The organism is Nocardioides speluncae, from assembly GCF_003121585.1.
Taxonomy (GTDB): domain Bacteria; phylum Actinomycetota; class Actinomycetes; order Propionibacteriales; family Nocardioidaceae; genus Nocardioides; species Nocardioides speluncae.
In genome coordinates this window covers 1-225769 of record NZ_QEOO01000037.1, presented here as the reverse complement: position 1 = coordinate 225769, position 225769 = coordinate 1, and the positions used below count along the sequence as shown (strand labels likewise).

General features: G+C 69.8%; 220 protein-coding genes, 1 tRNA gene and 3 pseudogenes (1 of these 224 cut by a window edge). 85 read left to right on the top strand and 139 right to left on the bottom strand.

Translation table 11 applies throughout. The features are described from left to right. Positions 1-233 carry the start of an HNH endonuclease signature motif containing protein gene (locus DDV73_RS20880; RefSeq protein WP_109509185.1) on the bottom strand. It extends 991 nt beyond the left edge of the window, so the window shows 233 of its 1224 coding nt (coding positions 1-233); its start codon is at positions 231-233; its stop codon lies beyond the left edge, outside the window. 272 nt (positions 234-505) lie between these two features. On the opposite strand from DDV73_RS20880, the gene DDV73_RS29620 reads away from it, so the two are divergent. After that, positions 506-796, top strand: coding sequence for an aldo-keto reductase family protein (locus tag DDV73_RS29620; protein ID WP_206050998.1), 291 nt, complete (start codon positions 506-508; stop codon positions 794-796). Positions 797-812: 16 nt separating this feature from the next. On the opposite strand, the gene DDV73_RS20870 is transcribed toward DDV73_RS29620, so the two are convergent. From DDV73_RS20870 to DDV73_RS20855, 4 genes are read right to left on the bottom strand one after another with little or no spacing between them, the layout of a single operon-like run. Continuing rightward, positions 813-1424, bottom strand: coding sequence for a PaaI family thioesterase (locus DDV73_RS20870; protein WP_109509184.1), 612 nt, complete (start codon positions 1422-1424; stop codon positions 813-815). Continuing rightward, positions 1421-2251 carry a MaoC/PaaZ C-terminal domain-containing protein gene (locus DDV73_RS28490; protein ID WP_170126042.1) on the bottom strand — a complete coding sequence of 277 codons (831 nt, stop codon included), beginning with the start codon at positions 2249-2251 and terminating at the stop codon, positions 1421-1423. The genes DDV73_RS20870 and DDV73_RS28490 overlap by 4 nt, the downstream gene beginning before the upstream one ends. After that, positions 2244-4304, bottom strand: a complete 2061-nt coding sequence (locus DDV73_RS20860) for an acyl-CoA dehydrogenase family protein (RefSeq protein ID WP_109509183.1) — start codon at positions 4302-4304, stop codon at positions 2244-2246. The genes DDV73_RS28490 and DDV73_RS20860 overlap by 8 nt, the downstream gene beginning before the upstream one ends. A 1-nt stretch (position 4305) precedes the next feature. After that, positions 4306-5424, bottom strand: a complete 1119-nt coding sequence (locus DDV73_RS20855) for a steroid 3-ketoacyl-CoA thiolase (RefSeq protein ID WP_109509182.1) — start codon at positions 5422-5424, stop codon at positions 4306-4308. 100 nt (positions 5425-5524) lie between these two features. Between DDV73_RS20855 and DDV73_RS20850 the strand changes: the two genes are divergently transcribed. Both DDV73_RS20850 and DDV73_RS20845 read left to right on the top strand, forming a co-directional pair. Continuing rightward, on the top strand, positions 5525-6448 hold the full coding sequence (locus DDV73_RS20850) for a 3-oxoacyl-ACP reductase (protein WP_109509181.1): 924 nt from the start codon (positions 5525-5527) through the stop codon (positions 6446-6448). Between the two features lie 60 nt (positions 6449-6508). After that, the gene (locus tag DDV73_RS20845; protein WP_109509180.1) at positions 6509-6847 is read left to right on the top strand and encodes a hypothetical protein; all 339 of its coding nucleotides are present in this window, start codon (positions 6509-6511) and stop codon (positions 6845-6847) included. A gap of 84 nt (positions 6848-6931) precedes the next feature. Here DDV73_RS20845 and DDV73_RS20840 read toward each other — a convergent pair whose 3' ends face one another. Genes DDV73_RS20840 through cysD form a run of 6 tightly spaced genes read right to left on the bottom strand, consistent with a single transcriptional unit; the run spans position 6932 to position 13137 of the window. After that, the gene (locus DDV73_RS20840) at positions 6932-7993 is read right to left on the bottom strand and encodes a DUF1214 domain-containing protein (RefSeq protein ID WP_109509179.1); all 1062 of its coding nucleotides are present in this window, start codon (positions 7991-7993) and stop codon (positions 6932-6934) included. Further along, on the bottom strand, positions 7990-9144 hold the full coding sequence (locus tag DDV73_RS20835; protein WP_109509178.1) for a sulfotransferase family protein: 1155 nt from the start codon (positions 9142-9144) through the stop codon (positions 7990-7992). Before DDV73_RS20835 ends, DDV73_RS20840 begins: the two co-directional genes overlap by 4 nt. Positions 9145-9157: 13 nt before the next feature. Continuing rightward, positions 9158-9952 carry an SDR family oxidoreductase gene (locus DDV73_RS20830; protein WP_109509177.1) on the bottom strand — a complete coding sequence of 265 codons (795 nt, stop codon included), beginning with the start codon at positions 9950-9952 and terminating at the stop codon, positions 9158-9160. Next, entirely contained in the window at positions 9949-10308 is a 360-nt protein-coding gene (locus DDV73_RS20825; RefSeq protein ID WP_109509176.1) for a nuclear transport factor 2 family protein, read from the bottom strand. Before DDV73_RS20825 ends, DDV73_RS20830 begins: the two co-directional genes overlap by 4 nt. A 13-nt stretch (positions 10309-10321) precedes the next feature. Further along, the gene (gene cysN, locus DDV73_RS20820) at positions 10322-12223 is read right to left on the bottom strand and encodes a sulfate adenylyltransferase subunit CysN (protein ID WP_109509175.1); all 1902 of its coding nucleotides are present in this window, start codon (positions 12221-12223) and stop codon (positions 10322-10324) included. Continuing rightward, complete coding sequence (cysD, locus tag DDV73_RS20815; protein ID WP_109509174.1) at positions 12223-13137, bottom strand: sulfate adenylyltransferase subunit CysD; 915 nt, start codon at positions 13135-13137, stop codon at positions 12223-12225. Before cysD ends, cysN begins: the two co-directional genes overlap by 1 nt. Before the next feature lie 47 nt (positions 13138-13184). Here cysD and DDV73_RS20810 point away from each other — a divergent pair, with 47 nt between their 5' ends. Further along, on the top strand, positions 13185-13799 hold the full coding sequence (locus DDV73_RS20810; protein WP_109509173.1) for a TetR/AcrR family transcriptional regulator: 615 nt from the start codon (positions 13185-13187) through the stop codon (positions 13797-13799). Here the strand turns inward: DDV73_RS20810 and DDV73_RS20805 are convergent. The 4 genes from DDV73_RS20805 to hsaA form a co-directional block, all read right to left on the bottom strand. Further along, positions 13796-14560: an SDR family oxidoreductase gene (locus tag DDV73_RS20805; RefSeq protein ID WP_109509172.1), complete on the bottom strand. Its 765-nt coding sequence runs from the start codon at positions 14558-14560 to the stop codon at positions 13796-13798. The genes DDV73_RS20810 and DDV73_RS20805 overlap by 4 nt on opposite strands. Next, positions 14553-15272, bottom strand: a complete 720-nt coding sequence (locus DDV73_RS20800) for an SDR family NAD(P)-dependent oxidoreductase (RefSeq protein ID WP_109509171.1) — start codon at positions 15270-15272, stop codon at positions 14553-14555. Before DDV73_RS20800 ends, DDV73_RS20805 begins: the two co-directional genes overlap by 8 nt. Before the next feature lie 12 nt (positions 15273-15284). Continuing rightward, complete coding sequence (locus tag DDV73_RS20795; RefSeq protein ID WP_109509170.1) at positions 15285-15893, bottom strand: TetR/AcrR family transcriptional regulator; 609 nt, start codon at positions 15891-15893, stop codon at positions 15285-15287. Between the two features lie 90 nt (positions 15894-15983). Further along, positions 15984-17150 carry a 3-hydroxy-9,10-secoandrosta-1,3,5(10)-triene-9,17-dione monooxygenase oxygenase subunit gene (gene hsaA / locus DDV73_RS20790; protein WP_109509169.1) on the bottom strand — a complete coding sequence of 389 codons (1167 nt, stop codon included), beginning with the start codon at positions 17148-17150 and terminating at the stop codon, positions 15984-15986. A gap of 132 nt (positions 17151-17282) precedes the next feature. Between hsaA and DDV73_RS20785 the strand changes: the two genes are divergently transcribed. From DDV73_RS20785 to DDV73_RS20765, 5 genes are all read left to right on the top strand, one after another. Then, positions 17283-18425 (top strand): 3-ketosteroid-9-alpha-monooxygenase, oxygenase component, encoded by a 1143-nt coding sequence (locus DDV73_RS20785; protein WP_109509168.1) that lies wholly within the window; start codon positions 17283-17285, stop codon positions 18423-18425. Further along, positions 18422-18739 carry a ferredoxin gene (locus tag DDV73_RS20780; RefSeq protein WP_109509167.1) on the top strand — a complete coding sequence of 106 codons (318 nt, stop codon included), beginning with the start codon at positions 18422-18424 and terminating at the stop codon, positions 18737-18739. Before DDV73_RS20785 ends, DDV73_RS20780 begins: the two co-directional genes overlap by 4 nt. Beyond that, a complete protein-coding gene (locus DDV73_RS20775; protein WP_109509166.1) occupies positions 18739-19524 on the top strand; it encodes an SDR family NAD(P)-dependent oxidoreductase in 786 nt (261 codons plus the stop codon). The genes DDV73_RS20780 and DDV73_RS20775 overlap by 1 nt, the downstream gene beginning before the upstream one ends. 258 nt (positions 19525-19782) lie before the next feature. Further along, on the top strand, positions 19783-20199 hold the full coding sequence (locus DDV73_RS20770; protein WP_109509165.1) for a prevent-host-death protein: 417 nt from the start codon (positions 19783-19785) through the stop codon (positions 20197-20199). Positions 20200-20204: 5 nt separating this feature from the next. Beyond that, a complete protein-coding gene (locus DDV73_RS20765) occupies positions 20205-20636 on the top strand; it encodes a cytotoxic translational repressor of toxin-antitoxin stability system (RefSeq protein WP_109509164.1) in 432 nt (143 codons plus the stop codon). 242 nt (positions 20637-20878) lie between these two features. On the opposite strand, the gene DDV73_RS20760 is transcribed toward DDV73_RS20765, so the two are convergent. The 5 genes from DDV73_RS20760 to DDV73_RS28865 all read right to left on the bottom strand — a co-directional run bounded on the left by DDV73_RS20760 (position 20879) and on the right by DDV73_RS28865 (position 23575). Beyond that, positions 20879-21481: a hypothetical protein gene (locus DDV73_RS20760; RefSeq protein ID WP_109509163.1), complete on the bottom strand. Its 603-nt coding sequence runs from the start codon at positions 21479-21481 to the stop codon at positions 20879-20881. A 367-nt stretch (positions 21482-21848) separates the two neighbouring features. Beyond that, positions 21849-22187, bottom strand: a complete 339-nt coding sequence (locus DDV73_RS20755) for a hypothetical protein (protein ID WP_109509162.1) — start codon at positions 22185-22187, stop codon at positions 21849-21851. A 4-nt stretch (positions 22188-22191) separates the two neighbouring features. Next, positions 22192-22707 (bottom strand): DUF6398 domain-containing protein, encoded by a 516-nt coding sequence (locus DDV73_RS20750; protein WP_154402836.1) that lies wholly within the window; start codon positions 22705-22707, stop codon positions 22192-22194. Positions 22708-22817: 110 nt separating this feature from the next. Continuing rightward, positions 22818-23234 (bottom strand): nuclear transport factor 2 family protein, encoded by a 417-nt coding sequence (locus tag DDV73_RS20745; protein ID WP_206050997.1) that lies wholly within the window; start codon positions 23232-23234, stop codon positions 22818-22820. Next, positions 23231-23575, bottom strand: a complete 345-nt coding sequence (locus tag DDV73_RS28865) for an FAD-binding protein (RefSeq protein ID WP_206050996.1) — start codon at positions 23573-23575, stop codon at positions 23231-23233. The genes DDV73_RS20745 and DDV73_RS28865 overlap by 4 nt, the downstream gene beginning before the upstream one ends. Positions 23576-23968: 393 nt before the next feature. On the opposite strand from DDV73_RS28865, the gene DDV73_RS20730 reads away from it, so the two are divergent. After that, positions 23969-25303, top strand: a complete 1335-nt coding sequence (locus DDV73_RS20730; protein WP_206050995.1) for an LVIVD repeat-containing protein — start codon at positions 23969-23971, stop codon at positions 25301-25303. Positions 25304-25378: 75 nt separating this feature from the next. Here DDV73_RS20730 and DDV73_RS28860 read toward each other — a convergent pair whose 3' ends face one another. From DDV73_RS28860 to DDV73_RS20680, 11 genes are all read right to left on the bottom strand, one after another. Continuing rightward, the gene (locus tag DDV73_RS28860; protein ID WP_206050994.1) at positions 25379-25549 is read right to left on the bottom strand and encodes a hypothetical protein; all 171 of its coding nucleotides are present in this window, start codon (positions 25547-25549) and stop codon (positions 25379-25381) included. 11 nt (positions 25550-25560) lie between these two features. Then, a complete protein-coding gene (locus DDV73_RS28855) occupies positions 25561-25710 on the bottom strand; it encodes a nuclear transport factor 2 family protein (protein WP_206050993.1) in 150 nt (49 codons plus the stop codon). Further along, a complete protein-coding gene (locus DDV73_RS20720) occupies positions 25707-27110 on the bottom strand; it encodes an FAD-dependent oxidoreductase (RefSeq protein WP_206050992.1) in 1404 nt (467 codons plus the stop codon). The genes DDV73_RS28855 and DDV73_RS20720 overlap by 4 nt, the downstream gene beginning before the upstream one ends. Further along, the gene (locus tag DDV73_RS20715; RefSeq protein WP_109509158.1) at positions 27107-28024 is read right to left on the bottom strand and encodes a VOC family protein; all 918 of its coding nucleotides are present in this window, start codon (positions 28022-28024) and stop codon (positions 27107-27109) included. The genes DDV73_RS20720 and DDV73_RS20715 overlap by 4 nt, the downstream gene beginning before the upstream one ends. A 13-nt stretch (positions 28025-28037) precedes the next feature. Beyond that, positions 28038-29237: an acyl-CoA dehydrogenase family protein gene (locus tag DDV73_RS20710; protein ID WP_109509157.1), complete on the bottom strand. Its 1200-nt coding sequence runs from the start codon at positions 29235-29237 to the stop codon at positions 28038-28040. Continuing rightward, entirely contained in the window at positions 29234-30247 is a 1014-nt protein-coding gene (dmpG, locus tag DDV73_RS20705) for a 4-hydroxy-2-oxovalerate aldolase (protein ID WP_109509156.1), read from the bottom strand. Before dmpG (DDV73_RS20705) ends, DDV73_RS20710 begins: the two co-directional genes overlap by 4 nt. Then, entirely contained in the window at positions 30244-31137 is an 894-nt protein-coding gene (locus DDV73_RS20700; RefSeq protein ID WP_206050991.1) for an acetaldehyde dehydrogenase (acetylating), read from the bottom strand. The genes dmpG (DDV73_RS20705) and DDV73_RS20700 overlap by 4 nt, the downstream gene beginning before the upstream one ends. 8 nt (positions 31138-31145) lie before the next feature. Beyond that, a complete protein-coding gene (locus DDV73_RS20695) occupies positions 31146-31931 on the bottom strand; it encodes a 2-keto-4-pentenoate hydratase (protein WP_109509154.1) in 786 nt (261 codons plus the stop codon). 63 nt (positions 31932-31994) lie between these two features. Continuing rightward, a complete protein-coding gene (locus DDV73_RS20690) occupies positions 31995-33011 on the bottom strand; it encodes a ferredoxin--NADP reductase (protein WP_109509153.1) in 1017 nt (338 codons plus the stop codon). Position 33012: 1 nt separating this feature from the next. After that, a complete protein-coding gene (locus DDV73_RS20685; protein ID WP_109509152.1) occupies positions 33013-34662 on the bottom strand; it encodes an FAD-binding protein in 1650 nt (549 codons plus the stop codon). Beyond that, entirely contained in the window at positions 34659-35498 is an 840-nt protein-coding gene (locus DDV73_RS20680) for an alpha/beta fold hydrolase (RefSeq protein WP_109509151.1), read from the bottom strand. The genes DDV73_RS20685 and DDV73_RS20680 overlap by 4 nt, the downstream gene beginning before the upstream one ends. 120 nt (positions 35499-35618) lie before the next feature. Between DDV73_RS20680 and DDV73_RS20675 the strand changes: the two genes are divergently transcribed. Then, positions 35619-36164, top strand: a complete 546-nt coding sequence (locus DDV73_RS20675; protein ID WP_206050990.1) for a flavin reductase family protein — start codon at positions 35619-35621, stop codon at positions 36162-36164. A 13-nt stretch (positions 36165-36177) separates the two neighbouring features. On the opposite strand, the gene DDV73_RS20670 is transcribed toward DDV73_RS20675, so the two are convergent. Beyond that, positions 36178-37056 (bottom strand): IclR family transcriptional regulator, encoded by an 879-nt coding sequence (locus tag DDV73_RS20670; RefSeq protein WP_109509375.1) that lies wholly within the window; start codon positions 37054-37056, stop codon positions 36178-36180. A gap of 159 nt (positions 37057-37215) precedes the next feature. Between DDV73_RS20670 and DDV73_RS20665 the strand changes: the two genes are divergently transcribed. Both DDV73_RS20665 and DDV73_RS20660 read left to right on the top strand, forming a co-directional pair. Beyond that, complete coding sequence (locus DDV73_RS20665; protein ID WP_109509150.1) at positions 37216-38076, top strand: TIGR03619 family F420-dependent LLM class oxidoreductase; 861 nt, start codon at positions 37216-37218, stop codon at positions 38074-38076. Continuing rightward, positions 38073-38549, top strand: a complete 477-nt coding sequence (locus DDV73_RS20660; protein ID WP_109509149.1) for a nuclear transport factor 2 family protein — start codon at positions 38073-38075, stop codon at positions 38547-38549. The genes DDV73_RS20665 and DDV73_RS20660 overlap by 4 nt, the downstream gene beginning before the upstream one ends. Before the next feature lie 57 nt (positions 38550-38606). Here the strand turns inward: DDV73_RS20660 and npdG are convergent, their stop codons facing one another. The 5 genes from npdG to DDV73_RS20635 form a co-directional block, all read right to left on the bottom strand. Then, entirely contained in the window at positions 38607-39269 is a 663-nt protein-coding gene (gene npdG / locus DDV73_RS20655) for an NADPH-dependent F420 reductase (protein WP_109509148.1), read from the bottom strand. 192 nt (positions 39270-39461) lie between these two features. Further along, on the bottom strand, positions 39462-40658 hold the full coding sequence (locus DDV73_RS20650; RefSeq protein ID WP_109509147.1) for an NAD(P)/FAD-dependent oxidoreductase: 1197 nt from the start codon (positions 40656-40658) through the stop codon (positions 39462-39464). Between the two features lie 11 nt (positions 40659-40669). Continuing rightward, the gene (locus tag DDV73_RS20645) at positions 40670-41851 is read right to left on the bottom strand and encodes a saccharopine dehydrogenase family protein (RefSeq protein WP_109509146.1); all 1182 of its coding nucleotides are present in this window, start codon (positions 41849-41851) and stop codon (positions 40670-40672) included. Next, a complete protein-coding gene (locus DDV73_RS20640) occupies positions 41848-42465 on the bottom strand; it encodes a TetR/AcrR family transcriptional regulator (protein ID WP_109509145.1) in 618 nt (205 codons plus the stop codon). Before DDV73_RS20640 ends, DDV73_RS20645 begins: the two co-directional genes overlap by 4 nt. Positions 42466-42489: 24 nt before the next feature. Further along, positions 42490-44076 (bottom strand): ABC transporter substrate-binding protein, encoded by a 1587-nt coding sequence (locus DDV73_RS20635; protein ID WP_161962485.1) that lies wholly within the window; start codon positions 44074-44076, stop codon positions 42490-42492. A gap of 520 nt (positions 44077-44596) precedes the next feature. Between DDV73_RS20635 and DDV73_RS20630 the strand changes: the two genes are divergently transcribed. After that, positions 44597-46207 (top strand): M4 family metallopeptidase, encoded by a 1611-nt coding sequence (locus DDV73_RS20630; RefSeq protein WP_109509143.1) that lies wholly within the window; start codon positions 44597-44599, stop codon positions 46205-46207. Positions 46208-46274: 67 nt separating this feature from the next. Here the strand turns inward: DDV73_RS20630 and DDV73_RS28065 are convergent, their stop codons facing one another. Beyond that, positions 46275-46544: a hypothetical protein gene (locus DDV73_RS28065; RefSeq protein ID WP_154402834.1), complete on the bottom strand. Its 270-nt coding sequence runs from the start codon at positions 46542-46544 to the stop codon at positions 46275-46277. A 127-nt stretch (positions 46545-46671) separates the two neighbouring features. On the opposite strand from DDV73_RS28065, the gene DDV73_RS29540 reads away from it, so the two are divergent. The 5 genes from DDV73_RS29540 to DDV73_RS20605 all read left to right on the top strand — a co-directional run bounded on the left by DDV73_RS29540 (position 46672) and on the right by DDV73_RS20605 (position 56259). Further along, positions 46672-46866 (top strand): S8 family serine peptidase, encoded by a 195-nt coding sequence (locus tag DDV73_RS29540; RefSeq protein ID WP_276310140.1) that lies wholly within the window; start codon positions 46672-46674, stop codon positions 46864-46866. An 86-nt stretch (positions 46867-46952) separates the two neighbouring features. After that, on the top strand, positions 46953-49331 hold the full coding sequence (locus DDV73_RS20620; RefSeq protein WP_154402833.1) for a helix-turn-helix transcriptional regulator: 2379 nt from the start codon (positions 46953-46955) through the stop codon (positions 49329-49331). Between the two features lie 98 nt (positions 49332-49429). Continuing rightward, positions 49430-50566 (top strand): discoidin domain-containing protein, encoded by a 1137-nt coding sequence (locus tag DDV73_RS20615; protein ID WP_109509141.1) that lies wholly within the window; start codon positions 49430-49432, stop codon positions 50564-50566. Between the two features lie 174 nt (positions 50567-50740). After that, complete coding sequence (locus tag DDV73_RS20610; RefSeq protein ID WP_109509140.1) at positions 50741-53341, top strand: S8 family serine peptidase; 2601 nt, start codon at positions 50741-50743, stop codon at positions 53339-53341. After that, positions 53341-56259, top strand: coding sequence for an FG-GAP-like repeat-containing protein (locus DDV73_RS20605; protein WP_109509139.1), 2919 nt, complete (start codon positions 53341-53343; stop codon positions 56257-56259). The genes DDV73_RS20610 and DDV73_RS20605 overlap by 1 nt, the downstream gene beginning before the upstream one ends. 57 nt (positions 56260-56316) lie before the next feature. Here the strand turns inward: DDV73_RS20605 and DDV73_RS20600 are convergent, their stop codons facing one another. Then, on the bottom strand, positions 56317-57627 hold the full coding sequence (locus tag DDV73_RS20600; RefSeq protein ID WP_109509138.1) for an oxygenase MpaB family protein: 1311 nt from the start codon (positions 57625-57627) through the stop codon (positions 56317-56319). Between the two features lie 104 nt (positions 57628-57731). Here DDV73_RS20600 and DDV73_RS20595 point away from each other — a divergent pair, with 104 nt between their 5' ends. From DDV73_RS20595 to DDV73_RS20570, 5 genes and pseudogenes are all read left to right on the top strand, one after another. Continuing rightward, entirely contained in the window at positions 57732-58343 is a 612-nt protein-coding gene (locus DDV73_RS20595; protein WP_109509137.1) for a TetR/AcrR family transcriptional regulator, read from the top strand. Between the two features lie 151 nt (positions 58344-58494). Beyond that, positions 58495-58761 (top strand): sulfurtransferase TusA family protein, encoded by a 267-nt coding sequence (locus DDV73_RS20590; protein ID WP_109509136.1) that lies wholly within the window; start codon positions 58495-58497, stop codon positions 58759-58761. After that, positions 58758-62159: a S8 family peptidase gene (locus tag DDV73_RS20585; RefSeq protein ID WP_109509135.1), complete on the top strand. Its 3402-nt coding sequence runs from the start codon at positions 58758-58760 to the stop codon at positions 62157-62159. Before DDV73_RS20590 ends, DDV73_RS20585 begins: the two co-directional genes overlap by 4 nt. 369 nt (positions 62160-62528) lie before the next feature. Continuing rightward, positions 62529-63540 (top strand): annotated as a pseudogene (locus DDV73_RS29775) (oxygenase MpaB family protein). Between the two features lie 40 nt (positions 63541-63580). Further along, entirely contained in the window at positions 63581-64174 is a 594-nt protein-coding gene (locus DDV73_RS20570; RefSeq protein ID WP_161962482.1) for a TetR/AcrR family transcriptional regulator, read from the top strand. 130 nt (positions 64175-64304) lie between these two features. On the opposite strand, the gene DDV73_RS20565 is transcribed toward DDV73_RS20570, so the two are convergent. The 4 genes from DDV73_RS20565 to DDV73_RS20550 form a co-directional block, all read right to left on the bottom strand. Then, positions 64305-67670 carry an ATP-binding protein gene (locus DDV73_RS20565; protein WP_109509132.1) on the bottom strand — a complete coding sequence of 1122 codons (3366 nt, stop codon included), beginning with the start codon at positions 67668-67670 and terminating at the stop codon, positions 64305-64307. Between the two features lie 87 nt (positions 67671-67757). Continuing rightward, complete coding sequence (locus DDV73_RS20560; protein ID WP_109509131.1) at positions 67758-71564, bottom strand: S8 family peptidase; 3807 nt, start codon at positions 71562-71564, stop codon at positions 67758-67760. Continuing rightward, a complete protein-coding gene (locus DDV73_RS20555) occupies positions 71561-72736 on the bottom strand; it encodes a TrmB family transcriptional regulator (RefSeq protein WP_109509130.1) in 1176 nt (391 codons plus the stop codon). The genes DDV73_RS20560 and DDV73_RS20555 overlap by 4 nt, the downstream gene beginning before the upstream one ends. Positions 72737-73817: 1081 nt before the next feature. Further along, positions 73818-74324, bottom strand: a complete 507-nt coding sequence (locus DDV73_RS20550) for a MarR family winged helix-turn-helix transcriptional regulator (RefSeq protein WP_109509374.1) — start codon at positions 74322-74324, stop codon at positions 73818-73820. Positions 74325-74429: 105 nt separating this feature from the next. Between DDV73_RS20550 and DDV73_RS20545 the strand changes: the two genes are divergently transcribed. Then, on the top strand, positions 74430-75005 hold the full coding sequence (locus DDV73_RS20545; protein ID WP_109509129.1) for an NADPH-dependent F420 reductase: 576 nt from the start codon (positions 74430-74432) through the stop codon (positions 75003-75005). A 49-nt stretch (positions 75006-75054) separates the two neighbouring features. After that, the gene (locus tag DDV73_RS20540) at positions 75055-75561 is read left to right on the top strand and encodes a VOC family protein (RefSeq protein WP_109509128.1); all 507 of its coding nucleotides are present in this window, start codon (positions 75055-75057) and stop codon (positions 75559-75561) included. Between the two features lie 22 nt (positions 75562-75583). On the opposite strand, the gene DDV73_RS20535 is transcribed toward DDV73_RS20540, so the two are convergent. The 16 genes from DDV73_RS20535 to DDV73_RS20460 all read right to left on the bottom strand — a co-directional run bounded on the left by DDV73_RS20535 (position 75584) and on the right by DDV73_RS20460 (position 91056). Beyond that, positions 75584-76162: a class I SAM-dependent methyltransferase gene (locus DDV73_RS20535; RefSeq protein WP_161962480.1), complete on the bottom strand. Its 579-nt coding sequence runs from the start codon at positions 76160-76162 to the stop codon at positions 75584-75586. A 170-nt stretch (positions 76163-76332) separates the two neighbouring features. Beyond that, on the bottom strand, positions 76333-77784 hold the full coding sequence (locus DDV73_RS20530) for an aldehyde dehydrogenase (protein ID WP_109509126.1): 1452 nt from the start codon (positions 77782-77784) through the stop codon (positions 76333-76335). Next, a complete protein-coding gene (locus DDV73_RS20525) occupies positions 77781-77990 on the bottom strand; it encodes a 2-hydroxymuconate tautomerase (RefSeq protein ID WP_109509125.1) in 210 nt (69 codons plus the stop codon). The genes DDV73_RS20530 and DDV73_RS20525 overlap by 4 nt, the downstream gene beginning before the upstream one ends. Positions 77991-77994: 4 nt before the next feature. Then, positions 77995-78819 carry a 2-keto-4-pentenoate hydratase gene (locus DDV73_RS20520; RefSeq protein ID WP_109509124.1) on the bottom strand — a complete coding sequence of 275 codons (825 nt, stop codon included), beginning with the start codon at positions 78817-78819 and terminating at the stop codon, positions 77995-77997. Then, positions 78819-79949 (bottom strand): 4-hydroxy-2-oxovalerate aldolase, encoded by a 1131-nt coding sequence (gene dmpG, locus DDV73_RS20515; RefSeq protein ID WP_206050989.1) that lies wholly within the window; start codon positions 79947-79949, stop codon positions 78819-78821. The genes DDV73_RS20520 and dmpG (DDV73_RS20515) overlap by 1 nt, the downstream gene beginning before the upstream one ends. A 14-nt stretch (positions 79950-79963) precedes the next feature. Beyond that, positions 79964-80968: an acetaldehyde dehydrogenase (acetylating) gene (locus tag DDV73_RS20510; protein WP_109509122.1), complete on the bottom strand. Its 1005-nt coding sequence runs from the start codon at positions 80966-80968 to the stop codon at positions 79964-79966. Further along, complete coding sequence (locus tag DDV73_RS20505; RefSeq protein WP_109509121.1) at positions 80965-81768, bottom strand: 2-keto-4-pentenoate hydratase; 804 nt, start codon at positions 81766-81768, stop codon at positions 80965-80967. Before DDV73_RS20505 ends, DDV73_RS20510 begins: the two co-directional genes overlap by 4 nt. Then, a complete protein-coding gene (locus tag DDV73_RS20500; RefSeq protein ID WP_109509120.1) occupies positions 81768-82736 on the bottom strand; it encodes a PDR/VanB family oxidoreductase in 969 nt (322 codons plus the stop codon). The genes DDV73_RS20505 and DDV73_RS20500 overlap by 1 nt, the downstream gene beginning before the upstream one ends. Further along, positions 82729-83406, bottom strand: coding sequence for an HAD-IA family hydrolase (locus DDV73_RS20495; RefSeq protein ID WP_109509119.1), 678 nt, complete (start codon positions 83404-83406; stop codon positions 82729-82731). The genes DDV73_RS20500 and DDV73_RS20495 overlap by 8 nt, the downstream gene beginning before the upstream one ends. Then, positions 83406-83654 (bottom strand): hypothetical protein, encoded by a 249-nt coding sequence (locus DDV73_RS20490; protein WP_109509118.1) that lies wholly within the window; start codon positions 83652-83654, stop codon positions 83406-83408. Before DDV73_RS20490 ends, DDV73_RS20495 begins: the two co-directional genes overlap by 1 nt. Positions 83655-83694: 40 nt before the next feature. Beyond that, positions 83695-84951, bottom strand: a complete 1257-nt coding sequence (locus DDV73_RS20485) for an aromatic ring-hydroxylating oxygenase subunit alpha (RefSeq protein WP_109509117.1) — start codon at positions 84949-84951, stop codon at positions 83695-83697. 46 nt (positions 84952-84997) lie between these two features. After that, positions 84998-86806 carry a PEP-utilizing enzyme gene (locus DDV73_RS20480; protein ID WP_109509116.1) on the bottom strand — a complete coding sequence of 603 codons (1809 nt, stop codon included), beginning with the start codon at positions 86804-86806 and terminating at the stop codon, positions 84998-85000. A gap of 62 nt (positions 86807-86868) precedes the next feature. Further along, positions 86869-87963 (bottom strand): PEP/pyruvate-binding domain-containing protein, encoded by a 1095-nt coding sequence (locus DDV73_RS20475; RefSeq protein WP_109509115.1) that lies wholly within the window; start codon positions 87961-87963, stop codon positions 86869-86871. Between the two features lie 4 nt (positions 87964-87967). Then, positions 87968-89035 (bottom strand): histidine phosphatase family protein, encoded by a 1068-nt coding sequence (locus DDV73_RS20470; protein ID WP_109509114.1) that lies wholly within the window; start codon positions 89033-89035, stop codon positions 87968-87970. A gap of 9 nt (positions 89036-89044) precedes the next feature. Further along, on the bottom strand, positions 89045-89956 hold the full coding sequence (locus tag DDV73_RS20465; RefSeq protein WP_109509113.1) for a catechol 2,3-dioxygenase: 912 nt from the start codon (positions 89954-89956) through the stop codon (positions 89045-89047). After that, positions 89956-91056, bottom strand: a complete 1101-nt coding sequence (locus DDV73_RS20460; RefSeq protein WP_109509112.1) for a catechol 2,3-dioxygenase — start codon at positions 91054-91056, stop codon at positions 89956-89958. Before DDV73_RS20460 ends, DDV73_RS20465 begins: the two co-directional genes overlap by 1 nt. Positions 91057-91156: 100 nt before the next feature. On the opposite strand from DDV73_RS20460, the gene DDV73_RS20455 reads away from it, so the two are divergent. From DDV73_RS20455 to DDV73_RS20445, 3 genes are read left to right on the top strand one after another with little or no spacing between them, the layout of a single operon-like run. Next, positions 91157-91828: a hypothetical protein gene (locus DDV73_RS20455; RefSeq protein WP_109509111.1), complete on the top strand. Its 672-nt coding sequence runs from the start codon at positions 91157-91159 to the stop codon at positions 91826-91828. Then, positions 91825-92604, top strand: a complete 780-nt coding sequence (locus DDV73_RS20450; RefSeq protein ID WP_109509110.1) for an IclR family transcriptional regulator — start codon at positions 91825-91827, stop codon at positions 92602-92604. The genes DDV73_RS20455 and DDV73_RS20450 overlap by 4 nt, the downstream gene beginning before the upstream one ends. After that, a complete protein-coding gene (locus DDV73_RS20445) occupies positions 92601-93833 on the top strand; it encodes an alpha/beta fold hydrolase (RefSeq protein WP_161962479.1) in 1233 nt (410 codons plus the stop codon). Before DDV73_RS20450 ends, DDV73_RS20445 begins: the two co-directional genes overlap by 4 nt. Here the strand turns inward: DDV73_RS20445 and DDV73_RS20440 are convergent. From DDV73_RS20440 to DDV73_RS20430, 4 genes are all read right to left on the bottom strand, one after another. Then, positions 93827-94633: an NAD(P)-binding domain-containing protein gene (locus tag DDV73_RS20440; RefSeq protein WP_109509108.1), complete on the bottom strand. Its 807-nt coding sequence runs from the start codon at positions 94631-94633 to the stop codon at positions 93827-93829. The two genes, DDV73_RS20445 and DDV73_RS20440, sit on opposite strands and share 7 nt — an antisense overlap. A gap of 72 nt (positions 94634-94705) precedes the next feature. After that, entirely contained in the window at positions 94706-95410 is a 705-nt protein-coding gene (locus DDV73_RS20435; protein WP_240617411.1) for a threonine ammonia-lyase, read from the bottom strand. Continuing rightward, on the bottom strand, positions 95371-95640 hold the full coding sequence (locus DDV73_RS28850; protein WP_206050988.1) for a hypothetical protein: 270 nt from the start codon (positions 95638-95640) through the stop codon (positions 95371-95373). The genes DDV73_RS20435 and DDV73_RS28850 overlap by 40 nt, the downstream gene beginning before the upstream one ends. A 129-nt stretch (positions 95641-95769) precedes the next feature. Then, on the bottom strand, positions 95770-96258 hold the full coding sequence (locus DDV73_RS20430) for a DUF1579 family protein (RefSeq protein ID WP_161962478.1): 489 nt from the start codon (positions 96256-96258) through the stop codon (positions 95770-95772). A gap of 38 nt (positions 96259-96296) precedes the next feature. On the opposite strand from DDV73_RS20430, the gene DDV73_RS20425 reads away from it, so the two are divergent. Next, positions 96297-96839 (top strand): Lrp/AsnC family transcriptional regulator, encoded by a 543-nt coding sequence (locus DDV73_RS20425; RefSeq protein ID WP_109509106.1) that lies wholly within the window; start codon positions 96297-96299, stop codon positions 96837-96839. A gap of 30 nt (positions 96840-96869) precedes the next feature. On the opposite strand, the gene DDV73_RS20420 is transcribed toward DDV73_RS20425, so the two are convergent. From DDV73_RS20420 to DDV73_RS20405, 4 genes are all read right to left on the bottom strand, one after another. Further along, positions 96870-97112, bottom strand: coding sequence for a hypothetical protein (locus DDV73_RS20420; RefSeq protein ID WP_161962477.1), 243 nt, complete (start codon positions 97110-97112; stop codon positions 96870-96872). Beyond that, positions 97109-97387: a DUF2332 family protein gene (locus tag DDV73_RS20415; RefSeq protein WP_161962476.1), complete on the bottom strand. Its 279-nt coding sequence runs from the start codon at positions 97385-97387 to the stop codon at positions 97109-97111. Before DDV73_RS20415 ends, DDV73_RS20420 begins: the two co-directional genes overlap by 4 nt. A 380-nt stretch (positions 97388-97767) precedes the next feature. Continuing rightward, positions 97768-98625 (bottom strand): hypothetical protein, encoded by an 858-nt coding sequence (locus DDV73_RS20410; protein WP_109509103.1) that lies wholly within the window; start codon positions 98623-98625, stop codon positions 97768-97770. Between the two features lie 421 nt (positions 98626-99046). Then, entirely contained in the window at positions 99047-99889 is an 843-nt protein-coding gene (locus tag DDV73_RS20405) for an SDR family oxidoreductase (RefSeq protein ID WP_109509102.1), read from the bottom strand. Positions 99890-100001: 112 nt separating this feature from the next. On the opposite strand from DDV73_RS20405, the gene DDV73_RS20400 reads away from it, so the two are divergent. The 4 genes from DDV73_RS20400 to DDV73_RS20385 all read left to right on the top strand — a co-directional run bounded on the left by DDV73_RS20400 (position 100002) and on the right by DDV73_RS20385 (position 104158). Then, positions 100002-101015, top strand: coding sequence for a helix-turn-helix transcriptional regulator (locus tag DDV73_RS20400; protein WP_161962475.1), 1014 nt, complete (start codon positions 100002-100004; stop codon positions 101013-101015). A gap of 116 nt (positions 101016-101131) precedes the next feature. Beyond that, a complete protein-coding gene (locus DDV73_RS20395; RefSeq protein WP_109509100.1) occupies positions 101132-102136 on the top strand; it encodes an AraC family transcriptional regulator in 1005 nt (334 codons plus the stop codon). A 55-nt stretch (positions 102137-102191) separates the two neighbouring features. After that, positions 102192-103325: an MBL fold metallo-hydrolase gene (locus DDV73_RS20390; protein WP_109509099.1), complete on the top strand. Its 1134-nt coding sequence runs from the start codon at positions 102192-102194 to the stop codon at positions 103323-103325. Next, positions 103322-104158 (top strand): SDR family oxidoreductase, encoded by an 837-nt coding sequence (locus DDV73_RS20385; protein WP_109509098.1) that lies wholly within the window; start codon positions 103322-103324, stop codon positions 104156-104158. The genes DDV73_RS20390 and DDV73_RS20385 overlap by 4 nt, the downstream gene beginning before the upstream one ends. A gap of 507 nt (positions 104159-104665) precedes the next feature. Here DDV73_RS20385 and DDV73_RS20380 read toward each other — a convergent pair. The 10 genes and pseudogenes from DDV73_RS20380 to DDV73_RS20335 form a co-directional block, all read right to left on the bottom strand. Further along, a pseudogene (locus DDV73_RS20380) lies at positions 104666-104845 on the bottom strand (DUF255 domain-containing protein); the annotation flags it as partial. Between the two features lie 576 nt (positions 104846-105421). After that, complete coding sequence (locus DDV73_RS20375) at positions 105422-106024, bottom strand: antibiotic biosynthesis monooxygenase (protein WP_109509097.1); 603 nt, start codon at positions 106022-106024, stop codon at positions 105422-105424. A 353-nt stretch (positions 106025-106377) separates the two neighbouring features. Then, positions 106378-110211 carry a S8 family serine peptidase gene (locus DDV73_RS20370; RefSeq protein ID WP_161962474.1) on the bottom strand — a complete coding sequence of 1278 codons (3834 nt, stop codon included), beginning with the start codon at positions 110209-110211 and terminating at the stop codon, positions 106378-106380. A 244-nt stretch (positions 110212-110455) separates the two neighbouring features. Continuing rightward, positions 110456-113374, bottom strand: coding sequence for a helix-turn-helix transcriptional regulator (locus DDV73_RS20365; protein ID WP_109509095.1), 2919 nt, complete (start codon positions 113372-113374; stop codon positions 110456-110458). Then, positions 113371-114810, bottom strand: a complete 1440-nt coding sequence (locus tag DDV73_RS20360; RefSeq protein WP_109509094.1) for a serine hydrolase domain-containing protein — start codon at positions 114808-114810, stop codon at positions 113371-113373. Before DDV73_RS20360 ends, DDV73_RS20365 begins: the two co-directional genes overlap by 4 nt. 101 nt (positions 114811-114911) lie before the next feature. Next, entirely contained in the window at positions 114912-115052 is a 141-nt protein-coding gene (locus DDV73_RS28055) for a hypothetical protein (protein ID WP_154402831.1), read from the bottom strand. A 323-nt stretch (positions 115053-115375) separates the two neighbouring features. After that, on the bottom strand, positions 115376-116146 hold the full coding sequence (locus DDV73_RS20350; protein ID WP_109509092.1) for a helix-turn-helix transcriptional regulator: 771 nt from the start codon (positions 116144-116146) through the stop codon (positions 115376-115378). A 57-nt stretch (positions 116147-116203) separates the two neighbouring features. Beyond that, on the bottom strand, positions 116204-117409 hold the full coding sequence (locus tag DDV73_RS20345) for an FAD-dependent monooxygenase (protein ID WP_161962473.1): 1206 nt from the start codon (positions 117407-117409) through the stop codon (positions 116204-116206). Between the two features lie 85 nt (positions 117410-117494). Then, positions 117495-118328, bottom strand: coding sequence for an SCO6745 family protein (locus DDV73_RS20340; protein WP_109509371.1), 834 nt, complete (start codon positions 118326-118328; stop codon positions 117495-117497). Positions 118329-118389: 61 nt separating this feature from the next. Beyond that, positions 118390-119619 (bottom strand): MFS transporter, encoded by a 1230-nt coding sequence (locus tag DDV73_RS20335; RefSeq protein ID WP_240617393.1) that lies wholly within the window; start codon positions 119617-119619, stop codon positions 118390-118392. 82 nt (positions 119620-119701) lie between these two features. Here DDV73_RS20335 and DDV73_RS20330 point away from each other — a divergent pair, with 82 nt between their 5' ends. Continuing rightward, positions 119702-120622, top strand: a complete 921-nt coding sequence (locus DDV73_RS20330) for a LysR family transcriptional regulator (RefSeq protein WP_170126044.1) — start codon at positions 119702-119704, stop codon at positions 120620-120622. Here the strand turns inward: DDV73_RS20330 and ddaH are convergent. Beyond that, positions 120591-121355: a dimethylargininase gene (gene ddaH, locus DDV73_RS20325; RefSeq protein ID WP_109509090.1), complete on the bottom strand. Its 765-nt coding sequence runs from the start codon at positions 121353-121355 to the stop codon at positions 120591-120593. The genes DDV73_RS20330 and ddaH overlap by 32 nt on opposite strands. A gap of 38 nt (positions 121356-121393) precedes the next feature. Here ddaH and DDV73_RS20320 point away from each other — a divergent pair, with 38 nt between their 5' ends. Continuing rightward, positions 121394-121819 (top strand): hypothetical protein, encoded by a 426-nt coding sequence (locus DDV73_RS20320; protein ID WP_240617392.1) that lies wholly within the window; start codon positions 121394-121396, stop codon positions 121817-121819. A 21-nt stretch (positions 121820-121840) separates the two neighbouring features. Here the strand turns inward: DDV73_RS20320 and DDV73_RS20315 are convergent, their stop codons facing one another. Further along, complete coding sequence (locus tag DDV73_RS20315; RefSeq protein WP_109509088.1) at positions 121841-122311, bottom strand: cupin domain-containing protein; 471 nt, start codon at positions 122309-122311, stop codon at positions 121841-121843. 62 nt (positions 122312-122373) lie between these two features. Here DDV73_RS20315 and DDV73_RS20310 point away from each other — a divergent pair, with 62 nt between their 5' ends. Continuing rightward, positions 122374-122973, top strand: coding sequence for a TetR/AcrR family transcriptional regulator (locus DDV73_RS20310; RefSeq protein WP_109509369.1), 600 nt, complete (start codon positions 122374-122376; stop codon positions 122971-122973). A gap of 19 nt (positions 122974-122992) precedes the next feature. On the opposite strand, the gene DDV73_RS20305 is transcribed toward DDV73_RS20310, so the two are convergent. Further along, positions 122993-123328, bottom strand: a complete 336-nt coding sequence (locus tag DDV73_RS20305; RefSeq protein ID WP_109509087.1) for a hypothetical protein — start codon at positions 123326-123328, stop codon at positions 122993-122995. Positions 123329-123476: 148 nt separating this feature from the next. Between DDV73_RS20305 and DDV73_RS20300 the strand changes: the two genes are divergently transcribed. Beyond that, a complete protein-coding gene (locus DDV73_RS20300) occupies positions 123477-125672 on the top strand; it encodes a carbon starvation CstA family protein (protein WP_109509086.1) in 2196 nt (731 codons plus the stop codon). Continuing rightward, positions 125672-125851: a CstA-like transporter-associated (seleno)protein gene (locus DDV73_RS20295; protein WP_109509085.1), complete on the top strand. Its 180-nt coding sequence runs from the start codon at positions 125672-125674 to the stop codon at positions 125849-125851. The genes DDV73_RS20300 and DDV73_RS20295 overlap by 1 nt, the downstream gene beginning before the upstream one ends. Positions 125852-125906: 55 nt before the next feature. Here DDV73_RS20295 and DDV73_RS20290 read toward each other — a convergent pair whose 3' ends face one another. From DDV73_RS20290 to DDV73_RS20280, 3 genes are read right to left on the bottom strand one after another with little or no spacing between them, the layout of a single operon-like run. Beyond that, the gene (locus DDV73_RS20290) at positions 125907-126146 is read right to left on the bottom strand and encodes a hypothetical protein (protein WP_109509084.1); all 240 of its coding nucleotides are present in this window, start codon (positions 126144-126146) and stop codon (positions 125907-125909) included. Then, positions 126143-126712 carry an RNA polymerase sigma factor gene (locus DDV73_RS20285; protein ID WP_109509083.1) on the bottom strand — a complete coding sequence of 190 codons (570 nt, stop codon included), beginning with the start codon at positions 126710-126712 and terminating at the stop codon, positions 126143-126145. Before DDV73_RS20285 ends, DDV73_RS20290 begins: the two co-directional genes overlap by 4 nt. Then, positions 126709-128223, bottom strand: a complete 1515-nt coding sequence (locus tag DDV73_RS20280; RefSeq protein WP_206050986.1) for a sodium:solute symporter family protein — start codon at positions 128221-128223, stop codon at positions 126709-126711. Before DDV73_RS20280 ends, DDV73_RS20285 begins: the two co-directional genes overlap by 4 nt. Positions 128224-128328: 105 nt before the next feature. On the opposite strand from DDV73_RS20280, the gene DDV73_RS20275 reads away from it, so the two are divergent. Next, positions 128329-128517, top strand: a complete 189-nt coding sequence (locus DDV73_RS20275; RefSeq protein ID WP_206050985.1) for a DUF3311 domain-containing protein — start codon at positions 128329-128331, stop codon at positions 128515-128517. 12 nt (positions 128518-128529) lie between these two features. Then, positions 128530-129114, top strand: coding sequence for an RNA polymerase sigma factor (locus DDV73_RS20270; RefSeq protein ID WP_109509080.1), 585 nt, complete (start codon positions 128530-128532; stop codon positions 129112-129114). Between the two features lie 40 nt (positions 129115-129154). Here the strand turns inward: DDV73_RS20270 and DDV73_RS28050 are convergent, their stop codons facing one another. Beyond that, positions 129155-129373 carry a hypothetical protein gene (locus DDV73_RS28050; RefSeq protein ID WP_154402830.1) on the bottom strand — a complete coding sequence of 73 codons (219 nt, stop codon included), beginning with the start codon at positions 129371-129373 and terminating at the stop codon, positions 129155-129157. A 259-nt stretch (positions 129374-129632) separates the two neighbouring features. Here DDV73_RS28050 and DDV73_RS20265 point away from each other — a divergent pair, with 259 nt between their 5' ends. From DDV73_RS20265 to DDV73_RS20255, 3 genes are read left to right on the top strand one after another with little or no spacing between them, the layout of a single operon-like run. Beyond that, a complete protein-coding gene (locus DDV73_RS20265) occupies positions 129633-130436 on the top strand; it encodes a glyoxalase superfamily protein (protein ID WP_109509079.1) in 804 nt (267 codons plus the stop codon). Positions 130437-130445: 9 nt separating this feature from the next. Continuing rightward, positions 130446-131762 (top strand): hypothetical protein, encoded by a 1317-nt coding sequence (locus DDV73_RS20260; protein WP_109509078.1) that lies wholly within the window; start codon positions 130446-130448, stop codon positions 131760-131762. Continuing rightward, positions 131759-134512: a phage tail tape measure protein gene (locus DDV73_RS20255; protein ID WP_109509077.1), complete on the top strand. Its 2754-nt coding sequence runs from the start codon at positions 131759-131761 to the stop codon at positions 134510-134512. Before DDV73_RS20260 ends, DDV73_RS20255 begins: the two co-directional genes overlap by 4 nt. Here DDV73_RS20255 and DDV73_RS20250 read toward each other — a convergent pair. Further along, complete coding sequence (locus DDV73_RS20250) at positions 134493-135482, bottom strand: endonuclease/exonuclease/phosphatase family protein (protein WP_154402829.1); 990 nt, start codon at positions 135480-135482, stop codon at positions 134493-134495. The two genes, DDV73_RS20255 and DDV73_RS20250, sit on opposite strands and share 20 nt — an antisense overlap. Positions 135483-135687: 205 nt before the next feature. On the opposite strand from DDV73_RS20250, the gene DDV73_RS20245 reads away from it, so the two are divergent. After that, a complete protein-coding gene (locus tag DDV73_RS20245) occupies positions 135688-136077 on the top strand; it encodes a thioredoxin family protein (protein WP_109509075.1) in 390 nt (129 codons plus the stop codon). Between the two features lie 16 nt (positions 136078-136093). Beyond that, the gene (locus tag DDV73_RS20240; RefSeq protein ID WP_109509074.1) at positions 136094-136699 is read left to right on the top strand and encodes a class I SAM-dependent methyltransferase; all 606 of its coding nucleotides are present in this window, start codon (positions 136094-136096) and stop codon (positions 136697-136699) included. Here DDV73_RS20240 and DDV73_RS20235 read toward each other — a convergent pair. Genes DDV73_RS20235 through mca form a run of 3 tightly spaced genes read right to left on the bottom strand, consistent with a single transcriptional unit; the run spans position 136686 to position 138588 of the window. Beyond that, entirely contained in the window at positions 136686-137423 is a 738-nt protein-coding gene (locus DDV73_RS20235) for a lipoate--protein ligase family protein (RefSeq protein ID WP_109509073.1), read from the bottom strand. The two genes, DDV73_RS20240 and DDV73_RS20235, sit on opposite strands and share 14 nt — an antisense overlap. A gap of 2 nt (positions 137424-137425) precedes the next feature. Continuing rightward, on the bottom strand, positions 137426-137692 hold the full coding sequence (locus DDV73_RS20230) for a hypothetical protein (protein ID WP_109509072.1): 267 nt from the start codon (positions 137690-137692) through the stop codon (positions 137426-137428). Then, positions 137689-138588, bottom strand: a complete 900-nt coding sequence (gene mca, locus DDV73_RS20225; RefSeq protein WP_109509071.1) for a mycothiol conjugate amidase Mca — start codon at positions 138586-138588, stop codon at positions 137689-137691. Before mca ends, DDV73_RS20230 begins: the two co-directional genes overlap by 4 nt. Before the next feature lie 58 nt (positions 138589-138646). Between mca and DDV73_RS20220 the strand changes: the two genes are divergently transcribed. Then, positions 138647-139066 carry a DUF4307 domain-containing protein gene (locus DDV73_RS20220; protein WP_161962472.1) on the top strand — a complete coding sequence of 140 codons (420 nt, stop codon included), beginning with the start codon at positions 138647-138649 and terminating at the stop codon, positions 139064-139066. A 207-nt stretch (positions 139067-139273) separates the two neighbouring features. Beyond that, a complete protein-coding gene (gene greA / locus DDV73_RS20215; RefSeq protein ID WP_109509069.1) occupies positions 139274-139771 on the top strand; it encodes a transcription elongation factor GreA in 498 nt (165 codons plus the stop codon). Between the two features lie 174 nt (positions 139772-139945). On the opposite strand, the gene ilvA is transcribed toward greA, so the two are convergent. The 7 genes from ilvA to DDV73_RS20180 all read right to left on the bottom strand — a co-directional run bounded on the left by ilvA (position 139946) and on the right by DDV73_RS20180 (position 146224). Beyond that, the gene (gene ilvA, locus DDV73_RS20210) at positions 139946-141160 is read right to left on the bottom strand and encodes a threonine ammonia-lyase (RefSeq protein ID WP_109509068.1); all 1215 of its coding nucleotides are present in this window, start codon (positions 141158-141160) and stop codon (positions 139946-139948) included. After that, complete coding sequence (locus DDV73_RS20205; protein ID WP_240617391.1) at positions 141153-142571, bottom strand: AI-2E family transporter; 1419 nt, start codon at positions 142569-142571, stop codon at positions 141153-141155. Before DDV73_RS20205 ends, ilvA begins: the two co-directional genes overlap by 8 nt. 27 nt (positions 142572-142598) lie before the next feature. Beyond that, entirely contained in the window at positions 142599-143978 is a 1380-nt protein-coding gene (locus DDV73_RS20200; RefSeq protein ID WP_109509067.1) for a glutamate mutase L, read from the bottom strand. Beyond that, positions 143978-144355 (bottom strand): YidH family protein, encoded by a 378-nt coding sequence (locus DDV73_RS20195; RefSeq protein WP_206050984.1) that lies wholly within the window; start codon positions 144353-144355, stop codon positions 143978-143980. The genes DDV73_RS20200 and DDV73_RS20195 overlap by 1 nt, the downstream gene beginning before the upstream one ends. A gap of 103 nt (positions 144356-144458) precedes the next feature. Then, positions 144459-145619, bottom strand: a complete 1161-nt coding sequence (locus DDV73_RS20190; protein WP_109509066.1) for a cystathionine gamma-synthase — start codon at positions 145617-145619, stop codon at positions 144459-144461. Positions 145620-145643: 24 nt separating this feature from the next. Then, complete coding sequence (locus DDV73_RS20185; protein ID WP_109509065.1) at positions 145644-146021, bottom strand: type II toxin-antitoxin system death-on-curing family toxin; 378 nt, start codon at positions 146019-146021, stop codon at positions 145644-145646. Beyond that, positions 146018-146224 carry a ribbon-helix-helix domain-containing protein gene (locus DDV73_RS20180; RefSeq protein WP_109509064.1) on the bottom strand — a complete coding sequence of 69 codons (207 nt, stop codon included), beginning with the start codon at positions 146222-146224 and terminating at the stop codon, positions 146018-146020. Before DDV73_RS20180 ends, DDV73_RS20185 begins: the two co-directional genes overlap by 4 nt. A gap of 112 nt (positions 146225-146336) precedes the next feature. On the opposite strand from DDV73_RS20180, the gene DDV73_RS20175 reads away from it, so the two are divergent. The 6 genes from DDV73_RS20175 to DDV73_RS20145 all read left to right on the top strand — a co-directional run bounded on the left by DDV73_RS20175 (position 146337) and on the right by DDV73_RS20145 (position 153537). After that, positions 146337-146519, top strand: a complete 183-nt coding sequence (locus tag DDV73_RS20175; RefSeq protein ID WP_109509063.1) for a hypothetical protein — start codon at positions 146337-146339, stop codon at positions 146517-146519. 119 nt (positions 146520-146638) lie between these two features. After that, the gene (locus tag DDV73_RS20170; RefSeq protein ID WP_206050983.1) at positions 146639-147823 is read left to right on the top strand and encodes a M23 family metallopeptidase; all 1185 of its coding nucleotides are present in this window, start codon (positions 146639-146641) and stop codon (positions 147821-147823) included. Continuing rightward, positions 147817-148956 (top strand): M23 family metallopeptidase, encoded by a 1140-nt coding sequence (locus DDV73_RS20165; protein WP_206050982.1) that lies wholly within the window; start codon positions 147817-147819, stop codon positions 148954-148956. Before DDV73_RS20170 ends, DDV73_RS20165 begins: the two co-directional genes overlap by 7 nt. A 206-nt stretch (positions 148957-149162) precedes the next feature. Continuing rightward, complete coding sequence (msrA, locus tag DDV73_RS20155; protein WP_240617390.1) at positions 149163-149768, top strand: peptide-methionine (S)-S-oxide reductase MsrA; 606 nt, start codon at positions 149163-149165, stop codon at positions 149766-149768. Positions 149769-149926: 158 nt separating this feature from the next. After that, a complete protein-coding gene (locus DDV73_RS20150; RefSeq protein ID WP_154402828.1) occupies positions 149927-150664 on the top strand; it encodes a hypothetical protein in 738 nt (245 codons plus the stop codon). Beyond that, entirely contained in the window at positions 150661-153537 is a 2877-nt protein-coding gene (locus DDV73_RS20145) for a hypothetical protein (protein ID WP_109509060.1), read from the top strand. The genes DDV73_RS20150 and DDV73_RS20145 overlap by 4 nt, the downstream gene beginning before the upstream one ends. A gap of 281 nt (positions 153538-153818) precedes the next feature. Here the strand turns inward: DDV73_RS20145 and DDV73_RS20140 are convergent, their stop codons facing one another. Beyond that, positions 153819-154256 carry a hypothetical protein gene (locus tag DDV73_RS20140; RefSeq protein WP_161962471.1) on the bottom strand — a complete coding sequence of 146 codons (438 nt, stop codon included), beginning with the start codon at positions 154254-154256 and terminating at the stop codon, positions 153819-153821. Beyond that, on the bottom strand, positions 154211-155056 hold the full coding sequence (locus tag DDV73_RS28285; RefSeq protein ID WP_161962470.1) for a hypothetical protein: 846 nt from the start codon (positions 155054-155056) through the stop codon (positions 154211-154213). Before DDV73_RS28285 ends, DDV73_RS20140 begins: the two co-directional genes overlap by 46 nt. 55 nt (positions 155057-155111) lie before the next feature. Between DDV73_RS28285 and DDV73_RS28280 the strand changes: the two genes are divergently transcribed. Beyond that, positions 155112-155480 carry a thiol-disulfide oxidoreductase DCC family protein gene (locus DDV73_RS28280; RefSeq protein WP_161962469.1) on the top strand — a complete coding sequence of 123 codons (369 nt, stop codon included), beginning with the start codon at positions 155112-155114 and terminating at the stop codon, positions 155478-155480. Positions 155481-155501: 21 nt separating this feature from the next. Next, on the top strand, positions 155502-156386 hold the full coding sequence (locus DDV73_RS20130) for a catalase (RefSeq protein WP_109509057.1): 885 nt from the start codon (positions 155502-155504) through the stop codon (positions 156384-156386). Positions 156387-156389: 3 nt separating this feature from the next. On the opposite strand, the gene DDV73_RS20125 is transcribed toward DDV73_RS20130, so the two are convergent. Further along, on the bottom strand, positions 156390-157151 hold the full coding sequence (locus DDV73_RS20125) for an SAM-dependent methyltransferase (RefSeq protein WP_161962468.1): 762 nt from the start codon (positions 157149-157151) through the stop codon (positions 156390-156392). A gap of 136 nt (positions 157152-157287) precedes the next feature. Between DDV73_RS20125 and DDV73_RS20120 the strand changes: the two genes are divergently transcribed. Continuing rightward, entirely contained in the window at positions 157288-157854 is a 567-nt protein-coding gene (locus tag DDV73_RS20120; RefSeq protein WP_109509055.1) for a dihydrofolate reductase family protein, read from the top strand. 78 nt (positions 157855-157932) lie between these two features. After that, on the top strand, positions 157933-158295 hold the full coding sequence (locus DDV73_RS20115) for a YciI family protein (protein ID WP_109509054.1): 363 nt from the start codon (positions 157933-157935) through the stop codon (positions 158293-158295). A gap of 10 nt (positions 158296-158305) precedes the next feature. Here DDV73_RS20115 and DDV73_RS20110 read toward each other — a convergent pair whose 3' ends face one another. Beyond that, a complete protein-coding gene (locus tag DDV73_RS20110; protein ID WP_109509053.1) occupies positions 158306-160339 on the bottom strand; it encodes a vWA domain-containing protein in 2034 nt (677 codons plus the stop codon). Next, positions 160339-161724: a sigma 54-interacting transcriptional regulator gene (locus tag DDV73_RS20105; protein ID WP_109509052.1), complete on the bottom strand. Its 1386-nt coding sequence runs from the start codon at positions 161722-161724 to the stop codon at positions 160339-160341. Before DDV73_RS20105 ends, DDV73_RS20110 begins: the two co-directional genes overlap by 1 nt. A gap of 45 nt (positions 161725-161769) precedes the next feature. Between DDV73_RS20105 and DDV73_RS20100 the strand changes: the two genes are divergently transcribed. The 3 genes from DDV73_RS20100 to DDV73_RS28045 all read left to right on the top strand — a co-directional run bounded on the left by DDV73_RS20100 (position 161770) and on the right by DDV73_RS28045 (position 162972). Then, positions 161770-162282: a pyridoxamine 5'-phosphate oxidase family protein gene (locus DDV73_RS20100; RefSeq protein WP_109509051.1), complete on the top strand. Its 513-nt coding sequence runs from the start codon at positions 161770-161772 to the stop codon at positions 162280-162282. A gap of 3 nt (positions 162283-162285) precedes the next feature. Then, a complete protein-coding gene (locus DDV73_RS20095) occupies positions 162286-162495 on the top strand; it encodes a KTSC domain-containing protein (RefSeq protein WP_109509050.1) in 210 nt (69 codons plus the stop codon). Between the two features lie 81 nt (positions 162496-162576). After that, complete coding sequence (locus DDV73_RS28045) at positions 162577-162972, top strand: hypothetical protein (RefSeq protein ID WP_154402827.1); 396 nt, start codon at positions 162577-162579, stop codon at positions 162970-162972. A 155-nt stretch (positions 162973-163127) separates the two neighbouring features. Here DDV73_RS28045 and DDV73_RS20090 read toward each other — a convergent pair whose 3' ends face one another. The 6 genes from DDV73_RS20090 to DDV73_RS20065 form a co-directional block, all read right to left on the bottom strand. After that, positions 163128-164261, bottom strand: a complete 1134-nt coding sequence (locus DDV73_RS20090) for an HNH endonuclease signature motif containing protein (protein WP_109509049.1) — start codon at positions 164259-164261, stop codon at positions 163128-163130. A gap of 352 nt (positions 164262-164613) precedes the next feature. Continuing rightward, positions 164614-165495, bottom strand: coding sequence for an alpha/beta hydrolase fold domain-containing protein (locus DDV73_RS20085; RefSeq protein WP_154402826.1), 882 nt, complete (start codon positions 165493-165495; stop codon positions 164614-164616). A 4-nt stretch (positions 165496-165499) separates the two neighbouring features. Next, positions 165500-166000, bottom strand: coding sequence for a GNAT family N-acetyltransferase (locus DDV73_RS20080; RefSeq protein ID WP_109509047.1), 501 nt, complete (start codon positions 165998-166000; stop codon positions 165500-165502). Next, a complete protein-coding gene (locus DDV73_RS20075) occupies positions 165997-166527 on the bottom strand; it encodes a DinB family protein (RefSeq protein WP_109509046.1) in 531 nt (176 codons plus the stop codon). The genes DDV73_RS20080 and DDV73_RS20075 overlap by 4 nt, the downstream gene beginning before the upstream one ends. 54 nt (positions 166528-166581) lie before the next feature. Beyond that, positions 166582-167331, bottom strand: coding sequence for a VOC family protein (locus DDV73_RS20070; protein WP_240617389.1), 750 nt, complete (start codon positions 167329-167331; stop codon positions 166582-166584). Positions 167332-167356: 25 nt separating this feature from the next. Then, positions 167357-168136 carry an esterase/lipase family protein gene (locus DDV73_RS20065; RefSeq protein WP_109509045.1) on the bottom strand — a complete coding sequence of 260 codons (780 nt, stop codon included), beginning with the start codon at positions 168134-168136 and terminating at the stop codon, positions 167357-167359. A 197-nt stretch (positions 168137-168333) separates the two neighbouring features. Between DDV73_RS20065 and DDV73_RS20060 the strand changes: the two genes are divergently transcribed. Further along, complete coding sequence (locus DDV73_RS20060) at positions 168334-169899, top strand: vWA domain-containing protein (protein WP_109509044.1); 1566 nt, start codon at positions 168334-168336, stop codon at positions 169897-169899. Here the strand turns inward: DDV73_RS20060 and DDV73_RS29320 are convergent. The 3 genes from DDV73_RS29320 to DDV73_RS20045 all read right to left on the bottom strand — a co-directional run bounded on the left by DDV73_RS29320 (position 169887) and on the right by DDV73_RS20045 (position 171509). Continuing rightward, positions 169887-170117 (bottom strand): DUF1949 domain-containing protein, encoded by a 231-nt coding sequence (locus tag DDV73_RS29320; RefSeq protein WP_276310142.1) that lies wholly within the window; start codon positions 170115-170117, stop codon positions 169887-169889. The genes DDV73_RS20060 and DDV73_RS29320 overlap by 13 nt on opposite strands. Before the next feature lie 120 nt (positions 170118-170237). Further along, positions 170238-171020: a TSUP family transporter gene (locus DDV73_RS20050; RefSeq protein WP_109509042.1), complete on the bottom strand. Its 783-nt coding sequence runs from the start codon at positions 171018-171020 to the stop codon at positions 170238-170240. Between the two features lie 12 nt (positions 171021-171032). Further along, positions 171033-171509: a YybH family protein gene (locus DDV73_RS20045; RefSeq protein WP_109509041.1), complete on the bottom strand. Its 477-nt coding sequence runs from the start codon at positions 171507-171509 to the stop codon at positions 171033-171035. A 134-nt stretch (positions 171510-171643) separates the two neighbouring features. Between DDV73_RS20045 and DDV73_RS20040 the strand changes: the two genes are divergently transcribed. The 5 genes from DDV73_RS20040 (at position 171644) to DDV73_RS20020 (ending at position 176321) form a co-directional block, all read left to right on the top strand. Continuing rightward, the gene (locus DDV73_RS20040; RefSeq protein WP_109509040.1) at positions 171644-172612 is read left to right on the top strand and encodes an ArsR family transcriptional regulator; all 969 of its coding nucleotides are present in this window, start codon (positions 171644-171646) and stop codon (positions 172610-172612) included. Further along, positions 172602-173159 (top strand): hypothetical protein, encoded by a 558-nt coding sequence (locus DDV73_RS20035; protein WP_206050981.1) that lies wholly within the window; start codon positions 172602-172604, stop codon positions 173157-173159. Before DDV73_RS20040 ends, DDV73_RS20035 begins: the two co-directional genes overlap by 11 nt. A 50-nt stretch (positions 173160-173209) precedes the next feature. Further along, positions 173210-174604, top strand: coding sequence for a cystathionine beta-synthase (locus tag DDV73_RS20030; protein ID WP_476703547.1), 1395 nt, complete (start codon positions 173210-173212; stop codon positions 174602-174604). After that, positions 174601-175191, top strand: coding sequence for a DUF1989 domain-containing protein (locus DDV73_RS20025; RefSeq protein ID WP_109509037.1), 591 nt, complete (start codon positions 174601-174603; stop codon positions 175189-175191). Before DDV73_RS20030 ends, DDV73_RS20025 begins: the two co-directional genes overlap by 4 nt. Before the next feature lie 83 nt (positions 175192-175274). Continuing rightward, positions 175275-176321, top strand: coding sequence for an SGNH/GDSL hydrolase family protein (locus tag DDV73_RS20020; RefSeq protein WP_109509036.1), 1047 nt, complete (start codon positions 175275-175277; stop codon positions 176319-176321). A 298-nt stretch (positions 176322-176619) separates the two neighbouring features. Here the strand turns inward: DDV73_RS20020 and DDV73_RS20015 are convergent, their stop codons facing one another. Beyond that, complete coding sequence (locus tag DDV73_RS20015) at positions 176620-176931, bottom strand: hypothetical protein (protein ID WP_154402825.1); 312 nt, start codon at positions 176929-176931, stop codon at positions 176620-176622. Between the two features lie 307 nt (positions 176932-177238). Next, a complete protein-coding gene (locus tag DDV73_RS20010; RefSeq protein WP_109509034.1) occupies positions 177239-178102 on the bottom strand; it encodes an SGNH/GDSL hydrolase family protein in 864 nt (287 codons plus the stop codon). A gap of 200 nt (positions 178103-178302) precedes the next feature. Here DDV73_RS20010 and DDV73_RS20005 point away from each other — a divergent pair, with 200 nt between their 5' ends. From DDV73_RS20005 to DDV73_RS19990, 4 genes are read left to right on the top strand one after another with little or no spacing between them, the layout of a single operon-like run. Further along, positions 178303-179130 carry an ABC transporter ATP-binding protein gene (locus DDV73_RS20005; protein ID WP_240617388.1) on the top strand — a complete coding sequence of 276 codons (828 nt, stop codon included), beginning with the start codon at positions 178303-178305 and terminating at the stop codon, positions 179128-179130. Next, positions 179130-180512 carry an FtsX-like permease family protein gene (locus DDV73_RS20000; protein ID WP_109509032.1) on the top strand — a complete coding sequence of 461 codons (1383 nt, stop codon included), beginning with the start codon at positions 179130-179132 and terminating at the stop codon, positions 180510-180512. The genes DDV73_RS20005 and DDV73_RS20000 overlap by 1 nt, the downstream gene beginning before the upstream one ends. Positions 180513-180544: 32 nt before the next feature. Continuing rightward, a complete protein-coding gene (locus DDV73_RS19995) occupies positions 180545-181828 on the top strand; it encodes a sensor histidine kinase (protein WP_154402824.1) in 1284 nt (427 codons plus the stop codon). Then, complete coding sequence (locus tag DDV73_RS19990; protein ID WP_109509030.1) at positions 181768-182415, top strand: LuxR C-terminal-related transcriptional regulator; 648 nt, start codon at positions 181768-181770, stop codon at positions 182413-182415. The genes DDV73_RS19995 and DDV73_RS19990 overlap by 61 nt, the downstream gene beginning before the upstream one ends. Positions 182416-182463: 48 nt before the next feature. Here DDV73_RS19990 and DDV73_RS19985 read toward each other — a convergent pair whose 3' ends face one another. Next, complete coding sequence (locus DDV73_RS19985; protein WP_109509029.1) at positions 182464-183360, bottom strand: Bax inhibitor-1/YccA family protein; 897 nt, start codon at positions 183358-183360, stop codon at positions 182464-182466. A 143-nt stretch (positions 183361-183503) separates the two neighbouring features. Here DDV73_RS19985 and DDV73_RS19980 point away from each other — a divergent pair, with 143 nt between their 5' ends. Both DDV73_RS19980 and DDV73_RS19975 read left to right on the top strand, forming a co-directional pair. Continuing rightward, positions 183504-185450 carry a GMC family oxidoreductase N-terminal domain-containing protein gene (locus tag DDV73_RS19980; RefSeq protein WP_109509028.1) on the top strand — a complete coding sequence of 649 codons (1947 nt, stop codon included), beginning with the start codon at positions 183504-183506 and terminating at the stop codon, positions 185448-185450. Between the two features lie 281 nt (positions 185451-185731). After that, a complete protein-coding gene (locus DDV73_RS19975; RefSeq protein WP_240617409.1) occupies positions 185732-186883 on the top strand; it encodes an HNH endonuclease signature motif containing protein in 1152 nt (383 codons plus the stop codon). 38 nt (positions 186884-186921) lie between these two features. Here the strand turns inward: DDV73_RS19975 and DDV73_RS19970 are convergent. From DDV73_RS19970 to DDV73_RS19950, 5 genes are all read right to left on the bottom strand, one after another. Continuing rightward, positions 186922-186995 (bottom strand) — tRNA-Leu (locus tag DDV73_RS19970). 33 nt (positions 186996-187028) lie between these two features. Beyond that, entirely contained in the window at positions 187029-187586 is a 558-nt protein-coding gene (gene def, locus DDV73_RS19965; RefSeq protein WP_109509026.1) for a peptide deformylase, read from the bottom strand. Continuing rightward, complete coding sequence (locus tag DDV73_RS19960) at positions 187583-188104, bottom strand: glycine cleavage system transcriptional repressor (RefSeq protein ID WP_109509025.1); 522 nt, start codon at positions 188102-188104, stop codon at positions 187583-187585. Before DDV73_RS19960 ends, def begins: the two co-directional genes overlap by 4 nt. 12 nt (positions 188105-188116) lie before the next feature. Next, a complete protein-coding gene (locus tag DDV73_RS19955) occupies positions 188117-188947 on the bottom strand; it encodes a uracil-DNA glycosylase (RefSeq protein WP_206050980.1) in 831 nt (276 codons plus the stop codon). 19 nt (positions 188948-188966) lie between these two features. Beyond that, positions 188967-189296, bottom strand: coding sequence for a YtxH domain-containing protein (locus tag DDV73_RS19950; RefSeq protein ID WP_109509023.1), 330 nt, complete (start codon positions 189294-189296; stop codon positions 188967-188969). A 177-nt stretch (positions 189297-189473) separates the two neighbouring features. On the opposite strand from DDV73_RS19950, the gene DDV73_RS19945 reads away from it, so the two are divergent. Beyond that, positions 189474-190589 (top strand): DUF2330 domain-containing protein, encoded by a 1116-nt coding sequence (locus DDV73_RS19945; protein ID WP_161962467.1) that lies wholly within the window; start codon positions 189474-189476, stop codon positions 190587-190589. Here the strand turns inward: DDV73_RS19945 and DDV73_RS19940 are convergent. The 9 genes from DDV73_RS19940 to mfd all read right to left on the bottom strand — a co-directional run bounded on the left by DDV73_RS19940 (position 190582) and on the right by mfd (position 199940). Continuing rightward, the gene (locus DDV73_RS19940; protein WP_109509365.1) at positions 190582-191481 is read right to left on the bottom strand and encodes a Ppx/GppA phosphatase family protein; all 900 of its coding nucleotides are present in this window, start codon (positions 191479-191481) and stop codon (positions 190582-190584) included. The two genes, DDV73_RS19945 and DDV73_RS19940, sit on opposite strands and share 8 nt — an antisense overlap. After that, positions 191478-191921, bottom strand: coding sequence for a hypothetical protein (locus tag DDV73_RS19935; RefSeq protein WP_109509021.1), 444 nt, complete (start codon positions 191919-191921; stop codon positions 191478-191480). Before DDV73_RS19935 ends, DDV73_RS19940 begins: the two co-directional genes overlap by 4 nt. A 41-nt stretch (positions 191922-191962) precedes the next feature. Further along, positions 191963-192448: a DUF501 domain-containing protein gene (locus DDV73_RS19930; protein WP_109509020.1), complete on the bottom strand. Its 486-nt coding sequence runs from the start codon at positions 192446-192448 to the stop codon at positions 191963-191965. After that, on the bottom strand, positions 192445-193038 hold the full coding sequence (locus DDV73_RS19925; RefSeq protein ID WP_109509019.1) for an FtsB family cell division protein: 594 nt from the start codon (positions 193036-193038) through the stop codon (positions 192445-192447). Before DDV73_RS19925 ends, DDV73_RS19930 begins: the two co-directional genes overlap by 4 nt. Before the next feature lie 11 nt (positions 193039-193049). After that, positions 193050-194327, bottom strand: coding sequence for a phosphopyruvate hydratase (gene eno, locus DDV73_RS19920; RefSeq protein WP_109509018.1), 1278 nt, complete (start codon positions 194325-194327; stop codon positions 193050-193052). A 94-nt stretch (positions 194328-194421) separates the two neighbouring features. Beyond that, positions 194422-194904 carry a hypothetical protein gene (locus DDV73_RS19915; protein ID WP_109509017.1) on the bottom strand — a complete coding sequence of 161 codons (483 nt, stop codon included), beginning with the start codon at positions 194902-194904 and terminating at the stop codon, positions 194422-194424. A 74-nt stretch (positions 194905-194978) separates the two neighbouring features. Next, on the bottom strand, positions 194979-195635 hold the full coding sequence (locus DDV73_RS19910) for a nucleoside triphosphate pyrophosphohydrolase (RefSeq protein ID WP_240617387.1): 657 nt from the start codon (positions 195633-195635) through the stop codon (positions 194979-194981). A 25-nt stretch (positions 195636-195660) separates the two neighbouring features. Further along, complete coding sequence (locus tag DDV73_RS29315) at positions 195661-196353, bottom strand: hypothetical protein (RefSeq protein ID WP_240617386.1); 693 nt, start codon at positions 196351-196353, stop codon at positions 195661-195663. Next, positions 196350-199940, bottom strand: a complete 3591-nt coding sequence (mfd, locus tag DDV73_RS19905; protein WP_109509015.1) for a transcription-repair coupling factor — start codon at positions 199938-199940, stop codon at positions 196350-196352. Before mfd ends, DDV73_RS29315 begins: the two co-directional genes overlap by 4 nt. Before the next feature lie 79 nt (positions 199941-200019). Here mfd and DDV73_RS19900 point away from each other — a divergent pair, with 79 nt between their 5' ends. After that, positions 200020-201171: a hypothetical protein gene (locus DDV73_RS19900; protein ID WP_109509014.1), complete on the top strand. Its 1152-nt coding sequence runs from the start codon at positions 200020-200022 to the stop codon at positions 201169-201171. A gap of 92 nt (positions 201172-201263) precedes the next feature. On the opposite strand, the gene DDV73_RS19895 is transcribed toward DDV73_RS19900, so the two are convergent. Both DDV73_RS19895 and DDV73_RS19890 read right to left on the bottom strand, forming a co-directional pair. Beyond that, the gene (locus tag DDV73_RS19895; RefSeq protein ID WP_161962466.1) at positions 201264-202493 is read right to left on the bottom strand and encodes a serpin family protein; all 1230 of its coding nucleotides are present in this window, start codon (positions 202491-202493) and stop codon (positions 201264-201266) included. Between the two features lie 152 nt (positions 202494-202645). After that, positions 202646-203230, bottom strand: coding sequence for a TetR/AcrR family transcriptional regulator (locus DDV73_RS19890; RefSeq protein WP_109509012.1), 585 nt, complete (start codon positions 203228-203230; stop codon positions 202646-202648). Positions 203231-203277: 47 nt separating this feature from the next. Here DDV73_RS19890 and DDV73_RS19885 point away from each other — a divergent pair, with 47 nt between their 5' ends. Both DDV73_RS19885 and DDV73_RS19880 read left to right on the top strand, forming a co-directional pair. Then, positions 203278-204585, top strand: coding sequence for a glycoside hydrolase family 1 protein (locus DDV73_RS19885; protein WP_109509011.1), 1308 nt, complete (start codon positions 203278-203280; stop codon positions 204583-204585). A 33-nt stretch (positions 204586-204618) separates the two neighbouring features. Beyond that, entirely contained in the window at positions 204619-205383 is a 765-nt protein-coding gene (locus DDV73_RS19880) for an alpha/beta fold hydrolase (protein WP_109509010.1), read from the top strand. Here the strand turns inward: DDV73_RS19880 and DDV73_RS19875 are convergent. Next, positions 205365-207164 (bottom strand): Ig-like domain repeat protein, encoded by a 1800-nt coding sequence (locus tag DDV73_RS19875; protein ID WP_109509009.1) that lies wholly within the window; start codon positions 207162-207164, stop codon positions 205365-205367. The two genes, DDV73_RS19880 and DDV73_RS19875, sit on opposite strands and share 19 nt — an antisense overlap. Before the next feature lie 112 nt (positions 207165-207276). Beyond that, complete coding sequence (locus DDV73_RS19870) at positions 207277-208623, bottom strand: NAD(P)-binding domain-containing protein (protein ID WP_109509008.1); 1347 nt, start codon at positions 208621-208623, stop codon at positions 207277-207279. Between the two features lie 67 nt (positions 208624-208690). On the opposite strand from DDV73_RS19870, the gene DDV73_RS19865 reads away from it, so the two are divergent. From DDV73_RS19865 to DDV73_RS19845, 5 genes are all read left to right on the top strand, one after another. Beyond that, positions 208691-209518 (top strand): helix-turn-helix domain-containing GNAT family N-acetyltransferase, encoded by an 828-nt coding sequence (locus DDV73_RS19865; RefSeq protein ID WP_109509007.1) that lies wholly within the window; start codon positions 208691-208693, stop codon positions 209516-209518. Between the two features lie 68 nt (positions 209519-209586). Next, positions 209587-210264 carry an arsenate reductase/protein-tyrosine-phosphatase family protein gene (locus DDV73_RS19860; protein ID WP_109509006.1) on the top strand — a complete coding sequence of 226 codons (678 nt, stop codon included), beginning with the start codon at positions 209587-209589 and terminating at the stop codon, positions 210262-210264. Continuing rightward, on the top strand, positions 210264-210665 hold the full coding sequence (locus DDV73_RS19855) for an arsenate reductase ArsC (RefSeq protein ID WP_109509005.1): 402 nt from the start codon (positions 210264-210266) through the stop codon (positions 210663-210665). Before DDV73_RS19860 ends, DDV73_RS19855 begins: the two co-directional genes overlap by 1 nt. A gap of 22 nt (positions 210666-210687) precedes the next feature. Continuing rightward, complete coding sequence (locus DDV73_RS19850; protein WP_109509004.1) at positions 210688-211527, top strand: helix-turn-helix domain-containing protein; 840 nt, start codon at positions 210688-210690, stop codon at positions 211525-211527. 66 nt (positions 211528-211593) lie between these two features. After that, complete coding sequence (locus tag DDV73_RS19845; RefSeq protein ID WP_109509003.1) at positions 211594-212175, top strand: dihydrofolate reductase family protein; 582 nt, start codon at positions 211594-211596, stop codon at positions 212173-212175. 16 nt (positions 212176-212191) lie between these two features. On the opposite strand, the gene DDV73_RS19840 is transcribed toward DDV73_RS19845, so the two are convergent. The 8 genes from DDV73_RS19840 to pstC form a co-directional block, all read right to left on the bottom strand. Beyond that, positions 212192-212941: a lytic transglycosylase domain-containing protein gene (locus tag DDV73_RS19840; RefSeq protein WP_240617384.1), complete on the bottom strand. Its 750-nt coding sequence runs from the start codon at positions 212939-212941 to the stop codon at positions 212192-212194. A gap of 26 nt (positions 212942-212967) precedes the next feature. Continuing rightward, complete coding sequence (locus tag DDV73_RS19830) at positions 212968-213741, bottom strand: phosphate ABC transporter ATP-binding protein (RefSeq protein ID WP_206051020.1); 774 nt, start codon at positions 213739-213741, stop codon at positions 212968-212970. 199 nt (positions 213742-213940) lie between these two features. Next, positions 213941-215767: an Ig-like domain repeat protein gene (locus DDV73_RS19825; protein ID WP_109509002.1), complete on the bottom strand. Its 1827-nt coding sequence runs from the start codon at positions 215765-215767 to the stop codon at positions 213941-213943. Positions 215768-215876: 109 nt separating this feature from the next. Further along, on the bottom strand, positions 215877-216836 hold the full coding sequence (locus tag DDV73_RS19820) for a sortase (RefSeq protein ID WP_154402823.1): 960 nt from the start codon (positions 216834-216836) through the stop codon (positions 215877-215879). 5 nt (positions 216837-216841) lie between these two features. Then, complete coding sequence (locus tag DDV73_RS19815) at positions 216842-219487, bottom strand: hypothetical protein (RefSeq protein ID WP_109509000.1); 2646 nt, start codon at positions 219485-219487, stop codon at positions 216842-216844. Then, positions 219487-221139: a phosphate ABC transporter substrate-binding protein PstS gene (locus DDV73_RS19810; protein WP_109508999.1), complete on the bottom strand. Its 1653-nt coding sequence runs from the start codon at positions 221137-221139 to the stop codon at positions 219487-219489. Before DDV73_RS19810 ends, DDV73_RS19815 begins: the two co-directional genes overlap by 1 nt. Next, the gene (locus DDV73_RS19805) at positions 221136-222305 is read right to left on the bottom strand and encodes a PstA family ABC transporter permease (protein WP_109508998.1); all 1170 of its coding nucleotides are present in this window, start codon (positions 222303-222305) and stop codon (positions 221136-221138) included. Before DDV73_RS19805 ends, DDV73_RS19810 begins: the two co-directional genes overlap by 4 nt. Before the next feature lie 2 nt (positions 222306-222307). After that, positions 222308-223324, bottom strand: a complete 1017-nt coding sequence (gene pstC / locus DDV73_RS19800) for a phosphate ABC transporter permease subunit PstC (RefSeq protein WP_240617383.1) — start codon at positions 223322-223324, stop codon at positions 222308-222310. Positions 223325-223523: 199 nt separating this feature from the next. Here pstC and DDV73_RS19795 point away from each other — a divergent pair, with 199 nt between their 5' ends. Continuing rightward, positions 223524-224381 (top strand): alpha/beta fold hydrolase, encoded by an 858-nt coding sequence (locus tag DDV73_RS19795; protein ID WP_109508997.1) that lies wholly within the window; start codon positions 223524-223526, stop codon positions 224379-224381. On the opposite strand, the gene DDV73_RS19790 is transcribed toward DDV73_RS19795, so the two are convergent. Next, positions 224378-224779 (bottom strand): VOC family protein, encoded by a 402-nt coding sequence (locus tag DDV73_RS19790; protein ID WP_109508996.1) that lies wholly within the window; start codon positions 224777-224779, stop codon positions 224378-224380. The two genes, DDV73_RS19795 and DDV73_RS19790, sit on opposite strands and share 4 nt — an antisense overlap. A 68-nt stretch (positions 224780-224847) precedes the next feature. Between DDV73_RS19790 and DDV73_RS19785 the strand changes: the two genes are divergently transcribed. Then, positions 224848-225054: a hypothetical protein gene (locus DDV73_RS19785; protein WP_109508995.1), complete on the top strand. Its 207-nt coding sequence runs from the start codon at positions 224848-224850 to the stop codon at positions 225052-225054. Between the two features lie 356 nt (positions 225055-225410). Continuing rightward, a pseudogene (locus DDV73_RS19780) lies at positions 225411-225769 on the top strand (HNH endonuclease signature motif containing protein); the annotation flags it as partial.

The following is a 225769-nucleotide window of genomic DNA, read 5'->3' as shown; positions in this document are numbered from 1 at the left end:
GCGAGCCACGCAGCCACGTCACGCGCGCCGATCTCCTCCGCGACGTCGTCTGCGGTCGCCATGATCTGCAGCCGCAACGCGGTCAGCTTGGTCTCTGCCCGAGCGAGCCTGACCAGCGCCTCGGCCTTCTCCGGCGTCCTCATGAACGCGGGCTCGACCCCGGTGATCTCCTGCAAGGCAGCATCGATAGTGGCGGCACAGGCAAGCACCGGATGTGGTGAATTGACGAGCATTCTCCCGGCACCTCCCCCGTGGCGCATCGATGAGCTGGAATACCCTCCATCGTACATACGTTCGAGAGCTAGTCAAAGGAAATCCGTCGCCTGTGGATAACCGCAACCAACTGAAAGTTGACCACAAACAACCGTGAGCCGGCAGCGGGCCGCAACCAAGTCACCGGACCACAGCAGACGGTAACCACGTAATTCGCTAACCGAAGCCCCAGCCCGAAACAACGGCGACGTATTCAGCCGCAGTAGGTCGGCCACTCCAGCGCGAACCGGAGATGATTCGCGAAGGCCACTGCATCGTGGGCGGCGCCCTGGTCAGCGTGCAGTACGAGTTCAGCCCCGGCTTCCGCAGCAGTGAGCCGGAGCTGGACCTGTGCGAGGAGCTCGGCCTGGCGTTTCTGCCGTGGGCTCCGTCGGCGGGATGCGGCGCGCCGCTGAGCATCATCCCGATCCCGGGCGCCAGCCGGCCGGAGTCGGCGGCGGCCTTGTCAGTCGACGGGCCACCGGCCCACCTTCGTCCTCCGCCTTGCGCTGAACGCACCCTGACCACTCAGACCCTCGAATAGCTTCCGGGCGTGACCACTACCTCGGCCGGGGCAGGTGCTTGTTGATGAACAGTCCGTCGGCGGACACGCAGACCTCGCCGCCGGCGGAGATCGTGCCGACCGTGCGGATCTTCCGGCCGTCGACCGACTCCTGACGGGCGGTCACGGTCAGCTCCTCGAAGAGCGGCGTGGGCCGGTGGTAGCGCAGGGTGAGCGTGCCGGTCATGCCGGACTCCCCCGCCCAGTGGTTCGCGACGCCGAGCGTGTGGTCGAGGACCAGCGCCGAGATGCCGCCATGCACGCATCCGGGCGGTCCCTGGTAGGCCATGCCCAGTGTCACTCGGCCCTCGATCGAGCCGTCGTCCTGCCCGGCCAGGTGCAGCGGCGGGGCGATGGCGTTCTCCGGCCCGGTCACTGGATCGTGGCGGGACACGCCCTCACCGGCCCACATGTCGACCATCCGCTCGTGCACGCTCGGGGCGTGGGCCTCGAGGTGGTCGGCGACGGCGTTGAGCCGGTCGGCGACCTCGCTCATCTCGGCAGCGCTGTTGTCACCGGCGTGCAGCAGCGTCTCGATGACCCGGCGCGCCGCGGCGACGGCGGCGTCGACGCCCTTGTTGTTCGGGGTGGCGGTGAGCTCGAGGGTCATGGGGTGACCTCCGCGTAGGCGTGGCTGAGCACCGGCGCGCCGTCGCGCTCGGGACAGGTGGCGGCCAGGGTGAGCAGGTTCCCGTCACGCCAGACCGACGTACGGATCGTCTCTCCCGGGAACAGCGTCCCCGCGAAACGGACGGACAGCGTGGTCAGGCGGGCGGCGTCCCCGTCCAGGAGACCGTCGACCAAGGCCTTCGCCACGATGCCGTACGACGCCAGTCCGTGCAGGATGGGCCGGTCGAAGCCGACCTTCTTCGCGAACGCGGGATCAGCGTGCAGCGGGTTGAGGTCGCCGTTGAGCCGGTAGAGCAGCGCCTGCCCGGCGTACGTCGGTGAGTCGAGCACGTGGTCGGGGGTGCGGCCCGGGAGCACCGCGACCTCCTCAGGCCCAGGCTGGCCGCCGAAGCCGCCGGCACCACGTGCCCAGATCTGCATCCTGGAGGTCCAGAGAGAGGTCCGGCTCTCGAGCACGATCACGGCTGCCTTGCCCTTGTCCCAGACCTCGGCGATGCGGGTCTCGACGATCGTGCTGCCGGTGGTCGGCAGCGGCCCGTGCACCGTGAGCGACTGGCCCGCGTGCAGGATCGTGGCGAGGTCGATGCCGAGCGCCGCCAGGTCCAGCGCCGGCTCGGCGTCGTCGCCGGCCGACAGGCCCTGGCCGGCGACCATGGCGAACGTCGGCAGCACCTGCAGGCCACGCTCGTAGACGTAGCTGAGGTCGTCGGCCCCGAGCGACAGCTGGTAGAGGAGTACGTCGCGAGTCGTCCAGCTGATCTCGCGCCGCGTCGGCTCGAGGGCCAGCAGCTTGTCCGGATCAATCACGGGGCAGCCCCAGGATCCGCTCGCCGATGATGTTGAGCTGTACGTCGGTCGTGCCACCGGCGATGGACAGGCATCGGCTGTTGAGGAACCACCAGGTGGCGGTCTTCTCCTCCGGCTCGGTGACGAGGGCGTCCGGGCCCTGCCACTCCATGCAGGTCTCCCAGACCTGCTGGATGTTCTCCACGCCGACCAGCTTGGCGATGCTGGACTCGGCGCCGGGCTGCTGACCGGCCAGAGACCGGATGGTCTGACGCAGGCCGAGCAGGCCACCGGACTGGGCGTCGCAGAGGATCTGCCCCAACCGGGCGAGCTGCTCACCGTCGGTCGGGTCGACGAGCTGCAACAGCTTCTCCCCCGAGCCGATCGCGGAGTCGTGCGAGAGGGCGACGCGCTCGTTGGCGAGCGTCGTCCGGGCCAGCTTCCAGCCGTCGCCCGGTTGGCCGACCAGCATCGCGTCGGGGATGAACACCTCATCGAGGAAGACCTCGTTGAAGTGGGCGTCGCCGTTCAGCGAGCGCAGGGGGCGGATGTCGATCCCGGGTGTGCCCATGTCGAGCACGAAGTAGGAGATGCCCTGGTGCTTGGGCACGTCGGCGTCGGTCCGGGCGAGGAGCACGCCGAAGTGGGCCTCGCGGGCACCGGAGGTCCACACCTTCTGGCCGTTGACCCGCCAGCCGCCGTCGACCTTCTCGGCCCGGGTGCTGAGGGCGGCCAGGTCGGACCCGGCGCCGGGTTCGCTGAACAGCTGGCACCACACGAGCTCGCCGCTGAGGCTCGCAGGCAGCAGCTCCTCCTGCTGCTCATCGCTGCCGTGCTCGATCAACGTGGGCACGACCCAGTTGCCGATCACCATGTCGACGGGATGGAGGCCCGCGGCGCGCAGCTCCTCGGCGATGACGAGCTGGGTCACCGCGTCGGCGTCCTTGCCCCACGGTGACGGCAGGTGCGGCGAGGTGTAGCCGCGCGCGGCGAGCCAGGCCTGCGGCTCGTCAGCGGCTGCCGCCGTGACCAGTTCGGCGCGGATGTTCGCGCGGATCTCGTCCGCCTCCGTCGGCAGGTCGACCGCCAGCGTACGGCGTGCGCCGTCGAGGCTGAGCCGGGCAACCCGCTGCTGCCAGTGGCTGGTCGAGCCGAGCAGGAGGCGCAGGGTGTGAGCGCGCCGGAGGTAGAGGCTGGCGTCGTGCTCCCAGGTGAAGCCGATGCCGCCGAGGGTGTTGATGCAGTCCTTGGCGGTGCTGAAGCCGGCGTCGACCGAGACCGCCGCAGCGACCGCGGCGGCAAGCGTGGCCTCCGGTCCATGCGCGCGGGCTGCGTCCCAGGCGCAGGCGCGGGCCTGCTCGGTGCGGGCCAGCATCCGGGCACAGCGGTGCTTGACGCCCTGGAACTGCCCGATCGGGCGGCCGAACTGCTGACGCACCTTGGCGTAGTCGGCCGCGGTCCGGGTGCTCCACTCCGCCAGGCCGGACGCCTCGGCGGCGAACAGGACGGCGGCGAGGTCGTAGGGCAGCTGGGCGTCGATGCTCAGCGGTGTCGAACGTCCGGTGATCTCAATCGACGCGAGGCGGCGGGTCAGGTCGTAGCTGTCGAGCGGGGTGACGGTGACGGCGTCGCGGTCGGCCAGCACCCAGCCGCCGTTGACGGGCAACACGAACAGGTCGGCCGCCTGACCGCCGAGCACCGGGCTTCCTGCGCCGAAGCCGACGGCCGCAGTCGTCGTACCGTCAGCCAGGCAGGGCAGGAACTCGTGGCGGCCGGCCGCGTCGAGGATCGCGCTCGCCAGCACCGTCGGCAGGAACGGACCCGGGGCAATCGCGCGGCCGAGCTCCTCGACCACGACGGCGAGCTCGAGCAGGCCGGCACCGGAGCCGCCGTGCTCCTCGGGCAGGTGCAGGCCGAGCAGGCCCTGGTCGGCAAGCGCCGACCAGAACGGCGGCAGCTCCTCCGACTTGGCGTCGACCGCATCGCGGACGACGGTCGCGGTCACGTGGCGCGTGGTGAACGCCCGGACCGCGTCGCGCAGGTCGAGGTGTTCCTGGTCGAGGCCGAGGGTCATCTCAGATCCGTTCGATGATCGTCGCGGTCGCGTGCGCACCACCCGCGCACATGGTGACCAACGCGGTGGAGGAGTCGGTTCGCTCCAGCTCGTTCACAGCCTGGGTGATCAGCCGCGCGCCGGTCGAGCCGACCGCATGGCCGAGCGCGATGGCGCCACCATTGACGTTGACCTTGTCCATGTCCGCGTCATGCACCTGCGCCCAGCTGAGGACCACCGAGGCGAACGCCTCGTTGATCTCGACCAGGTCGATGTCTCCGAGCTTCATGCCCGACTGCTCGAGCACGTGTGCGGTCGCGTCGACCGGTCCGTCGAGGTGGAAATAGGGGTCCGAGCCGACCAGGCCACTGGCCACGATCCGGGCGCGGGGGGTGAGCCCCTCGGCCGCGGCCCGCTCCCGGCCCATGAGGAGTACGGCGGCCGCACCGTCGCTGATCTGCGAGGAGTTGCCGGCAGTGTGGATGCCGTCGGGGACGACCGGCTTGAGCCCGGCGAGGGCCTCGGCCGTGGTGTCGCGCAGACCCTGGTCCCGGGTCACGTCACCCACGGGGATGATCTGGGAGTCGAAGCGCCCCTCGGCCCAGGCGCGCGCGGCGTTCTGCTGCGAGCGCAGGCCCAGGTCGTCGGCCATCTCGCGGGTGATCCCCCGCTTCAGGGCGATCCGCTCGGCAGCGGTGAACTGGTCGGGCAGGTCGATCGACCACGAGTCCGGGATCGGCATGCCGCCGGCAGCCAGCGCGAAGCCGAGCGGCACCCGGCTCATCGCCTCGACGCCGCAGGCGATGCCGGCATCGATCGCACCACTGGCGATCAGCCCGGCAACCACGTGCACCGCCTGCTGCGAGGACCCGCAGGCGCAGTCGATCGAGGTACAGGCCGTGGTCCAGGGCAGACCCGCGTGCAGCCAGGCGTTGCGGGCGACATTGTTGGACTGCTCGCCCGCCTGCGTCACGCAGCCGCCGACGACCTGGCGGACGACCGCGGGATCGACGCCCGAACGGTCGAGCAGACCCTTCTGGGCGACGCCGAGGAGCTCGGCCGGGTGCAGGTGGGACAGCACGCCGTTGCGGCGACCGACAGGGGTGCGCGCGGCGTCGACGATGACAGCTTCAGGGTTCACGTCCGCAGGCTGACATTCAGGACGGGCGTCCGGCGGAACAAGTCCCACTCAGCGGGGTGACCCCCGCACGCAAGGCGCCCTCGCTTCTACCTTCACCACCATGAGCACAACGAACCTTGCCGGAAAGACCGCCATCGTCACCGGGGCCGGCTCCGGCCTCGGCCGCGCCGAAGCCCTCGCCCTCGCGGAGGCCGGCGCCAACGTGGTCGTCAACGACATCGGTGCGGCCGCCGACACCGTTGTCGCCGAGATCCGGGCCCTCGGCCCCGGCGCCGTGGCCGTCAAGGGAGACGTGGGCGACTGGTCCCTGTCGGACCAGATGGTCGCGGCCGCCGTCGACACCTTCGGCTCCCTCGACGTCGTGGTGAACAACGCGGGCGTCCTGCGCGACACGATGATCTTCAACCTCACCGAGAAGGACTGGGACGACGTCATCCGCGTCCACCTCAAGGGACACGCCTCCCTGTCCCGAGCCGCCGCCGCGCACTGGCGCGCGGCGAGCAAGGCCGCCGGAGGCCCGATCTACGGCCGGCTGATCAACACCTCCTCCGAGGCGTTCCTGTTCGGCTCGGCTGGCCAGCCCAACTACTCGGCGGCCAAGGCCGGCATCACCGCGCTGACGCTGTCCGCCAGCCAGGGCCTGAGCAGGTACGGCGTCACCGCCAACGTCATCTGCCCACGCGCGCGCACCAGCATGACCGCCCACGTGTTCGCCGAGGACTCCCGCCAGGACCAGCTCGACATCCTTGCCCCCGAGCGGATCGGCACCTTCGTGTCCTACCTCGCCTCGCCCGCCTCGGCGGACGTCAACGGCCAGGTCTTCGTTGTGTACGGCGACATGGTCGGGCTGATGGACTCCCCCAAGGTGGAGCAGAAGTTCTCCGCCGCGAACGGCACCTTCTCCGTCGAGGAGCTCGACGCCCAGCTGTCGCCGTACTTCACCGGACGGTCGCAGTGGCAGAGCTACGCGGCGTACAGCGTCGCGGAGCTCGACACCACCGGCATCCAGAACATCGCCAATTAACCGGACACAGTCGGTACCCACGCCAGTGCCCAACGGGCTCCCACGGACTACCGTCGTTCCATGCGCAAGCCGAAGTCCCCTCAGGAGAAGAAGGCTCTGAGCCTTGAGAAGGATCGGCGCAACGCCTACGGCGCGAACGACAAGGCGTCACGCAAGGGGATCCCGCGCGCGAAGGCGTTCGTGAACCGAGCCAATCGCCGAGCAGACACCGTCGCGCTGACAGAAGCAACCGGTATCCCTGACGAAGCGATTGACACCGCGGCCGAGGACGCGGTGGAAGGCCGACGTCGGAAGGTCTGGCGCAAGTGGCCTGACGAGCCGCTGGGCAAGAAGTTGGCCAGGCGCGAGGGCACGGCGGAGCCTCCTACATTCGATCCATCCGCACGAGACTGGCACTGATTCGCGGCTCGAGCCGGGCCGCGGTCCGCGGCATAGAGTGCGCATGCTCAGTAAGGGTGCGTGGCCGTTCGGCCACGCACCCTTTCAGAGCTTGACGACCTTCGCGGTCGGGATCGGGTGCGAGTCCGCCTTGATCCAGCGCATCGCCCACGTCCCCTCCGCATGCGAATCCGTGTTGATCCAGTTGCCGTAGCCCGGATCCTTGGTCGCCACCACGATCGTGAGGGTGCCGTCGTCGTTCAGTTTGGCGGTGTGGTTGTTGATGTAGATGTTCGTCCGCTTGAAGTCGAGCGACTCCACCCAGAAGTTCTGCAGCACGAAGTTGAAGTACTCGCAGTCCGGGACTTCGGTCTCGATCACCCACGCCTCGTCCTCGGCGAGCTTCCAGTAGCCGTGCAGGTAGAAGATCGTCGGATCGCCGCCGGCGTCCTGGAAGAAGTCCTGCCCCCACTCGACGATCTCGTTGGCATGCGGCATGAACTTGCGGGACCACTCGAGGAAGGTCGTCGACATGCCCCGCACGATCTCGACCGCCTTCGTGAGGCGCTCGCCCAGCTCCTCCGGGCTCAGCGGCTCGAACTCCCCGTCCGGGTCCAGGCACTCGATGGTCAGGTCGCCGACGACCTCGTTGCGCCGGTCCCGGTGGGTCTGCCGGACCGAGATGAGGTTGCTCTCCGGTGCCAGCGGCAGCCAGGCACCTTCCGCGGGCCTCTCCACGCTCGCGATGAACTCGTAGCGGCCGTTCTCGTCGACCTCGACGTCGTGGATGTGCAGGTCGCCGGTCTGCAGCATCGTGCCGTCGATGTGGTAGCGGTTGATGCGTGAACCGAAGGTGATCAGCGGCACCGTGCCCCGAGTCCCGCTGATCCGGTAGGTGTACTTGCCGGAGATGTTGGCGCGGATGTAGACGTTGTCCGGGTTGTCGGCACCGATCTTCGTCGACATGTTGGGGTTCGGCGCCGACGTGAAGCTCGGCCACCGTGGGTCGGTGTACTCAACGGCGTTGATCGTGGCGTACCTGAGCAGCCGACTCAGGTAGCGGACGCCCTCGGCCTGGGTCAGCGGATCCTGAGGGACGATGTCGTCCTCAAGAATCTTCCCGACGTCGAGCAGGTCTGCGCAGAACTTCTCCCAGACGGCGTTCATGCGTGAATCCCTTCGCTGAAGCGTCGGTCTACTTCCTCGGCGGTGATGCCGAAATCCTCGAGCGCGTACTTGTGGTCCGGCTTGCGATGCGAGTCCAGGCTCTGGCGGTGCGACTCGTCGACCGCTCGACGCGCCTCGGCGGTGAACGGCAGCTCGAACGCCGTGTAGATGCTCTCCACCGCAGCCAGTGGATCCGCGACGAAGTCTCGGTAGTCGACGTCGACGAACTGCCGTGGGTCGTAGCGGCGGCGTGCCTCACGGAACTCCGCCGCGCCCCGGGACCACAGGTCGAGCTGGGTACGACCGATGGCCTCCCGGTCGAAGGCCTCCGACATGTCGTGCTTTCCCTGCTCGCACAGGCTGAAGGTCGACGCCATCGACGTCCGTGGGTCGCGATGTGTCCATACGATCAGCGCGTCCGGGTAGACGTTCATCAGTGCGTCGATCGCGAAGACGTGGCTGGGGCTCTTGAGCACCCAGCGCTTGTCAGCGTCGTTCGAACCGATCAGCTGAAGGTTCTTCTTGTGCCGGGCGTACGCGCCGCCCCAGTCCGCGCCGGCCAGCCACGTCGAGTACGACGGCACGTACGAGATGCACTCGAAGGACAACGACATCAAGGACTGCTGAAGCAGCTGCCAGCACTCCTCGACCTCTCCGGCATCCATGAAGTGAACCTTCATCAGGTCGGGCTCGTTGACCTGACGGGCCGCGAAGAACGCCTGCGAACGCTGGAAGTCAGGATTCGCCGGCCAGTCGTCGCGCGCCGGACGTGGCTGCGGCGCCTCAGCGAGCCACGTCTCGATCCCCTGGTGGCTCGGGTCCGCGGACAGCAGGCGATGCAGTGCGGTGCTGCCGGTGCGGGTGAGCCCGCAGACGAAGATCGGGCGTTCGATGGAGACGGACTCGTGCTCGGGGTGGCGTGCGAAGGCCGCCTCGCTGATCGCCCTGGCACCCAGCGCCTTCCGCATCAGGGTGCGAGCGATCTTTCGACCTTGCGGAGTGAGTCTCGCCTCGCGGTCGAACGAGGAGATCAACACCTCGAGGCCTTCGCGGAAGTCGTCGTCGCCGAAGTCGGTGAGTCCGGTCGCCTCGGTTGCGAGAGTGACAATCTCGTCGACGGTGCCGACGGACTCCAGGTCCTGCGTAGTCATGTCCAGCTCCTGTTCAGTGGTGGGTGTGCCCACAGTTGACGTCCACGCACTGACCCGTGATCGCTCGCGCGAACTCGGAGGCGAGGAAGACAGCGGTGTTCGCGATGTCGTCTGGCTCGGGCAGCCGGCGCAGGTCGATGCCCGCCGCGATCTCGTCGTAGACCACACTCGGGTCGACGCCGCGCTCGGCCGCCTGGCGGTCGAACCAGGACTTGACCGAGTCCGCCCAGATGTAGCCGGGTGCGACCGAGTTCACGCGCACCCCTTGCGGCCCGAGCTCCACAGACAGGCTCCGGGCGAGCGCCAGCAGGCCGGCCTTCATGACCCGGTAGGCGCCGAAGCCCGGCAGCTGGTTGCGGAGCACCATCGAGTTGATCATCACGACCGAGCCCTGCGACTCGACGAGCGCGGGCACCAGCTCGCGGGTGAGGTTCAGCGCGGCCATCAAGTTGATCTCGAGCCCCTGCCGTACGTCGTCCGGCTCGGCATCGAGGAGCCGGATCCGGGCGGGCTGGACGAACGCGTTGTGGATCACCGAGTCCAGCCGGCCGAAGGCGTCGTATGCCTTCGCCGCCAGATTCCCGACCGACGCATCATCGGTGAGATCTGCGGTCACCACGACCGCCTCGCCACCGAGGTCGCAGACCTCGCCGGCCACCGCATCGAGCCTGGACTGCGTCCGGGCCGCGAGCACCACGCGGGCTCCCGCGAGGGCGCTGCGTACGGCGAGTGACCGGCCCAGCCCCGGGCCTACCCCCGACACCAGCACGACCTTTCCCTCGAGCAACGGGATCCGCGTCTGCGTCATGCCAGCGCCCGTGGGTCGAGGACCACGCTGAGCGAGACGATCTTGCACTCGTCGTCGAACTCGAACAGGTCGGTGGTCGCGAAGTCGGGCATGCCCTCGCGGCGCACCCGAAGCTGCACCCCTGCAAAGCGTCCGGTGACCGTGATCGGCGAGAGCAGGCTCACGGAGTAGTCGACGGTGGCGTTCTGGGTGGCGAACTTCCTGATCTCGTCGACACCCCGGTAGACATTGACTCCGACGGGTTCGTGCAGCACGGCATCGTCGGCGAACATTGCGACCAGGCGGTCGACATCGTGGTTCGTGTGGTGGTCGACGTACGACGCAAGGGCGCTGCAGATTTCTTCTCGTGTGGGCATGGCTGGTCCTTTGCTAGGCGATGACGCCGCGTGAGCGGAGGAAGTCGACGACCTGTCCGGCCGCCTGTTCAGGTGAGACGGACGTGGTGTCGATCCGCACCTCGGGCGAGCGGGGCGGCTCGTACGCCGAGTCGATTCCGGTGAAGTTGGCGAGCTCGCCGCGCCGCGCCTTCTTGTAGAGCCCCTTCGGGTCCCGTCCCTCGGCGATGTCGAGGGGGGTGTCGACGTACACCTCACAGAACTGCTCGGGTCCGACCAGCTCCCGGGCCGCCTGACGCTCGGCGCGGAAGGGTGAGATGAAGGACGCGATGACAATCAGTCCCGCATCGGCCATCAGCCGGGCGACCTCGGTGACCCGCCGAATGTTCTCCACGCGGTCGGCATCGGTGAAACCGAGGTCCCGGTTCAGGCCGTGACGGACGTTGTCGCCGTCCAGGAGGTAGGTGTGCGCGCCGAACGCATGGAGCCGCCGCTCGAGTTCGTTCGCGATGGTCGACTTCCCGGAGCCGGAAAGCCCGGTCAGCCACAACACCTGCGGGCGGTGGCCCATCAGCTGCTCGCGAGCGCGTTCGTCGACGTCGACCACCTGCCAGTGGATGTTGTCCGACCGTCGCAGCGAGTGGGCGAGCATGCCGGCACCCACCGTGCCGTTGGTCAGTCGGTCGATCAGGATGAAGCCCCCGGTGTCGCGGTTGGCGGTGTACGCGTCGTACGGCACCGGGCGGTCGAAGCTGAGGTTGCAGACGCCGATCTCGTTGAGCGCCAGCGTGTTCGTCGCCGTCTTCTCCAGGGTGTTGACGTTGATCTTGTGCTTGGGCTTCGTGATCCGCGCCTGCACCGTCATGGCCCCGATCTGACACAGATAGGACCGCTCGGGCAGCATCTCGTCCTCGCCCATCCACACCACGTGTGCCTCGAACTGGTCGGCGACACCGGGCAGGGCGTCGGCTGTGGCGAGCACGTCACCGCGGCTGATGTCGATCTCGTCGGCCAGGGTGATCGTGACCGACTGACCCGCGACCGCCTCCGTCAGGTCACCGTCCATCGTGACGATCCGGGCAACCGCTGACTCCTTGCCGCTCGGTAGTACCCGCACCCGGTCACCGGGCCGCACCACGCCGCTCACGATCTGCCCGGAGAAGCCACGGAAGTCCAGGTCGGGACGGTTCACCCACTGCACTGGCATCCGGAACGGACTGGCGAGGAGGTCGTCGTCGATCTCAACGGTCTCGAGGTGCCCCATCAGCGTCGGGCCGTCGTACCACGGGGTGCTGAGGCTGTGCTCGGTGAGGTTGTCCCCGTGGTACGCCGACATCGGGATGGCCACGACGTCGTCGAGCCCGATCTCCTTCGCGAAGCCCGCGTAGTCGCTGACGATCTGCTCGAAGACCTCTTCGGAGTAACCGACCAGGTCGAGCTTGTTGACCGCGAGCACCACGTGGCGAATGCCGAGCAACGACACCAGGTAGGAGTGCCGGCGGGTCTGAGTGAGCACTCCCTTGCGAGCGTCGACCAGGATCACCGCAAGGTCCGCGGTGGAGGCGCCGGTGACCATGTTCCGGGTGTACTGCTCGTGGCCGGGGGTGTCGGCGACGACGAACTTGCGCTGCTCGGTGGAGAAGTAGCGGTAGGCGACGTCGATCGTGATGCCCTGCTCACGCTCGGCGGCCAGGCCATCGACCAGCAGCGCGAAGTCGAGGCCCTCGCCCTGGGTGCCCACCTTCCGGGAGTCCGCCTCGAGGGCCGTGAGCTGGTCCTCGAAGACCAGTTTCGATTCGTAGAGCAGCCGGCCGATGAGCGTGGACTTGCCGTCGTCGACGCTGCCGCAGGTGATGAAGCGGAGCATGGTCTTGTTCGCCTGCCGCTCAAGGTACTGCTCGATGTCATGGGCGATCAGATCGGTTGAGTGGGTCATCAGAAGTAGCCCTCCTTCTTCTTCTTCTCCATCGACGCGCTGCTGTCGTGGTCGATCACGCGCCCCTGTCGTTCGGAGGTGGTGGTCAGCAGCATTTCCTGGATGATGTCCGTCAAGGACTCGGCGACGCTTTCGACGGCGCCGGTCAGCGGGTAGCAGCCGAGCGTCCGGAATCGCACGCTCTTCAGCTCAGGTTCCTCACCCGGCAGCAGCGGCATGCGTTCGTCGTCGACCATGATCAGCGTCCCGTCACGCTCGACGACCGGTCGCTTCGCGGCGAAGTAGAGCGGCACGATCGGGATCTGCTCCTGCCGGATGTACTCCCAGACGTCGAGCTCGGTCCAGTTGGAGAGCGGGAAGACCCGCAGGCTCTCACCGGGCGACTTGCGCACGTTGTACATCCGCCACAGCTCCGGGCGCTGCTGCTTGGGGTCCCACCGGTGCTCGGCCGAGCGGATCGAGAAGATGCGCTCCTTGGCCCGCGACTTCTCCTCGTCCCGGCGCGCACCACCGAACGCGGCGTCGAACTTGTGGAGGTGGAGAGCCTGCTTGAGACCCTCGGTCTTCCACATGTCGGTGTGGGTGGCCGACCCGTGGGTGAACGGGTTGATCGACTTCTCCACGCACTCGGGATTCTTGTGGACCAACAGGTCGAGATCCCCAGCAGCGGCGGTCTCGTCGCGCAGCTCGTACATCTCGCGGAACTTCCATGTGGTGTCGACGTGCAGCAACGGGAACGGCAGCCGGGACGGGAAGAACGCCTTGCGCGCCAGGTGCAGCATCACCGCACTGTCCTTGCCGACCGAGTAGAGCATCACGGGGTTCTCGCTCTCGGCGACCGCCTCCCGCATGATGTGGATGCTCTCGGCCTCGAGTCGCTCCAGATGAGTCAGGACGGGCTGCGTGGCGCTCATCGAATGAACATTGTTCATTCCAGGCTCGCTCTGGGTACGGTGTCCCGGTGAACGGGACGAACGGCAAGTCCGTGTACGGCGATGCGGAGGCGCGGCGCCGGATGACGCTGGACGCCGCTGCCGCGCTGCTGGACGAGGGCGGGTACGCCGCACTCACGATCCGGTCGGTGGCCCAGCGTGCTGGCACGAGCACCGGGCTGATCTACCAGTACTTCTCGGATAAGCAGGAGATCTTCATCGCCCTGCTGAATGAGAGCCAGATCGAGTCCGCCGCCTTCGTCGAGGCGCTCCCCCGGGACCAGGGCGTCGCCGCGCTGATCTCACAGGTCATTCCCCATGCCGCCAAGCAGTGGGGCCGGGTCGGTCGGCTGACCGCGACCTGGCGCACCGAGGTAGGGGACGCCCGCCTCGACCGCGAGTCGGTCCATGAGGTGCGCACTACGGCGCGCGTCTACAACGAGGCACTCCACACGGCGATCATCGAAGCGGCTGCCCTTGAGGGCCGCCGCCTTCGCGATGATGCCGCCGTGCTCCCGTTCGTGCTGTCCGGGATCCTGGGCATGTCCGACACGCTCGTCAACCACTGGGCCCCGGAGGTCACCACCGCGGAGCTCGTCGACTTCACGGCCGCCGCGATCACCCAGGGCATCACTGCCCACTAGCGCAAGGTTGCTTCGGCGCCGCCGTCGACGTAGACGACCTGGCCCGTGATGTGGCTGTTCTCCGGCGACACCAGGAAGGCCAGCACCTGCGCGACGTCGACGGCCGCCAGGTAGCCGTTGAGCGGCATCGGCACCGCGGCGTCCATCACCCCCTTCATGACCGGGTCCGCGAGGAGCTGCTCGGTCATCGGGGTGAGGACGACACCGGGGGCGACCACGTTGAGCGGAATCCTGGCGGAGGCCCAGCCCTCCTCGACCGACGTACGCCGCGCCCAGCGGGCCAGCGCCAGCTTCGACGAGGGGTAGATCTGTTGCGCCCGGCCGTCGGCGACCGCGGCCGCGGCCGCAGCCTGCGCCGCAGACTCGTCGTCGGCGAGGCACGCGGCCACCACGTCGTCGTCGGCCTGCTGGGTCCCGGAGATCGAGCCGACCACGGCGACCCGGGGAGCCGACGACTTCGCAAGAGCAGGTCGGAGGGCGGACACGAACTGGGTGGTGCCGAAGTAGTTGACCTTCACCATCAGCTCGCCAGGAACCGACGTCCCGGCACAGGTGACGACGCCGTCGAGCACACCGTCGACGGCTGAGGTCACGGCCTCGGCGGCGGCCAGCCTGCCCTCCGCGCTGGCCAGGTCGGCGACCACGTCGGCGTCGCGGAGGTCCACGCCGATGACACGAATCCCCCGCTCCTCCAGGAGATTCGTCAATGCTGCGCCGATCCCCGAAGCGGAGCCGGTGACGGCAATGGTGCGTTCAGACATGTGATCCTCCGTCGGCGCGGATCTCCGCGCCGGTGACATAGGCGGCGTCGGACGACGCGGCGAAGGCGATGACGCCGGCGATCTGCTCGGGGTCCGCGGCACCCATCAACGAGCGGATCCGCGCGTAGTAGCTCATGTCGAGGTCGCCCGGGATGCCACTGATCAGCGGCGTCGCGACGGTGCCGGGCGAGACCGGGACGACCCGGATACCGCGATGCACGACCTCGGCGGCGAGGGCCAGGGAGAAGGCGAGAAGGGCGCCCTTCGAGGCGGAGTATGCCGTCATGTAGGGGTTGCCGTGCGCCGCCGACGACGAGGTGACGTTGACGATCACGCCGGTGCCGTCCGGCAGGTGTCGCAGGGCCTCGCGACAGAAGAGCGCGGGGCCGACCGTGTTGACCTCGAACAGGCGGGTCAGGTCCGCCACGGACAGGCTGTCGATCGGGGTGGTGCGGTGGATGCCGGCGACGTTGACCAGGACGTCGAGCCCGCCGAGCACCTCGACGGCCGCTGCGACCGCATCGACGACGTCCTTCTCCGAGCCGACGTCAGCCACCCGCGTGTGCACGCCTCCCAGCGAGGCGAGGCCATCGGCGTCGAGGTCGACCGCGAAGACCGCGGCGCCCTCCGATACCAGTCGAAGCACGGTGGCCCGGCCGATGCCGGAGGCGCCACCGGTCACGAGCACACGGGTTCCGTCGAAACGGTTCATGGGAGTTGCCTCTCAGGCATTGGAGCGCTCGACCAGCAGCAATCTGCAGGCCAGCCGGATGTCGGCCTCGGCGTCGGCCAGGTCGACTCCCCGGTTGAGGCTCTGGGTCAGGATGCCGTACCAGCCCTGCTCGACCAGTCGCACCAGGCGGAGGTCGTGGTCGGTCGGCTCGTCGAGGCCGAGCGTGCGCACGATCAGGTCGCGGAAGGCGGTGTCGATGCGCCCGGCCGGGGAGGCGGGAGTGGCGGGCGAGGCGTTGTTGGACTGCATCATGGCGTTGGCCAGCAGCGGGCGGCGCAACAGCTGTCGGCTCGCTTCGACCAGCAGGTCGGCGACCGCCTCCACCGGGTCCTGGCCCGGCTCGGCGGCGAACGAGACCTCCTCCAGCCGCGCGACCTGGTCGGCCATCACGGCAGTGAAGAGGTGCGTCTTGGACGGGAAGTAGCGGTAGAGCGTCGCGATGGCGACGCCCGCCTCCTTGGCGATGTCGAGCATCTGGACGCGCTCGAGGCCGTACTCGGCGCCCTGCTTGGCGGCCGCGCGCAGGATCCGCTGGTGGCGCGCCTTCTGCCCCGGGGAGCTCGGCTCCGCGGACGGTCGCGCTTCGGCGATCCTGGGCATGCACTCCCCCTCTGAGGTCTGGTTCTCCTGAAGATACTGGCGAAGATCCCCTCGATCGGGGACCCGGGTTACCGATGAGTGGGACGCGCCCTAGACGAGGTTGTCCTCGACCGGGATCCCGAAAGCGCCGCGGCCGTACATCGCCAGCGCCCGCTCGACGTCGTTGGCCACGTGCACGCTGCCGGCGTGCGCATCGCGCCAGGCCCGCTCGATCGGGTTGCCGCGCTTGAGCGAGTTGCCGCCGGCGGTCTTGAAGAGGATGTCGATGGCCTGCAGCGCCCGCTCGGTAGCGCGCACCTGGTCCCGACGGGTGCGCAGGCGAAGCTCCATCGGGATCTCCTCGCCGGCCATAGCGCAGGCGTAGAGCGCATCGATATTGCGGTCCAGCTGGAGGATCGCGGCGTCCGTCTCGGACGAGGCACGGGCTACTGCGACCTGGGCGAAGGGGTCCTCGGCGAAGCGGCCGCCCCCGAGGCTGAGCCGGAGCCGGTCACCCATCGTCGCGACGTACGACGCCAGGCAGCCGTCGACCATTCCGACGATTGGGGCCGTGATCGCGGTGGTGAACACCGCCCCGAACGGCACCTTGTAGAGCGGGCCGGTGTTCACCTTCTGGCCCGGCCCACGCAGCCGCGAGTGCTCGTAGTTGCGCAGGGTCCGGTGCACCGGCACGAAGGCCGTCTCGATGACGAGGTCGTTGCTCCCTGTGCCGCGGAGGCCGATGACGTCCCAGACGTCGTCGACCTCGAAGTCGGCGCGCGGCACGAGCACGGTCAGGAAGTCGACCGCCTTGCCCTTCTCGCCCATCACCAGGGCGCCGATCAGAGCCCAGGACGCGTGGTCGCAGCCGCTCGAGAAGCTCCAGCGACCGGACAGCTCGAAGCCACCCTCAACCTCGGTGAGCCTGCCGACCGGGGCGTACGACGAGCACACCAGCGTGTCGGGATCCTCGCCCCACACGTCCCGCTGTGCCTCGTCCGGGAAGAGCCCGAGCTGCCAGGGGTGGACGCCGATGACCGACGTCACCCAGCCGGTCGATCCGCAGACACCGGAGATCTCCCGGACGACCTCGTAGAACGCCACCGGGTCGGTCTCGGCGCCGCCGTACCGCTTCGGCTGCAGCATCCGGAACACCCCGGCCGCCGTCAGCTCCTCGATCGTCTCCGTCGGCACGACGCGGTTGTCGTCGGTGCTGCTGGCGCGTTTGGCAATGCCGGGGAGCAGCGGCTGGATCGCCGCCAGGACGTCGTTGCTCATAGGCTCAGGATGCGGCGCTCGGCAGGTCCGGCGAGTACCGCTTCCGGTGAGTGGGACTTCGTCCGCTCGGCCGCCCGAGCGCCGCGCAGACTCGCGTGAGGCCATCTCGCTGTCCAGGAATCGGAGTAGAACATGACCGAAGTCGACGAGGTCCGCCGCATCGAGACCGACGCCGCCCCGACGCGCTTCGCGCGCGGCTGGCACTGCCTGGGACTGGCCAAGGACTTCCGGGACGGCAAGCCGCACCAGGTCAAGGCGTTCGGCCAGGAGCTGGTCGTCTTCGCGGGCGAGGATGGCAAGCTCAACGTGCTCGACGCCTTCTGCCGGCACATGGGTGGCAACCTCTCGCAGGGCACCATCAAGGGCAATGAGATCGCCTGTCCCTTCCACGACTGGCGCTGGGGTGGCGACGGCAGGTGCAAGGCCATCCCCTACGCGCGCCGCGTCCCGCTCCGGGCACGCACGGCGTCGTGGCCGACGCTCGAGCAGGACCAGCTGCTCTTCGTCTGGAACGACCCGCAGGGCAACCCGCCTCCGGCCGACGTGACCATCCCCGTCATCGAGGGCGCGACGCGCGACGACTGGACCGACTGGGTCTGGTACACCACCGTCATCGAGGGCGCCCAGTGCCGCGAGATCGTCGACAACGTCGTGGACATGGCGCACTTCTTCTACGTGCACTACTCGTTCCCGACGTACTTCAAGAACGTCTTCGAGGGCCACACCGCCCACCAGTTCCAGAACGGCGTCGGCCGCGAGGACACCCGTCCGCAGGCAACCGTGAGCGGTGCCCCCAAAATGCTTGGGAACACCTCGGTCGCGGCCTACCACGGCCCGTCGTTCATGATCGACGACCTGACCTACCACTACGACGACGGCGACGTCGACAGCGTGCTGATCAACTGCCACTACCCGGTCTCCGAGAACTCCTTCGTGCTGCAGTACGGGATCATCGTGCAGAAGGCCGCACACCTCGCCGACCCCGAGGCGATGGCCCGCAAGATGGGCGACTACATCAAGATCGGGTTCGAGCAGGACGTCACGATCTGGAAGAGCAAGGCCCGGATCGACAATCCGCTTCTGTGCGAGGAGGACGGCCCGGTCTACCAGCTGCGGCGGTGGTACGAGCAGTTCTACGTCGACGTCGAGGACGTCACCGACGAGATGACCGAGCGCTTCGAGTTCGAAATCGACACCACCCGGCCCAACGAGGCCTGGCGTGCCGAGGTCAAGGCCAACATCGCCGCCCGCGAAGCGGCGACAGCCTCGTCATGAGCGCTCGCCCCGCCCCGCGGCCCGACGTACGACTGGACGACGGCGGGATGGAGCCGGTCACGTGCGGCAGCTGCGCCGCCAGGGTGGAAGTCCGCAAGAGCAGCTGGGACCAGACCAGCATCCAGTGGCACGCCGACGCCCTCGGCGCGTGTCTGGAACGACGCGCGAGCCAGCAGGGCACCGGCCCTAACGGTGCCGCCTTCGTCGGTTGCTCGGCCTTGCACCTCGCGATCCGAGAGGCCGCCGTCCGCGGCGAGCTTCCCGTGCAGTCGGGCGAGCCGCTGCCGGTCAATCCCGAAGGAAACGCTCCCTGATGCTCGACAAATACGGCCCCTGGGCAGTCATCGCCGGCGGTTCCGAAGGAGTGGGCGCCTCGTTCGCCCACCAGCTCGCCGACGCCGGCCTCAACCTGGTGCTGATCGCGCGCAAGCCGGGCGCGCTCGAGGCCACCGCCGAGGAAGTACGCCGCCGCGGCGTCGAGGTGCGCACGCTCGCCCTGGACCTGCTCGACCCGTCCTCGGTCGACGCGATCGTGACGGCCACCGCTGATGTCGAGGTCGGGCTGCTGATCTTCAACGCCGGCGCCAACAGCTACGGCCACGACTTCGTCGACGGCGAGCTGTCCGGCCACGCCGGCGTCATCGGCCTCAACATCACCTCGCAGCTCGCGCTCACCCACCATTTCGGCTGCCTGATGAAGGAGCGCGGACGCGGCGGCATCCTGCTGGTCGGCTCGCTGGCCGGCTATCTCGGCTCGGCCCGCCAGAGCGTGTACGGCGCGGTCAAGGCGTTCAGCCGGGTCTTCGCCGAGGGCCTGTGGCTGGAGCTGCGCGACCACGGCGTCGACGTGCTCGAGCTGGTGCTCGGGGTGACCCGCACGCCCGCCATGGCTCGGGCCGGCCTCAACTTCGACCTCCCCGGCCTGAACGTCGGCGAGCCCGACGACATCGCCCGCGAAGGCCTGGCCCACCTGGCCGACGGTCCGGTCTGGATCGCCGGCGGCAACGCCGCGGCCGCGGAGAAGCGCAACGGAATGGACCGGACCCGCCTGGTCCTCAGCGCACACGAGGCAATGACCCGGCTGCTGCCAGCCCGCTGACCACGGAGCCGCCACCACCGTCCTTGGCGGCGGCATGACGCACATCTCTGGGGCGCACCTTCAGGAGCTAGCACGAGTGGCCTCGCCAGCCTCGCGGCCGAGCGCTTTGTCCGTCACTCGGTTCGCAGCTGACGAGTACTGTCGGGTCCCCGACCGGCGCCGAGTTCCGTCCGTCCGCGTGTTCCCTCGTCCAGCGTTGAACGGGAATGCTAAGTGTGTGTACGCTGCGTACACACGCTTGTTACAGGAGAACAACCAATGGCTACCCCAAGTGTCAACTACGGCAGCGCCCGCGAGGCGCGCGAGCATTTCAAGGACCTGCTCGACGCCGCCGACGAGGGGCGCCCTGCTACGGTCACCCGTGACGAGCGGCGGGTAGCCGCAGTCGACGCCGACCGGCTCGTGTACTTCCTGACGCGTCTTCATCGCGCCGGCGTCCAAGCCGTAGCAGACGGTGATGGCTGGAGCATCTTCGTTCCCGGTGTGCCGGTTGCGGCGGACGGCGCCACCATTGAGGACGCCGTTGAGGAGATGGTCGACGCCCTGCGCGACTATGCCGAAGCTTGGACCGAGCGGCTGCGGCTCGCCCCAAATCACGAGGACAACTGGGGACTAGTCCAGATTGTCACGCTGGCCTCCGACGACCAACTCCGCAACTGGCTGTTGGCCGCCTGACGGCCGTGCCCGAGAAGCGGCCTCCGGCCACCCGGCAAGACCACGAGACGTTCTGCACCACTGAAGGTTGGACTGAACGCAAGCGTGCCACGGGTAAACACGGAACCCACCACGTCAACTATGAGTTGCCCCTGCCGGACGGCCGGATCCTCTACACGCGGATCAGCCACCCCGTCGACCGGACCGACTACGGGCCAAGCATCTGGTCGCACATTCTGCGAGACCAACTTGAAGTCAGCGCTGACGAGTTCTGGGACTGCGTCAGCAACCAGGTCTTACCTGATCGCGGGCTGGCGCAGCCGGTCGCCGAGGCCATCCCGATGGGAGTGATCCGCACGTTGACCCAAGAGGCGCACATCCCGGAGGTCGAGGTGCGCGCCATGACGAAGGCGGAAGCGATCGCCCGATTGACGCACTTCTACACAACCGGGGAGTGACTCCGACTGCTCGCGTCGGACTCGCGGCGGATTGACACAGCCGCGGTCGCCGTTGACCAGTTCGGCCACCGCCTCACCGGCGGCGATGGAATCCTCGACATGTGGACCTCTCAAGAGCGGCGCAGCACGCCCAGGCACCTTCGCTTGTCACCCCCTGCAGCCCGTACGACGCGTTGGGCCCGCGCTACCCCCAGGCAGCGGCCGAGCCCGTCTGGGACGGGTTCGGCCGTACAACGCGGCTGTCAGGCCATCTCGGGGACGTGTAGGTGCGCGTAGGCCAGGTCGAACTCGTGCACGTCGATGATCTCGCCACTCGCCTCACGGGCCGCCCGGCTGCGCATATCGTTCGCCGCCGCGCGGCTATCTTCCATCGCCGCCCGGGTCTCCCAGGCCGTGGTGGCGCAACCCAGGCCGGTCGACCGGTTCACCAGCAGGCTGGCACTGCAGAATCCAGGTGTCTGCTCCAGCTCGGGAAGGATCCCGACCCGGAACGTCTCCGTCATGGTCTCGAGGTCACCCTGCAGCCAGCTGACTCGACAGCACTCGCCGTGGTGGGTGCGGTGCATGACGACGATCTCCCACTCGTCGACCTGCATGGAGGCGCCGAGAATGTCCCGCCCGCGATCGCGGATCGGGCGAAGCTGCTCATCGCTGGCGCCCATCGCCGCCTCGCTCTCCCACGAGCTTGTAGCGATGCACTGCCCGCTCTCGCGGTCGACCAGCAACGAGAGGCCTCGACAGCCCTCGATTTTGCCGAGCGTGGGCCCGGCTTCGTTATTGATAAAGGTAATGCCCGCGTCGATGTTGTCGGGCCTCCCGTGGAACGTAGTGGAACGTGCGTACATGGCCCGCTCCTCTCTGGGACGGGGCAGTGCCCGTCCGGCACTGCCGGTTGTTCCTGCCTACTCCGAAATACGCGAGGACGCCATAGCCCGCTCCCGTTTTCCGGGCTCCGTTCGGTCAACTTGCCCGCGCGCTAGGCCGCTCGCCGAACCCTGCGTGCGGCCCTCACCGCACCGGGCTCCCCATTGTTCTGACGTGGGATGGTCCAGGCAGCGCAGGCCCAGTGGTCGGGCGGCCGGCGCTGAGCCACTTCAAGCACGCCCTCGACTTTCGCAGGCACGGTCTGACTCGCAACTAGCTGCCGGCCCTACGGCGGCGCATCGCGGCGCTGTGACGCGGCCGCGTCGGCCGGGATAGGCGCCCTGCCGCTCACAACCAGGACGGCTTCCATCCTCCTGGTACGGCGGCCGGGTTCGGCACCAAGCCAAGGCAGCGGCGGTAGGCCGCGTGGATCCATCCAGCTGGTGCATCGGGAGCAAACACTAGGTCCGAAAGGTGCAGGTCCTGCACGACATCCCCGCGGCGGCAGCGTGCGGTGAGCTCCTCGCCTTGCTCAGCGATGTCGATACCGACGACTTCGATGGTGGTGCCGATCACGGTGGCTGTGGTGGGGAGCGGGACCTCCTCGGCGAACGTCTCGTAGAACGCCGTCACCTGCTCGGCGAGGTTGTAGCAATCCACGGTGATCACTGCGACGAGGCGATCCACCTGACTATCGCCTGTCACCGTCAACCCCTGGGAGGTAGGGGATCAGCCCGAGTTGGAGCGCCTGGACCTGCAGGTGCACGGGCCCCCTGCGGATGTCGACCGGCATCCCGTCGACCTCCAGTAGCCAGGTCAAGGGACTGGCCTCAACAAGGCCGCGGCGCATGAACTGGCCGTCGAAGTGGCTCAACTTCAGGGTGTCGCGGATCAACCGGCCCTTGTACGCCATCGTGGTCTTCTTCACGCCCAGCCACTCGCTGAGCTGATCGGCGGTCGCGTGCGGCGACTGGGAAGGGTCGAACACGAAGTTGAGCTGCCCGACGGCATAGACGACCCCGGCGGCCCAGATCCTCAGGTCGCCGCGAGTCAGCGGCGAGGGTCGCTTCCGGCCGAGCTTGCCGACCACTGCGCGACACAGGTCTGCGTACTCCACATCCAGGTGCTCCCGGCAGACCGTGTCGGTCACCGCCACCACCTGATCGGCGTACGTCCGCACCGCGTGGGGCACATTCACATGGTCCATCGTCGACCCTTCCCGCCCGGCACCTGGCGACCTGCTCCCGCTAGTCCATCACGCTTCACCGGGCAGACAACATCCTGGTCGTGCCCGACCTGTGGACCTAGTCCGGGCAGTCAATCCGCTTCGGCGGGCCGGAGCACGGCGAAGTCTCCGAGTTGGATCCGCATGTCGAAGGTCCGGCGCGACAGGCGCCACCCGGCCGCCGTGCGCACCCACGCGTCGTCGTACTCCCCCAAGCACTCGAAGAACGAGCCGGCCATCGGGCCGGCGCCGACGTGGTGGACGCGGGCGTAGCTGAGGGACCGGGCGCGGTCGTCGTCGATCGAGATCCGGTGGTTGCCGAGCAGGTGCTGGGTCGGGCCGCAGCCACCGAGGTGCGCGGCCATCACGGCCACGATCGCGTCGGGGCCGGTCCGGTGATAGGCCACGGCGTCGGGGGTGAGCAGGTCCCGGATCGCCGACCAGTCGCGCTGGTCGGTGGCGGCCGCGAACCCGGCCAGCGCCTCGACGATCTCGTCGCGGGGGTTCACGATGCGGCAGACCGTCCTGCCCGGCGGCCGAAGAAGGTGCCGTCACCCAGCGACGTACCGCTGATGTAGCCCTCGCCGTGCATGCCCGAGGAAGCCCGTCCGGCGGCGAAGAGCCCCGGGATCGGATCGCCGGCCAGCGAGAGCACCGCGCCGTCCTGGCCCACCTGGCCGACGGTCCGGTCTGGATCGCCGGCGGCAACGTCGAGACCGCAGAGAAGCGCAACGGAATGGACCGGACCCGCCTGGTCCTCAGCGCACACGAGGCAATGACCCGGCTGCTGCCTGCCCGCTGACGAAAGCGAGGTCAGCACGCAGAACTCGTGGCCGTCGGGATCGGCCATCAGGGTGGGGCGACCAGCTCATCGCGCGATCACTCCCCGGGACAGCTGCAAGCGCCCGGCGCCGTCGAAGGCGCGAGTGTCGATCAACAGCGCCTGGATCCCCTCGCCGGACCTTGCTCCGCACGCAGTTTGCCCCTTGTTGACGTGGTTCGGCAGGTCTAGATTGCGATCTGGCGGGCGCTACCGCGTCTGCCGATCATCCGAAGCGGCGGTGCTCGGGGCTGTTCTGTGGAGGCTTGCACCGGGCGGGTGCGCGCCTGATCTGCGCACCCGGCTCTGCGGGTCTTTGCGGGCTGCGTCACCTCTTTGATCTCACTGCCAGCGTGCGCTGGCCATTCGGAAGGGGTTCCCGTGCGTCGATTGTTCCGCTTGTTCCTTCTCGTCGGTGCGGCCTTGGTGCTCGTAATCGGCACCGTGACCGCCAGCGCCCATGACGGCGACCACGGTGGCCCCGGTTCGTCGGGGCCCACCGCCAAGAGCCAGAACATGAAGCTGCTCTCGAACACTGCCAAGTCGAGCGGCGCCACCCAGTCAGACCTGGCGTTCTTCGGCGATCACGCGGTGGCCGGCAACTACACCGGCTTCCGCATCCTCGACGTCTCCGAGCCGGGCGACCCGGAGGTCGTCACCGACTTCTTCTGCAACGGGGCGCAGGGCGACGTGTCCGTGATGGGTGACCTGTTGTTCCAGTCCGTCGACAGTCCACAGAGCAGCGGCGCCTGCAACAGCACCAACGTGACCGCCTCGACGCCCGGCATGTTCGAGGGGATCCGGATCTTCGACATCAGCGACATCACCGCTCCCGTGCGGGTCGCGTCGATCCAGACCGACTGCGGCTCACACACGCACACCCTCCTGCCCGAGCCGGAGAACAACAGGGCGATCATCTACGTCTCGTCCTACCCGCTCGGCGGGGCCGCCATCGGGCCGGACTGCCGGCCGACGCAGTCCGGGGACGGCCACAACCAGGTGTCCATCGTCAACGTTCCCCTCGACGACCCGGCCTCGGCCAGTGTGACGCCCTACTTCCTGGACCCGGCGACGACCTCATCGACCTATCTGGGCGCCTTCACCTTCAAGGCGTGCCACGACATCAGCGTGTTCAAGGAGCTGAAGCTTGCTGCGGCTGCCTGCCTGAGTGAGTCACAGCTGTGGGACATCAGCGACCCGCTGGCGCCCCAGTTGAAGTGGTCCTTCGACAACCCGGTGGTCAACCCCGCCAACATCGACCTGTGGCACTCGGCCACCTTCAGCTGGGACGGTGAGATCGTTGCCTTCGGTGACGAGTCCGGCGGCGGCGGGGCCGCGCGCTGCGGCAACCCCGACGACCAGCAGGGCCGGATCTGGTTCCTCGACACGGCGACTGGTGAGTTCCTCACGAACTACAAGATCCCACGGTCGGTCACCGACGCGCCGTGCACCATGCACAACTTCAACTTCATCCCGCTGCGCGACCGCAACGTGCTGGTCTCGGCGGCATACGCCGGTGGTACGACGGTGGTGGACGTCGACAAGCTGATCGGCGGGGCGAGCGAGTCGGCCTCGGAGGTGGGGTACTACCAGCCGCACGGCGGCAACGCGTGGTCGTCGTACTGGTACAACGGCTTCATCTACGCCAACGACATCCTCCGGGGCGTCGACGTGTACCTGCTCAGCGACAAGGCGCGGGCCGGCGCTCGCAAGTTGCCGCATCTCAACCCGCAGACGCAGGAGTCGGTCATCGACTGACCTCCGAGGCCCGCGACGTAGGCCGGTACCGCGCCGGTGCCGGCCTACGGACGTGGAGAGCCACATCGCGAGCAGTCAGTCCGCTTCGGCGGGCCGGAGCAAGGCAAAGTCTCCGAGCTGGATCCGCATGTCGAAGGTCCGGCGCGACAGGCGCCACCCGGCCGCCGTGCGCACCCACGCGTCGTCGTACTCGCCCAGACACTCGAAGAACGAGCCCTCCATCGGCCCGGCGCCGACATGGTGCACCCGCGCGTAGGTCAGGGAGCGGGCGCGATCGCGTCGAGTCCGGTCCGGCCGTAGGCCACCGCGTCAGGGGTAAGCAGATCGCGGATCGTCGACCAGTCGCGCTGGTCGGTAGCGGCGGCGAACCGGGCCAGCGCCTCGACGATCTCGTCGCGGGGGTTCACGATGCGGCAGACCGTCCGGCCCGGCGGCCGAAGAAGGTGCCGTCGCCCAGCGACGTACCGCTGATGTAGCCCTCGCCGTGCATGCCCGAGGAAGCCCGTCCGGCGGCGAAGAGCCCCGGGATCGGTTCACCGGCCAGCGAGAGGACGGCACCGTCCACGGTCGTGTGCAGCCCACCGAGGGTGAAGCCCGCGAAGCCCGTACCGGACACCGTGCTCTCGGTGGGGTGGAAGCCGCGCCGCGGATCGACGGCAGCCAGGCCGCCGGTCAGCGGTCGCAGCCAGCGGGAGTCCTTGTGGAACAAGGGATCCTGGCCGTTCGCCGCTCCTGCGTTGTACGCCGCCACGGTGGCCTCGAGGGCACCGCGCGGCAGCCCCAGATCGGTGGCCAGCTCCTCAACCGTCTCGGCGGCGAAGGACGGCCGGACGCCCCACGGGTCTGCGACCGCGTCGAAGCCGGCCTGATCGATGATCACCCAGCATGGGCCGGGCTGGTGCAGCGCGGCATGGCTGTAGAGGCCCGGGTAGACGTCCTCGTTGATGAACCGCTGCCCGAGGCCGTTGACGAGCATGCCGCGGCAGACCATCTCCGGAAGAGCCGTGTAGGCCGCCTCCACCATCGACATCCGGCGAGTCGCCGCGCCGATCGAGGCGGCCATAGTGATGCCGCTGCCGTCGTCGAGGCCGTCGCTGACCTTGGCATGGCCGAGCAGGGACGGCGCGTGGTCGGCGAGCATCTGCTCGTTGTCGACGAAGCCGCCGGTGGTGAGCACGACCGAGCGCGCCCGGAAGGAGAGGTCGGCCCCGTAGCGGCGCGCTTTCAGGCCCACGACCTGGCCGTCCTCCACGATCAGGGAGGTGGCGCGGGTGTCGACCTCCACGGCGACCCCGAGCGAGACTGCGTGCGCGATCAGCGCGTTCATCACTACCTGGCCGGCGAGGTACGGCGCCCGGCCGCGGTGTCCGCGGGGAGCAGGCTTGGCGATCTCGTTGTAGGGCCAGGCGTTCTCGCCCAGCCACATCAGGCCGTCGGTGGTCGGCGGCATCCAGGTCGGGCCGTCGAAGAAGGTCGGCTGGAAGTCGATGCCGCACGAGACCAGCCAGTCGAAGTGGTCGACGGACCCGTCGCAGTAGAGCCGCAGCTTCTCGGGATCCGGGTGCGGGCCGAGGGCAGCCGACAGGAACGCGTACATGTCGTCAGCGGTGTCGGTGAATCCGCGCGCCTGCTGCACCGACGTACCACCGCCGAGGTAGATCTCGCCCCCGGACAGCGCGGCCGAGCCACCCGGGGCGCCGGCGCGCTCGAGTACCAGGACCGTCGCACCGGCGGAGGTGGCAGAGATCGCAGCGGCAGCTCCGGCGGCTCCGAAACCGACGACCAGGACGTCGACGTCGGTACTCACGAGAAGGCTGCCAGCGGCTCCGAACCCGACCAGTCGTGGCCCCAGTAGGAGTCGACGGTGATCTCCTCTGCGGTGTAGTAGGTCTCGTCGACAAGCTTGCCCTCGACGCCGTACTCCAGGTCCCAGCCGCCCGGTGCGCGGACGTAGAACGAGACCATGTGGTCGTTGGTGTGCCGGCCGAGCGTCGAGGAGACCGAGAAGCCCTGCCGGTTGACGTTGTCCAGCGCCCGGCCGACGGCGTCGAGCGAGTCGACCTCGACCATCAGGTGCACGAGGCCCGGCGGGTCGCCGTGCGGGGCGGGAACGACGGCGAGGCTGTGGTGGCGCTGGTTCACCCCCATGAAGCGAACCCGCCGCGGGGTCTCCCCCTCGACCGGAGGCTTCGGGCCGAGGCGGATGGCGCCGCGCGGCAGGAAGCCGAGCACCTCGGTGTAGAAGGCAACGGTGTCGTCCATGGCCGTGGTCGGCAGGACGACGTGGCCCATCCCCTGGTCGCCGGTCATGAACCTCTGGGCCAGGCCGGTGAGCACCGGGCTGTGGTCGAGCCGGGGCCCGAAGAAGACCTCGACGGGCGTGCCCGCGGGGTCGTCGAAGGCGATCGCCGCCTCGACGCCGCGCTCGTCGCACTCAGCCTGGCCGAGCTCCTTGACCGCGAAGCCGGCGGCCTCCACGGCCCGGCCGATCTCGGCCAGCCCGAACTGGTCACGCACCTCCCAGCCCACCGCAAGCACCTGGTCGGAGGGACCGGGCAGCACGACCAGCCGGGACTCGCGCTCGTCCATCCGGAGGTAGAGCCCGCCCTCGACGGGACCGGTCGTCTCTTGGAAGCCGAGGGCGTCCACGGTCAGCTCGCGCCAGCGCGCGACGTCCTGGGACTGCACCTTGAGGTAGCCGAGGCCACGAATCTGCGTCATTTCTTGTTCCCCTTCAGATCATCGAGAGCATCGGGCCGGGCGGCGGAGTCACGTCGAGGTCCGTGAGGGCCGCGACGTGGAAGACCGCACCCGGAACGTGGATGGCGTGGGCCATGCCCATGTGGCCATCACGCCAGAACCGCTGGATCGGGTTGTCCATGCGCAGGCCGTTGCCGCCGGAGCGCGCCACGACCTCGTCCATCGCGCGGACCGCGCGCCACCCGGCAGCGACCTGGGTACGCCGGGAGGCAGCGCGCTCGTTGAACGAGATCTCGCCGCCGGCCGCGACCTTGTCGTAGATGCGGGTGACGTTCTCCAGCAATGAGACGCGCGAGGCCTTGATCTCCTCGGCCGCGGCGCTGATCGCGAACAGGACATAGGGGTCGTCCTTCACCTTCGTGCCGGTGATCTGCACGCGGGTGCGCTGGTAGGCCAGGTGCGCGGCGAGCGCTCCCTCGGCGATGCCGATGACGGCGGAGGTGATGCCGAGCGGGAAGATCGTGGTGAACGGAACGGCGTACGTCGGGTTCTCGACGCCCGAGTCGGCCAGCGCCGAGCCGTCCATCATCGTGCTGAACGGGACGGCGCGGTAGGACGGGATGAAGGCGTCCTTGACGATGATGTCCTTCGAGCCGGTGCCGCGCAGGCCGACGACGTCCCACGAGTCCTCGACGATCGTGTAGTCCGATCGCGGCAGGATCACGTGGTAGTTCTGCGGCGGCATCAGCGTCTTGCCGTCCTCGTCACCGAGGAACGCGCCGAGGAAGATCCAGTCGCAGTGGTCGGTGCCCGACGAGAACTGCCAGCGCCCGTTGAAGATGTAGCCGCCGTCGACGGGCTTCAGCACCCCCATCGGCGCGTACGGCGAGGCGATCCAGGTGTCGTTGTCGGCGCCCCAGATCTCTTCCTGCACGCGCTGGTCGCACATCGCCATCTCCCACGGGTGGACGCCAACGATGCCGGCCACCCAGCCGGTGGAGCCGTCGATGGAGGCGATGCGCATCACGGTCTCGGCGAAGTCGCGAGGGTGCGCCTCGGCACCGCCGTATGTCGCCGGCTGGAGCATCTTGATGACGCCCGACTCGCGCAGGATCTTCGCGGCGGAGTCGTCGAGCTTGCCGAGCTTCTCGTTGGACTCGCCGAGGGCCGCGAGCTCCTCGGCTCGCGCCTCGACGGCGGCAAGGACGGGGTTGGGCGTGGCCAGAGCATTCATGAGCGAGCCTCTTCCTGTGCGGAGAGTGCGACGGCGATCTCGATGAGCTGGTCCTCCTGGCCGCCGATGAGCTTGCGCTTCCCCGCCTCGACGAGGATCTGCGCGCCGGAGACGTCGTACCGTCCGGCCAGCTGGTCGGCGTGCTTGAGGAAGCTGGAGTAGACGCCGGCGTAGCCCATGGTCAGCGAGAGCCGGTCGAGCAGGCACTCGCCGTCCATCACGGGGCGTACAACGTCCTCCGCGGCGTCGATGATGGCCAGGGTGTCGATGCCGGTCTCGATGCCGAGCTTCTCTGCGACCGCGACGAACGCCTCGACCGGGGTGTTGCCGGCACCGGCTCCGAAGCGCCGCGTCGAGCCGTCGATCTGCTGCGCTCCGGCCCGGACCGCGATGACCGAGTTGGCTACTCCGAGGCCGAGGTTCTCGTGCCCGTGGAAGCCCACCTGGGCATCGGTGCCGAGCTCCGCCACCAGAGCTGCCACCCGATCGCCGGTCTGCTCGAGGATGAGCGCGCCCGCCGAGTCGACGACGTACACGCACTGGCAGCCGGCATCCGCCATGATCCGGGCCTGCCGGGCCAGCACCTCGGGCGGCTGGGAGTGGGACATCATCAGGAAGCCGACGGTCTCGAGACCGAGCTCACGGGCCAGCCCGAAGTGCTGCTCGGACACGTCCGCCTCGGTGCAGTGGGTCGCGACGCGGCAGATGGCCGCACCGTTGCCGGCGGCCTCGCGGATATCGTCCTTGATGCCGAGGCCGGGGAGCATCAGGAACGCGATCTTCGAGTTCACCGCGGTGTCCACGGCCGCCTTGATCAGCGTCTGCTCGGGCGTGCGGCTGAAGCCGTAGTTGAACGACGAGCCGCCGAGGCCGTCGCCGTGGGTCACCTCGATGACGGGCACGCCGGCCCCGTCGAGCGCGCCCACGATGTCGCGGACGTGCTCCTCGGTGAACTGGTGCCGCTTGGCGTGCGAGCCGTCGCGGAGGGAGGAGTCGGTCACCCGGATCATGCCGACACCGCCTTGCTGGCAAAGCCTTCGCCGACTCGGGTCGCCGCGGCGGTCATGATGTCGAGGTTGCCGGAGTACGGCGGCAGGAAGTCGCCCGCGCCCTCGACCTCGAGGAAGACCGCCACCCGGGCCATCCCTCCGCTGGTCGCCGTGGGCACGTCGAACTGCGGCTCGGCACGGAGCCGGTAACCGGGCACGTACGTCGCGACGGATGCGACCATCTCGTGGATCGAGGCCGCGATCGCGTCCTGGTCGACGTCCTCGCCGATCGCGCAGAACACCGTGTCCCGCATCAGCATCGGCGGCTCGGCCGGGTTCAGGATGATGATCGCCTTGCCCCGCTCGGCGCCACCGATGGTCTCGATGCCGCGCGAGGTCGTGATCGTGAACTCATCGATGTTCTGGCGGGTGCCGGGGCCGGCCGAGGGGGACGCGACACTGGCCACGATCTCGGCGTACGCCACCGGCGTGATGCGCGAGACGGCGTGCACGATCGGGATCGTCGCCTGGCCGCCGCAGGTGATCAGGTTGACGTTGTCGGCGTCGAGGTGGGCGCCGAGGTTGACCGCCGGGACGACCGCCGGCCCGACCGCGGCCGGAGTCAGGTCGATCGCCTGGATGCCGAGCTCGGCGTACCTCGGGGCGTTCGCGCGGTGCACGTAGGCCGAGGTGGCCTCGAAGACCAGGTCGGGCAGCTCGTCCAAGGAGAGCAGCCAGTCGACGCCCTCGGCGCTCGGCTCGACGCCGAGGTTGGCGGCGCGCTTGAGCCCTTCGGACGCCGGGTCGACCCCGATCATCCAGCGCGGCTCGACCAGCTCCGAGCGGAGCAGCTTGTAGAGCAGGTCGGTGCCGATGTTGCCGGAGCCGACGATGGCGGCGGTTGCCTTCACTGTCTTCCTCACTCGAAGGTCGCGGTCACGGAGCCGAGACCGGCGAAGTCGGCCCGGAACTGAACTCCTGGGCTTACGTCGACCGCACGGGTGCACGAGCCGGGCAGGATCACGTGGCCGGCTTCGAGCTTCACCCCGAAGGTCGCGACCTTGCGCGCCAGCCAGGCCACCGCGGCGGTCGGGTTGCCGAGCACGGCGGCGGTGTTGCCCCGGGCGGTCTCGGTGCCGTTCTCGAACAGCACCGCCTCGATGTCGGCGAGATCCAGGTCGCTTGGGTTCCCCCGGCCGGCGCCCAGAAGCACGCCGGCCGAGGAAGCGTTGTCGGCGATCGTGTCGACGAGACCGATCTGCCAGTCGGTGATCCGGCTGTCGATCAGCTCGAGCGCCGGGGCGACGTACGCCGTCGCGGCGATGACGTCGGTCTCGGTGCAGCCCTCGCCCGGCAGGGTCTCCCCCAGCACATAGGCGATCTCGACCTCGATCCGCGGGAAGCAGTAGTCCGCGCACCGGATCGGCGTCGACTCCGACAGCACCATCGAGTCGAGCAGGTGGCCGTAGTCGGGTTCGTCGACGCCCATCATCTGCTGCATGACCGGGGAGGAGAGGCCGACCTTGTGGCCGTAGACGCGGGCGCCCGCATCGAGGCGGCGGCGGATGTTGATCAGCTGGATCTCGTAGGCGTCGACCACGTCGGCGGCGGGGAAGGACTCGCGCAGCGGGCGCAGCGGGGACCGGCCGACCTCGGCGGCCCACAGGACGTCCGCGGCGGTGTTCCGGGTCTGGGTGTCGAGCATGGTCCGACGGTCGCAGTCGCAGCCGCTTCGGTGCGGGCTGCCTCCCGTTGAGCGGGACGCCGGTCAGGCGTCGTAGGTGACTTTGAGGCGGTCGCTGCGGGGTCGCGCCTGGCAGGCGAGGATGAGGCCGTCCGCCAGGTCGGCGGCGTCGAGCACCTCGTTGCGGTCCAGATCGACCTCACCGTCCAGCAGCACGCACGCGCAGGCACTGCAGGCGCCTTCCCGGCAGGAGAACGGCGCCTCGAGGCCGGCCGCGAGGAGTACGTCGAGCAGGCGGTTGCCCTGCGGCCAGGCAACGCTGCGGGTGTCGCCATCGAGGGTCACCTGGACCGTGCTCTCCGGCGTGCCGGTCTCGAGCACGACGGGGGTGGCGTCGAAGGGGTCGTCGTGCAGCGAGGTGAACCGCTCTATGTGCACGTGGTCGGCGGGCACTCCCCCGGCACGGAGGGTCTCCGCGACGAGGTCCATGAACGGGCCGGGCCCGCAGACGAACGACTGTCGGCCGGGACGCTCCGCGAGGACGGCGGAGACGCGCGCGGCCGTCGGTAGGCCCTCGGTCGATTCCAGCCAGTGCAGCACCTCGAGCCGGTGCGGGAACGCCGCGACCAGCGCGGCCAGCTCGGTGCGGAAGATCACCGACTCCGGGTCACGGTTGGCGTAGACCAGGGTGACGGCCGCGCTACCGGCGTACAGGCTGGACTTGAGGATGGACAGCACCGGCGTGATGCCGGAGCCGCCCGCAAAGAGCAGCAGGTCGTCGTCGAGGTTCTTCGGAGTGAAGGTCCCCGACGGCTTCAGCACCTCCAGCACGGTCCCGGCCACGACGTGGTCGCAGATCCAGTTGGATCCGTAGCCGCCTGCCGTGCGCTTGACGGTGATCTTGGGCTTCTCGTCGAGGGCAGGCGAGCTGCACAGCGAGTAGCACCGTGCGGCTCCCCCGGTCCGATCGCTCGGGATCCGGAGGGTGAGGAACTGACCGGGCCGGTAGGACAGCGCAGGGCTGTCCACCGGCTCGAGTACGAGGGAGTGCGCGTCCGCCGTCTCGCGGATCACCTCGACCACCCGGACCTGGAGCGACATGTCAGTGCACTCCAGCTGCGTGCCGCGCCGCGACGTACCCGAAGACCATCGAGGGGCCGATCGTGGCACCGGGGCCGGCGTACTCGTTGCCCATCACCGAGGACGACGCGTTGCCCGTGACGTAGAGCCCGTCGATGACCGACCCGTCCTCCCGCAGCACCCTGGCGTGCTCGTCACAGACCAGGCCACCCTTGGTGCCGAGGTCGCCGACGTCCAGCTTCACCGCGTAGTACGGCCCCTGGTCGATGGTGTCGAGGTTCGGGTTCTTCCGGGTCGGGTCGCCGTAGTAGCGGTCATACGCACTGTCGCCCCGGCCGAAGTCGAGGTCGACGCCGGTGCGGGCGTAGTCGTTGAACGTCGCCACGGTTGTTGCGAGGGCCTCGGTGGGCAAGCCGACCTTCGTGGCCAGCTCGTCGAGCGAGTCGGCGCGGACCACCAGGCCCGCGTCGTAGAACGACTTCGGGAACGGCTGCCCGGGCAGGATCTGGGCGAACGGGTAGCGACGACGGGCCTTGGTGTCCATGACGAACCAGGCGGGAACGTGCTTGCCGTCCAGCTGGTCGTGCACGAAGTTCGTGTACGGCGACGACTCGTTGGTGAACCTCTTGCCGTCCACGGACACGATGACCGAGCCCGGGATGCACCGCTCGGAGACCAGCGGGATGCTGGCGCCGCTGGGGTGGGTCACCGACGGCATCCACCACGCGTCGTCCATCAGGTCGACCGCCGCACCGAGGCCGAGCCCGGCGACGATGCCGTCGCCGACGTTCTCCCGCGCCCCGAGGCTCAGGTCCTCGCGGCCGCCCTCGGGCAGCCAGGTGTTGCGCATCTCCTGGTTGTGGTCGAAGCCGCCACTGGCCAGGAGCACGCCCTTGCCCGCCCGGATGCGCCGGGTCTCGCCGTCACGGGTCACCTCGACGCCGACCACGCGACCGCCCTCGACGACCAGCGAGGTCATCGGGGTCTGCAGCCAGAGCGGGATGCCGGCGTCCTTGAGCGCCATCCGCAGGCGCGCCACCAGGGCGCGGCCACCCGTGGACATGTGCCGGCGCCGGAAGAAGTTGGAGAACACCCGCCAGGCGGCGACGAGGCTGGTCCGGCGTCCGCCCCAGGTGCGCTTGACCATGGCCAGGTTGCGGTAGTCCTTCGCCGTGATCCAGAGGCCGAGCGGCCCCTTCATGCTGTTCGGCCGCTGGAACTCCTCGTCCTCGCGGAGCTTACGGGTGTCGAACGGCACGGCCTCGATGGAGCGGCCGAGCGGACGGCCGCCCTCGAGCTCGGGGTGGTAGTCGGAGTAACCCTTGGTCCAGAAGAACTTGAGCCACTTGCTCTTCTCGAGAAGCGCCATCGCGTCGGGACCGTGGTCGACGTACGCGTCGAGGCGGGCGGGCTCGGCACGCTCACCGATCAGCTCGTCGAGGTAGGTCCGGATCGACTCGCGACTGTCGTCGTGACCCGCCCGGCGGAGCGCGGGGTTGTTGGGGATCCAGATGCCACCGCCGGAGATGCCGGTTGTGCCGCCGTACAGCTTCGCCTTCTCGAGTACGACGCAGCTCAGGCCGACGTCGTGGGCCGTGAGCGCCGCCGTCATCCCGCCGCCACCGCTGCCGACGACGACAAGGTCGAACTCGTCGTCCCAGCCGCCGCTCATCGGTCGCCCCGCGTCAGGAAGGAAAGCACAGTGGCCTCCCAGGCTTCCTTCTGCTCGATCATCACCCAGTGTCCGCAGTTGGGGAACACGTGAACCTCCACCTCAGGAATCGTTCGCATCGGCAACAGCGCCATGTCAACCGGGCTGACCCGGTCGTCCCGGCCCCACGTGATGAGGGTCCGGGCCTTGATCTTGTGCAACATCGCCCAGTACGGCGGAGCGTCGCTCGCCGCGGCGGCCGCGGCGCGTGCCTCCATCGCTGCGCGCCCGTACATGCGGCGGGAGAAGTCGAGCGTCTCCGGCTCCGTGGCCTGAGCGAAGCGGTCCTCGACGAGCTGGTCGGTGACGAGCCCCTGGTCGAAGACCATGGACCGCAGCCACTGGACGAGCCGTTCGCGCGTCGGGTCCTCGGTGAACTCCATGAGCAGGTTGATGCCCTCGCCCGGGAACGGGCTGAAGATGTTCTTGCCCACGCCGCCGATAGTCACCAGGCTGCGCACCCGCTCCGGGTGGTTGAGGGCCAGCTGGGTGGCGACGATGCCGCCCATCGAGTTGCCGATGACGTCGACCTGGTCGAGGTCGAGCCCGTCGAGGAAGCGGATCACCGAGGCCGGCGCGGCCAGCATCGGGTGCTGGTCGGTCGGGTCGCTGACCCCGAACCCGGGGAACTCCAGGACCAGGCAGCGGAAGTGCCGGGACAGCGCCGGCAGGTTGCCCTCGTAGTTGCGCCAGCCGGTCACCCCCGGCCCGGATCCGTGCAGCAGCAGGAGTGGCGGGCCGTCACCCGCGTCGTAGTACCTCAGCACACCTTGGTCGGTGGCCAGCTCCTTCAGCATTCTCGCCCTCTTCCTGGTCGGTCCTCGGACCGTAGACAGCCGGGGCCGGAGGTGGATCCGGGTCTCCCGTTGACCGGGACCTGTCGTCGTACGCCGGGGACGCGGTCCTACCGTCGACGCATGAGCATCCAAGAGCTGGCACCCAGCCCCGACGAGCTGCGTCGCGCGATGAGCGCGTTCGCCTCGGGCGTGACCGTGGTGACCGGTCTCGATGAGGGCGAGCCGGTGGGCTTCGCCTGCCAGTCCTTCACCTCTGTGTCGCTGGACCCGCCGCTGATCCTCTTCTGCGCGGACCACCGGGGACGGGCCTGGCCCCGGATCCGCACCTCAGGCCGGTTCAGCGTCAACGTGCTGGCCGAGCAGCAGGAGGACCTGTGCGCACGGTTCGGCTCCAGCCGCGGGCTCAAGTACGACGGCCTCGACTGGGACGTCTCCCGCTGGGGCACGCCCGCGCTGTCCGGCGTACTCCTCCGGGTCCACGCCGAGGTGTACGACGTACACGTGGCGGGCGACCACGACGTGGTGCTGGGCCGGGTGCTCGAGGTGGAGCCGCTCGAGGACGAGCGGCCGATGATCTTCTACCGCGGCGGGTTCGGAGTCGACGCGGAGTCCGTTCCCGTCCTGGACGAGCCCGGCCTGTGGGGCTGGGGCGACCACTGGGGCTGAGCCCCGGCAGCGCTCAGAACCAGCTGCCGCTCTGGCCTGCGATGGCGAGGCGCTCGAGGGTCGCGGCGGAGAAGTTCTGCTGTCCGGCCAAGGCCTTGCGGCGGGCGCTGCGCGACTCACTCACCTGCGGGAAGAGCTCGAGCGAGACGCGATGGGCGGCGTCCGCGACCAGGGGGGCCACCTTCTCCAGCGGAGCACGGGAGTCACCTACGAGCGAGATGGCCGCGATCGGGCTCTCAGGTCCGCGGATGGCAGCGGCCACGCAGGAGATCTGCGAGAAGCACTCGCCGCGCTCGAAGGCCACGCCACGACGGGCACGGATCCGGTTCAGCTCCTGGTGGAGCAGCCCGACCTCGCCGATGGTGAGGTGCGTCTGGCGGTGCAGCTCCGTGGAGAACCGCTCCTCGACGTCCTCGGGCTGCAGCCAGGCGAGCATCGCCTTGCCCAGCGCGGTGCTGTGTGCCGGGGCACGGCCTCCGACCCGCGAGGGGACGGCGGCGGCGAAGCGGCCGCCGACCTTGTCGAGGTAGACAACCTCGGCCTCGTCCAGGACTGCCAGGTGGACCACGAGGCCGGTCTGCACGCTGAGCTGGTGCAGCAGCGGTGCGGCCGCCTCGCGCACCTCGGCGTGGTCGTCGCCGCCACCCCCCAGGCTGAGCGAGCGGCGGCCGAGGCAGTAGCCGAACGAGGTGTGGTCAAGCCAGCGCAGCTTGACCAGCTGATCGAGGATCCGGTGTGCGGTGGAGCGCGGCAGGTGCGTGCGCCGGGCCACGTCCTCCAGCGTCAGTCGCGTGGTGCGGGCCGAGAACTCGTCGAGGATGAGTGTCATCCGCTCCACCATGCTCGGCGGGAGCTCGGGACGGACCTCTGGTGCCACTGTTGCCACGGACATGACGGCCTCCACGACCCAAAACTGAAATGAATTCTTGTTTTGACTGTAGCAATGGCCACAGTCCAAGGGAAGACAAAACTAGAAAGAATTTCAGAAATGGTCTCCCGGCCACCGGGACCGGCCGAGTCCCGCCGACGGCTAGCCGGTAGACACGCGTCCATGCGCATCGGAATCGCCAGTCCCGTCGTCACCGCCGTGCCCGGCGCCCACTCCCCGTGGGAGACCACGGCCGGGATCGAGGAGCTCGCCCGGATCGCCGCGGCGGCCGACCGGCTCGGCTTCCACCACCTGACCTGCAGCGAGCACGTCGCCGTCCCCGAGGAGATCGCAGAGCAGCGCGGGGCGACGTACTGGGACCCGCTGGCGACCCTCGGCTATCTGGCCGCCCGGACGACGCAGATCAAGCTGGCCACTCAGGTGCTCGTGCTCGGATACCACCACCCCCTCGAGATCGCCAAGCGCTACGGAACGCTCGACCAGGTGAGCAACGGCCGCCTGGTCCTGGGGCTCGGCGTGGGCAGTCTCGAGGAGGAGTTCGACCTGCTCGGCGCGGAGTTCGCCGGTCGTGGCGCCCGCGCCGACGAGGCGATCAGCGCCCTACGCTCCTCGCTCTCTCGGCGGGTCCCGGAGTTCCACGGCGAGAGCTACGACTACGCCGGCTTCGTCGTCGAGCCCCACGCGCGGCAGGAACGCGTGCCGCTGTGGATCGGCGGCCGCACGCTGCGCTCGCTGCGCCGCGCCGCGACGTACGGCGACGGCTGGGTTCCCTTCGGCCTCAACACGGACCAGCTGCGCGGCCTGCTCGACACGGTCGAGCTGCCCGAGGGATTCAACGTCGTGCTCAGCGCCGGCCGCCAGCTCGACCCGATCGGGGACCCGGATCGGGCCGAGCGCGTGCTGACCGGACTCCGTGAGGCCGGTGCCACCATTGCGGGCGCCGCCCTCGCGGCTGACTCGGTGGACCACTACTGCGAGCAGCTCGCGGCCCTGGCCGTGGTCGGCGACAAGGTCGGCGCGTGAGCGACAGCATCAACGACTGGGCAGCGCTCGAGGCCCGGATCCAGCGACTTGAGGACGAGGCGGACATTGCCCGGCTGATCGCGTCCTACGGCCCTCTCGTCGACGCCGGCTCCGCCGAGGCGGTCGCCGCGCTCTGGGAGGCCGGCGGTGTCTACGACGTCGACGAGCTCGTGATGCACGGACACGGCGAGATCGTGGCGATGGTCGAGTCGGCCAACCACCAGGGCTGGATCGCTGGTGGCTGCGCGCACTTCGTCGGCCCGCCTGTCGTCACGGTCATTGGCGACGACGCGGTGGCGGTCTGCCATTCGCTCATGATCGTCCACCAGGCCGGGCGATTCGTCGTTCGCCGCGCGACCGCCAACCACTGGCGGCTTCGGCGTGGCGAGACGGGATGGAAGGTCACGGTGCGGACCAACAGGGTCCTCGACGGCCGGGCCGAGTCGCCAGCACTGCTCGCCTCGGGCTGCTGACCTCCTCAGCGCGCTCCATCGTGGTGCGGCGCGCCGCCTCGAGGGACCGGGCGATGGTCATCGGCCGGGATCGAGACCGGCGATGGAGATCCCGGACCGGGCCTTGTAGCGCCGGTTGATGGAGATGAGGACGGCGGTGAGCGGCTCGAGCTGCCGGGCGAGCCGGAGCTTCCCGGCGTCGATACCCCGCCCGCCAGAGACGGTGGTGGCCAGCTCCTGGACGACGGCCTTCGCGTCCGCGTCGTCACCGCAGACGAGCACGTCCTCGTGGATCTCCGCGTCGCTGATGAGCGAGACCGCCGAGAGGTGGTGGAACGCGCCGACGACCCGCGCACCGGGGACCAGAGCCTGGGCCTGCTCCGCGGCGGAGGTGGGGCCGAGGTTGAGTCCATAGGGGCCGGCCTTGTCGAAGCCCAGGGGATTGACGCAGCTGATCACGACCTTGCCGCTCAACGAATCCGCCAGCTCGGCGACCAGGGCATCGTGCCCGTCGTACGGAACGGCCAGCAGCACCAGGTCCGCAGCCTCGGCAGCCTTGGCGTTGGACGCCCCGATAACCGAGCCAGCACCCGCGATTCGGGCCTGGACCTCCGCGGCGGCCTTCGCCGCCCGTTCCTCCGAGCGCGAGCCGAGGACGACCGCGTGGCCGCCCTTCGCGAACCGGTAGCCGAGGCCCCTGCCCTGCGGACCCGTGCCGCCGATGATCGCGATCGTGCTCACGTGTGACTCCTGTTCGGGATGCGCCGGTTCACGGCCAGCATTCGGCCCCGCGCCTCTCTGCCGCACGGCGAGTCCCGTTCAGCGGTAAGTCGGTCGGCGATATTGGCCCAAGGTGGAGGAGGCCGTGTCGGCCCTCCAGAGGCTGTTTCCGGCCCACCGTGTCCAGGTGCCGGGGGTATGGCCCGGTTGAGCTCAGGCGGCCCAGCGCACCGCCACCTCGTGGTGGTCCAGCGAGTCCCGCCACTCCCCGGTCAGGGTGAGACGTGCGGACAGGCGGCCGATTTCGTCGGCCATCATGACGCCGCGCTCGCCTTCGACCACGAGCCCCACGCGCTCGTCCACCATGTCAATGTAGGGAACGCTGGTGGTGTTGATGCTGGGCAGGCACGGCCTCGTGTGCCCCCCACGCACCTGAACGGCGGGAAGACTGCGTGCGACGAACTCCTGGAAGTAGTCGAGCTCGCTCGACTCGCCGCCGGTGCTGACCCAGCCGCTGATCTCCCCTGCGCTGTGCAGCGGGTTGCTGAGCAGTTGCCCGCTGGCACATTTGAGATACCAGCGTCGGTCCGGGTACTGGGTTGGGGGCGTGATCAGGCCGCCACCGTGGTGGCTGTCCAGGTACATCCATGCCGGCATCTGCACCACGTCGGGACCGTCGACCTCGAGGAGCACGATGGTGGCGCCGTAGACCGTCGTGTCGACCCGAGCGGGGAGCAGCCCGCTCGCGTTGGTGCCGGCCCCAGTGGCGACCACGACCTTGTCGAAGCTCGCTGTGAAGCCGTCGGCCAGGGTGAGCCGAACCTGGGAAGCTGTGGACTCCAAGCCGACGACGAGCTCGCGCACCCGGGTCGCTCCGGCGGCCTCCGCGAGCACAAGCTCCGCACGCACCAGCAGGCGGGGGTTGACGATCAGCGCATCGTGTTGCAACGCACCGATCTGGTTCGCTGCGAACCGCATGTCCGGGAACCGCGCGTGCAGCTGCGCGGAGTCGAGCACCTCAGGCGTCTCACCGAACGTGCGGGAGTGCTCCAGCACCGCATCGAGCATCCGGTAGGCATGACTCGAGGACGGTTCCTGGGTCCCTTCGCCGGTCGCACCGTCGGGAAACATCATCAACTGCGGGTGCGAGCGTGAGAACGTCACGCCGGAGCGCATCGCGAGGTCTGCGTACCTGGCCATCGCGCGGTGTCCGAGGATGCTGGCGACCAACAGCGGGTCGGTCACCGCCATCCGTCCCTGGTCGTAGTGCCCCGACCAGGTGCCCTGGTGGCCGGCGAATGTCGCAGGCTCGTCGGGTCCGAACACAGTGACGTGGGCTCCGCTCTCGGCGAGGTGACGTGCAGTGGCAGACCCGAGCGGTCCGGCCCCGATCACGGCGATCTTCATCATCTCTGTCACCTTCAGACCAGTCGCTCGACGGTGCTGACGCGACGGGTCAGGTGCACGCCCATCTGCGCGTAGGCGGGAACGGCGAAGATCTCGGGGTCGAAGCACGCCTCTGGGGCCACCACGCCGCGTGCTGTGACTGCGCCTCGGAGTACCTCGAGGACGCCCATCGCGGCCGGTAGACCGGTGAGTCCCGGTCCACTCACCTCGCGCCGTGCGAGCAGATCCAGCTCACCCTCGATTGTCACGGTGGTAGGTACGCCGTTGCGCGTGCCGGTCGCCACCACGTGCCAGACGCTCACCATCGCCTCGCCGCTGAGATCCACCGACATTCCCGCACGTGCAATATCGCTGGACATGTGGGCAGCCAGGAACTGCCGCGGCGGAACGCCGCCGTCCGTCAGCGGCTGGTCCTCCCCCAGCCCCCAGCGGGCGAAGGAGCGGTACAGCTCGTTGCCCTCCTGCTGGAACCACGAGAAGCGTGAGGTGGCTCGGTTGACCTTCAGGTAGCGCGGCAGGGTGACCGCTTCCGGATGTCCCCAGTAGGAGAACTCGTGGCGCCCGCCGCGACCAAGCAGCTCGAACGGCTGCGGATCGCTCCACGCCGGCACCTCGACGTACTCGCCGTCCAGCCATTGGGTGACCCCGCCGGTGAGCGAGTGCAGCATGTGGGCATTGATGGTGGTGCCAAGGTCGACGAACAGGGGCAACCCGATCACCACCTCGACCGACTCTGCTTCGTCGAGGGAATCCACGGCCCAGCGGGCCAACAGGTTGCTGAGGCCCGGCGAGGACCCCATGCCGGTGAGGACGACGATTCCCTTGCTTCGGGCCTCGGTGTCGAGGTCGGCATCGGTCACCAGCGCGTGTGCAACGTCGTACTCGTCGCAGATGTCAACGTAGTGGGCGCCGGCGGCGACTGCTTCGCGCACCGCGATGAGACCGAAACGGAAGTAGGGGCCGATGCCGTTGAACACCAGGTCGGCGCCCTGGACCACGGCACGCACCGAAGCCGGGTCCGCGGCGTCGACCTGGCGGGCGCTCTCCTCGGGAAGGCCGAGGGAGCGCACCACTCTCCGGGCCCGATCGACGTCGATGTCAGCGACGGTGATCTCCGTGGCCAAGGGGGAGTCGTGCACGCGGGCAGCCACGTCGGCTGCCACCGCACCTGCGCTGAGGATCACGACGCTCTTCATGAGTATGTCTCCTGGAGTTCTGCCAGCAGTTCGCGGATCGCGCCGTTGAGCGCAGTGCGCACGAAGTCAGGCTGGAATGTCTGAGGGTTGATGGCCGCTGTGGTTCCGAAGCCGTCGCACAGAACCCACACGGAGTCGGTGAGTTCGCGGACTGCGGAGTCGGGAGCATTGGGTGAGGCCTGAGCTCGAAGCAGCGCGAACAAGTGCGGCTTCTTCTCCTCCGAATAGGTACAGAGGACCTCGGCCAACCTCGCGCTGGTGAGGCTGGCGGCCTGGAAGACGACCAGCACGCGCCAGAAGCGACGGGAATGCTCATTGTTAGGAAGCGCCTCCACGACGCGCTCCACCCAGTCTCCGACCGTCCGGGGTGCTGGTCCGGTGCTTGCCGCACGGACAAGCTCCTGCACGGCGGCCCCGAGCGCCGCCTCAAGCAGGTCGTCCTTCGATGAGTAGTAGTGGGAGATGAAGCCCGTGGTGCAGGAGAGCCGCTCAGCAACGCGGCGCAGGGTCGCGCCCTCCAGTCCACGTTCAGCGACCAGGATCGCGGTCGCGACCGCGATCTGCTCCCGTGGGGGGAGGTCACTCACCGATGTCTTGTCGCTGTGTTCCTGCATGTCTGCTGCTCCTTCTCGCGCTGCTCAACCGGAAGGCGCGCGCCATGCCTCGCCGAACAGCATCATGTATTCCGCGTTGGGCTTCACCCCGTGGACGTCCTGATTCCAGGCGATGAACGTCGCACCGGTGGCAAGGTTCACCGCGGGTACGTCTTCGTGCCACAGCCGCTCCAGATCCTGGATCGCCGCGGCCCGATTGGGCTGCCCGGAGGCTCCCTGCACGCGTGTCAGAGCAGCATCCATCTCGGGCGACGCGTAGCCGGTCAGGTTCAGCATGGAGTCGCTGGCCAACGTGTCGTGCAACTGGTGGAACGGATCTGCCTCACTCACGCTCGCGGAACCGATCGCAATGTCGAAGTCGCGCTCGACGTACAGCCGCTGGATCCGATCGGCGATGTTGGTGAGCAGGTCCAGCTCAACCTTGAAGCCGACGTCCTCGAGCATGGCTTTGGTCACGAGTGCCTCGCTGCGCCCGGTCGGTGACGCTCCGCCGACGAAGGTGAGCTCACCGTCGAAGCCGTCCGCCTTGGCCGCCTCGACCAGTTCGCTAGCCCGGTCCGCGTCCACGGACGGTGCTGCCACGTCACTGTGCCACCGCGACTGGGGACCGAACAGGTCCTTCGTGGGCATCCCCGCTCCCTTGAAAGCTCGCTCGACGTAGAGCTCGGGATCCATCGCGTAGGCGATGGCCTGGCGTACCCGGACGTCGAGGCCCGGTCGTCCCTCACGGTTGTTGATCCAGAGCGTGGTGCCCAAGCTCAGGGGGGTCATAAAGCCGGCGATATCCTCCTTGCGAGCGTCGAGCACGACGTCCGGCTCCCGGAGGAGGGTCAGGTCGGCTCCACCGGCAACGAGGTTCTCAAGGTTGGGACGGCCTCCGGCGAGCCACACGAACCGCAGCGTGGCCAGGTGCGGCTTACCGCGCCAGTAGTCGCTGCGCGCACGAAGAACCAGCTCCTCGGACGGAGCGTAGTCCTGGAGCTCGAACGGTCCGGCCCCGATGGGGCGGAAGTCCGTGCCCTGGCTGGCAGCCGGGGCCACGATCATCCCCGCGCCCATGGCCAGTATCCGCGGGAAGGTGCTCCACGGGCGTGCCAAGGTGAAGACCACGGTGTGGTCGTCACTGGGTTCCATCGACGTGACGTTCTTCTGCAGTAGTGCCGAGTCCGATCCACCGTTGTCGATATAGCGCTCGATGCTGGCAGTGACCGCGCGAGCGTCCAGATCGGTCCCGTCGGAGAACTTCACCCCCGGGCGGAGGTCCAGCACCCACTGGGTGGAGTCCTTGTTGGGAGTGATGGCCTTGGCGAGCCAGGGCTCGTACTTCCCGGCGGCGTCGTCGTAGCGAACCAGCACGTCGTACACGGCGGCCAGGGCCGTACCGCCCGAGGCCCCGGTGGCGATGGTCTGCGTGGGGTCCAGGCTGCGGGCTTCGGAGTAGTCGGCGAAGGTCAGCGTGCCGCCCTCGACAGGATCTCGTTCGTCCTCGGTGTCGCCGACGAGGCCAGCGCCGTACACGGAGTCCTGGGTCTGGGAACGGTCGCGTTCGCCTTCGTTGTCCTGGGTCTCGGCGCATGCGCCGAGACCCGCGAGCAGGGCGAGTGTGGTCATTAGCGTCGTCAGTCGTGCCGTTCGTCTCATGAGTCGTCCGCCTTGCGGTGTTGTTGAGTGCCTGTTTGGTCTGTCCGAACGAGAAGGCCCAACGTAGGAACTCACATGACAACTGTTGTGATGATGTCTCGGTGACCGGGACGGCAACGAGGTCCGGCAACCATCGTGTGCGAGCTCACTCTCGTTCGCCGAGAGTCGGGTCCCGACGAACCGGAGCGCTCGGTAGTGGTAGTCAGTTAGCAACACCGGGCCAAGGCGCTGGAGGCGGAGGAGCCCGGTCTGGATCACATCGGCCCGGACGCGGCGGCGAGCTCGAGGGATGGACAACGTAGTCCCCAGCGGGTCATCGCCTCACCCATGGGCTTTGGTCCTGCTCGCCTGGTCTGCGGCCTCACCCGCGAATCCGCTGGTGGACCGGCCTGCGAGCGCCGTCCGCCAGTTGGCGGATGTCTCGGCAGCATGCGTGCAGTTTGATGGCCGGGCCGCGGAAGTGCCGTGGAATCTTGAAAGGAGAACCCTGATGCGCTCAGCAGCAGGATTCGCCGCCGTCGCGATCGCAACCCTGGTCGTGTCCGGCGTACCCACCAACGCGTCGAGCGCACCAGCGCCGAAGCGGCCGAGCTACGAGGCCGCGGCGATGAAGGCTCTCAAGGCGCACCCCGGCGCGGCCCGGGCCGCCGACGGGCAGACGTTCCAGGTCCGCGAGACGATCCTCGACAAGGACGGCAGCAGCCACGTCCGCCTCGACCGCACCATTGACGGCCTGCGCGTCGTCGGTGGTGACCTGGTCGTGCACCAGGACCGACGTCTGGGCTTCGAGGGCGTCAGCCAGACCCTGTCCAGGCCGGTCGACCTGCCCACGACCGCGAGGGTGAACGGTCGCAGCGCCGAGGCCAAGGCCTTGGCCAAGAACAAGCTCAACCATGGGATCAGACGCGACGAGGACGCCGAGGTCGAGACCGAGCTCGTCATCGACGCCACCCGCGGGAAGGCGCCGCGGCTGGCCTGGGAGGTGATCAGCGCTGGAACACAGCGAGACGGCACGCCGAGCCGGCTGGCGACGTACGTCGATGCCCGCACCGGGCAGCTGATCCGGGCCGAGCAGCAGATCCACACCGCCGAGGGCGACGGCCAGTCGCTCTACTCCGGGACCGTGCAGCTGGACCCCAACCTCGACGAGGGCAAGTACTGGCTGGAGAGCCTCAGCCGTGGCAAGAGCTGGACCTCGGACATGAACGGCGCCTCTGACTCGATCTTCTGCACCCTGTTCGGCTGGGGCTGCCGCCTCGGCTCCCAGATCACCAGCACGGACGCCCATTTCGGTGACGGCACCAACGGCAACCGCGAGTCTGCCGGCGTGGACGCGCAGTATGGCGCGAACATGACCTGGGACTACTACAAGTCCGCGCACGGCCGCAATGGGATCTGGAACGACGGCCGCGGCGCGCTCAGCCGGGTCCACTACGGTCAGAACTACGTCAATGCGTTCTGGGACGGCAAGAAGATGACGTACGGCGACGGTGACACCACCAAGGGGTTCGGACCACTGGTGTCGCTCGACGTCGCCGGCCACGAGATGTCGCATGGTGTCACCCAGAACACCGCGAACCTCACCTACTCCGGTGAGTCCGGCGGCCTCAACGAGGCCACCTCGGACATCTTCGGCTCAATGGTGGAGTTCTACGCCGCCAACCCCAACGACCCGGGCGACTACTTCGTGGGCGAGGAGTTCGACGTCGCCCAGCACGACGGCTTCCGGCGTATGGACCAGCCGTCGGCGGACGGCAAGTCCGTGGACTGCTGGCGCGCCGGCGTCGGGGACGTGGACGTGCACTACTCCTCGGGCATCGGCAACCACTTCTTCTACCTGCTCGCCGAAGGCTCAGGCATCAAGACCATCGGCGGCCGCCAGCACGGCTCTACGACCTGCAACGGCTCGACGGTCGCCGGCATCGGCCGCGCCAAGGCCGGCGCGATCTGGTACCGCGCGTTGACCGTGTACATGACCTCGTCGACCAACTACGCGGGTGCGCGGACGGCCACGCTGAACGCCGCCCGTGACCTATACGGCGCCGGGTCGACCGAGCACAACGCAGTCGCCAGCGCCTGGAGCGCGGTCAACGTCCTCTGACGACGCCGCGAGGCCGACCTGTGATGTCCTGGGTCCTCCCTCCCGGGACATCACAGGGATTCCGCGCTCACCGTGACCGGCGGCAGGGCGCGGTCGCCCTACCGCCGAGTTCCTTGGCCCGACCAGCCCGCCGAGTGCTGCGCGCGCCATCGCCGAGTACGTCACCGGCGCGCTCGGCATCCGCGCTACCCACGTGTAGGACGCCGCCGTCGTCGGGTTCGCCACCGACCTCACTGCGGCGCAGCTCAGGATCCTTCGTCGGCACCGAGCAGTGGTCGCGATAAGCGAGGACGCCATCGTCGACCAGGCACTCGCCGACGCCCAGCCGGATGCGCACGCATCAACGCAGTGAAGGCCTCCACATGATCGTGGCGTCTTCCACCAGCACCGATGGCCGCGGCTTCGGCTCCAGCAGCGGTCCGTGCGTCGACATCTCCGCGCCCGGTCAGCAGATCTAGTCGACCGTGCCCGGCGGTGACGTCGGCGTCCGGTCCGGTACGTCGATGGCGACGCCGCACGTCGCCGGAGCCTCCGCGCTCTACCTCCAGAGCCACCCGGATGCGACCCCGGCGACCGTCAAGTGGTACCTGGGGAACACAGCGACACAGCGACCCGAATGCGATCACCAGCCCCCGGGCACCGCCAACCGCCTGCTCTAACTGAACGGGCCGTAGCGGGTCGACGAGCCCTTCGTCAGCGGCGATCGCGAGACACTCGAGCGAGCCACCGGGCAGCATCGGCGAGAATGCCGACGATGGTTAACGCCGAGACCCCAGTGGGCCGTGCCGGAGCGGTGGCGCGGCTGGTCGCCGCCGAGCCCGGACTGGTGCTGCTCGGCGGGCTGCCCGGCCTGGGGGTCACGACCGTGCTCGACGACCTGGCTGCCGACCTGGCTGCCGAGCGGGCGTCGATCCTGCGGGGCCGGGCCACGCCGCTGGACCGGGGCCGGCCGCTGGCCACCTTGGCGCCCTGGCTCAACCCGGGCGCACCGGCAGGCGGGCACGGGATCGCCACGACCGCGGCCGCGGTCGCCGAGGCGTGGTCGGGCGCTCGCGCAGTACTCGTCGATGACGTCCACCTCGCCGACGACGACACCCTGCTTGTGTTCCGGGCGGTCGCCGAGCGGCGGTTGTACGACGGACTCCTGGTTCTGGCCTACCACCGAGGCCCGGGTGACGAGCGAGTCCAGCGGACCTTCGCCGCGGCCGACGAGGTGGAGCTGGCGCCGCTGACCGGCGCCGATCCGCGCGCAGGCGGCAACCCGTGGCTACTCGCTCGGCTCGACGACCCGGACCTCGGCGACCAGGTCGCCGCGATGCTGCCCGCTGACGAGGCGGACGTGCTGTGGTGGGCGGCGGCACTAGACGGCGTGGGTACGACGCAGCGGCTGGCAGCCGCGTCCGGGCGGACACCGGAGGCGGTCGCTGCGGCAGTCACCGCTCTGCGGCGGCGCGGCCTGGTCGACCACGGTCGCTCCGGGCTGGCGTTGCGGCACCCGGGCCTGACCGACGCCCTGGCCCATCGCCTCGAACCGGACCAGCGGCCCAGGCTGGTCGAGCTGCTCGAGCGCAGTGGGCTGCCACCCCGGCTGCTGGCGGCGCGGGCGCCGTACACCGCGGTCCGGCTGCTGGACCCGGCTCGGAACCGGGCCGAGTACGCGGCCGCGCTGGTCCACTCCGGACGCGCGGCCGAGGCACTGGTGCACGCCCGGCTGCCCAGCGAGCCGCTGCCGCCGCCACTTGCGCTGGTCGCCGCACAGGCGCATCTCGCGCTCGGGGCGTCTCACGATGCTCGGGCGGCCGCCGGCGCCGCCCTGGCCGCGGACCCGCCGGAGCCGTGGGCGGCCCGGCTCACCGGGGTGACCGCCATCGCCGCGGCCCTGGACGGCGACTTCGAAGCGGGCCAGGAGGCGCTGGCCGCACTCGCGGACACCGACGACCCGCAGGCGGTGACCTATCGCTGCCAGGTGCTGGCAAGCGTGAGCTACCTGGTACGCGACTGGGACGCGGCGCTGGCCCAGCTTGCCGCAGCCGCCGCGCTGGTAGACGAGGCCGCCGACCCGGCCGCAGAGCTGGCCGGGATCGTCCTGAAAGCGAGCTGTCTGGACCCGGCCGAGGCGCTGACGGTACTGGAGTCAGCCCGCCCCCTCGCCGAGCAGGTCGGCGCCGCCGGCCTGGCCTGGTGGCAGTTGGTGCTGGCGCTGATGCTCTACAACGTCGGCCACTGGGACGACGTACTCACCGAGGTGGAGCGGGCCGCGCCGCACGCGGAGGGGATGGGACTGGGCCAGCCGCTGCACGCCCTCGCCGCGTTGGTCGCCGTCCACCGTGGAGACCGCACCCGCAGTCGCGCGAGCGTGGAACGCGCCCGCGAGCTGGCCGGCAGCACCCGAGGGATCGGACTGTTCTACGGCGGGTTCTCGGTGGTCGCCGAAGCCATGAGCGCCGAGCTCGAGGGTCGGTACGACGACGCACTGGTCCTGGTCCGCGGCATTGTCGACGGGGTGGTCGGCGTACACCAGGGCAGCACGGTGGCCGGGGTCGGCCCACGGCTGGTGCGGATCGCGCTGGCGGCCGGCGACCGCGCCGTCGCCGAGGAGATCACCGCTGCGATCGAGGCGGCGGAGGGCGTCGATGGCGCCGGAGCCGAGATGAGCCGGGCGCTGCTCTCCGGCGACCCGGACCAGCTGCTGGCCGTGCAGCGCCGCCTGCTGGACCTGGGCGCGGAGCTGGAGGCCGCCTGGGTCGGTGAGGAGGCGGCCAAGGGCCTTGCCCGCGCGGGCCGGCTGCCGGACGCGCGGGCAACCTTCGAACCGACCGTCGAGGCCTACCGCGGGCTCACCGCGCGCGGCGAGCTCGACCGGGCGCGGGCCAGCCTCCGCGACGAGGGCCTGCGCCTCGGCGTGCGCGGTGCACGGACCCGCCCCGGCCACGGCTGGGACAGCCTGACCGAGACCGAGGCACGCGTCGCCGAGCAGGTCGCCGCAGGCCGCACCAACCCCGAGATCGCCGCCCAGCTGCGGATCTCGCCGCGCACCGTGCAGAGCCACGTGTCGAGCATCCTCGGCAAACTGCGCCTGTCGTCGCGGGTCGAGATCGCCGCCGAGCACGCCCGCCGGGGCTGAGCGCTACGCCGGATGGCGGATGTCTCGGCGGCAACGATGAGGTTTCCTGTGCGGACCTGCGCATCCCCGTCGCAGCCCGCACCACCGAGGGAGCCCCCGTGACCCGCATCTTCTCGGGCCTGGCGATCGTGATGATCTGCCTGGCCACCTGCCTGCAAGCCGCACCAGCCCAGGCACAGGCAGCCGACCGGAACCCGGTCATCTTCGTCCACGGTTACGGCGGTGCGGCGTCCGACGTCTCCGCGATCAAGCCGAACCTGATCGCCGAGGGGTACGCCGACGGCGACATCTACTCCCTCGACTTCGCCAACGACATCCGCAACGAGGATGTCGCGGCCAAGCTGTCCACGCTGGTCGACCAGGTCCGCGCCTCGAGCGGGGCCGCCAAGGTCGACCTGATCGGCTTCTCGATGGGCGGCCTCAGCTCGCGCTACTACCTCAAGAACCTCGGCGGCGACGCCAAGGTCGGCCACTTCGCCAGCATCGCCGGCCCCAACCACGGCACATCGCAGGCCAGCTTCTGCTTCATCATCACCTCCGACCCCGCCTGCCCGCAGATGGCCCCCGGCTCCTCGTTCCTCAACGCGCTCAACTCCGGTGACGAGACGCCCGGCAGCACGGCGTACGCCACCTGGGTCTCGACCTGCGACAACGTGATCAACCCGCCGACCTCGACGCCGCTTGCTGGCGCCGAGAACCACACCACGGCCGGCTGCTTTACCCACATCGAGACCCTTCAGTCGCCCGAGGTCGCCAAGGGCGTCGCCGAGTTCTTCGGCGGCGCCGGCACAACGCCGCCCCCGACCAGCAGCAACCTCGCCCTCAACAAGGCGGCCACCGGCTCCACCGCGTGCGCATCGAGCGAGCGCCCGGCCAAGGCGGTCAACGGCAGCGTGTCCGGTGGCAACAGCGACAAGTTCTGCTCGTCGGGCAACGCCGGCTGGCTGCAGGTCGACCTCGGCGCGACCAAGGAGATCGAGAAGCTCGTCGTGAAGCACGCCCAGTCCGGCGGCGAGCCGGCCCACTACAACACCCGTGCCTTCACGATCGCCGTCTCCGATGACGGCCGCGCCTGGCGCACCGTCACCACGGTCACCGCCAACGCCGAGGGCACCAGCAGCCACCCGGTGACCGTGAGCGGACGCTACGTCCGGCTGAACGTCACCGCCTCGGTCCAGTCCGGCGCTCCATGGCCCGCTACACGGATCTACGAGCTCGAGGTCATCGGCCGCTGAGCAGTCAGCAGTGGTCCGGGCCGGACGGGGGTCGGCGCGGACCACTGCGGCGACGGCGCGGGTAATCGCCCAGTAACTCCCCGTGCGTAGCTTCGGCGCGGCCGGTCCCGATCGATGCTCCCCCCGACGTCGACCCCCGTCGGGACCGGTCACTGACCGAAGGAGAGCACCCCGATGAACCCCCGTAGCCCGCGTAGGGACCGCCGGCGCGCCATCCCGGCCCTGGTGCTGGCGATCCTGGCGCTCGTCGGCGGCGCTGGCGGCATCGCTTCCGGCGCTGTGGCACAGCCGACCGTGGCGACCGAAGCGCCGCGCCGGGCGGCCGTCGACCCGGCGATCCTCGAGGCCGTCGACGCTGCCAAGCCGGCGACCTTCTACGTCGTGCTCCGGGACAAGGCGGACCTCTCCACGACGCGCCGGGGGCACGGCCACGCGGCCCGGGCCCGAGCGACGTACGACGCGCTCCGCGGCCACGCCACCCGCTCGCAGCGTCCGGTCACGGCACTGCTGGACCGCGAGCGGGTCGGCTACCGGTCCTTCTGGCTCACCAACGCTGTCCGGGTGACCACCGCCGACCGGCACCTGGTCGAGACGCTGGCTGCCCGACCCGACGTCGCGGAGCTGGTCCGGGAACGGCGCTACCCGCTCGACCGCGTCGTCGCCGCGTCCGGTTCCGCCCCGAACGCCGGGGCTGGGCCGGTCTCCGGCCTCACCGCGAGCCCGGCCGCAGTCGTCCCCGAGTGGGGGATCACAGACGTCAGGGCCGACGAGGTGTGGGCCCAGTACGGCGATACCGGCGAGGGGATCGTGATCGCCAACATCGACTCCGGTGTGGACTACGACCACCCGTCGCTGGTGGAGAGCTACCGCGGCAACCTCGGCGACGGCGCCTTCGCGCACGACTACAACTTCTTCGACCCGATCGGTCAATGCACCAACGGAGTCCCCTGCGACAACAACGGCCACGGCACCCACACCATGGGCACGATGGCCGGTGCCGACGGCGTCGGCGTCGCGCCGGGCGCCACCTGGATCGCGGCCAAGGGCTGCGAGGCCAGGTCATGTTCCGACGCCTCGCTCCTGGCGGCCGGACAGTGGACCCTGGCGCCGACAGACCGGAACGGACAGAATCCGCGACCCGACCTCGCACCACACATCGTCAACAACTCGTGGGGCGGTGGCGACACCACGTTCTATCAGGACATCGTCGAGGCATGCAACGCCGCCGGGATCTTCGAGGCGTTCGCCGCCGGCAACGACGGCGATGGCGTCACCTGCTCGACGGCGCACGCACCCGGGAGCCAGGCGCCGGCGTACGGCGTGGGTGCGTACGGCGCCGACGGCAAGATCGCCGGTTTCTCCGGGTTCGGGCCGTCGCTCGTCGACGGCTCGATGAAGCCGAACATCGCCGCGCCGGGCGTTGCCGTCCGCTCGGCCTGGCCCGGCACCGGCTACCGGTCCCTCAACGGCACCTCGATGGCGACTCCCCACGTCGCCGGCGCCGTCGCCCTGCTCTGGGCCGAGGCTCCGTCGCTGATCGGTGACATCGCTGGCACGCGGGCCCTGCTCGACCGGACCGCACGCAACGTCGCCGATACTCACTGCGGAGGAACCGCGGACCGCAACAACGTCTGGGGTGAGGGCAAGCTGGACGCCCTCGCGGCCGTCGACGCGGCGCCGCACACAGCCGCCGTGATCTCCGGAACCGTCACGGACCGGGCCACTGGCGCGCCGATTCCCAACGCCTCGGTGACCGCGAGCAGCGCAACCATGCTGCGCTCGGTGAGGACCGGCGCCGAGGGTGCCTATCGACTGACTCTTCCCGCGGGGACCTACACCCTCGACCTCAGCGCGTACGGCTTCGCGGACCTCGCCATGCCGGACTACGAGGTCACCTCGGGCGGCGACGCCGTCAGAGACTTTGGGCTCGACGCCGTGTCCCGCCATGTCGTGACCGGCACCGTCCTCGACGTGAGCGGTGCGCCCCTGGCCGGCGTGGCCGTGCGGATCGCCGACACACCGGTGCCGGCCGTCGCCACCGATGCCACAGGCAGGTTCCGGTTCCCGGCCGTAGCCGAGGGCGACTTCACGCTCGGCGCCGAGCCGGCCGCCCCGGCGCTGTGCAACGGCGACCATTCGGGCCCGCTCGCGGTCGACGGCGACGAGGACCTGACCGTGGCCCTGCCGAACCGGACGGACGTCTGGGGCAACAGCTGTGCGCCCGTCGGCTTCCGGTGGGTCAAGGGCGACACCAGGCTGCCGCTGACCGGCGACGAGGACGCCCACACCCTGGCGCTGCCGTTCCCGGTCGAACTCTACGGCGTCGGGTACACCACCGCGAGCGTCACCACGAACGGTCTGGTGAACTTCCTGCAGCCCCGGCTCGGCGACTACCACAACACGGCGTTGCCCGCACCGGGCCAGCCCAACGGCATCGTGGCCGCCTTCTGGGACGACCTGGTCCTCGACAAGCGCTCCAGCGTGCAGACCGCTCTGACCGGCACCCCAGGAGCGCGGCGGTTCACGATCGCGTGGAACAACGCGGCGCTGGCCGACGCCCCCGCGAGCCGGGTCTCCTTCCAGGTCCTCCTCGACGAGGCCAGCGGCGCGATCACGCTCCAGTTCAAGGACATCGACGACAACCCCCTCGAACGGGGTAGCTCCGCGACCGTCGGACTCGAGGACCAGGGCGGCACCGACGCACTCGAGTACTCCTTCGGCCACCCGGTCCTGGCCGACGGCTCCGCGATCCGATTCGCTCGAAAGGCAGCATGATGAGCACCCACCCCCGAAAGGCCCGCCACCTGCTGGCGATCTCAATCTCCGTGGCCGCAACCGCGGCGCTGGCCGTGACGGTCACCCCTCCGGGCGCCGCGAACGAGGGCGGAGCGATTGTCCTCACCGACCAGCAGGCCGAGGACCTGGCCGAGCGGGTCCGGGTAGACCCCTACGGCGACTCCACCGCCGTGCCTCACAACCCGCAGCAGGCCCCAGACGCTGCAGGCTCGGGCGAGGAGCCCGACGCGGCCGACCCGACAAACCCAACGTCGGCGGAGACCGCGAGCGGATCATGGCGGATCACCCCCCGGTCCTCCCTCGAGGCGGTCCAGGGGATGGCGGCGACGGTTCCCATCGGCGGTGCAGGCGAGGACTACCTGATGGTGCATGCGCTGGGCAGCGTCCAGCGCCGTACCGCGGCGGGCGACACCGTCTGGCGACGCGACAACGAGTCCCTCTACGCGGACTGGCAGGTCACTCCCGTCCGGCCGTGGCAGGCCGAGCCCGCCCCGGCACGCATCCTGATGGGATTCAACGCGGTCAGCCCCTTCACCGCAGCCTCGGACGACGGCTTCACCACCGGCGACCTCACCGGCGACGGCGTCGACGACGTGGTCTTCACCGCCAGCGTCGGGGTACGCTCCTACCGGCCGTTCACGTCACCGGGCTCGAGCCTTCCCAACGGGACCTTCGTCACCGTGCTGGACGGCGCCAGCGGCGCCACCCTCTGGCACAAGCTGTACGCCGCGGCGTACAACGTCGAGCTCGTGGACGGCACCTTGGTGGTGGCCGACTCTCCCTACTACAACCTGAACGCGCCCAGCGGGGCCCGGGCCACACTCACGGGCCTACGGTTCGCCCAGACCGGCGGGAGGCTCACGTCCACGGAAGTCTGGTCCCACGACACCGGCGCCTTCGAAGGCGCGTCCTGGGCCTCGGTGACCCCCGTGGGCGACGGGCTGGTCGCGGCCTCGTGGAACCAGCGCAAGCTGAGCCCGAGCGCGGCGCCGAGTGGTCACACGTTGCTGCTCGACGCCTCCGACGGAACGGTCCGCTGGACCGGCACCGACCGGCTCTACTCTCGGCAGCTGCGCGTCGACGCCGAGCGGGACCGGCTGGTCGCCCTCGAGCAGTCCGACGTCCGCGAGGAGGTCCGCTACGAGATCGCCACGTACTCGCTCGCCGACGGAGAGAGACGGGTCCTCGACCGCCGGGTCAACGCGCTCCCGCTGGCGCTTGAGGTCGCCGACCTTCAGCACGGCAGCGCCCCCGAGTACGCGGTGTCCGAGTCGACCCTGGACGAGAACCTCTACATCAACGCCAACACCGTGCGAGCGCTCGACGGTTCCGATGGCACGTCGCTGTGGTCCCGGACCGTGAAGCGCGATCCCTCCCACAGCCGAGACGGCGGCGGCGCCTGGGGGCTGCAGGTGGTGGACGACAAGCTTGTCGCGTCCTATCTCGACGACCGGGGCACCGGCGCAGCGGGAAACCGGGGCGGTGACAAGTTCGCCAGGCTCGTCACCCTCTCCGGGAGCACCGGGGCGGTCCGCTGGGAGCAGCGCGGCGTCGTCGGCTCCCCCATGTTTGCTCAGCCGTTCCGTCGCCAGGACGGCTGGCGGCTGCGCACCGTCGACGCGAACCAGAACGTGCACACCTACAACCTCGGCAGCGGAAAGGCTCTGGACCTGCTCCCGCTGCAGGGCTCGCTCTCATCCGCGGTCGCGAGCGACGTCGACGGCGACGGCGCCGACGACCTCGTGGTCGCGGGAGAGTCCCGGGGCGTGTTCGCCTATGCCGGTCGCTCCCTGAAGTCAGGGTCTGCTCGGCGGCTGTGGACGTCGGTGGTGCCCGGCCCGGTGCACGCCATCGTCGAAGCGGACACCGACGGTGACGGCGCGGACGAGATCGTGGTGGCGGCCGACAGCGCAACGGTGGTCCTCGACCGGCGCACCGGCAAGGTGCTGACCACCATCGACGCGGCCGGCCGCTTCGCGCGGAGCGTGACCGCCGCAGACCTCGACGGCGACGGCGCGGCCGAGATCGTCGTACCCACCGACGCGGTGCGGGCCTACGACGGCCGCGGGACGCCGCTGTGGGAGTACGCCGCCCCGCCCGCGGCCGGCGACGTCGTCTTCTCCGACGTGTCGGTCAGCCACGGGCGCGTGCACGCGCAGTACACGTCCCGGGACGCGCTGTCGCGAGAGGAAGTCGCCGCGGGCGCGGTAGCCCTGAAGGGTGCCGACGGCAGCCCGCTGTGGTCCCACACCCCCGAGCCCGGCCCCGGCACCGACGGCGAGGTCCACGCGGCGCCGCTGCATGCCGGCACGTTCGCCGCGCCCGGCATCCCCTACGCCGACGGCCACGCAGTCGTCCACACGTGGTTCACCCGCGACGCCGAGCGCGGCCTGCTCGTGACCGTCGTACAGATCCGCGACGGCCGTACCGGCGAGCTACAGCACGAGGCGCTCGCCGGCGGCCCCTGGACGCTGGGCAACTGGTTCACCGGACCGGAGGGCCTGGTCATGGCGGGCACCGCGTCACTGCGCACGTTCGCCGCGAACGGTGTGGACCACCGCATGTTCACGCTGTCCCCGATCCAGACTGCGGCGTACGCGACCGGCCCGGACAGAAGTCGGATCCTGGTCGGCGGTGCGTCCGGTGCCGTCATCTCCTACTCGCCGGCCGTGCTGACCGCAGGCGTCAACTACCCGCCCTCGGTGGCCAGCCTTCCGGGCATGGCCGCTCGCGAGATCCTCGTTGCGGACTTCGACGCCGACGGGATCGACGAGGTCGTCTCGATGGACTTCGACGACGAAGGCGCCGACCGCACCGCAGCGCTCGTCGGCGGCGGCTACTGGAGCCCCGCGGACGGCATCCGGAGACTGGTGACCGCCACGCTGGACGCCGGCTGAGGAAGTGTCAGGCGTCGAGCTTCATCAGGCGGTTCAGCCGGCGCGCGCCGGGCTCACCTATCCAGCGCGGTTGTAGGTGCGGTCAGCGTCAAGGCGCTCCTGGAAGTGGGTCAGCATGTCTCGGGCCTGCTTGAACCGGGCGTCTTCGAAGCGTCGCCGGCCGCCGGGCAGTGAGTAGGCGACCGCGCGCTGGGTCGCGTTCCAGGCCGCGGAGCCAACCAAGGGGACTGCAGCGAGCCAGTTCCGGCGGTCGTAGGCGAGGGCATGAGCGCCGGCCCGGCCGATGCCGACATTCATGATGAGGCTCATCATGTCCATGTCGAGGCGCAGCCGGATCCGACCGACGACTGTGCGTACGTCGTATCCGCAGGTCTCGGCGTAGGCGTCCATGAGCGCCTTCGACAGCATCCGGCCGTCGTGGATTGTCTGGTCGTCGATCGTCACCTCCTGGGGGATGGCGATGGCGGTCAGGCGGAATGCGTCGTGCTCGTCGGTGATGGTCAGGTTCGCGTTGACGCCCACGAGGTAGGAGATGTAGCGCCAGAGGTGGAAGATCGCTTCGCGGTCCTTCCTTGTCATGAAGTGCCCCATGGCCGTGCCGAGCCACATGGCCGCGAAGCTGAAGAGGATGGGGGTGGCGATGTAGGTGGACTGGTTGATCGGCACTTGGGACTCGGGCCAGTCCTTGCGGTTCGCGATGCCAGACCGCATGAAGGCATGGGTCATGCGGACCCTAAGAGCGGCCTGGTATCCGCTGCGGCCCGGATACAGGCTGCCGGGCGCGGTCACGTCGTGGGTCCAGCCCAAGGTCTCGACCGAGCGCTTGGCCGCCTTTTCCACGAACTCGCCGGTGCGCAGGACCACGTCGTTGGCGTCCTGGGCCAGGTAGCTGCCGGACATGGCCATGACGAACATCCGCGCCGCATCGGGCCCCATGCTGAGGTAGGCCCGGCTGCCTCGCTCGAGCTTGGCGGGATCTACCCAGAACGGCACGGTTTCGGTCTCGCGGAACAGATCCACCAACTCCTGCGGGGCATCCGGCACGGCGTCGATGCCTTCGCGCAGCGCGAGATCGAACTTCTGCCGCAGGTCCGCGCCGCCACCGTTCTTGATCCGCGCGACGAGCGCATCGGCGAGCGGGTCACCGGCCTGCTTCCACTGCTTGAACGACTCACGCTGCGCATCGGTAGGACGAATGTCGCCCGAGCCGAGGAGCTTGCCGGCCAGCCTGATGACCCAGTGGTCGACCAGAGGGTGGTGTCCGGTTTGGTCGACCAGGTAGCTCTCAGCGGCACCGTCGACGACAGAGACAGGCGGGTGGTCAACGGCGGAACTGGGGGGGACGGACGACAGTGTCGCGTGAGCCATGGATTCGCTCCTCGTGAGTGGCACTTTCGCCGTTCATCCGAACGGCTAGCCTCTGCTAGGTTAGCCGTTCAAGCGAACGGCCAGCAAGGAGATGGGGAGCTCATGTGAGTGGGGTCACTCGAGATGCGCGGCGCCAGGCCACACGGCAGGCGATCGTCGCAGCGACGGCCGAATGCTTGGCGTCCGTCGGGTACTCCTCGGTCCGCACCCGGCAGATCGCCCAGGCTGCGGGCGTCGCCCAAGGCACGGTGACGCACCACTTCATGAGTCGCGACGAGCTGATGGCCGAGGCCGTGTCGTACCTCATCAAGCGCGAGGTCGCACGCATCAGGGCGGAGTTCGCCGGTCCCCGAACCGAGACGTTCACCATCGAGGACGCACTCGACGTCCTTTGGGCGGCCGCAACGTCACCCGACGGACTCGCGATCTCACACATCTGGCACGCCGCTTGGACCGACCCGAGGATCGCGCCAGTGGTCCGCAGCCTCGAGGACGAAGTCTTCTCGGCCGTCGTAGACACGCTCTCGGTTGCGCTCGGAAGCGATGGCTCGCTGTCTCGTGAGGACGAGATAGCGATCGATGTGGTCCTGTCGACCGTACGCGGCCTGGTCCAATCTATTCCGGCTCGTGGGCTAGCGTCCGTCAACGCCCGGTGGGCAGCGGCCAAGCCGAAGCTCCTGACGTTGGCGGCGGCGCCGCAGCCGAGGCGGAGTTGAGTCTTCGACGGCTCGCACACCGACCAGACTCCTCGCGGGTGTGCAAGTGACCGTTCGCGCCGCCTTGTGCGCAGCCATGCCGCGGTAACTGCCGGGTAACGGCGCCGACTTACGCTCACCGAAATGGCACCAGCAGGGAGCTGAGCAGCGCATGACTGAACACCTAAGGACGACTGCGGTCGTCATCGACGCGGGCGAGGAGCCGTGGTCTCGCGTCGAGCCACTACTCGCTCGCCGGGTCGCGGAAGTGAATGGTGACGGAGTCATCGAAGTGCTCACCGCTGACGAGGGCGTCCGGGCCGCGTTGCCCCGCTGGTGCGCGCGGCTCGGGATCTCTGTCGAACACTCCGGCGAGCCTGGCGGTGTCACCCGGTTCCGGCTGCTGACCGTCCCCACCCGTTCACTGGAGGAACTGTGAAGACCACCGCACGAGTGACCCTGGTCGCCGTGACCGCTGCTGCGCTCGCAACGAGCAGCCTGCGGGCAAGCGCGGAGCCGAACGCCCCCGCGTCCGCGCCACAGGGTGCAGGCGCCGCCGACAACGTCAGCACGGTGACCCTCCTGACTGGCGACCGAGTGACCGTGACCAAGCCTTTCCGGGGTGAGCCGACTTACGTCGTCGCACCCGCGCCCGGCGCGGACCGGGACGGCGTGACGTTCGAGGTCAGCAGCGTCGACGGGGCGACGTACATCATGCCCTCCGACGTGGCGGCCCTGACCGGGGCCGATGGCGTGCTTGATACGGAGCTGTTCAACGTCACCAGGCTGATCGCGGAGGGCTTCGACGACCGCCACGCCGACAGCCTTCCGCTCATCGTGCAGCGTGCCGATGGCAAGGAACCGACCGCAATCGACGGGCTGTCGTCCGAGGAGCCTGTCGATGTGCTCCGCGCGCACAGCGGCGAGCTCGACAAGGACGCCACGGCCGTCCTCGGCGAGGAGCTCGGCGACGCAGGGACGGTCCCGGTGACGCCACGGGACCGCGGCGAGGTGTCCGAGGGCACCGTCGTACCGGATACCCAGCTCGACTCCCGGGCCGGAGACCTGGCCGGTGTGAGCCGGATCTGGCTCAACGGCTCCACCAAGGCCGCCGCCTGGGACGCCAACCTCACCCAGGTCGGCGCGCCGACCGCATGGGACGGAGGCGTGACCGGGGTCGGCGTCAAGGTCGCCGTACTCGACACCGGCATCGACTCCGACCATCCCGACCTGGTCGGCCAGGTCGCGGCAACCGCCAACTTCAGCAGGTCGCCGTCCATGACCGATGTGAAGGGGCACGGCACCCACGTCGCGGGGACCATCGCAGGCACCGGAGCACTCGCGCCGGGTGTCCGCCGTGGCGTCGCGCCAGGCGCGACACTGCTTATCGGCAAGGTGCTCGGCGACGACGGCTTCGGCGATCTCGCGGCTTCGGTACGCGGCATGGAGTGGGCGGTCGAGAACGGCGCCCGCGTGGTCAACATGTCGCTCGGCTCGGCGCCGACCGACGGCACAGACCCGGTCAGCCTGGCTCTCAACGAGCTCAGTGCGTCGTCCGGCGCGCTGTTCGTGGTCGCGGCCGGCAACACCGGCCCGGGCGCCAACACGGTCTCTGCCCCGTCGACCGCGGACGCTGCGTTGTCGGTCGCGGCGGTCGATGCCACCGGGACGGTCGCGGGGTTCTCCAGCCGCGGCCCGCGGATCGGAGACGACGGTTTCAAGCCGGAGATCGCCGCGCCGGGCGTCTCGATCACCGCCCCGCGCTCGTCCGATATGCCCGGGGCGCCGGGCGACTACGCGACGTTCAGCGGCACCTCGATGGCGACGCCACATGTCGCCGGTGTCGCGGCGATGCTTGCCCAGGAGCACCCGAACTGGACCGGACAGCAGATCAAGTCGGCCCTGATGGCCACCGCCGCTCCCGCCGCGGGTGGCCCGGCGGCAGTCGGCGCGGGCCAGGTGTTCGCCCCCGACGCGCTGGCCACCGCCGTCGTACCCAGCACCGGGAACGTCCACGTCAACCTTGGTGACGACGACACGGCGGTGACGCGCGAGGTGGCCTACACCAACACCGGTACGGCGGACACGACCGTCCGGCTCGGCGTGTCCGGCAACCCGTCCACGACGCTGACCGTCACGCCCGTGGAACTGGCCCTGGCCCCGGGCGAGACCGGCACCGTGAGCGTGACCGTGGACGGCACCGCAGTCGACCCCGCCGCTCCCTTCTCCGGCGCCGTCATCGCCACGCCCGGCCAGGGTCCGGTGCTGCGCACGCCCGTGACGGCGACCCGTGCCCGCTGGGTGACGGCGACCGCGCTGACCACGACTGGGGCCCCTGCCCCGGGCACGTTCGTGACGGTGCTGAACCACGACGACGGCACGTTCGCGAGCGGGCGCACCGATGCACAGGGAAGGCTGCGGATCGCCGTCCACCCGGGTCGGCTGGCGGTCACCGGGACCATCCAGGAGCCTGCGGAGAACGGCTCCATCTCCAGCCTGGTCACGACCGACGTCCCCGCCGGCGAGACCGAGGCACGCCTCGACGCGGCGGCCACGGTGCCGGCCGGCGCCGAGGTGCCCTTGAACACGCGCGAGGAGATGGCGCTGATCCTGCTGATGCGGATCAACGACACCACCCGGACCGCGACGAGCAACGGCCTGATCGCTGGAGGCGCCTACGGGCAGATCCAGCCCGGCCGGCTCCGGATCAGCCCGACGCCGGACTCGCCGACCGGGTCCGTACGACTCGACGAGCACTGGATCCTCGCCAATGCCGACAGCGACAACCGAGTCGGTGACGCGACCACGCTCTACGACCTGGTGTTCGACCGGCGCACCGTCCCGGCCGACCCCGTCCACCGGCTCGACGCGGGAGACGTGAAGCGGTTGGCCCGCGTGGACGCAGACCTGCATGCCCCGGCCCAGGAGCATCGCGGCCAGTTCGCGACGACCGCGATCGGCGAGCAGATCATCGGCCTCAACGTCACCACGCCGTCATACGTCCAGCTGCCGCGCGCGCAAAAGCGGTTCGTCACCGCCGACGGTGTGCTGTGGACCCAGCTGGCGTTCGCCAACTTCACGGTGGCGCGCGGCTCGCTCTCGATGGATCTGCGGCCGATCCGCCGTGAGTATGCCGCCGGCGGCCGCTACACCGAGAGCTTCTGGGGCGGCCCACTCGGCGCCGCCGCGGCTGCGGGGATCACCAGGCGAGGCACGGCGACGACCTTGACCGCGGCGTTCGAGGACATGGTGGACTCTGCTGGCCAGATCGGCCGGTACGCCGAGTTCACCTTCCCGCAACGCGGCTCCAGCCGTACGACGATCTACCGCGACGGCGTCGCGCTCAGCGGTCGGACCAACGTGCTGGTCGATGGCGCACCCGCCCGCTACCGGCTGGAGCGGACGTATGACGGGCAGGACGTCTTCCCGCTCGGCGGCCAGGTGACGACGGCCTGGGGGACCGAGCCGGTCGGTGCCGCCGCCGGCGACGGCACGGTCGGGCTGCCGCTGGCCCAGTTGCTCTGGAACGGGATCGACCTGGACCTGGCTAACAGGGCTAGCGCCGGAGTCGAGACGGCGGTGGAGGTCAGGGCGACCAGCTCGGCGCTCAACCCGGCCGATCGCACCTTCGCGGCGGCCACGGCGTCCTGGACCACCGACGGCGGCGCCTCGTGGACGCCGGTCGGGGCGCACGCCAGGGGCGCCGGTGTGTTCCGGTTCAGCGTGCCGGGGGAAGCCCTCACCTCCGGAGCATGGGTCGGCCTACGGTTCGAGACCGCCGACGCGGCTGGCAACACCGTGCGTCAGACGCTGCTGCGAGCGATCCCAGTCGCCTAACGGCACGCTCTGGTCGCGGGCGCCAGACCTCGCCGTGCCGACGTGCAGGTGGGTGAGATCTACGGCGAGCCACTCATCTTCTAGGAGGAGGGATGGCACGCCGACGGGCGAGGCTATGTGGTGAATGGGGTGCTCAGGAGCGAGCGAGGCGAGAAGGTGCCGTCGGCAGGGCTCCCCGATGCCAAGTTGAACGACCTGGAAGCCGTCGCCGGTGCGGTCAAGGCAGCTGTCGAGAGAGGCCAGCCGTGAACTCAAGTCTTCGGCTGTGGAAGTCGCGCAGTGTTGACGATACTTCGTATTTCGTCAACATCATCCGCCTGTGACCCGACCGTCATTGACGCTTTTACGTAAAGCGTAAACACTGGATGCATGACCGCTACACCCCGGCTCTCCACCCTGCCCGATGCCACGGCTCAACCAGACGAGACGGCGGATGAACGTCGCCAGCGGCTGATCGGTCCAGGCAGCGCCTGGTACGACACGCTGGCACTGCCACCGTTGTACTTCGTCGGGTCGATCCCCTACCTGATCATGCCGACGCTGCACCCGAAGATCGCGCACGTGTTGAGCGAGCACGAGACGGCGTTCTCCGCCGATCCGATGACCGCAGAGATCGGGATCCGGCGGATGGTCTCCACATACGAGATGGTCGCCGGCATCGTCTACGCAGGACCGGAGAGCGAGGAAGTGGCTCACGGCCTGTACGAGTTGCATCGGCCCTTCTCCGGCGACTTCCCCGAGGACCTCGAGGGCGGCAAGCGCTACCACGCGTGGAACGCCGACATGTGGTCGTGGACCTGGGGTTCGATCGTGAAGGCCGGTTTCGATCTGTATCGCGAGCTGTATGGGAACCGGGTGCCGAAGGGCTGGACCATTGAGGCGTACCTGGAGGAGGCGTACCAGGGTGGAGTCGAGCTCGGGAAGACGTTCGGCGTGGCACCTGCCCCCGACGTACCCCGAGTTCGAGGCCTATTGGGACACCGTGGTCACCACGGTGCTCACCGACAACCCGCAGGCGCGGCAGATCGTGGAGATGGCCCTTCACCCGCCGAAGTTCGCCCGGCTGCAGTGGGTGCCCGACCCGATCTGGACCTTCCTCACGCTCCCGGTCACCCAGTTGATCCGGGCCGGGATCATGATGGGAGTGCCCGACTCCACCTACCCGCTCCTCGGGTTCGAACCGACCCGGCTGGACAAGGTCCAACTGGTGGCCCACAAGGCATTGTGGCGATCGATCCCCCGGCCGCTGGCCAAGCGGTTCGCGCCGACGTACTTCGCCCTGCGTCGCAAGTACGGCACCCCGCTGTGGCGCACCGAGTTCTCCAGGGACACCCTCGCCGCGAACCGCGCAACCTGCCCGCATGCTCCAGTCGCGTCCTAAGGGTGGGGCCTCTGGCATGCTCCCTCGCAGAGGAGGGAGCATGCCCACACCACAGGAGTACCGCGAGCTGATCCTGGACGCAGCCGTCGAATGCCTGACCGAACGCCCGGTCGGAGCGCGGTTCATCGTGCACATCGCGCAGAAGGCAGGCGTGTCCAAGCCGACGGTGTACAAGTACGGCGGCGACCAGCAGCAGATCCTCCACGCGGTGTTGGCGCGCGAGGTCGACCGCTACCTCCAGGCCCTGCGTCCGGAGTTCGCCCACCGGCTCCCCCTGGCCGAGCACTTCACCACCCTGGTCGTGTTCTCGGTCGGCTACCTACGTCACCACCGCCTCCTCCAGGCAATGCTGACCAACGACCCAGGCACGGTCACCAAAGCACTGACCATCGACCTGGAACCGCTCTTGAAGGCGGGACTGCCCGCCTCGGTCCCGCTGTTGCGCAAGGCGCTGGGCACCGACCCGAATCAGCGCATCCCGACCGAGACAGTGATGGAGTGGGGAATCCGACTCAGCCTGTCCATGGCCCTCACCGCAAGCCCGCTGGTCGACCTCGAAGACCCAGACGCCGTGCGCGCGCACGTTCATGGGCTCTTCACGATCGGCGCAACGTCCACCAGTTCGGCCCGGTGACGTTCGCCGCTGAGCCCCCGACGTCCGCCGGGTCCGTATGCACCGACGCCAGAATCCGCGACCATCCGGCGAGGGCTGCCGACGCTGGAACTTGCGACCGAACGACGACTTCGTTGGCGCCTCTGGGCAGTCAGGCTGTGAGGTGGCGCTCCGCAGCGTCCAGCCGCTGCTCGGCGAGCCGGTGTCCCATCCGTCGCGCAGCACTCCGGGCCGTGGCCAGCTGCTCCCTGGCCTCGGCGCCGTCGCCCGCGGCGGCCAGGGCCGCTGCGAGCACCCGGCGCGCCTCCAGCGTCGCCGGCTGGTCGCTGTGGGCCTGTGCGGTGGCAAGGGCCTCCTTGGCGGCGACGAGCGCGGCCTCGACGCGGCCGGAGGCGAGCAGCGCGCTGGAGCGGACGGTCGCGACTCCGGGGCCGCGCCCGGCGCCGCGCAGACGGGCCAGGGCAGCGTCGGTCCTCCCGCGCGCGAGGTCGGTCTCGGCAAGCAGCCCCGCGGCCATCTCCTCGACCTGGGCGTTGCCGAGCGTCCCGGCGGCTGCCATGGCCTGGTCGAGCCACCGTGACGCCTCGGCAGGATCCTCGCCGGGACGGGTTCGCAGCTCGACCTCGCCGAGGGAGAGCAGGACGTACGGCAGGCACCACGTCAGCCCGTACGGCCGGGCGGTGCTGAGTGCCGACCTGGCGGTCCGGCGGGCGAGGTCCTCGTCACCGAGCCGCAGCTGGATGATCGCGAGATCCGCCCGCTCGAAGGCCAGAACGGCGGGATCACCCGCCCGCTCGGCGAGAGCGTGCGTGCGCCGGGAGATCGCGAGTGCCTCAGGGAGGTGGCCGTGCATGCTCGCCAGCTCCCCTAATGTCGACAGTGCCTTGGCCTGCTGGCCGGGGTCGTCGAACTCCTCGGCTGCCGCGAGCGCTGTCTCGGCGGCCGCGCGCGCCTCCCGGTGCCGGCCGGTGAAGAGCAGGCAGGCCGCCCGGGTGTGTTCTGCGCGGCCGCGGGACCGGCGTTCTTGGTCACCTCCCACGGCAGCGGCCGCGGTCACGGCCGCGTCTGCGGCCGCCAGCGCCTCGTCGTACCTGCCGGCCACGAAGAGCAGGTTGGCCAGCGCGAGGTGCAGGTCGAAGGCAACCCGGGGCGGGACCCGTTCCGGCGTGGTGGGGTCCTCGGTGAGGAGCTCGATCCCCTCCTCGCCACGCCCGGATCGACCCAGCACCTCCCCCAGCATGGCCAGCGCGCCGGCGTGGTGGTCCCCCGTCAGCGACGGTGTCGCCAGCACCGCGCGCAGGAGCGCATCGGCCTCCGGGTAGTGGGCGCGACGGGTCAGTACGGCCGCCCATCCCAAACGTGCTTCTGTCGTTTCCTCCACAGGGGCGTCGCCCGCGATGAGTCGCGCCACGAGCGCGCTGTAGTGGCGGTCGGCGCTGTCGTCGGCATAGAGGGCGACCGCACGCTCGGCAGCGCGCCGCAGCCAACCGACGGCCTCCGGGTCTCCGGCACGGTCCAGATGATGCGCGAGCGCGTCGACGGCGTCCGGACGGTGCCGGCGGGCGGCTGCGGCAAGCAACCCATGCAGGTGGCGGCGTCGGGTAAGGCTGAGCTGGTCATAGACGGCGGTGCCGATGACCGGGTGCCTGACTCGGTAACCGGGCACCTGGCGGCCGGACAGGACCACCTCGCTCTCGTCGATGAGACGGTCGGCGAGCAGGCGGTCGACCTGTTCGGTGATCACGCGTGGATCCGTAGCCGTCACGTCCTCGACCTCGGTCAGCGCCACGGCGCCGCCGGCCACGGCGAGCACCGCCAGCAACGAGCGGGTGCCCTCGTCCATCCGCGCCAGGCGGGCACCGACCAGCTCTCGCACCATGTCGGGCAGTGGGCCCTCCTCCCCTGTGCGCCCGTCAGCAACCACTCTCGCGATCTCGGTGGCGAGGAGTGGGTTCCCCCGGGACTGCCGATGGACCGTCTCGAGCATCGAGGCGGTGACGATCGTGCTCTGGCCGCTGGCGTGGACCACGTCGCGCACCAGCCGGTCGGTGTCGGCCCGCGAGAGCCGCATCAGCTCGATGCGACGCGAGAGGCCCTGGCGCGTGAGGGCCGTCAGGGTGCCGACCCGCTCCCCGTTGTCGTCGGTCGAGGCATCCTCTCGGATCGTCGTCAAGTACCGGACCGGCCCGTCAGGCCGGGTACGCAGCAGGTAGTGCAGGAGGCGGAGTGAGCCGAGGTCGGCGAACTGGAAGTCGTCGAGCACCACGACCAGAGGTCTGCCTCCAGAGATCTCGTCCAGCAGTGAGCCGATCGCCTGGAACAGCCGGGCGGGGTCTTCTTTGCCAACAGCCGAGCCGACCCGCGGTCCGCCGAACCCCGGCACTAGTCCGGTCAGGTCCGGATGCTCGAGCCCGGCCGCCTCGCGTTCAGCGGGCTCGCGGTCGGCGAACCAGCCGTCGATGGCGTCGACGAACGGGCCGTAGGGCAACGGTCCTTCGGCTTCGTACGCCGCACCCCACAAGACCTGGACACCCCGCCCGGTCAGCTGGCGGACCGCTTCCGCCGCGAGCCGGGTCTTGCCGACCCCGCTCTCGCCGCTCAGGATGGTCAGCGGCTCCGCGTCCATCCCGTCGAGCAGGTCCGCCAGCGCCCTCCTCCGGCCTCGCAACGAAGGCGTCACCGCCCGGCGGATCGCGGCGGGCACGGCCACTGGCGCCGCCTCGGGCTCCCGCCCCGGCACCGGGACGGCGCCACCAAGAGACTGTGCCAACGACTCCGTCGCGGCGGTCGGGGCGACGCCCAGCTCCTGCTGCAACACGGTCCTGAGCCGCTGGTACCGCGCCGCGGCCGAGGCGCGCTGGCCGGCCGCCACGAAAAGCCGCATCAGGGCACGAGTCAGCTCCTCGTCACTCTCGTCATCTGACACCAGCCGTTCCAGGCGGGCAATGAGCTGTGACACCTGCTGTCCGGGTTCGACGCTCTCGGCGAGGGCCAGCGCAACCGACCGCCGCAGCCGGGCCAGCTCGTGTCGCGGATGCATGGCCCAGTCGGCGTACCTGTCCTCCGGCAGCAGCTCGGGTGCGAGCGCCTCGGCTGCAGCCGCGAGCGCGCCCGCATCGGCCGACTCGAGGGCATGCTCGGCTTGTTCGCGGGCCTGGTCCAGGTCGACGTCGACCCCGGGGTCGAGCAGGATCAGATCGCGGTCGGTGTGGAGGTACGACGAGGGAGCACGCGGTGCGAGTTCCGGCTCGAGCGCGCGGCGTGCCGCATGCACCGCGACCCGGAGGCTGCCGACTGCGGAAGCGGCCGCAGCCTCGGGCCAGCAGGTCGCCATCAGCTCTTCGCGGTGAAGGCTGTGTCGGGGGGCGAGGGCGAGCAGCTTGATGATCGTGCGCGCGCTCTCCCGGCGCCAATGCTTGGTCATCTCGCCCCGGTCCGCCCGTGCGACGCCGAAGCCGCCGAGCAGACTGACCGTCAGCCTGGGCACGGCGCCGTCGGGGGGCGTCTCGGGCTTCATGGTTCGCCGCACTCTAGTACCGAAGTGGGAGACGGCGCGTCCCGGGCCGTGCGGATCAGCACGGCCCGGGACGGGCGAAGCATCAGGTCACTTCAGGCCGTAAGCCCTGGTGATCGTCTGCTCCGTGCGGTTGCCGTCGGCGTCCCACGCCTTGACTCGAAGTGACACGAACCCGTTGGTGTCCTCCAGGTCGGGGTGCTCGACCTCCACACGCATGTTGCCGTGGCGGTCGAGGTCGGGGTCCGCGGCCGCATCCCACGTGACGCCGTCGTCGTAGGAGACCTCGACTGTGGCGCCGGCCACCCGGGCTGCGTCAGCCAGGCCCGGCTGCCTGCCTACCCTGACGACGAACTCGAAGTCGTCGTCGGCCTTGGCCCGGTTGCGCAGGTCCAGCGGCAGGTCATAGCCCACCAGCAGCACCGGCAGTGCCCCGCAGACCTCGGCGTCCGGGAACGGGATCTCGCAGGTTTCCAGCGGGTCACCCGTGGGCGCACTCGACTTGAAGGTCCATGCGGTGGTGACCATCGGGGCGAGCACCGAGCCAGAGTCGCTGGCCCGAGGCTCGTCGTACTCCACCCGGTACGTCGCCGGCCCCGGGACCGGCATCGCGGCCAGGTTCGGCACCTGCTGCCCATCTCGGAAGTAGCGCGCCCGCGCGCCCGCCGTGCCGCCGACACCCCAGTGAGCGGGATCGGAGTCGCCGTAGGCCGCGACACCGAACGAGATCGCCGTGTCGGTGCGGCAGAACGCGCAGGGGTTGCTCCCGTTAGCCGTGGGATGCAGGGGCGCCCGGAACCACTCGCCCCTGCGGGTCTCGCCCGCCTCGAAGCTGGTGACCGGCTGCACCATCCGGGTGCCGGGCAACCCGGAGTAGACCTGCTGCTGGTACCGCATGCCGTCGGCCAGCATGTAGTCAGTTCGCCGCGACGGGCTGTTCAGGTACGCCGCGGTCCGGAAGGAGGTCGGCTGCCAGTCGTGCCACGAATGAGTGTTCTCATAGCTGACCCGGTCGCCACCCTCGCTGTAGTAGACGTTAGAGGCGGCGCCGTACTCCGACTTCTCGGTCGCGTACGTCGGGTCCTGAGGCAGCGCGCCCTCGAACTCGGCGGGGACCAGGTAGGTGAAACGGCTCTCCTTGCGCAACTTGAGGTCGACGGTCACCCGGCCGCTGGACATCCGGTCGAGCAGTTGCCGGCTCGACTCATGTGACGCCGCCGCCACCGGAATGGTCCGACCCTGGTGGTGGAACACGTACACCGGTCCCGCGTCGGGGCGGACGAACATCACTGCGGCCGCGCCGGCCTCGGTCGCCCGGAGCACCTCGGCGTCCTGGTTGGAGTCGCCGATCCGGATCACCGCGAGCTTTCCGGTGACGTCGACCTTGGCAAAGTCCTCCGCCAGTCCGGCGCCGGCGTCCACGGCAGACAACGAGAGGTCGGCGTTGCGTCGTACGCCGTAGGACGGAAGGCTGATGTCGAGCGGCGAGCCATCTTGTCCGGCGATGGCGGCCGTCATCAGGGGGTCACGGAAGCCGACGTCGTGCCACATCCGAAGCTCACCGTTCTCGGTGACCTTGTCGGAGGGGATGACCCCGGTGACAGAGTCGTCGTGCCCGATGAGCCCGAACACGCCCATGCCCGCCTGCTTGCCGTCGTCGCGGATCCGGGTCATGCCCGAGGAGAACCACGAGTTCTCAAAGCTCCGCCGCTCACCTCGGACGGGCGTCTTCACGTCGACTGCGTTGCGGGCGTCGACCGTGACGGTGCTGGCGCCGGTGATGTCCACCTCGGGCATCGCGAAGTAGTCCGAGGCCAAGGCCGTGTGGGTCCTGGGGTCGTCCGAGCGCACCCGAGCCTGGATCGAGTAGCGACCCTTGGGCACGCTGGTCTTGAGCACACCTGCCCCGACCTGCGTCTGCGACCGCCACACGACCGCGTCGGTCACCACGTCCATCACCTGGACCGAGCTCAGGGCGGGGTTCTTGCCGTACCTGTCGACGAGATTTATCGTCAGGTCGACCTCGGGGGCCTTGCGCACGTAGGACACGGCTGTCGTGAGGTGCACGCCCTCGGCGGTAGCTGTCAGCTGGCCGTTGAACCGACCGAACTCGCCCGTCGGCGCCACGTCAATGGTCACGTCGGCGGTGCCGCCGGCCGGAACGGTGACGGTGTCGGACGAGAGGGTCACCTCGCCCTCGGCTGGCGTCTGGTCGCGGTCCAGGTTCAGGTCGAGCGCGAGGGCCACGGGCTGGGTGCCCAGGTTGCGGTAGGTGACCGTCCGTTGCTCGACGGAGGTGCCGTCCTCGCCGCCGGCGCGTCCGAAGTCGGCGACGCCGGTCGCGAAGACCTGGCTGGCCGTGGCGTTGGTCAGGTCCACCCGGCCCGCACCCTGCTGGAACACACTGAGTTCTGGCGCCGTCCTGGCAGTGCTCACCAGCGCGTCCTTGAGCTGTGCAGGCGTCATCTCCGGGTGCTGCTGAGCCAAGACCGCCGCGGCGCCCGCGACGTGCGGGGTGGCCATCGAGGTCCCGTTCAACGAGGTGTACAGGTCGTCAACCGGCGTGCCAAGGGAGGTGCCGGCGGCGCGGGCAGCAACGATGGCGGCGCCTGGCGCGGTGATCTCCGGCTTCACGCCTTCCTCACGAATGCTGGGTCCCCGGCTCGAGAAGCCGGCCAGGCGCTCGCTCTTGTCGACGGCGCCGACGGTCAGCGCACTGGCCGCAATCCCGGGGCTGCCGATCGTCCGCTCTGTAGGTCCGCCATTGCCGGCCGCGATGACGAACAGCGAGCCGTGCTCTGCAGTGAGCGAGTCGACCGCCTGGGTGAAGACGTCCTCCGCGGCGGTGGCCCGGCCGCCGAGGCTCATGCTGATCACGTCGGCCTTCTGAGCGGCCGCCCACTCCATGCCGGAGATGACCCACGAGGCCTGGCCAGACCCGGCATTGTCGAGAACCTTGCCCACGATCAGGTCGGCGCCGGGGGCGACTCCCTTGCGGGCGCCAGCCGAGCCGGCTCCGGTTCCGCCGACGGTCGCCGCCACATGGGTGCCGTGGCCGTTGCCGTCCGCGACCCCCTGGTCCGGCACGAAGCTGCTGGTCGCGCTGATCCGGCCGGCCAGGTCCGGGTGGTTGCTGTCGACGCCGGTGTCGAGCACGGCCACCTTCACGCCGCTGCCGTCGTACCCCGCGGCCCAGGCGTCGGGCGCGCCGATCTGCGGAACACTCTGCTCCAGCGCGAACTCGACCTTGGTGTCCAGCCAGACCTTGTCCACACCACGCGCCGACGGGGCTGCCGCTCCGTCCGCGGGCAGCGCGTCGAAGAACGCCTCGGCGCCGGACTTGGTCACCTCGACGCCGGCGCCGTCGACTGCAGGAAGCGGGAGCGCCTCGGCCGGGGTTGCCGGCAGGCCCTCCGCGCGGGGAGCCAGGGTGCTCGCACGCGGCTGCCCCGAGAACTCCACGATCACCGGCAGGGCGGTGCGCGACGCGTCGTCGTACCCGCTCTCGGTCAGTGCCGTGATGTTGAACAGCTCGGCGTCGAGGAGTCCCGAGGCCACTCCCTCGAGGGCGCTGTCAGGGTAGACGTAGACATGACCGGCCGGGGTGGTCTCGGTGTGGAACGTGGCGGTTCCGGCCGTCGGGTCGGAAGTGATCGAAACCTGGTCGCCGTGGCGGGCCACGGTGACGGTGTCACCTGTGATGAGGGTGACGGTCGTGGCCTTGACGCTGGCGGGGTTTCCGAACGCGTCCGCCTGGGACGATCGTTGCTGTACGCCGTCCTGTTCGCCGGCCTGTGCGCCAACTGGTGTGGTGAGCGCGACGGTGGTCGCGGCGGTGGCGAGAACAAGGGCGGCGACGGCGATCTGTGCCGGCCGACCTCGGGTGGGGGGTGTCATCGTTCCTCCTGGGAGCGGTTGATGTCTCGGTGATGGTTGCCCGGCGGTCGGCTCGTGCTCAATGGGTTGGCCTGACCGGCCCGCGCCATTGGCGCAGGTGCGTCACCAGTTCCCGTGGCTGCTGTCGGAATGTCCTTTCGGAGCAGCCCGCCGGTCAGCCAGGGCGCCGTCACCCAGCCGAGCTGCGCGGCCTGCCAGCCCAGCTGCATTCGGGTGGCGGCTCCGGCGCGGTCCATCAGCGCCCGCACCCGCCGTACGACGGTGCGCCTGGCCACGCCGAGCTGACGGCAGATCGCGTCGTCGGTGAAGCCGGCCAGAAGCAGGGTGAGCAACTGGTTCTCCTCAGCCGACAGGTCGGCGGGGCTAGCCCCACGGCCATCGAGATCCAGCGGCAGGCCGCACATCCACAACATCTCGAAGTACGACACGAGCGTGTCCAGCAGCGGCGATCGGTAGATCAGGAACGAGCCACCCTCCGTGGCGGGGAGGTCCCGCTGCTGCGGGATCAGGGCGTACTCCCGATCCACGATCACCATCTTCACCGGAGCCCGGTCGAGCACCCGGGCCTGTTCGCCCGCAGCCACGTAGTGGCGGGCTCGCTCGAAGCCACCGGCCATCTCGAGACCTCGCCGGTCGTACACCGTGCGGTACGTGATGTGCGTGGCGAGCTGTTCGAGCTGCATGTAGTTGGTCGGCAGGGCTCCGATGTACGGCGGCGCGTCGACCATCATCACCTCGGTCCGGGCCCGGCTCTGGATCTGTGCCAGGCGCTGCGCGACGACGTGGCCCGGCAACAGCTCGACCAACTCGTCCGAGGTGTGCTCCCCGGAGGCCGTGCGGTAGAGATCGGTGAGCTCCTCCAGGAGCACCCGCGCCTCGTGCAGCTCGTCCATCCGGCGCATCAAAAGCCCCTCGCCGGCGAGGTACGGCGGCGCCGCGACCAGGCTGTCGTTCTCGATCGAGAGCAACCCGCGCTGGACCAGTCCGCGCACCGCCGCGTCGATCCGTGGCCCGCTGAGGCCGACCAGCTCCGTCAGCGGGAGGCGGCGCAGCCGCCGGTGCGCCGCGATCGCGACGTACACCTGACTTTCCTCGGCGCTCAGGCCGAGAGCCTGGAGTGACCCGACCCCGTGTGCGGGGCCAGCTTCGCGCTGGCCGGCACGCCCGGTCACGGGCGCGCCAGTCCGTCGGGCCGACTCGGGGCCCGCGGGCGAGGTCTGGCCAGCGTGACCGGGGGGCGGGCGACGGCACGCCTGTGCTGGCTCACTTGCACCGGCGCCCGGACATCCGGGGCCGCACGCAGGCCATCTAACCGGCCAGGCTCGTCAACCCGTGACACGCTGGCGACCCTAGGAGCGCGCCGTTACCGGGCCATTACCGACCGTACCTACGCGGTGATCACTCACCCGGCCACCGCATCTGGTGCATGTTTGACCCCGACATCGTCGTCGAGGATGCCGCTTACGTCGCGACGGTCCTCACCGCTCCGACTCAGCGAGCGGGCTTGCGGTCTTGGACGAAGCGGTCGTAGTCCGCGAGCTCTAGCCGGGCGGCTGCGGTGCCAGACCTTTGGTGCCACAACCCTCCGGAAGGTTTGTGGTCGGCTTGCACGAGGCGGTGGACGATTCAACGATAGTTGCCGTTACCAAGAGACGGTGCTAGACCAGGATCTATCGGAGCGCGCGGCTTGGGCCGGCCCTTACGCAGTTGCCGCGAGAAGGCGCGCTTCTCCCATCGGCGCGGCCCAAGTGCCAGCTGCAGTTCCTACGCCGCGACCGTCTCAACTGGGGTTCGTCGATTGCGTCGTGGCTTTTCAACCCCCACGCAGAGCCGGGCCTACGACGAAGGGCACCCTTCCCTCAACTCCGCGGTCACGCCTAGCATGCAGTTAGGAGGAGTCCTAACTACAAGGCGTGGAGGCAACCATGACCGGCTCAGTCCCTCGTAGGTCGCCGCCTTTTTGACGCGGTTGCGCAGGGTAAGGGACCTCGCGGGGGCCAGCACGTCACGAGATGTCATCCTGCACGCTAGAAGACCCAGGCCCTCCCTGGCGTCTCTGCACATGGAAGTGTTCCGACCACCCAATCGATGAGCCGCCCGGCGGCGCAGCGGCGGACCAGTTCCTCGTACCCTCGACCGCGGCGCGCGCCGTACGCGCGGTCACGTCGGGGCCCAGCACGTTGACGAGTCCGTCCGCCCACGACAGCGCCCACGGCACGGTCACCCAGCTCGAGAGCAGCGGCGACGTCCGTCTCAGGAGGGGTTCTCATGTGCCCGGTCGGGGTCGTACAGCCCGCTCAGGCGCCCGTCCGGGTCGAGGCGTGTCAGCAGGGCATCACCGATGCCGCGCAGTTGCTTGACCTGTGCGGGCGTGAGCGGCTCGAGGACGTGGCTGCGCACGGCATCGACGTGCCCGGGAGCGGCCGCGACGACGGCATCCCAACCGGCAGCGGCGAGCCGGGCATTCGTGGCTCGACCGTCCTCGGGGCAGGGAAAGCGCTCCACCAGGCCACGGCCCTCAAGCCGGCGTACCACGTGGGAGAGCCGCGGCAGCGTGGCGTTCGTGCGCTGCGCCAGCACGGCCATCCGGAGGGTCCGCTCCGGCGCCTCCGAGAGCATCGCGAGAACGAAGTACTCGAAGTGCGTCAGTCTCGCGTCGGCCCGCAGTTGGGAGTCCAGCACCCCCGGGAGGAGCTCGACGACCGCTACCAGCCGGAGCCACGCCGCCCTCTCGTCCTCGGTCAACCATTGGGTCTCCATACCCACAGCCTACTCGCTTAGTTGACGGAACAACTAAATCGTGTAGAGTGTTAGTTGAAGCAACAACTAATTCAGCTTTACTCGCCTACACCTCAGGAGCACCTCATGGCACACCTCTCCATCCTCGGCACCGGCAACATGGGCCAGGCCATCGCCGCGGTCGCCGGCAAGGGCGGCCACACCGTTCAGCTGCTCGGCGAGGACGACGCCGACACCCCGGTCAGCGGCGACATCGTCGTCCTCGCGGTTCCCTACCCCGCGGTCAGCGACATCGTCGCCCAGCGCGGTGAGAGCCTCGCCGGCAAGATCGTCGTCGACATCACCAACCCGCTGAACTTCGAGACCTTCGACTCCCTGGTCGTTCCCGCCGACAGCTCCGCGGCGGCCGAGATCGCCACCGCCCTGCCGCAGTCGCGGGTGCTCAAGGCGTTCAACACCACCTTCGCCGCCACGCTGGCCTCCGGCACGGCCGGCCCGCTCACCACCACCGTGCTGATCGCCGGCGACGACGCCGACGCCAAGTCCATCCTGGCGGGCATCGTCACCTCCGGTGGCCTCAACGCGATCGACGCCGGGTCGCTGAAGCGGGCCCGCGAAGTAGAGGCTCTCGGATTCCTGCAGCTCACCCTCGCCGTCAACGAGAAGGTCTCGTGGACCGGCGGCTTCGGCGTCGCCGCCTGAGTCCACCCAGCCCGACCACCAGATCTGACCCCGAGAGAAGGAGCGCACCATGACCGTCAACGCCGTCCGCCTCAACCACGCCGTGCTGTTCGTGGCCGACCTGGAGCGCAGCATCGCGTTCTACCAGCAGGCCTTCGACATGTCGGTCATGGCGCGCGAGCCCCGCGCCAACGCGGCGTTCCTGCGCCTTCCCAGGTCCGGGAACCACCACGACCTCGGGCTGTTCGGGGTCGGCGCACAGACGCCACGCCCCCGCGGCTCCCTCGGGCTCTACCACCTCGCGTGGCAGGTCGACACCATCGAGGAACTCGAACAGGCCCAGCTCACCCTGGCAAACCTCGACGCCTACACCGGCAAGTCCAGCCACGGCGCCACCAAGAGCATCTACGGACGCGACCCCGACGGCAACGAGTTCGAGGTGATGTGGATGCTGCCCCAGGCCAACTGGGGCGACTTCGCGAACGCCGCACCAATCGAGCATCTGGACCTGCCCGACGAGGTACGCCGATGGGCCGGCGTCCGCACGGCTGCAGAGCTTGTCCCGGTCGAGGCGTGACGACCCGAGATCTTTGCGGCACCTATCGTCCGGAGCGACGTCGTCGCGCGAGCAGGACGTGAATGCTCGGGATCGGGCCACGTACCGGGGCGAGACGGCGCTCGACGACATCCATGCCCCAGTTGTCCAGCAGCAGCCCCAATTGGCGACCTCGAGCCCGTCCGCCCAGCCACCGGCGAGCTCGCAATGCCTGCTCCCCGATATCGGCGTCGGCAATCACCACCACACCGTCCGGAGACAGCACGCGGACGAGCTCCTTGATCCCGCGATCTGGGTCCTGCCAGTGGCGCAGCGACAATGTCGTAGTCACCACATCGAACGAGCCGGATCCGAACGGCAGTTGTTCGGCCGCCGCACACACATAGGCGGCCGCTGCACACAGACAGGACGGATCATTCCTCACGTATGTGGCGGCCTCCGCCAGCATCCGCTCTGAAACATCTACCCCGACGACAACCGGAACGAGCTGCTGCAGTGCACAAACCAACCGGCCCGTTCCGCAGCCGATGTCCAACGCTCGCGAACACTGGGGTGGTGGGTGCTGATGCAGCAGGGTGAGCACCGTTTCGTGCACGGGCTGGTACAACAGCGACTGAAGCACGCTGGACTCGTACGTCCGAGCCCACGACTCGAACCTTGAACGTGTCGTCTGCATCTCAGACTCCCCAGTCGTCCTGACCATGGTAGATGCTGAGAAGAGGCGCTGGGGTCTCATGTCGAGTTGCATGCAGCCATCCGGCGTGACGGGGGTTCGGGGCTGCTACCCACCGATCAGGAGCCACCGCGCTGGATCTGCATCACGATGGCCTTGGGTTCGGTGAAGAACTCGCGGCTGAAGTCGCCGCCCTCCCGTCCAACGCCGGAGTCGCCGACCCCGCCGAACGGTGTGCGGAGGTCACGGATGAAGAAGCAGTTCACCCACACCGTCCCGGCGCGGAGCTGGGACGCCACCCGGTGTGCCCGGGAGAGGTTCTCGGTGAACAGCATCGCGTTGAGCCCGTAGCGGGTGTCGTTGGCGAGGCCGACGACCTCCTCCTCGGACTCGAAGCGGTTCACCACGCATACCGGACCGAAGATCTCCTCGCAGTACGCCGGCGCAGTGAGTGGCAGGTCGGTGATGATCGTGGGCCGGACCAGCCACCGGCCGTCGTGATCGACGCCGCCGGTGAGGATCTTCCCGCCGTCGAGGCCGACCCCCTCGACGTACGACGAGACCTTCTCGAAGTGCTTCCTGCTGGCGAGGCTGGAGAACCGGGTCTCCGGGTCGAACGGGTCACCGATGGTCAGCGCCTCCGCCGCCGCGACGAAGCGCTCCATGAACTCGTCGTAGATGGCGGCGGCGACGAAGAGCCGGGAGCCTGCGAGGCAGATCTGACCGGAGTTGCGGAAGATCGCCTCTACCGCCCAGTGCACGGCGTTTTCGAGGTCCGCGTCGTCGAAGACGATGTTGGCGCCCTTGCCGCCGAGCTCGAGGGAGACCGGCGCTAGGTGGCCGGCGGCGGAGGCCATCACCATCTTGCCGGTCGTCGAGGACCCGGTGAAGGTCACGCGGTCCACGCGATCGTCGGCGACCAAGGACGAACCGGCCGGAGTGCCGTGCCCGTTGAGGACGTTGATCACTCCAGGCGGGAGGCCTGCCTCCGTCGCGAGCCGGCCCAGCAGGGTGACCGAGGCCGGGGTGTCCTCCGACGGCTTGATGATGCAGGTGTTGCCCCAGGCGATGGCGGGGGCGATCTTCCAGCTGGCCATCATCAGCGGGAAGTTCCAGGGACTGATGGCGGCGACCACACCGGCCGGCCCGTACTCGCTGTAGGAGTGGTGCCCGGAGTCCATGGGGTAGACCTCGCCGCAGTGGTCGCGCTGGTGGTCGGCGAAGAAGCGGAAGTTCCACACCGAGCGTGCGACGTCGTGCCGGGCCTGGGCGAGGGGCTTGGCCATGTTGGTGGTGTCGAGCGTCGCGAGCTGGTCTGCTCGCTCCTCCATGAGGTCGGCGAGCCGGTGGATCGCGGCGGCCCGCTCGGTGCGCCCCATCCGCGGCCAGGGCCCCTCGTCGAACGCACGTCGCGAGCTTGCCACGGCCCGGGCGGCGTCCTCGGGCCCGCCCTCGGCGGCGGTGGCCCACGCCTGCTGGGTCCAGGGGTTCCACACCTCGAACGTGCCGCCGTCGACCGACGGTACTTCCTCGCCGTCGATGACATGGCCGAAGAACTCCAGGTCGCTCATGGCGCGCCTCCTTCGTTCGTTCGTCTCTCGGCGATGGTCACGTCACCGGCGGCCCAGTGCGTGGCCGGAACTTCTCGTACGACGACCCGGACGTTCTCCACCGGCGCGCCGACCGCTTCGGAGGCCGCCCGGGTGAGGCCGCTGATCAGTGCCCGGAGCTGTTCCGGGGTGCGGCCCTCCGCCAAGGTCACTTCGATCAGGGGCATCGGCTCAGCCCTCCCCGCCGTTGAGGAACACCGAACCGAGATGGGTGAAGTGCATGGCGACGGAGGCGCCGGGTGGCGCGAACACGGCGTCGGTCATGCCACCGGTGAGGACGATCCAGCCGGGCTCGATCGCGTGTCCGCGGCGGGCGAGATCGTTCGCCGCCAGGGCGAGCGCCTCGCCGGGGTGGCCCTGGACGGCGGCGCCGGTGGCCGAGTCGACGACCACGCCGTCGACCTCGACCAGCACCGCCTCCAGGGACAGGTCGAGCTCCGACGGCGGCAGCCCGCGCGGGCCCGTGACGAACGCCCCGGACGAGGCGTTGTCGGCCGCGACGTCGCCGGCCGTGAACCGGAAGTCGCGGTAGCGGCTGTCGATGATCTCGATGCCTCCCCACACCGACTCGACGGCCGCCATGGCCTGCGCGCAGCTGACCCCGGGGCCAGCCAGCTTCTCCCCCATCACGAAGACGATCTCCGGCTCGGCCCGCGGGTGGATCAGCCGCGACTGGGGCACCGGGTCGCCGACGGGCAGGATCATCGCGTCGGTCAGCCAGGCGACGAACGGGAAGTGCACACCCATCCGCTGTTGCTTGGCGCGGCTTGTGAGACCGAGCTTGACCCCGACCAGCTTCTCGCCGCGCTCCAGCCGCCTGCGGAGGTTGAGGTCCTGGATCTGGTAGCCGGTGTCGAGGTCGAGCTCGGGCCACTCGTCGGTGAACGGTGGCCGCTCGATCTGCTCGTCCTCGCACCTCAGCAGCTCGGCCGCGACGGACTCGACGTCCCAGCCGCCGGCCGGTGCCTCGCCCGGTGCTCGGGTCACGGTGGCCATCAGCGCACCCCCACGGCTGCCAGGTCGCCGAGCTCCTGCTCCTGGGCGAGCTGGAGGGCGATGTCGATGATCATGTCCTCCTGGCCACCCACGTAGCCGTGCTCGCCCACCTTCTGCAGGATCTCGTGTGCCGGTACGCCGTACCGCTCCGCGGCGCGCTCGGCGTGGAGCAGGAACGACGAGTACACGCCGGCGTACCCCTGCGTGATCGAGGACCGGTCCATCCACGGCAGCCGCGGGATGAAGGGGCGGACCACCTCCTCGGCGGCCGACAGCACCTCCCCCAGGTCGACACCGGTGCGAATGCCCATCCGCTCGAAGGTCGCAGCGAGCACCTCCGTGGGTGAGTTGCCCGCACCCGCGCCCAGGGCGCACAGGGCTCCGTCGATCTGCTTCGCACCGGCCTGGTAGGCCAGCACCGAGTTGGCGATCCCCATGCTGAGGTTCTGGTGACCGTGGAAGCCCACCTGAGCACCGTCGCCGCCGATCTCGTCGATCACAGCCTGGATCCGCTCCTGGGCGTCGGAGAGCACCAGCGCACCGGCGGAGTCCACGACGTACACGCACTGCGCGCCGGCGTCCACCATGATCCGGGCGTTGCGGGCCAGGACGTCCGGGGTGGTGCTGTGCGAGAGCATCAGGAAGCCGACGGTCTCCATGCCGAGCGCCCGGGCCTCGCCGAAGTGCTGGATGGAAACGTCGGCCTCGGTGCAGTGGGTGGCGATCCGGGCCACCGAGGCGCCGACCGCGTGCGCCCGCTTGAGGTGCTTGACCGTGGCCAGGCCCGGCAGCATCAGGATGGCGATATTCGCTTGGGTTGCCTCGTCCACGGCGGCCGCGATCAGGTCGAACTCGTCGACCAGGCTGAAGCCATAGTTGAAGCTCGAGCCCCCGAGCCCGTCGCCGTGGCTCACCTCGATCACCTGGACGCCGGCGCGGTCCAGGGCGGCGACTACTCCGCGCACCTGCTCCTCGGTGAACTGGTGGCTCATCGCGTGCGAGCCGTCGCGCAGCGTGGAGTCGGTGATGCGCAGGTCGCGTTCACCGCCCGCCGACGACAGGTTCTCCAGGACCTCGGTCTCGGTCACCTCACGACCGACGACGGGCGCGTCCTCGGGTCGGATCTTCATGTCACCCATGAGACTCAGACACCTGCTTCCTGTCGATCGCCGGTCATCGGGTCGGCGAGGTCACCCAGCTCGGCCGACGACTTCCACGTCGTCTCGACGCCGAGCCGGTGGGCGACCATGAGGTCGCCCACCCGGGCGGCCGCCGCGGTGATGATGTCGAGGTTGCCGGCGTAGTCGGGCAGGTAGTCTCCGCGGCCCTTGACCTCGATCGGGACGAACACCCGTGCCTGGCCGCGCCAGGCCTCGCGGGCCGGCTCGAACTGGGGCTCGGCGCGCAGGTGGTAGCCGGGGACGTACTCCTGCACGGCGCGCTCCATGGCGTGGATCGACTCCAGCAGCCGGTCCTGGAGCTCCCCGGGCTCGCCGGCCTCGGGCGGGATCGCGCAGAAGACCGTGTTGCGCATCATCAACGGCGGCTCGACCGGGTTGAGGATGATGATCGCCTTGCCGCGCTGGGCGCCACCGACGGCTTCGACCGCCGACGCCGTGGTCTCGGTGAACTCGTCGATGTTGGCCCGGGTGCCCGGACCCGCCGACCGGCTGGAGACCGAGGCGACGATCTCGGCGTACGGAACCGGCACGACCGAGGACACCGCGTGCACCATGGGCACCGTCGCCTGGCCGCCGCAGGTGATCAGGTTGACGTTGGGTGCGTCGAGGTTGAACGACAGGTTCACCGGCGGGCACAGGTACGGGCCGACGGCCGCCGGGGTCAGGTCGACGGCGAGGATGCCGGCCTCGGCGTACCGTGCCGCATTGGCCTCATGCGCTTTCGCGGACGTGGCCTCGAAGACGATGTCCGGCAGCTCGTCCTGGGCGAGCAGCCAGTCCACTCCGTCGGCGGTCGTCTCGAGGCCGAGCCGCTTCGCCCTGGCCAGACCGTCCGAGGTGGGGTCGACGCCGACCATGTAGCGCGGCTCGATGATGTCGCTGCGACGGATCAGCTTGAACATCAGGTCGGTGCCGATGTTGCCGGGGCCGATGATGGCGGCGCTGGCCTTCGAGGTCTGTGCTGTCATGGCGATTCCTCTCGGTTGCGGGCGAACCGGGCGGTGACGCTGCCCAGCCCGGCGAAGGTGGCGGTGACGGTGTCTCCCGGGGTGACCGGCACCATCGCGCAGACCGCACCGGGGAGCACGACGTGCCCTGGTTCGAGGGTCACTCCCCGCGCACCCACCGTGTTGGCGAGCCAGACCAGGGTCCGCAGCGGCGAGCCGAGTACGGCGCCGCCCGCGCCGGTGCCGACCACCGTGCCGTTCTGGGTCATCACCGCCCCTGTGAGGCGCAGGTCGACGTCGTGGATCGAGGTCGGGGTCGAGCCGAGCACCAGTGCTCCGGAGCTGGCGTTGTCGGCGATGGTGTCGAACAGCCCGATCTTCCAGTCCTCGATCCGGCTGTCCACGATCTCCAGCGCGGGAAGGACGAAGTCCACCGCCGCAAGGGCCTCGTGCGCGGTCACGCCTGGTCCGCGGAGCGGGCGCTTCAGGACGAAGGCCACCTCGGGCTCGATGCGTGGCTGGAGGAACCGGTCCACCGGGATCGGCTCGTGCTCGAGGTAGAAGAAGTCGTCGAGCAGGTGGCCGTAGTCGGGCTGGTCCACACCCAGCAGGCGTTGCATGGCGGCACTGGTCAGGCCGACCTTGTGCCCTTTCACGGTGCGGCCCTGGTCGAGGAACCACTGGATCTGCTGCAGCTGGATCGCGTAGGCGTCCTCCAGCGCCAGGTCGTCGTACGTCGAGGTCAGCGGCTGGACCGGCTTGCCCGAGGAGTAGGCCTCGAACAGCAGCCGGGCGGCCTCGGCGCGGGTCTGGTCGTCCATCACAGATCGAGCTCCAGTCGGTCGCAGGTGGGCCTCGAGCAGCAGATCATCATCTTGTCCATCGCCGCCTGCTCCTTCTTGGTGAGCACCAGGTCCTGGTGGTCGACGGTCCCCGACAGGACCGGCGTGACACAGGACCCGCAGATCCCGTCACGGCAGTCGTTCTCGACCTCGATCCCCAGTGCGAGCACGGTCTCGAGGATGTTGGCGTCGGGCTTCATCCGCAGCGTGTGCCCCGACTTCGCCAGCACCAGCTCGTAGCTGTCGCCGTCCAGGGGGGCCGACTCCGGGCGCTCCACACCGACGCTGCTGAACAGCTCGAACCTGACGACGTCCTGGTCGGGCCCGTGCACTGCCTCGACCGCCGCCTGCACCGCCCGAAGCAGCGCGAGCGGCCCGCACACGTAGACCAGGCCGTCCTCGGGGAGCTCCTTGACGATGGCCTCGAGATCCGGCCGGCCGTCGCTGTCCTCGGCGAGGAAGGTGACCCGGTCGCCGAGCGCGGCGAGCCGCGAGCGGAATGCCATCGTGCTCGCCGTACGGCCGCCGTAGGTGAGCCGGAAGGGACGCCCTTGCCGGTCCAGGTGCTCGGCGAACGCCATGATGGGGGTGATGCCCACGCCCCCCGCGACCAGGGCGTGGTACGGCGCGTCCTCAAGTGCGAAGCCCTGCTTCGGACGGGTCACCAGCAGCCGGTCACCTACCCGCAGCTCGTCGTGGATGAACGCCGAGCCGCCGCGGCCCTCAGGTTCGCGCAGCACGGCGATCTGGTAGGCCGACAGGTCCTGGGGGTCGCCGCACAGCGAGTACTGGCGGGTGGAGCCGTCCGGAACGTAGACGTCGATGTGGGCACCGGGCTCCCACGCCGGCAACGGTTTGTCGCTCTCGATGCGCGTCAGCCGCACCGAGAGCACCCCTTCGGCCTCCAGTGTCATCTGGGTGACGCGCAGCTCGCGCTGTTCAACCATCGTGCACCTCCGGCGGTAGGCCGAGGAGCTTGCGCACCTCGGCGTACGACGTGTCCGGGTCGGCGACGTCGAACCACACTGACGGGATGCCGAGTGCCTCGGCTCCCCGGATGTTCGAGGCCTGGTCGTCGAGGAAGACCATCTCGGCGAATGCGACGTCAAGCCGCTCGGCCAGGAGCTCGTACAACCGCGGGTCCGGCTTGAGGTGGCCCTCGATCGACCCGTCGACGACCACGTCGACGTCCCCGACGATCTCGATCCTGGCGATCCAGTCGTCGGAGTGGAACGCCCGGAGATCGTTGGTCAGGATGCCGACGCGCATGCCCGCCGCGTGCGCGTCGCGGACCAGGCTCCGGGCCTGCTCGCGCACCAGCTCGGGCCGTGGCGGATCGTAGAGATGGGCGACCATCGCCCGGATGTCGGGTTCGTGGCCTCCCGACGCATGCCACTGTTCCGCCCGAGCGTCCCAGTAGGCACGCTCGGTGATCCGCCCGGCCTGCAGGTCCTCCCAGGTCGGGTCCGGCCGCGCCGCGGGGGCCAGCGGGCCTCGCTGGTGGAGCAGGCCGTACGCCGGCGTCCCGGGCTGGTCGGTGACCAGCTCGAAGGGAGTCAGCAGTACCGGGCCGCCGAAGTCGAGGACAAGGGCGGGGCGGGAAGTGGGCAGGGCCATCAGTGCTCCGGCTCCTCGATGACGGCTCGGTCGAAGAGCACCACGTTGCCGGTCCAGCGACACTCGGCGCACCAGGTCAGGAAGATCCGGTCGCCGGCACTCCACCACTCCGTGATCAGCCCCCGCTCCAGCGATGCGGCGCACCCTGGACAGAACTTCGGCTTGTCCAGGAGGTGATGGGCGGCGTCCGAGGCGAACCAGTCCCCCGGCGGGGGCAGCCGGTGCGGGTCCGGGGGAAGCTCAGGCATCGGCCCATGGTGGGCCGCACGCCTGGCTTGCTGGCTCAGGTCACGCACCGGAACCGGCCTTCTCCCGCGCCGCGGCCGCGTCCCGGTGGAGCGCGAGCAGCTCCTCACGGATCGGGCTGTACCGCATGGACCCGCCGTTGATCCACTGGTCGGTGAACGCCGTGCCCGCACCGAACTTGTCCTTCTCGCACGGCAGGTCGATGATCTCGTGCTTCTCGCGCACCACGCCGGGCGGATCCTCGCCGTCCTCGACGGAGGCCATCGCCTCCTTGAACATCTTGCGCAGCATCGCGACGCCCTGGTCGGAACGACCGAGGTGCTCCTGGGAACGGTCGGTGATCGGCCCCTGCGAGACCCACGCCATTGCGTCCTGGCCCTCGACGTAGTCGGTGACGAAGTCGCCGTTCTCGTCGAACACCTCGTAGTTGTAGACGACCGGCCGGTCCTGCTTCTCCCAGGTGCCGCCCTCGGGGTGGTGCAGGGAGTAGAACAGCTTCCAGGTCGTGGTGTCGTCGATGGGAACCCGGATCTGCATCTGGTCGATCCACATTCCGCCGACCCGCATCCCGTAGGGGAACATCATCGGGTGGCCGATCGCCCAGTCGTCGTCGCTCTCGGTGTGGCCCTCGAGCACCCGGCGCTTGATGATGCCGAACTCGAACTCGTCGAAGGACACCTTGATGTGCTTCTTCTGGAACGCCTTGGGTGCCTCGAACCCGTGGGTCTGGCCGAGGAACTCGAAGTACGCACCGTGCAGCCACTCGACGTGGTGCGGGTCGACGGAGTTCTCCATGATCTGCAGCCAGTTGCACGGAAGCGTGGCCACACCGATGTCGCGGATGCCGTCCTGCACGTAGACGTCGAAGCGCGGGAGCTCGGGGACTGGCGCGGGCCCGACGTACACCCAGACCATCCCACCCATGACCTGGGCGGATCCGGCCTTGGCCTTGATCTTCTCGCGGAAGGTGGTGTTGTCACTCTCGGCCGGCTGCTCGACGCACTGGCCGTCGAAGTCGTACTTCCAGCCGTGGTAGCCGCAGCGGATGCCATCCTCGTGGACGATCCCGTAGGTCAGCGAAGCACGCCGGTGCGGGCAGGCCTCACCGATGATGCCGTACCTGCCGGGCGGGGTCTTGTAGAGCGTCCAGTTCTCGCCGAGCAGCCGCACCGTCTTGCTGGGCTTGGCGTCGAAGTCCTGCTCGAACGCGATCGGGTACCAGTAGCGGCGCAGCAGCTCGCCCATCGGGGTGCCGGGGCCGACGCTGGTCAGCTCTTCGTTCTGCTCAACGGTCAGCATTGCTTGATCTCCTTGTCGTCTGTTGGTTCAGGGCGCAGGTGGGCGCTCATTCCAGGACGGTGACCGTGCCGGTGTTGCCGTCGACCCGAAGCAGCTGGCCGGTCTTGATGTTCTTGGTCCCGAAGGCCGTGCCGGTGACGGCCGGCAGGCCGTACTCGCGGCAGACGATGGCGGCGTGGCTCATCATCCCGCCCACGTCGGTGACGGTCGCCTTGATCTTCCCGAAGACCGGCGCCCAGGACGGCGCGGTCAGCGGTGCCACCAGGATCTCGCCGTCCTCGATCTCGCTGATCTGGTCGGCGGAGAAGATCACCCGGGCCGGGCCCTCGACCAGGCCGGGCGACGCGGCGAAGCCACTCAGCACACCGTCGGCACCGTCGTCGCCCGAGCTGAGCCAGGCCGAGACCGAGTCCGAGGTGATTCCCCAGAGCATGACCGTGAACGGCTCGGTGACCACCTCCGGCGGTACGCCGAGGGCGGGTGGTGGCGACCACTCCTTGAGTGCCTTGTGGATGCCGCGGCGACGCTCGACCTCGGCCGGCCAGTAGCCCGGGCCGCGCGAGGGCGCCCCGACGGCCCAGCCGGTGACCAGGTCCATCAGCACGTCGCCCAGCTCGGCCCGCTTGATCATGAACACGTCATCGGCGTTCGTGAGGAAGCCCGCAGCCTCCAGCACCTTGCCCAGGTCGCGCATCTTGCGCCACAGCACCGAGTGTCCCCAGTGCTCGACGTAGAAGTTGTGGTTCTCGACGTACGGGAACACCGTCCGTGACAGGCCCAGCTTGCCGTCGAACGCGGCCCGGTCCTCGTCGGAGTCGAGCAGCTCCCGGTACTCCGAGACCACCCGGTCCCGCTCGGCATGGAGAGCGGCGACCGGTCGGTCGAGGTCGACACCTTCCTTGACCTTGGCGATGTAGTCGGTGATGTACCCGATCGGGACCTCAACGTTCTCGATCCAGATCTTGTCGGAGTGGTAGAAGCCCGAGCCGGTGGAGAAGTTGAACCATGGCTCCGCCGACTTGTTCCACTCGGCGATCCAGGCCCGGCCGGCCTCGTCGGCCTCCAGCTGCTGCCAGGTCGTCGCCACGTCCCCGCCGAAGCGGTCGTTGATGCCCGAGCTCACCGCGAGCCGTGCCAGCTTCTTGAGCTCGTCATCCGGGCGGAAGAGGTCGACGTCGACGCCGGCGACCATCTTGGCGATCGCGAGGTCAGGGATCGACGGGAAGGCCGCCTTGCAGAACCCGAAGAAGTCCAGGTACGCCGCGTACCCGAGGTTGAGGAACTCGAAGTGGTACTGCCACAGGGTGAGGCCCAGGTCGAGAAGACGGTGGTACGACGCGATCAGGTCGTTGCCCGACCCCTTGCCGGCACCGGACGTGATGACCTCCATGTCCTCAAGCTCCGGCAGCGGCTGGAAGCTGAGCTCGCTCATCTCCTTGATGAGGTCACGGATCTTGACCAGCCAGTCGTCGTACAGGCGGTCCCAGTTGCCGAAGTAGAAGCCGGCCCGCTCCATGAACAGCGGGACGCGGCTCTCGATGTCCTCCGGTGGCGCGGGCACCGGGCTGAGGTACACGTAGCCGTTGAGGATGCGGAAGTCCACGCCGTACGCCGGCGGGATGACGTAGTGCCGGGTGTTGTACTGGGACAGCGAGATGAAGGCGAACTCGAGGAACGAGGTGTCCCACGGGGTCAGGGCCTCCGGCCAGTGCACGCCGTCGTGGAACCAGAACGCGCCGTTCTCGTAGTCGCGGCGCTCCTCGCAGAACAGCGACGAGTAGGTGTAGAGCTCCTGCCAGCCTTCTGCGCCCGGGGGCGTCTGGATCTCGAAGGGGCTGGAAAAGCGATCAGCCATGATGACCCTCCTTGGGTCGGAGATGAGAGGTGGATGTCTGTTCCTGACCGGAGTCAGACGGCTTACTTCCCCTTCCCGGCGTAGAGGGGGTTGACCAGGGTGTCGACGATCGAGGCCATGGCATCGGTCTTCGCCCCGACCGAGTGGTGCTTCTTGCTCCACACCGTCTCGGGCCGTGCCTGCAGGAGTACGGCGTCCTGGCCCGCCGGGAGGTCGTCGTCGACGGCCCACTCGATGTCCTGGGGAGAGCCGTAGTGCTTCTCCGCCGCCCGGGCGAGCTTGGCGATGGCGATGATCTCCTCGTCGGTGACTGACGGCGCGTTGACCTGGTCCTCGGGGAGCTGCACCCGGGCAACTCGGGGAACGTCGCTTCCTTCTATCTTGGTCAGCAGATGCGCGTGGGTCTTCGGGCTGATCGTGCGGCGGTTGATCGACCACATCACTTTGTCGACCAGGAAGTTGTCGGGCGTGACGTCGCCGGAGACGACCCCCTCGCCGAAGCCCCAGGCCGCGTCGATGCAGATGCCGGAGCGGTCGCCGTTGGTCGGGTCCAGGGTGAAGGCGACGCCGGCCGCCCGCGGGCGGACCATCTTCTGCACGGCCACGGCCATGTCCACGCCGTCGTGGTCGTAGCCCATCTCGTTGCGGTAGGTGATCGCCCGCTCCGTGAAGAGGCTCGCCCAGCAGTCGCGGACCTTGTCGAGCACGTCGTCGATGCCGCACACCCACAGGTAGGTGTCGTGCTCGCCGGCGAACGAGGCGTCCGGGGAGTCCTCCGCTGTGGCCGAGGAGCGTACGGCGACGGGCACGTCGTCGGTGTCGCAGAGGGCGCAGAGCTCGGCGTACATCTGCCGGACGCGCTGCTCGTGCTCCTCCGGCAGTGCCCAGCCGCGCACCAGTTCACGGGCCTGGCTCGCCGCGGCCGCGAGGGCTGTGTGGTCGGTGGTGTCCACGTTGGCGACGAGGTCGTTGATCCGCGGCATCAGGCCCGAGGCGTCCCTGGCGTCGACGAAGACCTTGGTGGTCACCGCGAAGCCGGGTGGGACCGGCAGGCCGGCCTGGCTCATCACGCCGAGCGAGGCGCACTTGCCGCCGACCTGGGCGTGGTACTCGGCCGCGAGGGTGCCGAACGGGATCGCGCTGGGGCACTCGGTCATGGGTTCACTCCTGGAAGCGGGGGTCGGAGTTCGGTGGGAGAGCATCGAGGTCGGGGATCACGACCTCCTGGACACGGTTGCGGTAGAGGACGAGCGCGGTGGTCCCGCCGGCTACGAGCCGCACCCGGACGAACTCGGTGTTGAACGGCTCGCCGGGGTCGTAGCCCATGGCGAGGGTGGCGAAGGCGCGAATCGGGCCGGAGTGCGTCGCGACTACGATGCTGCGCGCGTCGGTCGCCTCGCGGGCGGTGAGGATGCCCCGCCAAAACCGGCGTACGCACGAGACCGGGGGCTCGAAGTGCATCATCGGCATCGTGAGCCAGTGGGTGATCGGGTCGCCGCCGCCCTGCTGGATGCCCCAGAAGCGGTCGACGTCGACCAGCCAGCCCGGACGCTCGCCGAGCCCGACCCGCTCGTACTTCTCCATCTCGCGGTGGTAGAGGCGGAAGGCGCTGGTCACGTCCCGGGGGCCGTCCGGTGTCGCCACCTCGAAGTTGCGGAAGTTCCGGTCGTCGTGCAGCTCGCCGATGTCGGGCTTGCCCCGGCCGTAGAGCTCGACGTTGTCGAGCAGGCCGCGGCGCAGGTGCTCTCCGGTCTGGCGCGCCCGGTTCGTCGGCGCGCACAGCAGCTCGACCTTCATGCCGTCGGTGACCCGTCGAGCGAGCTCCTGGCCGCGCCGATGGGCCTGCCAGGAGCCCAGCGGCGTGAGGCCCGACTCTGAGGAGTAGCCCTGGGTCTCGCCGTGGCGGACCAGGTAGATGTCGCAGTCGATGTCGGCCAGCTGGTCGCGCCGCTCCGGCACGATCTCCTTGGTCCGGGTCACCTCGGCCCAGGCGCGCGAGGAGCCGACGACGTTGCCGTCGTGCAGGACCGGGTCGCTGCGATGGTCTCGGTCCCGGAACTGGCGCAGGTAGAGCGGGACGGACTCCTCCTGCTCCTGCTCCTCCGGCGGAGCCGGCGCGGGCACGGCCTGCCGCGCGCGGTGACGGGTCAGGTACGCCGGCGCGTCGGGACGCTCGGTGCGCGGCAGCGCCGAAGTCGACGACGGCTTCGCGGTGTTTTCGGTGGTCATCGGCGCCCCTCAGCTGTGCACCGTGAGGAACTGCTGGTTCACGACGCCGTCGTAGTAGAACATCGCCCGGCCCATCTCGGCCTCGGTCCAGGTCACCGGCTCGGCGCCGGGGTCGACCCAGTAGCCGCCGGTGAACATCTCGTTGCGGTTGCCGACCGGGTCGAAGAAGTAGAGGCACTGGCCGCGGGTGGCACCGTGACGCGTCGGGTTCATCTCGACGTTGACGCCGTGGTAGACGCAGGCGTCCGCCGCGTTGCGCAGGTCGTTCCAGCCGTCCACCCAGTAGGCGAAGTGGTGCAGTCCCTGGTTCGGTCCGGTGATGAACGCGATGTCGTGCGAGCGGTGGGACACCTCGAGCCAGCTCGCGATCTGGAAGCCGTCGTCCCCGACGATCTGCTCGGTGAGCCGGAAGTCGAGGTGCTCGACGAGGAAGCGGGTGTTGGTGTCGACCTCCTCGGCAGTCAGGAACACGTGGTCGACCCGCGGCGGTGCGATGCCGACCAGGCCCATCGGCCGCGGCGGGGGGTTGGTCTGCGGGAGCAGGTTCCCGACCTGCTGCATGCCGTAGACCAGCTCCATGTCGTGGCCACTGGGCAGCGTGAAGCGGATCGAGGTCCCGTGGCCGGGCGCCCACTCGTCGGCGGCGTGGCGGCGTACGGCGACACCGGCGGCCTCGAGGCGCTCCTGGTAGTGGTCGAGATCCTCGGCGTCGGTGACCTTGAAGCCAAAGTGGTTCAGGCCGTGGGTGGGCTCCATGGTCAGGATGACGCTGTGGTGCTGGTGCTCGTCCCAGCACTTCAGGAAGACCCGGGAGGAGTCCCTCCCGGTCTCGATCATGCCGATGACCTCGGAGTAGTAGGCGGTGGCGAGCTCGAGATCGGGGACCCGGATCTCGACGTGGGACAGGCGCAGGATCGTCATCAGGTGTGCACTCTCATGAATCGGTCGTTGACCTCGCCCTCGTAGTAGAAGACGGCGCGGCCGATGTTGTCCTCGGTCCAGGTCAGGGTCGGGAAGTCGGGGTCGGGGCGGTAGCCGCCGGTGAAGACCTCGTTGCGAGTCCCGAGCGGGTCGAAGAAGTAGATGGTCGAGCCACGGGTGATGCCGTGCCGGGTCGGACCGACGTCGAGCTGGATGCCGTTGTAGGCCAGGACGTCGGCCGCATCCCGCACGTCGTCCCAGTCGTCGAGCCAGTAGGCGAAGTGGTGGAGACCGCCGTTCGCACCGTGCACGATCGCGAGGTCGTGGGGAGAGTGCGACCGCTCCAGCCAGGTGCCGAGCTGGTGCCCGTTGCCGTCCAGGAGCTGCTCGGTGATCCGGAAGCCCAGCACGTCCATGAAGAACCTCGTCGACTCGCCGACCTCCTCGGCATGGATGAGCATGTGGTCCATCCGCGGCGGACAGATCCGGTCGCGCGGGAACGGCTGGTCGTCCGAGCCGGGGTCGGGGAGGTGGCGGGGCCGGGAGGTGCCCACCCTCTCGACGTCGGCGACCAGCTCCATGACGTGCCCGCTCGGGGTGGAGAAGCGGATGGACTCGCCCTGACCCAGCACCTCACCGTTGCTGATCCGCTCGACCGGGAAGCCGTACCTGGAGACCTTGCCCTCCAGGTCGGCCAGGTCGTCTTCGTGGTGGACCTTGAACGACATCAGGTCCATCCCCATCCGGGGCGCGTACCGCAGTCGCAGCGAGTGGTGGTCCTCCTCGTCCCAGCACTTCAGATACACCGAGTCCTGGGTGAGGGCGCTGATCTCCATCCCCATCACCCCGGTGTAGTAGGCCGTGGCCAGGTCGAGGTCGGTCACGGTCACGTCGACGTGTCCCAGCCGGAGGATGCCGCGTGGCGGTCCGGGTACGGTGCTGCGGCCGGTGCGACGTGCCAGCGCGGCCGCCTGGCGGGTGTCGGACGGATCGAACCGGCTCCGGTCCCCCGGCGCGCCGGCGGCGTACTCGCGGCGGGTGCCGGCGGGAGTGCCCTCGATCAGGTCCGGGTGCGCTGTGATGCCGTTCACATCAACCATGTGCCCAATACTTCGCTCCGGGGCCGGTGGCAGGCCTGCACTGTTCCGCCATACGGAACACAAGATGTCTTTCGCGCCGGAAAGGAGTCACGCTGGTGCAGTGCCCGACGACGTGACCGATGACAAGTCCGTGCCCCGACCGGAAGCGATGCGCGACCTGGTCCGGGACTACGTCCGGGGGGTGCACGCGACGTACCTCGACCACGTCCGGCACCTGCCGCCCGCCGAGCGGGGAGCACTGCCGCTGGTCGCCGCGCGCGAGGTCACCGTCATCGCGGCTGCCGCCCGGCGACTGCACCTGCTCGCCACCACCGACTCGCTGCCGGCGCTGCACGGACCGGAGGTCGAGTACACCGACGAGTACCACGGGGTCACGTGGACGGTGCGGTTCTACGACCCCTCGGTCATGCCCGACCTGGGGCTCCTGGGCGAGGACTCCCCCGCCGACGTACGACGCGTGCTCGGGGTTGCCGACACCGTCTACCACCTCGCCGTCGCCGTCGGGGGTGGCCTGAGCCCGCACCACGCCCAGCACTCCGGGGTCGCCCTCGCCAACCAGCACGCCAAAACCCTCCGGGACCTCGAACGGATCCGACGTGCATTGCCCCAGCAGGCCCGGGCCGTCGACGAGCTGGGCGTCTGCGTTCGCAACGGGCTGGACCGGGCCACCGCGCTGCTGGCCACCGACCTCACCTCGGGAAGAGTGGTTCCGGACCCGGGAACGCCGGCCGCCTCGTGCCTCAACGCCGTACTGGAGGACATCAGCCGATGACCGAGCATGCGACGCCCGGCGCCGAGCGGCTCTCCAGCGTCGCCACGGCCGCGCGGATACTGCGCGAGTTCGGCAAGCACAGCACCCAGCTGGGAGTCAGCCAGCTCGCCCGTCGGGTCGGTGTCGGCAAGAGCACCGCCCACCGGGTCATCTGGACCCTGGTGGAGGAAGGCCTGCTCGAGAAGGTCGAGGAGACCGGACTGTTCCGGCTCAGCTCGACGATGCGCTCGCTGGGCGCCAGCGCCGAGACCGCCCAGCGCCTGCACGAAGCGGCGACGATCCCGCTCGACCAGCTGCGCAGCAAGACCGTGGGCACCCTGCACATCGCGATCCTCGACGGCGTCGATGTGCTGTACATCGAGCGGCGGGAGGGACCGGGCGCCATCCAGGTCTTCCGTGCTGTCGGCAGCCGAAACGCGGCCCACATGACCGCGAGCGGGAAGGTGCTCCTGGCGTTTCTCCCGAGCGACCGCCAGAAGCGCCTCGTCCAAGAGCTGCGCCTGACACCGAAGACACCCCGGACGATCACCTCCAGGACGGACTTCCTCGCCGAGCTGGCCCGGGTCCGCAGCCAGGGGTACGCCGAGAACCGCGGTGAGTGGCAGCTCGGCATGTGCTCGATCGCCGCACCGATCCGCGATCCGCTCGGCCAGGTGGTCGCCTCGGTGTCGGTGGCGGAGTACGTCGACGACGTGGACCGTGGGCTGCGCCACCTGATCGGCCCCGTCATCGAGACGGCCATGCGCATCTCCTCCGGCCTGGGGTGGGTCCAGTGACCGCGGCCTGGGAACAGGTCTGCCGCGTCGAGGAGCTTGTGCCCGGTCGGCCGGTCGGGAAGGTCGTCGGCGACTCCGGGCAGGACCGGGACCGGGTCTGCGTGGTGCTGACGGGTGAGGGCGAGCACGTGGCCATGCTCGACCGCTGTCCACACCGGGACATCGCCCTCTCGGGTGGGATCGTGAAGGACGGGACTCTCGTCTGTCCCGGTCACTTCTGGCGCTTCGACCTCCTGACGGGCGAACGCACCGACCTCCCCGATGGCGGCGCCACCCTCTACCCCACCCGCGTCGTCGATGGCTGGGTCGAGGCGATGGTGCCGCCTCCGGAGCCGCGGCGGTCGATGCGCGAGTGGCTGCTCGCCGAAGCCCGAGGAAGGAGTAACGCGATGGAGAGCGCCAACCCGGCCAACCCCGAGATCGGAGAGACGGTCGACGTCCACGGCATCCGGACCAACTACCAGGACGTCGGGACCGGCGCTCCGGTCGTGCTGATCCACGGGTCCGGACCGGGGGTCAGCGCCTGGGCCAACTGGCGACTCACACTCCCATCCCTGTCCGAGCGGTTCCGCGTGCTCGCCCCCGACATCCTCGGCTTCGGCTACACCGAGCGACCGGATGGAACGACGTACAACCTCGATACCTGGACCAACCACCTCGTCGGCTTCCTCGACGCCCTCGGACTCGAGCGCGTGTCCTTGGTGGGGAACAGCTTCGGTGGCGCCCTAGCCCTCAGCCTCACCACCCGATTCCCGCAGCGCGTCGACAGGCTCGTCCTCATGGGAAGCGTCGGCGTCCCCTTCGACCTCACCCCTGGGCTGGATGCGGTCTGGGGCTTCGAGCCGTCCCTGCCCAACATGCGGGCGCTGCTCGACATCTTCGCCCACGACCGCACCCTGGTGGACGACGACCTCGCCCGGCTGCGCCTGGAGGCCGCAACGCGCCCGGGCGTCCAGGAGGCCTACCGGGCGATGTTCCCGGCGCCGCGCCAAGCCAGCGTGGACGCCATGACGATCGACGCGGACCTCATCCGGGCGATCGAGCAGCCGACACTCCTGGTGCACGGACGCGACGACCAGGTGATCCCCCTGGCCAACTCGTTGCGCCTGCACAAGTTGATCGACAACTCCCAGCTGCACGTCTTCGGCCGATGCGGACACTGGGTCCAGATCGAGCACGCGGAAGCGTTCAACCGCATGGTCTCGAACTTCCTCGAGCTGCCTCACTGAGCCACAGGATCGTGGGTGCGTAGGCGATCCAGGATGCGGTCGAGGGCAGATCGCACGATGTCAGGCACACCGGCACGCCGCAGATCGGACATTAGTTGTTCGTTGTTTCCGCCCGGGGTCATGTGCTTGTCGGTCAATGTGGTGAGGGTGTCGGTGTGCTGCAACAAGGCGTGTCCCAGCTGACCGAAAATGTGTGCGGTGTAGGCCGTCGCGGTGGGATCGTCCACGCCATGGTCGGTCAACCAGTGTGCGATGGTGTTGAGGTAGTCGAGATGCGCTGCGAAGGTTGCGGTCGCCGCGCTGAAGGCGTCGAATGTCTCTTCGTCGCTCGCCATGAGGACGTCGCCGACACGGCGAAACAGCGCATGGCCAACGGTGTGGTCCGGGAACATCACGGTCAGGCTCTGGCGTCGATCCGCCTGCGGCAGGGGTACGGCGCGGAGGATGTGGCCGGCGGGTGCGGCCCAGTCTCGCAGCCGTTCCAGGCGGACGCCGGCCACTGCGCTGATCACCACGTGTTCCGGTCGGAACGATAGGTCCTCCAGGACAGCACGAGTGATCGGCGGGCGGACCGCGAGGAGGATTGTCGTCGCGTTGTCGAGCACGTCCTGGTTGCTGTCGCATACCCGCACGTTCGGGAACAGGCTGGCCAGGTCGTGCCCGATCCGGCGCCCGCGTGGCGACAGGAAGATGGCAGGAGGGCCGGCAGCATCGGCGCTGAGGCCTTTCACGATGGCGGCTGTGATCTCACCCGCTCCCACGAACCCGTACGCAACGGGACGATCCTTGACACTTGACATCAGATATGTCCTTCTCTGCTGGGCCTTGACGGCTCGCCTTGAAGTGCGGAAGGACCACTCGCCAGCGTGTGGTCACGGACGCGGGTTTGCCCCGGTGAGGACTGTGGCGGGCAGGCTGCCGGGGAGGTTGTGGACGGTGAGCGCCGCCAGGCCTGCGGCGCCGGACGGTTCGAGCGCGACTCCGAGGTGCTGGAAGGCGAGGTCGATCGCGTCGAGCAAGTCTGCGTCGTCAACGAGGACCATGTCGTCGACGAGGGCTTCCATTCGTGCAACGGACTCGGGTATCGGATCACGAACGGCGATGCCTTCGGCGATCGTGTCGGCGCGCTCGGTTGTAATCGGCTGGCCGGCGCGCCAGCTGTCCACCATGCAGGGCGCTCCGCTGGCGCAGACTCCGATGACCCGAACGTCGGGTGCGTGTGCTTTCACCCAGCATCCGATGCCGGTGACCAGCGCGCCGTCGCCGACCGGGATGACGACGGTGATCGGATGCTTGAGCAGTTCGATCCCGATGGTGCCTGCGCCCTCGGCGATCGCGGGCTCCCGGCCGTCCTCGATCAGCAGGGCGTCATGCTGCCCGGCGGCGAACGCTCGGGCTTCGGCTTCTGCGGTGTCGCCGTCGCCCTGCGAGAGAACGACTCGTGCGCCGAGGCGCTCCATCCGGGTGCGCTTGCTGGGGTTGACGTCGGCCGGGACGAACACGGTGACCCGTTTGCCCCGGCGCACGGCCGCATAGGTCACGGCCTGGCCGAAGTTCCCCGTTGACGCGCAGACCAGGTGGGGCGCGCTCGTACCGGCCTCGTCGAGTCGGTGCAGCAGAAACTCTGCCCCCTGCCCTTGAAGCTACGCAGCGGGTTGGCCGTTTCGACCTTCACCACGACCGGCCGGCCAAGTGCGGCGGTGAGCATCGGATCGATGAACTGTGGGCTGTTCAAGAACACGTCTGGGATGACGCCGGTCGCGACGGCGATCTGAGCCGGATCAAGATCGGTTGTTGTGTTCGGCATCTTTCACTCGCCCGATGGAACGACGACCCGATGCCCGGCCACCGCACCTGACAAGGTGGGATCCCCGGGCAGCCGGTGTCGCGGCCCAAGGGATCCCACCTGTTGTTAGTGGCGGGGCGCCCGGCTGGTTCAGGCGATCCGGTTGCCGCCGATGGTGTAGGGCAGGTTGACTTGCGGATCGGCGCCCGGGTTGGGGGCCCAGGCGCCCGAGAAGCTGTCCCCGTCCTCGCTGAACCGGCCGTGGAACGTCGCGTCGAGCGGCCCGTAGGAGACCGCGATCCGCAGCTCGTCGCCATCGAGCTGCCAGGTGTAGGGCAGCGGCTCCGGCGAGAGGTTGGAGAAGACCTGCGACGGGAAGATGCCCGTCTCGGGGTCGTAGCGGACGATCTCAGTGCTGTCGATCTCGACGTAGCCAGCGAAGTCCATGGTCAGGTGCTGCTTGAGGAAGAATCCCCCGGGCAGCCACTCGTAGGTGGTGCGTCCATGGATGGTGGCCTCCTCCTGACCCTCGAGCCGACCCTCCATGTTCCAGGTCCCGACAAACCGGTCGAGCTGGCTCAGTGCCGAGTCCGGTGTGGGCACCATCTGGTCCTGCGTGTCCTGGGCTGTCTCGCTCATGGTTCTGTCTCCTTCAATCATCGGTACGTCGGTTCCCTATGACCGTAAGCGCAGGTGAGCCGGTGGAAATTGAAACTTCCGGCGCCCTGACGCAACAATGTTGCGTGCCCAGACACCGCCTTACATTGGATGAGATCGACCATCGTCTGCTCGACGAGCTTCAGCGCGACGCAAGCCGGTCCCTGCGGGTCCTGGGCGAGAAGGTGGGACTCTCAGCCAGTGCCGTGCAACGACGAATAGACCGCTACCGGTCGGCGAAGGTGCTGACGCGCCACGTCGCGGTGCTCGACCCTCGTCGCACTGCCGACATCGTGCTGGCGGTCGTCCTGATCACACTCGAACGCGAGTCCAGCGGGCACCACGACGCGTTTCGGCGCCGCCTGCTCGCGGTGCCCGAGGTACAGCAGGCCTACGACGTCGCCGGAGAATGGGACTACGTCGTCCTGCTCGCCGCCACCGGCATGGACCGTCACAACGAACTCGCCAACCACCTGTTCAACGACGCACCCAACGTCAAGCGGTACACGACCATGTTCGTGCTCGACCCCCTTCGCACCGGCACCTACCTGCCCACCCGGTGACCCCTGGATCGATGGCCGCATGAGGATCGGCTACCGGGCATTGGGAACGACAGGGAGGCCGTGGTGGTGTGACCGCGCGATCAGCTCACCGTCCACCCGCAGTGCTGGCCCGTGTTCGGCGAGGTCATACCCGCCTCGGTTTTCGGTCGGCGGGACGCCTTCCATGGTGATTCGTGCGAGCCGGATTCGGCTCCGCGCGTCCACGACGGCATCCTCGACGGCCTCGGACTCGGTTGTCGGCCAGTACTGCTGGGTGATCGAGGTCCAGATCACTGTGAGCACGTCCCATCGACGGGGAGGGAGAGTTGATCGGGCAGCCACACCGAGGCAGGGGCGCGATCCACGATGACCGGATGGGTTCGGGCTGTGTCGAGCGCCGCGGCCAGCCGTTCGCGCCTGGCCAGGTCGAAGGGCCACACGAACGACGTCAGGTAGCGGCCACCTGCGGGCCGGGTCGCGTCGATGGGGTCGAGGTCGCAGCCGTGGCGCTCGACCACCCTCACTGCCTCGGGACGGATGCCGGCGGCCGTGGGAGTTCGGGGTGTCATACGGGCGAGTCTGCAGCCGCCAGCGGATTGCGACAAGCGCAACTCAGGCATGGTTGTCATGCGGTAAGCGCATAACGGGGCTCATGCCGTTTCCTGCCAGGCGGACCTTCCTGGATGCGGAGGGGCGTGAACCTCAGCAGCGGGTGACCGTGAACTCTGACGTCACTGGAGGTCGGGCTCGTGTGATAGTCGTGGATGGCCGCGACAAGCCCCCGAAGTCACCTTGCGGCCATCGGCTCCCGAGCGACCCACGACATCTCGGATGCCGCATATCGAGCCGTACAAACTGCCGGCAACAACGACCCGCCGTATCAGGTCCTGCCGGCGGCTGTCTCTGGCGGTGTCCGTTGAGTATTCCTCTGACGGACGCTCGCGTTATCTCATGGCGCGTGGTCGAGGGCGGGGTCGGCCGTTGCGAGGGCGCGGCCTTCGGCGACCAGATCGATATGCTCGCCGAAGTACGCCGAGAGGATGATGCTGCGGCGGGCGAGCTCTGTGGCGTAGGGACCCGACTCGTAGAGCGCCGGATCTGCGCGGGAGCGCGTCAAGGTATCAGTCGGGCCGAACCAGAGGACGGCGTCGACCTGTTGGTCAAAGGCGGGGTCGTCACCCATCACTCGGTGCGGCAGTTCCCGAGCGCCCAGCCAGGTGCCGTCGACTCGAGCCATCGATGGCCGGCGCCAGTCGGCAAGGTCCGCGTCGACTCTTCCGCCGAGGGCGGGGTCGGGCAGTGGGTAGATAACGTACAGGTCGTCGCGGTGCTCACGGTCCAGCAGCGTCGCGACGTTCGGGTCGTCGGGTCCGCTGTTGGCATGTACGCCGCGGCGCAGATGATCGGCCCCCGCGATCAGGACCGCGTGCCTGCCGGCGGCCAAGACCTCGCGCTCGACGAGGTCGGCGTAGAAGGCGTCCCGATCGACTGTCTCCGGGATGTCGGCCGCGCTGTGGACCTGTGAGAAGTCGATGTCGGGGTCACCGAGCAACACGCGGAGCCGGCGGTCGGCGGGCAGAGTTTCGTTGACTGCGCGTACCTTGCGGAAGAACGCCTCATACACCGGGGCGTCCCACAGGACTCGGCCCCCGATGGTGTCGCGCCAGATCTGGGACAGCCGGGCCTGGGGTACCTGCGCCAGGTCAAGGAGGAAGCGGTCGGCGATCGGCTGGTGGAGGGCGTTGCCGAACTCGACGACCAAGTCGTCGACCGCCACGACGAACGCGTCTCGCTCGAGCAAGCTCACGCATGAACTCGTGCCACTGCTCCATCTGGTGATACTCGCCCAGCGCCACCAACGGGTACTGCTCAACCGCATCGATCACCGCGTTGTACGGATCCAGGCGCTCCAGCTCGCCGCCAGCACCGCAGCCAGGTGAAACCAGCACGACAGTCGAACCAACACCGCCAAGGCAACCGTCGGGCACCGCCCACCCGAGACGTCGCGTCCACGAACCGGATCCTAGTGCCCTGCACCGGTGCAGGGCACTAGCCGGTCGCAGCCGTGCGCACGTTGTCGAGGCCCGGCTGCGGATCGACACCGCCGTGTCCATAGCCAGGGCGGCCGAGCGGACCTCGGACGGGCTGGTGGGTCCCGATCCATGTGCTGGCGCCCGGCCGTTGCCCTACCACTGGCGACCGGGCGCCCGGCCCCTCTCGGGCTGCGATCAACCCATGAAGTCGGCCTGGTGGTCGGTCGCCCACTGTGCGAGCGAACGGCCGGGGCGGCCGGTGACCGGGGTGACAGGGCGCGGCTGGTCGGGCGTGGTGAGTGTGTCGCTCCAGTAGTCGAGCAGCATCTTCATCACCGGCTCGGGGATGAACTGTTCGGTCTCGGCGCGGAACTCCTCGGGCGTGATCTCGATGAGTGGTACATCTCGGTCCAGGGCCCCAGCGATCGCGGCGACCTGTCCGCCGCGAGTGATCGCCTCTGGTCCGGTCATTGCGATGACCTCGCCGAGGTGGTCGTCGGTGAGCAGGGTCTCGGCGGCGGCTTCGGCGACGTCGTACTCGTGGATCGGCGCCTGAGCGGAGGCGAGGTAGGGGGCGCGGATCGGGGCGCCTGAGCGGATCTGCCAGGACCACGAGAGCAGGTTGTTGGCGAAGGTACCGGGACGCAGGATCGTCCATGCGTCAGTGCGCTCGGTGACGGCGGCCTCGACCGCGCTGTGGTGGAGCTGGCTTGCCGAGCCATTATCACGGGGGAACTCTCGGGCCGCCGCCAGCGAGGAGAGGACGGTGAAGCGGTGGACGCCAGCCGCGACCGCCGCGTCCACAAACGCCTCGACACCGTGGGCAGGGAAGACGAACACCCGGTCGACGCCCCCGAACACCTCGGGCCCGAGGGTCGAGGCGTCAGCCAAGTCGCCGGCGACGACCTCGACACCATCCGGGAGTGCGGCGTCCTCGGGCTTGCGCGTGAGGGCGCGGACATCGGCACCGCGCTCGAGCAGGGTGGCGACGAGGTGCCGGCCGACGGCGCCGGTGGCGCCGGTGACGAGGATGGTCATGTGGTGCTCCTTAGGTCTGCGCCGGGTTCTCCGGCGCCTTCACAACTCATACTTCACCGTGTTTAGGACGTATAGTGTCCTCAACTTACCTCACCTTTCGGAGGTGCTTTCGATGCTGGAGAGTGCTCCGACCGAACGCGCCCTGAGGTTGCTCGAGCTGCTCCAGGCTCGTCGCTCCTGGCCCGGCGGCGAGCTCGCGCGGCGGCTTGGAGCCGACGGCCGGACGTTGCGGCGCGACATCGAGCGATTGCGACGGCTGGGCTACCACATCGAGGCGAAGCGTGGCCCCGACGGCGGGTATCGGCTCGCGCGGGGCAGTGACCTACCGCCGCTGGTGTTCACGCCCGGCGAGGCGCTGGCCACTGCCGCCGCACTCGCGTCGTCAGCGGCCAGCGGCTCAGCGGGTGGCGGCGAGCTGACACTGACCGCGCTAGCCAAGATCGAGCAGGTCATGCCCGCGAAGGCACGACGGCGCGTACGGGCCCTTCGATCTTCTGTCTCGCTGGCGGACAGCCCCAACGCGGCGTCCGGCGCCTATCCGGCGCCGCTGGACGCCGAGGTGCTGGGTGCCCTCGCGCTGGCCTGCCGTGATTCTGAGCGGGTACGGCTGCGCTACATGCACACCGCCGGTCCCGAGGCCGGACAGGACCCGGCACGGCAGGTGGAGCCGGCGGCTCTGGTGCCGCGGGGCACGCGGTGGTTCCTCGTGTGCCGAGACCCCGAGCGTGGCTGGCGGGCGCTGCGAGTCGACAGGATCACCCGAGCCGAACCCACCGGGACCCGCTTCACTGCGCGGCCGGTTCCGGGCGGCGATCCGGTCGCGTTCCTATCGAAGCAGCTCGGCGCACCTCCGCGCACCCACCAGGCCACCATTCGCATACACGCCCCGATCGAGCAGGTGCAAGCCTATATGGGCGGCTTCGCCTCGGACTTCACCGCCGTGAACCTGTCGACGGGTGAGGCGGCGACGCTCTGGCAGATCGCCGACGTACGACTCGAGGTGCTCGCCGGAGGTCTGCTGTGGGTGCGCTGGCCATTCGAGGTGCTCGACTCGCCGGAACTCGTCGCGTTGCTTCAAGAGCGAGCAGGCGCGTTCGCATCTGCCGCGGGGAGCATGGCGCCCTGACTTCGGCTACGCGGCACCCCGCTGCCCGGGACCCCGTATGAGGATCGGGCGGGCCCGCCCCGGCGGCACCCGCACATGCAGTCTCCGCGCAGGCTTAGCCTTCACCTGTGGCGCCGATGATTCGAGCCGCGAGCCTGCGCGGTTTCGTGGCGCTGGTTCGTGAGCTCGGTGGCGATCCCGAGGCCTACCTTGGGCGCTTCGGCATCCCGGCGTCCATGCTTGAGTCTGCCGACGGATTGATCCCGATCACCGAGCACGACCTGATGCTCGATGCTGCCGCCGCTGAGCTCGATTGCCGAGACTTCGGCCTGCGGTTGGCCGAGTCCCAGGATCTCACCATCCTCGGACCGTTGGCGCTGGCCATCGAGTCGTCCGCAACGGTGGCCGAGGCCCTGCAATGCGCCTCCCGCTTCATGTTCATCCACAGTCCCGCACTCAGCGTCGACGTCGAACCCGACCCGCGTCGGCGGCGCGGTGTCGTCGCTCTGACCTACCGCAAGGACCTGCGCGAGTCCACCTACTCCCCACAGGCGATCGAGCTCGGGGTCGGCCTGTTTCATCACGTGGCGGCCCACCTGGTCGGGGGCACCACCGGCCTGCGGTCGGTGGAGTTCCCGCACCAGCCAATCTCGCCCGTGAGCCGCTACCTCGACTTCTTCGGCGTCGACGTGAAGTTCGGCTCGACCACGGCGGCCCTGCGGGTCGAGCGTCAGCTGCTGGCCCTTCGCTTCGCCGGTGCCGACGAGGCGATTCGACAGATCGCTCTGGACTACCTCGCCCGGCACTTCCCCGACCCCCACAGCCAGCTGTCCGCACAGGTCCGGCGCGTCCTGGCCGAGAGCCTCGGCGTCGTCGTCCCCTCCCTTGCCCGCTCCGGCCGCCTGCTCGCGATGCATCCCCGGACCCTTCAACGGCGGCTGGCGCAGGAAGGCACCACCCACGAGGCGATCCTGGACGACGTACGCCGAGAGGCCGCGCACCGCTACATCACGACCACAGACCTACCGCTGGGCCAGGTGGCGATGCTGGTCGGGTTCAGCGAGCAGTCGGCACTCACCCACGCGGTACGCCGATGGCACGGCACCAGTCCCCGCGAGCTCCGGGCTCGGCAACGCGCCTGACAGACTTGTCGTCTGAGAACAAGTACTTGACGCCGAGCCGTCGCAGGCTAGAAGCATGGTCACCCAGCAGTCCTCAACAACAGTGCTCACTGAGATCGGCGCACGGACGGTCCCCGAGTTCGACGGGGTCCACGACGTGTGGCCGCGCGGCGAGCGCTTGCGGGCCGTGCGCGACGCAGCATCGGCGTACAAGACCCGGTTCAAGGAGCAGGGCATCGTCCGCGCCGTGAAGTCTGTGGACATCGCGGCCGCGCCGTACCCCGTCAAGTACGCCTTCCACGACGCCGTGTCGGTCCCGACCCTCCCGCTGATCTCGATGATCAACCGGATGCTCGTCGTGCAGTACGACGACTGGAACGGCACGCCCCGCACGCTGGTTTTCGAGCCGACGGTCCCGGACGGGTCCGCCGAGGCGCCCTTCTATCGCAACCTGCAGGCGCTGGTGAAGAAGGTGCCGGGCGGGCACCTCATCGAGCAGACCGTCCTGAAGTACTACAACGAGCCAGGTGACGTGCTCGCCAAGCTCGGCCTGGCGCCGGACGACATCGACTTCTGCACCTTCGACCACCTCCACGTGCAGGACCCGCGGATGATCCTCGGCTCCACCGACGTCATCGAGGGAGAGACCTCTCCCCGCCAGCCGCTGTTCGGCGAGGCGAAGATGCTGGTGCACAGCCGCGAGCTCGCCACCCTCCAGTCGATGCACCCGATGCAGTGGGCGTGGTACGTCGAGGACGGCCTGGGCGGCGTCGACCCCGACAGGTTCGTGACATTCGACGGCGATATCGAACTCGGCCCCGGCGTCGCGCTGCTGTGGACCCCCGGCCACACCGACGGCAACCACTCGCTGGTCATCAACACCCCCGACGGCGTCTGGGTCTCCTCCGAGAACGGGATCTCCCTGGACAACTGGCAGCCCGAGCTCTCGAAGATCCCCGGAGTCCGGCGCTACCACGAGGCCTTCGGCCGTGAGATCTGCCCCAACGCAAACACCCTGGAGGACTCCCTCGACCAGTACGACTCCATGGTCAAGGAGAAGACCCTGGCCGACCCAAGCAAGCGCGACCCGCGCTGGCTGCAGATCCTCCCGTCGACAGAGCTGGCGCCCTGGAAGCGGTTCTGGCCGGTCGTCCCGACGTACTGCCACGGCGGCATCGAGTACGGCGAGATCAAGGCGGGTCAGCGATGAGCGCTGTCCGAGCGGGCGCCGTCGTCACCGGAGCGGGCCGTGGGCTGGGCAGGCAGATCGCCGAGCTGCTGATGAACCGCGGCCACACCGTGCTCGTCACCGATGTCGACGGCGCGGCTGCCGAGGCGACTGCCGCCGAGCTCGGCGACACGGCGTACCCCCGCGTCGTGGACGTGCGTGAGCACGCCCAGGTCGAGGCCGCCTGTGACGAGATCATCGCCAGAGCCGGGCGCCTGGACACCTGGGTCAACAACGCCGGCGTACTCGTCACCGGTCCCGCGTGGGACCAGCACCCCGACCAGCGCCGCATGATGCTCGAGGTCAACGCCCTCGGCACCGTCAACGGCACCGTGGCAGCCATCGACGCGATGCGCGGCTCCGGCGGCGGCCACATCGTCAACATCGTCTCCCTCGCCGGCCTCACCGCGGTCCCCGGCGAAGCCGTCTACTCCGGCTCCAAGCACGCAGCGCTCGGCTTCAGCCTCAGCACCATGGCCGACCTACGCGCCGCCGGCATCAAAGACATCGACATCTCCTGCGTATGCCCCGACGGCATCTGGACACCAATGCTGCACGACAAGCTCGACGACCCAGCCTCGGCCATGTCCTTCTCCGGCAAGCTCCTGCAGCCCGAAGAGGTCGTCGCAGCGGTCGGCAAGGTGCTCGACAAGCCACGGCTCGTGACCCCCGTTCCCCGCTGGCGGGGACTGGCCGCCCGACTCGGCGACGCCGTACCCGACCTCGGACTCGCAGCCGTACCGATCCTCGCCGCCCACGGTCGCCGCACACAACGCAAACTGCTGGCCAACGGCGGACCTCGAACCCGGGCGTGAGACCGCCTTGGCTGACACGGGCAACCTTGTCCGGGTTGGTGACCGAGTAGGGCGATGGTTGCCGTCGGACCGGGACGTCGACGACGAACCGCCGGGCCGCTCGGCCAGTGTCGTCGGCAGCCGTCGGCAGAGGGGAGGGCGCAGGGTATTCAGCGAACTGTTCGTGCGAGTGTTCGTCGTGATGGTCGCGCCCACAAGGTTGACCTCGGCACCTCGCGACCTCCGAGAGGCGGTGACGCGTGGCGGCCTGCGGGTGTCGGGACACGGCCTCACGCAGGCGGAACGCGACCGATCAGCTCATCAGTCCCGCCTCGTATGCCGCGACCACGAGCTGCGCCCGAGGCGTGCTGCCCAATCGCCCAACCCCGGCGCGTGATACACGAGAGTGATACACGAGGCCGCGGAATCCGTGGCCAACGGTGGTAGCCGATGAACTCAGGCGGCACGAATTAGGACTCTGACCTGCGGTTATGTCAGGCGACGCCCGCGATCCACGCGTGGGCCGCGCACGTGACACCAGTGGCACGCGGCGTACCCGACGCTCAGCAGCACCGGAACGTTGCGGGCCCGCGCCTGCGCGAACGGCTCCTCGCCCCACTCCCACCAGTCGACGGGATTCCCCTTGTGCTGCAGGAGATACGGGCTCGTCGCTGACGCCAGACGGTTCACACGACCATCCTCCACCATGCTCGGGATCAGCCCGTCGGACGAGAATCTCGACGTCGCGTGATACACGAGCCTGATACACGGGAGTGCTCGGAATCGCCGCCACCGAACACCAGCGGCAGGCAGTCGAATCTTGCGAGCCGAGGTAGGTAGGCACCCGCGTCAGAGGCGGCGGATTGACGCGGCTTCGCAGCAGCGCGACCAGCGGCATGGTCGGTCGTTCCTCGGGTCACCGTTCTCGCTGTGGACGCAGCTCGACTCTTGGATGATCTCTGTGTGCGGCTCGGCTACTGCTTGCCACAAGAAGACCGCCAAAGGATCGTCGCCGACCCCCCGACGTCGGCTGATGCGTTCACAGATGCCGTGGTCATGGCCGAGGGTTTGGATCCCGTCCTCACGGCGACCGAGCGGCGCCCTCGCCGCTGACGCCGGCAGCGCCCGCTCGTCGGCATGAGCGCGCACTTGGCGGTGTGGGCAGACGCGGCGGAATGACGCACCTTCGCTTGTCCCTGCAGCCCGTACGACGCGTTGGGCTCGCGCTACCCGCAGGCGGCGGCCGAGCCCGTCTGGGACGGGTTCGGCCGTACAACGCGGCTGTCAGGCCATCTCGGGGACGTGTAGGTGCGCGTAGGCCAGGTCGAACTCGTGCACGTCGATGATCTCGCCACTCGCCTCACGGGCTGCCCGGCTGCGCATGTCGTTCGCCGCCGCGCGGCTATCTTCCATCGCCGCCCGGGTCTCCCAGGCCGTGGTGGCGCAACCCAGGCCGGTCGACCGGTTCACCAGCAGGCTGGCACTACAGAATCCAGGTGTCTGCTCCAGCTCGGGAAGGATCCCGACCCGGAACGTCTCCGTCATGGTCTCGAGGTCACCCTGCAGCCAGCTGACTCGACAGCACTCGCCGTGGTGGGTGCGGTGCATGACGACGATCTCCCACTCGTCGACCTGCATGGAGGCGCCGAGAATGTCCCGCCCGCGATCGCGGATCGGGCGAAGCTGCTCATCGCTGGCGCCCATCGCCGCCTCGCTCTCCCACGAGCTGGTAGCGATGCACTGCCCGCTCTCGCGGTCGACCAGCAGCGAGAGGCCTCGACAGCCCTCGATTTTGCCGAGCGTGGGCCCGGCTTCGTTATTGACAAAGGTAATGCCCGCGTCGATGTTGTCGGGCCTCCCGTGGAACGTAGTGGAACGTGCGTACATGGCCCGCTCCTCTCTGGGACGGGGCAGTGCCCGTCCGGCACTGCCGGTTGTTCCTGCCTACTCCGAAATACGCGAAGACGCCATAGTCCGCTCCCGTTTTTCCGGGCTCCGTTTCGGTCAACTTTGCCCGCGCGAGACGAAGCGGAGGCATCACTCCGAGGTCGGGCTGGTTGAGTCGGCCTGGGGCGTGGCGGCATCGCTGCTCGTTTGTTTCCCCAGGCCGCTCGCCGTACCCGGTGTACGGCTCTCACCGCACCGGGCTCTCCATGGTTCTGACGTGGGTTGGTTCAGGCAGCGCAGACCCAGGGGTTTGCGGCCGGTGCTGAGAGACGTACTCGAGGTCATCCCGCGGTCTAGGGGCGGATCCTCCAGGCGCGATCGATCTGCTGGGTGATCCGGTTGCCGTCGGTGTCGGTGACGACCACTCGTACTGACGCGAAGCCGGGCTCGTCAGTCGCGGGAATCGCGGCGCGAAGCCGCGGTCCGGCCCGTTTCACCGGAGCGGTCTGCCAGGTTGCCCCGTCATCGAACGACACCTCGACCCGGGCCGTGAACCGGCCAGGTCCGGAGCCGCCCGGCTGATAACCGGGGACGAGGTCTAGTGGGTACGACGCGCCGGCCGGCATTGCGTTGTAGGTATCGGCGTCCAACGCGTACCCCACCTGGACCAGCGGCAGCACGTTGCCGGAGCGGTCCGTCCGGGCGGAGTCGAACCGCCACGCCGTCGACGTGCGGACCGACGTGTCCGACCAGTTGTCCCGACCGTTCACGGCCTCGAGGGAGAGCTCGTACTCGGCCCGACCGGCCGGAACGGTGTACTGGACCGTCGGCCAGTTCGACGTCCCGACGACCTTGCCCTCCCGCTTCAGCACGAGAGTGGATCGGTCGCCCCGGTACTCGTTGATCGTGCTGGTCAGCGAACCGCCGAAGTAGTAGTGCGGCAGGCTGATCCGGATCGCGTCGCGGTAACGAGTGACCGGCTGGTAGCGGTTGCCGAGGAGCGCCGCCGACGGTGCGCCCTCGGGTGCGAGCGGCACCGCCGGGTGGACCAGCGGCCCCCACCAGGTCTGGCCGTAGCGCTTGCCCGGTTCGTACTTCGTGGGAGCCGACGAGGTCCAGTATTCGCCCAGGCACATGTGCGGCTGACCGAACCGCTGCCACTGGACGCCCCTTGTGCTCACATACTCCGTCCGTACCAGCGGCCCACGCCGGACCGTCGCCATGCTGTTCGCCACGCCCATCCCGTCGACGTAGGGGATCCAGGACTCGGCCCGGATCTGGCGCTTGGAGTTCTGGCGGTAGTCGGACCGGACGACGGCCAGTGACGCCGGCCCGACGTCGTACGACGCCCGGTGGGGAATCCGGTTCCGCTCGGCGAAGGCCAGTTCGTACTGGTACGTCGCGTCGCGGAGGCCGGTCAGGCCAAGGTCCCGGGTCGGATCGTCGGCGAGCGCCTCGAGCAGGGCCCGGCCCGTGGCGTGGTCGAGCGTGTACACCGGCAGCGGATCCTCGCCGAACACCCCCTCGTCCCAGTACGGGTCGGACGTGTTGTTGTAGGCGAGCAGAAGCTCGGCCCCTGCGGCAGCCGCCGCGTCGGCCTGCGACTGCAGGTCTCCCCATTCGGTCCCACGGCTGACCAAGGCCGCCGCACCACTGACGTCGACCCGGTCGAAGTCCTCCGGCTTTCCTGCGCCGGCGTCGACCAGCGGCAGGCGGTGCTGTCCAACCAGCGGCACCTCCTCCGAGGCCAGCTGCGGTGAGCTGAGCCGGAAGCCGTCTCGACCGCGCAGGGTCGCCTTGAGCAGCGGCTGGGCCAGCTGCCACTCGGTGGCGAGGATGAACTTTCCGGTCCTCACCGGACTGCTGCCGAGGGTGTACACGCGCCTCTGGTTGCCCCAGCCCTGCGCGGCGATCATCGAGATCGACCGGTCCCCGACCGACCGGTGCCAGAACACGTCGAAGGCGTTCTGGTCGGCCTCTCGTGGCGTCGAGATCGTGATCGGCCGGCCCTGACGGGCGTCGAACCTGAGCCTGCGGTCCTTGTCGAGGCGCAGCTCGGGCATCCCGGCGATCGTGTGCTGCGTTGAGGAGAACCAGTCGCCGGCCATCTCGACGGACGCGACGAGGGAGTAGGTGCCTTCCGGCACATCGAAGGTCGCGGTGCCGTCCACGAGGAAGCTTCGCTCCGCTGTACCGGTGTCGAGGCTCCACAGGTCGACCGGGCCGCTCGCCGGCCGGCCGGCGCGGTCGAGCGCATCGACGGTCACCGTGTGGCTCTTACCCACCATCGTGAACCCGACCGTCGTGTGGATCGCGCTTCTGCGACCCTGGCCGAGCGGCTGGGCCGAGATGTTGCCGGCGTAGCCACCGGCCCTGGTCCGCCTCGGCACCAGTGTCACCTTGATGCTCGCCTCGCCGTACGCGGGCACGGTGACGAGGGATCGGCTCAGCCGGAGCTCCGGGCGGACCCGGTCGCTGCCGCCGGTGCTCGTGACGCCGTCGGACAGCCGGAGCCGGACCGGGCGGTTGCTGGTGTTCTCGTAGGTCAGGGTGCGGGTGACCGGCTTCGACGTGACGGGCGAATGTCCGAGGAAGACCGTCCCCTGGTCGACCGAGACGGGCGTGCGCACGGCGGCCGCGACGTCGACCCGCCCGCCTCCCTGGAAGGTGACCGGCTGGTTCCGCATCGTCCTGCTGGTCGACACCAGCCGTGCCTTGAGCTGAGCCGCGTCCCACTCGGGGTGCTGCTGGGCGAGGATCGCGGCGGCGCCCGCGACGTGCGGCGTCGCCATCGACGTACCGTTCAGCGATGTGTAGTGCTCGTCGATCAGGTTGCCGAGCGAGGTGCCGGCCGCCCGGGCGGCGATGATGTCCACTCCCGGGGCGGTGACCTCCGGCTTGATCGCGCCGTCCCCGATCCGCGGGCCACGAGACGAGAACGGCGCCGGCCGATCGTCCTTGTCGACCGCGCCGACGGTCAGGGCGAGATCGGCGGCCCCTGGCGCGCCGACGGACTGTCCGTCGGGCCCCGAGTTGCCGGCCGCGACCACGAACAGGCTTCCCGAGGATCGGGTGAGCTCGTTGACGGCCTGGCTCACCGGATCCGTTCCGTCTGACGCCCACGGCGTACCGAGGCTCATGTTGACCACGTCGGCGTCGTTGGCGACCGCCCACTCCATCCCGGCGATGATCTGGTCGAAGGTGCCCTCGCCGTTGTCCGCGAGCACCTTGCCGATCAGCAGGTCCGCGGCCGGAGCGACCCCCTTCTGGGCGCCGTCCGAGGCGGCCCCGGTACCCGCGACGGTCGCTGCCACGTGCGTGCCGTGGCCGACCCGGTCGACCGCGCCGCCGGACTCGCCGCCGGTGAAGTCGGCGGCGTCGACGACTCGCTCGCCGAGGTCTGGATGGTCGGGGTCGTAGCCGGTGTCAAGGACGGCGACCGTGGTGCCGTCGCCGTCGTACCCTCGCTGCCAGGCGTACGGCGCGCCGATCTGAGGCACGCTCTCGTCGAGGGTGGTCTCGACCTTGCCGTTGAGCCAGACCCGTGTGTCGTCGGCGAGCCGGGCGGCGGTGCCGGTGCTGGAGGCTACTCGAGCGCCCCGGATCTCCTCCCAGGTGGAGCGGAGCTCGGCCTTGTCGGCGGCGACGACAACGGTGTCGATGCTGTCGAGCTCCCGCACCTCGTCGGTACCCGCGGGTGCCGCCGGCGGCGCGGAGGTCCGCGCCCGGTCCGACGCCTCGATGAGCAGGGGCAGCTCACCGGTGGATGCGTCGTCGTAGCCATGGCGGGCGAGCAGGGTCACGTTGAAGAGGTTCGGGTCGAGGGCGCCGGAGGCGACGTACGGCGCAGCTTCGGCCGGTACGACGTGGACCTCGCCGTCGAGCTCGTAGATCTGGGCCGGACGCCGCTCGTCGACCGCATCCACGACCCAGGCCGCCTGCCGCCCCTTCGCGGTGGTGTGCAGAGCCACGACGTCGCCGGTCAGGAGCGTGATCCGGTGCGTCCCGGGGTCGCCGGCCCGCGTGGCGACGGCGTCCTCCGGCGGGGACGGACGCTGGCAGTCGACCTCGGCAGCGGCCGGGTGGGCGCCCGCCGCCGAGGTCGGGATCGGGGCGACAAGTGCGAGGCCAAGGGCGGCGAGGGCAACGAGCCCGCGTCGCGCGGTCATCGGCGGCGGCGAGTCCATGCCGCAAGCATGGCCGCGCGTGCTCCCGGTCGCGATGCGGTGAACTACCCAACTCATAGTGGCTCCCACGGTTGCCGGGGCGAGGGAATCAACGGGGCCGACGGTTCGTCGTCGGTGTCCGGCGTGGGCTCGGGCGGAGCGGACTCGCCCGTCACTTCCGATCGGCCGACCGCTTCGTCGACTGGGTCTCGCGGATCCATGCGCTCACCCTGCTCGGCAGCGGCGCCCTTCGCGATCCGGAGAACTACCCAATGTTGGTGTCGTCGTGCGCCAGATCCGCTTCGGTGATCGCGAGGGCGACGGCGGTCCGGGTACGGAGCTCGAGCTTCCGCATGACCGCGCTGAGATGTCGGTCGACCGTCCGCGGTGACAGGAAGAGTGCGTCGGCGATCTGTCGGTTGGTCATGCCCTGGGCAACCAGCCGAGCCACTTCGAGCTCGCGCGGTGACAGCTGGTTCCCGTAACCGCGGCGGCCACCTCGCCAGACCCGGGCCACGTCGACGCCGAGCTGGCGCAGCAGCAGGGCGACGCGATCGGCGTCCCAGCGGGCACCCAGGTCCTGCAGCCCCTGTTGGACGTCGACCAGGGTCTTCGTCGCCTCGTCGGGGCGCTCGGCGCCGAGCAGGCAGCGACCCAGCCGCTCGAGGGTCAGCTGCTGCTGGAAGGGCCGAGGGAGCTCGGCCCAGGTTGCGGCCGCCGTCTCGTAGTGGCCGATCGCAGTGTCGGGATCACCGGCGGCTTCCGCGACCAGGGCGCGACACACGAGCAGCGCCGCCCGCGGCGCCGGTGCTCGCCGCTCACCGAGGCCGGCGGCGAACCGGGCTACGAGCGCCCCGGCCGCTTGCGGTTCGCCGCTGTCGATCAGGCCCTGGATGTGCGCCAGCACGATCGACGCATCCCACGCCCACATCTGCTTCGCCTCCAGCGTCAGCATCGCGGGCTCGCTGATCTCGAGTGCTTCGGCGGGCTTGTCGTCGAGCAGGAGCAGCCGGCACAGAGCGGCGCTGGAGGTGACCATCCCGTCGATGATCCCGCGCCGGGTCAGCTCGGCGACTACGGCGCGTAGCTCGGCCTCGGCCGGCTGGCGTTCGCCGCCGGCGAGCTGGAGCAGGGCGCGGGTGTAGCGCGCCTCCAGCCGTGCCTCGGGCAGCGTGTCCTCGGAGTCGACGGCGGAGTCGATCCGCTCGGCCAGGCCCTGCCATCCGCCGCTGTGCCAGTCGAGGTACGCCGTGGTCAGCGCCGCCGAGTTGAGGAGCCGCTCGTATCCCGTCTGTCGCATCAGGTCGGCGGCCCGGTCCAGGGCCTGTCGCGCTTCGCTGTCGCGGCCCCAGGCGATCGCGACGTGCCCGACGTTCATCAGGCAGCGTGCGAACTGGCGCTGCTCAACCACGGTGCCCGTCCGGCCGGCGAGCTCTTCGGCAAGTGCCCAGCCTTCGTCCTCACCCAGCAACAGCAGCGCACATGCCCGATCGACCTCGAGCGTGGTGCGTTCGGGCCCGGGTGGCAGGTCGGGCAGCAGCTCGCTCGCGCGCCGGAGCCATTCGAGATGTTTGGCTCCGGACCACTCTCGACCACGCGGCCACGACAGCGAGATCATCGCTCGCACCACGAGCTCCGGCCGGCCGGACAGGTCCGGGATCGCGGCCGAGGTCTGTGCGGCCGCGTCGTCGAACTCGCCGAGCTGGAGCAGCAGCCGCCCAAGCAGCAGTCGCAGCTCGCCGCGGCTGTGCGCCTCGATGCCGTCGTTGTCCAAGGCGTCTCGGAGTGCCGCGGTCACCCGGCTCCCCAGCTCGCCCAGACCGGCGACGCCCCACGCGGCGCCCTCCCCGAGGGAGCGCGCGATCCGGATCCGGCGGTCGAGCGGGTGGGTCGCCGAGGACAGGAGGTCGAGGAGCAGCTCGACCGCGCTGCGGTCGTCACCCGACTGCAGCGCCAGCGCGGCGGCGGCCTCGGCGTACCTGCTCCAGGACGCCACGTCGTTCGCCTCCCGATAGTGGCGGCTGAGGCGGGCGACCGGCTCCGGGGTGGTACGCCGCAGCACCTCGGCCGCCTGTCGATGCAGCCGGCGCCGCTCCGACACGGGGATCGCCTCCTCGACGGCCCGCGACGCCAGGACATGGCGGAACGCGAAGCTGCCCGGGCGTACCTCGTGCAACAGCCCGGCGTCGAGGGCGCGGGCCAGCCCGGCACGGGCGTCAGCCGGGTCCAGGTCCGCGACCGCGGCGAGCACCGACTCGTCGGCGGGGGCGCTGAGGACGGCGCCGGCCTGCAGGATGGGCCGGGCCTCCGGCGCGAGCCGCTGCACGCGCTCCAGGACCGAGTCGCGCACCGTGGGCGGCACCTGCAGCTCCTCCAGCGCCCGGCGCGACCAGCCCCCGCCCCGCCAGACAATGTCACCGCGATCGTGCAGCAGCGCCAGGGTCTCCTCGACCGCGAGCGCGACACCGTCGGTGCGCTCGCGGAGAAACTCGACGAAGCCGTCGGACACCCCCGAGGTGTCGAACGTCGCCGCAACCAGCCGGCCCACCTCGGCCACGCTCAGCGGGCCCAGCTGGACCCGCGTCTGGGACAGGTGCGGCGCGGAATGGGAGGTCAAGCGCCACAGCAACGAGCCGTCCGGAACCTCCTGCGGACGGTAGGTGAGGGCCAGTCCGACTCGGGCAGACGGCGACGACGCCAGCATCAGTGCCAGCTCGAGTGTGGCTGGATCGGCCCACTGGCCGTCCTCGATCACGAGGATGACGACGCCGAGGCGGTCCAGGACCTCGCTCAAGGCGCGCAGCAGCCGATGGCGGGTCGCCATCGGGTCGGGCAGCGGATCCGGAGCCGGCGGCAGGTCGTCGCTCCACTCGGGCATCAGCTGGCGCAGCGCCCCCGCCAGCGGGCTCAGCTCGAGTCCGCGTACCGAACGGCGACGCACCGCCTCGAGAACCGGGCCGAGCGGGAACTGCGGCTCCACGGGCGGGCAGGCGCAGTGGAGTACGGCGTCGCCGGCCAGCTCGGCCCGGCGTCGGGCCTCGTGCAGCAGCCGCGACTTGCCGACGCCGGCGTCTCCCTCGATCAGCAGCATGGCCGGCGGACCGAGCAGGGTCTCCACGACCGTCGTCAGCTCACGCTCCCGGCCGACGAACGCCGCGCCGTACCCCGTCCGCCGACCACTCACGCGTCGCCCGCCGGTCGGTCGCCCGTGGTCGGGATCAGGGGTCTGCCGATGGTGATCCGGTCGCGGGCAGCGGCAGCGGCGGCGAAGCGGTCGTACGGATAGCCGGTGCCGCCGCTGCTGCCGCGGACCGACTCGATCCCGTCGTCGCCGAAGGTGTAGCGCATCGGCTCGCCGCGGGAGCCGAAGCCGTTCTCGCCCATCATGCGCAGCGTCCGGTCGTCGACGACGGTCAGCGCGGTCGGTTCGTGCGTCGGGTCGTCGGCTGTGGGGTCCAGCAGGTACAGCCGGTCGCCGAACCGCGCGACGTCCGTGACGCTCCACAGGCTCGCGAAGCGGCCGCGGAAGCGGTCCAGGTCGACTCCCTCGGGGACCGGCTCGGAGTCTGCCGGGTCGAGCGCCAGCCCGAGGAGCCGGAAGAACGTCGTCACGCACGCGCCGGCGGCGCCGTCGATCGCGTTGGTCAGGACCGACACCGCCAGGCGGTCGACCGGGTCGAGCTTCGTGTTGGTGATGTGCCCGGGATAGCCGCCGCCGTGCCCCACGACCCGGCGGTCGCCGACTGTGCTGACATCGAAGCCCAGCCCGTACTCGCTGTCGCGCCCGGTCGTCCACTGGGACCGCTGCATCCGGCGCTTCGAGGTGTCGGTCAGCAGCCGCTCGTCGCCGTGGAAATGGCCCGCCGCATAGCGGACCAGGTCTTCGGCCGTGCTGTAGAACCCGGTCGCGGCGGCCATCGCCGCGGTGTCGACGTGCTCGATCGGGATCCGGCGCTCGGCGTACGCCAGGGCGCTGTAGCCGGTTGCGTACTCCCCCGCCCGCGCGGGCTCGTACTCGGGTCCGGTGTCCGCCAGCTCGAGCCGGTCGACGATGTGCTCGCGAACGTAGGCGTTGTAGGGCTGTCCGGACGCCGCGGCAATCACCATGCCCAGCAGTGAGTAGCCGACGTTGGAGTACTTGAAGCGATCGCTGATCGGCAGCACGTCGGCGTCGTCGAGCCCCATCGCCTGCACGGCGGCCTCGTCGGGGAACTCCCGGAACAGCTGCCAGTGGTCGCCATCGCGACCGTCTCGGGTCACGCCCGCGCCGTGCGCCAGCAACTCCTGGACCGTCGCCTCGGCAAGCGGCGACTCCCGCAGGAACGGCAGCCACTGGGCGACCGTGTCGTCGAGCCGGAGCGAGCCGCGTTCGACGAGCTGCAGGACCGCCGTCGCCGTGAACGTCTTCGAGTGCGAGGCGACCCGGAACAGGTGGCGTGGCGTCAGCGGACTGTCCGACTCGAGATCTGCCACGCCGTACGCCGACGACAGCAGCACCTCGTCGCCGTACAGCACGGCGGCCTGGATCCCGGGGATCCGGGCGTACCGCTGCCGGAAGCTCAGCCAGGTGTCGAAGTAGCGGACGGCGTCGACGACGGCGGCGCGACTCAGCTCGGTCATAACGCCGACGCTAGCGGGTCACTCCGAGCGCGGCCCGGGCCCGCGGGGACATGGCCGGCGGTTCGTCTCCACCCCGTCGACCGGCGTTGCCCTCCGGTGACTCAGGGCCGCAGGACGTCGCGCCATAGGTCGAAGACCCGGTCGATCTCGGCGGGGTCGACGAACGTGTCGAAGGTGGACTTGGCGCGCTCACGGCTCAGCGGGTCGCGCAGGACCGAGGCCGTCCACTCCAAGCCGTTCACGGATCTTGGAGCCTTTGGCCAAGATGAGCGCAGGGACCTCCGCGACGTGCATCTTTGCCGACGCCCGCGGGTCGGCGAAGTCGGTGATCGTCATGCGTGATCGATCGAACGCCGCGAGCTCGAGGCCCAAGGCGTTGCCGACGGTGAGTTTGCCCTGCGCTGGTTGAACCGCATCTGTGGCACGTCGAGGTCGGCCGTGCGAAGCAGGACGGCGTGGGCTCCGATCAACGTCAAGGAGTCGGCATGTGCCGCCAGGACGTCGACCACGTTGATGATCGCGCGGCGACTCCACTCGGTCTCGGAGCGAGGAGTCTTGAGCTCGGTCATGCGACCCGTCGCCCCGTCAGGATGTCGGCCTGCTCGGCCATGCGGTCAATGCCGCCGTAGCCGTCGAGGATCACCTGGTCGCGTGCCGCGACGGAGATTCCGTCAATCTTGGTCCGCCCCAGCTCGCTCACGCCGTCGAATGGGATCAGCGTGACCCGCAGGCCGAACGAGCCTGGTTCTTTCCGCGCGAGGCCGGTCGCATCGGCAGCGCGGGCGATGTCCTCGACGTACAGCACCGGCCAGACCTCGCCGGCGCTCGAACGGTAGAGGTTCGCTCCGGCATCGCCCGTCAGCGCGTAGTCGACTCCGGCACCGCCAAGCGTCTCGGCGATGGCGTACGCGCTCGGACCAGCCTTGAGGTCTATGGCGCCCGGCCGGCGCGTCAGCCGCGCGGCACGTCCCGCGAGGAAGAGCAGGTCTGCCTCCTTGCCGGGCACCGCCCGACCGGCGATGACGAGTCCGATGCGCGCCCATCGCTGCTGCCATGCGTTGACGCCGGCCTTGACGCCGGGCTTCACGGCAGTCTCGAGCGCCGGGTCGACCGCGATCCGCGCCGCAGCGATCGCCGCAGGATCGGCGAGCCCGGTGCACCCGATCGGCTCCCCGAGGACCATCAGGATCTCCCGCGCCAGGTCGAACGACGGGCTGACCACCCCGGACTCGATCCGGGTCACTGTCGTCGGGGCAACGTCGACCAGTGCCGCGAGCTGACGAGCACTCAGCCCGTTCACCCGGCGCAGGGTGGAGATGCGCTCCGCAAGATCCATGAATCCAGACTAGGCAACTGTTGCAAATATGCAACACGTCGGCGCCGGATGATCGGATCAGCTCTCTGGGCGCCGGCGTGCCCCGGAGTCCGGCACACCGTCGTAGTCGGGCAGTTCGGGGCCGCCGACGGCGCGGTCGATCAGCGCGGTGAACGCGTCCATGTCGGCCTCGGGACTCGCCTCGGCACCCGGGTCGGAGGGAGTGAGCATCTGCACATGCAGCCGGCCGATCTCCTGGTTGGCCTCGACGTAGTCCTGCATCTGCTTCCTGTAGGCGGCGAAGCCGGCCTCCGGGTCCCAGTCGGCGGCGGCGAGCTCGCCGGCCAACAGGTAGGCGCCGACCAGGGCCAGCCCGGTGCCCGCCCCCGACATCGGCGACGCGCTGAACGCCGCATCCCCGAGAAGCCCCACCCGCCCGACGTGCCAGCTGTCCATCACCACCTGGGCGACCTGGTCGAGGTAGAAGTCCGGAGTGTCGTCCAGGTGCGCGAGGATCCCCGGCGTCAACCAGCCGAAGCCGGCCATCTGCTCGCGCAGGAGCCGCTTCTGGGCCTCGACGTCGCGGTAGTCGATGTCGAAGTCGGGTGCGGGGAAGGAGAGCATGGCGATCGCCTTGGTGGCGTCGGGGACGGGTCGCAGTCCCGCGGAGCGCCCCGCATCGTGGTAGTCCATCGCCCAGCCGTCCAGTCCGAACTCGTTCGGCACGGTGTAGAAGGCCAGCACGAGCCCGAGGTGGCGGACGAACTGCTCGCGCGGCCCGAAGACCATCGCCCGCAGCGCCGAGTGCAGCCCGTCGGCGCCGATCACCAGGTCGAAGTGCCGCCGGTCGCCGCCGACGAAGGTGACGTCGACACCGTCCGCGTCCTGGGCCAGCTCGGCGATGCGGTCGCCGAAGAGGTACTCGACGCCGTCGCGGGTCTCGTCGTACAGCACCTGGGACAGGTCGCCGCGAAGGATCTCGATCTCGGAGATGTACCCGTCACCGTCGTGGTCGTCGGCGCGGAACGTCTCGAGCACGTTCCCGTCCGCGTCCACCCTGTAGGCGCCGGCGGTGTCGGTGCAGGCCGCGCGCACCTCGGCGTCGAGGCCCATCCGACGGATGACCTCCTTGGCCACCCCGCGCGCGTCCACGGCCTGACCCCCCGGACGCAGTCCGGGTGCCTGCTCCACCACGGTCACCTCGACTCCCCGTCGGCGCAGCCAATGGGCCAGCGCGGGACCCGCGATGCTCGCTCCCGTCACCAGCACCCTGATTTCGCTCATCGTGCCCTCTCGTCATTCAGCTCTATCCATCTACTGACGCAGGTACGACCTGATGACCGGCTGCTTCTCATCGGTCCGCGACGACCTACCTCGATCCCGTGGCCTGCAGCCTGCTGGAGATCGGCTCGAGCAGCGTGCTCAGCTGGTCGAGCTCGGGCGGCTCCAGTCCGTCGTACGGCGCCGCCGCGAGCGTGTCGGTCAGCGCTTCGATCCGCTCCTTCGTCGCACGGCCGGCGTCGGTGAGCCGACCGTCGGCATCGAGGAGGCCGCGGTCGCGCAGGCCGTCCATGACCTTGGCCAGGTGGCTCTTCGGGAGGTGGTGGATCCGGCCGAACGACTCCGCCGGGTAGATGCCGCTGGCGAGGGCACTGAGCACATGGGCCTCGATCCCGCCGATCCGCTCGGAGACCAGGGCAGCGATGTGGCCGTCTCCGCGGTGTTCGCGGAGCATGTTCGACGCGTGCCAGAGCCGGGCCACCGGCTCCTCGGGCATCGGGAGGGCGCGGAGCGCGGCGTACATGACCCGCCCTTCGGTCGGCGCGCTGGTCGAAGCCTTGGCGAGGAGCTCGGCAGCGCGGGTGAGCCCCGGAGTCTCGACGAGGTCGCCGAGGATCCGCCGGAGCGCCGCGACGCAGCCCTGCTCACGCGCGGCGTGCGCCGCCTCGGGCGTTGTCGTCTCGCAGACCTTGGGGATGTGGCGGGCAGCCTCGCCGTCGGCGAAGCTGTAGAAGGCCGCGTGGACCACCGTGGCCGGGACCCGGCCGAGCGGCGCAGCACGTCCCGCGAAGTAGCCGTCCCAGTAGTTGCGGAAGCCGAGCGCCGCCATCGCGTCGTTGGGCTCCGGCGAGAAGAAGTTCACCAGCGCGATCGGCTCGGTGAGGTCGAAGAGACGGCGGGCGACGGGTCCTGCGTGCTGCATCTGAGTCATACCAGTTCTACGAACAGCTCGACCGTCATACGACAAGGCGTAGCAGACGACCTCAGATCAACGCTGGGATCCGGCGGAGGGTGACCGCGAGGAGGCAGGTGATCCCGAGCAGGCCGGTGGCGAGAACGACCACGCCGTTCCAGCCGGCGTGCGTCCACGCCGTACTGCCGAGGTTGCCGAACACCGACGAGCCGACGTAGTAGCAGAAGAGGTAGAAGGCCACCGCCTGGCCGGGGCTGTTGCCGGAGGCGTGGGCACGCGCGGTCACCCACCCGCTGGCCAGGCCGTGGATGACGAAGAACCCGACGGTCAGCGCCGCGAGGCCGAGGACGATCACGGGCAGGCTGGGCAGCAGGGTGAGGAGTACGCCGGTGACGGCGATGGCGCATCCGGCCGGGAGGATCGCGCGCCGGCCGAGGGCATCGGCGAGGCGACCCGAGATCGTCGAGCTCGCGGTCCCCAGCACGTAGACCAGGTAGATCAGGCTGAGCGAGGCGCCGGTGAGCGCGAACGGTGCGGAGGTCAGCCGGAAGCTGAGAGCGTTGAAGACCGCGACGAGCGCGCCGACCCCGCAGGCACCGAGTCCGTAGAGCGCGAGCAGCGCGGGGTCGCGGAGCGCGCCGCGCGCCATGGTGGCGAAGGTACGCCGGTCGACGGAGGTGGCGACGAACCGCCGGGAGGCCGGCAGGTTGACCGCCACGACCACCGTGCATAGCAGCGCGAAGAGCGCGGCTGAGGCCATCGCCCACCGCCAGCCGAGGAGGTCCGCGACCGGCGCGGTGACGAGCCGACCCGCCATGCCTCCGATCGCGGTGCCGCCGATATAGAGGCCGGCCGCCCGCGCCTGGGCGGAGTGGTGGAGCTCCTCGCGCAGGTAGGCGGTCGCGACGGCAGGCAGGCCGGCCAGGGTGATGCCCTGGAGGAGACGCAGGACCATCAGGGCGTGCCAGCTGGGCGCCAGGGCGCACGCCAGCGCGACCACGACGGACGCACACAGCGAGAGGTGGATGAGGCGGGTGCGGCCGACCACCTCCGACAGCGGTCCGACGAAGAGGAGTGAGACCGCGAGCGCCGCGGTGGTCAGCGACATGGTCAGCGTGCTCTGCGACGGAGACACGTCGAACGCCGTGGCCAGCTCCGGGAGCAGCGCCTGGGTGTCGTACATCAGGACGAAGGTGGCCATCCCCGCGGCGAACAGCGACACCAGGACGCGTCGGTAGCCGGCGGTTCCGGGGAGGTATCGGTCGGTTGCGGGAGGAGCAAGGGTGTGGACAGCGCTCACCAATCGAGGATGCGCCGCCGAAGTACATACGTCCAATGCCTAGAACGACGCTTTGTCATACGGATTGCGTATGATTATTGCCGTGCTGATTCGCGATCTCCGATGGCTGGTGTCCGTCGCGGACAACGAGCACGTGACAGACACGGCAGCGACCCTCGGCGTCAGCCAGCCGACCCTGTCGCGGGCGCTGGCCAGGGTCGAGGGCGAGCTCGGCGCCCGGATCTTCGAGCGCGTCCCGACCGGCGTCCAGCTCAGTCCCAACGGCGAGCTGGCCGTAGCCGCCGCCCGGGACGTGCTCGCTCGCTACGACCAGTTCCTGGCCGAGCTGTCCAGCCGCCTCGACCCCGACAGCGGCGTCGTCCGGCTTGCCTTCCTCGACTCGATGGCGACCTCGCTCGTGCCTCGGCTGCTGCGGGCCTTCCACCAGCACGCGCCCGCAATCAGGGTGCTGCTGAGCCAGGAGCCAGGGCACGACATCCTGCGGGACCTCGTCAGCGGCGCCTGCGAGCTCGCGATCACCTCCGCGCGGCCCGCCGGCGACTACGGATGGCTGCCGCTGCAGCACGAGCGGCTGGTGCTCATCGTCCCGCCGTCCCACCGGCTCAGGAAGCGAAGGCGCGTCGACCTCGCCGAGCTCGCCGACGACGAGCTCGTGACCACGCCGACCGGGTTCGGCCATCGCTCCCAGATCACCGGCCTGCTCGCGGAGGCGGGCATCGCGATGAAGGTCTCCTTCGAAAGCGCCGACCTCGCCACGATCGAAGGCCTGGTCGCGGCCGGCCTAGGCGTGGCGATCGTCCCCGGGCAGTTCGCCGGCCAGTCCGGCACCGTCGGCATCGCACTGACCACGCCCCAGGCGCGCCGTACCGTCGGCCTCACCTGGCGCACCGACCACCCGCTGGCCCCGCCGGCGGCGCGTCTGCTGGCCTTCATCGAGGCCACCTGGGAGCTCAGCTCGGTGGATCCGGGCTTTAGCGGCGAAGCCGCACCGAGAGGCACGTGACGCAGCCCTCGAGCTTTTCGAACTCCGTCATCTCCACGGCGACGACGCGCAGGCCGCGCTCCTCGTAGAGCCGCCGGGTCCGCGGGGCGCTGGCCGACATCAGCACCGTGTTCTCGTCCAGCAGTACGACGTGGGCGCCGGGCTCCTCGGGTATGGCGAGGAAGCGCGACCAGACGCTCGGGTCGTCGACATGCTCCTCGAACCCCACGACGGTCCCGTCGGGCAGGGCGGTGACCGCCGACTTCAGGTGCAGCACCTTGGTCAGCGGTACGCCGACCACCTTCGCGCCCAGCGGCTCCAGCTGGCCGGCGAGCTGGGCGACCCCGGCCTGGTTGGTGCGCCCGCCGAGCCCGACCCACACCACGCCGTCGTGCTTGAGCACGTCACCGCCGTCAAGCGTCCCTGGCGCCTCGATGTGAGCGATCCGGTAGCCCAGCTCGCGCAGCGTCTGCTCGGTTGCTGCCGTCTCGGGCTTCCGCTCGTCGGCGCCCGGCCGCGAGATCACCGCGAGGTCGGCGTACATGACGACCGTGTCCTCGACGAAGACCGAGTCGGGACAGTCGGGGGCCGGCGGGACCTCGACGGTCTCCCAGCCCTCGGCGTGCAGCGCGGCGACGTAGCCGTCCCACTGGCGCAACGCCAACTCGACGTCGACGGGAACCCGCTCGATGTGGGTAAGCAGGCCTTCGGCCAGGCGAGGACTGGGACGGCGGACCAGGGCGCGACGGCTCACGCTGAGATCCTCTCGCACAGTGGGTAAGGTGATCCGTGATGGCCGACGACTACTGCGATTTCTGCGATCTGCCGCTCTCCCAGTGCGTTCACGGTCAGCCGCCGCCGCTGCCAACCGTCAAGCCGCCGCCCAAGCCGAAGCCGAAGCCACGCACTCCCGCGCGCACTCGCACCCCTGGCGTCCCGGACAAGCCGGTGCGCAGAAAATGGACGCCACCCGAGGCGTTCAAGCCGGTGATCCTCGCCGTACTGCAGGAAGCCGGAGGCGAGCTGCCCGCCGAGGCGCTCTTCCAGGAGCTGGAGCTCAGGGCCGCGGACAGCCTGCTGCCCGGGGACGCCGAGACGATGCCGCAGGGCGAGCTGCGCTGGCAGTACGCCGCCCGCCGAGCGCGCCTGGCACTGATCGACGAAGGGTCGATGACGAAGGGCAAGCCAGGAGTCTGGGAGCTGGCCCGCAAGGCGTAGAGGGGCCTACGTGCGTGCGGTTCAGAACGGCGGGGGTCCCACGATCTCGATGCCGCCGTACTGCTCGGCGCTCTGCGCGATCCGTGCGAAGTCCACGACACACGCCGATCCCTCGAAGGGTTCGCTGGCGCCACGGTAGAAGGGCTCACACTCGCACGTGGGCTGAATGCCGAGAACCTTGGCCGTCGGGCTCGTGACCATGAAGGCGTGAGGAACGCCTGCCGGGACCATCACGAAGTCGCCGGCTCCGAGCTTGTGTTCGTCGTCATTGACGCGGTACCGGATCTGCCCCTCGAGCACCCACATGGACTCCGACACCGGGTGCGTGTGGACAGGGGTCCACTTGCCCTCGACCATGTCGACCTCCCACAGGTGGATGTCCTCGTTGGCGCTGCTGAGCTTCCAGGTGAACACGCCACCGCCGAAGAACCACCTCTTCTCGCCCTCACCGGCCCGTCGAATCACCGGCTCGAGCGTCTGCTGTTCGATCATCTGACACTCCCATCGCTTATGGGACTGCTGTCCCGTAATGAGATTCGCATACCATGAAGGGCATGTCAACGAACTACCTCGAATCGGGACGCGCCAGGCAGAAGCAGCGCACCCGCGACCAGCTGGTCGCCGCAGCACGCGAACTGATCGGCGCTGGCGACACTCCCCGAGTCGAGGAGGTCGCCGAGGCGGCCGGAATCTCCCGAACGACCGCCTACCGCTACTTCGCGTCCCAGGCAGAGCTACTCGCCGCGGCCTATCCGGAGACCAGCACAACGTCGGTTCTCCCCGACCCACCACCGGCAGCGGTAGCCGACCGAGTGGATGCGGTTGCCGAGTTCGTCATCGAGCGCGTGCAGGAGACCGAGCCACAGCAACGCACGATGCTGCGGCTCTCGCTCAGCGACACGTCACGCGAGCTGCCCTTGCGCCAAGGCCGAGTCATTCCGTGGTTCGTCGAGGCGCTCGCTCCGATGGTCGACACGGTTGGCGACCAGGGCGTGCACCGCCTCGCACTGGCGCTGCGCGCCGCCTGCGGCATCGAGACCCGCGTTTGGCTGAGCGACGTCGCCGGGCTCGCGCCCGCAGAGGTGAGCGACCTTCAGCGATGGATGATCGACGCGCTCATCAGCCACGCCCAAGGAACACCGCCGCCCGCGTAACACGCGGCCTGCCCAACGCTCAGCGGCGCGCGCGATGTACGGCGATGGCCCCCAGCGTCGCAAGCACGCCCACGGCGACGGACCCGGCGGGGATGCACCCACCGGTACGGCGTCCGCGGAACGCCCGATTGGCCTGGCTGGACAGCACCGATCCGTTGCTCTGGTGGGACAGGGCCGAGCCCGCGCTCTGGTACGACAGCAGCGAGGCCGCTGACATCGCCGACCCGATCGACCCCGCCGAGGCGAACGAGCCGACGCTCGCGAACGATGCGAACGACGCGGCGCTCCCGATCGACAGGACCGAGTCCTGGGAGCAGATCGAGAGGACGGAGTTCTCCGACCAGAGGGACCACATAGAACGCAGGGTAGCCGCCGGCCAGGTCACCTTTTCTCGATGCCGGGCGTAATGGCGGCGGTCGCCATCACGTCATGCATGGTGACCTCGCTCACAACGCGAGTCCCGCCCGGGGGCCGGCGGTCCAACTGCCACGAGAGGTGCCTTGATGAGCATCAAGACCACGGAGACCGCACCGGGCAGGCTGCGCAGCGGCCCGTCCGGGATCGTCTGGGCGGTGATCGCCGCCGTCGGCGCCGTCTGCTGGACGGTCCTGGCCCTGCACCGCGGCGAGGACGTGTCCGCGCTGTGGATCCTGTTCGCCGCGCTGTCGTCGTACGCGATCGCCTACCGGTTCTACTCGCGGTTCATCGCCTACACCGTCCTGAAGGTCGACGACTCCCGGGCCACCCCCGCCGAGCGGCTCCAGAACGGCGTGGACTTCGACCTCACCGACCGCCGAGTGCTGTTCGGGCACCACTTCGCGGCGATCGCGGGAGCCGGCCCGCTCGTCGGCCCCGTCCTCGCCGCGCAGATGGGCTACCTGCCCGGCACGATCTGGATCATCGTCGGCGTCATCTTCGCCGGCGCGGTCCAGGACATGACGGTGATGTTCTTCTCGATGCGCCGCAACGGCAAGAGCCTGGGCCAGATGATCCGCGAGGAGATCGGCGTGGCCGGCGGCATCGCCGCCCTGATCGCGGTCTTCACGATCATGATCATCCTGCTCGCCGTACTCGCGCTGGTCGTGGTCAACGCGCTCGCCGAGTCCCCGTGGGGCGTCTTCTCGATCGCCCTGACCATCCCGATCGCGCTGTTCATGGGCTTCTACGGCCGCTACCTGCGACCAGGCCGGATCATGGAGGTCAGCCTGATCGGCGTCGCGATGCTGCTGCTGGCCATCATCGGCGGCGGGTACGTCGAGCAGCTGGGCCTGGAAAGCGCGCTGACCCTGTCGAAGGAGCAGCTCACCTTCGCGCTCGCGGCGTACGGCTTCGTCGCCTCCGTGCTCCCCGTCTGGATGCTGCTCACGCCTCGTGACTACCTGTCGACCTTCATGAAGATCGGCGTCATCGTGCTGCTCGCGATCGGCCTGGTCCTGGCCGCACCCAGTCTGCAGACCGAGGCCCTCACCCAGTTCGGCAAGGACGGCACCGGCCCTGTCTTCGCCGGCGAGCTGTTCCCCTTCGTGTTCATCACGATCGCCTGCGGCGCCCTGTCCGGCTTCCACGCCCTGATCAGCTCGGGCACCACCCCGAAGATGCTGGCCAAGGAGAGCCACGTCCGGATGATCGGGTACGGCGGGATGCTGATGGAGTCCTTCGTGGCGATCAGCGCGCTGATCGCCGCCTGTGTCATCGACCCGGGCCTCTACTTCGCGATGAACAGCCCGGCCGGCGCCACCGGCGGCGACCCCACCGCGGCCTCGGAGTTCGTCGCCCAGCTCGGCTTCGTGATCACTCCCGACCAGCTGACCGGAGCGGCCGCCGCCGTGGAGGAGGCCTCCCTGATCTCCAGGACCGGTGGCGCTCCGACCCTCGCCTTCGGCATCTCCCAGGTGTTCACCGAGGCGTTCGGCGGCGACCTGGCCGCGTTCTGGTACCACTTCGCGATCATGTTCGAGGCGCTGTTCATCCTCACCGCGGTCGACGCCGGCACCCGGGTAGGGCGGTTCATGCTGCAGGACACCATCGGCAACGTCTGGCCCAAGTTCGGCGACGTCTCGTGGCGGCCCGCCGCCTGGAGCGCCAGCGCGGTCGTGGTCGGGCTCTGGGGCTACTTCCTGTACGTCGGCGTCACCGACCCGCTCGGCGGCATCAACCAGCTGTTCCCGCTGTTCGGCATCTCCAACCAGCTGCTCGCCGCCATCGCGCTGACCCTGGTGGTGACACTGTTCCTGAAGCACGGGCTCACCAAGTGGGTCTGGGTGCCCGGCATCGCCCTCGCCTGGGACCTGATCGTGACGATGACGGCCAGCTGGCAGAAGGTGTTCTCCGACAACCCGAAGATCGGCTACTTCAAGCAGCGCTCGGTCTACAACGACGCAGCGGACAACGGCGAGGTACTGGCCCCGGCCACCTCGCTGGACCAAATGGACCAGATCATCACCAACTCAACGGTCAACGGCGTCCTGCAGATCCTCTTCGCGACCCTGACCCTGGTGGTGCTCATCTCGGCGATCCCGATCTGGGTCAAGGCGGTCCGCCAGGGCTCGCTGCCGACGCAGGAGGTCCCGAAGGTCGAGTCCAAGATCGTGGCGCCCCAGGACTTCTTCGCGACGAAGGAGGAGAAGGAGGCGGTCAAGGCGTGGGAGGCCGAGCAGCGGGAGCTGGCGGACTCGCCGGCCGGGCGAGGAGGCGACTGATGAAGCTCACCGAGCGGCTTCACGGCCTCCGCCGCCTCCTGCGTGAGGCGACCGGGGAGGCCAAGTGGGACGACTACCTGGCGCAGTGCCGGGTCGACGGCACCGTCCCCGTCAGCCGCCGCGCGTTCGAACGACACCGTGCCCATGTGGGGGGCAACGGTCCGCAGCGCTGCTGCTGACCGAAGGCCCACAGCTTGGCCGCATTCCCGGGGTGCGGCCAAGCTGTGTGGTCGATCAGGGCTGGCCGGGAGACCGGTCGACGATGTGGGTGTCGGCCGAGCCGTCGCCCAGTGCCCAGAGGGCGACGCCGTTGGAGGTCGCCACGACCACGACCGCGAGGACGGCGCCGACCAGCCGGCGACGCCGCTCGCGGCGGCGCCACTCGGCCTGGACCCGCGGGAAGGCGCCGGCCGACGAGCCGACCTGTCCGGCAAGGGAGTCCAGCGCCTCGGTGAGTCGCTCTTCGGTGTTCATGGGACGGCTCCAAGTTTCGTGCTCAGCGATGCCATGCCGCGCGACACATGCGACTTTACGGCACCCGCGCTGATGCCCATCGCGTCCGCGATCTCGGCCTCGCGCAGGCCGCCCCAGTAGCGCAGAACCAGCGCCTCCCGCTGCCGGTCCGGCAGCGTCGCCAGCGCGGCGACGACCGCCCGCTGGTCCTCCCTCAGCAGGGCCGCCGACTCGGCCGACGCGACGTCGACGGGCGGGTCCTCCGGCGCCCGGCGGGTGACCTGGATGTGGCGGATCCGCATCCGGATCAGGTTGACCACGATCGCGCGCAGGTAGCGCACAGCCGCCTCCTGGGTCCGCAGCTGGGCGAACTTGCGGTGCAGCTCGTAGAACGCCTCGGCCACAACGTCCTCGGCGTCGGCCTCGGCCCCGAGCAGGACGGCCAGCCGCACCAGACGCATGTGGTGGGTGTGGAAGAGCTCCTCGAGCAGGCGCTCCCGCTCGCGGTCGCGCGCCGCCAGGGTGGCGACCGTGTCCGGTGCACTCGGTGGTGGCCCGGCCCGCTCCTCGGGCAGGTCGTCGGTCACCTCGCGCTCCGGGACCGCTCGCTCCCTCGCGGTCGTACGGCGCGTCTGAGCCGGGCGGTCCGGCCCCAGGCCGCGAGCCGCGGCCAGGCACTGCTGACCAGGACCGCCACCACCAGGTTGGCGGCAAGGGCGACCAGCGAGGCGTAGATCTCGGTCCCGGCCACCGGCACCACGGCCGAGAACCCACCGTCGGTGACCAGGAAGGTGCCAGTGAACATCCCGACCGCCCAGCCGGCGAAGAGCCCTGCTGGCCGCAGCCGGCTGGTGAGCAGGCCGAGGACGACGGCCGGCAGGACCTGGAGCATCCACACGCCGCCGAGCAGCTGCAGGTTGATCGCGTCCTGCTCGGCCATCAGGAACACGAACCCGACCGCCCCGAGCTTCACGAGCAGCGAGAAGTACCGGGCCACCCCGGTCTGCAGCTCCGGCGTGGCCTGCGGGTTGACGTACTCGGCGTACACGTTGCGGGTGAACAGCATCGCGGCCGACACGCTCATCACGGCGGCCGGGACCAGCGCACCCACCGCCAGCGCGCCCAGCATCACGCCGGTGACCCAGCCCGGGGTCAGCGAGGTGATCAGCGCCGGGACCGCGAGGTCGCCGCTGGTGTCGAGGTTGGCGGCGTACGCGGCCAGGCCGAGGAAGGCGAAGAGCCCGAGCAGCGCGGTCCACGCGAGCAGCGCAACCGAGTTGACCCGCAGCACCCGCTCGGAGCGGGCGGCGAAGGCCGCGGTGAGCACGTGCGGGTACATCAGCAGCGACAGCGCCGAGCCGATCGCCAGCGAGACGTACGCGGCGTACTGGGAGGAGTCGAGGACCACGGAGTCGCGGCCCTCCAGCGCGGTGAACATCCCCGAGGTGCCACCCAGCTCGTGCAGGGCCAGCGTGGTGACCACGGTGATCGTCGCGAACAGCAGCACCCCCTTCACCACCGCGATCACCGCGGGCGCCTGCAGGCCGCTGCGGTACGTCGCGACCGCGAGTACGGCGAAGACCGCCGCCAGCAGCGCGTCGCCGGAGATCCCCGAGGGGTAGGCGTCCATCGCCCGGAGCACCGTCCGGATCCCCAGCAGCTGGAGCGCGACGTACGGCATCGTGGCCAGGATCCCGGTCAGCGCCACCGCCAGCGCCAGCCCGGCCGAGTCGTAGCGGATCCGGACCACGTCCGCGATCGTCACCGCCCCGACCTCCTTGGCCTCGCGCCACAGCCGGGGCAGCAGCCAGAAGGCGAGCGGGTACACGATGATCGTGTAGGGCAGCGCGAAGAACCCGATCGCGCCGACGGCGTACACCTGCGCCGGCACGGCCGAGAACGTGTACGCCGTGTAGATGGTGCCGCCCAGCAGGAACCAGGTCGCCACGGGTCCGAGCCGCCGCCCGGCCAGCGCCCACTCGGCCGGGGAGACCGGTCGCGGCTGGCGGCTCAGCCGGCGGGCCGCCAGGGCCACCAGCGAGGTGCCGCCCAGTACGGCGGCGAAGGCCACCACGGCGGCCACGTCGAGATCACTCACGAAAAAGTTCCCACCTCGTGTAAACCTTCCAGCCGGGCTGCGCAACTACTGCATATGGAGCCAGAGTCCCAGCCCAGCTCGGGCACGAGAATAGGCCGCTCGTTCGTGGTACCTGCGCTGCTGGTGCTGCCGGTGCTTGCCCTGCTGGCGGTCCCCCTCTACGGCCGGGTCGAACCCCGGGTCGGCGGGGTCCCGTTCTTCTACTGGTTCCAGGCAGCCTGTCTGCTCCTCGCCGTGGTGTCGATGACCGCGGCCCTGATCCTGACCGAACGCCGTCGCCCGCAGCGCAGCTGACGGCGTACCGCGATGGCAACCTGGGCCGGCCTGACCGCCGACGAGTGGGCGACCGAGCAGGCAAGTGCGGTGCGCTGGGCGACCCGGCTGGTCGGCCACCGCGAGCGCGCCGAGGACCTGGTCTCCGACGCGTTGGTCAGGGTCGGCGCCCGGGTGAGCCGCGGCGCCGACATTCAGAACCCGGCGGGCTACCTGCGCACCATCGTCCGCAACCTGATCGCCGACCACCATCGCCGGCCGGAGCCCTGCCAGCTCGAGCTCGACGAGGAGCTCGACTCCGGCCACCCCGGCTGCGCGGCCGCGGCGCCCGACGACATCGACGGGCTGCTCACCCGCACCGTCCTCCTCGACGCGCTCGCCAGGCTCTCGGAGCAGCAGCAGCGGGTGCTGCTGTGCAGGATGCTCGGCTACAGCCACCCCGAGATCGCCGAGCTGCTCGATCTCGACAGCGAGGGCGCGTCGGCGGCGCTGGCCTTCCGGGCCCGCCGCAGCCTGGTCCTGGCGCTCGGCGACGCGGTCGTGGCTACGGCCGCTGACCCAGGTGCTGGTCAGGGTCGTCGGTACCGCGCCCGAGCTGGATCGGGCTCCGCGAGCTGATCACGATGCCGGGCCCGAGCACGATCGTGTACGCCGAGGCCTACATGCCGGCCCAGTCGACCTCGACGTGCTGCAGGTCCTCGCGGTCGACGAACACCGGCCAGACGCTGCCCAGCTCCGGGCCGCTGTAGCCGACCTTGGGCACTCGGCGGGTGCCGACCTCGTACGGCGGGTCCCCTTGGCACCCGACCCGCAGCCGCACCCGCCACACGTGCCCACCACCAGCCGCCGGGTTGACCCTCGTGCGTGTGATCCTCACGTCGAGGACGGTGGCGTTCCGGGGACTCCGGTCTGCCGCACCGCAACGGACCGAGCGGCCCGGCGCTTCATCACACAGTCGAGCAGGAACGTGCCGACCGAGACCACGATCCAGGCCACTCCGATGAACGGCCCGACCGACCCGGCCCGTCTTCACACCAGGGCACGCCGACCCGGCCCGTCTTCACACTGCGGCCGTCGACACCGGCCGGGTCAGCGACTCCACAGGTCGACACGAGCCGGGTCGGTAGTGTCGGTGCATGGCTGAGCAGCTGCGGCAGGCGATCCCGATCCTGCGGATCTTCGACCTCGACAAGGCGCGCGAGTTCTACGTCGGCTATCTCGGGTTCGCGTGGGACTGGGAGCACCGGTTCGACCCCGAGAGTCCCCGCTACATCCAGGTGTCGCGCGACGACGTCCGGCTGCACCTCAGCGAGCATCACGGCGACGGCACACCCGGCAGTGCGCTGCTGGTGAGCATCGCCGACGCGCGGGCTCTCCACGAGGAGCTGCAGGGCCACGACTACCCGATGATGAACCCCGGCATCGAGTCCGAGCCGTGGGGGCTGACGGTGACCGTGCTCGACCCGTTCCAGAACAGGATCACCTTCCACGAGCCGCGCGCCGAGGAGCTGCCCGACTCGCTCGACCCGATCCGCCACACACTGACCGTCGCGGCCGCACCCGCGCGCGCGTTCGAGGTGTTCACCGCCGGCATGGGCGAGTGGTGGGACCCGGTCTACACACCCGAGGCCGCGTCGTACGCCGGGATCGACGTGGAGCCGCAGGTCGGCGGCTCGGTCACGCTGCGGCACGACGACGCGGAGTACCCGATCGGCGAGGTGACGGTCTGGGAGCCCGGCGCTCGCTTCGCGCAGACGTTCACCCTGGCCATCGACGAGGACTCCCCCACCACGCTCGACGTCCGCTTCACCGCTGATGGGGATGGGACCAGCGTCGAGTTCGAGCACGGCGGCTGGGTCGAGGCCAACCGGCACTGCCGCCGCCGGTTCGCCGACTGGTCGGCGCTGCTGGAGCGGTATGTGGAGGCGGCCAGACCCTAGGATGGGACGGTGACCGTACCAACCCGCGACGAGCTCCGCGCCTGGGCCGGCAACCTGCGGCCAGACGAGCCCCTCGATGTCGGCGACCCGACGGAGACTCGCTACGTCCCGCTCGCCGAGGCCGGACACAGCGAGGTCGACGAACTCCAGGCGACGATCGAGCTGGCCTATACAGCCACCACACAACTGCTCACCGGACCGTCCGGCTCAGGCAAGACCACCGAGCTCTACCGGCTGCGTCGCGACCTTGACCGGCGCGGCTACCAAGCCACCATGGTGCCGATCACCGACTACATCAGCAGCTCGGCGCCATTGGACATTACCGAGTTCCTGATCGCACTCGCGGTCGGAGCCCACGACGTGCTCGGTCCCGAGGACAGCGATCAGCCCGGGTTCGTCAGACGCCTGACCAACCTGCTTCAACGGCTGAGCATCGACCTGGAGTTCAGCGGCGTCACGGCCAAAGCGTCCGCTGACGGACTTGAGCTGGGCGCCCTCGGGGCCACGGCAGCGATCAACCTCGGCGACGAGATCCGGACCAGCCGCCCCTTCGTCGAAGAACTGCGCCACAAACTGGCCAACCACATCAAGGTGCTGTACGACGAGGTCGCAACTTTTCTCACCGAACTACTGCCCGCCGACCATGGCGAGGGCGCCGTGCTCATCATCGACGGACTGGAGAAACTGCGCGGCACCACCGACGACGACATCGAGGTCCAGCGCTCGGTCGAGGCTCTCTTCGTCAATCACTCCGACAAACTGCGGTTCGTATCTCATCACCTGGTCTACACGGTGCCAACGTACCTACAGTTCATCTCGCCCGGAGCACTGTCGTTCGACAACCGTCAGTTCGTCCCCGTGCCCCATGTCACACCACGAATCGGCGGAGAGGACTCCCAGGCCGGGCGCAACCTCGCCGAGCTCCGCGAGGTGGTGGCGCGGCGGATCCCGGTCGATGACATCTTCAAGGAGCCCAGCGACCTCGACCAGCTTCTCCTCAGCTCAGGTGGCCACCTAAGAGACATCTTCCGGATCCTGCAGCGGCTGATGAACCTGGTGCTACGGCTGCGACTTGAGCTGCCGCTCGGCAAGGAGCACGTCGAAGAGGCGATCGCGCTGGTCGCGCGCGACTTCGCCACGATGACGCAGGAGCAAGCGGCCTTTCTCAGCGCGGTGGCCGCCTCGGACGGAGCGATCCAGCCGCATGACGACGACGTTCAGCTGATGGCCCGGCTGCTGCAGTCGCATATGCTCCTGGCCCACCGCAACGGCGAGAACTGGTACGAGGTGCATCCACTGGCGCGCCGGGCGCTCGGCCGGACGTGACCGACACGCCCAGGCTCGGGGCGTCCGAGCTGCGCCCGGAGGCCGAGGCCGCTTGGGATGAGATCCGTGCCGGGCTCGCACTGCACGACGGCTTCTGGCTGGCGTTCGTCTTCGGCGCTCAGCCACACGAACTCGCCGAGTACGCCGAGCGGTGTCGCGACCTCGGTCGCACCCACGCGAAGCCGGTCGATCTGATCCCAGTGAGCGGGCTGAGCGGAGTCGGATCCGCGCTCGAGCGTCTGTTCTCGCCACGAGACCCTCTCTATGCGACCTGGGTTGACACGACCGACCCGGACGCGATGGTGTCATTCTGGCTGCGGCTCAACGAGCGCCGCGACGTCCTCCCAGTCGTCCGACGAGCGGCGCTGCTGATCGGCTGCCCCGAGGCAACCGCCGGGCGGGTCCGTGACGCTGCCCCGGACCTGTGGTCGATCCGGTCCCTGACCGCCACCGTGGATCGACCGCCGTATACCTCGGCCGAACCTAGGTTGGCTCCGCCAGCCATTGCCATGTCTTCTGTCGAACCAGAAGTCGTGCCGCCGCCCGTCATTCAGACCGTCAGTGAGCCTGCCGTCACCGCGAGCGCTGCGGTAGAGCCGCTCCTTCGCCGCGCGGCCGGCGCGGTCGGCGAACGCCGCACTAGCGAGGCACTGGCCGCCGCCCGCGAAGCTCTTGATGTCTCGTCTGCTCCTGCCGATCGGGCGTTGGCCCACGCCTGGCTAGCCAACGCTCTGGTGTTGGCGGATGAGGAGCCGGAGGCGCGACGGCACGCCCGGCTGGCTCTCGACGGCGGTCTGCCGCTAGGCCGCAAGCGCACGGTCGAACTCCTTGGTCTGCTCGCCTGGGCGGACCGCCCAGAGCTGGCGCTTTCGGCAGCCAAGACGTTGGTCGAACTCCGACGTTCTGATGGGCGAGAGATGGCGTCACCAGACGCCGTTCGCGAGCTACTCTTTGCTATTAGCCGACTGAGCGATATATACACCGAGACCGGCCATGTTCGGGATGCCCTCGACGCCGCCACCGAAGCCGTCGCCCTGTCCCGACAACTCCGCGAGACCCTCGGCGACACCCCACAAACCCTCCGCGACCTCACCGACGCCCTCAACCGGCTCACCTACGCCTACCGCGGCGCCGGACTCGATCAAGACGCCCTCGACACCGCCACCGAAGCCGTCGCCCTCTCACGACAACTCCACGACACCCTCCGCGACACCCCACAAACCCTCCGCGACCTCACGGACACCCTCAACCGGCTCACCGACGCCTACCGCGATGCAGGCCGACACAACGACGCCCTCGACACCGCCACCGAAGCCGTCGCCCTCTCACGACAACTCCACGACACCCTCCGCGACACCCCACAAACCCTCCGCGACCTCGCCATCGCGCTGCACCGGCTCACCGACGCCTACACCGACACCGGCCGCAACCAAGACGCCCTCGACACCGCCACCGAAGCCGTCGCCCTGTCCCGACAACTCCGCGACACCGTCGGCGACACCCCACAAACCCTCCGCGACCTCGCCATCGCCCTGAACCGGCTCAGCGACGCCTATCTCGACACCGACCGGCACTACGACGCCCTCGACTCCGCCACCGAAGCCGTCGCCCTCTCACGACAACTCCACGACACCCTCCGCGACACCCCACAAACCCTCCGCGACCTCATCATCGCGCTGCACCGGCTCACCGACGCCTACGCCGACACTGATCGCAACCAAGACGCCCTCGACACCGCCACCGAAGCCGTCGCCCTGTCCCGACAACTCCGCGACACCGTCGGCGACACCCCACAAACCCTCCGCGACCTCGCCATCGCCCTGAACCGGCTCAGCGACGCCTATCTCGACACCGACCGGCACTACGACGCCCTCGACTCCGCCACCGAAGCCGTCGCCCTCTCACGACAACTCCACGACACCCTCCGCGACACCCCACAAACCCTCCGCGACCTCATCATCGCGCTGCACCGGCTCACCGACGCCTACGCCGACACTGATCGCAACCAAGACGCCCTCGACACCGCCACCGAAGCCGTCGCCCTGTCCCGACAACTCCGCGACACCGTCGGCGACACCCCACAAACCCTCCGCGACCTCGCCGGCGCCCTGAACCGGCTCACCGACGCCCACCGATGGACCGGTCGTAACCAAGACGCCCTCGACACCGCCACCGAAGCCGTCGCCCTGTCCCGACAACTCCGCGACACCCTCGGTGAAAGCCCACAAACCACGCGGATCCTCACACTTGCCCTGAACCGACTCACGGACGTGCACCGTGCGACCGGCCGCAATCGCGACACCCTGGAAACCGCCACCGAAGCCGTCGCCCTGTCCCGACAACTCCGCGACACCCTCGGTGACACCCCACAAACTCTCCGCGACCTCACCATCGACCTCAATCGGCTAACCAACGCCTACGCCGACACCGACCGACACAACGACGCCCTCGACACCGCCACTGAGGCCGCCGCTCTATCCCGACGGTTGCGGGACACCCTTGGAGACACCCCACAAACCCTGCAGGATGTCCGGCGCGCGGCCACGATGCTGGCGTCTCTGTACGTGGCGGTAGGTGAGGTGGGCCTGGCCCTAGATGGCTATCGCGAGGCACTGGCGGCTGACCATGTCCTCCGGGACAGTTTCGGCGAGCCCGCATGGCAAGGGGACGACGACCTGGTCGAGCGCATCGAGTCCTTGACCGGCAAGTCAGGCGAGGACCCGTCGACTGCTACTGGATCGACGCCGTGACCGAGATGTAGAAGTGGTCGCTGGTCCGGCGGACCAGGTCGCCGCGGTCGTCGGCGTACTTGGAGAAGGCCACGCCGCCGGCGCCCATGATCCAGTCGACCGGGGGCGTCCGGTCGGACTTGCACGGGATCGGCGGGTAGGAGCTGACCAGCTGCGGCGTCACCGCGCAGTAGTAGCCGCCGCGGTCGTTCATGTCGCCGGTGACGAACACCGGCAGGCCGGTCTCGGTCAGCCGGCTGACGGTGTCGACCTGGATCGCCCAGCCGGCCTCCCGCTCGGCGGTTGTCTTGCCGTCGCGGCCCGAGGGCGGGTGCCAGTTGGTGACGTAGAACTCGCCTTTGGTCACGCGGTTGCGCAGCCGGACGATCGGCTGGGGTCGCGGCCGGCCGTAGAACGGGATGTCGACGGTGTCGGTCGAGACCAGCTCGAAGCGCTTGTCGTCCCACAGGATCGAGTTGTCGACCTCGTCCTCGCCGAGCTCGAGGCCCGGGTACGCCGCCCAGCCGGTCCGCGACTGCAGTACCGCGAGCTGGTCGGCCTGCAGCTCCTGGGTTCCGATCACGTCGGTGCCGTAGCCGTTCATGACGTCGGCGGTCCACCCGGCCCGGGTCACACCGCTCGCCCAGCGGTTGCTGCCGACGGTGTGGTGGCTGCCGAGGACGTTGAACGATGCGATCTGGAACGAGAACGACTTGCCGCGCAGCTTCTTCAGGCGCGCCTTCTTCTTGGCCGCCTTGCGTGCCTCGGCCTGCGCCTTGAGCCGCAGGTCGCGCTGCTTGTCGCGCGGGAACGTCCGCGACACCACGATCCCCTGCGGCGCCGGCAGCCGGTCGAGCCTGGACCCGGCCTCGGCCTGGTCGCCGCCACGCGCGGTCAGGCCGGCGGCTACCGCGCCCGCCGTACCGCCCACGGCAAGCACGACCACCAGCAGCAGGCGCAGCAGTCGGGGCAGGTGAAGGGGGCGGGACACCCGGATCACGATAGGGCACCAGGCGACGGCCCTGTGGTCACGCCCGGAGGTTCTTCGTGGGTCTGAGTGGTCAGGGTGCGTGCAGCGCAAGGCGTCGGAGGGAGGCGGGCCGGTGGCCCGTCGACCGACGACAACGCAGCGATGTGCGTGCCCTGGCCGCTCAGACCCCGATGAACCTCCGGGCGTGACCACTACGCTTGGGGACATGGCGACGATCGAGCTGACCGGTGAGAACTTCGAGGCGAGCGTGCAGGACAACGACATCCTGTTCGTGGACTTCTGGGCGGCCTGGTGCGGACCGTGCCGACAGTTCGCGCCCACCTACGAGGCGGCCTCCGAGGCGCACCCGGACATCACCTTCGGCTCGGTCGACACCGAGGACCAGCGGCAGTTGTCGGCGGAGGCGGCCGTCAGCTCGATCCCGACGCTGATGGCCTTCCGCGACGGGATCCTGGTCTTCCGCCAGGCCGGAGCGCTGCCCGCGCCCGCGCTGGAGCAGCTGATCGAGGCGGTGCGCGGCCTGGACATGGACGAGGTCCGCCGCGAGATCGCTCAGCAGGAGGGCCAGCAGGGCGCGGCCGCCGGCGAGGCGTAGGAAGGCGTAGCGAGCCGTGGACGCCGAGGCGTGGGACGAGCGGTACACCGGGACCGAGCTGGTCTGGTCGGCGACGCCCAACGTCTTCGTGGAGGCGGAGTGCGCGGACCTGACGCCCGGCCGTGCGGTCGACCTCGCGGCCGGTGAGGGGCGCAACGCGCTGTGGCTGGCCCGGCAGGGCTGGCAGGTGACCGCGGTCGACTTCTCGCAGGCCGGGCTCGACAAGGGTCGGGCCGTCGCTGCCGACCTGCCCGTGGAGTGGGTGCGCGCCGACGTGCTCACTTGGACCGGCGTCGGCTACGACCTGGCGCTGCTGGCCTACCTCCAGCTGGCTGCCGGCGAGCGTCGCAAGGCGGTACGCCGCGCCTTCGCCGCCCTGCGTCCCGGCGGAACCTTCCTCCTGGTCGCCCACGACAGCACCAACCTGACCGAAGGCACCGGCGGACCGCAGGACCCCGCCGTGCTGTTGACCGCCGACGACGTCCTGGCCGACCTCGCCGACGAGTCCTTCGAAGTGGTCCGCGCCGAGCGGGTCGCGCGCGAGGTGCGGGTCGACGACGAGCACGGCGGCGAGGCCACCCGGACGGCGTACGACTGCCTGGTCCGGCTCAGAAGTCTCTGACCTCGTAGTCGGCGACGAGCGTGGCCGCCTCGGCTGTGGTGACCTCGTCGAACACCGTCGCCGCCGGTCCGGCATGCACCGCATAGGCCACCTCGATCGCGGTCTCGAGAGCGTCGAGGCTGAGCGTCGCCTCGTCGGCCACGGCACCGACCGAAGCCGGGTCGAAGGGCAGCTCCAGCGCGTCGTACACGCCGGCGAGCAGGGGGCGCAGCAGGTCGGCGTCGTCGTACACGACGACCGAGCTGAACAGCCACGCGTCGCGCACCACCCGCTGGGCGGTGCCGATCAGCTTCACCTCGCCGCGGGCGTTGACGCTGTGTGCGCCCGGGCAGTACTCCCCCGGCACCTCGCCGACGCGGGCGTCGATCCCGTGCTCGGCGAGTACGCCGGCCAGCAGCGCGCCGTACTCCTCGAAGCGCGCGGTCATCCCGCCCGGGACGAGCCGGTCCCGCGCGATGTGGTCGACCACCAGCGCGGCGGTCGTGCAGGCGACCGCGCGGCCACCGGTTGGCCGGGCCACGGGAACGAAGCCGGCCTCGCGGCAGAGCCGGGCCGCCGCCGGGAAGCCCGGCAGCCTGGTGTCGCGACGCCCGAAGGCGACCATTGGCCGGCTCGGCCGGAACACGCGCAGGGTGTCGGTCAGCTCGCCGCGGCTGACCCGCCGCAGCAACGCCCCGGTCAGCGCCATCTGCTGCGCGGGCCCGAGCGGCCCGTCGGCTTCCACCGTCAGTCGTCGCCCGGGGTGTCGCCCTGGGTGTCCGCGCGGACTACGGGCTCGTCGCCGAAGGCGCCGGCGTCCTTGTTGGCCTCCGCCTTGCGGAGGTGCTTGATCAGGCTGAAGCCGAGGAAGACCACCGCGAGCGCGAGCAGGATGAAGATGCCGAATGCGGCCCAGCCCGCCTTCACGTCCTCGGGATCCGGGCCCTTCTCGTCGGCGACCCGGATCACGTCGGTCGCGAGAAGCAGCGTGTGGGACAGCAGGGTGGTGCTCATGCCTCCAGTGTCCCAGCCTCGGCCCGGACGCCCGCGAACAGGTCGTCCTCGGGCAGCTCGGACTGGACGTGGCTCACGACCAGCTCGTAGTCCTCGGTCGGCCAGACCTGCTCCTGCAGCTCGCGCGGGATCGAGAACCAGGCGCCGTCGGGGTCGATCTGGGTCGCGTGCGCGAGCAGTGCCTGGTCGCGGACGCCGAAGTACTCGCCGCACGGGACCCGGGTGGTGATCCGGGCGTCCCACTCGGGCTCCGGCTCCCACTCCTTGAGTCGCTCGGTCCATGGCGAGTGCAGGCCGTGCTCCTGCATCGCCTGGTCGAGCGCGACCATGCGGGGTCGGTTGAACGAGTGGTGGTAGTAGAGCTTGAGCGGCTGCCACGGCTCGCCGAGGTCGGGGTAGCGCTCCGGGTCGCCGGCCGCCTCGAACGCCGCGACGCTGATCTCGTGGCACTTGACGTGGTCCGGGTGCGGGTAGCCGCCGCGCTCGTCGTACGTCGTGACGACATGTGGCCGGAACTCGCGGATCAGCCGGACCAGCGGCGCCGCCGCCTCCTCCAGCGGAACCAGCGCGAAGCAGCCCTCGGGCAGCGGCGGCTTGGGGTCACCCTCCGGCCAGCCGGAGTCAACGAAGCCCAGCCAGTCCTGGCGCACGCCGAGGATGTCGCGCGCCCGCTCCATCTCCTGGCGCCGGATCTCGGTGATGTTCGCGAGGATGTCCGGCCGGTCCATCTTCGGGTTGAGGACCGAGCCGCGCTCGCCGCCCGTACACGTCGCCACGTGGACGTCGACGCCTTCGGCGACGTACCTCGCCGTGGACGCCGCACCCTTGCTCGACTCGTCGTCGGGGTGGGCATGGACATGCATCAGCCGGAGGCCGGCTCGAGACGCGTTGGGCATGCGCTCGATTCTAGGGACGGCCGCCAACGGGCTCACGCCGACATGCGACCATGAGCGCGTGACGTCCGATTCCGCCGTACTCGACGACCGCTACGGCCGCCGCCGGCCAGGCCGGCGGCTGCTGCTGATCGGCGTCTCGGTCGCCTTCTTCGTGGTCTTCGGCGGCTGGCTGGCCTGGGTGATGTGGGACAGCTCGACGCCGGAGGTCGAGTCCGACCTGCTGGCATGGGAGGTCGTCGACGACCACAGCGTCACCGCGCGGGTCGACGTACGGCTGCGGGACCGCAACGTCGAGGCCACCTGCAAGCTGCGGGCGTACGCCGAGGACCACACCAACGTCGGCGAGCTGAGCTTCGCGGTGCCGGGCCCGGACTTCGACGAGGACGGCCCGATCGAGGTCACCATCCGCACCGAGCGGATGGCCACCAGCGTCGAGCGGATCGGGTGTACGACGCCCACCCAGAAGCGCCCCCGGTAACCCTTGGCCGTTAGGCGGCCAACCTCCCGTTTTGCTAGACTCGAAACTTCTTGATGTCCCGCAGGGCCCCGCCGTGCAACTGACGGAGCCCGCACGCCGTGCCCGCCGAGTTCGCCGCACGCGCGTGGTTCCAGGCGGGGCATCACCCTTATATGAGCAAGCGGGTTGGGCGGAGCCTTACCCGGCAACCGGACAGCAGGAGTAGGCATGACGCAGTCCAGCGACCAGAGCACCGTCTGGCTGACCCAGGAGGCGTTCGACAAGCTCCACGCGGAGCTGGAGAACCTCAAGGGCCCCGTGCGCCAGGAGGTCATCGACCGGATCAGCGCGGCCCGCGACGAGGGCGACCTCAAGGAGAACGGTGGCTACCACGCCGCCCGCGAGGAGCAGGGCAAGGTCGAGGGCCGGATCCGTCAGCTCGAGGACATGCTGCGCAACGCCGAGGTCGGCGAAACGCCGGCCGACGACGGGCTCGTCGAGCCCGGCATGGTCGTGACCTACCGCTTCGTCGGCGACGACGAGACCGAGTCGTTCCTGCTCGGCGCCCGCGAGATCGAGGACGACAACCTCGAGGTCTTCTCCCCGCAGTCCCCGCTCGGCTCCGCCATCCTCGGCGCCAAGAAGGGCGACACCGTCTCCTACGAGGCTCCCAACGGCAAGGAGCTCAAGGTCGAGATCGTCGACGCCGTCCCCTACGCCGGCTAAAGGACGCTGACCGGGCACTTTTGGTTCGCCCAGACCGCTGACCGGGCACTTTTGGTTCCTCCAGAGCGCTGACCGGGCACAGATGGTTCGCCATTCGTGCCCGGTCGGCGTCGTACAGGGACCAAAAGTGCCCGGTCAGCGTCGTACAGGGACCATTTGTGCCCGGTCGGCGGACTATTCGTAGACGACGTAGCCGCGGGCGCGCAGCCGGGTGGTGACCTCGTTGGCGTGGGCCTCGCCGCGGGTCTCCAGCTGAATCCGGACCTCGACCTCGTCGAGCCGCAGGCTGGGTGAGATCCGCTCGTGCTCGACCTCGAGCACGTTCGCGCCCGCGTTGGCGAGCTCACTCAGCAGGTTCGCCAGGCCGCCCGGCAGGTCGGGGATGACGACCCGGAGGTAGAGGTAGCGGCCGGCGGCGGCCATGCCGTGCCGGATCACCTTGCCGAGCAGCAGCGGGTCGATATTGCCGCCGGACAGCACCGTCACGGCCGGGGTGTCGAACGCGTCCGGGTTGTCGAGTACGGCGGCCACCGCGGCTGCACCTGCCGGCTCGACCACGAGCTTGGCCCGCTCCAGCAGCGCCAGCAGCGCCCGCGACAGCGACTCCTCGGAGACGGTCACCACCTCGTCGACGTACGAGCGCACCGCCTGGAAGGGAACCTCGCCGGGGCAGCCGACCGCAATGCCGTCGGCCATCGTCTGCATCGACTCCAGGGCGACCGGCGAGCCCGCGGCCAGCGACCCCGGGAACGCCGCCGCGCCTTCGGCCTGGACACCGACCACCCGGACGTCGGGCCGGAGCGCCTTGATCGCGGTCGCCATGCCCGCGATCAGCCCGCCGCCGCCGGTCGGGACGACCACGGTCTTGACGTCCGGCGTCTGCTCGAGGACCTCCAGGCCGCAGGTGCCCTGGCCGGCCACGATGTCCTCGTGGTCGAACGGGTGGATCAGCACCGCGCCGGTCTCGGCCGAGAACTCCCGGGCGCGGATCAGCGCCTGGTCGATGTACTTGCCGTGGAAGACCACGTCCGCGCCGTAGGCCCGGGTCGCCTTCTCCTTCGGAATCGGCGCGCCCTCCGGCATGAACACCGTCGACTTGATGCCGAGCAGCTGAGCGGCGAGCGCCACGCCCTGGGCGTGATTGCCCGCCGATGCCGCGACCACGCCGAGCGCACGCTCGGCGTCCGACAGCCGGGCCATCCGTAGGTAGGCGCCGCGGATCTTGAACGAGCCGGTGCGCTGGAGGTTCTCGCACTTCAGCCAGACCGGGCCGCCAGCGACCGACGACAGCCAGCGCGACTCCTCCATCGGGGTCTCGATCGCGACGCCGCGCAGCGCCTCGCGGGCCGCCTGGATGTCGGCCAGCTCGACGATAGGGATCTCAGGCATCGACGTCGCCAATCGAGGTCGGTGCCGCCTTGATGTCGGCGAGCAGCTCCGCCTGGTCCTTATCGGGCTCACCCGGATCCGGTGGATCGAGGCCGTCCTCGGTCGCGCCGGCCGGGTCCGGGCCGGCCATCGCCGCGAGGTGTTGCACGACGGCGTTGAGGGCCGCGACCAGCGGTACGGCGATCAGCGCGCCGGCGATACCGGCGACGATCACGCCGCCACCGATCGCGACGATCACGCCGAGCGGGTGGACCGAGACCCACCTGCCCATCAGGAACGGCTGCAGCACATGGCCCTCGATCTGCTGCACCAAGATGACGCCACCGAGCATCAGCAGCGCGGTCACCGGCCCCTGGTCGACGAGCGCGACCAGGACCGCGACCGAGCCGGCGATCGTGGCACCGATCATCGGGATGAAGGCACCGATGAAGACGAGTACACCGATGGCCAGCACGAACGGCACCCCGAGGATCGCGGCCACGATCATGATCCCGATCGCGTCGACCAGGGCCACGATCACGGTCGCGCGCACGAACTGGGTCAGCGAGATCCAGGCGACCCGGCCCGAGCTGTCCAGCCGCTCCCGCGCGGCGCGGGGGGCCAGCCGGACGAACCAGCTCCAGATCCGCTCGCCGTCGGCGAGGAAGAAGTACGTCGAGAACAGCACGATGAAGAAGCCGGCGACGACGTGGCCGATCGTGGTGCCGACCTCGGTCAGCTGGCTCATCACCTCGCCGTCCTTGGAACGCTCGGTGATCGCCTTCTGGGCCTGCTCGATGTAGCCGTTGATCTGCGAGTCGCTGGCGTCGAGCGGCCCGTCGCGCAGCCACTTGCGAATCTCCTCGAGGCCGACCACCACCTGGTCGGCGAGGTCGTTGGCGCCCTGCGCGACCTGCTGGCCGGCGAACGTCAGCAGAGCCCCGACGAAGGCAATGCCACCGATCACGACCAGGCCGGCCGAGAGCCCCTTCGGGATGCCGATCCGCTGCAGCAGCCGGACGCCGGGGCTGGCCAGCGCGGTGATAAGCAGCGCGATCACGATCGGCAGCGTGATCACCCGGAAGTACGCGAGCACCCACAGGATCGCGAACCCCGCCGCCGAGATCACCAGGAACCGCCAGGACCAGGCCGCGGCCAGGTCCAGGCCCCACGGGACCTGGGCCCTGGTGAAGTTCGACGGCCCACCGCGAACCGGCCGGGGCGGCTCGTGCTCGTGCCGGCGCTCGGCCCGGATCAACGCCCACTGGTGAGCGATCTGCTGGCTAATTCGCTCGGTGAGGCGCTCGTCGTGGCCGTCACCGTCCTCGTCGTGCTCTCGTCGCGACTTGATCAGCGGAAGTCGGCGGGACGAGGAGCCGGTCTCGTTGTCGTGGGGCTCGGGCGGTGGTGCACCGTCAGCGTCGTTGCTCACCGGGTCAGGCTACCGACGCCGTTGGCACTAGACACGCCCGAGTTGCCGTACTAGGGAGTACGCCGCACCAGGGTGTGGCCCGGCCAGCAACCCGGCCGCCGCGAGCACGTAGTCGACGTCCACGACGACCTGCGCCGTCCGGGGCAGCTGCCAGCCACCCTCGATGTCTTCACCGGTCGATCCGGCGAAGACCCGGCCGGCCACACCGGGGCGTCCGTTGCGGAGCACGCCGCCCGATCCGACCAGCAGCTCGACCTCGCGCAGGTCACGTCCAGTGCGCTCGACGACCCGCCCCTCCGGGCTGAGAACGACGCGGGACCGGCCGGCGTGCCGGCGCAGTGCGAGCGCGATCGCGGTCCGGGCGATCGACTCGTCGATGTCGCTGTCGTCGGCGTCGCCGGCCTCGGGCAGGTAGCCGGGATCGGCCTGCCGGGCGGCCGCGGCGGCCTGGAGCGCGGCGTACTCGTCGGCGTCGAGCAGTCCGGCCGCGTGCCCCTCCTCGACCGTGCTGACCGCGGACCAGCGCATCCCGAGATCGCCCTCGACGGTGCGGGTGACCGGTGTACTGGCGACCACCTCGCGCGCCAGCCCACTGTCCTCCGGGTCGACCTCGACGACCGAGTGCACGTCGGTCGTCGCGCCGCCGACGTCGACCACCACCGCGTCGCCGACACCGGGCCGCTGCTCGTCGAGCCCACGGGCGAGCAGCTCGACGCCGGTCAGCACCACGTCCGGGGTCGCGCCACGCACCATGGCCTGGAAGTCGGCGCGCTTGCTGAGGTGCTTGCCGCCGATCACGTGGGCCAGGAACATCTCCCGGATCGCGGCCCGCGCCGAGCCGGGAGCGAGGACGCCGATCTTGGGGACGACGTTGTCGGCGAGCACGTACGGCGTACCGCCCAGGATCTCGGCGACCGCGGGCTGGGCGTCGATGTTGCCGGCGACCACAACCGGGCCAGACCAGCCGCCGTCGACCAGGCCCTGCGCGCAGGCGAGCAGCACCTCTTCGTTGCCACCGTCGGTGCCGCCGGTGAGGAGTACGACGTCGGGCGCGGCCGCCGCGACGGCGGTGAAGTCGTCGCCGCGGCTCGCGGCGTGCACGTGGACGACCTTGCCGCCGCTGGACAGCGCCACCCGGCGGCCGGCCTCGGCGGTCACCAGCTCCTCGTTGCCGACCACCGCGATCCTCAAGCCACCGCCCGCGGACGAGCAGGCGAGCACCCCGGCGGTCGCCGCCCGCGAGTCCTGGGCGGTCAGCGTGGCCAGGCAGGCGTCGTACCCGTCGAGCACGTCGTTCTCGATCGTGGTCCGGTGCGAGGCGGACGCCACGATCTCGCCGGTGTCGAGGTCGACCAGCGCGGCCTTGGTGAACGTCGACCCGAAGTCGACACAGACGACCGCACCCATCAGGCGAGCACCGAGATCGCCGCCGCGACCAGACAGATGAGTACGGCGATCGCGAGCAGGTGCGCCGTCGGGTTGGCGGGCAGCGTGCCACCGGCGCGGATCGCGCGGTCCACGCTGCGGAACCGCAGGTAGCCGCCCACGGCCGCGACTGCGCCGGCCGCGATCAGCAGGCCACCGAGAAGGCGCTGCGGCCAGTCGGGGTCGAGCAGGTGCAGCACCGCGAGGGCCGCTGCCACCAGGCCGATCGCGGTCCGCTCATAGGCCAGGAAGGTGCGCTCGTTGGCCAGGGTGAACCGGTAGTCGGGCTCGGTCGGGTGGTCAGCCAGGTTCCGCCGATTGGCGCCGTCGCGAGCGTCATCAGGCGTGGGCGATGGCAAGGCGGCGGAGCGAAGGCGGGCCGGAGGCCCGTCGAGTCTCCGCCAACGCAGCCAGCGCCCGCGATTGGTGGCGCGCAGCAGGCGGCCATCGGCGGAACCTGGCTTAGCCAAGCGCCCGCTCCAGGTCACCGACCAGGTCGTCGGCGGTCTCGATGCCGACACTGAGCCGGATCAGGTCCGCCGGTACCTCGAGGTCGGTGCCCGCGACCGAGGCGTGGGTCATCTTGCCGGGGTGCTCGATCAGCGACTCGACGCCGCCGAGCGACTCACCGAGCGTGAACACGTCGGTCCTCGCGCAGACGTCGAGCGCGGCCTGCTCGCCACCCTTCACCCGGAAGCTGACGATGCCGCCGTACCGCTTCATCTGCTTGGTTGCTATCTCGTGGCCGGGGTGCTCGGCGAGGCCGGGGTAGATCACCCGCTCGACCTTCGGGTGGCCGACCAGGAAGTCGACCACGCGCTCGGCGTTGTCGCAGTGGCGGTCCATCCGGACCCCGAGCGTCTTCAGGCCGCGGTGGGTGAGGAAGGCGTCGAACGGGCCGGGCACCGCGCCCATTGCGTTCTGGTGGAAAGTGACCTTCTCGGCGACCTCCAGGTTGCGCACAACCAGCGCGCCGCCGACCACGTCGGAGTGGCCCCCGGCGTACTTGGTGGTGGAGTGCACCACGACGTCGGCGCCGAGGTTGAGCGGCTGCTGGAGGTACGGCGTGGCGAAGGTGTTGTCGACCACCAGCAGCGCACCGGCCTCGTGGGCGACGCCGGCCAGCGCCTCGATGTCGCCGATGTTGAGCAGCGGGTTGGTGGGCGTCTCCACCCAGACCAGCTTGGTCTCGCCGGGCCGGACCGCGGCCCGGACGGCGTCGATGTCGCTGACCGGCGCCGGGCTGTGGCCGAGCCCCCAGACCTGGGCGACCTTGTCGAACAGCCGGAAGGTGCCGCCGTAGGCGTCGTCCGGGATCACCGCATGGTCACCGGGCTTGCAGAGCGCCCGGATCAGCGTGTCCTCGGCGGCCAGGCCGGACGCGAACGCGAAGCCGCGCTCGCCCTCCTCCAGCGCCGCCAGCGCGCCCTCGAGCGCGGTCCGCGTCGGGTTCGCGGAGCGGCTGTACTCGTAGCCGCCGCGCAGCCCGCCGACGCCGTCCTGCTTGTACGTCGAGGTCGCGTAGATCGGCGGGATCACCGCGCCTGTCGTCGGGTCCGGCTCATAGCCCGCGTGAATCGCGCGGGTCTCGAATCCGGCCTTGCTTGCCTTCTCTTGGTCCACGCCGCCGACTTTAGTCCTCGCTGGTCAGCGCGGCGTTATCGCCTCGGCGAGGACGGCAGCGATGTCCTCCACCTCAAGCTTGCCCTCGGCTACCCCGATGACGAGGTTGAAGGCCGGCTCGTCATCCAGCTCGACGTTGTACCCGTTGAGGGCGAGGAAGGCGACAGTCGAGAACCAGGCGAGTCGCTTGTTCCCGTCGACCAGCGCGTGGTTCTTGCAGATCGAGTGCAGGAGCGCGGCAGCCTTGAGCTCCAAGGTCGGATAGGCGTCATGCCCAAACATGCTGGATCGCGGTCTTCCGACAGAGGAGTCGAGCAGGCCGACGTCGCGAACGGGGCCGGCGCCGAGCTTTCGCGTCAGCAGGAGCAGTTCTTCGAGGTCGAGATACTCGATTTCACTCACGACTTGCCCAGTCGGTCGAGCACATCTCCCCACCGCTCGAGCATCTCGTCGGAGATGGCGTCAAGCCGGGCGCGGCGATCGCTTCGAGCGTAACGATCGAGGAGCGCCCGGCGGATCACCTCTTGCTTGGACACACCTTCCCACTCGGCCAACGCGGCGAGCGCGGTCTCCATCTCTTCATCAGTTCGTAGGGTCATGGCCATAACACTGACGGTACCACTTTGGTACCACAACCGAGCTGTCGCGAACTGTGCATAAGTCGGGCTGTGCAGACAGATGCAACCGAAGTGGGCCGGGCGCCGTTCCCTCCTCGAGATGACAGACCAACCCGAGGCCCCGCCCGAGTGGTCGGCCGATCCGCGCGCGCTGCTCGCCTCCGGCCGCCGCCGGGTACGCCGCCGCCGGCTCGCGCTGCTCGTGCTCACGGTCGCCGTCGCCGTCAGCCTCGCGATCACGACCACCGTCATCGTCCTGGGAGTCACCTTCCTGCTTGGCTGACCCATTCGGCCGCTGGCAGCATCAGGACAAGTAGAGGTACTCCCGGTTTACCGGCTGGTAGGACGAGAAAGGTCGGCACACACAACTAAGTCGACACCTCCTCCCACCAGGAGTCTCGGATGACTCAAAACACGCGAACGCAAACCCCGAAGGTCCGCACTGCCGCAGCCGCCGTACTCACGGTCGTCGTCGCGGCACTCACGCTGGTCACCACCGGCCCCACCGCTCCCGCCAACGCCGGCCCACGGCCCGACTTCCGGCTGCCGTTCCAGTGCAACGTCCGGGCCGAGCTGAAGACCTACTACGGCCACAACCCCGACGACAAGAAGATCGACGCCTACGTCTACGGCCAGCCGACCGGCGCGCCGATCGTGGCGATGGCCGACGGCTACGTGCACGAGACGTTCTCGCCCGGCGGGATCGAGATCCGGCACGGCGGCGGCTGGTTCTCGACGTACATGCACATGTCGTGGCACGTGCCGCGCGGCACCTGGGTCAAACAGGGTGACCGGATCGGCACCATGGGCGACGTCGGCTCACCGGGCCGCCCGCACCTGCACTTCGAGCAGCTCTACAACCCCAACAGCGACCAGAACGCCGACAACCAGCACATCACCACGATCGTGCTGCAGGGCGAGACGATCGTGATGCACCCCGACCGCCCGCTGACCAGGACGTCGACCAACTGCGGCGGCGGTACGCCGAACCCGCCGCCCCCGACACCCGGCAAGTACTGGGTCGACACCTTCCAGGCGGCGCCGGTGTTCGCCTCGCCGACCTCCACCGCCCAGACCGGCACCCTCAACCAGGGCACCAACTACGTCTACTGCAAAGTCTGGGGCCGCGAGATCCGCAACGGCACGTCGTACAACCACTGGTGGCTCAAGACCGACCCCGACAGCGGACCGGCCAACCAGTACGTCTCGGCCTACTACCTGTCCCGCTGGGGCAACGACGAGGCCAAGGACAACAGTGGCAACGTGATCCCGGACTGCGCCGGGAGTACGCCGGCGCCTCCGCCGCCAACCACCAAGCGCTGGGTCGACACCTACGCCAACGCACCCGTCTACGCCTCGGCAACCTCGACCAGCCAGACCGGAACCCTCTACAAGGGCACCAACTACGTGTTCTGCAAGGTCTGGGGACGCAACATCACCGGCGCCAACAACACCTACAACCACTGGTGGCTCAAGACCGACCCCGACGTCGGACCCGGCGGCCAGTACGTCTCGGCCTACTACCTGTCCCGCTGGGGCAACGACGAAGCGAAGGACAACAGCGGGGCGGTGATCCCGTCATGCTGAAGCGTCTGAGCAGCAGCCTGGTCGGCCTGGCCGTCGTCGCCGCGGTCGTCGCCGCAGCAGCCGTCATCGTCGTCGGCGCACCGGCCAAGGAGGCCAAGGCTCTCTTCATCCCGGCGTTCGAGGCACCCGTGCCGTGCGGCGAGGTCTGGCGGACCTACACCCACAGCGGCCACTCCGACGCCGACCGGCTCGACATGACCTGGCGCGACGGCGGCACCGAGGGCAGGCCGATCCTGGCCTCGGCCTCCGGAACGGTCACCGCGGCGCAGTGGGACAGCGGCGGAGGTGGCAACTTCGTCCGGATCGACCACGGGGGCGGCTGGACGACGCAGTACCTCCACCTGCAGTCCGACTCGGTCAGCGTCGGCCAGACGGTCACCCGCGGCCAGCAGATCGGGCGGGCCGGCAACACCGGTGCGTCACAGGGCGCGCACCTGCACTACGACCAGCGCTACAACGGCGACTTCCGGCAGGTCGTCTTCCACGGCTCGCCCGTGGCCCGGGCGTGGTACCCGAACGCCACCCTGATCACCAGCCACAACTGCGGAGGCGGTACGCCGCCGCCGACGCCGGGCAAGTACTGGGTCGACACCTTCCAGAACGCATCGGTCTACGGGTCACCGACCTCGACCAGCGCGACCGGCACGCTCTATCAAGGCACCAACTACGTCTACTGCAAGACGTGGGGCCGTGAGATCCGCAACGGGTCGTCGTACAACCACTGGTGGCTCAAGACCGACCCGGATGTCGGGCCGGCCAACCAGTGGGTGTCGGCGTACTACCTGTCGCGGTGGGGCAACGACGAGGCCAAGGACAACAGCGGCAACGTGATCCCGGACTGCGCGCCACCGGCGGCGTCGAAGTACTGGGTCGACACCTACGCCAACGCACCTGTCTACGCCTCGGCGACGTCCACCAGCCAGACCGGAACTCTCTACAAGGGCACCAACTACGTGTTCTGCAAGGTCTGGGGACGCAACATCACCGGCGCGAACAACACCTACAACCACTGGTGGCTCAAGACCGACCCCGACGTCGGACCCGCCAACCAATGGGTGTCGGCGTACTACCTGTCCCGCTGGGGCAACGACGAAGCGAAGGACAACAGCGGGACGGTGATCCCGAACTGCTGACACCACAACAGGTCAAGGTCGCGCAGCGACCGTACTGCTAGACCCCGCCCGGCACAGAACCGGCCGCGTGCTGCCTCAGCAGCACGCGGCCGGCGCCGTTCGTGAGCCGTCATACATCCGTCATGAGCAGGAACTGAATCCGCGCCGCCGTTGTTGGACACTGGTGAGGTCTCGACAAGCTCGACCACCGAGTGCCAGGAGGCGCCGTGTTCCCCTTCCGCGACAAGTCCATCCCCACCACCGACGATCGGCACGCCGTGCTGGACGCTCCCCTCGTCACCGACGAGATCCCTGACGGCTTCGAGGTCGCCGTCTTCGGGCTCGGCTGCTTCTGGGGCGCCGAGGAGATCTACTGGAAGCTCCCGGGCGTCTGGTCAACCTCGGTCGGGTACGCCGGCGGCGCGGCCGAGAACCCGACGTACGAGCAGGTCTGCTCCGGCCGCACCGGCCACACCGAAGCCGTCCGGATCGTCTTCGACCCGTCGGTGGTGTCGTACGCCGAGCTGGTGCGCGCGTTCTACGAGGTCCACGACCCGACCCAGGGCATGCGCCAGGGCAACGACATCGGCAGCCAGTACCGCTCCGCGATCTACTACTTCTCGCCCGAGCAGGAGAAGGTGGCCCGCGAGCTGACAGACACCTACCAGCCCGTGCTCACCGCCGCCGGCTACGGCGCGATCACCACCGAGATCGCGCCCGCCCCGACGTACTGGTACGCCGAGCGCTACCACCAGCAGTACCTGAGCCCCGGCAAGAACCCCAACGGCTACCGCTGCCACAGCGCCACCGGCCTCAAGGTTCCCCGGGATTGACGCGGCGGCCGTACCACGAATGACCCCGACTAGCCTGGGAGCGTGCTGACTCCCCCGACCGCGACCGGCGCCGATCACCGGGCCGCACTGGACCGCTCGGGCGCGACATTCGGCACGCAGCGTGTCGGTACGGTTGAACAGCAGACAGGTAGGTCGCCGTGACGGAGCCGCCCGCCATTCCTGAGAGCCCACGGTCCGCCTCGGTTGCCGTGGGCAACCTGTGGAACGAACGTCGTTGGCGACTGTTCCACGCCCTCGGACACCAGAGTGAACTCTTTGCCGACTTGTACCGTCGCGGGATCGACGCGCTGAACGAACGCCCGCTCACGCCCGGCGCGATCGTCGTCGCCGGGCATTGCATCCGTGACCTAGCGAACGGGCTCCCGGACGTCCTGGGCGATGCCGGGGAGATCCCTGCCTACGTCGACATGACAGCGCCGACACGGGACCTTGCGTCGATCTGGGAGGACAAGCAAGCCCATCTCGGCCCGCTCCACGCCTCGATCCCAATCGACGGTGCACCAGACGGGCCAGAGCCATTGATGTCGGTACCGGTTGTCTTGGCAGAGGCCGCCCGCAGGGTCGCGGCCGCGAGCAGGACGGCGTCTGACAACAATCAGCGTCGTCGGAGCGCCTTGGTCTTGGGTCGTCAAGAATCGCGACCAGATGCAACCGTGAAGATCTTCGTGAAGAGCGTTCGTGCGTTCGAGATCGTGCGCCACCCGGGACGCGGTCGGGAGATCGATCTCGACAAGGCCGTCGCACGCATTGACAAGGCCCTTCCCATCATCGAAGCGACCCTGGAAGCCAGGATCGGACGGTTCTTTGAATCGGTAGAGGACTTGATGGACGTCATCAGCGCCGCGAACCAGCGAACCGAGGCAGGTGAGCAATGACCGAGGACGTCAATCAGTGGCAGGACCCGAGCGAGCAACTGATTACCGATGTTCTGGCCCGGATCGGCGGGCTACAGCATCGCCGCGTGTTCTTCGAGCGACTGGAGAACCCTCGTTGGGTTGCAGCTCTCTCGCGCCGCGGCATCTTTGCTACGCCGCCCGAGGCGCGTATCGATAGTGAAGGGCGGGAGTTCTGGCAGCCCTGGCCCGATGGTGACTACCTGGTGCGCATGGCGTCCAAGGCACCCAGCGACGTGACGGACGCACTGTTGGCTGCCTCACACAGCGTTAACCGCATCGTCCAGGGAACGATAATGCGAGCGGCAATCGAACTGCCGCCTGATCATGCAGTACGCCTGGCGGATTCCGTCGCACAGTACGTAGCGAGCGGGGCGCTGAACTACGCCCCCGAGATCGCCGATCTAATGGCGCACTTCGCCGAGGCAGACATGGAAGAGCCGACGATAGCGCTGGCGAACGCTGCATTCCGCCCGCGTCCCGTAGGGACCGACGGATCCGGACTGGGTCGAAGTAGAAACGTTGTCACGGGCTTGGAGCCCTATTTCTACGGAGAGTTGATGCCGAGGGCAATCGAAATTTTGTCCTCGGTCCAAGGACCCTTGGCGTTGGAGACGGTGACGTCATGGCTAGACGCATACCTCGTTGCCTCTGATCAGTTCGTCGGTCCCAATGGTTACGACCTAACGCACATCTGGCGCCCGTCTGTCGCTCCCCACTCGCAGAATCACGGATACGAGGACTACGGCGACGTTCTGGTTGACACGGTTCGCGACCTGAGCACGAAGCAGGCAAGCGAAGGTCGACCCCTTACCGAGGTCCTACAGACGCTGGGGAGAACACGGCAGCCGTTGCTGACTCGAATCGCGTTGCACGCGATCGCGACCCGAGTTGGGTCTGACACGGCCGCTCGAGAGGTCGCGGAGTCTCGACTCCTTGATGTCGAACTCCTCGACATATGGTTCCGACACGAGTACGCCGAGTTGGCCAGCGCGGCACTCCCGGTATTGAACGAAGTCACGATCGCCCGTTGGCAGACTCTCGTTCTCGAAACTCTGCCGTCAGACGAAATGCTCAGAGATCGGGCAACCCGTCGTCAGGAGGAAGGCGAGTCGTTCGAAGAGGCGCTGGATCGTGTTCGAGAGTATTGGCAACTCCAACTCCTGAGCGGAATCCGGCGCGAGTCGCTGCCGCGCCGGTGCCTCGATCACCTTGCCGAATTGGAAGCCAAGCACGGCACGCTCGACCATGCCAACTTCCCAAGTTGGTCGGCCTCGTGGTGGGGTCCATCCAGCCCGCTGTCCGCTGAGGAGATCAGGGGCCTAAGCCCGGACGAAGTGATTGACAAGCTGCTGACATGGGAGCCGGAGTCGGCAGAGCCGTGGGGGCCGTCGAAGGAGGGGCTTGCGCGCTCGTTTCAGGCTGCGGTCAAGGAGACGCCAGGATCGTTCCTCGACCGTGTGCAGCGCTTCGTGGACATGGGCCCGACCTACCTGAGCGCTCTCTTGGCGGGACTCCGGGAGTCCGTGCAAGAGGAAAGAGTGATCGACTGGCATGCGGTTCTCTGGCTAGGCGCGCTGGTGACGTCCAAGGATGACGACGGCAACGAAGTCACGCGGGAGGAGGATGAGAATTCCGTATGGCGATATGCACAACGCAGCGTCGCTTCATTGCTGGAAACCGGCACCGCGGCATCGGGTGCCTACGCGCTCCAAGCCACGGAGTACGGCGAAGCGGTTGAAGTGCTGGCTCCCCTTGTGAGTCATAGCGATCCTACTCCTGAGCATGAGGCACGATATGGCGGCTCGAACATGGATCCGCTCACCCTGTCGTTGAACACAACGCGACCCGCCGCTATGCGATCAGTTCTACGCATTGGGTCAAAAGCGCGTGACCAAGTGGGCTCGCGCAGAGACGGGAGCCCACTCGACCATGTGATCGATCGCGTGCTGGAATTGGCAGCGAGCAGGCTCGAACCGACGCGGGATGCGAGTCTCGCCGAGGCGGCTGCGTTCGGAGAAGGCTTCGGCCGTTTGGTCTGGATGGATCGCCCATGGGTCGAAGCACAAGAGCCCGCCCTTCTCTCGCCCGACACCTTCGGCGACGTTGTCTTTACGGTCGCCCTCTCGACCTACAGGCCCAGCAAGGTGCTGATCGAGGTAATGACGCCTGCGGCGCACCGCCTGCTCACACGCTCTGCAGGCGGCGAAGAGATCACGCTGGGATGGCGTAACGACCGAACCGCCGTTGAATTGCTCGGCGATCACCTCGTGACGCTCCTGATGTGGGATGCGATGCAACGTGAGGACGAGCTCGTTGCGAACTATTTCGACCAAGCCTCACCGTCGACGATTGCTCGCGTCCTCGGGCACTTGGGATGGCTGTTCGGGCACTCGGAAGACCCCCCACCTGCCGATGTGACTGAACGGGCCAAGGACCTTTGGGACTGGCGCGCCGAACTCGTGCGAACCGGCCACGCCGAACTGGACGAACTCAGCGAGTTCTTCTGGTGGGCACGGAGCGAACAGTTCGAGCCGGAGTGGTGGCTACCTCGTCTCGCTCAGGCAGTCGAAAGTCCTGCATTCGACTCACGCGGCCTGATCGGTGAACGCCTCGAGTCCGCGGCATCATTCTCGCCGGCCCAGGTGATTTTCATTCTTGAACGCTTACTCGCGGGCCGCGACGAACCAATGACTCGATACGACCTTGTCGAACACGCGCCCGTGATCATCGCTGCCGCATTGGATAGCGGCGACTCGCAAGCGGTCGAGGCTGCGGAACGCGTGATGGACTTCCTGGGACGTGGTGGACACCTTCAAATCAAAGAACTCGTCGATCAGCAGCGCGACACGTAGGCCGCGACCTCCACGCCCGCACAGAGCCATAGGCGCTACGCCGCTTCGGTCACGAAGATGATGCCGGGTGGAGCGGTTGCGCGGCAGCAGTTGAGGTGTGCGGTCGTGGTCGGACGTCGCCCCTGGTTCTGGCCGTAGGTGGCAGAGTCGGCCGGAACCTGCTACTACGTGCGTCTGTAGAAACAGACAGCAGTAGATGAGCCCCGGCAAGAACCCAACGGCTACCGCTGCCACAGCGCCACCGGCCTCAAGGTCCCGCGGCGTCCTGAACCAGCCGGCGGCTACTCCTGGCGGCGTCGGAAGAGGAACAGAAACGCGACCGCGGCGACCAGGCCGGCGAGTACGCCGCCGATCAGCCGGCCGCTGGCGCCTGAACTGTCCGCATCGTCGGCGTCGGCCTTGGCGGGTTCGGTGCCGCGTGACGCGGACGTCGTCTGCTGCCCGAAGCTTCGGACCTCGGGACCCTCCGCGGCGATGGGCTGCGCGGTGCTGATGCTCACAGTCGGGCGTGCGAAGCTGCCGTGCTCTCCACTGCGGTCGTCCAGCCGGGCGATCCCGGGTTGGAGACTGCTCGGGATGGTGACCAGCGCCTCGAACCGGTAGTCGCCGTCCGCCGATCCGCGGGCTACGACGACCTCCTTGCCGCCCTGGACGAAGACGATCTCGATGCCGGTCAACGGGTCGCCCAGGGAGCCGTGCGCGTCCTCGGGAACGCCCATGTCGTAACAGTTGTCGCCCCAGCCCTCACCGACGATTCGAAGCTTCTCGCCGCGGCCGACGTCGCGGTCGGCGACGGTGAGGCTCGGCCCCGAGCAATCCGCACTCGCTGGTGGCGCGGCGAGGGCGACAACGCTGCAGCTGACCAGCAGCACGAGTGAGAGGAGTCGCATACCCACTCGGACGGCACCGCTAGGCGGCCGGTTCCGGACGGCGGCGGAGGATCAGCAGGACGACCGCGGGCCGTCAGCACGGCGAGTACGCCGCCGATCAGCCAGCCGCGAGCGGCTGAGCCATCGGAGTCGTCGGAGCCGTCGGGTGCCGCGGCGCTCGGCTCGTCGTCCCGGTCCTCGTCGAGGTTCCGGACCGCCGGCCCTTGGGGAGCGATCGGCTTGGCCTTGGTCACGATCACGGTGGGGCGCTCGTAGTCGCCGTGGTCACCGCTTCGAGCCAACAGCCGTGCGATGCCGGGACGCAGGCTGGCCGGGACTGTGACCAGCGCCTCGAACCGGTAGTCGTCATCGGCCGAGCCGCGCGCGACGATGGTCTCCTTGCCGTCCTGGACGAAGGCGACCTCGATGTCGTCGAGCGGGTCGCCGAGTGCGCCGTGCGCGTCCGGCGGGACGCCGGTGTCATGGCAGTTGTCGCCCCAGCCCTCGCCCACGACCCGGAGGATCTCGCCGCGACGGACGTCGCCGTCGCTGACTGCAATGCTCGGACCGATGCACGAGGCGATCGCCGGTGGCGCGGCGAGGGCGACCACGCTGCAGCCCATAAGCAGCACCAGTGACAGGAATCGCATGCCGAGTGGGACGGCACCGCTTGGCTGCCGGTTCCGGCCAGCGGAGGATAGGGCCATGACCGGCATTCTGGTGTACGACGCGGACTGCGGCTTCTGCACGCGCTCGGCGAAGTGGGCCGAGCGGCACATGCGAGACGGAAACGCGGTGGCGGCGTCGTACACACTCAACCAGGAGGCGGTTGGGCTCACCCAGGCACAGCTGGACGAGAAGGCCTGGTGGCTCGACGACGACGGCACCAAGGTCGGCGGCCACGAGGCGATCGCGGCCGGGATGAAGGAGTGCGGCCAGCCGTACGCCGCCGCCGGCACCGTGCTCGCGGCCAGGCCGCTGCGGCCGATCTCCCGACGGCTCTACGCGCTGGTCGCCCGCAACCGCCACAAGCTGCCCGGCTCGGACGGGACTTGCGGCCTGCCGGAGCGGTAGGCAGAGGCGGTAGACATAGACATGGTCACTCCTGCCGACGCCATCGACCGGATCAACGCCGTCTTCGGCCGCCACCCGGGGCACCGTGCGCTGCATGCCAAGGGCCGGTTCTACGCCGGCACCTTCACCCCGTCGGCCGAGGCGGCCGAGCTCTGCCGCGCCGGTCATCTGCAGGCAGCGGTGCCGGTCTGGGTGCGCTGGTCCAACGGCAGCGGCCACCCCCGCACGCCCGACCGGGCACCCGACGTACGCGGGATGGCGGTGTCGTTCCGGCTGCCCGACGGTACCGCGACCGACCTGCTGGGCCAGACCTCGCCGAGGTTCCCGGTGCGCACCGCCGAGGAGTTCCTCGATCTGGTCGAGCACGCCAAGCCCCACCTGCTGCCAAGGTTCCTGATCCGACACCGGCAGGCAACCGGCCCGCTGCTGGCCAACGCCAGGGCGCGCGCGGTGGTGCCGCCGTACTCGTTCGCCGAGGCCACCTACTACCCGATCCACGCCTACCGCTGGCTGGCCCCGGACGGCACCTCGCGCTGGGTTCGCTACGTGATGGAGCCGCTGGCCGCAAAGGCGGACCGGCCGGCGGCCAAGGCCGACGGCCGCAACCGCCTCTTCGACGAGATCGAGGCCCGGCTCGCCGAGCGGCCGGTGCGGTTCCGGCTGGCGGTCACGATCGCGACCGAGAAGGACGACCCACACGACCCGATGTCGGTGTGGCGGGGGGAACGGGCCCTCGACGCCGGCGTCATCGAGGTCACCGCTCCCGACCCGGACCGCGAGACCGACGGCGAGGTCGTGGTGTTCGACCCGACCCGCGTCGTGGACGGCATCGAGCTGTCCGACGACCCGATCCTGCGGTACCGCGCGTCGGCGTACTCGGAGTCGGTCGCCCGGCGGCTCGAGTGACGGTCAGACCGCGACCAGGACCAGGTAGGCCATCCCGAGCACACCCCGGTAGCCGGAGAAGTACGCCGCGCGCTGGCGGGCCGCACGTTCCCGAACCTCGGTGGCGTCCGAGTGGTCGGCCGAGTGGGTCGCCAGCCAACGGGTGTAGGCGGCGGTGAAGCCCGACTCGAACTCGTCCCATTCGTCCACCGTCGCCTCGTGCACCTGCATCGGCTGGAAGCCGGCGGCGACCGCGAGCTCGACCAGCTCCGGCAGCGTGACGAACTCGTCGAGCCGGCCTGCCAGCGGCGCAGCGGCTGCGGCCGTCGGGGCCGCGGACCAGATCCCGTCGCCGTACAGCACCTGCCCACCGACCGGCACCAGCGAGCGCAGCGCGCCGAGCGCCGCGGCGTAGGCCAGCGGCTGCGCCTCCTCGACCGGTGGGCCCCAGATCTGGCTGGCACCGATGCAGATCGCGGCCTCCGCGCGCTCCGGCAGCTCGTCGCGGACGTCACCGGCGACCAGCATCGCTCGGTCGGCCAGCCCGCGCGCGGCAGCCAGCGTGCGGCCGTGCTCGATCGCCTCGGCGTCGAGGTCGATCCCGATTCCGCGCGCGTCCGGGGCGGCGGCGAGCACCCGGAGCAACAGCTCGGCCCAGCCACAGCCGACGTCTGCCACCGTTCCGGTGAGGTCGTCGGCCATCGCCGACACCAGCCGGTCGGCACGGGTGGCGGAGAGCGGGGTCATGAAGGTCAGGTCGAGGTGGAACGGGGTGAGTTCAGGCATCGGCGCCAACCTTGGCGGGCGACGGGCCGAGCGCGCCAGCGATTTATCTCGGGCCACCGCCGAGAATTCCAGATGACTTTCGGCGTCCATCCTGGTCGGATGTGGTGACATCTCACTTCTCTCAGGAGGACCGCCCATGGGCAAGCTCGTCGCCAACTTCTTCATCTCACTCGACGGCGTCGTCGAGGCGCCGGACCAGTGGCACTTCGGCTACTTCAACGAGCAGATGGGGGAGGCCGTCGGCAAGGGCTTCGCGACGACGACCGGGATGCTGATGGGCCGCAAGCTGTACGACGAGTGGTCGTCGTACTGGCCGACCTCGGAGGACGAGAACCTCGGCCCGGTCATGAACAACATGCCGAAGTGGGTCGTCTCCTCCTCGCTGACCGACCCCGAGTGGAGCAACAGCACGGTCGTCCCGGGCGACCCGGACAAGATCCGGGAGGTCAAGGAGCAGAACGAGGGCGACCTCAGCATGTCCGGCAGCGCCACCACCGTGCGCTGGCTGCTCGAGAACGACCTACTCGACGAGCTCCGGCTGCTGGTACACCCGGTCGCGGTCGGCAAGGGCCAGCGTCTGTTCGAGGAGGGCCAGACCGTCCCGCTCAAGCTGATCTCGAGCGAGACCTTCGACAACGGCGTGCTCAACCTGACCTACGCGAAGGACCCGAACCCGCCGAGCAACGAGTTCCCGGGCGCCTGACGGGTGTCGTATCCGCCGGACGTCGTTCGTCGCCTAGATGAAGGCGGACATCCGGTCGGCCCGAACAGAGGAGCGAACATGGCGAAGTACCTCATCTACTTCAACCAGCAGTGGGTCGGTGACCACACCGAGGAGTGGTTCCGCAGCCGCGCGCCGCTCGCGATGGCAGTCGTGGACGAGATGAAGGCCGCTGGCGTCTATGTGTTCGCCGGGGGCCTGGAGGAGGACGTCGAGACTGCCTTCTTCGCCGACGCGACGAGCGGCACGCTGCTGTTCACCGACGGGCCGTTCGCCGAGACCAAGGAGTTCCTGGGCGGGCTGACCATCGTGGACGTGGCCGACGAAGAGGCCGCCCGGATGTGGGCGGGCAAGGTCGCGGAGGCGTGCGGTTGGCCACAGGAGGTGCGCCGGTTCGGGCCGGTGCCGCAGTCTCGCGGGTAAGGCGGTCCGGTCAGCCGACCCAGAAACCGCGGCCGCCGTACCAGTCGCCGAACTGGTCGCGGAACGACGCGGAGGGTCCGCGCGAGCCGAGGTAGCTGCCGACGACGGCCGCGCCGAGGTCGTCCAGCTCGGGCGCCACGACGCGGCCGTCGACGCGGCGCGCCATCGACTCGATGAAGCGCGCCAGGCCGGGGTCCTCGCCGAGCCGGAAGAACGTCGTCTGGGCGCCGAGCCGGGCCGCGTTGTCGAGCTCGCGGACGCTATAGGCGATGGTCAGCGGGTGCGGCGGGTAGTCGAAGTAGACCTCACCGCTGCGCTCCAGGTGCGAGGTCGGCTCACCGTCGGTGACGATCAGCAGCACCGGCTGGGCATGCGGGTGCTTGCGGAAGTGCCGGTTGGCGAGCAGCAGCGCGTGGTGCAGGTTGGTGCCCTTGTCCCACATGGCGTCCAGCGCGGTGAGCTCCTCGATCTCCATCGTCCGGGCGTGCCGGCCGAAGCCGATCAGCTCCAGGTGGTCGCCGCGGAACCGGCTTCGGATCAGCTGGTGCAGCGCCAGCGCGGTGCGCTTCATCGGCACCCACCGGCCGTCCATCGCCATGGAGAACGAGGTGTCGACCAGCAGCGCCACCGCGGCCTGCGTCCGCGCCTCTGTCTCGGTGACCTCGACGTCACGGATGTCGAGGCGTACGCCGGCACGCGGGTCGTTGCCCTCCTCGACGGTGCGGAGGACGGCGTTGGTGACGGTGCGGGTGACGTCCCACGGCTCGGTGTCGCCGTACTCCCACTCGCGGGTGGCGCCGCTTCGCTCCCCCGCGGCGCCGGCCTGGCGCAGGTCGCGCTGGCCCTGGCGGCCCGACATCTTGGTGGCCACGTCGCGCAGCAGCGCCCGGCCGAGCTGGCGCATCGCCTTGGGTGACAGCTTCAGCTGGCCGTCGGAGCCGCGGCGCAGGTAGCCGCTGTCGCGCAGCGCCTGCTCCAGCTCCTTCAAGGTCCGGGCGTCGACGGCGGCTTCGTCGCCGAGCTGGCGGGCCAGCTTGTCGAGGTCCACGTCGTCCATCCGGGCGCCGCCGTACTCCTGGGAGAGCTGCTCGGCCAGGTCGTCGAGGTCGGCGAGGTCCTGGAGTACGCCGGTGCCGTCGCCGAGGCCCAGTCCCTGCTCGCCGTCGAACCGCTCCGAGCCGCCCCAGTCCTCGCCGGGCCGCAGCGCCTGCAGGTTGGCGTCGAGCTGGGCCAGCGACCGCATCAGCTCAGGCGACCCGAACGCCTGCTCCGACAGCGCCATCAGCTCGGCCCGTTGCTCCGGCGTCATCGAGTTGAGCATCCGCTGGGCGGCGGCAGCACGGGCCGCGAGCGCGTCGAGGAGCTCCTCGACGGATCGAGGGTTCTCCGGGAAGAACTCGCCGTGCTTGGCCATGAAGTCGGCGAACTGCTGCGTGGTGTCCTCGCCGCTGCCGTGGGCCTCCAGCAGCTCGTTGAGGTCGGTCAGCATCTCGTTGATCGCCGCGCGGTCCTCGTCGGTAGCGCCCTCGAGCGCCTGCTTCATGCCGGCGAACCGCTGGTCCAGCAGCTCCCGGCCGAGCAGGTCCTTGATCTGCTCGTAGGCCTCCCGCGCCTCACTGCTCTGCCAGTCGTACGACGACAGCTCGCTGACCGCAGCGGCGATGTTCGGGGGCAGGTTCTCCAGCTGCAGCTCGCGGAACGCGCGGTCGCCGTCGTCCATCGTGACGTCGCGGGCCAGCTGCTTGCGCTCCTCGAGTACGGCGCGGTCCAGCAGCTCGCGCACCTCCTGCAGGGTGCCGTCGAGGTTGTTTCGCGAGAGCAGCTCGCGGCGACGCTCGGCGACCCGCCGGGCCAGGTCGTCCAGCCCCCGCTGGTCCCGTCCGCCCCGGCGCAGGAACTCGCGCATCGCCCGCTCCGGCGAGTACCCGGCCATCACGTCCTCGCCGATCGCGTCCAGCGCCTCCGCCAGGTCGACCGGAGGCGCGAGCGGGTCCGGGCCGCCGTCGTACCGCCCGTATCGGGTGCTGCGCCGCCTGGGGTACATCAGCCGTAGACCGTCTCCCCGGCGCCGGTCTCCTTCGAGACCCGGCGGGCGAGGTAGAGACCTTCGAGCGCGAGCTCGATCGCGCTGGCTCGCTCGCCGTCGTTGGTGGCGCTGAGGCGCTCGCAGACGTCGTCGTACAGCTCGGTCTCGCCGAGCACCGGCAGCCCGGCGAGGAAGTCGCGGGCGGTGACCTGCTCGCCCGTGGTGACCAGCGCGCCAGCCTCGATGGCGTCGACCAGCAGCACGAAGTCGATGCCCCTCAGGTGCGAGCGGACGGTCTCGGCGGTGGCGCTGCGCAGCAGGTGGTCGAGGATCTCCCGCTCGCGGCCCTCCTCGCCGGTCTCGAACTCGACCTTGCCGCCGAGGACGTCGACCGCGGTCTCCAGGTCGACCACCCGGGCGACGGCCTCGGGCTCGCCCTGGATCGTCGCCCGGTGCAGCGCGGCGGCCGCGATCGTCTCCGCGCCGGCGATCGCGAACCGGGCGCTCACGCCGGACCGCTGGTCGACGCTGTTGGACTCGCGCAGGCCGCGGGTGAACCGGGCCAGGATCTCGACCAGGTAGTCCGGCACGCTCGCCGTCAGGTGCGCCTCCTGCCGGATCACCGCGACCTCGTCGTCGAGCTCGACCGGGTAGTGGGTGCGGATCTCGGCGCCGAACCGGTCCTTCAGCGGGGTGATGATCCGGCCGCGGTTGGTGTAGTCCTCGGGGTTGGCGCTGGCCACGACGAGTACGTCGAGCGGCAGCCGCAGCACGTAGCCGCGGACCTGGATGTCGCGCTCCTCCATCACGTTGAGCATCGCGACCTGGATCCGCTCCGCCAGGTCGGGCAGCTCGTTGATCGCGACGATTCCCCTGTGAGAGCGAGGGATCAGGCCGAAGTGGATCGTCTCCGGGTCACCGAGGTGGCGGCCCTCGGCGACCTTCATCGGGTCCACGTCGCCGATCAGGTCGGCGACGGAGGTGTCCGGGGTGGCCAGCTTCTCGGCGTACCGCTCGTCGCGGTGCCGCCAGGAGATCCGCAGGTCGTCGCCGTACTCGGCGACCGCGTTCTGCGACCCGACCGTGACCGGCTCGTAGGGGTGCTCGCCGAGCTCGGAGCCGGAGATCACCGGGGTCCACTCGTCGAGCAGGCCGACCAGCGTGCGCAGGACACGGGTCTTGCCCTGGCCGCGCTCGCCGAGGAGTACGACGTCGTGCCCGGCGATCAGCGCCCGCTCGAGCTGCGGGATGACGGTGTCGCCGAAGCCATGCAGGCCGGACCACGGGTCGCGGCCCTCCTTGAGCGCGGCGAGGAGGTTGTCTCGGAGCTCCTGGCGGAGCGGCTTGTGCTGGTGGCCGGACGCGCGCAGCTCACCGAGAGTAGCGATGGCGGGGGGATTCACTCCTTCACGCTAACCCCGCTCGTCAAGGCGATAACGTGATCGTCCATGGCCGAAGACACCCCGCAGAGCGAGACCGAAGAGCTGCAGGAGCGCGCCCGCCGGATCGTGGACGCCAACCACTATCTCGTCCTCGGCACCTCCGAGGACGACGGCAGCCCGCGCGTCTCGCCCGTCTGGTTCGCCCACCACGACTACCGCACCTTCTACTGGATCTCCTCCCCGGAAGCGCAGCACACCCACAACGTTGGCGCGCGGCCGGCGATCTCGTTCGTGATCTTCGACTCGATGGCCGTGCCGCCCAACACCGGCGCGGTCTACGTGAAGGCGACCGCCGAGCAGGTGCCGGACGCCGAGCTCGCCCACGTCTGCGACCAGGCCTTCCAAGGGATCAAGCCTCCGTTCCGGGCATACGCGCCCGAGGAACTCGACTCGGCCGCCGACGTGCGGCTCTACCGGGCGCACGCCACCGAGCACGCCCTGCACATCCCGGGCCGTGACCCGAAGTACGGCAAGGGCCTGGACCACCGGCGCGTCGTACCCATGGACCCGGCGGGCTAGCCGATGCGACGCACGCTCCTGGTCTCGTCGGTACTCCGCTCGGTCGGGTACGACGCCGACCGGCAGACTCTCGAGCTCCAGTTCACCAGCGGCGACGTCTACCACTACTTCCTGGTCCCGCAGCGCGTCTACCGCGAACTGCTGTCCACCGACAGTCCCGGCCGGTACTTCGGAGCCGAGATCCGGGACCGCTACCCGACCGAGCAGGTCTGACCCAGAGGAGAAGCCCATGCGACAGCCGACCCCGCACCCCGCCCTGCAGCAGTGGGACGTCCTCGTGGGCGAGTGGGACATGTGGGCCAGAGGCGACGAGGCCGGGCCGGTGCGCACGGAGATCGCCTGGCTGGAGGGCGGGGCCTACCTGGTCCAGCGCTCCGACATCGGCCCGGAGACCGCCGTACCCGCCGACTGGGAGGGGCTCCTGCCGTTCCCCACGCCGTCACCGGGTACGACGACACCAGCGAGGAGTTCACCGTCCTGTACGCCGACGGCCGCGGCGTCGCGCGCGTCTACAACGCGAGCATCGGCGACGGCGTGTGGAAGCAGTGGCGGACGGCGCCCGGCTTCAACCAGCGGTTCACCGCCACCATCAGCGAGGACGGCGACACCGTCACCGGCGCGTGGGAGATGTCGGCCGACGGCGAGACCTGGGCGGTGGACTTCGACGTGAGGTACGTCCGGGTCAGCTGAGCCGCGCACAGACTGTGGTGGCATTCTGGCTGGGCTGTCTTCGCACGAGAGTTATCGAATTACGTGGTCGCCGTCGGCGTTTGGTTACGGTACTACTCAATGTCGGCGCCCTTCTTGCGCGCCGCTGTGGTCGTCGTTCTGTGGTTACGGCCGGCTTATGTTCTGCGGTGGAATCGGATATTGCCGTTGGGTATTCGCTCTACCGAATATCGCGGGTCGTGTGCTTTGTGGTGGTGGTGACTGCACAGGAGCACGCCGTCGTCTAAGTCGGTCTTTCCGCCTTTTGACCACGGTTCCCAATGATGGGCCTCACACCAAGTTGCCGGCACCGTGCAATTCTCGCCGCGACACCGATTGTCTCGTAACCGCATTGCTTTGTGCTGGGCGCGGGAGAAGAGTCGGCGGGTGCGGCCGAAGTCGAGGATCTCGGACTTCCCGCCGAGCACGACGGGGATGATCTGGGCGGTGCACGCCAGGCGGCGGGCCTCGGCGGCGGTGATCTTGTCGTCGGTACCGACCAGCCCCGCGGCCGCGAGGTCCCGGGTCAACGAGTCGCGGTCGATGACCACCATCACCGTGGTGGCGTCGCCGCCGTGGTCGGGCAGCTTGGCGGGGTCGAGGTGTTCCAGCAGTGCACAGAACGCCTGACCGCGGGCCCGGTACTGCGGCATGGCGGTGGTGGCGGCCTGTTGCCGAGGTGAGGTGTAGGCATCCAAGTAGGTCACCAGCCTGGTTGCGGTCGCGTCGGGCAGCACCCCGGTCAGCCGAGTGGTGCCATCTCCGCGCCTGGTCAGCGTGAGGCTGGTGGTCTTCCAGGCTCGTTCTTCCTCGCGCTGTAGCTGTTTGGCTTCCTCGGCCTCGCCGACCTCGGGGGCGATGACGTCCAGGATCCGCCGGCCCAGGATCCGCAGTTCGTCGGGGTAGTGGTGGGCGGCTGCCTCGATCAGGTGCTCTTCGGCCTTGACCAGCAGGTCGGGGTCGAGGTCGGTCGGCAGTTCGTCCAGCGCCCGGGCGATCACTCGCGCTTGGGCCAGGTTCACCCCACCAGCAGCAACTGCCGAGCCGAGCCGGGTCCAGCGGGCCTCGAGCGCAGTGGCGAGGTGGAGGTCGGCGCGGCACGACTTCGAGTTGGACCGGGTCTGGTGGGCCAGCCAGGCGGCCACATCCCGAGCGCCGGTCTCCTCGGCGACCTCGTCGGCGGTGGCCATGATCTGCATCCGCAGCGCGGTCAGCAGGGTCTCTATCTTCACAAGCTTGAGCAGTGCGTCGGCCTTCTCCGAGGTCCGCATATAACCAGGCTCGACATCGGAGAGCTGCGCGAGTTCGCCAAGAATATTCGCGGCGCACGCAAGTACCGGATGTGGCGCATTGACGAGAATGTTTCCGGCACCTCCCCCGAAGCGCACCGATGGATTGAATAGACCCACCGTACATATGTTCGAACGAGAGATCAAGGAATGCAGCAGAATTGTTTGAAGAAACCGCAACCACAGACCGTTGACCACAAACAGCCGTAAGCCGGCAGCGGACCGCAACCAAGTACCGCAACCAAAGCGAACAGTAGCCACGCAATTCGGGCCCGAAACCCCAGGCCAAAGCAACCCGCATACGACCGCCAGCGACGGTTTCTGGACGAGCCGCTTAGGCGAGGAAGGCCACGGTGCGCTTCAGCGCCTCGCGGGCCTCCGGGATCGGCAGGATCGGGTAGACGTGGAGCAGGTCCTCGCCCACCACGAACTCCACGTCCCAGCCGGACTCGCGCCCGCGCTCGGCCAGTTGCTCGCAGGACGGGAAGAGCATGTCGCGGGTGCCGCAGAACATCAGCGCCGGCGGCAGGCCGTCCAGCTTGCCGAGCGCCGGTGACACCTCGGGCCGGTCGATGTCGGCACGCGAGCCGGCCCAGAAGTCGGCGTAGTAGTCGTGGTTCTCGTAGGAGAGCCACGGGTCGCGCGCGGCGTACTCCGCCATCCCCGGCGCGGTCTTGGTGAGATCCGCCCACGGCGAGATCAGCACCAGGTGCGTCGGCTGCGGCCCGCCGCGGTCGCGCAGCGTCTCCGCGATCGCCAGCGTCAGCCCACCGCCCGCGGACTCGCCGGACATGACCAGCGGCATCTCCTCCGCCGCTTCGTCGGCGAGCTTGACCAGCGGCTCGTGGGAGTCGCGCCAGGTGTACTCGGGGGCCAGCGGGTACGCCGGGAACATCAGCCGGGCGTCGATGGCGCGGGCCAGGCCGGTGGCGTAGGTCCACTGGGTCCGGAAGGCCGGTGCGGCGAAGGAGCCGCCGTGCAGGTGGAGGAGAGTCCGACTCGGCTTCGAGCCACGCCGGGTCAGCACGTACACCGGGAACCCGATGTCGCGGCGCTCGATCTGCCAGCGGCGGGCCAGTCCGCGCGGAGGCGTGGTCTGCCGGGTGAGGTTGCGGCGCCGCAGCGCGTCGCGGAACTTCGCCAGGTCGGTTATCTCGCGCGTGGGGAACATGCGCGGGATCAACGTGGCGGCGAGCTGGTGTTGCGGGCTTGGCACCGGGTCAGGCTAATGGCAGGTACATGACATGCAGGCCCACGAGCCCGTGCTTTTGAGACCGGAAGGCCTCGGGCACGGTGCCGACGATCTCGAAGCCGAGCGCCTGCCACAGCTTGACCGCGGCGGTGTTGGTCTCGACGACCGCGTTGAACTGGATCCCGTGGAAGCCCTGCTCGCGGTGCCACTGCACGACGTACTCCCCCAGCCGGCGGCCGACGCCCTTGCCGCGCGCCGCCCCGTCGACCATGAACGACCCGGTCCCGATGTGGTCTCCGGGCCCGCCCTTGTTGGGGCCCATGGTGGCGCTGCCGAGGATTGCACCGTCCTCCTCGAGTACGACGGTCTGCCCGGGCGGCCTCATCATCCAGATCTCCCGCGCCGACTCCGAGGTGAGGTCGAACGGGTAGGCGTAGCTCTCCTGGGCCCGCACGATCTCGTCGAAGAACGGCCAGATCGCCGGCCAGTCGGCCGCGGTCGCGGGCCTGATCCGGGCCGCCTCGCTCACGCGCCGACCGAACCGTCGACGGCCTCGCGGATCAGGTCGGCATGGCCGTTGTGACGCGCGTACTCCTCGATCATGTGGGTGACGATCCAGCGCAGGTTGATAGGCCCGCCCTTGCGGCTCTGCGCGGCCGCGACCGCGTCCATGCCCTCGCCGGCAAGCGCCGCGGCGACGACCTCGTCGGACTTCGCGACCGACCTGTCGAACAGCGCCCGCAGCTCCTCGGGGCTGTCGTCCTTCGCGCTGTGCCACTCCCAGTCCCAGTCCGCGTCCCAGTCGGCGGTGTCGAACGGCGGGATCAGGGTGCCCCCGGCGAACCGCTCGTGGAACCACGACGACTCGACCAATGCCATGTGCTTGAGCAGCCCGCCGAGGGTCATCGTCGACGGCGCCAGCGGCTGGTTGAGCTGGGCCTGGTCCAGGCCGTCCGCCTTCCAGCGCAGGGTGTCGCGGTGATGGTCGAGCCACGCCAGCAGCATCGTCGGCTCGTCGGCGTCCAGAGGCACCTCGCGGCGCGAAAAGTCGGTCATGGTCCGCACGCTAGTGCGCGCCGCCGACACAGCACCACTGAGTTCTCGCCGGCGTCAGCCGAGGTCAAAGCGGTCGGCGAAGGGGTCGCGGTCGGTGATGCAGTACGTCGCGCCGACGGGGTCGCGGAGCACGGTCCAGCGCGAGTGCTCCGCGAGTACGGCGGCACCGAGGCGGGCGTGCCGCAGGGTCTCGGATAGCCGGTCGTCGGTGGCCAGGTCGAGGTGGGCGCGGACGCTGCCGGAGCGCTCGCCGAGCCGCTGCAGGAGCAGCCGGATCGGGATCCCGGGCGGCCGGTTCAGGCGCGAGAAGTCCGGCGCCACAGGTGACGGGGTCTGCTCCCAGTCGGTGAGCGCGGCCCAGAACGCGCACTCCGCGTCGTACGCCGCGGCCGGGATGTCGAGGCAGACCTGGTCAACGATGCTGTGGTGGCCGTCCCAGGCAGCCGGGGCCGGCCGGACCGAGGCCGGATGGCTGACCAGGCAGAACGTGAAGCCGCCCGGCGACCTCATCACCAGGTAGCCGCGGTCGGCGACCTTGTCGGCGCCCAGCGAGACGGCGATGTCGGCCGCCTCGTGCGGTGACGCGACGTGGATGTCGAAGTGGATCCCGCCCGGGCCATCGGCGACCCGCTGCAGGCGGAGATAGTCGTCGCCGTTCGGCGGCACCAGGGTCGCGAACTCTCGCCGCTCCCCTCGTGGCGGCGACAGCTCGTATCCGGTGACGTCACACCAGAACGACCTCCCGGCGTCGAACGAGGACGCCGGGAGGTCGAGGAAGGCGGAGATCCAGAGCGGCGCGATCACGCCGCGAGGCTAGCTCAGGCCGCCCTCAGAATGCCCAGCAATTGAGCTTGATCTCCTGACCCTTCAGGAAATCGATGACGCCGTCGGCCATAGCACCGTCGAGCGCAGCGAGCAGGTGCTCGGTGAACCGGAACGGGCAGTGATCCTGGTAGAACACGTTGGTCGCCCCGCTGTTGAGCTTGACGCTGTCGATTGGCACCACGACTTCGTCCCAGTTCGTGCGGAAGGTGGCATACGTCGCCGAGCCGTAGGTGTCGTCGTCGCCGTTGAGCGCCTTCAAGAAGTCCGAACCGATCGCCATCTGCTTGCAAGGGGCAATACCCACACAGTCGAGATACTCGGCGAGGCTGGCCCGGTTGGTGCCGTAGTTCGGCGTCACCACGGTAGCGATCCGGTCGACCTTGCCGTCACCGCCTTCGAACTTGATGTACTGGCGAGCGGTGAGGCCGCCCATCGAGATGCCAACCAGGTCGACCTGGCTGGCGCCGGTCTCTTCGAGCACGTTGTCGACCAAGACGGCAAGGTCCTTGGCGCCGTCAACGATGCTGCCAAGACCGCTATAACGGGAGCCGACCGAGGTGTAGGTCTCGGCGCCAGTTGCGAAGCCGATCCGCTTGGCGAGCGGCCAAGCGCCAATGGCGGGGCTGCCGAAGCCTGCCACGACGATGACCGGGTCAACCTCGGGCGCCGCGGCCACAGCCGCGGGCGCGGCCGGTGCGGGCGCGGTTGTCGCGGTTGCGCCTGGCGCGGCGGTGCCCAGGATGGCCGCGAGTACCGCGGCGGGCAGGGCGAAGCGCTTGAGCATGAGGTTCCCCTCCCAGGGAGTCTGACGAGTGGCCTAAGGCTCGGCTACCGCCGGGTAATATGTCAATAAGTGATTGAAGATCCAGGAAAACGCTTACTAAACGTCAGTCGTGCGTCGGCGCCGTACCGGCGAGGTCACGATCACACAGCGAGCAGGCAGCCCCGGAACCCGTGCTTTCCACCTGGCGTCGGAGCCTCATGAGACGCCACCACCTCATCGCCACCGCCGCCCTGATCGGGCTGATGACTGCCGGCCTCACCGCCTGCTCCGGGGACGACTCCGGAGACGACGCCCAGCCCTCCGCCGAAGCCGGCGACCCGCAGGACTACTACGACGACTACGACGACCAAGATCCACCCGGCATCGTCGAGCCGGCACCGCCCGGCAACTGGCCCGGCGTCATGGACGAAAACACGTTCGTCGAGGCCGGCACCTCGGGGTTCGTCGCGACCGAGCTGGACCCACGCTCGACCTTCTCCCTGGAAGGCGACACCGGCTCCTACGCGATCGCGCGCGGGCTGATGGCCGGCGGCAACCAGCCGCCGCCCGAGGCGATCCGGCCGGAGGAGTGGGTCAACGCCTTCGACTACGGGTACGCCGCGCCGCTCGATCGCGACCTCGGTGTGTACGTCGACAGCGCGGCCGCGCCGTACGCACTCGACGACACCCGGCTGGTGCGGGTCGGCATTAAGGCCCGCGAGATCTCCGCGGAGGATCGTCCGCCGGCGGCGATCACGATGGTCGTCGACACGTCCGGCTCGATGGACATCCGGACCCGGCTGGGCCTGGTGAAGTCTTCGCTCGCGCTGCTGGCCGAGAACCTGCGGCCCACCGACACGGTCGCGATCGTCACCCGCGGCAGCGGCGCCCAGGCACTGCTGCCGCCGACGCCGGTCCGCGACGGCTGGACGATCCAGAACGCGATCCGCCAGCTGTACCCGAGCGGCAGCACCAACATGGAGGCCGGCCTGCAGCTCGGCTACCAGCATGCCCGCGCTAGCTTCCGCGAAGGCGGCATCAACACCGTTATCCTCGCCTCCGACGGCGTCGCGAACGTCGGCAGCACCACTCCCGAAGAGCTGGTCGGCATGATCCGCGAGAACGGTTCGGAGGGCATCCACCTGGTGACCGTCGGCTACGGGATGGGCAACTACAACGACCACCTGATGGAGCAGCTCGCCGACGACGGCGACGGGTTCTACGCCTACGTCGACACCTATGAGGAGGCCCAGAAGCTCTATGTCACCGACCTCGCCGGAACCCTCGCTGTCGTCGCCGAGGAGGCCCGCGCCCAGGTGTGGTTCGACCCGGAGCTGGTGGCGTCGTACCGGCTGATCGGGTACGAGAACCGCGACCTGGCCGACGAGAGCTTCACCAGCACCGAGGCTGATGCCGGCGAGATCGGGTCCGGCCACGACGTGACCGCGCTGTACGAGGTGCAGCTGACGTCGGCGGCGCGAGCCGGCGACCGCGTCGGCTCCGTCCACCTGGCCTGGCGGCCGGCGGGAAGCAGCGAGTTCGAGCAGTCCGCCACCCCGGTCTACGCGGACGCGGTTGAGTCGCCGTCCTCGGCTCTGAGGCTGGCCAGCACCGTCGCCGACGTGGCGCAGGTGCTGAAGGGCGGTACGCCGCTCACCGAGCGCGGGGTCACCCTGACCGACCTGGCGGCCGACGCGGCGGCCCTGGAGGCCGAGGACGTGGCCGGCGCCCGCGAGCTGTCGGCGCTGATCGCCGACGCCAAGACCACCTGCTACGGGTGCTGATCGATCCAACGGTCGTCGCCGGGCACGGCGATGGCCGTGCCAGCGGTGAGCTCGGCGAGCAGGCCGGCGAGGCGGGTCGCGTCACCCTCGGGTACGCCGAGCCGCAGCGTCGCCTGGTCGGCGTACGCCACATCGAGCACGCTGACGCCGCGCCCACGCAGCTCCGACTCGAGCCTGGCCGCGTCGGCGTGGCCGACGGTGACGGCGTACTCCCGGATCAGCTCGCGGCGGAGTACGCCGACCTCGTCCAGACCGGCACCAGTACCGGAGGCGCTCGGTGTGCAGCCCGCGATAGAGCTCGACTCGCCGGCAGGAGCGGTGCCGGGCCGCCCGCACCATCACCCCCACAGCCCGACCACGTCGCCGCCGATCCGGATGATGAACGCAGACACCACCACGACGAAGAAGATCCGCACGAACTTCGCGCCACGCTCGACGGCCGTGCGGGCGCCGAGGTAGCCGCCGACCAGGTTCGCCGCGCCGAGCAGCAGGCCGACCTTCCACAGCACCGCCCCCTGCGGGATGAAGATCACCAGCGCGCCGAGGTTGGTGGCCCAGTTGGCCAGCCGGGCCTTGGCCGACGCCTCGAGGAAGTTGTAGCCGAGCAGGCCGACCAGCAGGAACACGAAGAACGAGCCGGTGCCGGGGCCGAGCGCGCCGTCGTAGAAGCCGACCGCCGCGCCGGTGAACATCGCGGCCGCGGTGTGGTGGTGGCCGGCGAAGCGGAGATCGGTCTGCTCGCCGAGCTCGGGTTTGAGCAGCACGTACGCGCCGACCAGCACCAGCACCGCCAGGATGATCGGGTCGAACGCCGATCGCGGGATCTGGCTCGCCACGAACGCACCGAGGATCGCGCCCGCGAACGCAAGCCCCATCAGCGGCAGGAACGTGCGCGGGTCCGGCTTGACCTTGCGATAGTACGTCGCCGAGCTGATCGTCGTACCGCAGAACGAGCCGAGCTTGTTGGTCGCGAGCAGCTGCACCGGCGTGGCGTTCGGCAGCCCGATCACCAGCGCCGGCAGCTGGATCAGGCCACCCCCGCCGACCACCGCGTCCACGAAACCCGCCGCCAGCGCGGCCAGCACCAGAAGCAGCAGGACGGTCAGCGAGGGCTCAGCCACGCCCCGATCTTGTCAGCCCTTGCTAGCCGGCCCGTTGCTGTCCTGGTTGTGTACGGCGAGCCAGCGGCCGCGCTCCCAGGTGAAGGTCACGCCGATCACCAGCGGCGTCGGCTCGCCGTCCTGGGTGAACACCGAGTCGAAGAGCACGAAGCCGCTCTTGCAGCCGCGCACTACCCGGGTCAGCTCCTCGAAGGTCTGCGTCCAGTTGGTGGCCTCGAAGAACGGCTCGATGAAGCCCATCGTCGCCTCCTTGCCGTAGAGCACCCCGCCGTTCGCGAAGATCGCGGTGACGTCCTTGTGGAGGAGGGCCGCGAACCCGGCCGCGTCCCGCTCGTCGGTGGTCTCGATGTAGGCGTCCACCGCCCGGTCGAACGCCCGCTCGCAGTGTGCCGCCGCCGGCTGAGGAGGTTGCGCAGCAACCGTCTCGAAACCAAGGCTCACGGCGGCGAGCACCGCCACCGACCCGATACACGCCAACTGCTTGAACATGTCCTGCTCCTTCTTTGCGACCCGAGCTGGGATGAGGACAGCAGTGAAGACGTCGGCGGCGGTGCCGATCGAACCATTCGATCAGCGTCGAATTGGCCCTGGCCGCGCGCTGGTCGTGGCCCTAGCGTGCCCGTGTGATCACTGTCGCCGTCGACCACGCCAGCCTGGCCCGGCTGCGGCTGACGGCGTCCCCGGTGCAGGAGGTGGTGGCCTGGATGCGGCTGACCGTCGTCGGCCGCCGGCACCCGGTGTACGGCGACCCCGGCCCGGCCGCGCGGCGGGCGCTCACCCACCCCGACACCGCCCTGGTCGCCTCCGTGATGCCTCCGAGCGGGTCCGGGTACGCGCCCGACCTGCTGACCCCGCAGCCTCCGCCGGCGCCGGCCTCGCGGCTGCTCGATGAGCAGCTCGCCGCGGTCGCTGCGACACCGGCCGACCAGGTGCATGAGCAGGTCGGCGTGTGCGCGGCGATGGGCCGGCCGCTGCCGGCCGAGACGCGGGCGGCGGTCGCCGACGGCTCCTTCGGCCGGCGCGCGGCCGACGGCCTGCGGGCGTTCTGGCAGGCGACCCTCGCGGACGGCTGGGCCGGCCTGTACGGCGTACTCGAGGCGGACCTGGCGACCCGCTCCGCGACGCTGGCGCGCGGCGGCGCCGGCGCCCTGCTCGGCTCCCTGCACCGCGACCTCGGCTGGGACGGGCGCCGGATCAGCATCGGCCTGCCGTACGACGAGGAGCTCGCCCTCGTCGACACCGACATCGTGCTGGCACCGACCGCACTCGGCTGGCCGGGCCTCAGCGTCCAGGTCTGCAGCCCCGACGACGCCGTACTCGGCTATCCCGCGCTCGGGGTCGGCGACTGGGCCCGCCAGCCGGTCGCGGACGGAACGATCGCCGAACTGCTCGGGCTCACCCGGGCCCGGCTGCTCGGCGACCTGGCGCTGCCCCGGACCAACGCCGAGCTGAGCAACCGGCATGACCTGGCGCCGGCCACCGTCTCGCACCACCTCGGCGTCCTCCATCGCTGCGGCATGGTCGTCCGCCGCCGCGACGGCCGCACCGTCCTCTACCAGCGCAGCGCCCGAGGAGACGACCTTGTCTCGTGACCCTGCCGACCGCAGCGTGATCGTGGTCTGCGCCAACCCCTGCATCAGCCTTCACGACGCCGCGGGCGCGGCGACGGCGTTCGCCTCCCTCTGGCGGGTCGACTGGTCGCCTGCCGGCCGCGGCACCGCGCTGATCACCTGGGAGGCCGGCCGCGTCCAGGTGTACGGCGAGGACCTCGAGCTCGCGGCGTGGCTGGAGCAGGAGTTCGTGCGCCACTTTCCGGAGGTCGAGGGGATGCCCTGGCCGGAGCCCGAGCTGGTCCAGACACCTGTGGTGATCGACATCGACCTGGCGCACGGCTGCACCGCCAGCGCCGCCGACCTCACTATCGAGATGGGTGACGTGTTAGCCCGCCGTACCTTCACCACCGACGCGTTCCCGCTCGGCGAGGTCGAGCACTCGCTGAGCCTGGTCCTCGCGCCCTGCGGCAAGGGCGAAATCCGTCGCGACGGCCGGCTGCTGCCCGGCGAGATCGTGCTCAGCGGCACGCCGGAGCGGCCGGGTTCGTCGGCCTTCACGACCGACGCCGAAGTATGGATGCGCTGAGAAATCTTACGGATCGAGACAGCGGGGATAGCCTGGTCGATGTGGACTACGTGGACTCCCTTCTCGACCTGATTGGCAACACTCCCCTTCTGCGTCTGGGCCTCGACGGGCTGCGCGACGACGACCACCCCGAGCGCGGACCGAAGGTGCTCGCAAAGGTCGAGTACCTCAACCCCGGCGGCTCGGTGAAGGACCGGATCGCGACCCGGATGATCGAGGCCGCGGAGGCCTCCGGCGAGCTCCAGCCGGGCGGCACGATCGTCGAGCCGACCTCCGGCAACACCGGTGTCGGGCTGGCGATGGTGGCGCAGGCAAAGGGCTACAAGTGCGTCTTCGTCTGCCCCGACAAGGTCAGCGAGGACAAGCGCAACGTGCTCAAGGCGTACGGCGCCGAGGTGGTCGTCTGCCCGACTGCCGTCGCCCCGGAGCACCCCGACTCCTACTACAACGTCTCCGACCGGCTGGCCTCGCAGCCGGGCGCGTGGAAGCCGGACCAGTACTCCAACCCGCACAACCCGCGCTCCCACTACGAGACCACCGGCCCCGAGATCTGGAAGCAGACCCAGGGCAAGATCACCCACTTCGTGGCCGGCGTCGGCACCGGCGGCACGATCAGCGGCATCGGCCGCTACCTGAAGGAGCAGAACCCCGCCGTCCAGATCGTCGGCGCCGACCCGGCCGGCTCGGTCTACTCCGGTGGGTCCGGGCGGCCGTACCTGGTCGAGGGCGTCGGCGAGGACTTCTGGCCCGAGACCTACGACCGGGACATCGCGGACCGGATCATCGAGGTCTCCGATGCCGACTCGTTCGCGTTCACCCGCCGGCTCGCGCGCGAGGAGGCGCTGCTGGTCGGCGGCTCGTCCGGGATGGCGGCGTACGCCGCGGTCCAGCTGGCCCAGGAGCTCAAGGGCACACCCGAGGGCGACGCCGCGGTGATCGTCGTACTGCTGCCGGACTCGGGCCGCGGTTACCTGACCAAGGTCTTCAACGACGAGTGGCTCAGCCAGTACGGCTTCGCGACCGGCTCGGGCGAGGGCGAGGAGAAGACCGTCGGCGAGGTGCTGCGCGGCAAGGACGGGCGGCTGCCCGACCTGGTGCACACCCACCCCGCCGAGACCATCGCCGAGGCGGTCCACATCCTGCACGAGTACGGCGTCTCCCAGATGCCGGTCGTCCGCGCCGAGCCGCCGATCGTGGCCGCCGAGGTGGCCGGCTCGGTCTCCGAGCGCACCCTGCTGGACGCCCTCTTCACCGGCGCCGCACGGCTCACCGACCGGGTCGAGGACCACATGTCCCCCGCCCTGCCGACGATCGGCTCGACCGCCTCGGCACGGGAGGCGGTCGGCCTCCTGGAGCACGCCGACGCGGTGCTGGTGCACGAGGACGGCAAGCCGGTCGGCGTACTCACCAGGCAGGATCTGCTCGCGTTCATCGCCCGGGCATGACCGAGGATCAGCGGCTGTCGCCTGGTACGGGTGCGGCGTGGCTGGTCGAGGCCGGCGGGCAGGTCCGGATCTCCGACGTCGACGGCGGCCAGACCGGGGACCTTTTCTTGGTCCCGGTCGACGACGTCGACGACGGCCTGAGCAACGGCCGGACCTTCGACTACGGCGGCACCATCGTGCCGACGACCGGCAGCGTCCTCTACTCACGGCGCAGCCGCCCGCTCGCCTGGATCGTGACTGACGACGTCGGCCGGCACGACTTCCTCTACTCGCCGTGCAGCCGGGAGATGTACCAGCTCCAGTACGACGCGACCGACCACCCGAACTGCTATGACAACCTCACCGGTGGCTTGCGCGCCTACGGAGTCCCGGAGTCCACGGTGACCGTGGCGTTCAATTTCTTCATGAACAGCCGCGTCGACGACGCAGCGCGACTGCACATCGACCCGCCCACCTCTCGCGCCGGCGACGCGCTGACGGTGGAGCTGGAGCGGTCCTGCTTCGTCGCGGTCACCGCCTGCCCTGCGTCGGTCTCGAACGGCGGAGGCGGTGGGGGACCGCTCGAGATCGCGATCAGAAAGCGCTGATACCGCAGGTCGTTGCAGGTTTGGTGACCCGAGTCTGGCGTGGTTCGGCCACCGTGGCTGGGGTCGGTCTTTACAGTGGACGGGTGGGAACAGCTGCTGCCGCCAGGAAACTAGCGTCCGCCGCCGCCTACGGGGGCGGCGGCCTTTCGCTGCTCGGAGCCGGGTTGTACGGCGTACTCACTGCTGAGGCGAAGCTCGCCCGCAGGACGATCGGCGTGACCCATTCCGAGCGGCCGCCGGATGCGACGGGGTGGTACGGCCGGCGCAGATCCGGTCCGGCAATCAAGATCGCGCTGCTCGGCGACTCCGGCGCGGCGGGGTACGGCGTGGACCGGGTCGAGGACACGCCCGGCGCCCACCTCGGCAGCGGTGTGTCGGAGCAGTCCGGACGTCGGGTCTATCTGCGCGAGTTCGCGGTGGTGGGCGCGCAGTCGAGCGACCTGATGGCGCAGGTCGAGGCGGCGCTGCCGATGGAGCCGGATGTCGCGGTGATCAACATCGGCGCCAACGACGTCACCCACAGCGTGCTGCCGTCCCAGTCGGTGCGGCATCTCTCAAAGGCGGTCGGCCGGCTACGGGACCGCGGGGTCGACGTGGTCGTCGGCACCTGCCCCGACCTCGGTACCGTCCAGCCGATCGCGCCCCCGCTCAAGCAGGTCGCGCGCGCCTGGTCGCGGCGGCTGGCCGCCGCCCAAACGATCGCGGTGGTCGAGGCGGGCGGTCGGTCGGTGTCGCTCGGCTCGATCCTCGGGCCGGAGTTCGCCGCCGCGCCCGCCGTACTCTTCGGGCCGGACCAGTTCCACCCGTCCGCCGAGGGCTATGCCTCGCTGGCCACCGTGCTGATCCCGTCCACGCTCGCCGCACTCGGCCTGATCCCGCCGGAGGAGGTCGAGCCCGAGGCCTACCGCGGGGAGGGCGTGCTGCCGATCTCGCACGCCGCCGTCGCCGCCGCCCGCACCCCCGGCACCGAGGTCGACGGCACCGTCGTCGCCGGCGCCCGGGTCGGCGTCCGAGGCCGCTGGGCCCTCCTCCGCCACCGCCGCCGCCACCCCCAGGGCGAGGTCGAGTCGCCGGAGACCGAGGAGCCCGTCGGGTCTCTCACCGCCGCCGCTTCGGAGACGTCCGCCTAACCCGACCCGGCCCGTCTTCACGCCGTACGACGCCGACCCGGCCCGTCTTCACGCCATACGACGCTCACCCGGCCCGTCTTCACGCCGTACGACGCTCACCCGGCCCGTCTTCACGCCGTACGACGCCGACCCGGCCCGTCTTCACGCCGTACGACGCTCACCCGGCCCGTCTCCACGCCGTACGACGCTCACCCGGCCCGTCTCCACGCCGTACGACGCTCACCCGGCCCGTCTCCACGCCGTACGACGCTCACCCGGCCCGTCTTCACGCTGTACGACGCCGAACCGCCCGGGGTGGTCAGGTGCGGGTGACCTCGTCGACAGCTACCAGCTGGACCCGTACCTCGTTCTTGGTCAGGTGCAGAACGCCGGGCGATCCACGCTCCATCGTCCAAGCATCTGCGTCGTACGGGTTCCGCAGAGCCTCGGCGACCTCGTTCAGCAGACCAACCGCGGCCGCGCTGGGCTTGGTTACCGGAAGCACACCGGAGGGGCAGCCGGGCACGCCGCAGTCGAGGTCGAGATCGAGATCGCCGTGCTCGAACTCGTAGTGGAAGCAGACGTAGTGCATGCACTCGAACACCTCGTACGTGTCCTTATCCGCTCGCACCGGCCGATCACAGCCACGACAGATCTGAAGCCCGGACATGCTCGCAGGTTAGATCTGCGGGTCTCGGTCGGCTACCGAATTCGTTCAGGCTCGGCTGACCCGGAGATCCGTCGCCTCGGTTTCGAGACGGTCGCAGAGCGACCTCCTCAACCAGCGGCTCCCAATCACCCGACCCGGCCCGTCTTCACGCAATACAACGCTCACCCGGCCGGTGTCAACGAGTCAGTTCGTCAACACCGGCCGGGTCGACCCACCCACATGTGAACACGAGCCGGGTCGACGTACTCACGCGTCAAGACGGGCCGGGTCAGTTGAGGGCGGCTTGGACGGCTTCGGCCATCTTCCGCTCGCCGAGGGCGTTGGGGTGGACGGGGACGAAGTTGAGGCCGAACAGGGCGGGCTCGACCCAGCGGGTGCCGATCGGCTTGCAGGAGTCGTGGCCGTCGGAGAGCTCGGAGAGCTCGGCGAGGTCGACGAAGGTGACGCCGTTGTCGGCCGCGGACTTCCCGATCGCGTCGTTGAGGTTGGCCTGCAGCGCGCGCATGAACGGTACGTCGCCCGTGGCGATCGGCATCTTCGCGAAGCAGCCGCCACTGGCCGGCATAATCCACGGGTAGCCGACGATGAGGACCTCGGCGTTCGGCGCCTTGGCCACGATGTCGGCGAGGGCCTTCTTGACCGCCGGGCCGATGGTGCCGTCGATCTGCTGGTTCCACTGGGCGGAGTACTTCCGCTCGCACGGGTTGCCCTGACCGAACGACCCGATCGCCTCGATTACACAGTTCTGGATCGCGCCAGCGAACAGGTTGGTGTCGTTGCCGCCGATCATCAGCGTCACCAGGTCGGTGTCGTCCGAGAGGGCGTCCAGCTGGGGCGGGGTGTTCCAGTACTGCTTGGCGTAGAAGTGGCTGGTCTGCGCTCCGCCACAGGTCACGTCGGTGAGGTCGGCGTCGAGCGAGTCCGCCAGCACGTGCGACAGGTTCCGGCTCGACTGGGCGCACAGCAGCGGCGCTCCCCACGCCAGCGGCAGCACGCCCGATCCGGCGGCGTACGAGTCGCCGAGGGCGACGTAGTCGATGGTGTCGTCGCTCGCCTGCGCCGGTGCGGCCAGCCCGCCGGCCAGTCCGCCCACGACCGCCGTGACGGCAGCAACCAGTGTCCGAAGCTTCATGAGGCCCTCCCAAGCCCTCCAGCCCACCCCCGAGAGTGGTGAGCTACCCATTGGTAACCGAAGTGTGACTCCGTTCACACAGCCTGGTCAAGCGTCCAGAGGCCCGTCCAGAGAGCCGGCCAGAAGACGGGGGTTTTCCCTACCCCCAACGGCGGTCTTCGCCCATCGTGGCGCCGCTCCCGCGCTCATAGCGTCGAGCCATGACCTCAACCAGTACGACTCACCTCAAGGGAGCCGACATGAACACCCACTCCACCGAGGCGCTCTCGGTGCACCAGCTGACCCGCGTGTACGGCGCCGGCGCCGGCGCCGACAGGTCCAACCAGGTACGGGCCCTCGACGGCGTCGACCTCAGCTTCGCGACCGGCAGCTTCACCGCCGTGATGGGCCCGTCGGGCTCCGGCAAGTCGACGTTCCTCAACGCCGCCGCCGGCCTCGAGCGGCCGACCATCGGCCACGTCGTGGTGGCCGGCCACGACATCACCGAGTGGCCCGAGGCGCGCCGTACCCGGTTCCGGCGCGAGCAGATCGGCATCGTGTTCCAGGGCTTTCACCTGATGCCGTACCTCACCGCGGAGCAGAACGTCGCGCTGCCGCTGCGGCTCGCGGGCGTCCGCCCGGACAAGCAGCGGGTCCGCGACCTGCTCGGCCGGGTCGGGCTCGGGGACCGGGCCAAGCACCTGCCGGGCGCGATGTCCGGCGGCCAGCAGCAGCGGGTCGCGATCGCGCGGGCCCTGGTCACCGCGCCCGCCGTCGTCCTCGCCGACGAGCCGACCGGCGCCCTCGACTCGACCAACGCCCGGGAGGTGCTGCAGCTGCTGCGCGAGAGCGTGGACACCCTCGGTCAGACCGTGATCATGGTGACCCACGACCCGGTCGCCGCGGCGTACGCCGACGCCGTGGTCTTCCTGGTCGACGGCCATGTCGCCGGTCGGATGCAGAACCCCACCGCCGACGCGGTCGCCAGCCAGATGGCGCACCTCGACGACCTCGTGGCCGCCACCGTGCCGGTTGGGAGCGTGGCGTGATGACCGGCTCGATGACCGGCCTGGCGCTCCGTTCGCTGCGCTATCGGATGACGTCCTTCACGGCGACCTTCCTCACGGTCGTCCTCGGCACCGCCCTGATCGGGTCGTTCGCGACCCTCACCGAGACCGCGTACGGCGACGGCGTCTCCAAGGCCGACCAGGAGGCCCTGACGATCATGGGCCTGGTCGTCGGCGGCTGGGGTGCGCTGATCGTGCTCTTCTCCCTCGCCTCGACCCTGAGCGTCGCCGTTCGGCAGCGCGACGTCGAGATCGCACTGCTCCGCACGGTCGGTACGACGCCCCGCCAGGCCCGCAAGATGATCCGCACCGAGACACTGCTGGTCTCGATCATCGGTTCGCTGCTCGGCACGGTGATCGCCAGCATCGGCGGCCAGGCACTGCTCGCGATGCTGCAGGGCGGCGACATGGTGGCCGACTCGGTCGAGTTCGCCGGCGGGCCTGCCTCGCTCGGCACGGTCGCCGTACTCGTCGTACTCGTCAGCCTCGGCTCGGCCACCCTCGCGGGTCGCAAGGCGACCCGAGGCCCGGCAACCATCGCACTCGCCGACGGCCTGGCCGGGCGCGAGAAGCTGCGGTGGTGGCGGGTCGTCGGCGGCCTGGTGCTGATCGGGTACGCCGCAATCCTGGCGGTGCTGACCGTCACTGTCATGACCGACTCCAGCGACCCCTACGCACCCATGCAGACCGCCGGCAGTGCCTGCATCGTGGCCGGCGTCGGCTTCGCCGCACTGGCACCGCTGCTGCTGCGCTGGTCGTCGCTGGCGCTGCGCCCGGTGTTCGCGATCGCCGGGGCACCCGGCTACCTGGCGGCGTTCAACGCGAGCCGTCGCTCGCAGGTGCTGAGCGGGGTGCTCGGCGCACTAACGGTCTTCGTCGGGACCACCGTCGGCGTGATGATGATGGTCGGCATCGATGGCCGCACCCTGGACGCCATTGCTCCCGACAAGCAGGAGGCGGACACGATCACGCTGCTCAACAACGTGGTCACCGGCATGATCGCACTGTTCGCGGCGATCATGGTGGTCAACTCGATCGCGGCCGCGATCAGCGACAGGCGCCGCGAGTTCGCCCGGCTGCAGCTGGTCGGCGCGAGCACGTCCCAGGTGCGCGACTCGGTGCTTGCTGAGGCCACGCTGGTCACGGCGGTCGGGCTGTTCCTCGGCGGGCTCGCGAGCGTCGCAACGGTGGTGCCGTACAGCATCGCCCGCGACGAGGGCGCCGTACCGAACGGCCAGCTGTGGCTGCCGATCGTGCTCGCCGTACTCGCTGCCGCGATCACGCTCGGGGCGTCGAGCGCGGCCGCCCGCCGGACCCTCGACCGGGCCACCGAGACCGGCCTCACGACGGCAGTCGCGGCGTGACCACGGGGACTGCGCCAGACTGGGGCATCGCCATGACACTCCAGGACCTGCGCATCGACTCGGTGGCCCCGACCGGGGTCACCCGGGAGAGCCTGCTCTACCGGCTGCGGATGACCGGCCTCTCGGCCGGCTACACCCTGGCCGCGGTACCAGCCCTGGTGCTGCTGATCCTGACCGTGGTCGGACTGCCGCTGGTGTTCGCCGTCGGCGCTGGACTGTTGTTGGTTTGGCTCGCCGTACCCGCCACCGCCCTGCTCACCCGCGCCCACCGCGCGGTGAGCGGGGCGGTGCTCGGCACCGAGATCGAGGCGGGGTACGCCGACGACCGCGGCCGCAACTTCCTCACCAGGCCGTGGGTCTGGCTGCGCGACCCGGCCCGCTGGCGCGACGTCGCCTTCCTCGCCTTCTCCGCGACCGGCGGCTTCGTGCTGTCGCTCGCCCCGGTCGCGCTGCTGACAGCACCCATCGCCCACGTCTCGGTGGTGCTCTTCCTCGACCACAGCCTGTGGTGGCTGCCGGTGTTCATCTCGACGCCGATGCTGATCGCGTGGTGGTTCGTGTCGCTGCCACTGGTGAGGGCACGGGCTCTCGCCGAGCGAGGCATCCTCGACCACGGCCGGGTCGAGGAGCTGGAACGACGGGTTGAGGAGGTGTCGACGTCGCGGTCCGAGGTACTCGACCACAACGCCGCCGAGATCCGCCGGATCGAGCGTGACCTCCACGACGGCGCTCAGGCACAACTGGTCGCCATTGGTATGAACGCCAGCTATGCAGAGAAGATGATCGAGGCGGATCCCGCAATCGCCGTCGAGGTCCTGCGGGAGCTGCGCCTGACGACAGTGTCCGCCTTGGAGAACCTGCGCTCTGTTGTCCGTGGCATTCACCCGCCCGCGCTCGCCGAGTTGGGGCTTGTTGGCGGGATTGAATCGCTGGCGGCACCGCTGCCGCTGCCCGTCACCGTGGCCGCGTCCCTGCCGGGGCACCCGCCAGCACCGGTCGAGACAGCTGTCTACTTCGGCGTCGCCGAGTGCCTTGCCAACGTCGTCAAGCATGCCAAGGCAGAACAGGTCGAGGTCACGCTGAGCCATGGCGACGGTGTCCTACGCGTCGTCGTTCGTGACGACGGGATCGGCGACGCAAGCGCGGCACCGGGCTCGGGCTTGGACGGCCTCGCGCGAAGGATGTCGGCGTTCGATGGCATCGTGACCATCTCCAGCCCCACGGGGGGCCCGACCGTCGTCACCATGGAGGTGCCGTGCGCATTGTCGTCGCTGAGGACCAAGCCCTACTCCGAGAAGCCATCGTCAGATTCCTGACACTGGGTGGCTTCGAGGTCGCGGCGGCCGTCGACAACGCACCAGAGCTCGACCTGGCTCTCGCCGATCCCTCCGTCGACGCCGCCGTACTCGATGTCCGGCTGCCGCCAAACCATTCCAGCGAAGGGCTGGTTGCGGCGATCAAGGTCCGGACGGAGCGCCCCGGCTTCCCGGTGCTGATCCTCAGCCAGTACGTCGATACGCGCTACGCCCGCGACCTGCTCGAGAGCGGGCTTGGCGCCGTGGGGTATCTGCTCAAGGACCGGGTCACCGATGTGGACACGTTCGTCGCCTCTGTCCAGCAGGTTGTCTCGGGCGGGACGGTGCTGGACCCGGAGGTGGTGGCCGGCCTGGTCAGCAGTACCCGGCGTGACCACCCTGTCGATCGGCTGTCACCGCGCGAACTGGAAGTGATGACGCTGATCGCCGAGGGCCGGTCGAATGCCGCGATCGCGGCCAGGCTCTTCGTCACCGAGAAGGCCGTCGGCAAGCACGTCGCCAACATCTTCACCAAGCTCGGCCTGCCCCAGGCCTCCGACGACAACCGCCGGGTACTCGCCGTACTCGCATTCTTGGACGCCGGCTGAGCATGCGAAAGCCCCGGGTGGTGACCGCCCGGGGCTTCGCTTGGTGGATCAGTCCGAGTTGAAGATCGCCAGCAGCCGGAGCAGGTTGGTGTAGATCCAGACCAGGCTGACGGTCATCGCAAAGGCCGCGCGCCAGGACTCGCGCTCATCGATGCCGGCGGCGATGCCCTGCTCGACGAAGTCGAAGTCGAGCAGCAGCATGAACACACCAAGCACCAGGCCGATCACCGCGGTGACCGCACCGAGGGCGCCGAAGCCGAACAGCCCGAAGCTGCTGCCGAACAGGCTGAGCACCAGCTCCAGCAGGCTGAGCGCCACCATGCCGAACATGGCCGCGATCACGAACTTCCGGAACCGGCCGCCGACCTGGATGTTGAAGAACTTGTACGCCGCGAGCGTGCCGGCGAAGGCCGCGAAGGTGCCGATCACGGCCTGCACGACAAGGTTGCCGGTGCCCGGGCTCGAGTACTGGGCGTCGATGAACTTGCTGAGCGCGCCGAGCGCCACACCCTCGAACGCGCAGAACAGGATCACCAGGGCCGGGCTGACCACCCGCTTGAACGAGTTGACCAGCGACAGCACGAACGCGCCGAGCGAGCCGACCATCAGCGCGAGGACCAGCGTCTGGGCCGTGCCCTCCTCGATGTCACCGGTGAGCATCCAGGTGGCCGCCGCGAAGACGATCACGATGCCGAGGGCGAACGCCGTCTTCTGGACGACCGAGTCAATCGTCATCCGGTCGCCGGCACGGCGGGTGTCCATCGGCGGCATGCCGGTGCCCCACTGCGACGGGTCGGCCATCGGCTGCTGGCCGTAGCCGGGGTACTGCTGGCCGTAGCCGGGGTACTGCTGGCCCGCGCCGGGGTAGGTCGTGTTGCCGTAGGCGTTCTGCTGGGTCCCGTTGAAGGACTCCGAGCGCCGGAACACAGGGTTGTTGCTCTGCATGGTTGGTCTCCTCCTTGGAGGCCTGGAGGCCGTCGCTCTGACGGGCCGCCGTACGTCAACGATTCTAGTCGCGGCGTACGTGATGTAAACGAACGGCGCGAGTCCACTGTTCCGCGACGGCGGACAGGTCTAGCGTCGGCGTTATGTCGTTTACGCCACGCCAGCAGGCCGCGATGCGCCTGATCCTCGACACGTTCGTGCCCGGCGATCGCGCCGGGTTCCCGTCGGCGAGCGACCTGGGCGCGCCGGAGTACGCACTCGACCTCGCCTCCCTCAACCCGCGCAAGGCCGAGCGACGGCAGCTGGAGACCGTGTTGCGGCTCTGGGACTCGCGTGGCCTCGGGGTCGCCCTCGGCGGCCGGCCGCGGAAGTTCTCCAGCCTCAGCCAGTCCGAGCGGGAGCAGGTCCTCCTCGGGCTCGCCGAGTCCCGGGTCGGCGCCAAGCGGGCGCTGTTCGGTGCGCTCAAGGGCGTGGCGGGGATCAGCTACTACGTGTCCAGCGACGCCGACGGCCGCTCGGCTGCCTGGGACGAGATCGGCTTCCCGGGTCCGCTCGGGCTCCGCGCGGACGCGCCCGCGGCGCCCCTCTCACCGACCCGGGTCAGCGCCGACACCGAGCTGGACTGCGACGTGGTGGTGGTCGGCTCCGGCGCCGGCGGAGGTACGGCGGCCGGGGTGCTGGCGGCCGCGGGCCTGGATGTCGTCGTACTCGAGGCCGGTGAGTACCACGACGACGCCGACTTCGGCGGCAACGAGAAGGTCGCCTTCCGTGACCTCTACGCGCCCGCGCCGACCGTGAGTACCGAGGGCCAGATCCAGCTGATCGCGGGCAGCGGGCTCGGCGGCGGCACGGTCGTGAACTACACGACCTCGTTCCGGACCCCGGACCACGTGCGCGAGGAGTGGGCGTCGTATGGCGCGGAGCAGTTCGCCGGCGACGAGTACGACTCGGCCCTCGACGCCGTTATCCACCGGCTCGGCGTGAACGTCGACCACGACCTGGCCGCGCCGCGGGATGCGCTGCTGGAGACCGGCGCCAAGGCGCTCGGCTGGTCGGTCGCGGCGATGCCGCGCAACGTCAAGGGCTGCGACATGGGCGTCGAGTGCGGGCGCTGCGGCCTGGGCTGCCGGCTCGGCGCCAAGCAGTCGGTGGCCAAGACCTGGCTGGTCGACGCCGCTGCGCGCGGTGCGCGACTGCTGGTCGGCACTCGCGCGATGAAGATGCTGAGCGAGAACGGCCGAGCGGCCGGCGTACACGCCGTCAGCGGTGAGCACACCGTGACGGTGCGCGCCCGCGCGGTCGTGGTCGCGGCCGGCTCGATCCAGACGCCCGCGCTGCTGAAGCGCTCCGGCCTCGGCAACCCGAACATCGGCCGCTACCTGCGGCTGCACCCGGTCAGCGTGGTGTGGGGCCGCTTCGACGACCGGGTCGAGCCGTGGGTCGGGTCGATGCAGAGCAGGTACGTCGACGAGCTGCGCGACCTGGACGGCGACGGCTACGGCGTCCTCTTCGAGACCGGCCCGGCCACACCCGGACTGGGGTCGGTCTTCATGCCGTGGCGGGGTGCCGCCGCGCACCGGGCGGCGATGGCCGAGCTCGGGCACCTCGCGCCGATGGCGGTGCTGGTCCGGGACAAGGACAGCGGCGAGGTGAAGGTCGACCGGTCCGGCGAGGCGGTGGTCCACTACAAGCTGTCCCCGCACGACACCGAGCACCTGATGCAGGGCATCGAGGGCGCCGCCAAGATCTGGGAGGCGGCCGGCGCCAACCGGATCGCCACCGCCCAGCAGACCGAGGTCGCCTACTCCCCCGGCCGTGGCACCGCCGCCGACTTCGCCTCCCGCGCTCGCGCCGCCGGCGCCGCTCCCGGCACCCTCGCCCTCGCCTCGCTGCACATCATGGGCTCCGCCCGGATGGGCGGTACGCCGGAGGTCTCGGCGGTGAACCCCGACGGCGAGGCATGGGACCTCCCCGGCCTCGTCGTCGCCGACGCCTCCTGCTTCCCGACCGCCTCCGGCGTCAACCCGATGATCTCTATCGAGTCGATCGCCTACATGAATGCCTCGCGGTTGGCGGCTCGGCTGGCATAGCCTCAGGGCCGCCTGGCCTGGGGTTTCAATTACAGAGTTACGTGGTTACCGTCGGCGGTTGGTTGCGGTACTTGGTTCGGCCGCTTTTCGGCTTACGGCTTGTTCAGGTCAACGGCCTGTGGTTACGGTCACTAACTCTTTGCCTTTCGTTCGAACGTATGTACAATCGACGTAGTCAGTCTTAATTGGTACGCCATGGGGGAGGTGCCGGAAGAATGCTCGTCAATTCACCGCATCCAGTGCTTGCCTGTGCTGCCGCTATTGAGGCGGCATTGAGTGAAGTGGTCGAGGTTGAGCCCGCTTTCATGCGGACCGGCGAGAAGGCCGCCGCCCTGCTCGCGCTGTCCCGGCTAGAGGTCCAACTGACCGCGCTGCGGCTACGGATCATGGCCTCGGCGGACGATGTCGCCGTCGAGACCGGCGCCCGAGACGTGGCCGCCTGGTTGGCCCACCAGACCCAAGACAGCCCGAAGTCGTGCCGGGCCGAGCAGCATCTGGCGACCGCCCTCGACAGCCGGTGGACCCGGCTGGCGGCCGGCGTCACGGCTGGCGCGGTGAACCTGGCCCAGGCCAAGGTCATCGCTCGGGCGCTGGATGAACTGCCCGACGATCTCGACCCGGCGTTGCTGGTGCAGGCCGAGGCGCATCTGGTCGAGGCCGCCAAGGAGTATCGGCCGGACCAACTACGGGTGCTCGGCCGGCGGATTCTGGAGGTGATCGCGCCTGAGGTCGGCGAAGCCGAGGAGGCCAAGCAGCTCGCGCGTGAGGAAGAGCATGCCTGGGAGACCGCGAGCCTGACGCTGACCAGGCGTGGAGACGGCACTACCCGTCTGTCCGGAGTCCTGCCGGATGCCGCGGCGACGCGGCTGGCGACCTACCTGGACGCCTTCACCTCACCTCGCCAGCAGGCCAACTCTGCACCGCAGCACCGGGCGCGCGGTCAGGCGTTCTGCGCCCTGTTGGAGCACCTCGACCCAGCCAGGCTCCCAGCGCACGGCGGCGACGCGACCACCGTGATGGTCACCATCAGACACGACGCGCTGGCCCGCGACCTCGCGGCCGCCGGATTGGTTGGGACCGACGACAAGATCAGTGCGTCCGAGGCCCGCCGCCTAGCGTGCACCGCGCAGATCGTGCCGGTGGTGCTGGGTGGGAGGTCAGAGATCCTCGACTTCGGCCGCACCCGCCGACTCTTCTCAAGAGCCCAGCACAAGGCCATGCGACTCCGAGACCAGCGGTGTCGCGGCGAGAATTGCACGATCCCGGCGTCGTGGTGTGAAGCGCATCATTGGGAGCCGTGGTCAAAAGGCGGAAAGACCAACCTCGCCGACGGAATCCTGCTTTGCAGCCATCACCATCACAAGGCACACGACAGCCGCTATTCGGCCAAAAGAATGCCCAACGGCGATATCCAATTCCACCGCAGAACATAGACAGATATCACCACCACCTGACGCGGGCGATCCGAAAGTGCCCCCGGTGGGAGTCGAACCCACACTTGAGAAGCTTTTAAGGCCTCTTCCTCTGCCGTTGGGATACGAGGGCAAGACGAGCGAGAGCTCGTCGGGAGGGCAAGTGCTATAAGTAGGTCTTGCGGGCGTAGATCGCGTGCGCGCCGGCGGCCCGGTCCAGGAAGAGCAGGCCGGCGCAGTGGTCGATCTCGTGCTGGAGGGCGCGGGCCTCGAAGGCGTTGGCCTCGACCGTGACCGACTCACCGGTGCCCGGGAGTGCGCCGTGTACGACGAGCCGGGTCGCCCGCTTCACGTCGCCGGTGAAGTCGGGGACGCTCATGCAGCCCTCCCGTGACTTCTCGTTGCGGCTGGCCTCCACCACGGTCGCGTTGCACAGCACGAAGGTGCCGTGGTGGCGCTGGGTCTTCGGGTGGGCGGACACGTCTACGCAGAATACCCGTGCGCTCACCCCGACCTGCGGTGCGGCCAGCCCGACACACCCGGGACTGACCCGCATCGTGGCCACCAGGTCGGCTGCGAGCTGGACCACGTCCTGAGCGGTCGGGTCGACGTCGGCGCCCACCGTCGACAGCACCGGGGCCGGCGCTCGTACGACGTCGAGGACGCGACCGGTCACCCCGAGCTCGTCCTCACTCCACGAGGCGAGCCGCTCGTGGAGACTCACAGGTCGTCGGCCTCAGCCCCGCGGAGGGTGACCCCGACGCCGAGCTCGGTGCCGGCGGCGGCCAGCGCCGCCTCGACCGCGGCCGCGTCGACACCGGCGGGCAGGTCGACCTCGGCCACCAGCAGGTACAGGTCGCCCGCGAGCCGGGTGGTGAGGTCGGTGACGTTGCCGCCGACGGCAGCGAGCTCGCCGACGATCCGGGACACGATGCCGGGCCGGTCCGCGCCATGGACGGTCAGCACCCACGACGTACCCGAGATCCCAGCCGCCGCCGTACCAGCCGGCACCTCGCGCACCGACACCGTGAGCCGGCCGTCCTCGGACAGCGGCGCCAGGGCCGCCTCGATGTCGGCACCGGGAGCCTCGCCCGCACAGATCAGCATCATCGCGAAGTGCCCGCGCAGCAGCGTCATCGTGGAGTCCTCGAGATTGAGCCCGAGGCCGGCCAGCTTGCCGGTGGTCTCGGCGATGATGCCGGGCCGGTCGTGGCCGAGGACGGTGATCGCGTGCAGAGTCACCCGCGCAGTATCTCAGCGCAGCGCGGCCGCCCGGCCGAGCACCTCGTCGAGCATCGGCTCGGTGAGCCGCCCGGTGAAGGTGTTCTGCTGGCTCGGGTGGTACGAGCCGAGGAGTACGACGTCCTGGCCGTCTCGCGTCAGCGAGGCCGACGCGCCGTGCCCGAACCTGGGCTTAGGCCGGGGCACCGAGAAGCCGGCCGCCTTGAAGCTGCGCAGCGCCGCGTCCCAGCCGTACGAGCCGAGGGCGACGATGGCGCGCACCGACGGCGCGACCAGCGCCACCTCGGTCTCGATCCATGGCGCACAGGTGTCCCGCTCTGCGGTGGTCGGTTTGTTGTCGGGCGGCGCGCAGCGGACCGCAGCGATCATCCGGGTGTCGATCAGCCGCTGCCCGTCGCCGGCGTGCTCGCTGGTCGGCTGCGCCGCCAGCCCGACCCGGTGCAGCGACGCGAACAGCCAGTCGCCGGAGCGGTCGCCGGTGAAGATCCGGCCGGTCCGGTTGCCGCCGTTGGCGGCGGGTGCGAGCCCGACGATCAGCACCCGCGGCGTCGGGCTTCCCCAGCCCGCCATCGGCCGACCCCAGTACGGCTCGCCGGCGTACGACGCCCGCTTGGCCGCCGCGACATCCTCACGCCAGGTGACCAGCCGCGGGCAGGCCGAGCAGACTGAGACCTGCGCGTCGAGGTCGGTCAGAGACAGGACACTGCCCGCCGAGCGGCGTACGTCGGCGGGCGTGCGAGCCACGGGCGTGGCGGGTGGCGCCGGGTCATCCGGCCATCCGGTCCCGGCTGGGACCGGAGAGGCGAACAGGTCACCGGTTACCGGATGAGGCAGCAGCGTCACCCGCCCATCATGGCCCTGGTCAAGGTCGAGGCTGGACCGGGTCCTTCGGGAACGGCTCCGCGGAGTCGCTCGGCCAGGTCGCGTCCGGATCCGACACGTGAGTGCCGTTGGTCTCGCCATGGTGCCCGGGCAGCTTCGAGGCGGCGGCGGAGACCTTCTCCTTGACCACCGGCGCCTGGTGCTTGACCTGCTCGGTTGCCTTGTGCGCGACGTCGCGAACCTTCGGGTTCTGCGAGAACTGCTCGGCGCCGTGCTTGATCTGCTCGAAGCGCTGGCGCCCGGCTCGGGTACCGAGCACATAGCCGGTCGCACCCGCCGCGAGCCCCGCTAGCATCGTCAGCTTCCTCATGTCGTCCACTCCTTCCCCGCTACGTTCTTCCAACGAGCCTTCGGTTGCTCTTGCAGGGCGCGGTGCCCAGGGCAACGCTGGTCAAACGGGTACACCGCGAACCGGTCGCGGAACCTCCGCAGAGGCGTTCGCGTCGTAGGCGGCATGACTTCGCACCACGGGGGAAGAAGAGAGACCATGTCCGATCAGTTCACACGCCGCGCCGTACGCGCGATCGTGCTCGCGCTCATGACGCTGACGGCGTTCGCCGCCGTCTCCGTCGGTACGCCGGCGCGCGCCTGCGCCTGCGGCGCCTTCATCTCCGACAGCCGGCTCGAGGCGACCCACGAGACCGCGCTGGTGACCCTCGACGAGGGGCGCGACAGCAAGCTCATCGACGAGACGGTCACCGTCAACATCGCGACGGAGACCGACGCCGACGCGGCGGCGTTCGTGATGCCGGTGCCGGAGCGGGCGAAGTTCGAGCTTGCCGACCCGAAGCTCTTCGTCGACCTCAACGAGCTCTCCAAGCCGGAGATCAAGGTCAAGAGGGTCGAGATCGAGGGTGACGGCGCCGGCGCGCCGGGCGATGTGAGCGGCAACGACCAGGTGATCGTCACCGACCAGATCAAGGTCGGGCCGTACGACGTGGCTCAGCTGTCCGGCACCAGCTCACAGGCGGTGGCGACCTGGCTGAAGGCGAACGGCTTCAAGCTCTCCGCCGGCCTCGGCAAGGCGCTCACGCCGTACCTCCAGGAGGGCTGGAAGATCGTCGCGGTCAAGCTCACCCCGACCGGAGCCAAGAAGACGTTCGCGGACGGTCTGCCGCCGATGCAGATGGCGTTCCAGACGGCGGAGCCGGTCTACCCGATGCGGCTGTCCAAGCTCGGCAACCCGAGCCAGCCGTTCCGGCTGTACGTGCTCGCCGACCACCGGATGGACATCACCAACCCGACGCCCGAGCTGAGCGAGCCGGAGGTCACCTTCGCCGGCTGGGTGGCGCCCGAGGGGCTGGCCGACTACCCGGCGCTGGCCGAGCGGGTCACCAAGAAGCGGTTCCTGACCCGCTACGACAAGGAGCTGGAGGCCAGCAAGATCACCGACGACATCCGGTTCACCCAGGCGGAAGCCGACGAGGCACACCGGGCCGTCGTGATCCGCACCGAGTACGTCACCAAGGGCGGCATCTCGGGGGCCATCGAGGACTCCGGCACCAATGTGGTCGCTTGGGTCGGCTTCGGCGTCCTCGCCCTGTTCGGCGTCGCCGCCGTCGCGTTCACCCTCGGGCGTCGCCGGCGCGGCGGGACTAGCTGATCGACCAGGCGATGCCGTCGAGGATGTCGGACTCCGAGACGACCATCCGGTCCACGCCGGTGCGGGCCAGCACCCGGTCCAGGATCAGCGCGCCGGCACCGATCACGTCGGCCCGGCCCGGGTGCATGTAGGGCAGGGCGCGACGCCCGTCGTGGGTGAGCGCGAGCAGCCGCTCGGTGGTCGCGTGTACGTCGGCGCGCGCGAGGACCTGCTGGTCGATCGCCTCCCGGTCGTACGCCGGCAGGTCGAGCACGCCGGCCGCGATCGTGGTGATGGTGCCGGCGATGCCGACCACGGTCGTCGCCGCGGTCGGGTCGACCGGCGAGGCGTCGAGTGCGGCGTCGATGTCGGCCACCACGGCGGCGATCTCGGCTGCGGTCGGCGGGTCGGAGTGCAGGTGCCGTTCGTGCAGCCGCACCGAGCCGATGTCCATCGAGTGCTCCTTGTCCGGCCCGGTGCTGCCGAGGATGAGCTCGGTCGAGCCACCGCCGATGTCGATCACCAGCACCGGCGGCTCGGCGGCCACCCGCAGGTTGCGGACCGCGCCGTCGAAGGCGAGCCGCGCCTCCTCGTCGCCGGCGACCACCTCCGGCTCCACGCCGAGCCGCGCGCGGACGCCGTCGGTGAAGACGGCGGCGTTGGCGGCGTCGCGGGTGGCGGAGGTGGCGACGAACCGGATCCTCTCGACGTCGTGCGCGGCGATCAGGGCGGCGTAGTCGTCGATGGCGGCGAAGGCCCGCTCCAGCGCGGCGTCGGCCAGCTGGCCGGTGCGGTCGACGTCCTGGCCGAGCCGCACCATCCGGTTCTCGCGCACCGCGACCTCGGGCAGCTCGCCGATCAGCAGCTTGATGGTGTTGGTGCCGCAGTCGATCGCGGCGACGCGCGTGCTCAGCTGACCCGCCGGGCGTACATGTAGGCGCTGGTGTCGTGCACCGTGTCCACCCACCGCACCAGCAGCCGCTCGCCGCGGCGCTGCATCCGGACGGTGCTGACTCGCGGCGTGCAGCTGCCGCTGGTGACGGTCTGCCGGAAGTAGGTCCACCCGCTCCGTCGCCTCGCGTTGGTCAGCGTGACCGCACAGTCGCCGTCGCTGCGCCAGCCGCGGCCGACGAGGCGGCCGTCGTCCTGCCGCCGGATCACCACCGTGGCCTTCAACCCCTCCGTGGGGAAGTCCGGGGACCGCAGCTGGCCGCGCCACTTCCCGCGAATGCTCGTGGATGCGGCGGCGGTCTGGTCCTGGGTGTCCGCCGAAGGCTGCGCCACGGCGAGGGAACCGGGAGCCAGCAGCAGACCCAGAGCGATGACGATGGTCAGAAGCGTTTTCTTTACCATGGCGGCGATTGTTGCAGACGGTTCTGACGAAGATCTGTCAGTCATCTGTCAACGCAGGGCCCGCTCGCCCACCACTGGCCCAGCAGGTCCAGCACCTCGTCGCCCAGCGGGTTGACGCCACGGCCCTGCGCCAGCGCCTGGCCGGCGAGCACGTGCAGGCACTTGACCCGGTCCGGCATCCCGCCGGCCGAGATGCCGGCGATCTCCTCGACGTGCCCGATCTCCTCCCGGGCGGCGAGGTAGCGCTGGTGCGCCGCGGCGTACGCCGACGCCAGCTCCTCGTCCTCGGCCAGGCGATCCTGCATCTCCCGCATCAGTCCGGAGGCCTCGAGCGTGCCGATCTTCGAGGCCGCGCGCGGGCAGGTGAGGTAGAAGGTCGTCGGGAACGGCGTACCGTCGTCCAGCCGCGGCTCGGTGGCGACCACGTCCGGGTTGCCGCACGGACAGCGGTGGCCGACGCCGTGGATGGAACGGGGCGGCCGGCCGAGCTGGGCCGCGATCGCGGCCTCGTCCTCGGAAGAGATCATTCCGCGTCTGAGCTCTCGGGAGGCGCGGTGATGGTGCCGGCGGGCTTCTCCTTCTCACCCGGCGCGGGCGGGTTGCCGGCGAGCTCGACCGAGCCCCAGGCATCCTCCCACCAGGCCTTGGGCTCCGGGTCATTCCGGTCCGGCTCGGTGAGCTGCTCGCTCTCGCCGAGCGGGTTCCCGTCCTCGTCGACCACCTGGTACGCCTTCTCGCCGGGCATCACGTAGCCGAACCGCTCGCGCGCCTGGGCCTGGACGTACGCCGGGTCGCTCCAGCGCCATTTCTCCTTCTCAAGCTTGTTGATGCTGTCGGTGCGCTCGGCGATGGTCGACTTGAGCTCGCCGATGTGCTGGCGCTGCTCGAGATAGGCACGCAGGCTGGACGCGTAGGACACGGTCAGCACCGACACGACCAGCACCAGGATCGCCGCCCGGCCGGTCAGCCTGGGCCGCGGCGGCCGCTCCGCGCCCACCCGGGGCTGCGAGCCGGTGTCGGATGCCGAGCGCCCAGCGGTGCTGCGGTCGGGGCGACCCGGGCCGGCCCGGCCGCGCGGGCGGCGCCCGCGCGGCGGCGTACCTCGGCTGTCAGGCATCCGGCTCAGCCTCAGCCCTTGAACCTCGGGAAGGCGCGCGCGCCGGCGTAGCGCGCGGCGTCACCGAGCTCGTCCTCGATGCGGAGCAGCTGGTTGTACTTCGCGGTGCGGTCCGAGCGGGCCGGGGCACCGCTCTTGATCTGGCCGACGTTGGTGGCGACGGCGAGGTCGGCGATCGTGGTGTCCTCGGTCTCGCCGGACCGGTGGCTCATCATGCAGCTGTAGCGGTTGCGGTGCGCCAGCTCGATCGCGTCGAGGGTCTCGGTCAGCGAGCCGATCTGGTTGACCTTGACCAGCAGCGAGTTGCCCTGGCCGCCGTCGATGCCGCGCTGCAGCCGCTCGACGTTGGTCACGAACAGGTCGTCGCCGACCAGCTGGGTCTTGTCGCCGAGCAGGTCGGTGATCGCCTTCCAGCCGTCCCAGTCGTCCTCGTTGAGCGGGTCCTCGATGGACACGATCGGGTACGACGCCACCAGGTCGGCGTAGTAGGCGTTCATCTCGTCGGAGCTCTTCTTGACGCCCTCGAAGGTGTAGGCGCCGCCGTCGTGGAACTCCGACGCGGCGACGTCGAGCGCCAGCGCGACGTCCTTGCCGGCCTGCAGGCCGGCCTTGCCGATCGCCTCGACGATCAGGTCGAGCGCATCACGGTTGGACGGCAGGTCCGGCGCGAAGCCACCTTCGTCGCCGACCGCGGTCGCCAGGCCTTTCTCCTTCAGCACCGCCTTCAGCGCGTGGTAGACGCTGGCGCCGTACCGCAGTGCCTCGCGGTACGTCGGCGCACCGATCGGCGCGATCATGAACTCCTGCACGTCCACGTTGGTGTCGGCGTGGGCGCCGCCGTTGAGGATGTTGAGCATCGGCACCGGCAGCAGGTGCGCGTTGGGGCCGCCGACGTACCGGTAGAGCGGGAGCCCGGCGCTCTCCGCCGCGGCCCGGGCCACGGCGAGCGAGACGCCGAGGATCGCGTTGGCACCGAGGCTGGCCTTGTTGGAGGTGGCGTCGAGGTCGATCATCGTCTGGTCGACGATCCGCTGGTCGTCGGCCTCCAGGCCCTCGATGGCCGGCCCGATCTTATCGATCACCGCGGTCACGGCCTTCTCGACTCCCTTGCCGGCGTACCGCTCGCCGCCGTCGCGCAGCTCGACCGCCTCGTGCTCGCCGGTGGACGCGCCGCTCGGCACCGCCGCCCGCGCGAACGCGCCGTCGTCGAGCTGGACCTCGACCTCGACCGTGGGGTTGCCGCGCGAGTCGAGAATCTCGCGTGCGCCGACTGCAGCAATGGAAGCCACGTTGATGCTCCTGAAAAGGTGTTTGGGCAGGTGGGATCAGCCTAACGGCGCGGCATGGACGATCTGTGGAGGCATGCCCCGGGTGGACGAGGCGCTACTCGCGGCTGCGCCAGATCGCGAAGCCGACGCCGGCCACGAACGCCACCGCCGCGCCGATCGCTCCGAACGCCGACGCCGCCCGGAAGCCGGGCCCGTCGACGTCGAGGATCCGCTCGCCGGCGTGCGCGCCGTTGCCCTGGCCCATCACGATGCCGAGCGTCATCAGGTTGGGCAGCGAGACCAGCGCGGCGAGCGCGAGTACGGCGCCGCGCATCGACCAGCTCATCTTGCGGAACGCCTGTCGGGCGATGGCGAGCGGGATCAGCGTGAACAGGAAGCCGATGGTCAGCCCGTACGCCGTCCCGACCGACATCCGGCCGTCGATCCGGTTGCCCATGAACTGTCCCCACCAGCGCGGCACCAGCGCCACCGCGACGGCGTACCCGATGCACATCAGCGCGACCAGCCCGAGGAACAGGGCGAGCCGGAACTTCCACGAGTCGTCGCCATACAGACCGCCCCGAGATTCGTCAGCCATGCAGAGCACCCTAGTCCGCCGAGTCGGCGCAAACGTGTGTGCAAAACGCGTCGAGTCGGCGCAAACGTGCCCCGTCAGAGCAGGCGGCGTACGGCGTCGCGCAGTGCCTGCTCGGGGTCGACCCCGGACTCCCGCGCCTCGGCCACCAGCGCGAGCAGCCGATCGCCGATGCCCGAGCTTGCAGAAACTGACGGGTCGGCGCTCTCTGCGGCGCCACTAGTGCCCGGTCGGCGGTCTATCTCGGACCAAAACTGCCCGGTCGGCGATTCGCGGGCGAGGCGGTCGAGGACCTTGTCGGCGTAGAGGAGGGCGGGGAGGGTGGGCGGCAGGCCGTCGGTGACCGAGGTGCGCTGCTTCTCGGCAGCCTTGATCGACTCCCACAGCTCGTTGACCGAGGCGGCACCGGAGGCTGAGGCGTCGCCGTACACGTGCGGGTTGCGTCGCTTCAGCTTCGCGACGATGCCGGCGGCCACATCGTCGATGGTGAACTCGCCCGCCTCCCGCGCGATCTCGGCATGGAAGTAGACCTGCAGCAAGAGGTCGCCGAGCTCCTCCCGGAGGTGCGAGAGGTCGCCGGTGTCGATCGCCTCGAGCGTCTCGTGAGCCTCCTCGAGCAGGTAGCGCGCCAGGGAGCGGTGGGTCTGCGCGGCCTTCCAGTCGCACTCGGCGCGCAGCCGCGCCATCACCTCGACGAGCTCGACGAGCGAGTCACCGACTGGCTCGACAGGCACGCTCGGCTCGGTCATCGCCGGCCGGTCAGCCGCAGCGCTGGGACTCGCCCAGGTTCGCGGCGTACTCCTGATCCGGCTCGGCCGCCTCCGCGCGGGTCGCGAGGTCGCTGACGGCCAGGCTGACCGAGCGGTCGGTCGGGACGATCTCGCCGTCCTGGAGCTCCAGCCCGTAGCGCGGGTCGATGTCGACACCGACCTCGCGGGCATAATCCGAGAGCAGCGACGCACCGCGGGCGGCCGCCTCCTCGTTGGTCGGCTGGGCCTGGCCCTCGTCCTGCAGCGCCTCGCCGCCGGCCTGCAGCAGCATCGCGTTGACGTACGGCTCGGTGCTCAGGAACTCGATGAACGAGTCCCGCGCCGAGGCCGGAACGTCCGCGGCCTGCGCCTCGACCTTGGCCAGGTCTTCGCGGTACGACTCGGGCGCATCGACGGCGCGCTCCTCCGCGACCTGCCGGACCAGCTCCCGCATCGTGGCCGCCTGGACGACGGCCTGCTTCACGTAGCGCATCGGGATGATCTGCTGCTGCTGCTGGAACTGGGGCTCGAACGCCGTGCACACGTCCGCCGCGATGTCGTCGACCTCGGACATGGTGACCCGCTGCTCGCCCACCTGGGCCGCGGCGCCCGGGTGGATCTGGCCGCACCCGGCGAGAAGGGAGACGGCCGCGACGCCGATCGCGGCGGCCGCGAGACGGCGGCGTACAGAACCGGTCCTCACGAGGTGGACTCCTTCGGGCTGATCACGGGGTCGATGACTGTGTCTATCAAAGTGCGGGCCCATTCAAGCAGTTCGTGGTCGCGGATCGGCTGCCCGCCTACCACCGCGGTCTGCGGCCGCGGGACGAGCACGGTCGACAGCTGCGGCTTGACCAGGCTCTTGGGGTACAGCCGCTGCAACCGTACGACGCGTGAGTCGGGCAGCTCGACCGGGGCGAAGCGGACGTTGCGGCCGGCGATGGTGACCTCGGAGATGCCGGCCTGCCGGGCCCGGGCCCGGAACCGGGCGACCTGCAGCAGCGAGGTGACCGACAGCGGCGGGTTGCCGTAGCGGTCCAGCATCTCGTCGTGGATCAGCACCACGTCCTCGTCGCTGCGCACCTCGGCCAGCCGCTTGTACATCTCCAGCCGCAGCCGCTCGCTCGGGATGTAGTCATGGGGCAGGTGCGCGTCGATCGGCAGCTCGATCCGGACCTCCTGCAGCTCCGGCTCGGCGTCGCCGCGGAACTCGTGGACGGCCTCGCCGACCAGCCGCACGTACAGGTCGAAGCCGACGTCGGCGATGTGACCGGACTGCTCGCCGCCGAGCAGGTTGCCGGCGCCGCGGATCTCCAGGTCCTTCATCGCGATCGCCATCCCGCCGCCGAGGTCGGAGTGCTGGGCGAGGGTGGCGAGCCGCTCGTGGGCGGTCTCGGTGAGCGGCTTCTCGGATGGGTAGAGGAAGTACGCATAGGCGCGCTCGCGGGACCGGCCGACCCTTCCTCGGAGCTGGTGCAGCTGAGAGAGGCCGAGGGTGTCGGACCGCTCGATGATCATCGTGTTCGCGTTGGACACGTCGATGCCGGACTCGACGATCGTCGTACAGACCAGGACGTCGAACCGCTTCTCCCAGAAGTCGAGCATCACCTGCTCCAGCATCTGCTCGCCCATCTGGCCGTGCGCGGTCGCGACGCGCGCCTCGGGCACCAGCTCGCGGATCCGGGCCGCGGCCTTCTCGATCGACTGCACCCGGTTGTGGATGTAGAAGACCTGTCCGTCGCGCAGCAGCTCGCGGCGTACGGCGGCGATCACCTGGCGGTCCTCGTAGCCGCCGACGTAGGTGAGCACCGGGTGCCGCTCCTCCGGCGGCGTGGTGATCGTGGACATCTCGCGGATGCCGGTGATCGCCATCTCCAGGGTGCGCGGGATCGGCGTCGCGCTCATCGACAGTACGTCGACGCTGGTGCGCAGCCGCTTCATCTGCTCCTTGTGCTCGACGCCGAACCGCTGCTCCTCGTCGACCACGATCAGCCCGAGGTCCTTGAACCGGATGTCGGGGTTGAGCAGCCGGTGGGTGCCGATCACGATGTCGACCTTGCCCTCGCGCATATCGTCGATCGTCGCCCGCGCCTCCTTGTCGGTCTGGAAGCGGGACAGCGCCTTGAGCACGACCGGGAAGCCGCTCATCCGCTCCTGGAATGTCGACAAATGCTGGTTGACCAGCAGAGTGGTCGGGACGAGTACGGCGACCTGCTTGCCGTCCTGCACGGCCTTGAACGCCGCCCGCACCGCGATCTCGGTCTTGCCATAGCCGACGTCGCCGCAGACCAGCCGGTCCATCGGCACCACCTGGCGCATGTCTTGCTTGACTTCATCGACGGTGCTCAGCTGGTCCGGGGTCTCGGTGAACGGGAAGGCGTCCTCCAGCTCGCGCTGCCACGGGGTGTCGGGGCCGAAGGCGTAGCCCTTGGTGGCCTGGCGGGCGGCGTACAGCTTGATCAGCTCGGCCGCGATCTCGCGCACCGCCTTACGCGCCCGGCCCTTCCGCTTCGCCCAGTCCGCGCCACCCAGCCGGTCCAGCGACGGCTGTTCACCGCCGACGTACCGGGTCACCTGGTCGAGCGCGTCGGCCGGGACGTAGAGCCGGTCCGGTGGTCCGCCGCGCTTGGAAGCGCCGTACTCCAGGACGAGGTACTCGCGGGTCGCGCCGCCGACCTCGCGCTGCTTCATCTCGACGAACCGGCCCACGCCGTGCTGCTCGTGGACGACGTAGTCGCCGGCCTTCAGCTCCAGCGGGTCGATCTGCCGCTTGCGGCGGGCCGGCATCTTCCGCATGTCGCGGGTGGAGCCGGCCGCGCCGGTGATGTCGGCGCCGGTGAGTACGGCGAGCCGGTTGGTCGCGTCGACGAAACCCGACTGCAGGCAGCCCGTCGTCACCGTCACCACGCCGTCGGGCGCGGTCCACTCGTCGACCAGCCGCGCAGCCAGGTCGTGCTCACCGAGCACCTCGGTCATCCGCTCGGCCGGGCCGTGCCCCTCGTGGACGACGACGACCTGGTAGGCCTCCGCCGCCCAGGCCTTGATGTCGGTGACCGCCTGCTCGAGATCGCCGCGGTAGGCGTCGGACGCCTGTGCGGGCAAGCCGCGCGTAGGGACAGTGGTCTCGACGACGCTCGCTGGCGCTCGCTGCTCGACCACCTCAGGTGTCTCGATGCCGAACGGGCTGACCGACCACCAGGCGCGGCCACCGGCGAGGGTGTGTTCGCGGACGTCGCCGATGCTGCGGTACGACGCGGCGCCAAGGTCGATCGGCGCCTGTCCCCCGCCCGCGGCGGCGGCCCAGGACGCGCCCAGGAACTCCTCGCTGGTCGCGACCAGGTCGTGCGCGCGGGACCGCGCCCGCTCCGGATCGAGGACCAGGATGGTGCTGGCCTCGGGAAGCAGGTCGACCAGCAGCTCCATCTCGTCGACCAGCACCGGCGCCAGCGACTCCATGCCCTCGACCGCGATGCCGGCCGCGATCTTGTCGGTCAGCTCCAGCAGCTGCGGGTGCGCCTCGCCCAGCTCGGCCGCGCGGCGGCGTACCTCGTCGGTCAGCAGCAGCTCGCGGCACGGCGGTGCCCAGAGCCGCTCGGCCGGCTCCAGCGTGCGCTGGTCGGCCACCGAGAACGACCGGATCTCCTCCACGTCGTCGCCCCAGAACTCCACCCGGAGCGGGTGCTCCTCGGTGGGCGGGAACACGTCGACGATGCCGCCGCGGACCGCGAACTCGCCGCGCTTCTCGACCAGGTCGACCCTGGTGTACGCCGCGTCGGCCAGCCGCCGTACGACATCGTCGAGCGGCGCCTCGTCACCCTTGGCCAGCTCGACCGGCACCAGGTCCGCGAGCCCCTTCACCTGCGGCTGCAGGATCGAGCGCACCGGCGCCACGACCACCTTGAGCGGGCCGTTGGTGGGGTCGTCGCCCGGGTGCCGCAGCCGGCGCAGGATCGCCAGCCGGCGCCCGACGGTGTCCGAGCGCGGGCTCAGCCGCTCGTGCGGAAGCGTCTCCCAGCTCGGGTAGAGACCGATCTGGTCGGCCGGGACCAGGTCGCCGAGCGCGGACACCAGATCCTCGGCCTCGCGCCCGGTCGCGGTCACCGCGAGCACGGTCCGGCCGGCGTCGACCAGGCCCTTGACCACGAACGGCCGCAGGCCGGCCGGCCCGGTCAGGTCGAGCGCGTCCAGCGAGCCCGCCTCGTCGAGGGACCGGGACAATGTGGGGTCGGCGAGGACCAGGTCGGCCAGGCCGGCCAGCCTTGGGGTGGAGCTCACGAACGCACCTCTCATGCAGCACCGCAGCGCACGGCAAGCGCCCCCGGTCAGCGAATGACAGGGGGTCGGACGCCGGCCAGTCTACGGTGTGCGTATGCGCCGGACCCGTCCGTTTATCCCGCTCTCGATCGCCACCGCCGTCGGTTTGGCGCTCCTTGGCTGCTCGGCCTCGGGCTCCGGCGAGGACGGCGTCTTCGAGACCGGAGTCGAGCCGGTGCCGCTGGACATCGAGGCGCCGACGTACGCCGTCGCCACACCGCGGGGGCTGACCGTTCGGGCCGGGCAGCATCAGCGGTTCGTGCCGAACGCGGTCGACGCGGCGTGGCTGCCGAACGGCACCGCGCTCGTGCGGCGCGACGGGGTTCGGCTGTACGACCCGGCGACCGGTCGGCTCGCGGGAACCGCGATCGCGGCGCACGAGCTGCCCAGCCGCGCGGTCACCCGGATCACCACCTGGGGTGACGGAATCACGGCGTACGACCTCTCGGGGAGGAAGGTCGCCACCTACGACCTCCCGGGCATCAGCTCGGACGAGGCGTCCGAGGACACCGACCCGACCAAGGTCCGCGACTACCACGGCGCGATCCCCACCATCGACGGCGCCACCTTCGTGCGCTGGACCTCCGGCATCTCCTGGGCCGACTGGGACGAGGAGCAGTACGACTACGGCGTACTCCGGATCGAGGGCGACGAGCGCGAGGAGGTCCTGGTCAACGAGCGGATCATCGGGCTCTACCTGAGTGCGGACGGCGCCGCGCTGCTCGCCCTCCGCAACCGCAAGACCGACCCGTGCGGCGGCTGCAACGTCACCCAGGAGATCGTCGAGCTCGACCCGGAGACCGGCCAGATCGCCGGCCGGTACGGCATGCCCGACGCGTACACCAAGAACTGGGACGTCGACGCGATCGACAAGGTCGGCGACCGGGTGGCGGTGCGCTTCCACGAGCCCGTGTGGGAGGACGAGGACGACCCCAGCCCCACCGACGCTCAGCGCGGCACCTGGGTCTACGACGGCGACGGCTGGACGATGGTGAAGGGCAGCGACACCGAGCTCACCTGGTGGCAGGGGCCTGACGACCGGATCGTCGCGCGAGTGGACGACAGTGAGCCGACCACCGAGGACGGCTTCGACCTCTTCTGGGTCCATGGCGACCGGGAGACGCCCATCGAGGGCGAGCTCGACCTCTTCAAGCGGAGAACGAGCCGGTACGGCGCCGTCGCCGGCCAGCTGCTGCGGCCCGAGTAGTGGCGCCGGCAGGCGATAGTCCAGAACGTTCAGCATCAGTATCCAGCCCCGGATGCTGCCGAACGTTCTGGACTATCGGGCTCCAGGCGGCGCTAGGCGACGGTCGGGTCGTCCACGCGGCCGAGGAACAGCGGCGTGCCGTGCTCGACGTCGTGGATCGCGAACAGGAACGGCCGGTCGACCACGAGCTTGACTCCTGCGGCGGGAGCGGAGGTGCGCTCCATGACCACCGCAGTCGCGGCGGCGGCCTCGGTGCCCTTCTCGTCGACCGCGACGAAGACCTCGTGGACCACGTCGGCGATGACCAGATCCTTGCCGGTGTCGTCATCCTTCGCGGTCATCGCGGCGAAGCCGCCCGGCTTGTCGAAGGCGGTGGGCATGCCGAGCGCCTTCAGGGTGTCCGCCAGGCTGGCCTGGGTGCGGAAGGTCCACTTCGGCAGCTGCAGGTCGACCGCGGCCGGCTGCGCCGCGGTCAGCACGTCGCCGAGACCGCCGCTGCCCACGTAGGTCTGGACGGAGTCGAGCTTGCCCTCGTCGGGCAGCACGATGGTCATCGCCAGCTTCTCGCCGACGTACGGCACCCGCACCGCCTGCCAGCCGGGGCCCTTGGCGGCCGCGGCGGTGCTCAGGTTGGCCTGCATCAGCTCGACGTTGACGCTCTTGCCGTCGCGGAGGTGGAACGGCGCGTTCTTGGTCAGCGTCTTCTCGAAGGGCTTGAGCCACGGCGCCTTGAGGTAGAGCGCGTTGACCAGCACCAGCCGGGTCAGGGTGGTGAGGATGCCCTCGGCGAGCAGCTCGGGGATCTTGTCGTGGGTCTTGCCGGCGACCCACTCGTTGATCAGGCCACGGGCCTGCTCGTAGGCGTTGATGTAGTCGACGGTCTGCATGCCGGCGCCGTACTCCTCGGCGAGCACGTCCAGGAAGGGATCGCTCCACTTCGTCGTCGCCTCGCCGAACAGCGCGTTGGCGGCGTCGAGCGCGATCTCGGCGTCCTTGCCGTCCGGGCCCTTGACCGTGCCGGCGAGCGCCTCGACCTGGGTGGTCAGCGCGTTGAGACCGCCGTTGTAGCGGGCTACGTCGGTGGCGCCGAGAACCTTCTTCATCTCCTCGGCGGTCGGGCCGCCGGCGCCGTTGAGGGTCATGCCGAGCGCTACTGCGACCGAGTACGGCGAGATCGCGAGGTTGCCGGTCGCGGGCAGCTCAGCGAACAGGCTGCCGCCGAAGCCGTGCAGCGAGGTCACGACCTCGGGCACCGCCTCGGGGATGCCGGCCGAGCGGTCGAGGTCGGAGGAGACTAGCTTGATGCCGTCTTGCTTGGTCACTTTCGGGGGACTTTCCGAGTCGGAGGAGGAACAGGCTGACAGGCCCGAAGTCGCGAGCGCAGCGAGCCCGAGCAGGCGGAGGGTGTCGCGTCGAGTCATCATGATGGCTCCGACGTTAGACCTCCGGACCCGGTTCCCTGTTGAGTGACGCGTCACCTGAGGACTCGCACGAGGAGCCCGAGCGCGTCGATGAAGGCGTGCTGGTCCACCTCGTCGGGATCGAGGTGACCCAGCGTGGCGATGCCGTTCTCCAGGGCGAGCACGTACAGCGCGAGCTGATCGGGGTCGATCGGCAGCTCGCGGTCGCCTGCCCGGCTCCGGATGGCCTCGGCGTACCAGGCTCGGCTGCGCCGCTCGTGCTCGGCCAGCCTGGTCGCGACGGCCGGGTTGCGCAGCGCATAGAGCCGGAACTCCGACAGCAGCAGGAAGCGGCGGCGGTCGGCGAACCGGTTGCCCTCGCGCCCCCGCAGCCGGGTCAGCGTCTCCTCGACGTCGTCGGCATCGATCAGCCGGCTGTCCTCGATCTCGCGGTCGAGCCAGCGGTCGAGCACGGCGAGGAACAGGTCGTCCTTGCCGGCGAAGCTCGCGTACAGCGCCCCTCGCGTGTAGCCCGCCCGCTCCGCGATCCGCTCCAGCGACGCCTGCCCGTAGCCCTGCTCGGCGAAGACCGTCTCGGCCGCGTCGAGCAGCTCGGCCCGGGTCCGGGCAGCGGTCTCCTTTCGGGTGAGCTTCTGCATAACACCACCTTGACCTAGCCCATTCAGATACAGAATTGTATCTGAGTATGCGCAAACTGCTCACGCTCTGTGCTCTGGCCGCCATCGTCGCCGCGGTAGCGGCCGCGACCCGGCCCACGCCCAGCCAGGCTGCGCCGGCCGAGCCGGAGCCGTTCCTCTGGGGTACGGCGACCTCGGGCTTCCAGTCCGAGGGCGACGCACCGGACAGCAACTGGCGGCGGTACGCCGAGACGAAGGAGCCGTACCGGCAGGCCGTCGACTTCCGGCACCGGTACGCCGAGGACATCGCCAACGCGGCCGCACTCGGCGCCCGGGTGTTCCGGTTCGGCGTGGAGTGGGCGCGGGTCGAGCCCCGCCCCGGCGAGGTCGACGAGTCCGCGCTGGCCTACTACGACGACGTGGTGCGCAAGATCCGGGCCGCCGGGATGCGGCCGATGATCACCTTGGACCACTGGGTCTATCCCGGCTGGGCCGCCGACGCCGGCGGGTGGACCGGCGACGCGATGATCGAGCGCTGGCTGGCCCATGCCGAGCGGGTGGTCGAGCGGTACGCCGGCAGCGACGCCCTGTGGATCACGTTCAACGAACCGACCGTCTACCTGCAGATGGAGCTGACCAACGGCGGCATCCAGGTCTGGCAGGTACCGGCGTTCTTCGACCGGCTGGTGCGGGCGCACCGCGCGGCGTACGACCTGATCCACCGGCTTGACCCCGGCGCGCCGGTGTCCAGCAACGCGGCGTACATCCCGGCGGTGCAGCCGGTCCTGGACTCGCAGTTCATGGACCGGGTGCGCGACAAGCTGGACTTCACCGGGCTGGACTACTACTACGGCGCCAGCCTGGACAACCCGACCGCGGTGCACGCGGCCAGCGGGGAGTTCTGGAAGGTCAAGCCGCAGCCCGACGGGCTCTACTACGCGCTGCGCTACTACGCCCGCAGGTACCCCGAGCTGCCCGTCTACGTCGTCGAGAACGGCATGCCCACCGACAACGGCAACCCCCGCCCGGACGGCTACACCCGCTCGGACCACCTGCGCGACCACATCTACTGGCTGCAGCGGGCCAAGGCCGACGGGATCGACGTGATCGGCTACAACTACTGGTCGATCACCGACAACTACGAATGGGGCAGCTACCGGCCCCGGTTCGGGCTCTACACCGTCGACGCCGCGACCGACCCGACCCTGACCCGCAAGCCGACCGACGCGGTCGCGACCTACCGCCAGCTGGTCGACGGCGCCGGCGTCGCGGCCGGCCACCTGCCCAAGCTGAAGCCCGGGATCTGCTCGTTCGTCGACAGCCTGAGCAGCTGCCTCAACCCCGCCAAGTACGGACCACTGGCGCCGCTGGACTAGCGTGAGCGCCCGGTCCGCTGCCAGCCTTCGGTCATGACTCATGTGTACGCCGCGCACGGTGGCCCAGACGAAGGACCGGTCCTGCTGTTGCTGCACGGCCTGGGGGCGACCGCCGAGGTCTGGCGCGGTGCGATCGCGCTGCTCGACGAGCCCGGCGGGCCGGCCTGGCTGGCGCCGGACCTGCCGGGTCACGGGCGGTCGTCGTGGCTGACGTCGTACTCCTTCGGCGACTACGCCGAGGCGCTGCGGCCGCTGGTCCCCGCCGACCGTGAGGTGTGGGTGCTCGGCCACTCGATGGGCGGCATGATCGGCCTCGAGCTCGCGTCCCGGACGCCGGCGGTGACCCGGGTCGCGGCGTTCGGGGTGAAGGTGCACTGGCCACCCGAGGACGTCGCCGGCGCCGCCAAGCAGGCGACGCGAACGCCCAAGACCTACCCAACGCACGCGGAGGCCGCCACCCGCTACCTCAAGCTGTCCGGACTCGTCGGCCTGGTCGAGCCGGACGACCCGTCGGTCGAGGCCGGCCTGCGCGACGAGAAGTACGGCTGGCAGCTCGCCCAGGACCCGGCGACCTTCGGCTTCGGCACGCCGGACATCGCCGACCTGCTCGCCCGCGTCGACTGCCCGGTGCGGCTGGCCCGCGGCGAGTACGACGCGATGGTCACCGACGCCCAGCTCGCCGCGGTGGTGGCCGACGCACCGGGGCCGGTCACGCTGACCGGGCTCGGCCACAACGCGCAGGTCGAGGACCCGGCGAGGGTCCTCGACCTACTCGGAGCTCACTTCCGGAAGATGTAGAGGCTCCGCTGGTAGCGCGCGAAGTTCGCGTTGCCGGGGTAGACGATCGTGAGCGTGTTGAGGCTCTTGGCCAGGGGCGGCAGCCGGAGCCTCGCCGTACCGCTGCGCAGCCACCCCGTCGCCAGCAGCTTGCTGCCGCGCTTGATCAGGATCTTTCCGGTCGGGACCACCGACGAGTCCTCGACCCGGAGCCGGACGGCGCCCTTGACACGCTGCCCCTTCAGCGCCTGGAACGGGAACGTCTCCGTCGCGGTGACCTTGGCCTTCTTGATGATCAGCGTGAGCGAGTCGGCCGACGGCGCGTGGGTCGGGCTGCCGCCGTATCTGACGGTGACCGGGTACCGCCCGGCGGGCGTGCGCCCCGAGATCGTGAAGGCGGCCTTGCCGCCGGCGAGCCGCAGACCCCGGGTCGTGCCCCGGAACCGCATCGTCACCTGCCCGGACGGGACCGGATAGCTCGACACCGAGACCCGGATCTGGACTGACTTGCCGTAGCTCGGGCTGGACGGGTACGCGTAGATCGAGGTCGTCGCGGAGCGGCGGACCATGAGCGCCACCCCTGGCGAGGTCGATCCCTCGAACCCGGACCCGTCGTCCGGGGTGTACCTCGCCCGGAAGGTGTGCTGGCCCGGGAACTCCCCGGTCAGGGTCTTGGCCGCCACGCCGCCGACCAGCTGGACCGCGGCCTGCGGAGTGTTCCCGTCCAGGAACTCCACCCAGCCGACGGCGGGCACATCGCCCGCCATGACCTTCGCCGTCAGCCGCGCGGTGCTGGCCGCGGGCGAGGAAGCGGTCAGCGTGGTCGTGGTCAGGCTCAGCGGGTTGAGCGTGAGGTTGGTGGTCGGGTCACCGGTCGCGACGCCGCAGACGCCGCCCTCGGCCGGCCGGGCGAGCTGGCGGAGGCCGGCCGCCTCGAGCAGCGCCCGAGCCTCCCCGGAGCAGATGAGGCCGTCGGTGCCGAGGACCGCCTTGACGATGGACTGGGTGACCGCGCTCGAGCGCACCACGTTGTAGACCGGCCAGGTCGCCCGCCATCCGCCGGTCAGGTCGAGGGTGGAGCTGGACTCGGCGCGACCGAGGGAGTACGGCGCCACCGCGTCCGGCTCGCTCTTGATCGCGGCATCGGAGTGCTCCGGCGTCTCGGTGACCGTCGGCGCCAGCGTCGGGGCCGCGCCGCCGTTGAGCGCCTTGAGCTGGGCGTCGAAAGCCCGCCGGGTCAACGAGCCGGCGGGCGGCGCCAGCGGCTTGATCGAGCCGGCTTGGCCACCGACCTGACCCCAGTCGGTGACATCGCCGGTGTAGATGTCGAGGAGCTGCGCGCCGGTCAGCGAGGCCGGAGCGTGCGTCGCCGTCGCGGAGACCACGACTCCGAGGCCGTCACGGGCGAACGGGAACATCCTGAGGTCGGCGTCGCCCTCGGCCGCACTGTTGGCCGTCACCGAGCGCACGAAGTCGACGTCGGAGTTGTTGCCCGCGCCGTACAGCATCGCCTTGCCGGAGGCCGAGTCGGTCGGCCGGTTGACGGGCAGGTGGGCCTCGTCGAGCTGGATCTGCGCGGAGCCGGTCGCGTCGAAGGAGGCGATCCGGCCCGAGCTGTGGGTGGCGTTCCACTGCGCGGCGAGCTGGCCCAGCACGGCCTGCGTCTCCGCGGCCCCGACCCCGATGAGGTCGCTGCTCTTCGGCACGAACGGCGGATCCGCCTCGGCGGACGTTGTCGTCGCCGCCAGGGCGATGGTCAACGCGAGCGCTGTGAGCGCGCCGGCGCACCGTCGTACAGACATCAAGATTCCCCCGTCATCTCGGTGGTCGAGTACCTCGCGGCTGCGACGGTATCGGGAGCCTCCGACAATGTCCCCTGTTCGGCCAACTTTGGGCCCAAGCTGTGGATAACTCCTAGGCCGGGCGGGATCCGATCGTGAGTAGGTCGGCGGCGGCGGGCCCGCAGCACCCACCAGCTTCCGCCTGGCCGTCGAACTGGCCGGAGCCACCGCAGACACCGGTCTCCGGCAGCACCAGCTCGACCTGCTCGGCCGCCTCGTGGTCGCCGGCGATCGAGGCGACGATGCTGCGCACCTGTTCAAACCCGGTCAGCGCCAGGAACGACGGCGCGCGTCCATAGGACTTCATCCCGGCCAGGTAGAAGCCGGCGTCCGGCTGGGCCAGGACGGCGACGCCGTGCGGCTCGACCGAGCCGCACGAGTGGATGTTCGGGTCGATCAGCGGTGCCAGGGCAACCGGCGCCGACAGCACCGGGTCCAGCTCCAGGCGAACCTCGGAGAGCCAGGAGAGGTCCGGCCGGAACCCGGTCACCACGATCACCTCGTCCACGCCCTCGACGGCAGACCCGTCGTACGCCGTCAGCCGCAGCGTGCCGGCCTCCTCGGCGCTCACTTCGGCGGTGCGGAACGAGGTGACGACCGTGACCGGACCCGACGCCACCGCCGCCTGCGCACTCTTGCCGAGCGCGCCGCGGGCCGCGAGCTGGTCGTTGTCGCCGCCACCGAAGGCGTCGCCGGTCGCCGCTCGCCTGACCAGCCAGGACACTCGAGTGCCCGGGTGCTCCGCGGCCAGCGAGGTCAGGGCGACCAGGGTGTTCTGCGCGGAGGCCCCGGTCCCGGCGACGGCGACGTGCTTCCCGGCGTACCGCTGCCGGGTGTGGACGTCGGTGAGGTCCGGGATGCCGTAGAAGATCCGGTCCGCGTGCTCGGCCTCGCCGGCCGCCGGCAGCCCGTCGCCGCCGAGCGGGCTCGGCACGCCCCATGTGCCCGAGGCGTCGACCACTGCTGAGGCGGTCAGCCGCAGCGGACCGGACGCGGTCTCGACCTGGACGGTGTACGGCGCCTGCTCGCGCCCCGAGTCGACCATCCGGTCGCGGCCGTGCCGGGCGACGCCGACGACCCGGTGACCGAACCGCACGTCCACCTCGTCGGTGGCGCTCAGCGCCTGCGCGAGGGGCGTGAGGTACTGGTCGGCCCAGTCCCGGCCGGTGGGGTACGACGCGGGCTCGGGCCGCACCCACCCTGTCGGGGCCAGCAGCTTCTCGGCGACCTGGTCGACCAGCTCGCTCCACGGCGAGAACAGCCGGACGTGGCCCCACTCCCGGACCGCGGCACCGGCGCTCGGTCCCGCCTCCAGGACGACGGTCCGCAGACCGCGATCGTGAGCATGGGCGGCGGCGGCCAGTCCGATCGGCCCGGCTCCGACGATGACCAGCGGGTGGGTTGGCGGCGTTGTCGTCATGGCGGCGACTCTATCGATGAACATCGATGAATTCAACCATCGATCTCGATCGATGTAAGGTCGTGACATGACTGCTCACGGACTCGGCACCGACGCCGCCGCGACGTACGCCGAGTGGTTCGCCACCCTCGCCGACGCCACCCGGGTGCGGCTGCTGCACGCGGTGTCGACCGCGCCCGGCGGCTCGATCAAGATCGGCGACCTCGCGGTGGCACTCGGCATCAGCCAGTCGACCTGCTCGCACCACGTACGCCGCCTGGCCGAGGTCGGCTTCGTCAGCGTCGACAAGGTCGGCACCGCGTCGGTCGTCACGGTCAACCCGGCCTGCTGCACCGGCCTGCCGCACGCCGCCGACGTGGTGATGGGCACGCTCTCCGCGCCGCCGTGCTGCCCCGAGGACCTGCCTGCCGACGTGACCACGCGGGCGATGACCGACGGCGACCTGCCCCGAGTCCGGGAGATCTACGCCGAGGGCATCGCGACCCGCAACGCCACCTTCGAGACCAAGGTCCCGTCCCAGGCCGCGCTCGCCAAGCACTGGCTACCGGGCCACCGCTGGGTCGCGGAGGCCGGCGACGAGGTGGTCGGCTTCACCGGCGTGACGCCGGTGTCGCGGCGCAACTGCTACTCCGGTGTCGGCGAGACCAGCGTGTACGTCGCGGAGTCGGCGCGCGGCCGGGGCGTCGGCAAGGCGCTGCTGCACCGCCAGGTCAACGAGGCCGACGCGAACGGCCTATGGACCCTGCAGACCTCGATCTTCCCGGAGAACCGCGCCTCGCTCGCCCTCCATCACTCGGCCGGCTACGTCACGCTGGCGGTCCGCACCCGGATCGCCAAGCTCGACGGGAAGTGGCGCGACACCGTCCTGCTGGAGCGGCGCCGCGCCGTCGACTGAGCGCATGGCTTGACGCTGCGGAACTATCTCAGCAACTATTGAGACAATAACTGCTGAGGAGCTAGTCGATGGCCATCGCCCGCCGCGCCCAGGTGTACGCCGCCCTCGGCGACCCCGGCCGGCTCGCGATCGTCGACCACCTCGCCGTCTCGGACCGGTCGGCGAGCGAGCTGGGCCAGGCGCTGGACATGCCAAGCAACCTGCTCGCCCACCACCTGCGGGTGCTGGAGAAGGCCGGCGTGATCGCGCGCGAGCGGTCCGAGGGCGACCGGCGGCGGACCTACGTCCGGCTGCGCACCGACGACCCCGCGGTCGCCGCCGCGGCGGGCACATCGCTGCCACAGCCCGCTCAGGTCGTCTTCGTCTGCACCCAGAACTCAGCCCGCTCCCAGCTCGCGGCCGCCGCCTGGCGGCGTACCAGCACGCTCCCCGTCCGCTCCGCCGGCACTCACCCGGCCGCGCGCGTGCATCCCAAGGCGGTCCGCGCCGGGCGCAGGCACGGCCTCGACATGGACGGCCTCACCACCAGCGCCATCGACGACCTCGCGCCCGGGGACCTCGTGGTCGCGGTCTGCGACCAGGTCCACGAGGAGCTGGCGCCGGGCGAGCGGCTGCACTGGTCGGTCAAGGACCCGGTCCGGGTCGGGACCGCCGCTGCGTTCGACCTCGTCGCCACCGACATCCTGCAGCGGGTCGACCGGCTCGCGACTGCTCTCACTCAAACCGGCCCCGACAGGAGCTCCTGATGACCACCGTGCTGTTCCTCTGCGTGCACAATGCCGGCCGCTCGCAGATGGCGATGGGCTTCTTCCAGCACCTGGCCGGTGACCGCGCCGTCGCCCTGTCCGGCGGCTCCGAGCCCGCGGCCGAGGTGAACCCCGCTGCCGTCGCGGCGATGCAGGAAGTCGGCATCGACATCTCCCGGGAGTTCCCGAAGGCGTGGACCGACGAGACCGTGCGCGCCGCCGACGTGGTGGTCACCATGGGCTGTGGCGACACCTGCCCGGTCTTCCCGGGCAAGCGTTACGAGGACTGGGCGCTCGACGACCCAGCAGGTCAGGGCGTCGAAGCCGTCCGCCCGATCCGTGACGACATCGAGCAGCGGGTACGCCGCCTGCTGGGCGAGCTCGACGTGCCGGTCGGCTAGCCGACCGGCGATGCTTGTGGGCATGGAGTACGTGTCCAGAGCGCCGCGACCGCCCCTGGACGGGCTGATCGACGACCTCTACTACCTGGAGGGTGCGCCGCCGTACGCCCGGCTGACGCTGCCCCCGGCACCGTCGGCGCTGCTCATCGTCAACCTCGGCGCGCCGTTCCGGATCCGCTCCGGCACCGACATCGAGACGGCCGAGTACGCCGACGGCTGTGTGGTCACCACGCCCACCCGTGCGTGGGAGTTCGGCTACCCACTCCGGACCACGTCCGTCGGCGCGCACATCAAGCCGTGGGGGCTGGCGCCGTTCCTGCCGATGCCCGCGGCCGAGCTATGTGACCGCCCGCTGACGGTCGAGCAGGTCTGGGGCCGGGCAGCCGTTGCCGAGCTGCGAGACCGGCTGGCCACGGCGGACGGGCCGCACGAGATGCTGACGCTGCTCGAGGAGGAGCTGATGCGACGGCTGCGCGAGACCGCCGGCCTGGGGCTGGTCCGCCATACGAGCAGCGTCATTGCGGCGACCAGCGGGGCGGTGGCGATCGGCGACCTGAGCGCGACGGCCGGTGTCAGCAGCACTCATCTGGCGCAGCGGTTCAAAGAGCTCGTCGGCGTCACGCCGAAGCGGCTGGCCCGCACTCAGCGCTTCACCGCGGCCGCGTTCGCGATCGACCCCGCCGAGCCGATCGACTGGGCCGACCTCGCCGGTCGCGCAGGCTACTTCGACCAGGCCCACTTCGGCCACGAGTTCCGGTCGTTCACCGGGCTCACGCCGACCCGGTACGTCGAGGTCCGGCGGCGGTTCCTGCGCGAACATCCTGGCCACGCCATAGACGGCTGGCCGCTGCCGGCCGATTGATTTCCTACAAGAGCGACGGCTCCCGAGGTCTCTAACCTGACGGCATCCCAAGCAGAGGAGAGCCCGATGGGCAAAGTAGTCATGTACGCATCGGTGTCGGCGGACGGCTTCATCGCGGACGAGAGCGACCAGCCCGGACCGCTGTTCGACTGGTTGACCAGCGGTGACGTCCCATTGGACGAAAGCGGTGTGTTGAAGGTGTCGCAGGCGTCCTACGACCACACCCGGGCGTACTGGGACCAGATCGGAGTCACGATCGCCGGCCGCCATGTCTTCGACCTGACCGACGGCTGGGACGGGAAGCCTCCGGCCGGCATCGACCATGTGGTCGTCGTGACCCACCGGCCGGCGCCCGACGGCTGGGACCCCGAGGCGCCGTTCCACTTCGTCGACGGTGTCGAGGCAGCCGTGGCCAAGGCGCAGGAGCTCGCGGGTGACCGCATCGTCGAGGTCGCCGCCGGCGATGTCGGTGGCCAGGTGCTTGCCGCAGGTCTGGTCGACGAGGTGCGCATGGACGTCGCACCCGTCGTTCTCGGGTCCGGCAAGCGCTACTTCGGGTCGGTCCACGCGCAGCACCTGCTGGAGGATCCCGACGTGGTGCTTCAGGGCAACCGGGTGCTTCACCTGCGCTATCGGGTGCGCCGTTGACCAGCCGGAGCGGAACTCAACCAGCGGCGGCGTAGGCGACGGCGGCGTCGTACACGTCGGTGACGTAGTCGCGGGAGTGGTTGTACGACAGGATCGCGGCGTGCCAGTCGAGGCCGGTGGACAGGTCCCGGTCGCCGGCGCAGAGGTAGCGGCCGGTGGCGTACGCCGCGTCGTCGAGGTCGAGCGGGTCGGCGGTGCCGTCGTTGTCGCCGTCGGCGGCCCACCGCTCCCAGGTCGACGGGATGAACTGCATCGGGCCGACGGCGTGGTCCCAGGTGTCGTCGCCGTGCCAGGCCATCGACGCCGACGTCGAGCGGATCGCGGCGAAGCCGGGCCTGCCGTCGAGGGCCGGCCCGATGATCGGCGGCGACGAGGTGCCGTCGTCGCGCAGCCGGCGGCCGTCGGTGGTGCCGTGCGCGGACTCGATCCGGCCGACCCCGGCGAGCGTGGTCCAGCCGAGCCGGCAGCCGGGCTGCTCGGAGCCGAGACGGAGGGTGGCGGTGCCGTAGGCGCGCATCGCCGGGACCGGGATGCCCGTGGCCGCCGCCACCGCGCGCGCCCAGCGCTCGTCGGCGACCAGGCGCGGCCCGCCGGCCGACGCACCGCCCGTGCCGCCAACGCCGCCCGGACCCGCGACCGACGGCTCGGCGACCGAGAGCCGGGCGACGTTGGACGGCGGGATCGGCGCGACGTCGGAGCGCAGCTGGCCGGCGAGCGCCGCCGTACCGCTGAGCAGGACGACCACCAGTGCCGCCCATCCGATCAACACCGGACCCTGTCGACCCTGGAGGCTCACCCGAAGCGGCCGCTCACGTAGTCGTTGGTGCGCTGGTCCTGCGGGTGGTTGAACATCGCGTAGGTGTCGCCGTGCTCGACGATCACGCCGGGGGTGCCGTGCGAGGCGAGGAAGAACGCGCACTGCGAGGACACCCGCGCGGCCTGCTGCATGTTGTGGGTGACGATCACGATCGTCACCTCCTGGGCCAGCTCGAGCATCGTCTCCTCGATCACCCGGGTCGAGGTCGGGTCCAGCGCGGAGCAGGGCTCGTCCATCAGCAGCACCCGAGGCTGTACGGCGAGCGAGCGAGCGATGCACAGCCGCTGCTGCTGGCCGCCGGAGAGCCCCCCGCCGGGCTGGTGCAGGCGGTCCTGCACCTCCTTCCATAGCCCGGCCTTGGTCAGGCAGGACTCGACCAGCTCGTCCTTGAGCCGCCTCGAGGCACGGGTGCCGGTGAGCTTGAGACCGGACAGCACGTTGTCGCGGATCGACATCGCCGGGAACGGGTTGGGCTTCTGGAAGACCATCCCGATCTGGCGGCGGGCATCGGTGAGCTTGCGGTCGGCGTCGTAGATGTCGCGCCCGTCGAGCAGCACCTCACCGGCCAGCGCCGCCGAGGGCACCAGCTCGTGCATCCGGTTCAGGATCCGCAGGAACGTCGACTTGCCGCAGCCGGACGGCCCGATCAGCGCGGTGATCTGGCCGGCGGGCATGGTCAGCGAGACCCGGTCCAGCACCTTGCGGCGGCCGAACCATGCCGAGACGTCGCGCGCCTCCAGCTCGGCCAGCTGGCCGGCCTTCGGCGCCCGCGGCCTGGTGAGGATGATGCCGTCGCCGGGTGCCGGCGGGCCGACGGGAACGACCGGGATCACCCTCGTCTCGTCGCCTGGCTGCGGCTGTGACTGGGTCTGTTCTGTGGTCACGGTGCTGCTCTCGTTCGAGGTGGTGCGGGTGGGCGCGGCCGGCTGCCGCGCCCACCCGGCCGGGTCACTTCTGGATGATGGTGAAGGACTTCTTGCCGGCCAGCACGTTGCTGCTGCCCGAGTAGTTCAGGGTCAGCGTGATCGTGCCCTTGGGAAGCTTGGGCAGGGTCACGGTCGCCTGGCCGCTCACCAGGGTGATGGTCTTGAGCACCGTCGTACCCCGCTTGATCACGACCTTGCCGGTCGGCTTGACCGTCGAGCCGGAGATCGCGACCTTGACCGTGCCCTTGGCGAGCTTGCCGGCCAGGACCGTGCTCGGGAAGCTCTCGGTGAGCGCCGGCTTGGCCTTGGCGATCTTCAGGGTCTTGGTCGAGGTGGACGACGCGATCGACGTGCTGCCGTTGTACTTCACCGAGACCGTGTGCGAACCGGCCTTCAGCGACGACGACAGGGTCAGGCTGGCCTTGCCGCTCACCAGGGTGACGGTCTTCGCCGCGGCCGTGCCGACCTTGATCGAGACCGAGCCGGTGGGCGTGCTGCCCGAGGCGGTCACCGAGACCAGCACCTTCGCGGCCTTGCCGTACGCCGGGGCGCTGGGCGAGAAGGAGACCGTGGTGGTGGACGCCTTCTTGACCAGGACCGTCTTGGCCGCGGAGGTGGACGGGTCGAAGTTGCTTCCGGCCTCCGGGAGGTACTTCGCGGTGAAGGTGTGGTTGCCGGCGGTCAGGCCGTTGACGTCGACGGTGGCCTTACCCTGGACGACCGCACCGGTGGCCTTGACCACCGCGCCCTCGAGGAACTGGACGGTGCCCTCGGGGATCACGCTGTCGGTCGCAACCGTGGCGACCAGGCGCGCGTTGCCCGCCTTCAGCGAGGAGCCGGCGAGCGCGGTGGTGGTCGCGAGCTGTGCGTTGGTGGTGAAGTTCGTTGTCGCGACCTGGGTGGGCTCACCGCAGACGCCGCCGTTGGCCGGGGTCGCGAGCTGGTCGAAGCCGGCCGCCTCGATCAGCGGGCGAGCCCCGGTCGAGCAGACGAAGCCGGCGCTGCCGAACACCGCCGTCAGGTCCGCTCGGTTGACGTCCGCGCCGCGCACCACGTTGTAGAGCGCACGGGCCGCGCTCCAGTCGGCGAGCAGCTTGATCGTGGGCGTCGTCTTGGCCCGGCCCGTCGAGTACGGCGCGACCGCGTTCGGGTTGTCCTTGATGTCGGCGTCGGAGTGCTCCTGCGTCTCGCCGACGTGCGGCGCGAGGACCGGGTCGGTGCCGCCGTTGAGCGCCTTGAGCTGGGCGAGGAAGAAGGCGCGCGTTCCGGAGCCGGTCTGCGGGACGTACGGCTTGATGACGCCGGCGGTGCCGCCGATCTCGCTCCAGTTGGTGATCTCGCCCTTGTAGATGCCGAGCAGTTGGGCGCTCGTGATCGCGGCCGGCGCGTTGGAGCCGGTCGCCTTCACCGCCATCCTCATGCCGTCGACCGCGAACGGGAACGCCTGCAGGCCCGCGCTGACCTCGGCTGCGCTGAGCGCCGACGACGAGCGAGCGTAGTCGACATCGGCGTTGTTGCCCGCGCCGTGCAGCAGGTTCTTGCCGGCAGTCGAGCCGTTCGGCCGGGTGATCGGTGCCGAGCCCTCCTTGAGGACGACGGTCGCGGAGCCGCCGATCGCGTCGAAGCTGGCCAAGCGACCGGTGGCGTGGGTGTCGTTCCAGCCTTGCGTAGGCCCGGTGCCGTCGGCCAGGAAGTTCATCACGAACTGGGTGGTGTCGGAGCCGACGCCGACGACGTCGGCCTCGACTGGTGTGAAACTCGGGTCAGCAGTCGCGGGTGAGGCGACCAGTGCGAGCGACGAGGCAGCGGCTGCTGCCACGACGCCGGCGAGGAACCTGCGTGCAGACATCAGGGATCTCCTGTGGGATCTAAGGAAACGGACTTCTGGATCTACTACTGGGGTTTCTCTGACTGCCGGGCCGAGCCCCGGACAACTGGGGTGGGACAGTTGCGGGCGGTCACATCAGGTTGGGCAACAGCCGCATCACCACATCCGTCGACATCCACGACAGCGCCACCGCGATGGGCGAGGCGATCACCCACACGAGGGCCGTCGACCAGCGCTGGCGGGCCGCGATCACGCCGAGCGTCAGCGCGATCAGGGCGGCCAGGCAGAGGACGAGGGTCGGCAGGGCGCCCTGGTCGATCGCGAACGCCTTCTCCGACTCCGGCAGTGCCTCGCCGGGCGGGCTGCCTGCCGACGGGAACGGCTTGCGGGTGACCGCGTCGACGTACAGCACCTCGCCGGGCGAGAGCGCAGACCACCAGCCCGCGCGCTCGCCGCTGACCAGGGTCAGGCCGCCCTCCTCCGGCTCCAGCACCTGCGGCAGCGGGTCGCCAGCCCGGCGCACGCCGCGCACTGTGTACGTCGTGCTCCCCTGGCCGCTGACCACGTCGATCCGGTCCCCCGCGGTAAGGTCCGCGAGCTCGGCGAACGGCGCGCCGTACGTCGACGCCCGGCCGTAGACCACTGATGCCCCCGCCTGGCCGGGCAGCACGCTGTCGCGGCGGTGCCCGGGTCCGGCGAGCAGGTCACCGGACGCGGTGCCCTCGACCACGACCTGGTGCAGCCCGATGTCCGGGATGGACAGCAGCGCGACTGGGCGGCCGGGATCGGTACCCGGCTCGATCGGCGCGGTCGCGGCCGCGAGCTGCTCGCGGTACTCGGCGTACAGCAGGTCCTGGGAGCGCTCCTGGGCGAGCCCGCCGAGGAACAGCATCTGCGCGACGAACCACAGCGAGCAGATCGCCACCATCGTGAAGATCGACGAGAACACCGACAGCGCCTCGTCGCCGCCGTCCGGCGGCCGAGGCTCGCGACGGCGCGGGCTCGGGGCCGGCACCCGTTCCGGTACCGGCGTCCGGCTCGATGGTGGTGGCGGCACGAGCGGTGCCGCTCGCCGACCGGGGGCGGTCATGGTCACTAGTGGTCGCCCCCGCGGGAGAACGCCCGCGCCAACCCGGCGACGACCGACGCGACCAGGCCGACCGAGATCAGGATCGGCAGCAGCCGACCGGCCCAGGTCGAGCCCAGCGCGGGCGTCGATCCCGGCGCCGGCTCGGCCTCGGCCGAGTCCGGGGCGCTCGGCGAGGCCGACGGCGAGCCGGACGGTACGTCGTCGTCCGAGGGCGCGTCGGACGGCTCGTCGGGGTCGCTCGGGTCGGGGAACGGCGGGTCGTCCGGGTCGTCGTCCCCGCCCGGCCCGTTGCCGTTGCTGGGGTCGTCGGACGGATCGTCGTCCTGGTCGGCCGGCGCCTTCTGTTCGAGGACGGCGGCCGCGACCTGGTTGGCCGACCGCAACAGCGGCCCGGTGGCGCCGGTCCTGCTCAGCGGTAGGTAGCCGCCCGGCAGCTGGCCGTTGCCGAAGCCGCGCCGCTGACCCTCGGTGGTGGCGATCCGGATGAACTCGGCGACGGTCCTCGCGTCCGCCTTCGCCATCCCGCTCAGCCGGGCTGCGGTGTAGACGATCATCGTCCCGGGGTAGGCCTTCGCCTTGCGCCGCAGCGCGGTCTGGCTGATCGTGAACGGCTCGTACGTCTCGTCCTGCTCGGCCAGCCGGACCGCGTGCGCCAGGCTCACCGGGTCGGGGCCGGTGAAGACCCGGCCGGCGGCGGTGAACCGTGACTGCGGCTTGGCCGGGCCGGTGGCCTGGAGCCGCGCCGTACGCAGGCCGAAGCGCTCGGCGTCGCCGAGGCTGACGATGCCGAGCATCATCCGGGCGCCCATGCCCTGCCGGTCGATCCGGCCCAGCTTCCATGGGTCGGTCGGCGTGGGCCGGTCGCAGCGGGTCTGCACGTTCGGCCAGGCGTCGAGGACCGCCTCGGCGATCGCGCGCAGCGTGTTGACCGGTGCCGCGACCTGGCCGAGGTACGGCGCCGGGTTGGCCTTCAGGCACTCCTGGTCGACGTCCGGGACGTAGGTGTCGAGCAGCGGCCAGTCGTCGGTCGGCAGGTCGATGCCGCGGTAGGTGGGGTTGACCCGCATCCCCCACGGGTCAGGCGTCCCGTCGACGAACGCCATCGCCTCCGGGTCCTCGGCGAGGTACGCCGTCAGCGTGGAGATGACGTCCGAGGACTCCGACAGCGACAGCACGGTGGCCGCCGCCTCCCGCGAGATCGTGTCCAGGCCCGGGTTGAGCGCCTGGAACTCCGGGTCCAGGTTGATCGAGAGCGGGTTGCCCTTCATCCCCTTGTGGCCGACCCCGAGCGCGGACGCCGGGTAGGACTGGGTGAGCAGCTTGGCCAGCAGCCGCGGCGTCAACCGGAGGTCGGTGAACTCACCGGCGTTCTCTGGCCTGTCCACGATGTAGCCGACCGCGAACCCGCTGACGCCGGTCGGCGCGTAGCCGACGCGGTCGTCCCCGGACCTCTCCCGCTCGCCGGAGACGAAGGCCGCGACGGCCTCGCCGTTCTCCATGAGCTTGAAGGCCGCCTTGTCCGACATCCGGCTGTGCTGGAACTTGAAGCGCTTCTTGTTCAGGCAGTACGCCGGCGCCCACTGCAGCGACGCCTGCGCGAGCAGCTCGGAGCCGTAGAAGCCGACCGGCGGTCGCGGGTCCAGCACGTCGCACGCGTCCGGCGGCAGCGCGAAGGTCAGCGGCACGCTGAACCGGTTGCGCCAGTTGGATCTGGCCCACCAGTAGACCGGCGACACCGCCGCGTCCACGCCCTCGTTGGCGAAGTTGCTCGACCCGGCCGGGAACCGCCCGTGCTGGCGGCACTCGCGGGCGTCGGCGCCGTCCACACAGGACAGCCCCATGATCGGGATCACCACCAGCGAGCAGGGCACCTTGTCGGAGCAGCCGAGCGACTCGTTCTCGACGTTCGAGCGGACCTCGTACTTGACCTCGCCGGCGCCCTTGGCGTCGCTGAACGCCGCGACCTCGGCCGGCGGGAACGCCGCCCCGACCGCCGCCTCGGGCGGCATCGTCTCGGCGCTGCAGGCCGGGTAGACGGTGCCGTTGGCGGCCCGGAACGGGGTCAGGCGGGTGGCGAACGAGGTGATGTCGACGCACTGCTCGCCGCTCGGCCACGGCCGCATCCCGCTCTGCCGCTGCTTGTCCTCAGCCGTGGCGTGCAGGTCCTGCTGCCAGATCGCGACCCGCGGCACCACCGACTGCGATCGCTGCATCCGGGTCGAGGTCCAGCAGGTGTCCGGCGACAGCCGCTTGGCCGCCGGCAGGTCGGGGTCGTCGAGGCCGCGGCACTGCAGGATCACGACCGGGTACTCCTGGGCCAGGCCACCCTCGCCGAACGGGTTCGCCGCCCGGGCCGCACTCGGGTGCGCACCGGTCCAGCTGACCCGGATCCGCTCCCGGCCGCGCAGCTCCTGGGTCCTGTTGACCTTGACCGTCACCCGGCGCTCGTCCACGACCAGCGGCTGCCCCTCGTTGTCGAACACCCGGGTCAGCGTCTTGGTCTCGGAGTACCCGTCCTTCGCCGCCGCCGCCGGACCGCTGGTTGAGGAGATTGCGCTAGCAACCGTCTCGAAACCAAGAGCCGGAAGACTCGCCAGCAGCAGTCCGGACGCGACCAGGAGGCCGCCGCCGATCGTCGTACGGCGCGACATCAGAAGCTCCCGTTCCGCTTGGCCGCGGTACGGCGCCGCAGCACCGCCACGAACAGGCCGGGCAGCAGCACCAGCGCCAGCAGCTCGGCTGCCGCCACCCAGCCGAACACCCGGGCGTCGGCGGGCCGGTTGGCCGACAGCTCGGTCGGGTTGGCGTAGACCGAGTCGTCGCCGGCCAGGTTGTCGTCGTCGTCGATCGGCTGCCCGGTCTCCGGGTCGATCTCCGGCGTACCGGACGGGTCGTCGCTGCCCGGGGCGTTGCTGCCCGGACCGTTCCCGTCGTCGCCGCCGGGATCGTCCCCGCCGTCATTGCCGCCCGGATCGTCGTCCCCACCGTCGTTCCCCGGGTCGTCCGGGTCGTCGGTGGACGGCAGGTTGTTGCCGGTCTCGGTGCCGCACGGCCCTGCGCCCACCTTGTCGCAGGCAGCGGGCTGCGGCGCGATCTCCGCGAGCCGGTTCCGCTTCAGGTCGCCGGCGACGAAGGTCGGGTTGTGGCACTTGGTCGCGTCGCGGTTGGCGATGTCGACGTCCTTGTCGGCGCGCTTGAGCCGGCCCAGCTGCTTGAAGCCCGCCTGCACGAGGTTGAGCGGCAGCGGCGAGTAGCCGAACGGACCGGCGTTGACCTGGCCCTCGCAGAGTCCCCAGAACATGAAGTCGACCAGCGACTGCCGCTTGGCCGTGGTCATCCGGGTGTCGTCGGCCGCGGTCGGGATCAGCATGTAGGAGTACGACGAGAGCGGGTACGCGCGCGGGTCCTTCGCGGCGTACACGTCGTCGAGGATCTGGGTCAGGTAGTCCTCGGCGCTCGGGTCGCGGTCCTGGATCCGGGCCTTGGTCAGCGCCACCGCGACGTTGTACTGCGTCGGCTCGACGTAGTAGCCGCCCCGGTTCAGCACCTTCACGACCGGGTAGTCCTCGTTGACCGGGTAGGAGTACTCGACGTACCCGATGGTGCCGTTGCCGGCCGAGCTGGAGATCGTGTTCATCACCTGGTCGGAGCCGGCGGCGCCGATCGCGCGGCCCTGGCGCGGGTAGTACGACGTCAGCCCGCCGCGCGGGTAGAAGTCGCGCCAGATCGAGGAGTACTGGTCGTCCAGCCAGGTGGTGAACTGGGCCGTCGTACCGGAGCCGTCCGAGCGCACCACCGGCGTGATCGGCAGCTTCGGGAACCTGCGGCCGTTGTTGTCCCTGGTGATGGCCGAGTCGCTCCACTCGGTGATCTGGTTGGTGAAGATCTTGGCGATGGTGTCCCCGGACAGTCGCAGGTTCTTGACCAGCTGTCCGCCGACCTCGAGGTGGTAGGTGAACGCGGTCCCGCCCGCCACGATCGGCAGGTAGGCGAAGTCGCGGCCGTTGCTGGTGTCGGCCTGGCCCTGCTCGTCGGTGCCCTGGTACGGGATCTCGGAGATGCCGAAGTCGGTGGTCCGGTTGGCGAAGTTCTTGCGGCCGACCGACGAGCCGCCGCCGGTGTAGGTCACCTTGATCCCGAACCGGTCCACGTCGGCGATCCACTGGTCGACGATGTTCTTCGACCAGGTCGAACCGGTGCCTTCGATCTGGGCGTACGCCGCGGCGGCGCGCGCCGGGGCGGCCGGGCCGAGGGCGCCGAGAGTGACGAGGGTGATCGCCAGCGCGATCCGAGCCAGTTTCATGGGGTCTCCACGGACTTGTGGTCGGGACGGACTCTGGTACGCCGAAGTGACCGGGAGCGGTTGCTCCGGGGCCGCGCCAGCAACCGGGCGGTGACGAAGAGGATCAGCACGACCGCCAGCAGCACCGAGGCGGCGCCGAAGCCGCGCACGATCAGCAGCGGCTCGCCGCTGCGCACCGCGAAGAAGATGTAGAGCGGCAGCGAGTTCATGACCCCGTCGCTGGGGTTCCAGACGTAGAAGCTGGCGGCGCCGGAGGTGAGCAGCACCGGCGAGGTCTCGCCGACGCCGCGGGCGACGCCGAGGATCAGCGCGGTCGCGAGGCCGGGGCGTGCGGTCGGCAGCACGACGTGCCAGACCGTCTTCCAGCGGCTGGCGCCGAGCGCGAGGCTGGCCTCCCGCAGCCCGCCGGGTACGACGCGGAGCACGACGTCGGCGGCGCGGGCGATGATCGGCAGCATCATCACCGAGATCGCGAGCGAGGCGGCGAGACCCGACGGCGGGATGCCGAGGCCGACGATGATCGTGACGTAGATGAACAGGCCGGCCACGATCGACGGCAGCGCGGTCATCGCCTCCACGATGGTGCGCACCAGCCGGGCGAACCTGCCGCCGATCTCGACCATGAAGACCGCCGTACCGACGCCGAGCGGCAGGGTGATCGCGATCGCGATGCCGAGCTCGATCAGCGAGCCGAGGATGGCGTGGCCGATGCCGCCCTTGTTCAGCGGGTCGCGAGGCCCGACGCCGGCCATGTCGTCGTAGTAGAAGTTCAGGTGGACCAGCGGCCGCCAGCCTTCGAGGAAGGTGAAGGTGATCGTGGTCGCGAGCGCGAGGAGGACGACCACCGCGCCGCCGGTGATGATCGAGGCCATCAGCCGGTCCGCGACGTCGACCCGGGAGCCGGTCATCGCGGTGGTCACCGCGGTCACCAGCAGGCCGCAGACGAAGCCGGCGACGATCAGCCACGGCAGGCCGCCGAGCGGGAGCACGCGCTGGGTGAGGATCCACGCCAGCGCGAACCCGGCTGCCCAGGACCCGATCCGGACGAAGCGCTCCTCGGCCGTGGGGGCGCCCACACCCACCCGCGGGTACGCCGGCGGCAGGTCTTCCCGTGACGGGAGCTGGGTCCGGGCGGTCCGGGGCGGCGGTGTGGTCGTCGTACTCATGACTAGGCGTCCGTCCCGGCGCCGGAGCGGCTGCGGTTCACGACCACCGCGGCGAAGCTGTTGACGACCAGCGTGATCATGAACAGCACGAAGCCGGCGGTGAGCAGCGCGGAGAGCTGTGACGCCGACGCCTCGCCGAACCGGCCTGCGATCAGTGCCGAGACCGTGTTGGTGCCGACCTCGGTGATGCTCCACTTGATCTCGAAGGCCGGGGAGACGATCAGCAGCACTGCGATCGTCTCGCCGAGCGCCCGGCCCAGGCCGAGCATGGTGCCGCCGATGATGCCGCCGCGACCGAACGGCAGGACGACCGTGCGCACCATCCCCCACTTGGTCGAGCCGAGCGCGAGTGCCGCCTCCTTCTCACCCTGCGGGGTCTGCGAGAACACCTGGCGCATCACCGCACACGCCATCGGCAGCACCATCGCGGCGACCGCGATGCTCGCGATGAACGCGGACTTGATGTAGCGGGTCTGGTCCCAGATCGCGGCGCTCGGGTCCGAGGTCGGGACGTCGAAGAACGGCAGCCAGCCGAGGTGCTGGTGCAGCCAGAGCGCGAACTCCGGCCCGCCGTGCTCCATCAGCAGGTAGACGCCGACCAGGCCGTAGACGATGCTCGGCACCGCCGCCATCAGGTCGACCAGCGAGACCAGCGTCGGCTTGAGCCCATCGGGCGCGTACTCACTGATGTAGAGCGCGGTGGCCAGCGCGAGCGGGAACGCGATCAGGATCGCGAGGGTGGCGATCTGCAGGGTGCCGACCAGGACCGCGGCGATGCCGAGTACGTCGGCCTCGGGCTGCCACTGCTGCTCGGTGAGGAAGCTGACGCCGTACCTCTTGAAGGTCGGCACCGACTGCCACGCCAGGAAGGCGCCGATGCTGCCGGTGATCAGCAGCACCGAGGCGCCGATCGTCCGGCTGACCTGGGCGAAGACCCAGTCAGAACCGGTGTTCGCCGACGCCAGCCTGCGCGGGGTGTCCTCGGGCAGGAGAGGGTCCAGCTGCGGCAACGTCGTCAACGCACATTCCTGGCAGGTAGGAACGGGCCCCCCGATGGGCGTCGCTCAAGGGCGGCGGTACGACGACCGCCGGTGGACAGTCGCCGTACTGATCCTCCGAGCGGCCGGGGACCACGCGCCGCCTTCTACGTGAATCGCCGGGAAACGACGTCGGGACGTTCGGTGCCGGCTGGTCTAGCCCTCCCACTACGCTCGCCGCATGGAGCCGTCACTGGACACCTGGGTAGCCGAGGGCGAACGGGTCGAGCTCGCCGGCCACCACATCTTCTTCCGCCAGGACGGGCCGGAGGGCGGACGGCCGGTCACCCTGATCCACGGGTTCCCGACGTCCTCACACGACTGGGCGCCGATCGTCCCGGCACTCGTGGCTGCCGGCTGCCGGGTCACCACCTTCGACCTGCTGGGCTTCGGTGCCAGCGACAAGCCGACGGGCCATGCCTTCTCGATCCTGGAGCAGGCGACGATCGTCGAGGCCCTGTGGTCGCGGCTCGGGATCGCCGAGACCGCGCTGGTCGCCCATGACTACGGCGTCTCGGTCGGCCAGGAGCTGCTCGACCGCGACTCCGCGCGGATCACGGCGATGACCTGGCTGAACGGCGGCCTGTACGCCGACCTGCACCGCCCGCTGCGCGTCCAGCGGATGCTGCACGGACCGCTCGGTGGCGTCCTGGGCCGGCTGGCCACCGAGCGGACCTACCGGGCCGCGATGCACGAGATCCTCGGCCGTCCGGTCTCCGACGAGACGCTGCACCAGATGTGGCTGGCCGCGTCCGGCAACGGTGGCAAGCGGATCCAGCACGCGCTGCTCCGCTACATCAACGACCGCGTCGAGCACAGCGCTCGCTGGGTCAAGGCGCTCGAGTCGTACGCCGGCCCGACGCTGTTCGTCTGGGGGCCGGCGGATCCGGTCAGCGGTGCGCACGTGCTGCCGCGGATCCGGGAGCGGATGCCTTCCGCTGAGCTGGTTGTCCTCGATGAGGAGCCGGCCACCGGGCACTACCCGCAGCTCGAGAACCCTACGGCGGTGGCCGACGCGCTCACGTCATTCCTGGCCTAGGAGGTCTCCAGCTCGGCCTCGGAGCGCAGGATGCAGAACTCGTTGCCCTCCGGGTCGGCGAGCACCACCCAGCCGGTGCCCGGGCCGTACTTGCCGCGCAGGTCGTCGACCACACTCGCGCCTAGCCCGAGCAGCCGCTCCAGCTCCTCGTCCCGGCTGCCTTCGGCCGGCCGCAGGTCGAAGTGGATCCGGTTGCGCACGCCGTCCGGCTTGGCGTTGTCGACGTCGATGAACAGCAGGTGGTGCGAGCCGTCCGGCTTGCGGATCATGCACTCCTCGTGGCCCGGCAGGTTCGGGTCGCCCGGCATGTCCTCGTACCCGAGCACCTGCTTCCACCACTCCGACTGCTTGTAGGCGTCGACCGCGTTGACGGTCGTGTGCGAGATGAAGGACGTCATGACCGGCAGTCTCGTACCGCCTCGCCCGGCCGTCGACCGGTTTTCGCCGAGCGCGCGACAATGCTCAGATGATGCGCGAGCTCAAGATCGTCGTCGAGCAGTCAAGCGATGGCAAAGACATGACCGACGACGAGTACACCGACCTCGCAAACGCGATCTGGATGGTGATGCGCGCGACACGGTTCGATTTTCAGATCCACCCCGACCAGCACTCGGACCCGGCCCGCCTCAACGCCGCGTGGGAGCAGTACGGGAAGGATGCGACCTGGCTCTGAAGCAACGAAGGGATCGCCCCGACTGGGCGGCTCGTAATACTCCGTCGCGCCGTGCAGGTCATCGTCAGCGTGGACTCACCCGGCTCGACGATCTCGACGAGCAGGGCTGGCTGGCTGGAATAGGCCTCCACCTGAGCAATATGCAAGGTTGCCCAAGGGGCGTCCGTTCTACCTGGACGGCGCGGTCTCGCGGTCGTAGCAGGAGTACGACGGGTCGCCGGTGAGCACGGCGCGAACAGACCGGACAGGAGAGGAAGGCCGCGTGTTGATGGCGACTTCGAAGGTTTCTTCGGAAAGTTATCCACAACCGGGGTTCTGAGCGTGAAAATGTCGGCGGCTGCTGGTTCAGTGGAGCCATGACAGCAACCGCGTTCACCCCGACCGGCAGCACGGCCGCACCGGCCGTGCTGCTGGCCGGGCTGCGCGCGGACCGGGCTGCCGCCGACGCCGCCGAAGCCCGGATCCTGGCCGCCGCTGTCGAGTGGGCCGACCTCCACCCCGCCACTGCCGACCACCACGCGGCCGCGCACTGGGAGCACGGCGCCGGGATCCCGATCGCCGGCGACGGCACCCCCTTGGTCGCCGAGTGGTGCGTCGCCGAGCTCGCCGCCGCGCTCGGGCTGACCACCGACGCTGGGAAGCACCTGCTCGGCCACGCGGTAGAGCTGCGGCACCGGCTACCGCGGCTGTGGGCTCGGGTCCAGGGCGGCGACCT

Bases quoted from the DNA above. Each gene is read 5' to 3' on its own strand.
- DDV73_RS29620 (WP_206050998.1), top strand. From the start codon at position 506: ATGATTCGCGAAGGCCACTGCATCGTGGGCGGCGCCCTGGTCAGCGTG.
- DDV73_RS20870 (WP_109509184.1), bottom strand. From the start codon at position 1,424: ATGACCCTCGAGCTCACCGCCACCCCGAACAACAAGGGCGTCGACGCC.
- DDV73_RS20860 (WP_109509183.1), bottom strand. From the start codon at position 4,304: ATGACCCTCGGCCTCGACCAGGAACACCTCGACCTGCGCGACGCGGTC.
- DDV73_RS20850 (WP_109509181.1), top strand. From the start codon at position 5,525: ATGAGCACAACGAACCTTGCCGGAAAGACCGCCATCGTCACCGGGGCC.
- DDV73_RS20845 (WP_109509180.1), top strand. From the start codon at position 6,509: ATGCGCAAGCCGAAGTCCCCTCAGGAGAAGAAGGCTCTGAGCCTTGAG.
- DDV73_RS20840 (WP_109509179.1), bottom strand. From the start codon at position 7,993: ATGAACGCCGTCTGGGAGAAGTTCTGCGCAGACCTGCTCGACGTCGGG.
- DDV73_RS20835 (WP_109509178.1), bottom strand. From the start codon at position 9,144: ATGACTACGCAGGACCTGGAGTCCGTCGGCACCGTCGACGAGATTGTC.
- DDV73_RS20830 (WP_109509177.1), bottom strand. From the start codon at position 9,952: ATGACGCAGACGCGGATCCCGTTGCTCGAGGGAAAGGTCGTGCTGGTG.
- DDV73_RS20825 (WP_109509176.1), bottom strand. From the start codon at position 10,308: ATGCCCACACGAGAAGAAATCTGCAGCGCCCTTGCGTCGTACGTCGAC.
- cysN (WP_109509175.1), bottom strand. From the start codon at position 12,223: ATGACCCACTCAACCGATCTGATCGCCCATGACATCGAGCAGTACCTT.
- cysD (WP_109509174.1), bottom strand. From the start codon at position 13,137: ATGAGCGCCACGCAGCCCGTCCTGACTCATCTGGAGCGACTCGAGGCC.
- DDV73_RS20805 (WP_109509172.1), bottom strand. From the start codon at position 14,560: ATGTCTGAACGCACCATTGCCGTCACCGGCTCCGCTTCGGGGATCGGC.
- DDV73_RS20800 (WP_109509171.1), bottom strand. From the start codon at position 15,272: ATGAACCGTTTCGACGGAACCCGTGTGCTCGTGACCGGTGGCGCCTCC.
- DDV73_RS20795 (WP_109509170.1), bottom strand. From the start codon at position 15,893: ATGCCCAGGATCGCCGAAGCGCGACCGTCCGCGGAGCCGAGCTCCCCG.
- hsaA (WP_109509169.1), bottom strand. From the start codon at position 17,150: ATGAGCAACGACGTCCTGGCGGCGATCCAGCCGCTGCTCCCCGGCATT.
- DDV73_RS20785 (WP_109509168.1), top strand. From the start codon at position 17,283: ATGACCGAAGTCGACGAGGTCCGCCGCATCGAGACCGACGCCGCCCCG.
- DDV73_RS20780 (WP_109509167.1), top strand. From the start codon at position 18,422: ATGAGCGCTCGCCCCGCCCCGCGGCCCGACGTACGACTGGACGACGGC.
- DDV73_RS20775 (WP_109509166.1), top strand. From the start codon at position 18,739: ATGCTCGACAAATACGGCCCCTGGGCAGTCATCGCCGGCGGTTCCGAA.
- DDV73_RS20770 (WP_109509165.1), top strand. From the start codon at position 19,783: ATGGCTACCCCAAGTGTCAACTACGGCAGCGCCCGCGAGGCGCGCGAG.
- DDV73_RS20760 (WP_109509163.1), bottom strand. From the start codon at position 21,481: ATGTACGCACGTTCCACTACGTTCCACGGGAGGCCCGACAACATCGAC.
- DDV73_RS20750 (WP_154402836.1), bottom strand. From the start codon at position 22,707: ATGGACCATGTGAATGTGCCCCACGCGGTGCGGACGTACGCCGATCAG.
- DDV73_RS28865 (WP_206050996.1), bottom strand. From the start codon at position 23,575: ATGGCCGATCCCGACGGCCACGAGTTCTGCGTGCTGACCTCGCTTTCG.
- DDV73_RS20715 (WP_109509158.1), bottom strand. From the start codon at position 28,024: ATGACGCAGATTCGTGGCCTCGGCTACCTCAAGGTGCAGTCCCAGGAC.
- DDV73_RS20710 (WP_109509157.1), bottom strand. From the start codon at position 29,237: ATGAATGCTCTGGCCACGCCCAACCCCGTCCTTGCCGCCGTCGAGGCG.
- dmpG (WP_109509156.1), bottom strand. From the start codon at position 30,247: ATGATCCGGGTGACCGACTCCTCCCTCCGCGACGGCTCGCACGCCAAG.
- DDV73_RS20695 (WP_109509154.1), bottom strand. From the start codon at position 31,931: ATGCTCGACACCCAGACCCGGAACACCGCCGCGGACGTCCTGTGGGCC.
- DDV73_RS20690 (WP_109509153.1), bottom strand. From the start codon at position 33,011: ATGTCGCTCCAGGTCCGGGTGGTCGAGGTGATCCGCGAGACGGCGGAC.
- DDV73_RS20685 (WP_109509152.1), bottom strand. From the start codon at position 34,662: ATGAGCGGCGGCTGGGACGACGAGTTCGACCTTGTCGTCGTCGGCAGC.
- DDV73_RS20680 (WP_109509151.1), bottom strand. From the start codon at position 35,498: ATGCTGAAGGAGCTGGCCACCGACCAAGGTGTGCTGAGGTACTACGAC.
- DDV73_RS20675 (WP_206050990.1), top strand. From the start codon at position 35,619: ATGAGCATCCAAGAGCTGGCACCCAGCCCCGACGAGCTGCGTCGCGCG.
- DDV73_RS20670 (WP_109509375.1), bottom strand. From the start codon at position 37,056: ATGTCCGTGGCAACAGTGGCACCAGAGGTCCGTCCCGAGCTCCCGCCG.
- DDV73_RS20665 (WP_109509150.1), top strand. From the start codon at position 37,216: ATGCGCATCGGAATCGCCAGTCCCGTCGTCACCGCCGTGCCCGGCGCC.
- DDV73_RS20650 (WP_109509147.1), bottom strand. From the start codon at position 40,658: ATGATGAAGATCGCCGTGATCGGGGCCGGACCGCTCGGGTCTGCCACT.
- DDV73_RS20645 (WP_109509146.1), bottom strand. From the start codon at position 41,851: ATGAAGAGCGTCGTGATCCTCAGCGCAGGTGCGGTGGCAGCCGACGTG.
- DDV73_RS20640 (WP_109509145.1), bottom strand. From the start codon at position 42,465: ATGCAGGAACACAGCGACAAGACATCGGTGAGTGACCTCCCCCCACGG.
- DDV73_RS20635 (WP_161962485.1), bottom strand. From the start codon at position 44,076: ATGACCACACTCGCCCTGCTCGCGGGTCTCGGCGCATGCGCCGAGACC.
- DDV73_RS20630 (WP_109509143.1), top strand. From the start codon at position 44,597: ATGCGCTCAGCAGCAGGATTCGCCGCCGTCGCGATCGCAACCCTGGTC.
- DDV73_RS20620 (WP_154402833.1), top strand. From the start codon at position 46,953: ATGCCGACGATGGTTAACGCCGAGACCCCAGTGGGCCGTGCCGGAGCG.
- DDV73_RS20610 (WP_109509140.1), top strand. From the start codon at position 50,741: ATGAACCCCCGTAGCCCGCGTAGGGACCGCCGGCGCGCCATCCCGGCC.
- DDV73_RS20605 (WP_109509139.1), top strand. From the start codon at position 53,341: ATGAGCACCCACCCCCGAAAGGCCCGCCACCTGCTGGCGATCTCAATC.
- DDV73_RS20600 (WP_109509138.1), bottom strand. From the start codon at position 57,627: ATGGCTCACGCGACACTGTCGTCCGTCCCCCCCAGTTCCGCCGTTGAC.
- DDV73_RS20590 (WP_109509136.1), top strand. From the start codon at position 58,495: ATGACTGAACACCTAAGGACGACTGCGGTCGTCATCGACGCGGGCGAG.
- DDV73_RS20570 (WP_161962482.1), top strand. From the start codon at position 63,581: ATGCCCACACCACAGGAGTACCGCGAGCTGATCCTGGACGCAGCCGTC.
- DDV73_RS20565 (WP_109509132.1), bottom strand. From the start codon at position 67,670: ATGAAGCCCGAGACGCCCCCCGACGGCGCCGTGCCCAGGCTGACGGTC.
- DDV73_RS20560 (WP_109509131.1), bottom strand. From the start codon at position 71,564: ATGACACCCCCCACCCGAGGTCGGCCGGCACAGATCGCCGTCGCCGCC.
- DDV73_RS20550 (WP_109509374.1), bottom strand. From the start codon at position 74,324: ATGGAGACCCAATGGTTGACCGAGGACGAGAGGGCGGCGTGGCTCCGG.
- DDV73_RS20545 (WP_109509129.1), top strand. From the start codon at position 74,430: ATGGCACACCTCTCCATCCTCGGCACCGGCAACATGGGCCAGGCCATC.
- DDV73_RS20540 (WP_109509128.1), top strand. From the start codon at position 75,055: ATGACCGTCAACGCCGTCCGCCTCAACCACGCCGTGCTGTTCGTGGCC.
- DDV73_RS20530 (WP_109509126.1), bottom strand. From the start codon at position 77,784: ATGAGCGACCTGGAGTTCTTCGGCCATGTCATCGACGGCGAGGAAGTA.
- DDV73_RS20525 (WP_109509125.1), bottom strand. From the start codon at position 77,990: ATGCCCCTGATCGAAGTGACCTTGGCGGAGGGCCGCACCCCGGAACAG.
- DDV73_RS20520 (WP_109509124.1), bottom strand. From the start codon at position 78,819: ATGGCCACCGTGACCCGAGCACCGGGCGAGGCACCGGCCGGCGGCTGG.
- dmpG (WP_206050989.1), bottom strand. From the start codon at position 79,949: ATGAAGATCCGACCCGAGGACGCGCCCGTCGTCGGTCGTGAGGTGACC.
- DDV73_RS20510 (WP_109509122.1), bottom strand. From the start codon at position 80,968: ATGACAGCACAGACCTCGAAGGCCAGCGCCGCCATCATCGGCCCCGGC.
- DDV73_RS20505 (WP_109509121.1), bottom strand. From the start codon at position 81,768: ATGGACGACCAGACCCGCGCCGAGGCCGCCCGGCTGCTGTTCGAGGCC.
- DDV73_RS20500 (WP_109509120.1), bottom strand. From the start codon at position 82,736: ATGGTTGAACAGCGCGAGCTGCGCGTCACCCAGATGACACTGGAGGCC.
- DDV73_RS20495 (WP_109509119.1), bottom strand. From the start codon at position 83,406: ATGGCCCTGCCCACTTCCCGCCCCGCCCTTGTCCTCGACTTCGGCGGC.
- DDV73_RS20490 (WP_109509118.1), bottom strand. From the start codon at position 83,654: ATGCCTGAGCTTCCCCCGGACCCGCACCGGCTGCCCCCGCCGGGGGAC.
- DDV73_RS20485 (WP_109509117.1), bottom strand. From the start codon at position 84,951: ATGCTGACCGTTGAGCAGAACGAAGAGCTGACCAGCGTCGGCCCCGGC.
- DDV73_RS20480 (WP_109509116.1), bottom strand. From the start codon at position 86,806: ATGGCTGATCGCTTTTCCAGCCCCTTCGAGATCCAGACGCCCCCGGGC.
- DDV73_RS20475 (WP_109509115.1), bottom strand. From the start codon at position 87,963: ATGACCGAGTGCCCCAGCGCGATCCCGTTCGGCACCCTCGCGGCCGAG.
- DDV73_RS20470 (WP_109509114.1), bottom strand. From the start codon at position 89,035: ATGACCACCGAAAACACCGCGAAGCCGTCGTCGACTTCGGCGCTGCCG.
- DDV73_RS20465 (WP_109509113.1), bottom strand. From the start codon at position 89,956: ATGACGATCCTGCGCCTGTCCCACGTCGAGATCCGGGTCCCCGATCTC.
- DDV73_RS20460 (WP_109509112.1), bottom strand. From the start codon at position 91,056: ATGGTTGATGTGAACGGCATCACAGCGCACCCGGACCTGATCGAGGGC.
- DDV73_RS20450 (WP_109509110.1), top strand. From the start codon at position 91,825: ATGACCGAGCATGCGACGCCCGGCGCCGAGCGGCTCTCCAGCGTCGCC.
- DDV73_RS20440 (WP_109509108.1), bottom strand. From the start codon at position 94,633: ATGTCAAGTGTCAAGGATCGTCCCGTTGCGTACGGGTTCGTGGGAGCG.
- DDV73_RS28850 (WP_206050988.1), bottom strand. From the start codon at position 95,640: ATGCCGAACACAACAACCGATCTTGATCCGGCTCAGATCGCCGTCGCG.
- DDV73_RS20430 (WP_161962478.1), bottom strand. From the start codon at position 96,258: ATGAGCGAGACAGCCCAGGACACGCAGGACCAGATGGTGCCCACACCG.
- DDV73_RS20425 (WP_109509106.1), top strand. From the start codon at position 96,297: ATGACCGTAAGCGCAGGTGAGCCGGTGGAAATTGAAACTTCCGGCGCC.
- DDV73_RS20415 (WP_161962476.1), bottom strand. From the start codon at position 97,387: ATGACACCCCGAACTCCCACGGCCGCCGGCATCCGTCCCGAGGCAGTG.
- DDV73_RS20405 (WP_109509102.1), bottom strand. From the start codon at position 99,889: ATGACCATCCTCGTCACCGGCGCCACCGGCGCCGTCGGCCGGCACCTC.
- DDV73_RS20400 (WP_161962475.1), top strand. From the start codon at position 100,002: ATGCTGGAGAGTGCTCCGACCGAACGCGCCCTGAGGTTGCTCGAGCTG.
- DDV73_RS20395 (WP_109509100.1), top strand. From the start codon at position 101,132: ATGATTCGAGCCGCGAGCCTGCGCGGTTTCGTGGCGCTGGTTCGTGAG.
- DDV73_RS20390 (WP_109509099.1), top strand. From the start codon at position 102,192: ATGGTCACCCAGCAGTCCTCAACAACAGTGCTCACTGAGATCGGCGCA.
- DDV73_RS20385 (WP_109509098.1), top strand. From the start codon at position 103,322: ATGAGCGCTGTCCGAGCGGGCGCCGTCGTCACCGGAGCGGGCCGTGGG.
- DDV73_RS20375 (WP_109509097.1), bottom strand. From the start codon at position 106,024: ATGTACGCACGTTCCACTACGTTCCACGGGAGGCCCGACAACATCGAC.
- DDV73_RS20370 (WP_161962474.1), bottom strand. From the start codon at position 110,211: ATGGACTCGCCGCCGCCGATGACCGCGCGACGCGGGCTCGTTGCCCTC.
- DDV73_RS20360 (WP_109509094.1), bottom strand. From the start codon at position 114,810: ATGACCGAGCTGAGTCGCGCCGCCGTCGTCGACGCCGTCCGCTACTTC.
- DDV73_RS20350 (WP_109509092.1), bottom strand. From the start codon at position 116,146: ATGGATCTTGCGGAGCGCATCTCCACCCTGCGCCGGGTGAACGGGCTG.
- DDV73_RS20345 (WP_161962473.1), bottom strand. From the start codon at position 117,409: ATGAGCGAAATCAGGGTGCTGGTGACGGGAGCGAGCATCGCGGGTCCC.
- DDV73_RS20340 (WP_109509371.1), bottom strand. From the start codon at position 118,328: ATGCAGCACGCAGGACCCGTCGCCCGCCGTCTCTTCGACCTCACCGAG.
- DDV73_RS20320 (WP_240617392.1), top strand. From the start codon at position 121,394: ATGGCCGACGACTACTGCGATTTCTGCGATCTGCCGCTCTCCCAGTGC.
- DDV73_RS20315 (WP_109509088.1), bottom strand. From the start codon at position 122,311: ATGATCGAACAGCAGACGCTCGAGCCGGTGATTCGACGGGCCGGTGAG.
- DDV73_RS20310 (WP_109509369.1), top strand. From the start codon at position 122,374: ATGTCAACGAACTACCTCGAATCGGGACGCGCCAGGCAGAAGCAGCGC.
- DDV73_RS20305 (WP_109509087.1), bottom strand. From the start codon at position 123,328: ATGTGGTCCCTCTGGTCGGAGAACTCCGTCCTCTCGATCTGCTCCCAG.
- DDV73_RS20300 (WP_109509086.1), top strand. From the start codon at position 123,477: ATGAGCATCAAGACCACGGAGACCGCACCGGGCAGGCTGCGCAGCGGC.
- DDV73_RS20295 (WP_109509085.1), top strand. From the start codon at position 125,672: ATGAAGCTCACCGAGCGGCTTCACGGCCTCCGCCGCCTCCTGCGTGAG.
- DDV73_RS20290 (WP_109509084.1), bottom strand. From the start codon at position 126,146: ATGAACACCGAAGAGCGACTCACCGAGGCGCTGGACTCCCTTGCCGGA.
- DDV73_RS20270 (WP_109509080.1), top strand. From the start codon at position 128,530: ATGGCAACCTGGGCCGGCCTGACCGCCGACGAGTGGGCGACCGAGCAG.
- DDV73_RS20265 (WP_109509079.1), top strand. From the start codon at position 129,633: ATGGCTGAGCAGCTGCGGCAGGCGATCCCGATCCTGCGGATCTTCGAC.
- DDV73_RS20245 (WP_109509075.1), top strand. From the start codon at position 135,688: ATGGCGACGATCGAGCTGACCGGTGAGAACTTCGAGGCGAGCGTGCAG.
- DDV73_RS20230 (WP_109509072.1), bottom strand. From the start codon at position 137,692: ATGAGCACCACCCTGCTGTCCCACACGCTGCTTCTCGCGACCGACGTG.
- mca (WP_109509071.1), bottom strand. From the start codon at position 138,588: ATGCCCAACGCGTCTCGAGCCGGCCTCCGGCTGATGCATGTCCATGCC.
- greA (WP_109509069.1), top strand. From the start codon at position 139,274: ATGACGCAGTCCAGCGACCAGAGCACCGTCTGGCTGACCCAGGAGGCG.
- ilvA (WP_109509068.1), bottom strand. From the start codon at position 141,160: ATGCCTGAGATCCCTATCGTCGAGCTGGCCGACATCCAGGCGGCCCGC.
- DDV73_RS20200 (WP_109509067.1), bottom strand. From the start codon at position 143,978: ATGGGTGCGGTCGTCTGTGTCGACTTCGGGTCGACGTTCACCAAGGCC.
- DDV73_RS20180 (WP_109509064.1), bottom strand. From the start codon at position 146,224: ATGGCCATGACCCTACGAACTGATGAAGAGATGGAGACCGCGCTCGCC.
- DDV73_RS20175 (WP_109509063.1), top strand. From the start codon at position 146,337: ATGACAGACCAACCCGAGGCCCCGCCCGAGTGGTCGGCCGATCCGCGC.
- DDV73_RS20170 (WP_206050983.1), top strand. From the start codon at position 146,639: ATGACTCAAAACACGCGAACGCAAACCCCGAAGGTCCGCACTGCCGCA.
- DDV73_RS20165 (WP_206050982.1), top strand. From the start codon at position 147,817: ATGCTGAAGCGTCTGAGCAGCAGCCTGGTCGGCCTGGCCGTCGTCGCC.
- DDV73_RS20145 (WP_109509060.1), top strand. From the start codon at position 150,661: ATGACCGAGGACGTCAATCAGTGGCAGGACCCGAGCGAGCAACTGATT.
- DDV73_RS20140 (WP_161962471.1), bottom strand. From the start codon at position 154,256: ATGGGCGTTCCCGAGGACGCGCACGGCTCCCTGGGCGACCCGTTGACC.
- DDV73_RS28285 (WP_161962470.1), bottom strand. From the start codon at position 155,056: ATGCGATTCCTGTCACTGGTGCTGCTTATGGGCTGCAGCGTGGTCGCC.
- DDV73_RS28280 (WP_161962469.1), top strand. From the start codon at position 155,112: ATGACCGGCATTCTGGTGTACGACGCGGACTGCGGCTTCTGCACGCGC.
- DDV73_RS20130 (WP_109509057.1), top strand. From the start codon at position 155,502: ATGGTCACTCCTGCCGACGCCATCGACCGGATCAACGCCGTCTTCGGC.
- DDV73_RS20125 (WP_161962468.1), bottom strand. From the start codon at position 157,151: ATGCCTGAACTCACCCCGTTCCACCTCGACCTGACCTTCATGACCCCG.
- DDV73_RS20120 (WP_109509055.1), top strand. From the start codon at position 157,288: ATGGGCAAGCTCGTCGCCAACTTCTTCATCTCACTCGACGGCGTCGTC.
- DDV73_RS20115 (WP_109509054.1), top strand. From the start codon at position 157,933: ATGGCGAAGTACCTCATCTACTTCAACCAGCAGTGGGTCGGTGACCAC.
- DDV73_RS20110 (WP_109509053.1), bottom strand. From the start codon at position 160,339: ATGTACCCCAGGCGGCGCAGCACCCGATACGGGCGGTACGACGGCGGC.
- DDV73_RS20100 (WP_109509051.1), top strand. From the start codon at position 161,770: ATGGCCGAAGACACCCCGCAGAGCGAGACCGAAGAGCTGCAGGAGCGC.
- DDV73_RS20095 (WP_109509050.1), top strand. From the start codon at position 162,286: ATGCGACGCACGCTCCTGGTCTCGTCGGTACTCCGCTCGGTCGGGTAC.
- DDV73_RS20090 (WP_109509049.1), bottom strand. From the start codon at position 164,261: ATGCGGACCTCGGAGAAGGCCGACGCACTGCTCAAGCTTGTGAAGATA.
- DDV73_RS20075 (WP_109509046.1), bottom strand. From the start codon at position 166,527: ATGACCGACTTTTCGCGCCGCGAGGTGCCTCTGGACGCCGACGAGCCG.
- DDV73_RS20065 (WP_109509045.1), bottom strand. From the start codon at position 168,136: ATGCTCAAGCGCTTCGCCCTGCCCGCCGCGGTACTCGCGGCCATCCTG.
- DDV73_RS20060 (WP_109509044.1), top strand. From the start codon at position 168,334: ATGAGACGCCACCACCTCATCGCCACCGCCGCCCTGATCGGGCTGATG.
- DDV73_RS20045 (WP_109509041.1), bottom strand. From the start codon at position 171,509: ATGTTCAAGCAGTTGGCGTGTATCGGGTCGGTGGCGGTGCTCGCCGCC.
- DDV73_RS20025 (WP_109509037.1), top strand. From the start codon at position 174,601: ATGACCGAGGATCAGCGGCTGTCGCCTGGTACGGGTGCGGCGTGGCTG.
- DDV73_RS20010 (WP_109509034.1), bottom strand. From the start codon at position 178,102: ATGAAGCTTCGGACACTGGTTGCTGCCGTCACGGCGGTCGTGGGCGGA.
- DDV73_RS20005 (WP_240617388.1), top strand. From the start codon at position 178,303: ATGACCTCAACCAGTACGACTCACCTCAAGGGAGCCGACATGAACACC.
- DDV73_RS20000 (WP_109509032.1), top strand. From the start codon at position 179,130: ATGACCGGCTCGATGACCGGCCTGGCGCTCCGTTCGCTGCGCTATCGG.
- DDV73_RS19995 (WP_154402824.1), top strand. From the start codon at position 180,545: ATGACACTCCAGGACCTGCGCATCGACTCGGTGGCCCCGACCGGGGTC.
- DDV73_RS19985 (WP_109509029.1), bottom strand. From the start codon at position 183,360: ATGCAGAGCAACAACCCTGTGTTCCGGCGCTCGGAGTCCTTCAACGGG.
- DDV73_RS19980 (WP_109509028.1), top strand. From the start codon at position 183,504: ATGTCGTTTACGCCACGCCAGCAGGCCGCGATGCGCCTGATCCTCGAC.
- DDV73_RS19950 (WP_109509023.1), bottom strand. From the start codon at position 189,296: ATGAGGAAGCTGACGATGCTAGCGGGGCTCGCGGCGGGTGCGACCGGC.
- DDV73_RS19945 (WP_161962467.1), top strand. From the start codon at position 189,474: ATGTCCGATCAGTTCACACGCCGCGCCGTACGCGCGATCGTGCTCGCG.
- DDV73_RS19935 (WP_109509021.1), bottom strand. From the start codon at position 191,921: ATGGTAAAGAAAACGCTTCTGACCATCGTCATCGCTCTGGGTCTGCTG.
- DDV73_RS19930 (WP_109509020.1), bottom strand. From the start codon at position 192,448: ATGATCTCTTCCGAGGACGAGGCCGCGATCGCGGCCCAGCTCGGCCGG.
- DDV73_RS19925 (WP_109509019.1), bottom strand. From the start codon at position 193,038: ATGCCTGACAGCCGAGGTACGCCGCCGCGCGGGCGCCGCCCGCGCGGC.
- DDV73_RS19915 (WP_109509017.1), bottom strand. From the start codon at position 194,904: ATGGCTGACGAATCTCGGGGCGGTCTGTATGGCGACGACTCGTGGAAG.
- mfd (WP_109509015.1), bottom strand. From the start codon at position 199,940: ATGAGAGGTGCGTTCGTGAGCTCCACCCCAAGGCTGGCCGGCCTGGCC.
- DDV73_RS19900 (WP_109509014.1), top strand. From the start codon at position 200,020: ATGCGCCGGACCCGTCCGTTTATCCCGCTCTCGATCGCCACCGCCGTC.
- DDV73_RS19890 (WP_109509012.1), bottom strand. From the start codon at position 203,230: ATGCAGAAGCTCACCCGAAAGGAGACCGCTGCCCGGACCCGGGCCGAG.
- DDV73_RS19885 (WP_109509011.1), top strand. From the start codon at position 203,278: ATGCGCAAACTGCTCACGCTCTGTGCTCTGGCCGCCATCGTCGCCGCG.
- DDV73_RS19880 (WP_109509010.1), top strand. From the start codon at position 204,619: ATGACTCATGTGTACGCCGCGCACGGTGGCCCAGACGAAGGACCGGTC.
- DDV73_RS19875 (WP_109509009.1), bottom strand. From the start codon at position 207,164: ATGTCTGTACGACGGTGCGCCGGCGCGCTCACAGCGCTCGCGTTGACC.
- DDV73_RS19870 (WP_109509008.1), bottom strand. From the start codon at position 208,623: ATGACGACAACGCCGCCAACCCACCCGCTGGTCATCGTCGGAGCCGGG.
- DDV73_RS19865 (WP_109509007.1), top strand. From the start codon at position 208,691: ATGACTGCTCACGGACTCGGCACCGACGCCGCCGCGACGTACGCCGAG.
- DDV73_RS19860 (WP_109509006.1), top strand. From the start codon at position 209,587: ATGGCCATCGCCCGCCGCGCCCAGGTGTACGCCGCCCTCGGCGACCCC.
- DDV73_RS19855 (WP_109509005.1), top strand. From the start codon at position 210,264: ATGACCACCGTGCTGTTCCTCTGCGTGCACAATGCCGGCCGCTCGCAG.
- DDV73_RS19850 (WP_109509004.1), top strand. From the start codon at position 210,688: ATGGAGTACGTGTCCAGAGCGCCGCGACCGCCCCTGGACGGGCTGATC.
- DDV73_RS19845 (WP_109509003.1), top strand. From the start codon at position 211,594: ATGGGCAAAGTAGTCATGTACGCATCGGTGTCGGCGGACGGCTTCATC.
- DDV73_RS19825 (WP_109509002.1), bottom strand. From the start codon at position 215,767: ATGTCTGCACGCAGGTTCCTCGCCGGCGTCGTGGCAGCAGCCGCTGCC.
- DDV73_RS19820 (WP_154402823.1), bottom strand. From the start codon at position 216,836: ATGACCGCCCCCGGTCGGCGAGCGGCACCGCTCGTGCCGCCACCACCA.
- DDV73_RS19815 (WP_109509000.1), bottom strand. From the start codon at position 219,487: ATGTCGCGCCGTACGACGATCGGCGGCGGCCTCCTGGTCGCGTCCGGA.
- DDV73_RS19810 (WP_109508999.1), bottom strand. From the start codon at position 221,139: ATGAAACTGGCTCGGATCGCGCTGGCGATCACCCTCGTCACTCTCGGC.
- DDV73_RS19805 (WP_109508998.1), bottom strand. From the start codon at position 222,305: ATGAGTACGACGACCACACCGCCGCCCCGGACCGCCCGGACCCAGCTC.
- DDV73_RS19795 (WP_109508997.1), top strand. From the start codon at position 223,524: ATGGAGCCGTCACTGGACACCTGGGTAGCCGAGGGCGAACGGGTCGAG.
- DDV73_RS19790 (WP_109508996.1), bottom strand. From the start codon at position 224,779: ATGACGTCCTTCATCTCGCACACGACCGTCAACGCGGTCGACGCCTAC.
- DDV73_RS19785 (WP_109508995.1), top strand. From the start codon at position 224,848: ATGATGCGCGAGCTCAAGATCGTCGTCGAGCAGTCAAGCGATGGCAAA.